The following is a 230,686-nucleotide window of genomic DNA, read 5'->3' on the forward strand; positions in this document are numbered from 1 at the left end:
GCTAGCAAAACTAACAGCTCATTTATTATTGTTGCCAGAGGGACTTAAAGTTACAACTTTTTTACAGTCAGGTTTTTCAAAGATAATAGCTGAAAATAGCGAGTATATTGAGAATGTGGTTAGTAGTGGTGGAATTGTTTTATTCCGTGAAAGTTACTTTGACGATAGGAATACAGGTTTTATAGGTTTTGGGGGATTGTCCTTAATTACTAAAGATTTATTTGGAAAATAGGTAACAATAATTGGAACTTTATGAATGAAACTAAGAGAGTAACATTTTTATAATTACAAATTATTATTGAAAACAGTGTTTTGTCATTGTTCACAAGAAAAACTTGTAAACCTATTTCTTTTATGTTATTCTTTTAGCAGCCTATTTTTGGGGGTGAAATCATGGAATCACTATTTATCAAACTAGCTAAGCATAAAATTATCGAAACTGAACGCTTAGTTCTCAGACCTGTAACGCTTGATGATGCAGAAGCCATGTTTGAGTATGCTTCAAACAAAGAAATTACGCGCTACACTTTTCAAACCAATCAAAGTTTGGAGGAAACCAAGAATAATATTGCTCAGTTTTATCTAGCAAATCCCTTGGGTCGATGGGGAATAGAATTAAAAAGTACTGGAGAGTTTATCGGAACCATTGACCTGCACAAGATGGATATGGTTCTCAAGAAGGCATCCATAGGTTACATTATCCATCAAAAATATTGGAATCAAGGTTTGACAACAGAAGCCAATCGAGCTGTAATTGAACTGGCTTTTGAAAAGATAGGAATGAATATGTTGACCGCCCTTCACGATAAGGACAATCCTGCGTCAGGCAAGGTCATGGAGAAATCAGGCATGCACTTCTCTCACGAAGAACCGTATGCTTGTATAGACCAGCATGAAAAAGATCGTATCGTGACAAGAGTTCATTATATCTTGACTAAGGAAGACTATTTTGCGAATAAGTAAGCAGTTGAAAAGATTTTTCAGCTGTTTTTTCTTTCTCTTACGAATAAGCTAAGAGAGGAGAAAATATGGAAGAACTTATTGAGAAAATCAAAGAATACAAAATCATTGTTATCTGTGCTGGTTTGGGCTTGGTATTGGGTGGATGTTTCCTCCTGAAGCCCTCAACGCAAACACCTGCTAAGGAAAGCAATTTGCAGGCTGAAGTTACAACTGTTTCAAAGGATTCAGTTAGGGAAAAAGAGGAGAAAATCCAGAAATCGGAAACTGAAGAAGTGGTGGAGCAAGATCTAATCACTGTCGATGTCAAAGGTGCCGTCAAATCACCTGGAATCTATGATTTGCCAGTTGGAAGTCGGATCAATGATGCTGTCCAAAAAGCGGGTGGACTTACAGACAATGCTGATAGTAAGTCTATCAATCTCGCCCAGAGAATTAGTGATGAAGCACTTGTTTATGTTCCAACTAAGGAAGAAACAACTAGTCAAGAGGCGCATTCAAATACTTCCAACACCAAAGACAATAAGAAAGTCAATCTCAATAAAGCCAGTTTGGAGGAGCTAAAACAGGTTAAGGGATTGGGAGGCAAACGTGCTCAGGACATCATCGACCACCGTGAAACCAATGGTAAATTCAAGTCTGTTGATGATCTCAAGAAAGTGTCAGGAATTGGTGCTAAGACAGTAGAAAAGTTAAAAGAATATGTCACAGTGGATTAGTCGCATACCCATCCCCAAAATCTATCTCAGTTTTCTACTACTATGGCTCTACTATGCAATCTTTTCAGCCAGTGTATTAGCACTTTTGGGGTTTGTCTTTTTACTATTCTGTCTCTTTTTCCAATTCCCATGGAAGACTGTGACCAAGATCCTCTTGATTTGTGGGCTATTTGGGAGTTGGTTTTTATTTCAAAAATGGCAGCAAGAAGCAGCTAGTCGATACCTTGTCGCCTCGGTTAATACAGTGCGAATATTACCTGATACCATCAAGGTGAATGGTGATAGTCTATCCTTTCGTGGAAAGGCTGACGGTAGACTCTATCAAGTCTATTATAAACTCCAGTCAGAAGCTGAGAAGGAAAAATTTCAAGACTTATCTGACTTGCACGAAATGGTCGTGAAAGGGAAAATAGCTAGTCCTCAAGGAGCAAGTAATTTCGCTGGATTTGATTATCGAAACTATCTCAAAACTCAGAGAATTTATCAGACCTTGACCCTATCTGAAATTGTCGAATCAAGGAAAATTTCTAGTTGGGATATAGGGGAAAATCTATCAAGCTTGCGAAGAAAAGCAGTTGTTTGGATAAAAAGGAATTTTCCCGACCCCATGCGAAATTATATGACAGGTCTTTTATTGGGACATTTAGATACAGACTTTGAGGAAATGAATGAACTCTACTCAAGTTTAGGGATTATTCATCTGTTTGCATTATCTGGCATGCAGGTTGGGTTCTTCATGGATGCTTTTAAGAAGTTACTATTGCGTTTTGGCTTGACGCAAGAAATGTTCAAATGGATAGCCTATCCATTTTCCTTAGTTTATGCAGGTTTAACAGGATTCTCTGCTTCTGTTATTAGAAGCCTGTTACAAAAACTCTTGGCTCAACATGGCTTCAAGTCACTCGATAATTTTGCTCTTACTATCCTGGTCTTGTTCATAGTGATGCCGAATTTCTTCCTAACTGCTGGTGGAGTGCTCTCCTGTGCCTACGCCTTTATCTTGACCATGACTGGCGAAGAAGTAGAAGGAATAAAAGGTCTAGCTAGAGAGAGTTTCATTATTTCCTTAGGAATCCTGCCGATTTTGTCATTTTACTTTTCTGAATTTCAACCGTGGTCTATCCTATTGACCTTTGCTTTTTCATTCTTATTTGATATGGTCTTTCTACCACTTTTATCAATGCTCTTCTGTCTGTCATGGATATATCCTATTACCCAGTTAAACTTTCTCTTTGAATTGCTAGAAAATATTATTCGCTACGTTTCTCAGATATCTACTAGGCCCTTAGTTTTTGGCCAACCGAGTCTTTGGGTGCTGGTATCTCTGTTAATATCTTTGGCTCTTGTCTATGATTATCGTAAAAATTTGAAAAAAATACCGATCATTGTCCTATTTGTCCTAGCTCTCTTTTTAGGAACCAAACACCCACTGGAAAATGAAATCACGGTCTTAGATATGGAGCAGGGACGCAGCATTTTCCTAAGAGACATGACAGGGAAGACCATTCTACTAGATGTCGGGGAAAAGTCTGAAGTTGAAAAGAAAGAAGTCTGGCAGGAGAAAGTCACTACGAGTAATGCAAAGCGTAGTTTAATCCCTTATCTAAAAAGTAGAGGAGTCGCAAAGATTGATCAGCTTGTGCTAACGACTAGTGAGCCTAAGCAACTAGATCATGTGTTAGAGATTGGTAAAGTTTTTGAACTAGGTGAAGTTTTAGTAACTGAAGAAACTCTGTCTCAAAGAGATTTCTTTGATAAGTTAAAAGAAAGTAACTTGAATGTTCGACCTCTTAAAACTGGAGAGAGATTATTTGTTTTTGGGAGTCATTTGGATGTAATCACAACTCAAAACAAGGATAAAAAAGTCTCAATATCCATGTATGGTAAACTACTAAATCAAACCTTTCTAGTTACTAGGAATATAGTGAAAAACTCCCTAACTAGCTATTATCCCAAACTCCAAGCAGATGTTGTGATAACTCATCAGCAGTCATCTAAGAAAAAGACTGATGTCGAGGTCTTCAAAACTTTACAACCTAAAATGACTGTCATGTCGGTAGACAAGAAGAAAAAATTTAAAGTAATTAACCAAGAAGATAAAGAAGTTGAGAATGCCATATACAAAACGGATAAAAAAGGAGCCATTCGTTTTAAAGGCTGGAGCTCTTGGAAACTGGAAACAGTTCGATGAATTTGAACTTTAGAAGAAAATTAAAATTGTCTAAACAATCAATCAGAACTTGATTTTAGAACCTTTTTGCTATAAAATGGTAAAGATTAGTGTCAAACTTTTATATTGCAAATAGGAGAAAACATGACAAAAACTTTGAAACGTCCTGAGGTTCTATCACCTGCAGGGACACTGGAAAAATTGAAAGTAGCTGTTCAATACGGAGCAGATGCTGTCTTTATCGGTGGTCAGGCCTATGGTCTTCGTAGCCGTGCGGGAAACTTCACTTTCGAACAGATGGAAGAAGGAGTTCAGTTTGCGGCTAAATATGGCGCTAAAGTGTATGTAGCAGCCAATATGGTTATGCACGAAGGAAATGAAGAAGGCGCTGGAGAATGGTTCCGTAAACTACGTGACATTGGTATTGCAGCCGTTATTGTATCAGATCCAGCCTTGATTATGATTTCAGCAACAGAAGCACCAGGACTTGAAATTCACCTGTCAACACAAGCTAGTGCGACCAACTACGAAACTCTAGAATTCTGGAAAGAACTTGGCTTGACTCGTGTCGTTTTGGCACGTGAGGTTTCCATGGAAGAATTGGCTGAAATTCGCAAACGTACAGACGTGGAGATTGAAGCCTTCGTCCACGGAGCGATGTGTATCTCTTACTCTGGTCGTTGTACCCTTTCTAACCACATGAGTATGCGCGATGCCAACCGTGGTGGATGTTCACAATCTTGTCGCTGGAAATACGATCTTTACGACATGCCATTCGGTAAGGAACGTAAGAGTCTCAAGGGAGAAATTCCTGAAGAATTCTCCATGTCAGCTGTTGATATGTCGATGATTGACCATATTCCAGATATGATTGAAAATGGCGTGGACAGTCTTAAGATTGAAGGTCGTATGAAATCTATTCACTACGTTTCAACAGTAACAAACTGCTACAAGGCAGCGGTTGATGCTTATCTCGAAAGCCCTGAAAAATTTGAGGCCATTAAACAAGATTTGGTAGATGAAATGTGGAAGGTAGCCCAACGTGAATTGGCTACAGGTTTCTACTACGGAACACCATCTGAAAATGAACAACTGTTTGGCGCTCGTCGTAAGATTCCAGAATACAAGTTTGTAGCGGAAGTAGTAGCTTATGATGATGCTACACAAACAGCAACCATCCGTCAACGTAATGTTATCTATGAAGGTGACCAAGTTGAGTTCTATGGACCGGGCTTCCGTCATTTTGAGACTTATATTGAAGACCTTCACGATGCCAAAGGAAATAAAATCGATCGCGCCCCAAATCCAATGGAACTTTTGACTATCAAGGTTCCTCAACCAGTAGAAGCTGGTGACATGGTACGTGCTTTGAAAGAAGGCCTGATCAATCTTTACAAAGAAGATGGAACAAGCGTCACAGTTCGTGCCTAGATAAGGAAAAAGAATGGTTCAAGCTCAGGGCTTACTAGTTGATGATGAAAGCAGATGTGTTCATTACCATAGTGATAAGGATATTGTATCACTTCAGTGCTATGAGTGTCAGAAATACTATGCCTGTTATCAGTGTCATAATGAACTGGAGCCGCACATATTTTCTCCCTATCCTTTAAATCTGAAAGAGGATAGACCTATCTTATGTGGATCATGTGGGAAAACACTAACGTATGAGGAGTATACAGAGACGGGCACTTGTCCATACTGTGAAGCTCTCTTTAATCCAGCTTGTCAAAATCATCACTCATATTATTTTAAATAAGAAATGACAAATCCGAGTTGTAAAACTCGGTTTTTATTTTCAGAAAACAAAGAAAGGTAGTGAAAGTGGTATGAAAAGACAATAAAATTTTCTATATAATTGTCTTGAAAATCGTAAAATTGGAAATAAATGATTCGAAACGCTTCCATTACTAGTAAAAGGTTGACAAAAGCAAATTTTAGGACTAAACTAGGGAGGTAAATTTAATTTAAAAAAGGAGAATTCGTCATGAATTTAACATTTTTCGGACTTTGTCTTGCCTGTATGGGTGTATCTATTGCAGAAGGTATGATTATGAGTAATCTCTTTAAATCTGCCGCTCGTCAGCCTGAAATTATTGACCAATTACGCAGCCTTTTAATTCTTGGTGTTGCCTTTGTAGAAGGTACCTTCTTTGTAACCTTGGCGATGGCATTTGTCATTAAATAGACAACTCTATTTAGAAATGGAGGTGTCAAACCATGGAAGAAAGTTTGAATCCAACCGTTAATATTGGACCAATATCCTTTGATTTGACCCTGCTTGCCATGTCTCTTGTAACTGTTTTGATTGTTTTTGCCTTTGTCTACTGGGCAAGTCGTAAAATGACCATCCGTCCAAAGGGCAAACAAAATGCTCTTGAGATGATTTATGACTTTGTGATTGGTTTTACCAAACCAAACATTGGAGAATCATACATTAAGGATTATTCCTTGTTTCTGTTTTCTCTATTTCTGTTTATCTTGGTTGCCAACAATATTGGCTTAATGGCAAAAGTACAAACAACAAACGGTTATAACTTGTGGACTTCCCCAACAGCCAACCTTGGATACGATTTATCCCTCTCATTATTGATCACTTTGATCGCCCATGTAGAAGGAGTTCGTCGTAGAGGCGTTAAAGAATATTTGAGAGCATTTGTTACACCTGGCTTTATGACTCCGATGAACATTTTAGAAGAGTTCACCAATTTTGCTTCCTTGGCGATTCGGATCTACGGAAATATTTTTGCCGGTGAGGTTTTAGCTGGATTGCTATTAGCCTTGTCACAAAATGCTTTGTATTGGTATCCTTTTGCCTTTATCGCAAACATGTTATGGACAGCCTTTTCAATTTTCATTTCATGTATTCAGGCTTATGTATTTACCATGTTGTCATCTATGTACATTGGTAAAAAAATAAACGAAGGGGAAGAGTAAGTAGAGGAGGATTAGAAGATGGATTTAACTATTAGTACCATTATCGGTGACTTTATTCTTATCGCTGGTTCCTTCCTTTTATTAATCTTTTTAGTGAAGAAATATGCTTGGGGAAATATTTCCAGCATCTTGGATGAACGTGCTGGAAAGATTTCTTCAGATATTGATGGTGCCGAGGAAGCCCGTAAAAAGGCTGAGGAACTAGCTAGCAAACGTGAAGCTGAGCTAGCAGGTAGCCGTACCGAAGCTAAAACGATTATCGAGAATGCAAAGGGAACTGCTGAGAAAAGTAGAGCCGATATTTTAGCCGAAGCTAAACTTGAAGCAGGGCGCTTAAAAGAAAAAGCCAACCAAGAAATTGCTCAAAATAAAGCTGAAGCTTTACAAAGTGTTAAGGTAGATGTAGCTGACTTAACAATCAGTCTAGCTGAGAAAATTCTCTCTAAAAACCTTGACAGTCAGGCCCATAAAGAACTCATTGATCAGTATATCGATCAGCTAGGAGAAGCTTAATGGACAAAAAGACTTTAAAGGTAATTGAAAAATACAGCATGCCTTTTGTCCAATTGGCGATTGAAAAAGGAGAAGAAGACTCTATTTTTTCAGACTTGACTCAAATCAAGCAAGTTGCTGAAGAAACTGGCTTACCTACTTTTTTAGCTCAAGTGGAAGTAGATGAGTTGGATAAAGAAAAAACAGTTCGTTTTTTCCAAGGTTCTGTGTCACCTTTAATGCAAAACTTTATCGAGGTTCTACTTTACAATCATCGATCCAATCTTTTTTATGATGTGATTGTAGATTGCTTGAATCGTCTTGAAAAAGAAACCAATCGTTTTGAAGTGACTATTTTGTCTGCACATCCTTTGACTGACGAACAGAAAGAACGCCTCCTTCCTCTAATCGAGAAGAAGATGTCTTTAAAGGTTCGCAGTATTAAGGAAAAAATCGACGATAGTTTAATCGGTGGTTTTGTTATTATTGCCAATCACAAGACAATTGATGTGAGTATTAAACAACAACTTAAAGTTGTTAAGGAAAATTTGAAATAGAAAGTGGTGTTCTTTTGGCAATTAACGCACAAGAAATCAGCGCTTTAATTAAGCAACAAATTGAAAATTTCAAACCTAATTTTGATGTGAGTGAAACTGGTGTTGTAACCTACATCGGTGACGGGATTGCGCGTGCTCATGGCCTTGAAAATGCCATGAGTGGTGAGCTGTTGATTTTTGAAAATGGCTCTTATGGTATGGCGCAAAACTTAGAGTCAACGGATGTTGGTATCATCATTCTTGGTGACTTTACAGATATTCGTGAAGGCGACACCATTCGTCGCACGGGTAAAATCATGGAAGTCCCAGTAGGTGAAAGTCTCATTGGTCGTGTTGTGGATCCACTCGGTCGTCCAGTTGACGGTCTTGGAGAAATTCACACTGATAAAACTCGTCCAGTAGAAGCACCAGCTCCTGGTGTTATGCAACGTAAGTCTGTCTCAGAACCATTGCAAACAGGTTTGAAAGCTATTGACGCCCTTGTTCCAATCGGTCGTGGTCAACGTGAGTTGATTATCGGTGACCGTCAAACAGGGAAAACAACGATCGCAATTGACACTATCTTGAACCAAAAAGGTCAAGATATGATCTGTATCTATGTTGCGATTGGACAAAAAGAATCAACAGTTCGTACACAAGTGGAAACACTTCGTCAGTACGGAGCCTTGGATTACACAATTGTTGTGACAGCTTCAGCTTCACAACCTTCACCATTGCTATTCCTTGCACCTTATGCAGGGGTTGCTATGGCAGAAGAGTTCATGTACCAAGGTAAGCATGTTTTGATTGTTTATGATGACTTATCTAAACAAGCGGTAGCTTATCGTGAACTTTCTCTCTTGCTCCGTCGTCCACCAGGACGTGAAGCCTTCCCAGGAGACGTCTTCTACCTTCACAGCCGTCTACTTGAGCGTTCTGCTAAAGTTTCGGATGAACTTGGGGGTGGATCTATCACAGCTCTTCCATTTATCGAGACTCAAGCGGGAGATATCTCAGCTTATATCGCTACAAACGTAATCTCTATTACGGATGGACAAATCTTCCTAAGTGATAGTCTCTTTAATGCAGGTATTCGTCCAGCTATTGATGCGGGTTCTTCTGTATCTCGTGTTGGTGGTTCAGCTCAGATTAAAGCGATGAAGAAGGTTGCGGGTACTCTTCGTATCGACCTTGCTTCATACCGTGAGTTAGAAGCCTTCACTAAATTTGGTTCAGACTTGGATGCTGCTACTCAGGCTAAATTGAACCGTGGTCGTCGTACTGTAGAAGTATTGAAACAACCAGTTCATAAACCACTACCTGTTGAGAAACAAGTAACCATTCTCTATGCCTTGACTCATGGATTCTTGGATACGATATCAGTTGATGATATTGTCCGATTTGAAGAAGAATTCCATGCCTTCTTTGATGCTCAACATCCAGAGATTTTGGAAACGATTCGTGAAACAAAGGACTTGCCAGAAGAAGCAGTCTTGGATGCTGCGATTACTGAGTTTCTCAATCAATCAAGCTTCCAATAAGAATAGAGGTGTCAGATGGCAGTATCTCTAAATGATATTAAAACAAAAATCGCCTCAACAAAAAATACGAGTCAAATTACGAATGCTATGCAGATGGTTTCTGCAGCTAAGTTAGGTCGCTCAGAAGAAGCAGCACGCAACTTCCAAATCTATGCTCAAAAGGTCCGTAAACTCCTTACAGACATCCTTCACGGAGATGGCGCTGGCGGATCAACCAATCCAATGTTGATCAGTCGTCCTGTCAAGAAAACAGGCTATATCGTCATTACATCTGACCGTGGTCTTGTTGGAGGCTATAACTCTTCAATCTTGAAGGCAGTCATGGAACTTCAACAAGAATACCATCCTTCAGGTGATGATTTTGAAGTCATCTGTATCGGTGGTATGGGAGCAGACTTCTTTAAAGCTCGTGGCATACAGCCAATTTATGAATTGCGTGGTCTAGCCAGTCAACCAAGCTTCGATGAAGTTCGCAAGATTATTTCAAAAACCATTGAAATGTATCAAAATGAACTTTTCGATGAGCTCTATGTTTGCTACAACCACCACGTCAATACACTGACAAGTCAAATGCGTGTTGAGCAGATGCTTCCAATTGTCGACTTGGATCCAAATGAAGCAGATGACAACTATAGCTTGACCTTTGAGCTAGAGACTAGCCGTGAAGAAATCTTGGATCAACTATTGCCACAGTTTGCAGAAAGTATGATTTACGGTGCTATTATCGATGCCAAGACAGCTGAAAATGCGGCAGGGATGACGGCTATGCAAACAGCGACAGATAATGCTAAAAAAGTTATCAATGATTTGACCATTCAGTATAACCGTGCCAGACAGGCGGCGATTACACAAGAAATTACAGAAATCGTAGCAGGAGCTAGTGCTTTAGAATAGGCTCTAGTCCAGCTTGTATGAAAATGAACTTATACTCAATGAAAATCAAAGAGTAAACTAGGAAGCTAGCCGCAAGCTGTACTTGAGTACGGTAAGGCGACGCTGACGTGGTTTGAATTTGATTTTCGAAGAGTATTAGGACCTAGTTGAGCTAGGAACCGACAGTATCTTATACAGAATAGGAGAAGTAGATGAGTTCAGGTAAAATTGCTCAGGTTATCGGTCCCGTTGTAGACGTCATGTTTGCAGCAGGTGAGAAACTACCAGAGATTAATAATGCACTTGTCGTCTACAAAAATGACGAAAGAAAAACAAAAATCGTCCTTGAAGTAGCCTTGGAGTTGGGAGATGGTATGGTTCGTACCATCGCTATGGAATCAACAGATGGCTTGACCCGTGGTTTGGAAGTATTGGACACAGGTCGTCCAATCTCAGTACCAGTTGGGAAAGGAACTCTAGGACGTGTCTTCAACGTTTTAGGAGATACCATTGACTTGGAAGCTCCTTTTGGTGAAGATGCAGAGCGTCAGCCAATTCATAAAAAAGCACCAACTTTTGATGAATTGTCTACCTCTTCAGAAATTCTAGAAACAGGGATCAAGGTTATCGACCTTCTTGCCCCTTACCTTAAAGGTGGTAAGGTCGGACTCTTCGGGGGTGCCGGAGTTGGTAAGACCGTATTGATTCAAGAATTGATTCACAATATTGCCCAAGAACACGGTGGTATTTCTGTATTTACTGGTGTTGGGGAACGTACTCGTGAAGGGAACGACCTCTACTGGGAAATGAAAGAATCAGGCGTTATTGAAAAAACAGCCATGGTATTTGGTCAGATGAACGAGCCACCAGGAGCGCGTATGCGTGTTGCCCTTACTGGTTTGACAATCGCTGAATACTTCCGTGATGTAGAAGGTCAAGACGTTCTTCTCTTCATTGACAATATTTTCCGTTTCACACAAGCCGGTTCAGAAGTATCTGCCCTTTTGGGTCGTATGCCTTCAGCCGTTGGTTACCAACCAACTCTTGCAACAGAAATGGGTCAATTGCAAGAACGTATCACTTCAACGAAGAAGGGTTCTGTAACCTCTATCCAGGCCATCTACGTGCCAGCGGATGACTATACTGACCCAGCTCCAGCAACAGCTTTTGCTCACTTGGACTCAACAACTAACTTGGAACGTAAATTGGTTCAATTGGGGATCTACCCAGCCGTTGACCCACTTGCTTCAAGCTCACGTGCCTTGGCACCTGAAATCGTTGGAGAAGAGCACTATGCAGTAGCTGCTGAAGTGAAACGTGTTCTTCAACGTTACCATGAATTGCAAGATATTATTGCCATCCTTGGTATGGATGAACTTTCTGACGAAGAAAAGACTTTGGTTGCTCGTGCACGTCGTATTCAGTTCTTCTTGTCACAAAACTTCAACGTTGCGGAACAATTTACTGGTCAACCAGGTTCTTATGTTCCAGTAGCTGAAACAGTTCGTGGTTTCAAGGAAATCCTTGAAGGAAAATATGACCACCTTCCAGAAGATGCCTTCCGTGGAGTAGGTTCAATCGAAGACGTTATTGCTAAGGCTGAAAAAATGGGATTTTAAGAGGTGATCTATGGCTCATTTAACTGTCCAGATCGTGACACCAGATGGCCTCGTCTATGATCACCATGCCAGCTTTGTATCGGTACGAACTCTGGATGGTGAGATGGGGATCTTGCCACGACATGAAAATATGATCGCGGTTTTAGCGGTTGATGAAGTAAAGGTCAAACGCATCGATGATGATACTCATGTGAACTGGATTGCAGTAAACGGAGGAATCATTGAGATTGCCAATAATGTGATTACCATTATTGCTGACTCTGCTGAACGTGCACGTGATATCGATGTTAGTCGTGCTGAACGTGCTAAACTTCGTGCAGAACGTGAAATCGAAGAAGCACAAGACAAACACTTGATCGACCAAGAGCGCCGTGCTAAAATTGCATTGCAACGTGCTATTAACCGTATCAATGTCGGAAATAAATTATAAAATAAAAAATGAGAGTGGGACAGAAATCGGTAATTCGTTAGAATTCGATTTCGTCGTCCCACCTCCGCACAGTTGAGTAGGGCTGTAAAAGCTGATGAAATCAGCCTAGTAGAGCCCACTCAACCACTGCGTCTTGCTCGACAATCCAAAGAAAATTGAGAGGCTAGGACTTTTGTCCCAGCCTCATTTTTATTTTGTCTTAGTTAGAAAAACGAATGCAGACTGCCTCAGGAACCTGGAATTCATTAGAGAGTACTGCCAGTCTACCAGTTTCAGGATTGCGCTTAAAGACAGTAGCATTATCTGAATCCTGGTGAACAGCGATAAGGAACTCTTGGTCAGGAGTTAAATCAAAATCACGTGGATTTTTCCCATGAGTTGGAACAATCTCTAATAATTCCAAACTTCCATCTGCTAAAATACTATAGACAGCAATGGAATCATGACCTCGGTTAGAAGCATAGAGGAATTTGCCATCTTTAGAAAGACGAATGGCAGCAGTACCATTGAAACCATCATAGTCATCTGGTAAGGTTGAAATAACCTGCATTTGTTCAAATTCTCCGACTCCATCGTAAATCAATACTTCAATCGTACTATTGAGTTCACAGATAAGATAAGCAATCTTAAAATGGTGGTGGAAAACAAGATGACGAGCACCAGCGCCTGGGGTACAATTATAGGTTGCTAGTTTCGTCAACTTTCCTTCTAGATCGACATCATAGGTAATGACCTCGTCAGTACCTAAGTCACAAGTTACCAGATATTGGTCAGGAGTTAAATCAGTATAGTGTACGTGGGGAGAAGCTTGGTTTTCATGTGGACCATGGCCAGTATGTTGAACTTTGTCAGCTAGTTCAAGACTGCCATCCTCTTTACGTTTATAAACTAGGACTTGGCCTTTATGGTAGTTAGCGCCATAGACTAGACCCCTTGTCTCATCAACTGCAACATAGCAGTGAGGAGCACCTTCTTCAACGACGTGGTTTAGGAGGGTACCATCCGTTTTGTATGCTGCGATTCCACCTTTGTCATCCCGGCTTCCAACAGTATAGAGATGCTGTTGCTGATCAAAGGCTAGGTAGGTCGGACTCGGCTCGCTTGCAAATAGTTCTAGATTTGAGAGCTTGCCAGTCTCAGTATCAAAATCAGCCTCGTAAATCCCTTGGGAAGTACGTCGTGTATAGGTTCCAAAATATACTATTTCTTTCATATTCATACCTCTAGAAAAAATATAATTCAATTATAACATAAAAAGGCTTGCTAGACGAAAAATCTAAGTCAGAAAAAAGAGCTCTTCACTTGTCAAGAAGACAAATTTATCCTTTGCTAAAAGACTCTAAAAACCCCTTATTTTTCTTAAAACATGGTATAATGTTAGAACAAAGGAAAGGAAGAAAAAATGGAACAAAAAGAGAAACAATTTACCTTATCTTGGTTTTTTAAATGGTTTTTAGATAATAAGGCTGTTACAGTTTTTTTGGTGACCTTGTTGTTAGGTCTCAATATTTTTATTCTCAGTAAAATTAGCTTCTTATTTATCCCAGTTATAGACTTTTTATCAGTAGTGATGTTGCCGGTTATCTTATCAGGTCTACTTTTCTACCTCTTGAATCCACTAGTTGATTTGATGGAGAAGTACAAGATAAACCGTGTCTTAGCTATTAGCATTATCTTTATCATTATTGCCATTCTCTTGATTATTGGACTAGCCGTTGCCATTCCAAATCTTCAACGTCAAGTAGTCATTTTTGCACAAAATGTACCAAGTTATCTCGAAGATGCTGACAGAGTTATTGATGACCTTGTAACCAAACGTTTACCTGATGATTTTAAACCCCAACTAGAACAGGTTCTTGCTAATTTTTCAACACAAGCAACTGCTTGGGCAAGTAATATTTCTTCTAAGGCTGTCAACTGGGTGAGTGCTCTTATCAGTGGAACTTCACAGGTCATTGTCGCTCTCATTATCATGCCGTTTATGCTCTTTTATCTCCTTCGAGATGGAAAAGGACTTAGAGACTATATTACTCAATTTTTACCAAATAAATTGAGAGAACCAGTTGGTAAGGTATTAACAGATGTCAACCAGCAACTAGCTAACTATGTAAGAGGACAAATCGCAGTGGCTGTGATCGTCGCTATCATGTTTATCATCTTTTTCAAGATTATAGGACTTCGGTATGCTGTTACTTTAGGTATTACTGCAGGTATTCTCAATTTAGTTCCTTATCTAGGTAGTTTTCTTGCTATGATTCCAGCCCTTGTTTTGGGTTTGATTGCTGGTCCTGTTATGCTCTTAAAAGTTATTATCGTTTTCATTGTAGAGCAAACCATTGAAGGACGTTTTGTTTCCCCACTGATTTTGGGTAGCCAATTGAATATTCATCCAATTACCATTCTTTTTGTACTATTAACTTCAGGATCCATGTTTGGTATTTGGGGTGTATTGCTAGGTATTCCAATCTACGCTTCCGCAAAAGTAATCATCTCAGCAATTTTTGATTGGTATAAAGGAGTTAGTGGACTTTATGAGCCAGTAGAGGAGACTGAAGGTGAACAATAGTCAACAAATGCTCGAAGCTTTGGAGCACCAAGACCTGTCAAAAGCAGAATCTTTTTTCCAAAAAGCTTTAGAAGAAGATTCAGATGAAGTGCTTCTTGAACTTGCTGCTTATTTGGAAGGGATTGGTTTCTTCCCACAAGCAGCACAAATCTACGAGAAATTAGCACCAAAATTTCCAGAAGTCTATATCAATTTAGCTGCTATAGCTGGTGAAGATGGACTTATAGAAGAAGCTTTTGATTATTTAGAGAAGATTGGTCCGGAGAGTGAATGGTACGTATCTGCTCTCGCCTTAAAAGCAGATTTATATCAAATGGAAGGATTGACAGATGTTGCGCGTGAGAAGCTCCTAGAAGCTCGTAGCTACTCTGATGACCCTCTCCTAATATTTGGACTGGCCGAGCTAGATAGCGAGCTAGGAAACGATTTAGAAGCCATTAAAGGCTATGCTCAATTAGATAATCGTCTTATTTATGATCAAACTGGAATTTCGACCTATCAGAGAATTGGTCTTGCTTATGCACGTTTAGGTAAGTTTGAATCTGCAATCGAATTTTTAGAAAAAGCCTTAGAATTAGAATATGATGACCAAACAGCCTTTGAGCTTGCAAGTCTCTATTTTGACCAAGAGGACTACCAAAAAGCAACCTTATACTTTAAACAATTGGACACAATTTCCCCAGATTTCGAAGGATATGAGTACGGCTATAGTCAAGCACTACATAAAGAGCATCAAACAGAAGAAGCACTTAAAATAGCGCAACAGGGCTTGTCAAAAAATCCTTTTGAGACGCGGCTCTTACTCCTTGCATCTCAGCTATCTTACGAGTTGCATCAACCTGAGCAAGCAGAAGCATATCTGCTACAAGCACAAGAGAATGCTGATGACCAGGAAGAAATTTTGCTACGCTTAGCAACCATCTACCAAGAACAAGAAAGATACGAAGATATTCTAGCTTTAGCAGTCTATGATCCTGAAAACCTCTTGACTAAATGGATGATTGCTCGAAGTTATCAAGTGACTGAAGAATTAGATGCAGCCTATGATCTCTATAAGGAACTTTCTACTGATCTCATAGACAATCCAGAGTTTTTGGAGCAATATATTTATTTATTAAGAGAACTCGGCAAGCTAGAAGAAGCAAAAGGATACATCCAAGCTTATCTTCACTTAGTTCCAGATGATATGCAGATGCAGGAATTGTATAACCATTTAATGTAAGATATCCCTAATAATCGCCTTTAAAGAGGCGGTTATTTTTGATGACCTCTTTAAAAAGAATTCAAGTTTCACTATTCAAAATAAATAGATATAGTATGAATTTTGGATAATTTTTTGATATAATTGTTATAGTTATAAGTTGAATAATCAAAATGAATAAAAATAGAAAGATTGGAAATATGACAAAAGTAAAAATTGTAACGGATTCTTCGGTTACTATTGAACCAGAAGTGGTTAAAGAATTTGATATTACTGTTGTTCCTCTATCTGTCATGATTGATAGTGTCCTTTATTCGGATGCAGATCTTGAAGAAGGAGAATTTCTTCGCTTAATGCTCGCTAGTAAAAATCTTCCTAAGACCAGTCAACCACCGGTTGGACTCTTTGCAGAGATTTTTGAAGACTTGGGTAAGGACGGAAGTCAGATTTTGGCTATCCACATGTCCCATGCTTTATCAGGAACTGTGGAAGCAGCTCGCCAAGGAGCAAGTTTATCAACAGCAGACGTTACTGTATTAGATAGTTCATTCACAGATCAGGCATTGAAGTTCCAAGTTGTAGAAGCTGCTAAACTAGCTCAAGAAGGAAAAGATTTAGAAACCATCTTGGAACATGTAGAAGATGTAAAAAATCATACGGAACTCTACATCGGTGTTTCAACTTTAGAAAACCTCGTTAAGGGAGGACGTATTGGTCGTGTTACTGGCTTGTTGAGCTCTTTACTGAATATTCGAGTAGTCATGCAGATGAAAAACCATGAGCTTCAACCTATTGTTAAGGGACGTGGTTCTAAAACCTTTAAGAAATGGTTGGATGAATTAGTAGCCACTCTATCAAATCGTTCAGTAGCAGAGATTGGTATTTCTTATGCAGGTACAAATGAATGGGCAAACGAGATGAAAGCTGTTCTACAACCTTACGTTGAAAAACCAATTTCAGTCCTAGAAACAGGCTCAATTATCCAAACTCACACCGGTGAAAATGCCTGGGCGATCTTAATTCGCTATAATTCCTAAAAAAATGTGGAAAAATTGAAATAAAAGGTGTTTTTGACTTGACCTAAAAGCAATTTTAGGTTATGATTATAAGTGTTAATTAGAAATAATTTTGGAGGATTCATTAACATGGCAAACAAACAAGATTTGATCGCTAAAGTAGCAGAAGCTACAGAATTGACTAAGAAAGATTCAGCAGCAGCAGTTGACGCTGTATTCGCAGCTGTAACTGAATTCCTTTCAGCTGGTGAAAAAGTTCAATTGATCGGTTTTGGTAACTTCGAAGTTCGTAAGCGTGCAGCTCGTAAAGGTCGCAACCCACAAACTGGTAAAGAAATCAAAATCAAAGCTTCTAAAGTTCCAGCATTCAAAGCTGGTAAAGCTCTTAAAGAAGCAGTTAAATAATGATTTTATAAAAAGCCTGTCATATCAAGCATTTGAGCTTGTATGACAGGCTTTTTTTGTGTATAGGGGGCAAATAAGGGGCAAATTATAAAGAATCGAGCAAGTCTAGAATATTATCATCCATCTTTTTAGTAACGTGTGTATAGATTTTATTGGTCGTTCGAGAGTCGGAGTGACCAACTCTTGCCATAATCGCTTTTAGAGGTACATTGTTTTCTGCTAATCTACTAAACAAAGTATGCCTAAAAATATGTGAAGTCAGATGTTTATCTATTGGATTTTTTAAACGTTTATTCGCTTTCTGGATTGCTAAGTTGAAAGAATTGTTTTGGATTGGTATACCATTTTTTGTAACGAAGATAAATCCAAGATCATTGAATGTCTTTCGTGTGTTTTTAGAAAGTTCATTTATTGAGATAAACTCTTTTAAAATTTCAATTTCTCTTTTTGATAAAGAAACAGTTCTGAAGCTTGCAGCAGTTTTTGTAGTTGTTTTAAGTCCTTTTGAATACCCTACTGTTTTATCTAGAGTTCCATGGATTTTTACTATCTTATTGTCAAAATCAATATTTTCTTGTTTAATAGCAATAGCTTCACCGATTCGACATCCATTGTATGACATGAATTCTGCAAGCAAACCTAGTCTATATGTATTCTTTGTTCTGTATAATTCCTCTAGTAATCTTTTCAGTTCATCCTCTTCCAGAAATTTCTTTTCTGTCTTTTCTAAATCCTTAATAGTCTTCACTAGTTTGGGAAGCTTCGCACGCCTTGCAGGGTTGTCTTTGATGTATTCAAGATTAACTGCATAATCAAGTGATAGGTTTAAAATCATCTTATAGCGCTCTAGTTTTGAACGTGAAAGGTCAAGGTCATTTAAAAAGCGCTGAATGTATTTTGTATCGATGTTACTCACTTTCACAGATAGTTCAAAAGCCTCTTTAAAATCATTCACGCTACTAGTGAGAGAGCTGATAGAACTACCTTTAATCTCTTTCTGATAAAATGTCCACCATTCATCTAAAACGTGTTGATAAGACACATCTGTTGATTGTATGTTCTGTAAAGTTTCTTCTATGCGTTCATCCAGTAATTTCTGCGCTTCCTTTTTTGCTCTGGCTGATCCAGAATCGAGAGTTACAGAAACTCTTTTCCATTTTTCAGTGTATGGGTCTTTATATCTCTCAAAAAATTTATACTTTCCGTTAGGAAGTTCTTCCATCCACATTGCATTTACCTAACTTTTTTGATAAAATGGGTATAGAAAAGAGGGCTTTTTAATGCCATTCTTTCTATAAACAGTATATCCTCACACTTTGGCTTGCAGGCGAGTGTGGGGATTTTTTTATTTTCTATTTTTATTATAAGTGTAGATTTTTATATTTTGCTCGATAGGTATGTTAAAAAAATCTGCATCGTGCGTAACGATAGAAAAACCTTCTGACATAGCTTTTTTGAGATAAAGAGCATCATTTAAATCTAACATATGTTCTGTTAGATTTGAAATCTCTTCAAAGTCTTGAATATCAAAATCTATGATGGTCATTTTAGGAATGATTTCAGTTTCAACTGTATCAATAACATCGTCGTAAATATCTAAGAAATGCTGCGTTTTTTGATAATTGTGTTTAAAATCAAAATTTTCTTCTCGCAAGCTATGTTCTCTCAAGTACTGTTTGTACCCGGCTCTTACGAAAGTATTTACAAATTCTGAAATCGACAATGTAGTAAAGAACAATTCGTTTCCTTGACTTCTAGCTAATTCCCACATTCGATCATATCTTTTGGGAGTGCCAGTTTGTAGATAGATAAGGACATTGACATCAATAAGTAACTTTTCATCTGGTTTAAATTTGAAACGATTTAAGTCGTAGGCAGTAGTTGTCATACTCCAAGTTCCTCATCCATTTCAGCCGCAAGAATTTTTCTAAACTCTTTATCTTGTTTTCTTTTGTTTTTACTGTTTTTTATAGAACGTTCGATAGTACGACGATCGGCAGGATGTAGTGTATCTGGGTTTACTTTTATTAGTTCTTTTAACGTTTCGGCATCAGCAACATCATAGAGTTGACCGATAGCATGGTTAGAAAAAGCAGAAATTAAATCAGTAATTCCTTCAAAATCTAATGTAGTTTCTTCGTTGTTTTCGATATTAGCTTTTAATATATCAAAAACTTTATCTCCTTTAACTGACGTTACTGCGAGTGAATCACCTATTACATCTTTTATAAATAATGTTGCCATATTTTTATCTCCTTTTAAAAATTAAAGGTATCGTTACTTTCAATTCTAACATTTTTTCTAGGTTTTAAACACTTATTAATATCAAATTCCATCCAAAGTAAAGTTCCTCTAAAACGTTCAGGCATTGACTGGTGATTAGTTATTCCGGTTGGACTTATAGAATAGAAGGCCTGATTCGAAATCAATTTTAGTTGTCCACGTTGATGGAGTATATCTTTAACACTATACAAGCCAACTCCACCTTCCTTTTTTCGCTTGGTAGTATTTCCGTCTACAAAGGCCCACTCAACAGCTTCAATGTCAGAAATCATGTGTGGATTTCTTTGCTTTACTTTTGCAGGAAGACCTACACCTAAGTCAGAAATTGCTAGACGCAATATTCCTTGTTTTGGATAGTGCTGACCACAGATATAAAACCTATCTGCTCCAGAATGATCACGGACGTTATGAACAATTTCAAAGATACAGTATGATACTTCTTTTAAAAAGTCGTCCGATATCTTATTTCCGATAGCAGAGAATACCTCTTCTTTTATATATTCGCGAATAAGTTTATCATTTGAAGGAGTATCTGCAAAAAATGTGATAGTTGTATTAAATGTATCAATTAACTTTTCACCCAAGTTATAATATGGGAAGAAATTGTTTTTTTGTAGTATTTCCCTTACTTTATTTGGCATAGTTTCAATTTTTGCACCAACATTATCAGTGATTTGTAATGCCATCTCAAACATCATTGATAACAGGACGGTCATTTCTGCATCTATCCAACTTGTTCGTGAAAAATCAAAAAGAATTTCATCAAACTGAGTCGCTTTGCTGATAGCTTTAATAAATTCCAAATTTAGCAAAAAGATATTTTGATATTCTGGCTTTATCTCTGCAGGGACATTGATTGTATACTTTGCCATCTTCACGCTCCCACAATATTCTTGAACTCTTCCTGAATCATATCTTCGCCCCAGGTTGTTGAGATTTTGTGTCTTTCGGCAAACTGGTTCCAGTTGAAGTCTGATACTTCGTATTGTGCGAGTTCTTCAGAGATGAGATGTCGAATCATGAAGCGGTCTGCTTCGTTCTCATATTTGTAAAGAAGTCGTTTGTAATTGGCTGGGTCGTGGTTTATGTGCCCTAATTCGTGCAGAATGACCTCTTCGCGCTCTTTCTGGGTAAGATTACCGTTAACGTAAATGATGCGCTCATCAGGGAAATAGAAGCCTCTACGCTCCCACATGGTCTCAGGGAAGAGATAGAGTGTAACCTGGTATTCATCCAGTAACTCATTCACTTTCAATTTCGGACACCCCCAGAGAGAGTTTAATGATCTGCGCAATCTTGTCTACATCCTCATCTGATAGTGGTTTACCATCAAAGAGAACCACACGTTCACGAAGATTAGACAAGTCGACCACACGGCCGTCAGCAGTAGTGACAAGGTCGCTTGAGATAGCTGGATTGTCAGTACGACCTAGAAGATAATCAGTAGACACGTTGAAGTAGTCAGCGATTTGTTGCAATCTGTCTGATTTTGGATTTGCTTTCTTGATTCCATACAAGGAATTTCTACTAATACCAAGTTTATCTTCTAAGTCATTTAAAGAAATTCGATGCTTATCTGCTAAATCTTTAATTCTTTCAAATGCTGTAGTCATTGATTTAATAACCTTTCTAAGCATTACGAAAAAATATTTTAAGATTAATCATAAAAATACTTGACCAAAATTAAGACTAGTATTAAAATAGTATTCGTAAGCTAAAGAGTTAGCGAAACAGACGACTAAAAAAATAAAAACCTAAAAAACCGATTCCCGTCCGTTTTGAATAGGTAAACCTTACTTTTTAGTAGGTCTTTTCTCTATGTTTTTATTTTAAGACTAGTTTTAAATAAAGTCAAGAGATTAGCTAACTTTTTAGATAATTTTTTAAAAAGGAGGTTGGAGATGGAGGAAAAAGAAATATTCGAATTATTGGAATTCCTAGCTACTGATTATGGACGAGGGTATCTAGCTGGATTAGTTAACGGGATTTCAATGATTTTGAAAATTTTAAAAAAAGCAGAGTAAGTTCTCCGCTTTCATCAAATTATTTTGATAGCTTATCTACAGCCTTTTGAAGTTCTGTGATTCCGTTAACTGCTTGAGTAAGTTTATTGATATCAAGTTCACCTGTGAAAAATTTTGAAGTGATATCTACTTGCTGGCTTTGTTTTAAGGCATCCAGTTTTAATTCATGCTCTTTTTCAAGTCTTTGTAATTCGCTTTCAGATTGTTCCTTTAATTCTTTTATTTTGGAATCGGTTTGATGTTTATTTGCGAGATAAACAAGAAACGCAGGAACGCATGAAGTTAAAAAAGTTATCAAAATTTGATTAGTGTCCATGTACTCACCTCCTTTCTGCTTATATTATAGCAAAAAGGAGAGAAAGAAATAGAAAGGAAAATATATGAGTCAACAACATCAAAAGTGGATTCAACTTGTCAAAGACAAATTGAATTCAGAAGGAATGACACAAACGCACCTTGCTCGTGCTTGTGGAGTAAAGAAGCCTACCATTTCAGAATTGCTGAAATATGGTAAAGGTAGTGACAGATTAAAAAAACCGAGTGTGCGATGTCTTAGGCATTGACGAAAGCTGGGTTGATTTAGGAGAGTACGAGTCAAAATAAAGACAGCAACAGTAAAAATGTTCAAGGAACGCCCAAATGGAGACATAAGCGAGTTCATTATAGAACTAATAATCCCAAGTCGTCGGAGATATGGCGCAGTAATTAGAGAATACATTGAGTATTATAACGCTAAAAACTTTGCCAAGATCTATTTTTACGAAGTGCTAGAATTAGAGACTTCTAAAAAACTAGAGAGGAGAACAGATGAACGAACTAGAAAGAACAGCCCTCAATGAGATATTGAGGACCGTGACATATATAGCTGAAAAGTTGGATGAACTAGACTCTAAATTTTCTCAATCAGAAGAAGATGTAAAAAGTAATGCTTCATCTGCATCGTAATCAGCAGCAATAAATTGAGCTGCCGAGAGAATGAACTTTTTTAAATCCTCGATATCTTTACCATCATGTCTGCGGACGTAATGAGTCTCATCATTTCCTATCCAAGCGACGGATTTTGCTAAAGCTTGAATTTTTGGAAAATCATTCAAGTAGTCAGCGATTACTTTTCCAAGCATGATTGATTTGATGTGTTCTTCGTCAGATGGATTTTTGGAAATTACGTAGTCTTTTATGAGAAATTCGGCTGCTTTGCGATATCCGACGCCTGCTATTTGATTCAATGCCTCAGATTCAGCGACGGTTGCTTGGGAATAGATTTCGACAAAAACAGGAGAAACTTTTTCTATATTTTCAGGGAGTTTAACCTTGATTGGAGGGCGGTATGTATAATTTACCGTTGATGCACTTTCATAATTATCATTGATATATTCTATTACAAAATATTTCAAACAATCTTCAAAAGAACATCGAAAAATAACGGAAAATCTCCCTTCTTCTGAAACACTTGTTCTTTCAGAGCTTGTACTTTGTCCAACATGTAGAGGAGACATGGTTCTACCGCAGTGAGGGCATTTCGAAGGAGTATCAATTGTAACGGTTGTTCGCATATCTCTAAAATAAATCTCGACATTAAGTTTCATAAGCAATCTCCAATCGTTTTTATTTTATTATACCAAATTTAGAAAGGAATTAACATGATTCATCATTATATAACACATTATGCAAGCAATGGGAAAGATTACGCTGAAGCATGGATTCAAATAAATATTTTTGGAATGTGCTTTTGTTTATGGAAAAAGCGTACAACCATTGAACGATTGTACGCAAACGAAGATTAGACTTTCTTCCAGCCGTTGTCTTTAGCTGATGTCGGAGGTAACCGATCACCTTTTCCAATAGTTGCTGTATGACCATTAGTGACTTTTCCACCACGAGGTCCCACCTCGACATAGTGGCCGGGTTTCTGATTGTCTGTTCCAGGTTTTATTTGTTCAAAATAAAAAAAGCAGTGACCGAAATCACTGCTTATCAGCTGTAGCAAATTCATAGAGCTTTTCTGCTGTGAGAAGGGCCATTTTGTCCATGCTTGTTTTTCCTTTTCTAAGGTCAGAAACAGTAGTCCATGGAACTCCAGCACCTTGTGAAATAGAAGATGTAGACATCGAACTGTCTAATAATTCTTGAATAACTTTTCTCATATTATTTGTCCTTTTTATTTTTGAAATAAATGTATACATTGATTGCGATTATAAAAATAGCTATTGCACTAACCATTGCTTTTCTCTTTTCGTTTGATAAAATAGAGGTGTGAGGGGCTTTCGCCCCTATCTCTTAGCGTTTACCTTTTTCTTTATATTATATAACGGTATACCGAGAAAATCAAGCGTCATGCTTGGTTAGTAGGTTTTTTGATTTATAGAGAACTTGCAATAAAAGTAGAAGTGGAAATAAGAATTGAAACTATTACAAGCTATGATAAAAAATATAGATTGAAAAAATAAATGAAACAAAAAAAAACAACTCCGATTCGGAGTTGTTTTCGTCTAACCGTATACAAGTGATGCGGTTGCTTATTTGAGACCGTATTTTTTGTTGAAACGATCCACGCGTCCATCTGCTTGAGTGAACTTTTGACGTCCAGTGTAGAATGGGTGTGAGTCTGATGAAATTTCCACACGGATCAATGGGTAAGTTTCGCCTTCGAACTCAACAGTTTCGCTAGAGCGTTTTGTTGAACCGCTAAGGAATTTGTAACCAGTAGTTGTGTCCATGAAGACAACTGGGCGATATTCTGGATGGATATCTTTTTTCATTTTGCAATATTTCCTTTCTGCCATGGTCTCTTTGCGAGCCATAGATTGTTACCATACTAGTCTATCAGATTCTGAAAAGTTTGGCAAGCTTTTTATCTATTTTTCAGCAAGTTTTTTAATTTTTGGTAGATGAGTTCATTCTCATCTAAACTATAAGAATTTGCGCCACTAGCAAGGGGATGGCCTCCTCCGTCGTGTTGTTTGGCAATTTCATTGATAGGAGTGATTTTACTGCGCATTCGCACACGGAAGTGACCATCAGCTTGTTCAACAAAGATGGCCCAAGCCTTAACAGTATCAATTCGACCAGGTGCTCCAACAATCGCTGCTGTTTCAGCATCTGTAACCTTATATCTTTTCAAGATTTCTTGAGTAAGCAGAACGCGTGCGGCTCCGTTTTCATCAACTTCTAAGTGATCATAGACATAGCCTTGAAGTTTTGCAATCTTGAAGCTCATGGTATCCATTTGACGAGACAATCCAGCAAAGTCAAAATCAACTTCTCGGAGCTGGGCAGCTATTCTAAAGGTACGAGCACTAGTTGACGGGTAGAGAAAACGCCCAGTGTCCCCGACAATTCCTGCATAGAGAAGTCGTGCCGCTTCACTAGACAAAGCCAGCTGATTTTCTTGAGCAAATAGAGTAATCATCTCACTGGCACTGCTTGAACTTGTATCCACCCAAGATAGGTCACCATAAACATCATCATTTGGATGGTGATCGATTTTGATGGTGAAATCAGCTTGTTCATAGCGTTTATCATCGATACGCGGACGATTCGCTGTATCACAAATAATAGCAAGAGCTTCGTGGTAGTCACTGTCTTGGACAGTATCCATTTCCGCCATCCAAGTCAAAGTCGGTTCATTATAGCCAACAGCTTTGATGGTCTTTTCTGGAAAATGGTGTGTAAGAAGAGCTTTCAAGCCTACCTGACTCCCTATGGCATCGGGATCTGGTTTCATATGACGGTGAATGATAATCGTATCGTATGCTTTGATTTTTTCTAAAATTTGGTGACAAATTTCCATGATGAACCTCAATTCTTTCTCATTTCATTGTAGCACAAGAGTTTTTATTTTTAAAATGAAAAAGATGTGATATAATGGAGAAAGATTAATTGAGGAGGATCTTATGGCATTAGCAAAAATTGTATTTGCCAGTATGACCGGTAATACTGAAGAAATCGCAGATATTGTAGCAGATAAATTAAGAGAATGTGGGTTAGATGTCGATGTTGATGAGTGTACAACTGTTGACGCTTCTGACTTTTTAGAAGCAGACATCGCCATTGTAGCAACTTATACATACGGAGATGGAGAATTACCAGATGAGATGATGGACTTCTACGAAGATCTAGCAGACCTCAACTTGAGCGGTAAAATCTATGGTGTAGTCGGTTCAGGTGATACTTTCTACGATGAATTCTGTAAAGCTGTTGATGACTTTGACCGAGTATTTGTAGCTACAGGAGCTGAAAAGGGTTCAGAGTGCGTTAAAGTTGACCTTTCTGCTGAGGAAGAAGATATTGAACGCTTGGAGCAATTCGCAGAAGAATTAGCTTCTAAAGTGGGATAAGCATGAAGTTGCACTGATGAACATTGTCAGTGCAGTTTTTATTCATGAGGCTTAAGATTTGACTAGCCTATGTAGTGCTTTTTTGGGACTATAGTTCAATTAAAAAGGAGACCCTATGGATTTAGAGATTATTAGACAAGAAATCGATAAAATCGATGACCAAATCGTCCAACTTTTAGAAGAGAGGATGCAGTTAGTTGAAGGCGTAGTTGCTTATAAAAAAGCTTCAGGGAAACCTATTCTAGACACTAAAAGAGAAGAAGTTATCTTTGAGAAAGTCAGAAGTCGTGTCAGCAATAAAAAGTACGAAGATACAATTGTAGCGATTTTTTCAGATATTCTCAAACGCTCACGTGATTATCAGGATAAAAACATCATATGAAAAAAGAACACTTTTACCCACTAGGAATCTTTCTAGCTGGTATGCTGGGAGGAATTGTGCGTTTTCAGATTTCGAAATGGTTGCCATCTAGTCCAGACTTCCCTTGGGGGACACTCCTTGTCAACTATTTAGGGATTTTCTGTTTAGTCTACCTTGTAAAAGGTTATCTGGTTTATAAGGGTAGCAGTAAAGGTCTTATTCTAGCGCTTGGAACAGGCTTTTGTGGGGGCTTAACGACATTTTCTAGTTTACTATTAGATGCAGTGAAATTGCTGGACACAGGGCGGTACCTTAGTTTGCTTACGTATTTGATTTTGAGTATCGGCGGTGGGCTTTTATTTGCTTATTGTCTAGGGAGGAAGAAATGGTAGTATTTTATCTGGCGCTTGCCTGTGGACTGGGTGCCCTTGTTCGTTATTTCTTTTCCCGTTATAATCAAGATTCCATCTTGCCATTAGGTACACTCATAGCTAATTTTCTCGGTTGTTTTTTGATTGGATTATGCTACAACCATGTAGAATCAAAAGAAGTCTATTCTATACTTGCTACTGGTTTTTGTGGTGGCTTGACGACTTTTTCAACCTTGAATGATGAACTCCAAAAACTGCTAAGTGACAAGAAGGCATTTTATAGTTATTTATTATTAACCTACTTGCTTGGTTTTCTTGCGATTTTTTTAGGAATTCTGCTATAAATTTCTTTACTTTTCTGTGGAAATTTGATAAACTGTATTTTGTGTGTAATGGACGCACAAAAATACAGTTTATCCGCTGAGGAAGTTTCCTCAAGATTGACAAAGATAGGAGAATAAAATGAATCCATTAATCCAAAGCTTGACTGAAGGTCAACTTCGTACAGATATCCCTTCATTCCGTCCTGGTGACACTGTTCGTGTACACGCGAAAGTTGTCGAAGGAAACCGTGAACGCGTTCAGATCTTTGAAGGTGTTGTTATTGCACGTAAAGGTGCTGGCATCTCAGAAAACTACACAGTTCGTAAAATCTCTAACGGTGTAGGTGTTGAACGTATCTTCCCAATCCACACTCCACGTGTTGAAAAGATCGAAGTTGTTCGTTACGGTAAAGTACGTCGTGCGAAATTGTACTACTTGCGTGCTCTTCAAGGTAAGGCAGCTCGTATCAAAGAAATCCGTCGTTAATTCGACTAAAAAACTCTGCTTACTCAGCAGGGTTTTTCTCTAGCTCCCTTAGTTCAATGGATATAACAACTCCCTCCTAAGGAGTAGTTGCAGGTTCGATTCCTGCAGGGAGCGAAACTAGTCACAAAAACACTGGATAACCAGTGTTTTTTCTTGCTTTTATATCTCATAAGAAACCCTGAAAATATATAGAGAGCAAGGAAACCGCTCTCTTTTTATGTTATAATAGGCACAGAATGTTTAGGAGAAAGAGATGAAAAAAGGCTTATTAATAGGCTGCTTATCCGTAGTAATCCCAATTGCAATGCTCATAATCCTTAGTCCTATTTTTGCAATGATGGACATGTGGGGGCTATTTGCCCATGCAAGTCGGAATGAATTTGAGCAAGCTGTGCATCGTTCTTATGAGAACTACGGTCTTACAGGTCAGTTTGAGTTAGAAAAATATGAAAAAAACTATACAAGTGTAGGAGGATTTGTAATCCATGGTACTTACACTGAAAATATAGATGGTAAAACCTATCAGGCTAATTCTCGATTTGAATACTATACTCGTCCTTCGGAAAACAAAAAGTATAAAAAGACGGATGCAGAAGTAGATTATGAACAAAACAAAAAAATTTATCACGCTTTTCCAGAATTAGCTTATTTAGGAATTGAGATTAGTCCAGGCACCAGCGAATTTTTAAAAAAATTGGAGAATTCAATAACAGACCCTAAAATGACTGCTTTGAAGTACGAAGGGATTGATTTTCAATTTAATAGTAAATCTGGCAACATGTATCTTTATGATAAAATCTTAGAGGAAAATCAAAGAAATGGACAAGCATTACAAGGGATGTATCCTATGGATGCTCAATATCTTTTCCAAAAAGATATTTTTATACCAAAATTTCAATTTCGATACTACACTCCAGAAGACAAGAAGGATCAGTTATATGATGCCTATCTTGAAGGCCTTGAATCGCAAATGAAAGAGTTTTTTAACAATCAACCCTTACCAAGCGGTCTTTATGCTGTAAAGATTGATAAATATGAAGGCGATAAACTTGTCAATAATAGCGGTGGCTATTATGTAAAGATTGAGAATCATCAGATTGTGGAGTTTATCAAAGATTTACAGTAGGAGTTACTATGATAAGGCTCTTCAACTGTTCAGAATTTAAGAGAAAGAGGGTTTAGATTAGATGATTCAAGAAGAATACTTGCAAAAAAAAAAAGAATATAAAATTCGCTTAGTCTTAGTAATCATTCTATTCGTATTATTTTCTATCCTAAGTATCTTGCTCATCATAAATCTCAATAGATTTATCCCACTAGGCGCGACAGCTATGGCTACAGTTGTGCCATTTAACCATTTTTTACTCGTTCCACTTTGGGAAGAGAAAAAAGCGATTGAAGCAGAGCATCCTGAATGGAAGGACCGTAGTACTAGTGGAGCCGAGGTTCCTTCGACAGAAGCAAGTAAACGAAACATAGCAACTGTTGGGAGCGTTGTTACCTTGTTTTTATCGTTTGCTTTACTCTATAGGCCTGCTAAGGTATACCAGAAGATACCTACTATTGATGAACTAAATAACCTTCCCAAGATTGAGAACAAGGGCATTCCTAAACTGGATAATAAGAAAATTCCAAAAATAAAAAGAGACTCAGAAAAGTAATCTGTATGCTAAAAACACCCCACGAGTGAGACCTTTATCTCTAACTTCAGGGGTGCTTTTATTATATTCTATTCAGTTTACAAGACCCAAGTTCGGATGGCATGGGCAACGCCAGATTCATCATTTGTTTTGGTGATGTATTTGGCGATTTTTTTGAGTTCAGGATTTCCATTTTCCATAACAACGGGATTCCCAACGACTGCTAGCATAGCACGGTCATTTTCTTCGTCTCCAATAGCCATGGTCTCATCCTTACTTAGTCCAAGTTTTTCTGCTAGGTGAGTGATAGCAGATCCCTTGTCTACATCCTTTTTAAGGAGTTCTAGGTAAAATGGAGCAGATTTGTTGATAGAGTATCGCTCGTAAAATGCTGCTGGAATCTTTTCAATAGCAGCATCGAGAATCTCAGGTTCGTCGATAAACATACATTTGACGATTTCTTTATTAGCCATCTCTTCAGGTGTACGATAGAAAATCGGCATGCTGACGAGGGTTGATTCGTGAACCGTGTATTTTCCGATATTGCGATTGGCAGTATAGATGCCGTCCTTGGTAATGGCGTGCATGTGGACACCGAGCTTACGGCTGAGAAATTCCATATCCAGATAGTCCTCGTAAGTCAAGGATTCGCTGATAATCTCATGTCCTGTAGCAGTTTCTTGGACAAGGGCTCCGTTGAAGGTCACAACATAGTCACCACCGGCTCTCAACTGCAAGTCATCAAGGAGTTTGGCAACACCAGCGATTGGGCGACCTGTGGCAATCACAACCTTAACACCAGCTGCTTTGGCATCTTGGATGGCTGCAAAAACTTCTGGTGTAATTTCTTTTTTACTATTAACCAGGGTACCATCAATATCGACGGCGATTAGTTTTATACTCATAAATTTCCTCTGTTATTTCTTATTTGGAGTAAAATGATCATTCTCAATCAATCTTGAAAATTGTTGAATGATACTCGTGAAAATACTGTTTTGCTTTAGCATTTCTTTAGGGAAGTAGAAACGGTTGTCACCATGACGGCTTCCTGCAAGAGATTGGACGATCGGAGATAGACTTGAAAGTTCTGCTAGTTCACCATTCTTTTGGACAATCTCGATTTGCGTTCTTGGATTTTCGGATTCTGGTCGATAAATATCGTAAGGAAGGTCGAAATTCTTATGAATAGCAGTATAGTAGTTAGGGTCAAAACCAATGTCCTCTACTAAATTTCGCATGATTTCAAGTTTGTCTTGGTCTTCCTCAGAAAAAGTGATGGATTTGAAAACCTTACGATTAATGAAACGTTGGGAAAGGTCAGCTAAAATCTTGTCTGTACTATTCATCCAAAGTTGGAAGTAGGTGTTCATGACACCATCGTCTAGCGCTAGATAGTCAGACAAGGTTACCTTCTTCTCAAAAAATGGCAGTAGATGTGGGGATGTAAGAGCAAAGAATTCCTTATTTTCAGGATAGAGTTCCTTGGCACGTTTCAAAAGATTTTGCAGAAGGACTTCCATGGCACGTGTAGCTGGGTGGAAATAAACCTGCATGTACATCTGGTAACGACTGAGAACATAATCCTCGATGGCATGCATCCCATTACGCTGAAAGGCAATGCCATTTTCAACAGGACGAATGACACGAAGAATCCGTGTCAGATCAAACTGGCCATAAAAAGCACCGGTGAAGTAGGAGTCACGAAGGAGATAGTCCATACGGTCTGCATCAATCTGACTAGAAATCAGCTGCACCACTTGTTTGTTTGGATAAGTGTGGTCAATCACGCTGGCTACTTTTTTTGGAAAGTCCGGTGCTACCTGCAAAAGAACCTGATGAATCTCTGTTTCAGGGCTTTGGATAATTTCCTGGGTAATGACCTCATGGTCAGTGTCAAAGAGATTTTCAAAAGTATGAGAGTAGGCACCATGTCCGAGATCATGTAATAGAGCTGCAGTCATGGTTAAGAGAGACTCGTTAGAATCCCATTCCTCAGGATATTTCTCCTCAAAAATCTCGGTGATTTGACGGGCAATTTCGTAAACACCCAAACAGTGAGAAAAACGACTATGCTCTCCACCATGGAAAGTATAGCTAGATGTCCCAAGTTGTTTGATACGACGGAGCCGCTGAAATTCTTTGGTATTGATCAGGTCATAAATGACTTGATTATTAACGTGGATATAGTTGTGAACGGGGTCACGAAATACTTTTTCATTCATAAGACCATTATAGCAAATTCCTTGGCTTTTTGGTAAAATAGTAGGGACAAGCGAGAAGAAGGAGGAATCGTTGTGAAGATTAGAATGAGAAATACCATCAAGTTCGATGAACAATTGGAAGTGATCGACCAACTTTATGATGTTGAATTACGTGAAAAGGGCGATTTTTCCTATCTTTTGTTTTACAATGAAGACCAAGAAAAAGTAGTTTTGAAATTTAATGGGGAGGAACTAGTCATGACCCGTTTCTCAAATCCCAAGACCATCATGCGTTTTCTCAAGGGAACTGATAGTTTAGCCTATATTCCAACACCTATGGGTATGCAGGAATTTATCATCCAAACAAGCCACTATGAAGTTGGTGAAGAGAAGATTGAACTAGCCTATCGACTACAAAACAAAGAAGGAGTTTCATTTGCCAACTACCGTTTAGAAATTACTTGGGGATAAGAAAAAGAGGCTGGGACAAAAGTCCTAGCCTCTCAATTGTCTTTGGATTGTCGAGCAAGACGCAGTGGTTGAGTGGGCTCTACTAGGCTGATTTCATCAGCTTTTACAGCCCTACTCAACTGTGCGGAGGTGGGACGACGAAATCGAATTCTAACGAATGACCGATTTCTGTCCCACTCTCATTTGATATACAGTTCCTGATTTTTCAAGACGATTTCACGTACGCTTGCAAATTTCTTAATTTTTTTTAGCTCTTCTGGATGTGTCACAAGAGTGATAACATATCCTTCTTTACCCATGCGTCCTGTTCGACCCGCACGGTGAGTGTAAGTTTCCTTGTCTCTAGGGACGTCAAAGTTAATCACGCATTCCAAGCTATCAATGTCGATACCACGAGCGAGAAGGTCTGTGGCAAGAAGTAGTGTCAGTTGATTATCTTTGAATTTTTCTAGAATAACTTTTCTAAATTTGACGTTGACATCGCTAGCTAGCGAAACTGCTAAAACATCACGATATTGTAATTTTTCCTCGGCGCTTCCAAGGTCGGACAAGCTATTAAAGAAGACAAGACCACGGAAATCTTCAACCTGTGCCAGTTTACGAAGCATATCTACTCTGTGACGTTGGTCTACTTGCATGTAGAAATGTTGAATATTGTCTAACTTTTGGTCTGATAGATCAATGATGCGCGTATTAGGTGCAATCTTATCTTGGTCAAATTTGGTAGTGGCACTCATATAGATGAGTTGGTGGTCACGAGGTGCATAGTGGGTAATCTTCTCCACAAAATGAATTTGAGAATCATCAAGGAGTTGGTCGAATTCATCAAGAATGATTGTTTCCACATTCATCATCTTGATTTTTTTCAATTTAATGAGTTCAAAGATACGACCAGGTGTTCCAATCAGAATTTCTGGTCCTTTTTTAAGTCGTTCAATTTGGCGTTTCTGGCTCGAACCGGATAGAAATAGCTGAGCTGTTAATCCGATAGCCTCACCCCAGGTTTTAGTGACTTCAAAAATTTGTCCAGCAAGCTCAGTATTAGGTGCTAAAATCAATAATTGTTGGGCTTTTTTCTTTTGGAGTTTGAGAAGACTAGGTAGGAGATAGGCCAAAGTCTTTCCTGTTCCTGTTGGACTAACTCCAAGAAGATTTTCACCTTCTGTTATAGGTTCAAAAAGTTGAGTTTGAATGGGAGTAAATTCTTGGAAGCCCAGTTGGTCAAGGAGTTCAAGCCATTCGGTAGGTAGTTTGGTTTTCATTTTTCTGCCTCAAATCTAATGCCAGAATCCTGGCGCATGGTGTAAAGTAGGTCATGGACGTGTGTCGCATCATCTATCCAGGATTGGTAGAGTACCTGGTTTGGTTGCTTAATCATGTTTGCAAAAGCAGCAACTTCCTCAGTCATGGTGTGAGGAGCCTGATGGATAGGAAGATGAACATCATTTCCTTGATGGTCTGTGAAAATAGCCGACTTAATATGTTCAATAGAATTAAGTATTAGTGTTCCATCTGTCGTATATATTTCGCAAGGCAAATTAGAGGTTATGTTTTTACCAGTCTTGATACGAACTTGAAATTCTGGATAAGACAAGATACCATCCCCGTTTAAATCAATGCTATTATCTAGTTTCTGAGCTTGATAGGTTGCATGAGTTGGTTTTCCAAATAAGCGAATAGTAGCATAAATCGGATAGATACCAAGATCCATAAGTGCGCCTCCTGCAAAACGGTCTGAGAAAACGTTTGGAGTATTGCCAGCAAGGAGTTCAGGCATTTTAGATGAATATTTGGCAAAGTTGAAATCTGCACCAAGAACCTGTTTGTCAGCAAGAAAACTCTTAATTGTAGCGAAAGCATCTTCATGATAGTTGCGTGCTGCTTCAAAGATAAAACAGTGGTTATCTTTAGCTGTTTGAACTAAATCTTGCAATTCATGTGGTTGAGTAACGGCTGGTTTTTCAAGGATAACGTGTTTACCAGCTAATAAAGTGGACTTAGCTTGAGAGTAGTGCAAAGAATTTGGACTTGCTATATAAACGACATCAAAGGAGTTCATTAAAAAAGTGTCCATCTGGTCAAATAACTGAACATTGCTGTACCGACTAGCGAATTGTTCTGCAGTTTCTAGTTTTCTGGAATAGACTGCAACCAGTTGAAATTTCCCGCTAGTATGGGCAGCCTCAACAAAATGGTGGCTGATTGAACCAGTTCCGATGATACCAAGTTTTAGCATAGAAACTCCTTTTCCACAAGTAATGATTGATTTCATTATATCATAGAAAGAGTCAACTCGTTAAGTTAAGATAATTCTTTTGCTTTGAAGCTTCGAAATTTCTAGAAAAAATGGTACAATAGTGACAGTATATTTAGGAGATTAGTATGAGATTATTACCCATGAGAAAAATTTCTCGTCATTCAAAAAGATTGGCACTTTTTTTGACTTTTTGTGCGGGTTATGTAGATGCCTATACCTTTATTGTAAGAGGGAATACCTTAGTCGCTGGGCAGACAGGGAACGTGGTCTTTTTATCAGTCGGCATCGTTCAGAAAAATCTAGCGGATGCTGAACTAAAGATATTGACACTTTTATCTTTCATGTTAGGCGTTTTTATGTTGACGATTTACAAGGAAAAACTTCGTATTGTTAAAAAACCAATTCTATCACTTGTTCCATTAGCTATTCTGTCATTGATCATCGGCTTTATTCCACTGAATGTTGATAATATTTTTATTGTTCCTCCTCTAGCTTTTTGTATGGGTCTCGTTACAACAGCTTTTGGTGAGGTTTCGGGAATTGCCTATAACAACGCCTTTATGACGGGGAATATCAAACGGACCATGTTGGCTTTTGGTGAATACGTCCGAACCAAGCATACAGCATTTTTATTGGAAGGATTGATTTTTGTGAGCTTACTTATTAGTTTCATTCTAGGAGTGGTATTTTCAGCTTACTTAACCATTGTTTTCAACGAAAAAACGATTTTAGGTGTCCCTATCATGATGAGTATTTTTTATCTAAGTATGGTTTTATCTGCTTGGCAAAAAAAGTCTACTAAAACGCTGAATTTTGAGTGAAAATACTTGTCAAAAATTTGGAATCATGCTATACTTGTAGAGTTGACTATGCACATGCCTGTGCAACCGCTCGATCATCGTCGCTCATCCCTTGAGCTTAAGTGGTTCGTCCCACGATGCTAGGCGAGTCTTCACAATAATTCGGGGAAACCCCAAAAATCATAGGAGGTGCATAATGAGCACATACGCAATTATCAAAACTGGCGGAAAACAAGTTAAAGTTGAAGTTGGTCAAGCAGTTTACGTTGAAAAATTGAACGTTGAAGCTGGTCAAGAAGTTACTTTTAACGAAGTTGTTCTTGTTGGTGGTGAAAACACTGTTGTCGGAACTCCACTTGTTGCTGGAGCTACTGTAGTTGGAACTGTTGAAAAACAAGGAAAACAAAAGAAAGTTGTTACTTACAAGTACAAACCTAAAAAAGGTAGCCACCGTAAACAAGGTCACCGTCAACCATATACTAAAGTTGTCATCAACGCAATCAACGCTTAATTTTAAGGAGAACGCATGATACAAGCAGTCTTTGAGAGAGCCGAAGATGGCGAGCTGAGGAGTGCGGAGATTACTGGACACGCCGAGAGTGGCGAATACGGCTTAGATGTCGTGTGTGCATCGGTTTCTACGCTTGCCATTAACTTTATCAATTCCATTGAGAAGTTTGCAGGCTATGAACCAATCTTAGAATTAAACGAAGATGAAGGTGGCTATCTGATGGTTGAAATTCCAAAGGATCTTCCTTCTCACCAGAGAGAAATGACACAATTATTCTTTGAATCATTTTTCTTAGGTATGGCAAACTTATCGGAGAACTCTTCTGAGTTCGTCCAAACCAGAGTTATCACAGAAAACTAACACGGAGGAAAACATTATGTTAAAAATGACTCTTAACAACTTGCAACTTTTCGCCCACAAAAAAGGTGGAGGTTCTACATCAAACGGACGTGATTCACAAGCTAAACGTCTTGGAGCTAAAGCAGCTGATGGACAAACTGTAACAGGTGGATCAATCCTTTACCGTCAACGTGGTACACACATCTATCCAGGTGTAAACGTTGGACGCGGTGGAGATGATACTTTGTTCGCTAAAGTTGAAGGCGTAGTACGTTTCGAACGTAAAGGTCGCGATAAGAAACAAGTTTCTGTTTACCCAATCGCAAAATAAGCATTAAAAAAGACTTTCCAAGATTTTTGGAAAGCTTTTTTTCTTGAACAATATTAGTATCAGTTATTTTTAAAGTTAACTTGAGAAACTGTTTTAAATCAATAAAATCTTAAGGAGCTTATTTTATTTATTATGATAGATAATAAGAAGGAAATATGGTATAATATAGGGTGAGACCTTATGAATAAATAGTGAAAGAGTATATAAAAAATAATGAAAAAAATAGTCATTAACGGTGGACGTCCATTAAAGGGTGAGATTACCATTAGCGGTGCAAAAAATAGTGTAGTAGCCCTGATTCCTGCTATTATTTTGTCAGATGATATTGTTATTTTGGACTGTGTTCCAGATATCTCTGATGTCGCTAGTTTGGTTGATATCATGGAAATTATGGGTGCTAGTGTTAAGCGCTATGATGACGTTTTAGAGATTGACCCTCGTGGTGTTCAAAATAAACCGATGCCGTACGGGAAAATCAACAGTCTTCGCGCATCTTATTATTTCTATGGTAGCCTTCTTGGACGTTTCGGTGAAGCAACAGTAGGTTTACCTGGTGGATGTGATTTGGGACCTCGTCCAATTGACTTACACTTGAAGGCCTTTGAAGCGATGGGTGCTAAAACTACTTATGAGGGAGACAATATGAATCTCTCAACAAATGGTTCTAGGTTGCAAGGTGCGCACATCTACATGGATACTGTAAGTGTTGGAGCGACCATTAATACAATGCTTGCAGCGGTAAAAGCCCAAGGACGTACAGTCATTGAAAATGCTGCTCGGGAACCTGAAATCATTGATGTAGCTACTTTGTTAAACAATATGGGAGCTCATATTCGTGGTGCGGGTACAGATATTATTACAATTGATGGTGTTGAATCCCTTCATGGGACTCGCCATCAAGTTATTCCTGACCGTATCGAAGCAGGGACCTATATTTGTTTGGCAGCAGCGGTTGGTAAAGGGATTCGTATTAACAATGTACTCTATGAACATTTAGAAGGTTTCATTGCAAAACTTGAAGAAATGGGCGTTCATATGATCGTTTCTGAAGATAGTATCTACGTTGAAGAACAAACAAATCTCAAGGCTGTAAACATCAAAACAGCTCCATATCCTGGATTTGCGACAGACCTTCAACAGCCGATTACTCCTCTTCTTTTAAAAGCAGAAGGGCGAGGAACACTGATTGATACCATTTATGAAAAACGTGTCAACCATGTCTTTGAATTAGCTAAAATGAACGCAGATATTACGACAACCAATGATCACATTCTCTATAAGGGTGGCAATCCTTTACACGGTGCAAGTGTGAGAGCGACTGACTTACGTGCAGGAGCAGCCTTAGTTATTGCCGGATTAATGGCTGAAGGTAGAACAGAAATTACTAGTGTAGAGTTCATTTTAAGAGGCTACTCAAACATTATTGAGAAATTACGTAACCTTGGAGCAGATATTGAGCTAATCGAAGATTAGCAATTTTGAGGAACACAATGAATATCTGGACAAAATTAGCAATGTATTCTTTCTATGAGACGGAACGTTTGTATTTCCGTCCCTTCTTTTTTACGGATGTAGATGACTTTCATCAACTAGCATCAGACCCTGAAAATCTCCAATTTATTTTTCCTACCCAAGCCAGCATTGAGGAAAGTCAATATGCTCTTGCTAACTACTTTATGAAATCACCTTTAGGAATTTGGGCTATTTGTGATCAAAAAGACCAAAAAATGATTGGAGCTATCAAGTTTGAAAAGCTAGATGAAATTCGGAAAGAAGCGGAAATTGGCTATTTTTTAAGGAAAGACTATTGGTCTCAGGGATATATGACTGAAGCAGTGACTAAATTACGCGATTTATCCATGAATCAGTTTGAATTAAAACAACTATCTATTGTGACGCATCTAGAAAATAGTGCCAGTCAAAAGGTTGCACAAAAATCAGGCTTCGTTCTATATCGTCGTTTCAAGGGTAGTGACCGATATACTCGTAAAATGCGAGATTATCTAGAATTTCGCTATACAAAAGGAGAGCTAAATGAGTAAACACCAAGAGATTTTAGCTTATTTAGAAGAATTACCAGTCGGAAAACGTGTCAGTGTTCGAAGTATTTCAAATAGACTGGGAGTGAGTGATGGTACAGCCTATCGTGCTATCAAAGAAGCTGAAAATAGAGGATTGGTTGAAACACGTCCTCGAAGCGGGACAGTCCGTGTTAAGTCCAAAAAAGTTGCCATTGAGAGATTAACCTTTGCAGAAATTGCAGAAGTCACTGGTTCGGAAGTTTTAGCTGGTCAGGCTGGTTTAGATAGAGAATTCAGTAAATTCTCCATCGGAGCGATGACAGAAAAGAATATTCTTTCTTATCTTCATGACGGTGGTTTACTCATTGTCGGAGATAGAACACGAATCCAATTATTGGCACTTGAAAATGAAAATGCAGTCTTGGTAACAGGTGGATTTGAAGTCCATAAAGATGTTTTAGATGCTGCTAATAAGAAAAATATCCCAGTACTACGAAGTAAACATGACACGTTCACGATTGCAACCATGATCAACCGTGCTTTGTCAAATGTTCAAATCAAGACAGATATTTTAACGGTTGAAAAAATCTATCGCACTTGTCATGAATATGGTTTCTTACAGGAAACTGATACTGTAAAGGATTATTTGGATTTAGTTCGTAAGAATAGAAGTAGTCGCTTCCCAGTTATCAATCAGCACAAGGTTGTTGTAGGTGTGGTAACCATGCGAGATGCTGGAGATAAATCACCCGGGACGACCATAGATAAGGTCATGACAAGAACAGTCTACATGACCGGTTTAGCAACAAATATTGCTAACGTGAGCCAGAGAATGATTGCTGAAGATTTTGAGATGGTACCTGTTGTCCGGAGCAATCAAACCTTACTTGGTGTCATTACTAGACGTGATGTCATGGAAAAAATGAGTCGTTCTCAGGTCTCAGCTTTACCAACCTTTTCAGAACAGATAGGACAGAAGTTGTCTTATCACCATGATGAAGTTGTTATTACAGTTGAACCCTTCATGTTAGAAAAAAATGGTGTTCTAGCTAATGGTGTTCTTTCAGAAATCTTGACTCATATGACGCAAGACTTGGTTGTGAATAGTGGGCGTAACCTCATCATCGAACAAATGTTGATTTATTTTTTGCAGGCTGTTCAAATTGATGATATTTTACGGATTCAAGCTAGAATAATTCACCATACGAGAAGGTCGGCTATTATTGATTATGATATTTATCTTAATCATCAAATTGTATCAAAAGCAAATGTTACTGTAAAAATTAATTAGAAACTAGGAGAAAACATGATTACATTAAAATCAGCTAGAGAAATCGAAGCAATGGATAAGGCTGGCGATTTTCTTGCAAGTATTCACATCGGTTTGCGTGACATCATCAAACCAGGTGTAGATATGTGGGAAGTAGAAGAATATGTGCGTCGTCGTTGCAAAGAAGAAAATTTCCTTCCACTACAAATCGGCGTTGATGGGGCCATCATGGACTATCCATATGCAACCTGCTGTTCACTCAATGACGAAGTAGCTCATGCTTTTCCACGCCACTATATTTTGAAGGAAGGCGATTTGCTGAAAGTAGATATGGTGCTTGGGGGGCCAATTGCAAAATCTGATCTTGATGTTTCTAAATTAAATTTCAATAACGTGAAACAAGTAAAAAAATATACTCAAAGCTTTACAGGTGGTTTAGCTGACTCTTGTTGGGCTTATGCTGTTGGTAAACCGTCAGAAGAAGTTAAAAACTTGATGGACGTCACCAAGGAAGCAATGTATAAGGGAATTGAGCAAGCTGTTGTCGGCAACCGTATCGGAGATATCGGAGCTGCTATTCAGGAATATGCAGAAAGTCGTGGTTACGGAGTTGTTCGTGATCTTGTAGGGCACGGTGTTGGTCCAACTATGCATGAAGAACCAATGGTGCCTAACTATGGTATCGCCGGTCGTGGTCTTCGCCTTCGTGAAGGTATGGTCTTAACCATTGAACCTATGATCAATACAGGTGATTGGGAAATCGATACAGATATGAAAACAGGCTGGGCTCACAAAACCATTGATGGTGGTCTGTCATGTCAGTACGAACATCAGTTTGTTATTACCAAAGATGGTCCTGTAATCTTGACAAGTCAAGGTGAAGAGGGAACTTATTAATCAAAAAAGGAGCTGAGCTCCTTTTTTAGTACCTTAGAGTTGAAATCAAATTTGCGTAGCGGATTTCTTACAAATATCTTCTTTTGTAGTAAAATATAAATTAAATATATGAAGGAAGGTTCTTAATTGGAAAGTATTTTATTTTTTATTTCTGTCTTTATAGCTGGGGTCTTGTCATTCTTTTCTCCCTGTATATTTCCCCTGTTACCAGTCTACGCAGGTGTCCTGCTAGATGATCAAGAGAAGTCAAAGACATTTCGTTTTTTAGGTAAGGATGTTGCCTGGTCAGGATTGATTCGTACCCTTTGTTTCATTGCTGGTATCTCTCTCATTTTCTTTATTCTTGGATTTGGAGCAGGATTCCTTGGGAATTTACTTTATGCTGACTGGTTCCGTTATGTTATGGGAATCATGATTATCATACTGGGATTGCATCAGATGGAAATTCTTCATCTGCAAAAATTGGAGGTGCAAAAAACTGTAACATTTGAACAAAAACAGTCTAGTAAATATCTGTCGGCCTTTTTACTGGGAATCAGCTTCAGCTTTGGCTGGACTCCATGTATCGGTCCAGTTTTAAGTTCTGTTTTAGCATTAGCTGCGTCAGGAGGAAATGGAGCTCTACAAGGGGCCCTATTAACCCTCATTTATACTCTCGGAATGGCGCTTCCATTTTTAGTATTGGCCTTGGCATCAGGTCTCATCATGCCTTATTTTAGTAGAATCAAGTCCCATATAGTCTTATTGAAGAAAATTGGTGGTTTACTGATTATTCTTATGGGAATTTTACTGATGCTAGGACAGCTAAATGTCTTATCTGGAATATTAGGATAAAAGGAGTTATCTATGAAAAAAACAATCTATTTTGGACTTAGTTTCTTATCTATCTTTCTTTTGATTGCTTGTGGCAAGGAAGAGAAGAAATCAAGTCAGGAAAATCAAACGACTCAAGCACAGCAACAAGCAACGGTTAAGCAAATAGCTGTAGGAGCAGAAGCGCCGGATTTCACGCTACAATCGATGGATGGAAAAGAAGTCAAACTATCTGATTTTAAAGGTAAAAAAGTTTATCTAAAATTCTGGGCTTCTTGGTGCGGACCATGTAAAAAAAGTATGCCAGAACTAATGGAACTTGCTGCAAAAGAAGATCGTGATTTTGAAATTTTATCTGTCATTGCCCCAGGTCTACAAGGTGAAAAAACAGTCGATCAGTTTCCAAAATGGTTTGAGGAACAAGGCTATAAGGATATACCAGTCTTATATGATACAACGGGATCAACCTTCCAAGCTTATCAGATTCGAAGTATCCCAACAGAATATTTAATTGATTCAAATGGTAAAATTGCCAAGATTCAGTTAGGTGCAATTAGTAATGCAGATGCAGAAGCAGCGTTTGCACAAATGAATTAACGTTATAAAAAAAAGTCTAGACTGTTTTGTCTAGACTTTTCTTTTTTAAAATTTAATTGAATTAGTTTTTAGAAGCAGCTTGGAATTCTGGGTTTTTCCATGCTTCGTCAATAATTTCTTGCAATTCACGAGCAGAAAGTTGCATTTTTTGAGTTTCAGCGTCGTTCAATGGGATGTTAACTGGGCGAACGATACCATGCGCACCAACGATAGCTGGTTGACCGATAAAGACGTTTTCAACTCCGTATTGTCCTTCTTGGAAGACTGAAAGTGGAAGAACCGCATTTTCATCATCAAGGATAGCTTTTGTGATACGAGCAAGAGCAACTGCGATACCGTAGTATGTAGCACCTTTTTTGTTGATGATTGAGTAAGCAGCGTCACGAACTGAGATGAAGAGTTCAACAAGGTCTGCTTCATTCAAGTCACGGTTAGCTTGCAACCATTGTTCCAATTTAACACCGGCAACGTTAGCGTGTGACCAAACTGCAAATTCAGAGTCACCGTGCTCACCCATGATGTAGGCGTGAACTGAACGAGCATCAACACCGATAGTTTCAGCAAGTGCTTGACGGAAACGAGCTGAGTCAAGTGAAGTACCTGAACCGATAACACGTTCTTTAGGGAATCCTGAGAATTTCCAAGTTGAGTAAGTTAAAATGTCAACTGGGTTAGCAGCAACAAGGAAGATGCCGTCGAAACCAGATGCAACAACTTGTTCAACGATTGATTTGTTGATAGCAAGGTTTTTACCAACAAGGTCAAGGCGAGTTTCACCTGGTTTTTGTGGAGCACCAGCAGTGATAACTACAAGGTCCGCATCCGCACAGTCTTCGTATTTAGCTGCGTAGATTTTCTTAGGTGAAGTAAAAGCAAGCGCGTGGCTAAGATCTTCAGCATCACCAACTGCTTTTTCAAACAATTGTGGAATTTCAATGATACCAAGTTCTTGTGCAATTCCTTGTGTAACGAGGGCAAAAGCGTAAGAAGAACCTACGGCACCGTCACCGACGAGGATAACTTTTTTGTGTTGTTTAGTTGCTGTCATTTGTCTAAACATCTCCTTTATTTTATTAAGGGGGAAGCCCCATTTTATTTCATTCTATCACTTTTGCTAAGCTTTGTCACGGATATACCTTCGGGATAAATATGTAAACGTTTTAGGCATATCCAGAGACTGAAATTTAGGCTAAACTATGGTATAATATATCTAGTTACTAATAGGGAAATGAGGCATTTTTTAATGCAAGATAAAAATCTAGTGAATGTCAATCTGACAAAGGAGATGAAGACAAGCTTTATCGACTACGCCATGAGTGTAATCGTCTCTCGTGCTCTTCCTGATGTTCGTGATGGGTTGAAACCTGTTCATCGTCGTATTTTGTACGGAATGAACGAATTAGGAGTTACCCCTGATAAACCTCATAAAAAATCTGCCCGTATTACAGGGGATGTTATGGGTAAATACCACCCACACGGAGACTCATCAATCTATGAAGCTATGGTTCGTATGGCTCAATGGTGGAGTTATCGCTACATGCTTGTAGATGGGCATGGTAACTTTGGTTCCATGGACGGTGATGGTGCTGCCGCTCAGCGTTATACTGAAGCACGTATGAGTAAGATTGCCCTTGAAATGCTTCGCGATATCAATAAAAATACAGTTGATTTCGTTGATAACTACGATGCCAATGAACGCGAACCTGTTGTTTTGCCAGCTCGTTTTCCAAATCTTTTGGTCAATGGTGCTACAGGTATTGCCGTTGGTATGGCGACTAATATTCCGCCACATAACTTGGGCGAAACAATTGACGCTGTAAAACTGGTCATGGACAATCCAGAAGTTACAACCAAGGACTTGATGGAAGTCTTACCTGGTCCAGACTTCCCAACTGGTGCCCTTGTTATGGGGAAATCAGGTATTCATAAGGCTTACGAGACTGGTAAAGGATCCATCGTCCTTCGTTCTCGTACAGAAATAGAGGAAACGAAAACAGGACGCGAGCGTATCGTTGTGACTGAATTTCCATATATGGTTAACAAGACTAAAGTGCATGAACATATTGTGCGTTTAGTTCAAGAAAAGCGTATTGAAGGAATTACAGCTGTTCGTGACGAATCGAACCGTGAAGGTGTCCGCTTTGTTATTGAAGTTAGACGTGATGCATCAGCCAATGTTATTTTGAATAATCTATTCAAGATGACTCAAATGCAGACTAGCTTTGGCTTTAATATGTTGGCTATCCAAAATGGTGTTCCAAAGATTCTGTCTCTTCGTCAAATCTTAGATGCCTATATTGAGCATCAAAAAGAAGTAGTAACTCGTCGTATTCAATTTGATAAAGAAAAAGCCGAGGCACGCGCACACATTTTAGAAGGTCTCTTGATTGCACTTGATCATATTGATGAAGTCATTCGTATTATCCGTGCAAGCGAGACTGATGAAGAAGCTCAAGCAGAATTGATGAGCAAGTTCAAGCTATCTGAACGTCAAAGTCAAGCTATTCTTGATATGCGTCTTCGTCGTTTGACAGGATTGGAACGTGATAAGATTCAATCTGAGTATGATGATCTTATTGCTTTGATTGCTGACTTAGCAGATATTCTTGCAAAACCAGAACGAGTTGCTCAAATCATCAAAGAAGAATTGGATGAAGTCAAACGCAAGTTTGGAGATAAACGTCGTACAGAATTGATGGTCGGTGAAGTCTTAACACTTGAAGATGAAGACTTGATTGAAGAAACTGATGTTCTCATCACTCTATCAAATAAAGGCTATATCAAACGTTTGGACCAAGATGAGTTCACAGCTCAGAAACGTGGTGGACGTGGGGTCCAAGGTACTGGAGTTAAGGATGATGATTTTGTTCGTGAGTTGGTTTCAACAAGTACTCATGATCACTTGCTCTTCTTTACCAATAAGGGGCGTGTCTACCGACTTAAGGGATATGAAATTCCTGAATACGGTCGTACAGCCAAGGGATTACCTGTTGTAAACCTCTTGAAGCTAGACGAAGATGAAAGCATCCAGACCATTATTAATGTCGAATCAGAACGTAGTGATGATGCCTATCTTTTCTTTACAACTCGTGCAGGTATCGTTAAGAGAACTAGCGTTAAAGATTTTGCAAACATTCGTCAAAATGGTCTCAAAGCTTTAAATCTGAAGGATGAAGATGAATTGATTAATGTCCTTCTTACTCAAGAAGATACAGATATCATCATCGGAACTAAACTAGGTTATGCAGTTCGTTTCAACCAATCATCAGTTCGTAGTATGAGTCGTAGCGCTACTGGTGTTAAAGGGGTAAATCTTCGTGAAGGAGACGCTGTAGTTGGAGCTAGAGTGATTACAGACCAAGATGAAGTCCTTATTATCACCGAAAAAGGATACGGTAAACGTACAGTTGCCACAGAATATCCAACTAAAGGTCGTGCTGGTAAAGGTATGAAAACCGCTAAGATTACTGATAAAAATGGTCACCTTGCAGGCCTTCTCACAGTAAAAGGTAATGAAGACTTGATGGTTATCACAGATACGGGTGTCATGATTCGAACCAATGTTGCCAATATTTCACAAACTGGACGTTCTACTATGGGAGTAAAAGTGATGCGTCTAGATGAGAATGCTAAGATTGTAACCTTTACTACAGTTGCAGTGGCAGAGAAGGAAGAAATTGGGACAGAAAACGAAACAGAAAGTGAAGAATAATGTCTCGAAAAAGAACGAAAAGTAAAAAAAATAAGCGTAAGAATCTGCTAATTAATATTTTGGCTGGATTTCTCATCCTTTTGTCTCTAGCTTTGATTTTTAACTCGAAAATACGAGATGTAATTTTGATTTGGAATACCAATAAATATCAAGTAAGTCAGGTTTCAAAAGAAGAAATTGACGCAAATAAAAGTGCTGCTGGAAATTTTGATTTTGATTCTGTAAAATCCTTATCTTCAGAGGCAGTGCTTTCTGCTCAATGGAATTCCCAGCAACTTCCGGTGATTGGTGGAATTTCTATACCAGAACTTGAAATGAACTTACCTATTTTTAAGGGGCTGGATAATGTGAATCTTTTCTATGGTGCTGGAACGATGAAAGCTAATCAGGTTATGGGACAGGGAAATTATTCATTAGCAAGCCACCGAATCTTTACTGGTAAAGATGCTGATCAGAAGCTATTTTCACCCTTAGCACGAGCTACAAATGGAATGTTTATTTATCTAACTGATAAAGAAAAGGTTTATAAATATGAAATAGTACAAGTTAATAAGGTGACTCCAGATCGTATCGATGTTATTGAAGATCGAGAAGGGATTGATGAGTTGACTTTAGTAACCTGTGAAGATGCTAATGCTACCGAACGCATTATTGTTAAAGCAAATTTGAAGGAAGTTAAAGATTATTTAGAAGCTTCTCCAGAAATATTGCAATCGTTTAATAAACCGTACAAACAATTTTATGAATAGTAGAAAAGTTCGCTAGTGATAGCGAGCTTTTTCTGGTCAATTTCAGAAAATAGATAGGGTAAAGACTTTTCATTTTTTTTAAAAAGTAGTATAATGTTTCTGTTATAGAAATTTTTAGAAAATTCCGAAAGAGGTTTGTTATGGGATACACAGTTGCTGTTGTCGGTGCTACAGGTGCCGTTGGTGCTCAAATGATCAAAATGTTGGAAGAATCAACTCTTCCAATCGATAAGATTCGCTACTTGGCGTCTGCACGTTCTGCAGGAAAAGTTTTGCAATTCAAAGGGCAAGATGTGACGATTGAAGAAACGACAGAAGATGCTTTTGAAGGCGTTGATATCGCACTTTTCTCAGCTGGTGGATCTACCTCTGCTAAATATGCACCATACGCCGTCAAATCAGGTGCGGTAGTAGTAGATAACACATCTTATTTCCGTCAAAATCCAGATGTACCATTGGTTGTTCCTGAAGTCAATGCACATGCACTTGATGCCCACAACGGTATTATCGCCTGCCCTAACTGTTCAACCATTCAAATGATGGTGGCTCTTGAACCAGTTCGTCAAAAATGGGGCTTGGACCGTATCATCGTTTCAACTTACCAGGCTGTTTCAGGGGCTGGTATGGGTGCTATTCTTGAAACCCAACGTGAACTTCGAGAAGTCTTGAATGACGGCGTAAATCCACGTGATTTGCATGCGGAAATCCTGCCTTCAGGTGGAGACAAGAAACACTATCCAATCGCCTTTAATGCGCTTCCTCAAATTGATGTCTTTACTGATAATGACTACACTTATGAAGAGATGAAGATGACTAAGGAAACTAAGAAAATCATGGAAGATGATAACATTGCTGTATCTGCAACATGTGTGCGTATTCCTGTTTTGTCAGCCCACTCTGAGTCAGTTTATATCGAAACAAAAGAAGTGGCTCCAATTGATGAAGTGAAAGCGGCTATTGCTGCCTTCCCAGGAGCTGTTCTTGAAGACGATGTTGCCCACCAAATTTACCCTCAAGCTGTTAATGCTGTAGGTTCACGTGATACATTTGTTGGACGTATCCGTAAAGACTTGGACGCTGAAAAAGGGATCCATATGTGGGTAGTCTCTGATAACCTTCTTAAAGGTGCAGCATGGAACTCAGTACAAATTGCTGAGACTTTACATGAACGTGGTCTAGTGCGCCCAACAGCTGAATTAAAATTTGAATTGAAATAGGGAGCAAAACAGAAATCAGTAACTCGAAGAGTTTGATTTCGTAGTTTTGCCCCCGCACAGTTGATTAGGAAGTGCGAATGTTGGAAACATGAGTAGTTCCAATCAACCACTGCGTTATGAAACAGAAATCAGTAACTCGAAGAGTTTGATTTCTCCTTCACTTTTATAATTCAATGCTCAGGCTATAAAAGTCTCCCGGACTTTTATACTCCCCCCGCACAGTTGATTAGGTTATTTTTAGAGATTTGATAGCATGTTAAAACTTAAGGAAGAACTTACTTCGTAAGTCTTATCTGCTACCTCAAAGCATTGCTTTGAGCAATCAACCACTGCGTTATGAAACAGAAATCAGTAACTCGAAGAGTTTGATTTCTCCTTCACTTTTATAATTCAATGCTCAGGCTATAAAAGTCTCCCGGACTTTTATACTCCCCCTGCACAGTTGATTAGGTTATTTTTAGAGATTTAATAGCATGTTAAAACTTAATGAAGAACTTACTTTGTAAGTCTTATCTGCTACCTCAAAGCATTGCTTTGAGCAATCAACCACTGCGTTATGAGTCAGAAATCAGTAACTCGCAGAGTTTGATTTCACCTTCGCTATCTAGCGAATCACTTGTTTTACTTACAGAACAGGAGGCAAAGGCAAGTATGCCCCAGCCTCTTTCTTATAGAGAAAGGTTTTCCGATGTCTTATCAAGATTTAAAAGATTGTAAAATTATTACGGCCTTTATTACTCCTTTTCATGAAGATGGCTCTATTAATTTCGATGCCATACCAAAATTGATCGAACATTTATTGGCTCATCATACAGACGGAATTCTCTTGGCGGGTACGACAGCTGAAAGTCCGACTCTTACTCACGATGAGGAGTTGCAGTTGTTTGCAGCTGTTCAAAAGGTTGTCAATGGGCGTGTCCCTTTAATTGCTGGTGTTGGTACCAATGATACTCGAGACTCTATAGAGTTCGTCAAAGAAGTGGCAGAATTTGGCGGTTTTGCAGCTGGTCTTGCTATTGTTCCCTACTATAATAAACCATCCCAAGAAGGTATGTACCAGCACTTTAAAGCTATTGCAGACGCTTCTGATTTACCAATTATTATCTATAATATTCCGGGTCGTGTAGTAGTTGAATTGACGCCTGAGACCTTGCTTCGCCTAGCAGAACATCCAAACATCATTGGTGTCAAAGAATGTACCAGTCTTGCGAATATGGCCTATTTGATTGAGCATAAACCAGAAGAATTCTTGGTATACACAGGTGAAGATGGAGATGCTTTCCATGCGATGAATTTGGGAGCAGATGGTGTTATCTCAGTTGCTTCTCATACAAATGGTGATGAAATGCATGAAATGTTCACTGCGATTGAAGAGAGTGATATGAAAAAAGCAGCAGCAATTCAGCGTAAATTTATTCCTAAGGTCAATGCTCTCTTTTCATACCCAAGTCCCGCACCTGTTAAGGCAATCCTTAACTATATGGGATTTGAAGCAGGACCGACTCGCCTACCATTGGTTCCTGCACCAGAAGAAGATGCTAAACGCATCATCAAGGTTGTTATTGATGGCGACTACGAAGCAACTAAGGCGACTGTTACTGGAGTTCTTCGACCAGATTACTAATATCATAAACATAGATAGAAACTTCCTAACAAGTAAAATTGTTGGGATTTTTTTATTTTTTCTACGAATAAATAAAGAGAGAGAATGACAAGGAGTTAATCATGAAAATTAAGATTGATAATTTTGAGATTTATAAGTTAAAGCAAGCAGGCTTAAGTAATCAGCAGGTCCTAAAGGTACTCCAATATGGAGAAATTTACGATCAGGAATTGAGTTTAGAGACCATCGCTGAAGCCTCAGAGTGTCGTAATCCAGTCGTTTTTATGGAGCGCTATCATAAATTAACTTTTGAAAGCATGGAACGATTAAAGAAGGATTTTGAGAAGTTTCCATCCTTTTCGATTTTGGATGATGTTTATCCAATTTCGCTTAGTGAGATTTATGATGCTCCAGTATTGCTTTTTTACAAAGGAGACCTCAATCTTTTGAAGTTACCCAAGATTGCGGTTGTAGGGAGTCGCTCTTGTAGCCAAACAGGAACAAAGTCAGTCCGTAAAGTCATTGAGGAACTCGAAAATGAATTAGTTGTGGTGAGTGGACTTGCTAGAGGAATTGATACAGCAGCCCATATGTCTGTTCTACAAACTGGAGGCAAAACGATTGGAATTATTGGGACTGGTTTAGATGTCTATTATCCACGTTCCAATAAACGTCTTCAAGAATATATTGGAAAACATCATTTATTATTATCTGAGTACGGTCCAGGAGAAGAGCCTTTGAAATATCACTTTCCTGCACGAAATCGTATTATTGCAGGTTTATGTAGAGGAGTTATCGTTGCAGAAGCCAAAATGAGATCTGGTAGCTTAATCACTTGTGAGCGAGCAATGGAAGAAGGAAGAGATGTTTTTGCAATTCCGGGCTCAATACTAGATGGTCGTTCAGATGGTTGTCATCATTTGATCCAAGAAGGAGCGAAGTTAGCAACCTGTGGGCAAGATATTCTTGCTGAGTTTGAGTTTTAATGAATAAAATGATTTCATTTAGCAAACTTTTCTTCTATTATATGGGTGTTATGTCTTGACAGGTTTTTAAAAATGGTTTACACTTTATAAAGTTTATTACTTTGAGAAGGTGTGATACTGTGGTAACGGCAACCAAAAAGAAAAAATCAACAAGTAAAAAAAATCTTGTAATCGTAGAATCGCCTGCTAAGGCGAAGACGATTGAAAAATATCTAGGACGCAATTATAAGGTTTTGGCCAGCGTGGGACATATTCGTGATTTGAAAAAGTCAAGTATGTCAGTTGACGTGGAAAATAATTACGAACCGCAATATATCAATATTCGTGGGAAAGGTCCTCTCATCAACGATTTGAAGAAAGAAGCTAAGAAGGCAAATAAAGTCTTTCTAGCGAGTGACCCGGACCGTGAAGGAGAAGCTATTTCTTGGCATTTAGCGCATATTCTCGAATTGGATGAGCATGATGCTAATCGTGTTGTTTTTAACGAGATTACCAAAGATGCGGTTAAGAATGCTTTTAAAGAACCTCGTAAAATCAATATGGATTTGGTCGATGCCCAGCAAGCACGTCGTGTTTTGGACCGCTTGGTAGGTTATTCTATTTCACCAATTTTATGGAAAAAGGTTAAAAAGGGCTTATCGGCTGGGCGCGTGCAGTCTGTTGCACTCAAGTTAATCATTGACCGAGAAAATGAAATTAATGCCTTTCAACCTGAAGAATATTGGACAATTGATGGAGTCTTTAAAAAGGGAACAAAGCAGTTCCAAGCTTCTTTCTATGGTATGAATGGTAAGAAGATGAAGTTAGCTACTAATGAAAAGGTAAAAGAAGTTTTATCTCATCTGACCAGCAAAGATTTCACAGTGGAACAGGTTGATAAAAAAGAACGTAAGCGTAACGCTCCACTACCTTATACGACCTCAACCATGCAAATGGATGCTGCCAACAAAATCAATTTCCGTACTCGTAAGACCATGATGGTTGCCCAACAGCTCTACGAAGGAATTAATATTGGTACGGGCGTACAAGGTTTGATTACCTACATGCGTACGGATTCTACTCGTATCAGTCCAGTAGCGCAAAATGAAGCTGCCAGTTACATTAATGAACGTTTTGGTAGTAAATATTCTAAGCATGGAAGCAAGGTAAAAAATGCTTCTGGTGCTCAAGATGCCCATGAAGCTATCCGCCCATCAAGTGTTTTCAATACACCTGAAAAGATTGCTAAGTACTTGGATAAAGACCAACTCAAACTCTATACGCTTATCTGGAATCGCTTTGTAGCGAGTCAGATGACGGGTGCCATTTTTGACACGATGGCTGTGAAGCTCTCTCAAAATGGAGTTCAGTTTGCAGCAAATGGCAGTCAGGTTAAGTTTGATGGTTACTTGGCCATTTACAATGACTCAGATAAGAATAAGATGTTGCCGGATATGGCAGTTGGTGATGTCGTCAAGCAGGTTAATAGTAAACCTGAGCAACACTTCACTCAACCACCATCCCGATATTCGGAAGCAACTCTGATTAAGACTTTGGAAGAAAATGGAGTTGGACGTCCATCAACTTATGCACCAACCATTGAAACCATCCAAAAACGCTATTATGTCCGCCTTGTAGCCAAGCGTTTTGAACCGACTGAATTGGGAGAAATTGTTAACAAACTGATTGTTGAGTACTTCCCTGATATTGTCAATGTGACCTTTACAGCTGAAATGGAAAGAAAACTGGATGATGTCGAGGTCGGAAAAGAACAGTGGCAACGTGTTATTGATGAATTTTACCAACCATTCTCTAAAGAAGTAGCCAAGGCTGAAGCTGAAATGGAAAAAATTCAAATCAAGGATGAGCCGGCAGGATTTGACTGTGAAGTTTGTGGTAGCCCTATGGTGATTAAGATTGGACGCTACGGTAAGTTTTACGCATGTAGCAATTTCCCAGATTGTCGACATACGCAAGCCATTGTTAAGGAAGTCGGTGTTACGTGTCCAACTTGCCATCAAGGTCAAATCATCGAACGCAAAACCAAACGTAATCGTATCTTCTATGGTTGCAATCGCTATCCAGAGTGTGAATTCACTTCTTGGGATAAACCAATTGGACGTGATTGTCCAAAATGCGGACACTTTCTTGTGGAGAAAAAGGTCCGTGGTGGTGGTAAACAGGTTGTATGTAGTAATGGCGACTACGAAGAGGAAAAAATTAAATAATTGCAAAAGGACTGAACTACTGTTTTCAGTCCTTTTGACTTACAACTTGACAGAACACAGTGTTTTATGGGAAACTAGAAGAACATTAATCTTAACTAGGAGTCAATATGCGCATCATTTATCTCAGTATTGGATTCATCTCATTAGCTTTAGCCATAATTGGTGTGGCCTTGCCTTTATTACCAACAACTCCCTTCCTTTTGTTAGCTATCGCTTGCTTTTCAAAATCTTCTAAGCGTTTTGAAGATTGGCTTTATCACACCAAGCTCTATCAGACTTATGTAGCTGACTTTCGTGAGACCAAGTCAATCGCCCGAGAACGCAAGAAAAAGATTATCGTATCCATCTATATCTTGATGGGGATTTCTATTTATTTTGCCCCTCTTTTACCTGTAAAAATCGGTCTGGGTGCCCTAACCATCTTTATCACCTACTATCTCTTTAAAGTAATTCCTGATAAGGATTAGTTTTTGAAATTTGATATTTCCTTGATAAAAATGAAAGCATATTTAAATAATATGATATAATAAATTAAAAGTAATTTTCAAGGAGAATCAAATGATTTACGAATTTTGTGCTGAAAATGTGACCTTGCTTGAAAAAGCGATGCAGGCTGGAGCTCGTCGAATCGAACTTTGTGACAATCTAGCAGTAGGAGGAACAACACCTAGCTATGGAGTGACTAAGGCGGCGGTTGAACTGGCAGCTAACTACGATAGCACTATTATGACTATGATTCGTCCACGTGGTGGCGACTTTGTCTATAATGATATGGAAATTGAAATCATGCTAGAAGACATTCGTTTGACTGCTCATACTGGAAGTCAAGGAGTTGTCTTTGGTGCTTTAACAGCTGATAGGAAGTTGGATAAGGCTAATCTTGAGAAACTGCTTGCCGCATCAAAAGGAATGGAAATTGTCTTCCACATGGCCTTTGATGAATTGAGCGAAGAAGACCAGTTGGAAGCTATCGATTGGCTCAGCCAAGCTGGTGTCACTCGTATCCTGACTCGTGCTGGTGTGTCTGGTGACTCGCTAGAGAAACGCTTTGCTCACTATCATAGAATTCTAGAACACGCTGCTGGTAAAATTGAAATTCTACCAGGTGGGGGGATTGACTTGGACAACCGTCAAACCTTTATCGACCAGCTGGGTGTGACACAATTGCATGGAACCAAGGTTGTCTTTTAAAAAATAGAAAGGAACTGCTAGCTTTTGGTAGCAGTTTTCACTTATGTTTGAAATTTTTAAATCCTATCAGTTTAATCAAGAAAAAGCTTATGCCTATGGTTTTGTAGAAAATGGAGAAATCTGGACCTATAGTTGCCAGATTTTACAGGGTGACTTTTTCATAACAGTCTCTATCACTCCTGATAATGTGAGTTTTCAGGTCTTTGACCAGGAAACGGGTGATCTCTATCCTCAAGTACACATGGAAAGTATGCGGGGAAGTTTTGTCGGAAGTGTCCGTGAGGCTTGTTTGGAGATTCTTTACCAGATTCGGAAGGCTTGCTTTGATGTACAGGATTTTATCTGTCCTCAAACTAAGCGTATCATGGCTCAAGTTCAGGAAAAGTATGGTAATCAGTTAGAATATCTGTGGGAGAAATCGCCTGATACGGCAGTATTACGTCATGAAGGCAGTAAAAAGTGGTATGCTGTTTTAATGAGAATACCTTGGGATAAGCTAGATAAGGACAGAGAAGGGCTAGTGGAAGCTGTCAACCTCAAACACGATCAAGTAGCGGACTTGCTTTCACATAAGGGCATTTATCCAGCTTTTCATATGAACAAACGCTACTGGATTAGTCTGGCTCTTGATGATAGTTTGCTTGATGAAGAGGTGTTAGAACTAATCGAAAGAAGTTGGAACTTGACTGTGAAAAAATAAGGAAATTCACTTGATTTTTCAAATACTTTCAATTCGCAAAATATTCTTTATTGAAGAAATTTTCAGAAAATAATGGATTTTTTCTTGACAAGTACTTTTAGCTATGCTAAAATACTAAACAAGATATCAAATGAAGGAGAAAGTCAAACATGAAAACAGCTAAGTTTAATCAATTTGCTTTGTTGTTGAGGTACTCGGGCTAGTGCAAAAGCATTAGTCCTGTTTGGCTTACCAAGCGGGAGTAAATCAACATCTCGCTTGGGTTTCTGAGCGAGATGTTTTTTTAAAACCATATTTGGAAAAGGGGAATTCTTATGCGTAAAGTTGAATTTTTTGATACAAGTCTTCGTGATGGGGAACAAACACCTGGTGTTAACTTCTCAATCAAGGAAAAAGTTTCTATTGCAAGACAGCTGGAGAAATGGGGAATTTCTGTAATTGAAGCTGGTTTTCCGGCTGCTAGTCCAGATTCATTTATAGCCGTTCAAGAAATTGCTAAAGCTATGAAAAAAACAGCAGTGACAGGATTAGCTCGTTCTGTAAAATCTGATATTGATGCTTGTTATGAGGCGCTAAAGGATGCCAAGTATCCACAGATTCATGTCTTTATCGCTACTAGTCCGATTCATCGCAAGTATAAACTCAATAAGAGCAAGGAAGAGATTTTAGAAGCTATTAAGGAGCATGTTTCTTATGCACGTTCTAAGTTTGAAGTTGTCGAGTTCTCTCCTGAAGATGCGACTAGAACAGAGTTGGATTTCCTATTACAAGTTGTTCAAACAGCGGTCGATGCAGGTGCATCTTATATCAATATCCCTGACACAGTTGGCTTTACGACTCCAGAAGAGTTTGCACGCATCTTTGATTACTTGACTGAAAATATTAAATCAGATCATAAAGTTGTCTTTGGTGTCCACTGTCACGATGATCTCGGTATGGCAACTGCAAATACTTTGACAGCAATTAAACACGGTGCTGGACGTGTCCAGGGAACTATTAATGGTATCGGTGAACGCGCAGGTAATGTTGCTCTTGAAGAAGTAGCTGTTGCTTTGAAGATTCGTGAGGATTTCTTCCAAGCAACTAGTGATATTGTTTTGGATGAAACAATGAATACGTCAGAAATGGTTTCTCGCTTCTCAGGTATTCCAGTTCCTAAAAACAAGGCCGTCGTTGGTGGCAATGCCTTTTCTCACGAATCTGGTATTCATCAAGATGGAGTCCTTAAAAATCCTCTCACTTACGAGATCATCACCCCTGAATTGGTTGGTGTGAAGAGTAACAGTCTTCCGCTTGGAAAATTGTCAGGTCGCCATGCATTTGTAGAAAAACTAAGAGATTTGGCCCTAGACTTTACTGAAGAAGACATCAAACCACTCTTTGCCAAGTTCAAGGCGCTGGCTGATAAGAAACAAGAAATCACAGATGCAGATATTCGTGCTCTGGTAGCTGGAACCATGGTTGAAAATCCAGAAGGCTTCCACTTTGATGATTTACAATTGCAAACTCATGCAGATAATGACATCGAAGCACTCGTTAGCCTAGCCAATATGGATGGTGAGAAGGTTGAGTTTAATGCGACAGGACAAGGTTCTGTTGAGGCTATCTTCAACGCTATTGACAAGTTCTTCAACCAATCGGTTCGTCTGGTATCCTATACAATAGATGCTGTAACAGATGGTATTGATGCCCAAGCTCGAGTTTTAGTTACTGTTGAAAACAGAGATACAGAAACCATCTTTAACGCAGCAGGTCTTGATTTTGATGTACTAAAGGCTTCAGCTATTGCATACATTAATGCCAATACCCTTGTTCAAAAAGAGAATACTGGCGAGATTGGTCCAAATGTCTCTTACAGAGATATGCCTAGTCTTTAAAGGAGAATAGCATGACAAAGAAAATTGTTGCTCTAGCAGGTGACGGAATCGGTCCAGAAATCATGGAAGCTGGTTTAGAAGTTCTAGCCGCTATAGCCGAAAAAACAGACTTTGACTATGAGATAGATAGAAGACCTTTTGGAGGTGCAGGTATTGATGTTACAGGACACCCCTTGCCAGACGAAACGCTCAAGGCAAGTAGGGAGGCGGACGCTATCCTTCTAGCAGCTATTGGTAGTCCTCAGTATGATCATGCAACGGTGCGACCTGAACAAGGCCTTTTGGCTCTCCGCAAGGAACTCAATCTCTATGCCAATATTCGTCCGGTAAAAATCTTTGAGAGTCTCAAGCACTTGTCACCTCTCAAATCGGAACGAATTGCTGGTGTTGACTTTGTCGTGGTGCGTGAGTTGACAGGCGGTATTTACTTTGGGGATCATATTCTTGAAGAGCGAAAAGCGCGTGACATCAACGACTACAGCTATGAGGAAGTGGAGCGAATTCTTCGCAAGGCCTTTGAAATCGCAAGAAATCGGAGAAAAATCATTACCAGCATCGATAAGCAAAACGTGTTGGCAACATCAAAACTCTGGCGCAGAGTGGCGGAGGAAGTCGCAAAGGATTTTCCAGATGTGACCTTGGAACACCAGCTAGTAGACTCAGCTGCTATGCTCATGATTACCAATCCAGCTAAGTTTGATGTCATCGTTACTGAGAATCTTTTCGGAGATATCTTATCTGATGAATCAAGTGTCCTATCTGGGACACTTGGAGTCATGCCATCGGCTAGTCACTCTGAAAACGGACCAAGTCTTTATGAGCCCATTCATGGTTCAGCGCCTGATATTGCAGGTCAAGGAATTGCCAATCCTATTTCTATGATTTTATCAGTTGCCATGATGCTGAGAGATAGCTTTGGACGTTATGAGGATGCGGAGCGTATCGAACATGCAGTGGAAGCTAGTTTGGCAGCAGGCATTTTAACAAGAGATATAGGAGGTCAGGCTTCGACCAAGGAAATGACGGAAGCTATTATTGCAAGGTTATGAAGTTAGATGAAAAAATTACATTAGTTCTTTTGATTTGGAATGTCATGGTTTTCTTGATTTATGGCATTGACAAATCCAAGGCAAGGAGAGGTGCTTGGCGCATTCCAGAGAAAGTTTTATTGACTATAGCACTTGTATGTGGTGGATTTGGTGCTTGGTTAGCAGGAATCGCCTTTCACCACAAGACTAGAAAATGGTATTTTAAAACGGTTTGGTTTCTCGGGATGGTAACCACACTAGTAGCCCTATATTTCATTTGGAGGTAATGGATGGCAGGAAAATCGATTTTTGATAAACTATGGGACCGTCATGTCATCACAGGAGAAGAGGGGCAACCCCAACTCATGTATGTGGATCAGCACTATATTCACGAGGTGACCAGTCCTCAGGCTTTTCAAGGATTGCGAGATGAAGGTCGCAGATTGAGACGGCCAGACTTGACATTTGGAACTTTTGATCATAATGTTCCGACCGTCAATATCTACGATATTCGAGATGTTATTTCCAAGGCTCAAATTGATAAGCTTGCTGAAAATGTTGAGGAATTTGGGATTGAACATGCGGCCCATGGTTCTGAAAAACAAGGGATCGTTCACATGGTAGGTCCAGAAACAGGACGGACGCAACCAGGAAAATTCATCGTCTGTGGAGATAGCCACACAGCTACTCACGGAGCTTTCGGAGCTATCGCCTTTGGGATTGGGACCAGTGAGGTCGAGCATGTCTTTGCTACTCAGACACTCTGGCAGGTCAAACCCAAGAAAATGCTGGTAGAATTCACTGGTGTTCCTCCAAAAGGAGTTTATTCTAAGGATTACATTCTCGCCTTGATTGCCAAGTACGGCGTTGCTTGTGGTGTAGGATATGTGGTGGAATATCGTGGGCAAGCAATTGATGCACTGACCATGGAAGAGAGAATGACCATCTGCAATATGTCCATCGAGTTTGGTTCTAAGATGGGAATTATGAATCCAGATCAGACTACCTATGACTATCTCAAGGGAAGGGAATGTGTTCCAGAAGCTTTCGAGGAGGCTGTGGCGGATTGGAAAACACTTGTCAGTGATGAGGATGCTGTCTATGATAAGGTTATCCAGATGGATGTCTCAGACTTGGCTCCTATGGTGACCTGGGGAACCAATCCTGCTATGGGGGTTGACTTTGACAGTAGCTTCCCAGAAATTAAGGATATGAATGATGAGCGAGCCTACAATTACATGAACTTGGAGCCTGGTCAAAAGCCAGCGGATATTGAACTAGGTTATATTTTTATCGGGTCTTGTACAAATGCTCGCCTCAGTGATTTACAACTGGCTGCTCGATTTGTCAAAGGGAAGAAAATTGCTCCCAATCTAACAGCAATCGTAGTTCCAGGCTCCCGTCCTGTGAAACGAGCTGCTGAGAAGTTGGGCTTGGACAAGGTCTTTCTAGATGCTGGTTTTGAGTGGAGAGACCCAGGTTGCTCTATGTGCCTAGGGATGAATCCTGACAAGGTCCCTGATGGGGTCCACTGTGCCTCAACCAGTAACCGCAACTTTGAAGATAGACAGGGATTTGGCGCTAAAACCCATCTCTGCAGTCCAGCCATGGCAGCGGCAGCAGCTATCGCAGGGCGCTTTGTAGATGTTCGTCAAATGCCAGAGGCCCAGTAAGGAGAGGATATGGAGAAATTTACAGTTTATACGGGAACGACCGTCCCTCTCATGAATGATAACATCGATACCGACCAAATCCTACCCAAGCAGTTTCTCAAGTTAATTGATAAGAAAGGCTTTGGTAAGTACCTCATGTATGCTTGGCGTTATCTAGACGACAAGTATACTGAGGATCCAGACTTTGTCTTTAACCGACCTGAATACCGAAAAGCCAGTATCCTCATTTCAGGGGATAATTTTGGGGCAGGTTCTTCAAGGGAACACGCAGCTTGGGCTCTAGCCGACTATGGTTTTAAGGTCGTGATTGCAGGTTCTTTTGGGGATATTCATTACAATAATGAACTCAATAATGGCATGTTGCCTATTGTTCAGCCCAGAGAGGTTAGAGAGAAACTAGCCCAGCTCAAACCAACTGACCAGGTAACTGTGGACTTGGAACAACAAAAAATTATCTCACCAGTTGGAGAATTCACTTTCGAAATCGATAGTGAATGGAAACACAAGCTCTTAAACGGTTTAGATGATATCGGTATTACTTTGCAGTATGAAGACTTGATTGCTGCTTATGAAAAACAACGACCAGCCTACTGGCAGGATTAGAATAAATATAGAAAAGGAACTATAGAACTATGACAAAACACATTCAATGGAACGGAACACTTTCACAAGAAGGATATGACATTTTAAAAGGTGAGGGCGGATGTATCGTTTGCCCCACAAAAGTTGGTTACATTATCATGACGAGCGATAAGGCAGGACTTGAACGCAAATTTGAAGCTAAAGAACGTAACCGTAACAAACCAGGTGTTGTACTTTGTGGTAGCATGGATGAGCTTCGCGCTTTAGCACAACTCAATCCAGAAATTGAAGCCTTCTACCAAAAACATTGGGACGAAGACATTCTTCTCGGTTGTATCCTTCCTTGGAAACCAGAAGCCTTTGAGAAACTCGAAGCTTATGGGGATGGTCGTGAAGAACTCATGACAGACGTTCGTGGTACTAGCTGTTTTGTCATCAAATTTGGTAAAGCTGGTGAACAGTTGGCTGCTAAACTTTGGGAAGAGGGCAAGATGGTCTACGCTTCATCAGCAAATCCGTCTGGAAAAGGAAACCGCGGTAAGGTGGAAGGAATCGGAGAACGTATCGAAGGGGCAGTGGACCTTGTCATCGAAGCTGACGATTATGTGGCATCCATCCAACCTGACAAAACGATTGAAACTCGCTACGAGCAAGGTGTGATGGTATCAATGGTCGATAAGGACGGCAATCTCATCCCAGAACAAGGAGGAGACCGTTCAATTTCACCAGCTCCAGTTGTTATCCGTAAAGGGCTTGACATTGATAAAATCATGATGCATTTGTCAGATACCTTTAACTCATGGGATTATCGTCAGGGAGAGTATTATTAAGATAAAACATAAAATAGAGAGATTATAATCTCTCTATTTTATTATTTGATTATAAGCAAAATCCGAACTATATAAACTTTAAAAATCAAAAGTTTTGGCAAAAACTTTACCTTAGTTTATAATCTTTAAAGGAAACGTCGGAAAAGACGTAGTGATGCGAAAGCATAGGTAGGTCATTCTAAAAGAAACGAGATATCGAATGTTGAACGAATTTCCGATTTTTGATTACGAAGATATTCAGTTAATCCCTAACAAATGTGTCCTTAAAAGTCGTGCAGAAGCTGACACACAAGTGACACTTGGGAAGCATACCTTTAAATTACCAGTTGTTCCCTCTAATATGCAAACGATTTTGGACGAAGATGTTGCAGAGCAATTGGCTAAAGGTGGCTACTTCTACATTATGCACCGTTTTGATGAGGGTGGGCGCATTCCTTTTATCAAACGCATGCATGAGAAAGGTTTGATTGCTTCTATCTCTGTTGGTGTTAAAGATTACGAGTATGATTTTGTTAGTCAATTAAAGGAAGATGCTCCAGAGTACATCACGATTGATATCGCTCATGGTCATGCAGATAGCGTCATTTCAATGATTCAGCACATAAAAAAGGAGTTGCCAGATACTTTTGTCATCGCTGGTAACGTTGGTACTCCAGAAGCTGTGCGTGAACTTGAAAATGCTGGTGCTGATGCTACTAAGGTTGGAATCGGTCCAGGTAAAGTATGTATTACTAAGGTTAAAACTGGTTTTGGTACGGGTGGTTGGCAACTAGCGGCTCTTCGCTGGTGTGCTAAAGCTGCACGTAAACCGATTATTGCTGATGGTGGGATTCGTACACACGGTGACATTGCTAAGTCAATCCGCTTCGGAGCAAGCATGGTTATGATTGGTTCACTATTTGCAGGTCATATTGAAAGCCCTGGTAAAACAGTCGAAGTCGATGGTAAACAATTTAAAGAATACTATGGTTCAGCTTCAGAATACCAAAAAGGTGCCTATAAGAATGTTGAAGGCAAGAAGATTCTTCTTCCTGCCAAAGGATATTTGCAGGATACCCTTACTGAAATGGAGCAAGATTTGCAGAGTTCGATTTCTTATGCTGGAGGTCGCAAGGTTGCTGATCTTCGTCACGTTGATTATGTCATTGTGAAGAACTCTATCTGGAATGGAGATGCTCACTAAAAAATTTATTACTTATTTATGCCACGAATTGGCGTGGCGTTTCTACAAGGTACCGTAAATACCTAACAATGAGTAAGCTGGAGAGATAGAGAGATAGGTGTTAAATCTATTTCTTTGTTTCCTAGAGGCTTACTTTGTAAGTCTCTTTTTATTTCGGAGGTTAACGTGAAATTACTAGAGGAACGTATTTTAAAAGATGGGAATATTCTAGGTGAGAATATTCTTAAGGTGGATTCATTCTTGACTCACCAAGTGGATTTTTCCTTAATGCGCGAGATTGGTCGCACCTTTGCTGGATATTTTAAAAATGCTGGTATTACCAAAGTCGTAACCATTGAAGCATCTGGAATTGCTCCAGCTCTATATGTTGCAGAACAATTAGATGTACCTATGATTTTTGCTAAGAAGGCAAAAAATATCACTATGAATGAGGGAATTTTAACTTCTGAAGTATATTCTTTCACGAAACAAGTTACTAGTACCGTATCCATTGCAGGGAAGTTCTTATCTCCAGGAGATAAAGTATTAATTATTGATGATTTCTTGGCTAATGGTCAAGCAGCTAAAGGTTTGATTCAGATTATTGAACAAGCTGGTGCTACAATCGAGGCCGTCGGGATTGTGATTGAAAAATCTTTCCAAGATGGTCGTGAACTGTTAGAAAAATCAGGTCATCAGGTAGTATCACTTGCTCGTTTAGAGCGCTTTGAAAATGGAAGAGTTATCTTCAAGGAGGCAGACATCTAATGAATCAAAAAGAAAATCACTCAAAAGCAGCCGTATTGGGCTTGCAACACTTACTTGCCATGTACTCGGGCTCAATTCTGGTACCAATCATGATTGCAGGTGCTTTAGGTTATTCAGCTCAACAGTTGACCTACCTTATTTCTACAGATATTTTTATGTGTGGGGTTGCAACTCTCTTACAATTGCAACTCAATAAACATTTTGGTGTTGGTTTGCCTATTGTTCTTGGGGTAGCCTTCCAGTCTGTTGCTCCTCTCATCATGATTGGACAAAGTCATGGTAGTGGTGCTATGTTTGGGGCCTTGATTGCTTCAGGGATTTATGTCATCTTGATTTCAGGTATCTTCTCTAAAGTTGCCAATCTTTTCCCTTCAATCGTAACTGGTTCAGTCATTACAACTATCGGATTGACCTTGATTCCGGTTGCTATCGGAAATATGGGAAATAACGTTGAAAAACCAACTGGACAAAGTTTAGCCTTAGCTATGATTACTGTGCTCATCATTCTTTTGGTCAATATCTTTACCAAAGGATTCATTAAATCAATTTCAATTTTGATTGGTTTGATTGCAGGTACCATCATCGCTTCAACTATGGGCTTGGTTGATTTCTCGCCAGTAGCAGAAGCTCCACTGGTTCATGTCCCAACTCCATTCTACTTTGGTGCACCACAATTTGAGATTTCTTCTATTGTAATGATGTGTATTATCGCTACCGTTTCAATGGTAGAATCAACTGGTGTATATCTTGCCCTTTCTGATATTACTAAAGATCCAATCGATAGCACTCGTCTCCGTAATGGTTATCGTGCTGAAGGTCTTGCTGTTTTACTTGGTGGACTTTTCAATACCTTCCCTTATACAGGATTTTCACAAAACGTAGGTTTGGTGAAACTTTCAGGTATTCGTACCCGTTTACCGATCTACTACGCTGGTGGTTTCCTCATCTTACTTGGTCTTTTGCCTAAGTTCGGTGCCTTAGCACAGATTATCCCTAGCCCTGTTCTAGGTGGAGCCATGCTCGTCATGTTCGGTTTCGTTTCACTTCAAGGGATGCAAATTTTGTCTCGTGTGGATTTCGAACATAATGAACATAACTTCCTCATTGCAGCAATTTCTATAGCTGCAGGGGTGGGACTAAACGGAACGAATCTCTTTAATACTCTACCAACAGAATTACAAATGTTCTTCTCAAATGGTATCGTCATTGCAAGTACAGTGGCCATCATTTTGAACGCTATTTTGAATCGTAAAAAATAAAAAAAAGAGGCTGTGACAAAAGTCCTAGCCTCTCTATTTTCTTTGAATTGCGAGCAAGACGCAGTGGTTGAGTGGGCTCTACTAGGCTGATTTCATCAGCTTTTACAGCCCTACTCAACTGTGCGGAGGTGGGACGACGGAATCGAATTCTAACGAATGACCGATTTCTGTCCTACTCTCTTTTTCTTTTTTAGAGCTTGAGGATTGTTTCTGTAGTCATTTTTATGGTAAAATGGTTTTATGAATGAAAGAATGAAAGAGCTCGTTGAGTTGCTCAATCGCTATGCGACAGAGTATTATACAAGTGATAACCCATCTGTATCTGATAGTGAGTATGATCGTCTCTATCGTGAATTGGTAGAGTTAGAAAAAGAACATCCAGATCAAGTTTTGCCAGATAGTCCAACCCACCGTGTTGGTGGTAAGATTCTAGATGGTTTTGAAAAATATACTCATCAGTATCCTCTCTATAGTTTGCAGGATGCTTTTTCTCGTGAGGAACTCGATGCCTTTGATGCGCGTGTTCGTAAGGAATTGGATGATGTCACTTATATTTGTGAGTTAAAGATTGATGGTTTATCGATTTCCTTGACTTATGAGCAAGGAATTTTTGTTGCTGGGGCGACTCGTGGTGATGGTTCTATTGGTGAAAATATCACAGAAAATCTTAAACGAGTGAAAGACATTCCTTTATCCTTGCCTGAAAAACTAGATATTACCGTTCGTGGTGAGTGTTATATGCCAAGAGCATCCTTTGACCAGGTCAATCAAACTCGTCAAGAAAACGGTGAGCCAGAGTTTGCAAATCCACGAAATGCTGCTGCAGGAACACTTCGTCAGTTAGATACAGCAATAGTAGCTAAACGTAATCTAGCAACCTTCCTATATCAAGAAGCTAGTCCTTCAACTCGCGATAGTCAAGAGAAGGTTTTGAACCATTTAGAGCAGTTAGGATTTGTGGTTAACTCTAGACGCCTATTAGCTCATACTATGGATGAGGTTTGGGAGTTTATCCAAGAAGTAGGTCAAGAAAGAGACCAATTGCCATATGATATCGACGGTGTCGTGATTAAGGTCAATGACCTAGCTGGTCAAGAGCAACTTGGTTTTACAGTTAAAGCACCAAAGTGGGCCGTAGCTTATAAGTTTCCAGCAGAAGAAAAAGAAGCGAAACTACTTTCTGTTGACTGGACAGTTGGCCGTACAGGAGTTGTAACTCCGACTGCTAACCTTACACCTGTACAACTTGCAGGAACAACAGTTAGTCGTGCGACACTTCATAATGTTGACTATATCGCTGAAAAGGATATCCGTAAGGATGATACTGTCATTGTATACAAAGCAGGTGATATCATACCAGCTGTTTTACGAGTGGTGGAGTCTAAGCGTGTGTCGGAAGAAAAACTAGATATTCCAACAATTTGTCCAAGTTGTGAGAGCAAACTGTTACACTTTGAAGATGAGGTTGCCCTTCGTTGCATCAATCCTCGATGTCCTGCTCAGATTAAGGAAGGATTGATTCACTTTGCATCTCGTGACGCCATGAATATTGCTGGTCTTGGTCCATCTATCGTTGAGAAACTATTTGCTGCCGATTTGGTTAAAGATGTTGCGGATATTTATCGCTTAACTATAGAAGATTTCCTTTTATTAGATGGTATTAAGGATAAATCGGCGCAAAAGCTTTATCAAGCGATTCAATCCTCTAAGGATAATTCAGCAGAAAAACTCTTATTTGGTTTAGGGATTCGTCATGTTGGCAGCAAGGCAAGTCAACTACTCTTACAACATTTCCATTCAATCGTATCTCTAGCACAAGCAAATCCAGAAGAAGTAGCAAGCATCGAAAGTCTTGGGAATGTTATTGCTCAAAGTCTTCAATCCTATTTTGAGACTGAGGGGGCTAAAATACTTTTAAGAGAATTAAAAGAATTAAATGTTAATCTAGATTATAAAGGACAGGTCGTTGCGGTAGATGCAGCCTTATCTGGTCTGACCGTTGTATTGACAGGAAAACTCGAGCGTTTAAATCGCTCAGAAGCAAAAAATAAACTAGAAAGTTTAGGAGCTAAGGTAACTGGCAGCGTATCGAAAAAGACCGATCTTGTGGTAGCAGGGGCAGATGCAGGTAGCAAACTCCAGAAAGCACAGGAGTTGGGAATTGAGATTCGGGACGAAGCTTGGCTTGAAAGTTTGTAAGGAATACACAACCTAGAATACTCATCTATCATTTATTGGTTCTATCCAAATACCTTGAGCAAGAAATGCTACTATATAAAATAATAAAATAAATATAAAATAAATTTAACAATTAGAAATTAGGAAAAACATGTATCATTATCCTGTACTTATTCATTATCATCGTAAAGATGAAGCTTATAAGAATTGCAGTTTCAATAAGATTCCTCTAGATTCAGTAGGGTTTATCAAAGAGGAAGAATACTTTGGAGAAAAATTTTCATTTACTCAACCAAGTGAAACACCTCTTGAACAAATGGTGTTTACAGTTGAAAAAAATGGAGTCAGCAAAGAATATCCTATCCGATTCAATCATTATCCACTCTTAACAGAGGTTTGGATTTTAGATGGGGACGAAACCGTGTATTATTCTGAAAATCCAGCTATTGCAAGTCCACACTATAAAGATCAAAATCCATTTGCTTTTGATAAAGCGATTAACAGTGCTAGTTTTGACCACCACTGGGGTTACCAAGGAGAATTAGGGTGTCAGGTTTCCGAAAAAGAAACCAGCTTTAAACTATGGTCCCCAACAGCAACCACTGTACAAGTTATAGTGTATGAATCTGCAAGAAATGATGCTCCGATTTTAAGAACTTATGAGATGGAGCGAGGGAATAGCTATTCATACAGTCATAAATATAATACCATTGGTGTCTGGAGTCTTACAGTTCCTGAAAATCTTGCGGGACGAGCTTATCAATACCAGATAGAATTTCCACATCACCAATCAGTAACTCGGGATCCATATACGACTGCAACAAGTCCAGATGGCAAACGTTCAGCAATCCTTTCTGAAGAAGAACGCCGAGTTGACGGGTTTGAAGTTAAGAATGGAATGGAAGCGACATGGCGTTTAGAGAATCCTTGCCAAGCTGTCGTTTATGAAATGCATGTACGTGATTTGACCAAGTCTGAAACATCAGGTGTTTCTCCAGAGTTAAGAGGGACCTTTCTAGGAGCTGCTCAAACGGGTACAGTCAACCAATATGGCCAGTCTACTGCATTTGACTACATCAAGGAACTAGGTGTTAACTATGTTCAACTGCAACCAATTGCAGATCGTCACAAAGAGTATGATGCAGATGGGAATGTCACTTACAACTGGGGTTACGATCCACAAAACTACAATGCACCAGAAACCAGCCTGTCTACGAATCCAAACGATCCAGGTCAAGTTGTCCGAGATTTGAAAACGATGATTCAAGCCTATCATGATGCTGGAATTGGTGTCATTATGGACGTTGTTTACAACCATACTTTTTCAACTGTTGATGCTCCATTCCAAACAACAGTACCGGATTATTATTACCGAATGAATAGAGATGGAAGCTATCAAAATGGTACAGGTGTAGGAAACGAGACTGCGAGTGAGCATGAAATGTTCCGTAAGTACATGATTGATTCGCTTCTCTATTGGGTAAATGAGTTTAATATCGATGGTTTCCGTTTTGATTTGATGGGAATACATGATGTTAAAACCATGCAGATGATTCGTTGGGCAATGGATGAAGTCGATCCTAAAATTATCCTTTATGGAGAAGGTTGGGATATGGGGACAGGTCTTGCACCATATGATAAGGCTAAGAAAGATAATGCATATCAGTTGCCAAATATCGGATTTTTCAATGATGACGAACGAGATGCTGTAAAAGGTTGCGAAGTCTATGGAGAAATCAAATCTGGTTTTGTAAGCGGAGCTCCTACTGAACCAATTGTTGCAAAAGCGATCCTTGGTAGCCATGAACTAGGTTCTTATCTCAGTCCTAATCAGGTTGTTAACTACGTAGAAGCCCATGATAATTATAACTTGCATGATTTGCTAGCGACTCTTCATCCAACAGAAGACCAAACAAGTATCATGAAAAAAGTAGAAACAGCAACTGCAATGAACCTACTTATGCAAGGTATCTCCTTTATGGAACTTGGTCAAGAGTTCGGTCGTACAAAACTAGTAGCTACAGGCGAAAATGGTGAGGTGACTCATGCTGATCGAGAAAGAGCTATGAATAGTTACAATGCTCCTGATGCTGTTAACCAAGTAAATTGGGATTTAATCAATGAGCGTCAGGATAGTATTGAATTTATCCGTCAGATCATTCAACTTAAAACAAAGAGCACTGCTTTTTCATATCCTACGTACGATGAAGTTTATCGTCATGTTTTTGTTCATACAGCGATTGAAGACAGTGGCTGGATTGTCTACGAGATTCAAGATGATGACGAGCATTTCTTAGTTGTCTTTAATGCTAAAGGAGAATCCCAGTATTATGAAAATGCGGGTAACCTTGAAATGCGAATCACTAACAGTCGTTCATTAAATGAAAATACAATTGATAATGTTAGTGTGGCAGTTATGAATGTTTTAGCATAAATAAAAAATGAAACTCAAGATTAATCTTGAGTTTTTTTATATAAAGTTATCCTAATAAAAAATATGGAAATACTACTAAAAATAGTTGAAAATTTCAGATAATTTGATAAAATTGTACTTAAGATACTTTTTCCGAACAAAAAGTTTGATTTGTGAAAACAACGTTAAGTTTTTAGAGTGTCTGCTTTGCAAAATTAGGATTAAAAAAAATATTGTAAGTGATTTGATGCTACAAAAACTGATATCAAGGTAGAATATCAATAAATACTGAAAATATAAGAAATGTCAAGATAATTATTTGAAGATTTTCTAAAAAATATTTATGATAATTCGGAAATTGGTTGAAAGTTTTCTTAAAAGATAGTATAATAGAAATATAGAAAACGCTTACAATATAAAGGGGGATATATGGATACATTAGAAGCTTTAAGAACTTTTACAACTGGCGAAAATTTCCATCTTCAGCACTATTTGGGCGCACACCGTGAGGAGAGAGACGGGGAATTGGGCTATACATTCCGTGTTTGGGCTCCAAACGCACAGGCTGTTCATCTAGTGGGTGATTTCACAAATTGGGTTGAAAATCAAATCCCCATGGTTCGAAATGAAGCAGGAGTTTGGGAAGTTTTTACAAACTTAGCCCAAGAGGGTCAAATCTATAAATATCATATCACTAGAGCCAATGGGCATCAGCTTATGAAGATTGATCCATTAGCTATTCGCTATGAAGCTCGTCCTGGAACTGGAGCAGTTTTAACAGAAATTCTAGAAAAGAAATGGAAGGATGGACTTTGGCTAGCTCGAAGAAAACGTTTAGGATTCTTTGAGAGACCTGTGAATATCTACGAAGCTCATGCAGGTTCGTGGAAGAGAAATCCTGACGGTACACCGTACAGTTTTGCTCAACTAAAAGAGGAGTTAATTCCTTACTTAGTGGAGATGAATTACACACATATTGAGTTCATGCCTTTGATGGCGCATCCGCTAGGTTTGAGTTGGGGCTATCAACTGATGGGGTATTTCGGTTTAGAACATTCTTATGGAAGACCTGAAGAGTTTCAGGATTTCGTAGAGGAGTGCCACCTAAATAATATCGGTGTTATCGTAGATTGGGTCCCAGGTCACTTTACAATCAATGATGATGCCCTAGCCTACTATGATGGAACACCAACTTTTGAATATCAAGACCATAACAAAGCTCATAACTATGGTTGGGGGGCATTAAACTTTGACTTAGGTAAAAACGAAGTACAATCCTTCTTGATTTCAAGTATTAAGTTCTGGATTGAATTCTATCACCTAGATGGTATTCGAGTGGATGCTGTAAGTAATATCCTTTATCTTGATTATGATAATGCGCCTTGGACACCTAATAAAGATGGTGGAAATCTTAACTACGAAGGCTATTATTTCCTTCAACGGTTAAATACTGTTATCAAGCTAGCTCACCCAGATGTCATGATGATAGCAGAAGAAAGCTCTTCCGCTACTAAAATCACAGGTATGAAGGAAATGGGTGGATTAGGATTCGACTACAAGTGGAATATGGGATGGATGAATGACATTCTCCGCTTTTACGAAGAAGATCCGATTTACCGCAAGTATGACTTTAATCTTGTAACCTTCAGTTTTATGTATGTCTTTAATGAAAATTATCTCTTACCATTCTCGCATGATGAGGTTGTACATGGTAAGAAGAGTATGATGCATAAGATGTGGGGCGACCGTTACAATCAATTTGCAGGCCTTAGAAATCTTTATACTTATCAAATTTGTCACCCTGGGAAAAAATTACTCTTCATGGGTAGTGAGTTTGGACAATTCTTAGAGTGGAAATCAGAAGAGCAATTAGAGTGGTCTAATCTAGAAGATCCAATGAATGCTAAGATGAAATACTTCACATCTCAGTTGAATCAACTTTATAAGGACCACCGTTGTCTTTGGGAAATTGATACAAGCTATGATGGTATTGAGATTATCGATGCGGATAATAGAGATCAGAGTGTTCTTTCCTTTATTCGTAAAGGAAAGAAAGGCGAGATGCTAGTCTGTGTCTTTAATATGGCACCAGTCGAACGTCCTGATTTCACAATTGGACTACCAGTTGCAGGTGTCTATGAAGAAATTTGGAATACAGAGTTAGAACAATGGGGTGGTGTTTGGAAAGAACACAATCAAACTGTTCAAACTCAAGAAGGATTATGGAAGGATTATGAGCAAACTTTGACCTTTACTTTGCCAGCTATGGGGGCAAGTATCTGGAAAATCAAACGTCGCTTGAAGCCCGCTAAAAAAGAATCAAATCAATCTGAAAAAGGAGTAGAAAATGAAGAATGAAATGCTAGCTTTAATCCTTGCCGGTGGGCAAGGAACTCGTCTCGGTAAACTCACTCAAAGCATTGCAAAACCTGCTGTGCAATTTGGCGGGCGCTACCGTATCATTGACTTTGCTCTTTCTAACTGTGCCAACTCTGGTATCCACAATGTTGGGGTTATCACACAGTATCAACCACTAGCTCTCAACAGCCACATTGGTAATGGTTCTAGTTGGGGTCTTGATGTCATTGATTCAGGTGTTTCTATCCTTCAACCTTACTCTGCAAGTGAAGGAAATCGTTGGTTTGAAGGTACAAGTCATGCGATTTACCAAAATATTGACTATATCGATAGCATTAATCCTGAGTATGTTTTGATTCTTTCAGGAGACCATATCTACAAGATGGACTATGATGATATGCTCCAATCACACAAGGATAACAATGCCAGCTTGACAGTTGCTGTCTTGGATGTACCACTAAAAGAAGCTAGTCGTTTCGGTATCATGAATACAGATGCTAATAATCGCATTGTTGAATTCGAAGAAAAACCTGCCCAACCAAAATCAACCAAGGCATCAATGGGGATTTATATCTTTGACTGGAAACGACTTCGCAACATGCTAGTTGCTGCTGAAAAGGCTAACCTAGATATGTCTGATTTCGGAAAGAATGTTATTCCAAATTATCTTGAAACTGGTGAAAGTGTCTATGCTTATGAGTTCAATGGATACTGGAAGGATGTTGGTACAATCGAATCTCTTTGGGAAGCAAATATGGAATACATCTCTCCAGAAAATGCTCTAGATAGCCGAAATCGTCAATGGAAAATTTATTCTCGTAACCTTATCGCTCCACCAAACTACCTTGGAGAATTTGCTCAAGTAGAAGACTCTCTAGTAGTGGATGGATGTTACGTGAATGGTACTGTAAAGCACTCTATTTTATCTACAGCAGCACAAGTTCGTGAAGGAGCAGAAGTTGTCGATTCTGTTATCATGAGTGGAGCAGTAGTCGGAAAAGGTGCTAAGATTAAACGTGCCATTATTGGTGAAGGTGCTATCATTGCCGATGGTGTTGAAATTGATGGAACGGAAGAAGTAGAAGTAGTCGGATATAACGAAGTAGTGGGGGTAGCAACAGATGAAGATTGATAAATATTCAGCGATTTTAGGAAATACCGTTGGTTTCCATGATATGTCAACCTTGACAAGTAATCGTCCAGTGGCAAGTTTGCCATTTGGAGGAAAGTATCGTTTGATTGACTTCCCACTCTCAAGTTTAGCAAATGCTGGTGTTCGAAGTGTCTTTGGAATCTTCCAACAAGATAACATCAGCTCTGTATTTGACCACATTCGTTCAGGACGTGAATGGGGCTTGAATACCCTTCTTAGCCACTACTATCTTGGAATCTACAATACTCGTGTGGAAAGTAGTACTGTTGGTAAAGAGTATTATCAACAACTCTTGACTTATTTAAAACGTTCTGGATCTAACCAAACGGTTTCCTTGAACTGTGACGTTTTGGTAAATATTGATCTTGTTCAGGTTTTCCATTTGCATAATACTACAAAATCTCCTATTACGGTTGTTTATAAGAAACTACCTAAAAAGGATATTTCAGAAGTAAATGCTATCCTAGATATTGATGAAACTGACCACGTGCTCTCTCACAAACTCTTCGATAAAAAAGCTGAACAAGAATACTACAACATGTCAACGGATATCTTTGTTGTAGATACTCAATGGTTGATTGAACGTCTGGAAGAAGAAGCTCAGAAAGAACACCCAGAAAAACTACGTTATGTTCTACGTGACTTAGCAGCGGAATCAGGCGCTTTTGCATACGAGTATACTGGTTACTTAGCAAATATTCATTCTGTAGAAACATACTACCAAGCCAATATTGATATGCTTGATCAGCATAAATTCTACTCTTTATTCTCTCCAAATCAAAAGATTCACACAAAGGTGAAAAACGAAGAACCAACTTATTATGCACCTGGTTGTGAAGTAAATACTTCTCAGTTTGCTTCTGGTAGTATTATCGAAGGTAAGGTTGTTCGTTCAGTTGTTTCGCGTAATGTTCAGATTCATAAAGATAGCTTAGTTAAAGAATCTATTGTTTTCCCTCGTGTTGTCATTGGCGAAGGTGCTCAAGTTGAGTATGCAATTATTGATAAGGGTGCTGAAGTAGCTGATGGAGTTGTTATTCGTGGTACAGCAGAAAATCCTGTTGTCATCAAAAAAGGTGAAAAAGTAACAGAGGACATTCTTTCATGAAAATTTTATTTGTAGCAGCCGAAGGAGCCCCTTTTTCTAAAACAGGTGGCTTGGGAGATGTTATCGGGGCTCTTCCAAAATCATTAGTTAAAGCTGGTCATGAAGTTGCTGTTATCTTGCCATATTATGACATGGTGGAAACGAAGTTTGGAGATCAAATTGAAGATGTTCTTCAATTTGAATTATACGTTGGTTGGCGCAGACAATTTTGTGGCATTAAGAAAACTGTTTTAAACGGTGTTACCTTCTACTTCATTGACAATCAGTATTATTTCTTCCGCGGACATGTGTATGGAGATTTTGATGATGGTGAACGCTTTGCTTTCTTCCAGCTTGCAGCTCTAGAAGCTATGGAGCGTATTGGCTTTATTCCTGATGTTCTTCATGTTCATGATTATCATACAGCTATGATTCCTTTCTTGTTGAAGGAAAAGTATAGATGGATACAGGCTTACCAAAACATTAAGACTGTCTTAACGATTCATAATTTGGAATTCCAGGGTCAATTCTCTGAAGGTATGCTTTGGGATTTGTTCCGAGTTGGTTTTGAGCGTTATGCGGATGGTACAGTTCGCTGGAATGACTGTCTTAACTGGATGAAAGCAGGCATTCTCTACGCTGATCGTGTAACAACTGTATCTCCAAGTTATGCCTATGAAATCATGACAACAGAGTTTGGATGCGGCATTGATCAGATTCTTCGAATGGAGTCCGGTAAGGTATCTGGTATCGTAAATGGAATAGATACTGACCTTTATAATCCAGAGACGGATCCTTTGTTGGATTACCATTTTAACAAGTCTGACCTATCTGGGAAAGCTCAGAACAAAGCTAAACTTCAAGAAAAAGTTGGCCTGCCAGTACGTCCTGATGTTCCAATGATTGGTATTGTGTCACGTTTAACAAGACAGAAAGGTTTTGATGTTGTAGTTGAAGGTCTGCATCGTATGCTTCAAGAAGATGTTCAAATCGTTCTCTTGGGTACAGGTGATTCTGGATTTGAACAAGCCTTCTCATGGTTTGGCCAAGTATTCCCGGATAAATTATCTGCTAATATTACCTTTGATGTGAAGTTGGCACAAGAGATTTATGCTGCGTGTGATATTTTCCTCATGCCAAGTCGTTTTGAACCATGTGGACTTTCTCAAATGATGGCTATGCGCTATGGTACTTTACCTCTTGTCCATGAGGTAGGTGGTTTGAGAGATACTGTTCAGCCATTCAATCCGATTGAAGGAACTGGTACAGGATTTAGTTTTGACAACTTGACTCCATACTGGCTTAACTGGGCTCTTCAAACTGCTTTGGATGTTTATTATAACCATCCTGACGTTTGGAAGAAACTTCAAGTGCAAGCTATGGAACGTGATTTCTCTTGGGATACAGCTTGTCAGTCTTATCTTGATATATACCACAGCCTAGCAAACTAAATAGTTAAAATCGTATGAAATTTTCATACGATTTTTTGAGATGATAAAGTAAGGAGTATAAATGCAAACAATCAAGGGTCTCTGTGTGCTCGATGTAGATGGTACTCTGATAGAAGAAGAGGTTATTGATTTATTGGGCAAAGAGGCAAATTGCGAAAAGGAAGTAGCTTTGCTAACTGCTCAAGCTATGAGTGGGGAATTGGACTTTGAATCAAGTTTAAAAAAACGTGTTTCCCTTCTAAATGGGCTTTCTATAGATGTATTTGATAAGATTTATCATGAACTACACCTTAGTAAAAATGCTGCGCAATTTGTCAAAACTCTTCAAGAAAATCAGATAGAAGTCGGTTTGGTATCGGGTGGATTTACTACCATCGTGGGAGGATTAGCAAAAGATTTGGGGATTTCATTATGTACTGCTAATCAACTGGAAATAAAAGATGGACATTTAACTGGCAATCTTATTGGTCCGGTTATAAGCAGAGAAGTAAAAGAAGCAACCCTCGTGAGGTGGGCTGAAGAATTACAAGTGCCTTTTGAGAGAACGATTGCGATCGGTGATGGCGCTAATGATTTGGCTATGCTTAATCGATCAGGACTTGCTATTGCCTTCTGTGCTAAGGATATTGTGAAAAAGGAAATAAATCTTCAGGTAGATGAAAGAGATTTTGCAAAAGTTTTAGAAAAAATAAATCTCCTTTAGTTAGAAAGAGGAATGAACATGAAAGTTGTCATCGCACCAGACTCTTTCAAAGAGAGTCTTCCCGCAAACCAAGTAGCAGAAGCTATAAAAAGAGGTTTTAAAAGAGTGATCCCAGATGCTGAATATCTGCTTTTATCTGTTGGTGATGGAGGTGAAGGGACAGTAGATGCTATTAAAAGTTCTCTAGATCTGGAAGAAAAAACAGTCCAGGTAGCCGGACCTTTTGGTGATGAGGTTCAAATACCCTACTATGAAAAAAAGGAATTAGCCCTTTTTGAAGTTGCCGATTTGATCGGGCTTGAAAAAATTCCTAATGAAAAACGATATCCGCTAGAAATCCAAACAAAGGGAATAGGTCAACTTATTCTCCATTTAATTGACCAAGGAAAAAAAGATATATACATCGGTGTCGGTGGTACGGCTAGTAACGATGGTGGTATTGGTATTGCTTCTGGAATCGGTTATCAGTTTTACGATGAAAATGGGAATGAACTTCAGGCATGTGGACAATCTCTGTCTGCTATCAGGAAAATTTTAAAGGAGGGCGTACTTGAAATTCCTTCTGATGTACATATAAAAATACTAGCAGACGTGGCCAATCCTCTTTGTGGACCTCAGGGTGCTACCTTTACATTTGGGAAACAAAAGGGATTGGATCCATCTAAATTTCAAGAAGTTGATGCTGCTATTAAAGACTTCTATAGTAAAGTTGGACCTGAAATATTAAAATTAGATGGCGCAGGAGCTGGTGGTGGCATTGCTGCTGGTTTGTGTGTATTTGCAGGAGCAGAAATCGTATCAGGCATTCAAACTTGTTTGGACTTGATTAATTTCGATGATAAGGTAGCAGATGCTAATCTCGTAATTGTTGGTGAAGGTAGATTAGACTCTCAAAGTATGGCTGGCAAGGCTCCAATCGGAGTAGCAAAAAGAACACCTAAGGGTGTTCCGGTCATTGCTATTTGTGGAAGTTTAGATGAGGATTTACCCCCATTACCGTTTGAAAACATCATCGCCGTTTTTTCTATACTAGAAAAAAGTGAGCCATTAGAAGATAGTCTAAAAAATGCAGCCACCTATTTAGAACATACAGCTACAAGCCTCGCTCAAATCCTGTCTTTAAAAAAGAATTAACCAAACCATTTTTTCCAGAGAGAAGTTGGAGCTTTAGTTTCATTTTCTTGCCACAAATCTGAAAAGGCCTTTCGGAGGTCTTTTTCACTTGCTTGGACAGGAATATCGCTATGAATAACTAGTCCAAAAGGAGAAGAATTATGATCTTCAGAAACGATGGTTGCTTGGCAATCAGAAGCTTTGGCATTTTTTAAATAATAAACCTGCTTTTCAAATTCAACTTGAGGAGAAATTTTGACAAAAAGAGGATCAGCTTCTTTTTTTAAGCACTCTAAAATGGTCAAAAAACCTTTTTGAAATTTGTCATCATTTGCAGTTTCAAGGCTTGCATAACCAAGGACACGCTCCTCAAAAGTGCCCAGAAAATACCTTTGTTCGTCTGGATTTAATTTAAGCCCACCATTGGCTTTTTCTAATATTTGTTTTGATATATCAGTCATAAATATAGTATATCATAAAAGTCTCTAGATAAGGCGCAAAAGAAAGCGATTACTTAATAAACTTAAGGAAAATTTGCACAAAGATAACGTTTTTTCTTGAAAAAGGTATCTTTTTGATGTATCATAGAGGTGTAAAATAATTTAACTCAAAGGAGAGTAAAAAATGTCAATTATTACTGATGTTTACGCTCGCGAAGTCCTAGACTCACGCGGTAACCCAACACTTGAAGTAGAAGTTTATACTGAATCAGGTGCTTTCGGACGTGGTATGGTTCCATCAGGAGCTTCTACTGGTGAACACGAAGCAGTTGAACTTCGCGACGGTGACAAATCTCGTTACGGTGGTCTTGGTACACAAAAAGCTGTTGACAACGTAAACAACATCATTGCTGAAGCAATTATCGGCTACGATGTACGTGACCAACAAGCTATCGACCGTGCTATGATCGCTCTTGACGGTACTCCTAACAAAGGTAAATTGGGTGCAAACGCAATCCTTGGTGTGTCTATCGCTGTAGCTCGTGCTGCTGCTGACTACCTTGAAATCCCACTTTACAGCTACCTTGGTGGATTCAACACTAAAGTTCTTCCAACTCCAATGATGAACATCATCAACGGTGGTTCTCACTCAGACGCTCCAATCGCTTTCCAAGAATTCATGATCGTACCTGCTGGTGCTCCTACATTCAAAGAAGCTCTTCGTTGGGGTGCTGAAATCTTCCACGCTCTTAAGAAAATCCTTAAATCTCGTGGTCTTGAAACAGCCGTAGGTGACGAAGGTGGATTCGCTCCTCGTTTCGAAGGAACTGAAGACGGTGTTGAAACTATCCTTGCTGCTATCGAAGCTGCTGGTTATGTTCCAGGTAAAGATGTATTTATCGGATTTGACTGTGCATCATCAGAATTCTACGATAAAGAACGTCAAGTATACGACTACACTAAATTCGAAGGTGAAGGAGCTGCTGTACGTACTGCTGCAGAACAAATCGACTACCTTGAAGAATTGGTAAACAAATACCCAATCATCACTATCGAAGATGGTATGGATGAAAATGACTGGGACGGATGGAAAGCTCTTACTGAACGTCTTGGTGGTAAAGTTCAATTGGTTGGTGACGACTTCTTCGTAACAAACACTTCTTACCTTGAAAAAGGTATCGAAGAAGGTGCTGCTAACTCAATCCTTATCAAAGTTAACCAAATCGGTACTCTTACTGAAACATTCGATGCTATCGAAATGGCTAAAGAAGCTGGTTACACTGCCGTTGTATCACACCGTTCAGGTGAAACTGAAGATTCAACAATCGCTGACATCGCAGTTGCAACAAACGCAGGTCAAATCAAGACTGGTTCACTTTCACGTACTGACCGTATCGCTAAATACAACCAATTGCTTCGTATCGAAGACCAACTTGGTGAAGTAGCTGAATACCGTGGATTGAAATCATTCTACAACTTGAAAAAATAAAATAGTTCAGTGAACTAACTAATGAAAGCCCTTGGATTTTTCCAAGGGCTTTTGTATATTATAAGACAAGGTCAAAGAAATTCAGTCTAGTTTTCGGATTCTAAAGGTGAAAAAAGAGATTTTTAAACGTATTTTTGGTATAATAATACCCAGGAAAACTAGAGAAAAAGGAGGTTGAGATGCAAAAGTATTTATCGGTAACAACATTGACCAAGTACCTGAAAATGAAATTTGATAAAGACCCATACTTGGAGCGGGTCTATTTAACTGGTCAGGTTTCTAATTTCCGAAAGCGTCCAACTCACCAATATTTTTCTCTCAAGGATGATCGTGCTGTTATACAAGCAACCGTTTGGTCAGGTATTTATCAGAAACTAGGTTTTGACCTTGAAGAAGGTATGAAGATCAATGTTGTTGGTCGTGTCCAAATTTATGAACCAAGCGGAAGCTATTCGATTATCATTGAAAAGGCAGAACCAGATGGTGTCGGTACACTTGCTATTCAGTTCGAACAATTAAAAAAGAAATTATCCGAAGAGGGTCTTTTCCAAGATCGCTTTAAACAAGCAATACCTCAGTTTTCAAAGCGTATCGGCGTGGTGACCAGTCCTAGTGGAGCTGTTATCCAGGATATCATTACAACCGTAAGCAGACGCTTTCCTGGTGTGGAAATTGTTTTATATCCTACAAAAGTTCAGGGTGAAGGGGCAGCAGAGGAGATTGCTCGTAATATTGCTAGAGCTAATGAAAGAGAGGACTTAGATGTTCTCATTATTGGTCGTGGTGGTGGTTCAATTGAGGATCTTTGGGCTTTTAACGAAGAAATAGTTGTTCGTGCTATTTTTGAATCACGGCTCCCCATCATTTCAAGTGTGGGCCACGAAACAGATGTAACCTTAGCTGATTTTGTAGCAGATAGGAGAGCGGCTACACCGACGGCTGCCGCAGAACTCGCAACTCCTGTTACCAAGTTAGATCTTCTGACTTATCTTCAGAATCAAGAAAAACGAATGGCTACAGCAGTACAAAATACCCTGTCTAAGAAAAAGAAAGCTTTACAGGTTCTATGTCAGTCTGTTATTTTTAGGCAACCTGAACGTCTGTACGATGGTTACTTACAGCGATTGGATCAATTGCAACTTCGTCTCAAACAAAGTGTAAGTTCAAATCTTATTAGCCAAAAACAAAGAGTCTTAGAACAAGTTCATCATTTAGAACAATTATCGCCTATCAATAAGATTCATCGTTACCAGGACCGTCTACTACAATTAAAAAAGTTACTTCGTAGTCAGATGGCTGTTACATACGATGCCAAGGTTGCTGAGGTGAAACGTTTGTCAGAAGCGCTAGTGATGCTAGATACTAGCCGAATCGTGGCAAGAGGTTATGCCATTGTTAAAAAAGAAGATGCTGTGGTATCTTCAGCAAAAGATTTGAAAGCAAATGACCAAGTTATGCTGCTAATGCGAGATGGTCAGGTAGAATTAGAGGTTAAAGATGTCAAAACAAAAGAAATTTGAGGAAAATTTAGCAGAACTTGAAACCATTGTACAGAGTTTAGAAAATGGTGAAATTGCACTAGAAGATGCCATTGCTGCTTTTCAAAAGGGAATGATTTTATCAAAAGAATTGCAAGCTACACTTGATAAGGCTGAAAAGACCTTGGTTAAAGTCATGCAAGAAGATGGAACAGAAAGCGAACTCCTATGAACAAGCAGGAAAAATTAGCTTTGGTCGAGTCAGCTCTTGAAGAGTTTTATGGTGACCAGCAATTTGCATCAAGCTTAAGAGAAGCAGTTCTTTATTCCATACATGCTGGAGGTAAAAGGATTCGCCCCTATCTACTTCTAGAAGTTTTGGAATCCTTGCAGGTGTCTATCATACCAGCTCATGCTCAGGTTGCAGCGGCGCTTGAGATGATTCACACCGGAAGTTTGATCCATGATGATCTTCCTGCTATGGATAATGATGATTTTAGACGGGGACGTTTGACCAATCATAAAGTGTATGGAGAAGCCCTAGCTATTTTAGCAGGAGATGCGCTTTTTCTAGATCCCTATGCCTTGATAGCGCAAGCAGATTTGCCTAACCAAACTAAGGTAGATTTGATAGCAAACCTATCACTTGCTTCCGGAAGTATGGGGATGGTAGCCGGTCAAGTTTTAGATATGGAAGGTGAAGGCAAATACTTAAATTTAGAAGATCTTCAGACCATCCATGCTAACAAGACTGGAAAGCTCTTGGCTTTTCCATTTCAAGCAGCTGGAATCATTGCAGGATTGGATGAAAATCTTCAAAAAAAACTAGAAACAGTTGGAGAACTGATTGGGCTTGCTTTTCAAATTAGAGACGATATCCTTGATGTTACGGCTAGTTTTGAAGAAATCGGTAAAACACCTCAGAAAGATTTGCAAGCTGAGAAGTCGACCTATCCTGCTTTGTTAGGATTGGATGAGGCAAAAGTTTTTTGCAATCACACCTTAGATCAGGCGAATACAAAGCTAGAAGAGATTAGTCAATTAGTCGAGTTTGATAAAGAACCAATTGTAAAAATAGTAGAAAGTTTGAGAATTGATGGCTAAGGAAAGAGTAGATGTACTTGCCTACAAACAGGGATTATTTGAAACAAGAGAACAAGCTAAGCGCGGCGTAATGGCGGGTTTGGTTGTCGCTGTTCTAAACGGCGAGCGTTTCGATAAGCCAGGTGAAAAAATCCCAGATGATACAGAATTGAAACTCAAAGGTGAGAAGCTTAAGTATGTGAGCCGAGGAGGCTTAAAACTTGAAAAAGCCTTAGAGAGGTTTAAGATATCAGTTAAAGGCAAAACAACCATTGATATTGGAGCTTCAACAGGAGGCTTTACGGATGTTATGCTTCAAAATGGTGCAAAACTAGTTTATGCAGTTGATGTTGGAACTAATCAGCTTGCATGGAAACTACGTCAAGACTCACGTGTTGTGAGTATGGAGCAGTTTAATTTCCGTTATGCTGAAAAAAATGACTTTGAAGAAGAGCCAAGCTTTGCAAGTATCGACGTGAGTTTTATTTCACTGAGTCTCATTCTTCCGACTCTACATAGAGTTTTAGCTGATCATGGACAAGTTGTATCCCTCATCAAACCTCAGTTTGAAGCAGGTCGAGAACAAATTGGTAAAAATGGGATTATTAGAGATGCTAAGGTTCACAAAAATGTACTAGAAACCGTCACAGAAATGGCAGTTAAAGAAGGCTTTTCCGTTTTAGGATTGGATTTTTCTCCTATTCAAGGCGGACACGGGAATATTGAATTTCTTGCTTATTTACGTAAAGAAGAACAAGCAAGTAATCAGGCGCTTTCTGAAATCGAACAAATAGTAGAAAAAGCACATAGAGAGTTTAAAGATGAATAAAAAAGAAAGACTTGAAAAAATTAGAAGATTTGTAACTGACTATCAAATTGGAACACAGGAAGAAATCGTTGAACATTTGAGAGAAGCAGGAATCACTGCTACTCAAGCAACTGTTTCTCGAGATATCAAAGAACTAGGGATTGTAAAAATTCCTTTGAAAGATAATACTTATGTCTACGAATTACCAAAATCTGTAGTTAAAAGTCTACAGTTGGCTGAGAATAATATCGAAAGTTTTGAAAGAATGGGGAATCTCATCAATTTAGATATCATTCCTGGGAATACAATTTTTGTAAAAAGCCAATTAAATCAATCGTTTTCGGATAAGATTTTTAGCTGTTTAGCAGACGATAATTCAATTTTAATTGTCGCTCGAACTGAAGAAGCAGCATTAGAAATTGTTGAACAAGTTAAAAAGTGGTAGGACCTTATGTTACTTGAAATTTCAATTAAAAACTTTGCCATCATTGAGGCTATTTCACTTAATTTTGAGAAAGGGATGACAGTTCTGACTGGGGAAACTGGTGCTGGAAAGTCAATCATCATCGATGCTATGAATATGATGTTGGGAGCAAGAGCGACCACGGATGTCATTCGTCATGGCGCACCCAAGGCTGAAATCGAAGGCCTTTTCTCAATTGAAAATAGTCAGGCTCTTCAAGAGCTTTTTGATGAGCAAGGTCTCTTGTTAGGTGATGAAATCATCATCCGTCGTGAAATTTTACAAAACGGGCGAAGTGTTAGTCGAGTCAATGGACAGATGGTTAATCTTTCAGTTCTGCGCTCAATTGGACAACATTTAGTAGATATCCATGGTCAGCATGACCAAGAAGAGTTAATGCGACCACAATTACACATTCAGATGCTAGATGGGTTTGGTGATGCAGCGTTTCTTGAACTTAAACAAGCTTATCAGACTAACTTTGAAGATTATCGCAACATGCGTAAACAACTTCTTGAAGTTAAGAAAAACCAAGAAGAACACAAGACTCGAATTGAAATGTTGGAATTTCAAATGGCTGAGATTGAGTCTGCATCCTTAAAGCCAGGTGAAGACATCAAATTAAACCAAGAACGAGATAAACTTTTAAATCATAAACATATTGCTGATACGCTGACTAATGCTTATGCTATGTTAGACAATGAAGAATTTTCAAGTCTAGCTAACATACGTTCAGCTATGAATGATATGGAAAGTTTAGAAGACTATGATGCAGAGTACCGTGAAATCTCGACCTCTCTATCTGAATCTTATTACGTTTTAGAGGATGTCACTAAGCGTTTAGAGGATATTATCGAAGATTTAGATTTCGATGGCAATCGCTTGATGCAGATTGAAAGTCGTTTAGATCTTATTCATGCCATCACACGTAAGTATGGCGGAAATGTTGACGATGTTTTGCTGTATTTCGCTAAAATCACAGAAGAATACAATCTACTAACAGGTCATCATCTATCCTCAGATGATATGGAAGCAGAACTCAAAAAGTTGGAAGTAAGTCTTGTTGATTTGGCAAGCCAGCTTTCATCTGCTCGTCACATTCTAGCCAAACAGTTAGAGCTTGAGATTCAGCAAGAACTGAAAGACCTCTATATGGAGAAGGCCCAGTTTCAGGTTAAGTTTACAAATGCTAAATTTAGTCGTGAAGGTAATGAGACTGTTGAATTTTATATTTCAACCAACCCTGGTGAAGACTTTAAACCATTAGTTAAAGTAGCGTCTGGTGGTGAATTGTCTCGTCTCATGTTGGCTATCAAGTCTGCTTTTTCACGCAAGGTAGGCAAGACCAGCATTGTATTTGATGAAGTAGACACAGGAGTTTCAGGACGTGTGGCTCAAGCTATTGCGCAAAAGATTCATAAAATTGGTCAACATGGCCAAGTATTAGCGATCTCCCATCTACCACAAGTCATTGCAATCGCAGATTATCAGTTCTTTATTGAAAAAATTAGTGATGAGCATTCAACGGTATCGACTGTTCGTCTCTTAACTTTGGAAGAACGCGTAGAAGAAGTTGCCAAGATGTTGGCAGGGGAGAATGTGACAGATGCAGCTCTTACGCAAGCTAGAGAATTATTGCAAAGTAAGGAGAAATAAATGACAGATTATTATGTAATTGGAGATGTTCACGGAAAAGCAGGAATGCTTGAAGACCTTCTCAAAACATGGGATGGCAAAACCCAATTACTTTTTCTTGGTGATTTAATCGATAGAGGAGAAGATAGTCGTCGTGTTCTTGAGATGGTTAAGGATTTAGTTGAAAATCATGGAGCGATCTGTCTATCAGGAAACCACGAGTATATGTTTTTGACTTGGTTGGACAATCCCGAAGAAAGCTATGACCACTATCGTCGAAATGGTGGCGATACAACCATCAACTCTATCCTGGGTCGCCCCTTGGATGCACCTGTGGATGCAGTTGAAGACGCTAAACGTGTTGAGACGGAAGCAGCAGACTTGGTTGCTTTTATCCGCCAAATGCCTTTTGTCGTTGAGACAGACAAGTATATCTTTGTCCATGCTGGTATTGATTTGACCTTGGATGATTGGCATGAAACGACTGATTACAAGAAAGTCTGGCTCAGAAAACCATTCCACGAAGCTGAAAATCATACTGGGAAAACCATTATCTTTGGGCATACACCAGTTTATGGTTTGCTGAAGCAAGACCGAGGTACTGCTGATCTTTGGATTACAGAGGATGGCAAGATTGGCATGGACGGAGGAGCCGTTTACGGGGGTGTCCTTCATGGTATTGTCTTTACTGACCAAGGTATGACAGACCACTATTTCATCGAAAATGACGGCTTTGTTGCTGAAGATTAATACTCTCTACAGGGTATTATGGTCTTGTCAAAAACATAAAAACAATTTATAATTAATAGATACCCTGAAAGGAAGAGAATCTTGAATTTAGAAGAATTGAAAAAACGTCAGGAGAAGATCCGAAACTTTTCCATTATTGCTCATATTGACCATGGGAAATCAACATTGGCGGACCGTATTTTGGAGGCTACAGAGACGGTTTCTAGTCGTGAAATGCAGGCACAACTATTAGATAGTATGGACTTAGAACGTGAGCGTGGAATTACCATCAAGCTTAATGCTATTGAACTTAATTATACTGCTAAAGACGGTGAGACCTATATCTTCCACTTAATTGATACACCAGGACACGTTGACTTTACTTATGAGGTGTCACGTTCTCTTGCTGCCTGTGAGGGCGCGATTTTGGTCGTTGATGCTGCTCAAGGGATTGAGGCTCAAACACTTGCAAATGTATACCTGGCTTTGGACAATGATTTGGAAATCCTTCCAGTTATTAACAAGATTGACTTGCCTGCTGCAGATCCAGAGCGCGTGCGTACAGAAATTGAAGATGTCATTGGCTTGGATGCGAGTGAGGCTGTATTGGCTTCAGCAAAAGCTGGTATCGGTATCGAAGACATTTTGGAGCAAATTGTCGAAAAAGTTCCAGCACCAACTGGTGACGTATCAGCACCACTTAAGGCTTTGATTTTCGACTCAGTTTACGATGCTTACCGTGGGGTTATCCTCCAAGTTCGTGTCATGGATGGAGTCGTTAAGCCAGGCGATAAGATTCAGCTCATGAGCAATGGCAAAACCTTTGATGTTACAGAAGTTGGAATCTTCACACCTAAAGCAGTAGGACGTGACTTCCTAGCCACTGGTGACGTTGGTTATATTGCAGCCTCAATTAAGACTGTTCAAGATACCCGTGTGGGTGACACCGTAACTTTGGCGACAAATCCAGCAACTGAACCTCTTTCTGGATACAAACAAATGAATCCGATGGTCTTTGCAGGTCTTTATCCAATCGAGTCAAATAAGTACAATGACCTTCGTGAAGCTCTTGAAAAATTGCAGCTTAATGATGCTAGTCTTCAATTTGAACCAGAGACATCTCAGGCACTTGGTTTTGGTTTCCGTTGTGGATTCCTTGGACTTCTTCATATGGATGTTATCCAAGAGCGTTTAGAACGGGAGTTTAATATTGATTTGATTATGACTGCACCGTCCGTTATTTACAAGGTTAATCAGACTGATGGTGAGTCTATGGATGTATCGAATCCGTCCGAGTTTCCTGATCCTACTAAAATTGCAACAATAGAAGAACCGTATGTCAAAGCACAAATCATGGTACCACAGGAATTTGTAGGAGCGGTTATGGAACTTGCTCAGCGCAAACGTGGCGACTTCGTGACGATGGATTATATCGATGATAACCGTGTCAATGTGATCTATCAAATCCCACTTGCTGAAATTGTCTTTGATTTCTTTGACAAGCTCAAATCTTCAACACGTGGCTATGCAAGCTTTGACTATGAATTGTCAGAGTATCGTCCATCTAAGCTGGTTAAAATGGATATCCTTCTCAATGGAGATAAGGTCGATGCTCTCAGCTTTATCGTTCACAAGGACTTTGCATATGAACGTGGGAAACTCATCGTTGATAAACTCAAGAAAATCATTCCTCGTCAACAGTTCGAAGTACCTATTCAAGCTGCTATTGGACATAAGATTGTGGCACGTACAGATATCAAAGCCCTTCGTAAAAACGTCCTTGCCAAGTGTTATGGTGGTGATGTTTCCCGTAAACGTAAACTCCTTGAAAAACAAAAAGCTGGTAAGAAGCGAATGAAAGCTATCGGTTCTGTAGAAGTACCTCAGGAAGCCTTCCTCAGCGTCTTGAGTATGGATGAAGAATAGTTGATTTTTATGACTCAGCTTTCATAGAATACAGTTATCTTTTGCCACTTATCTTTTCTTTCATTAGAATAGAAGTGAAAGGAGAATGATTATGAAAAAAATCATCAGCTTATCTACACTTTTAGTGTGTTGCCTTTGCCTCGCTGCTTGTAATAGTTCAAAAACTAAAAAAGAAGTAGCTTCAGAAACAACAACAGTTCAAGAAAGTACCACAAAACAAGATACAACAACTATAGCAGAATCAACGATAAAAGATACACAGGTGATTGGGTCAGATGCCTATGGTTATGTAAAGGTTCCAAAATCTTGGATCCATTTTACAGAAGTTGAGGGTGGTGATGATATTCAGTACTGTGATGGTACCGACATCAATATTGTAACCTTAAACACCTTTAAGCCAGAGCATCTAGGCGTTAGTGAAAGTGAATATGCCGCTCTTGATGCTGTTCAAGTTTCTACTAGTGTCTATCAAACCAAACAACAAAGTAAGGATTTCTCTAAAGTTTGGGGATCCAAGTCAAAAATTGGTGGTTATGATGCCTATGTTGTTAACTGTATTGCTAAAAATGGGAAATATCTAGTTATCTGGATCTTTAAGTCAGATGACGGTAAGTTTAGATACGTTTCTCTAGAAGGAACACCTGAAGTATTGAAAGACATGCTTCCATTGATTGAACAAAGTTGGACTACAAAGAAAGATTAATAAACAAAAAACAGGGTTTGTATCCTGTTTTTTTATTTCCCTCTCCTTAAATCTATGTGCAATGAATTTTTGTTTGAATACAAACAAAAAAAATAAAAATCAAACAAAATACAACAAAAAATATTGACAACGGTTTCATATAGTGTTATACTTGTATCATAAAAGTTAGATATGAAAGGAGAAGGTCATGGGATTAGATCATTTCTTCAGCAAAGACTTAGTCTTTTGTCTAGAAGCGGATAATCAAGAGCAGCTATTTGATCAAGTTGCAACCCTATTAGAAGAAAAGAAAGTTGTTACGGATACCTATCGATCGGCATTGATTGAACGTGAAAAAATGTTCCCAACCGGTTTAGATATGGAATTTCTTGGGAAGGACTTGCCGAATGTAGCAATCCCTCACACAGACACAATTCATAATTTAACTGAAAACGTCGTTGTGGTTCGCTTAGCGAAACCAGTAACATTCCACAATATGATTGCTCCTGACAAGGAAGTAGAAGTATCATTACTCTTCTTTATCATCAATAATTCAAGTTCAAGTCAAACAAATATTCTTGCTCAATTGATGGACTTCTTTACAGGTGACGGTCATCTTGAAGCACTCTCTAAGATTACAGAGCCTGAAGCTTTGTTCCAGTATATCTCAGAAGCAACTGCTTAATTTGTTATTAACTATAAACTAAAAAATGGAGGAAATCCAAATGATTAAAATTCTTGCTGCATGTGGTGCAGGTGTTAACTCAAGCCACCAAATTAAAAGCGCTCTAGAAGAAGAGCTATCTAGCCGTGGATACGACGTACAGTGTGACGCAGTTATGGTTAAAGATGTCAACGAAGACTTGATTAAAGGTTATGATATCTTCACACCAATTGCTGCAACTGACTTAGGTTTTGACCCTGGTATCCCAGTAGTTGAAGCTGGACCTATCTTATTCCGTATTCCAGCGATGAGCGCTCCAGTTTATGACAATATTGAAGCAGCAATCAAAGAACACGGATTAAGTTAATTATTATTTTGTAATTTTCCATAAAAATAAAGGGAGGAAAAATTATGGATTTCATTATCAATCTGGCCAACGATATCTTTAAACCTATCTTGGCTATGGGTGGCCCAATCATCATGCTGATCATTTTGACAGTATTGGCCTTGCTTTTCGGAGTGAAATTCTCCAAAGCGCTTGAAGGTGGTATCAAACTTGCTATCGCCCTTACTGGTATCGGTGCGATCATCGGTATGTTGAACGGAGCTTTCTCAGCTTCTCTTGCAAAATTCGTTGAAAATACTGGTATTCAATTAAACATCACTGACGTTGGTTGGGCACCGCTTGCAACAATCACTTGGGGTTCTGCATGGACACTTTACTTCTTGCTCGTGATGTTGATTGTTAACATTGTGATGCTTGCAATGAAGAAAACTGACACACTTGATGTCGATATCTTTGATATCTGGCACTTGTCTATCACAGGTCTTTTGATTAAATGGTACGCTGACAACAATGGAGTTAGCCAAGGAGTTTCACTCTTTATCGCGACTGCAGCAGTTGTGCTTGTAGGGGTACTTAAAATCATCAACTCTGACTTGATGAAACCAACATTTGATGACCTTTTGAACGCACCAAGTTCATCACCAATGACTTCAACTCACATGAACTACATGATGAACCCAGTTATCATGGTTTTGGATAAGATTTTTGATAAGTTCTTCCCAGGTCTTGATAAATACGACTTTGACGCTGCTAAATTGAATAAGAGAATCGGTTTCTGGGGATCTAAATTCTTCATCGGTTTCATCCTTGGTATCGTTATCGGTTTGATGGGAACTCCACATCCAGTTGCTGGAGTTGAAGATGCATCTTCATGGGAACTTGTTATTAAAGGTTGGTTGTCACTTGGTTTGACTGCCGGTGTCTGCTTGGAGCTCTTCTCACTCATCGGTTCATGGTTCATCGCAGCCGTAGAACCACTTTCACAAGGTATTACAAACGTTGCTACTAAACGTCTTCAAGGACGTAAATTCAACATCGGTCTTGACTGGCCATTTATCGCTGGACGTGCTGAAATCTGGGCTTGTGCCAACGTACTTGCACCAATCATGTTGGTTGAAGCAGTGCTTCTTTCAAATGTCGGAAATGGTATCTTGCCACTTGCTGGTATCATCGCAATGGGTGTGACTCCAGCACTCTTGGTAGTTACTCGTGGTAAATTGCTCCGTATGATTATCTTCGGAACACTCTTGTTGCCACTCTTCCTTCTTTCAGGTACACTTATCGCACCATTTGCAACAGAACTTGCTAAAGGTGTAGGTGCCTTCCCAGAAGGTGTAAGCCAAACTCAATTGATTACTCATTCAACTCTTGAAGGACCAATCGAAAAACTATTTGGTTGGGCAATTGGTAACGCTACAACTGCTGATATCAAAGCTATCCTTGGCGCATTAGTATTCCTTGTATTCTACGTTGGTATCTTTGCATGGTACAGAAAACAAATGATCAAACGTAACGAAGAATACGCAGCAAACGCAAAATAATTTGCTCCTAAAAATGTAAATTGTAAAAACTAGGTTGTCAGTTTCCACTATGGAGCAGTCAGCCTAGTTTTTTTGAAAAATGGAGGTATAACCGTGATTGAATTAAAATCAGATGATTTACAAGTAGAGTTTCAGTCTCTAGGAGGAGCGCTATCTTCTATAAAAGATAAAGATGGTGTAGAATATTTGTGGCAGGGGGATCCAACTTATTGGAGTGGACAGGCACCTGTATTATTCCCAATTTGTGGGTCAGTTAGAAATGATACTGTCCTATATGACAATGAAGATGGTAGTCAAGTAAAAGGTAAAGTCCCTCGACATGGTTTAGTGAGAAAAAAAGAATTTGAATTAGTGAACCAAACAGAGGACTCTGTTACATTTGCTATTGAAGATGATGAAGAAATGTATGCAAATTACCCTTATCATTTTCGTTTAGAAATAACTTATACAGTGACAGGTAAAACCATACGTACAAAGTATGAGATCTATAATAAAGAAGCTGAAAAGAGTATGCCATACTTTATTGGTGGACATCCTGGTTTTAACTGCCCATTACTTGAAGATGAGGTGTATGAAGATTACTATCTTGAATTTGAAAAGCCAGAGACTTGTACAGTTCCAAAACCATTTCCAGAAACAGGAATGTTAGACTTTAAAGATAGGAGTTCTTGGTTAGAAAATCAAAAAGAAATAGATTTGAATTACGACCTCTTTAACTACGATGCTGTCACTTTAGACAACTTAGAATCTCGTTCTGTTTCCTTGAAGTCTCGGAAACATGATAAAGGTGTAAAACTACATTTTGAAGAGTTTCCAAATTTAATCGTATGGTCAACGCTTAATAAAGGTCCTTTCATCGCCTTGGAACCATGGTCAGGTTTGTCTACTTCGCTCGAAGAAAGAGATAGACTGGAAGATAAGAAAGGTGTTAAAGTTTTGAAACCTGGCCACATTGATCACCTTGGATTTGATATTGAGATTTTATAAAAAAATAAACAAAAACAAACATAAAATGTTGACTTTTCCAACTAATAGTAGTATATTATGTTTATAAAGAACAATTTGTGTTTATTTTAACAAATTTATTGTTTTAGTTTTTCTCTGAAGAAAACTCGTTAAGAATGAAAGATGTAATTTATTCTTAATTAAAATATTGTCAAAAAACTACTAGTAACTTTTTTGAATGGGTGTTTTTAACTGAAATCAAAAATGTATACTAGTCTATAATAAAAAAGGAGTATACAATATGTCTATTGTTATTGGTGCAGATGCTGCAGGTTTAAGATTGAAAGAAGTTGTAAAAGACTTCTTGGAAAAAGAAAACTTCCACGTTGTGGATGTTACAGCAGAAGGTCAAGACTTCGTTGATGTAACTCTCGCGGTTGCTGAAGAAGTCAAGAAAGAAGAACAAAACCTTGGTATTGTAATCGATGCTTATGGTGCAGGTCCATTTATGGTAGCAACTAAGATTAAAGGAATGGTTGCTGCCGAAGTTTCTGATGAACGTTCAGCTTACATGACTCGCGGTCACAACAACTCACGTATGATTACGATTGGAGCTCAACTTGTTGGGGACGAATTGGCTAAAAACATTGCTAAAGGCTTTGTAAATGGTAAGTATGACGGCGGTCGTCACCAAATTAGGGTCGACATGTTGAACAAAATGTGCTAATTTTGATATTGAATGAAAGGTAAGATAAAATGAGAATTGCAATCGGATGTGACCACATCGTAACAAATGAAAAAATGGCGGTTTCAGAATTTTTGAAATCAAAAGGACATGAAGTCATCGACTTTGGTACTTATGACCATGCTCGTACACACTACCCTATTTTTGGAAAAAAAGTTGGTGAAGCAGTAGTCAGCGGCCAAGCTGACCTTGGTGTATGTATTTGTGGTACAGGTGTAGGTATCAATAACGCAGTTAACAAAGTTCCAGGTGTTCGTTCAGCATTAGTTCGTGATATGACAACAGCTCTTTATGCTAAAGAACAATTGAATGCAAACGTAATTGGATTTGGTGGTAAAATCACTGGTGAATTGCTCATGTGTGATATCATTGAAGCGTTCATCAACGCTGAATACAAACCATCTGAAGAAAACAAAAAGTTGATCGCTAAAATCCAACACGTAGAAACTCATAACGATCATCAAATGGATGCCAACTTCTTTACAGAATTCCTTGAAAAATGGGATCGTGGTGAATACCACGACTAAGAGGTGACTTATGATTCTAACGGTCACTATGAACCCATCCATTGATATTTCATATCCTTTGGATGAGTTGAAAATTGACACTGTCAACCGTGTTGTAGATGTTACAAAAACGGCTGGTGGTAAAGGTTTAAATGTTACACGAGTTCTATCTGAATTTGGAGACTCAGTAGTTGCGACTGGACTTGTTGGTGGGAAACTTGGTGAATTTCTAGTAGAAAATATTGATGATAAAGTAAGTAAACGTTTCTTCTCGATCCAAGGAGAAACACGCAACTGTATCGCAATTCTACATGGAGAAAACCAAACAGAAATTCTTGAGAAAGGTCCTGAAGTTCAAGAAAAAGAAGGCCTAGATTTTCTTCATCATTTCAAAGAGCTTTTGGAAAGTATTGAAGTAGTTGCTATTTCAGGAAGCCTTCCAGCTGGACTTCCAGTTGATTACTATGCGAGTTTGGTTGAACTTGCTAATCAAGCAGGGAAACCTGTAGTATTGGACTGTTCAGGCGCTGCACTTCAGGCTGTTCTTGAATCTCCACATAAACCAACAGTTATCAAACCAAATAATGAAGAGTTGTCTCAACTTTTAGGAAGAGAAATTTCTAAAGACTTGGATGAGCTAAAAGAAGTTCTTCAAGAACCATTATTTGATGGAATCGAGTGGATTATCGTTTCATTAGGCGCTAATGGTGCCTTTGCAAAACACGGTGATACATTCTATAAAGTAGATATTCCAAGAATCCAAGTTGTAAACCCAGTTGGTTCGGGTGATTCTACTGTAGCAGGGATTTCTTCAGGTCTTTTTCATAAAGAATCAGATCAAGAACTCTTGACTAAGGCTAATGTCCTTGGTATGCTTAATGCTCAAGAAAAAATGACCGGTCATGTCAATATGGCCAACTATCAAGGTCTATACGACCAATTAATTGTAAAAGAGGTATAAAATGGTTTTAACAGAAAATAAACGCGCTTGCATGCAAAAACTCTCAGATGAGAATGGTATCATCTCAGCCCTTGCTTTTGACCAACGTGGTGCTTTGAAACGCCTCATGGCTCAATATCAAACAGAAGAGCCAACAGTAGCTCAAATGGAAGAATTGAAAGTATTGGTTGCAGATGAATTGACGAAATACGCTTCATCTATGCTTCTTGATCCTGAGTATGGACTTCCTGCTACTAAAGCTCTTGATCCAAATGCTGGTCTTCTTCTTGCTTATGAAAAGACTGGATACGACACTACAAGCACAAAACGTTTGCCTGACTGCTTGGATGTTTGGTCTGCAAAACGCATCAAAGAACAAGGTGCAGATGCTGTTAAGTTCTTGCTTTACTATGACGTAGATAGCTCTGACGAATTGAACCAACAAAAACAAGCTTACATCGAACGCATCGGTTCTGAGTGTGTGGCTGAAGACATTCCATTCTTCCTTGAAATCTTGGCTTACGATGAAAAGATTGCAGACGCAGGTTCTGCTGAATACGCTAAAGTAAAACCACACAAGGTTATTGGTGCGATGAAAGTCTTCTCAGACCCACGTTTCAACATTGATGTCTTGAAAGTGGAAGTTCCAGTTAACGTGAAATACGTTGAAGGATTTGGAGATGGTGAAATCGTTTATACACGTGAAGAAGCTGCAGCCTTCTTCAAAGCTCAAGACGAGGCTACTAACTTGCCATACATCTACTTGAGTGCAGGTGTATCAGCTAAGCTTTTCCAAGAAACTCTTGTATTTGCCCACGAATCAGGTGCAAACTTTAACGGTGTTCTTTGCGGACGCGCAACATGGGCTGGTTCAGTTGAAGCATACATCAAAGACGGTGAAGCAGCAGCTCGCGAATGGCTTCGTACAACTGGTTTCGAGAACATTGATGAACTCAACAAAGTTCTTAAAACAACAGCAACTTCATGGACTGAACGTGTGTAAACTCCACTTTAATATCATTACAAAAATAAAAAAAGTCTCACCATTGGTGAGACTTTTTAAGGTGTCGATTGAATAATATTTGTCTGTTTGGACAAGGCTTTTAGGGTTTCTTGACTCAGTTTTGAATCTGAAATAATCGTATCAATATCAGCAATGTTATAGAACGTGTAAAAATCAAACTTATCAAACTTACTATGGTCAGCTAAGAGAATTTTTTTGTTGGCATTTTTTAATGCTAGTTTTTGAACTTCGCCTTCATCTTCGCTAAAAGTAGCAATAGCTTGGTCTTTAATGCCATTACAACTAACAAAAGCTTTAGAAAATTGAAGACTATCAATATCCTGGAGCGTTAAGGTTCCGACAAAGGCTCCGGTGATTTCCCGATAATTTCCACCAATTAAAATTAAATCAGTCAATTTTCGTTCATTCAAAATAATGAAAACTGGAAGACTATTTGTTACGACTCTAATATTATCAATTGGAAGTTCGCGAGCAAAGAACTCGAGAGTAGTCCCAGGACCGATAAAGATGGTTTCTCTTTCTTCAACTAAATGGCCAGCAAAGCGAGCAATTTCTTGTTTTTCGGCGATTTGTAAACCTTGTTTTTCGATGTTAGAGCGTTCATTTGCCAAAAAAGAACCAGAACGAAGCTTTTCGGCACCTCCATGAACTCGAACAAGTAGATCCTTGTCAGCCAGTTCTTGTAGATAACGCCGAGCAGTCATATCTGAGATATCTAAACGATTCATTATCTCTTTAACAGTGATTGTACCTTTGGTATTTACAATCTCTAAAATCATATCAAGTTTTTCTTGTTTTAGCATTGAATCACCCCCATATCTAATATTATTTTATCATATTTTAAACATCTAATCAACATAAAGAACAAAAATAAACAAAAACAAAAACATCTGTGTTTGTTTTTAACTCAGATGTTTTTTCATTTATATTTAGTCTAATCCGTAGTTATAATCATCGTCCTGCATCGCTTCAACTTCACCAAGTAAATATCCATTACCAACTTGAGAGAAGAAGTCGTGGTTAGATGTTCCAGTTGAAATTCCATTCATAACAATTGGGTTTACATCGTCAGCTGAGTCAGGGAAGAGAGGATCTTGACCTAGATTCATAAGAGCTTTATTGGCATTGTAGCGAAGGAAAGTCTTGACTTCTTCAGTCCACCCAACACCGTCATAAAGGCTTTCTGTATAACCTTCTTCATTTTCATAAAGCGTGTAAAGAAGGTCGTACATCCATTCTTTTAATTTTTCTTGCTCTTCTTCAGGTAACTCATTGAATCCAAGTTGGAATTTATAACCAATGTAGGTTCCGTGAACTGACTCGTCACGAATGATGAGTTTGATGATTTCAGCAACGTTAGCCAACTTGTTATTTCCTAGATAGTAGAGTGGAGTAAAGAAACCAGAGTAGAAGAGGAAGGTTTCAAGGAATACACTAGCTACTTTCTTTTCAAGTGGAGTTCCATTAAGGTAAATTTCATTAATGATTTGTGCTTTTTTCTGAAGATATGGGTTTGTATTCGTCCATTCAAAGATTTCTTCAATCTCAGACTTGGTGTTCAAGGTTGAAAAAATAGAAGAATAAGATTTAGCATGGACAGATTCCATAAATTGAATATTGTTAAAAACAGCTTCTTCGTGAGGAGTACGAATATCGGCACGGAGAGCATTTACCCCAGTTTCAGACTGCATGGTATCCAAAAGTGTCAAACCACCAAAGACTTTTCCTACCAAGTCTTTTTCTTTGTTTGAAAGTTTTCTCCAGTCGTCTAGGTCATTTGACAAGGGGATACGAGTGTCGAGCCAGAATTGCTCCGTCAACTTTTCCCAAGTTGATTTGTCGATGACATCTTCGATGGCATTCCAGTTAATGGCTTTGTAGTAAGTTTGCATTTTGTAAAAATCCTTTTGAATTAATCATTCTTAGTGGCTATCTAAAAGTTCTTTCATAGAATTGTTATATTCTTCATCAATATCGTCTGTACTTTGATTGTTTTCTTTTCTAATTTGTACTTCGGTTAAGTACTCATCCGTTTTTTGTTGAATCATTTGTTTATTTTCGTCGTTTGGTGAGTTTATATTCTTGTTAGTTTGAAGTTTAGAAAGGAAATGTTTATATATTTTTTGAAAACTGACAGTTGCTATTGCACCTAGAGCAGTCCCCAAAGAAAGAAGTATGACTGTTAGAGAAGCAGCTGCTTTTTTAGGTCCACCCCATAATTTTGTAAGTTGAGCCATTCTAGCATAATCCCATTTAACATCTTTTATAATTTTAATAGACTCTAAAATTAAATTTTTCATGTTAGTTACCTCAGTGAGACTTCGTTAAATCACACAGCTTTCACATTGGTTAGCACCAACTTCACCGCCGTCATCAGTATAGGTACGGACGTAGTAGATAGACTTGATGCCCTTGTTAAAGGCATAGTTACGAAGGATAGACAAGTCACGTGTCGTTTGTTTGTTTTCTTTCTTCCATTCGTAAAGACCTGTTGGGATATCACTACGCATGAAGAGAGTCAGTGAAAGTCCTTGATCTACGTGCTCAGTTGCAGCAGCATAGACATCGATTACCTTACGCATATCCATGTCGTAGGCAGAAGTGTAGTATGGAATGGTTTCTGTTGACAAACCAGCAGCTGGGTAGTAGATTTTACCAATTTTCTTCTCTTGACGTTCTTCGATCCGTTGAGTAATTGGGTGGATAGAAGCAGATACGTCATTGATGTAGCTTATAGAACCATTTGGTGCCACAGCAAGACGGTTTTGGTGGTAAAGACCATCTGCTTGTACTTTATCACGAAGTTCAGCCCAATCTTCTGCACTAGGGATGAAGATGTCTTTAAAGAGTTCTTTGACACGCTCTGATGTTGGAACAAACTCTCCAGTCACATACTTATCAAAGTAAGTGCCGTTGGCATAGTCTGATTTTTCAAAGTTGTGGAAGGTAACGCCACGTTCACGCGCGATGTTGTTTGATTCTACGAGGGTCCAGTAGTTCATGAGCATGAAGTAGATGCTAGTGAACTCAACAGACTCAGGTGATCCGTATTCGATCAATTGTTGGGCAAGGTAGCTGTGAAGTCCCATAGCTCCAAGTCCGAATGTGTGGGCTTGACTGTTACCGTGGTCGATAGTAGGAACAGCTACGATATGAGAACTATCAGTAACGAAGGTCAAAGCACGTACCATAGCACGGATTGAGCGACCAAAGTCAGGTGAAGTCATCATGTTGACCACGTTGGTTGAACCAAGGTTACATGAAACGTCAGTACCCATTTGAACAAATTCTTGCGCATCGTTGATAAGACTTGGTTCTTGGACTTGGAGAATCTCTGAACACAAGTTACTCATGATGATCTTTCCATCAACAGGATTTGCGCGGTTAGCAGTATCAATATTGACTACATACGGATAGCCAGATTCTTGTTGCAATTTAGAAATTTCAGTTTCCAAATCACGAGCCTTGATTTTTGTCTTACGGATGTTTGGATTTGCAACCAATTCATCGTATTTTTCAGTGATATCAATATAGTTGAAAGGTACGCCATACTCTTTTTCAACAGAATAAGGACTGAAGAGATACATTTCTTCATTTTTACGTGCCAATTCGTAGAATTTATCTGGTACCACAACACCAAGTGATAGAGTCTTCACACGAACTTTTTCATCCGCATTTTCTTTCTTAGTTGAAAGGAAGGCGATAATGTCTGGGTGGAAGACGTTGAGGTAAACAACCCCAGCACCTTGACGTTGACCCAATTGGTTAGAGTAAGAGAAGCTATCTTCGAAAAGCTTCATAACTGGAACGACACCAGAAGCAGCACCTTCATATCCTTTGATAGGAGCTCCAGCTTCACGAAGGTTGCTGAGGGAAATTCCCACACCACCACCGATACGTGAAAGTTGAAGAGCTGAGTTGATAGAACGTCCGATAGAGTTCATATCATCTGTTACCTGAATCAAGAAACAGGATACCAATTCACCACGACGTGCACGTCCTGCGTTTAGGAAAGATGGTGTAGCAGGTTGGTAGCGTTGGTGGATGATTTCATTTGCGATATCAGTTGCGATAGCTTCATCGCCACCAGCAAAGTAAAGAGCGTTAAAGAAGACACGGTCTTCCATGTTTTCAAGATAGTATTCCCCATCATTCGTTTTCAAGGCATATTGATTGTAAAACTTGTATGCAGCCATGAAAGACTTGAATTGGAAGTTTTGATCTTTAATAAATTGATAAAGCTCTTCTAAGAATTCTGGACGATATTTCTTGATAAATGCTGTTTCGATATAGTCTTGTTTGATGAGGTAATCTATTTTATCTGTGATAGAATCAAATACCATTGAGTTAGGCACAACGTTTTCTTTAAAGAAAGCATCCAAGGCTTCTTTATCTTTATGAAGCATAATTTGACCATTAACTGGACGGTTAATTTCATTGTTTAGACGGAAGTAAGTTACATCCTCAAGTTGTTTTAATCCCATAAAATTTCCTTTAATTCATTACAAAAGAAAGGCTTCTAAGATTGACATAGAAGCTTTGAGTCCTGATTGTTAAGCAAGTTTTTTGAGTTTTGCTGGTTGGAAGCCAGAGAAAACTTCAGTTGGTGTTTGAATGATAGGAGCAGCACTAAAGCCGAGCTCTTTAACTTGTTCAATAAATTCAGGTTGTTCGTCAAGATTGATTTCGCGATACGCGATGTTGTTACTGTCTAAGAATCGTTTGGTCATTTTACATTGAACACAATTATTTTTAGAATAAACGGTTACCATTCTGTAACTCCTCTTTCAAAATTTAATTACTTCTTAAGTATATCAGAAAAAAAATCTTTGTCAACGAAGAAAAACTAAATATTGTAGATTTTTTTTAGATGAGAGTCAACCAGACACAATATATAGTGATTATAAAAAACAAAACCCATAAATAACAGCGTTTTCTAAATGTTAAAAATATAAAAAACTACATGATGTATTTTGATACATAAAATAGAAGATTTTCAGCAAGTTATCTGAAAGGAAAAAGAAGAAATCCCATAAAATACTTGAAAAAAATCCCAGAAGGTGATATAATACCAAATTGTAAGGGTTATCAGATATAACTCAAAAAGAAAACAATTAAAGGAGAGTCAAATTATGGCTTCTAAAGATTTCCACGTAGTGGCAGAAACAGGTATTCACGCACGTCCAGCAACATTGTTGGTACAAACTGCTAGCAAATTTGCTTCAGATGTTACTCTTGAGTACAAAGGTAAATCAGTTAACCTTAAATCTATCATGGGTGTTATGAGTCTTGGTGTTGGTCAAGGTGCTGACGTTACAATCACTGCTGAAGGTGCAGACGCTGACGACGCTATCGCTGCTATCTCAGAAACAATGGAAAAAGAAGGATTGGCATAAGAATATGACAGAAATGCTTAAAGGAATCGCAGCGTCTGATGGTGTTGCAGTTGCTAAAGCATATCTACTCGTTCAACCGGATTTATCATTCGAGACTATTACAGTCGAAGATACAAATGCAGAAGAGGCTCGTTTGGATGTTGCTCTTGAAGCTTCTCAAAACGAGCTTTCTCTTATCCGCGAGAAGGCTGTAGGTACGCTTGGTGAAGAAGCGGCACAAGTATTTGATGCTCACTTGATGGTTCTTGCTGACCCTGAATTGATCGGTCAAATCAAAGAAACTATTCGTGCTAAAAAAGTAAATGCAGAAGCAGGCCTTAAAGAAGTAACAGACATGTTTATTACGATCTTTGAGGGAATGGAAGATAATCCATACATGCAAGAACGTGCTGCGGATATCCGCGACGTAACCAAACGTGTGTTGGCAAATCTTCTTGGTAAGAAATTACCAAACCCAGCTTCTATTAATGAAGAAGTAATCGTCATTGCACACGACTTGACTCCATCTGATACTGCTCAATTGGACAAAAACTTTGTAAAAGCTTTTGTAACGAACATTGGTGGACGTACTAGTCACTCTGCAATCATGGCGCGTACACTTGAAATCGCAGCTGTTCTTGGTACAAACAACATTACAGAGCTTGTAAAAGATGGTGATGTTTTGGCTGTATCTGGAATCACTGGTGAAGTAATCATCAATCCAAATGAAGAACAAATTGCAGAATTCAAAGCAGCTGGTGAAGCTTATGCGAAACAAAAAGCTGAATGGGCACTTTTGAAAGATGCTAAAACTGTTACTGCAGATGGTAAACACTTTGAGTTGGCAGCTAATATCGGTACACCTAAAGACGTTGAAGGTGTGAACGAAAATGGTGCTGAAGCTGTTGGTCTCTACCGTACTGAATTCTTGTACATGGATTCTCAAGACTTCCCAACTGAAGACGACCAATATGAAGCTTACAAAGCGGTTCTTGAAGGTATGAACGGTAAACCTGTTGTCGTTCGTACAATGGATATCGGTGGGGATAAAGAACTTCCTTACTTTGATCTTCCTAAAGAAATGAACCCATTCTTGGGTTACCGTGCTTTGCGTATCTCAATCTCTGAAACTGGTAACCAAATGTTCCGTACACAATTGCGTGCCTTGCTTCGTGCATCTGTTCACGGTAAATTGCGTATCATGTTCCCAATGGTTGCTTTGTTGAAAGAGTTCCGTACTGCTAAAGCTATTCTTGAAGAAGAAAAAGCAAAATTGGTTGCTGAAGGTGTCGCAGTTGCAGATGATATCCAAGTTGGTATCATGATTGAAATTCCTGCTGCAGCGATGCTTGCTGACCAATTTGCTAAAGAAGTTGACTTCTTCTCAATCGGTACAAACGACTTGATCCAATACACAATGGCTGCTGACCGTATGAACGAACAAGTATCATATCTTTACCAACCATATAACCCATCAATCCTTCGCTTGATCAACAATGTTATCAAAGCAGCTCACGCTGAAGGTAAATGGGCTGGTATGTGTGGTGAAATGGCCGGTGACCAAACAGCTGTTCCACTCCTTGTCGGAATGGGATTGGATGAGTTCTCAATGTCAGCGACATCTGTACTTCGTACACGTAGCTTGATGAAGAAGCTTGACACAGCTAAGATGCAAGAATACGCTAACCGTGCTCTTACTGAATGTTCAACAATGGAAGAAGTTCTCGAACTTTCTAAAGAATACGTTAACTTTGACTAAAATCATTAAAACCTTGTAGAACAAAACTACAAGGTTTTTTGTACTCTAATTTAAAAAGTCCATCTGTAAAATTTTCTAAAAATATGGTAAAATAGACAAAGGAAAAATACGGAGGCAACTATGCAAAACAGACCAATCATTATCGGAGTAACAGGGGGATCTGGAGGAGGGAAAACCAGCGTTTCTAAAGCAATCTTATCGCATTTTCCCAATGAAAAAATTGCTATGATTGAGCATGATTCCTACTATAAAGATCAATCTCATTTAACCTTTGAGGAACGCATCAAAACCAACTATGACCATCCTTTTGCTTTTGATACTGATTTAATGATTGAGCAAATCAAAGAATTGTTGGCAGGACGACCTGTTGATATTCCTACCTATGATTATGCTGCGCATACTAGAAGTTCCAAGACCTATCGCCAAGAACCTCAAGATGTTTTTATCGTTGAAGGAATCTTGGTTCTGGAAGATAAACGTCTACGTGATTTAATGGATATTAAGATTTTTGTGGACACTGATGATGATGTTCGTATCATCCGTCGCATTAAACGTGATATGGAAGAACGTGGTCGTAGTTTGGATAGTGTTATTGATCAGTACCTTGGGGTTGTAAAACCTATGTATCACCAGTTTATCGAGCCTACTAAACGCTACGCTGACATCGTGATACCTGAAGGTGTGAGCAATACTGTAGCAATCGATTTATTGGCAACAAAAATTGAGAAGATTTTAGAAGAAGCGCGTGTATCTCACTAAGAACAATTAAAAACCTGTATCGATTGGATACAGGTTTTCTTTTATTGTTTAATTTTTTCAAGTCTCGGAACAATGACGAGAGTTAAAACGGCCGAGATGATTAATTCTGCAATGGAGTTTGTTGAGATAACAGTCGCTAATAGTTTTTGAATATTGCCATCAAAAACATTTCCGAAAAGGAAGAATATTCCACCTAAGACAAATACAGTATTTGTTAGAGAACCAAGTGCACCTGCAAAGATGAGTCCAGCTTTTCCCTTTAGTAGTTTATAGACGAAATAGGGTGTCAAACCAATTAAGACACGAGGAACAATTGCGATAACAACTGAATAAATATTACCGTTAGGCACAAATGGTGAGAAGAGATAGCTTGTTGGTAGGATTGTAAGTGTATTAACTGTTAAGCTAAGCACTCCCATCAAGAAACCTAAGGTTGCGCCAATTCTTGGTCCATAGATAATACTTGCAATAATTACTGGAATGTGAACAATGGTTGGTTTGATTGGAAAAGGAAGCACATTAAATAAAATTGAGCTCAGTAAATGAATAACAATCATAATGGCAAAAAAGATAGCGATTGGAGCAATATTAGAGCGTTTGTTCATGAAGTTTATCCTTTATTTCTTTTAAAATAGTTTCAAGATCAGCAAGAGCACCAGGACCTGTATCCCCACAAGCGAGTAGAGAATCTTTGGGAGAAATAATCATATAGCCGTAATTTTCTAAGGTTTTTAGATTAGCTTGGGTAGCAGGATGCTCATACATCTTTGTGTTCATAGCTGGTGCTATTAATTTTGGTACAAAATGTGGCAATGCAAGAGCAGTAGTAGTCACCATGTTGTCAGCTAGGCCATGAGCTAGTTTAGCGATTGTATTAGCCGTTGCAGGAACTACGATAAATAAATCTGTTTCTTTGCCAAGTTCAATATGATTGACTTTGTCAGGATAGGGTTCCTGCATAACATCCAGATGCACGATATTTTGAGATAAGACTTGAAGGGTTAAAGGCTGAATAAATGCTGTCGCAGCTTGAGTCATGAGAACAGTCACAGAATGTCCCTGTTTTTTCAAAGAACTAACTAAATCAGCAGTCTTATATGCGGCAATGGAACCAGTAATAGCGATAGTGATATTAGCCATATTATTCCTTTCTAAGCATTCAATTTCAGGATTCTATCAAGGAGTAAATCAGCAATTTCCTGTTTACTAGTAGCAGTTTGAAAACTAGTTTTCTCAACCAAGTAAGCCTTATGTTGCTCACCGTTAATCTGATTGAGGTCGTTTGCTACAATCAAATCGGCTTGGTTCTTTTCAAGACTTTCGCGAGCAATTTGTATCAGATATTCTCGACTGACATCTACCAATAATTTAAAGCCAATTAGATGAATCTTGGGATTCCATTCTTTCACAAGAGATATAATCTTAGGATTTTTCTTGAGAAAAAGAACCTGTACGTCATCTTTAGATGAGATTTTTGTTTCCTGATTCTTCCTATCTAAAAACTTTGTTAGATCTTGACTAGCTTGAACCTCGTCAAACCCAGCCATATATACAGGAGTGTAGTCGGATACAGCCATGGAATGGATTAAAACCTGGTAGTCCATGATAGTGTCTTTCATAGTTTGTAGTAAACCAGCTGTATTTTTAATTTCAATAATGGTTAAGCCTTGATGAGCGCTAGGTTTTACCGCCTGGGATGTTGTAATTAAACAAACCTGGTGTCCAGCCTCTAGCAAGGTTTCAGTGATAACTTTTCCTAGTCGACCAGAAGAGTGATTGGTAATAGAACGAACGCTATCAATTGCTTCACTAGTACCACCAGAAGTAACTAAAATTTTCATAGAACTATTGTACAAAAAAATGAGCGGTAAGTAAAATGAAAGCGATATAATATAGGCCAAAAAAGCACATTAATCCATAGTTAAAACCTATAAAGGCATATAAAAATTTAAATAGAGACCAAGAAAGTCTGTTATTTAGCGATATTCACGAACGTTAGCAATCATAATATCTGTTAAAAATCTTATTTTATGATATAATGAATTAACACATTTGAGGTAGAGGAGTTTGTTATGAAAACAGATATTGAAATTGCACAAAGTATCGAATTGAAACCAATCGTTGATGTCGTAGAAAAACTAGGTATTTCTTACGATGATTTGGAATTATTCGGAAAATACAAGGCTAAACTCAGCTTTGATAAGATTCGTGAAGTTGAGAGTAATCCAGTTGGTAAGTTGATTTTGGTGACAGCCATCAACCCAACGCCAGCAGGTGAAGGGAAGTCAACTATTACAATTGGTCTTGCCGATGCTTTGAATAAGATTGGTAAGAAAACAATGATTGCTATTCGCGAGCCTTCTCTTGGTCCTGTAATGGGGATCAAAGGAGGTGCAGCTGGTGGTGGTTATGCTCAAGTCTTACCAATGGAAGATATCAACCTTCACTTTACTGGAGATATGCATGCTATCACAACTGCCAACAATGCTCTCTCTGCCTTGATTGATAATCACTTGCACCAAGGAAATGAACTAGGAATCGACCAACGTCGTATTCTTTGGAAACGTGTTGTTGACTTAAACGACCGTGCTCTTCGTCATGTAACAGTTGGTCTTGGTGGCCCGCTTAATGGTATTCCACGTGAAGATGGATTTGACATCACTGTTGCTTCTGAAATTATGGCCATCCTTTGCTTGGCAACAGATATTGAAGATTTGAAACGTCGTTTGGCCAATATCGTCATCGGCTACCGTTATGACCGTACCCCTGTTTCTGTACGTGATTTACAGGTTGAGGGTGCCTTGGCATTGATTTTGAAAGATGCTATCAAACCAAACTTGGTGCAAACAATCTATGGTACACCTGCCTTTGTACATGGTGGTCCATTTGCCAATATTGCTCACGGATGTAACTCAGTTCTAGCAACTAAAACTGCTCTACGTCTAGCTGATTACACAGTGACTGAAGCTGGTTTTGGTGCCGATCTTGGAGCAGAGAAATTCCTTGATATTAAAACTCCAAACTTGCCAACGTCACCAGATGCAGTAGTTATTGTTGCAACCCTGCGTGCTCTTAAGATGAATGGTGGAGTTGCTAAGGATGCTCTGACAGAAGAAAATGTAGAGGCAGTACGCAAAGGTTTTGCAAACTTGAAACGCCACGTAGAAAATATCCGTAAGTTCGGTATTCCAGCAGTAGTTGCTATCAACGAATTTGTATCTGATACAGAAGCTGAAATTGCAGCCTTGAAAGAACTCTGTGCTTCAATCGATGTTCCAGTTGAATTGGCTAGCGTATGGGCTGATGGTGCAGATGGTGGAGTAGCACTTGCTGAAACTGTGGTCAAAACGATTGCTGAAAATCCAGCTAACTATACTCGTCTTTACGATAACAATCTTTCTGTTCAGGAAAAAATTGAAAAAATTGTTACTGAAATCTACCGTGGTAGCAAAGTAAACTTCGAGAAGAAAGCTCAAACTCAAATCGCTCAAATCGTTCAAAATGGTTGGGATAAACTGCCAATCTGTATGGCTAAGACTCAGTACAGCTTCTCAGATAATCCAAATGCTCTTGGAGCACCTGAAAACTTTGAAATTACCATTCGTGAATTGGTACCAAAACTTGGTGCAGGCTTTATCGTTGCCCTTACTGGTGACGTTATGACCATGCCTGGACTTCCAAAACGACCAGCTGCTCTTAACATGGATGTTGAAAGCAATGGAACAGTTCTTGGATTATTCTAATTGAACAACAAAAGAGAGTGGGACAGAAATCGGTAATTCGTTAGAATTCGATTTGGTCGTCCCACCTCCGCACAGTTGAGTAGGGCTGTAAAAGCTGATGAAATCAGCATAGTAGAGTCCACTCAACCACTGCGTCTTGATCGACAATCCAAAGACAATTGAGAGGCTAGGACTTTTGTTGAACTGCACCCCAAAAGTTAGACAGAAAAAATCGGATCTTTGTCAACTGTAGTGGGTTGAAGAAAAGCTAAGATCTGGAGAGGATGATTGATGTCCTCTCCATTTTTATATTCAGAGCGATAAAAATCCGTTTTTTGAAGTTTTCAAAGTTCCGAAAACCAAAGGCATTTCGTTTGATAAGTTTGATGAGATTATTGGTCGCTTCCAATTTGGCGTTAGAATAGGGTAATTGAAGAGCGTTGACAATCTTGTCTTTATCCTTTAGAAAGGTTTTAAAGACAGTCTCAAAAAGAGGATGAACCTGCTTGAGATTGTCCTCAATGAGTCCGAAAAATTTCTTCGACTCCTTATTCTGGAAGTGAAATAGTAAGAGTTGATAAAGATTATAGTGGAGTTTCAAGTCTTCTGAGTAGCTCAAAAGCTTGTCTAGAATCTCTTTATTGGTTAGGTGCATACGAAAAGTAGGGCGATAAAAACGTTTATCGCTGTGTTTACGACTATTCTGTTGTATGAGCTTCCAGTAACATTTAATAGCCTTGTATTCATGAGATTTTCGATCAAACTGATTCATGATTTGAACACGCATACGACTCATAGCTCGGCTTAAGTGTTGGACAATATGGAAACGATCTTAGCATTCGGGAGTGAAACAGTCTGGGAGACTGTTTCAGCCTGAGCCTAGAAATCCGAAAGCGAAGCTGTTTAGCTAAGTCATAGTAAGGGCTAAACATATCCATAGTAATGATTTTCAGGTGAGGAAGTTTAAGTATTTTAAAGAGTTTGACAATAAATATGGTAAAATAAAGGTATAAATTTTTAATAAGAAGCGAGGCTAGCCTCCATTGTTATATTCATAACAATGGAGGCTAGCCTCCATTGTTATATTCATAACAATGGAATCCTAAAAGCCTCTCTTTATGAGGATAAATATGGATAATAACAGACAAAAAGAACTTCTCGAACTATTAGCTCAGGCACAGGAAGAAGTCATGAACGGCAATGAGGTCTCTACGGAGTTTGCACGTATACTCTTTCCCCCCGCACGAAAAGAATATGAATTAACCTACTACGGCAAAGAAGGTGAACAATCTATTATCAGTCAAACTTTTGCCGTGCCTTTGCAAGAAAATCGAAGATTTGGTGAATCTACTGAAAGTGATTGGTTAAATAAAATTATTTTCGGCGATAATTTACAAGTCTTAAAAACTCTTGTAGAGATGAGGCATAGAGGTGAACTGAAAAATGCGGATGGTACTGACGGCGTGCGCTTGGTTTATATTGATCCACCGTTTGCGACAAAACAAGATTTTTCGAATAAAGATTCTAAAGCTTATTCTGATAAATTAGCTGGTGCAGAATTTTTAGAATGGCTTAGAAAACGTCTTATCCTGCTACGAGAAGTGTTAGCTGATGACGGATCTATTTACGTACACTTGGATTGGCACAAGGCACATTACGTTAAAGTCTTGATGGATGAGATTTTTGGAGAGGGAAATTTTTGTAATGAGATAGTTTGGTATTATAGACGATGGAATATTGCAGGAAAATATTTTGCTCGAAATCATGATACTATATTTTGGTATACAAAAAATAAAGGAAATCATGTTTTTAACCAGATGTATATTCCTAAATCAGAAAAATCTTCTGCTCAGGGGAAGGCTTGGAAAAGCGTTATTGGAGAAGACGGCAAACGACGGTCAATTCAAACAGATGAAAAGACCAAGGGTGTTCCTATGCCTGATACTTGGGAAATTTCAATGATTAACCCAGTTGCCAAAGAGAGAATTGGATACCCTACTCAAAAACCAGAGAAATTGCTTGAACGAATTATTAAATCATCATCAAATAATGGAGATTTAATTCTCGATTGTTTTGGAGGTTCGGGAACGACTGCGGCAGTGGCAGAGAAGTTGGGTAGACGATGGATTACTGTAGATGCAGGGAAGTTATCTATTTATACTATTCAAAAAAGAATATTAGGAAATGAATCACATAAACCTTTTGCAGTTTATGATGCAGGTCTGTATGATAATGAAAAACTAAATGATTTTGATAGTACACAGTGGAAACAGTTTGCCATGGCTTTATACAATGTTCAACCTACTTATCAGTCAATCAAAGGACTTTCTTTTGATGGGATGAAAGATGGTTCTCTAGTTAAAGTTTATTCCCTTAATGAATTAAATGGAATGGGAGCAAAAATATCAGAAGATACTTTGGAACAGATTTATTCTCGCTTAGGTTCAGCTGCCCCTAATGAGATATTCATTATTGCTCCGCAAGGGAAATTTACTTTTGCAGTAGATGAGTATGATAATGACGGTGAGTGGAATACAATATTTAATATTCTTCGTGTTCCATATTCAATGTACCAAAAATTTACTGAGAATTTCAAAGGTACTTTACAGGCAGACGATACTGACTCGGTAAATGCGGTTGTTGATGCTTACGGATTTGATTTTATGCGAAAACCCAAAGTTGATTTTGAAATTATTGGAGAAATACTAAGGGTTAATTCTTTTGAATCATTTTCTAGATTGAAAGGCAAAGAAAATATAAGTGGTTTTGAGGCGTTCTCAATGCTTTTAGTTGATTTAACGTATGATAATAAAGCCTTCAATGTGGATAAAGTATATTACCATAAAGATTTCGATGAAAATCAATCTATAATATTTGATGAAAGTCAAATTGATGGTCAAGCGATGTTTATATTTGTAGATAAATTTGGAAATGAGTTTGTAACAACGAGGGGAGAAATGGCATAATGGAATATAAAGATAGTGATTTAGTCTTAGAAGTTAGTAAAAACGTAAACCCTGTAGTTTGGGACGAAGGATTTTTTCAAAATTTCTTTGATATGCTATTTGGAAAAAGAAACTATCAGAAAGAAGCAGCTGAAACTGCTTTACGTTTTCTCAACTCTGGTGAATATAAAGATATAACAGCATTAGCAAAAGAAAATTTTGAAAAGAATCAAGTCATAAGAGCAAGATGGAACAATGATTTTAATTTGATGCAAGATGATTTAGATTTATCTGACAAGCTGTCAGCAACCTTAGATTTAGCTACAGGAACAGGGAAGTCATATGTTATGTTTGCGATAGCGCTTGTTATGCTTGCCACAAAAAAAGTTTCTCGAGTTCTGGTATTAGTTCCTAGCGTAACCATTGAAAATGAGCTGACTCAAAAATTTAAAAACCTTCTAGGAAATTTACAACTTCTTAAAACTCTAGGAGATAATTTTGTACCACCTCAAATTTTAAATGGCGATAGTACACTTGTGGAAAATTCCATTGCTGTTGAAAATCGAAATGCTATTTATAAAGCTCAAGCAACTAGAAATTCTATAGTTGATAGTTTAAAGGGAAATGGCGAAAATACACTTATATTGAATGATGAAGTTCACCATGTTTATTATTCTGAATCGAATGAGTGGAGAAGCTTTATTGAAGATGAAAGTAGTAATAATATCAATTTCAAATATGTTATTGGCGTAACAGGAACAGCCTATAAAGGAAAGAATAAAAGTGGGAATGACTACTTTTCAAATGTTATCTATCGTTTCTCTCTTCGTGATGCAATAGAACAGGGGTTTGTTAAGGATATAGAATACATTTCAAAAGAAGATATTCCAAAAGATAAGGACGAGAGATGGCAAGTAATTTTGAATTCTCATAACCAAATTGCATCGCAAGTTCCTAAAGAACTTGGTATTAAGCCCATTACAATTATTGTGACGTCCAAACAGAATCTTGCTGATAGTAAAGCGAAAGCTTTTAAAAAATTTTTACAAACACAAAGAAAGCTGACTGATGCAGAAGTTAATGACATAGTTCTTTCAGTTCATAGTGGACAGAAAGCAGCTATTGATAGAATGAAACTGTCTAAAGTTAATGAAAAAGGTAATCCAGTGGAATTTATCTTTAGTGTTTCAATGCTTACTGAAGGTTGGGATGTTAAGCGTGTATTTCAGATTGTTCCAGATGACGAAAGAGCATTTAACTCAAAACTTTTGATTGCTCAAGTTCTTGGAAGAGGTTTGCGTATTCCAGAGGGGTGGAATACTAGCAAGTGGGGTGCCCCGACAGTGACAGTTTTTAACCATGAAAAATGGTCTGCCAATGTAGAGGCACTTGTAAATGAGGTTCTGGAGATTAGACAGCGAATCACTTTGTCTGTTAATAAAGAATCAAATTATAATTTCAGTTTGACGAATGTAAAATATTCTTCAAAAACTGACACTAAAGATTATCCTAAAATGGGTACATATAATTTATGGGAAAATGGTGTTAATTTACCAACAGATGATAAATTTGGGAAGAGTACTATTACCCTAACAGATATTAAGACAAAATCAGATAGAAACTTCCAAACAACTTACGAGCATGAGCAGATTACAGTAAAAGAAATGGCGAATATTTTGTATAGCCGATTCGAGGATTTGGAAGACAGTGAGTATGCACAAGAATATCAGAACTTATGGTCAGTTCCAAAAATAAAAGCCATGATTGAAGAATCGTTGAAAAAAAGTGGAAATACTCATATTACAAAAAGTCTTAAGAATAAATTTTTGTCGTCTATGAATGTTATTTTTAGGGATGGTTCAAAAGTAGTTAGTTACGACATTGAGCCGCAAGAATATTTTATCGTTTTAACTGTTAACTTACCTAAAAATACTTCTGAAATAAGTGGATTTAGAATGAATAAAGTTCTTTTTTACGGCTCAGATTTGGAATCTAGTCTTTCATCTGATAAAGCTAGTTTAGATACTTTCCGAGAACTAACAGACACATCAAATGGATATAAAGCGAAGAAAATTGAGAATAAATACAATTTTAAAACTCCTCAATTTGGGATTGTAACAACAGGCAATCCTGAGAAAGAATTTTTAACTAAGCTCACTACTGATGAAGAAGTTATCAAAAGTATTGATTCGTTCATAAAATCCGATGACATGAGTTTTTACAGTATTGACTATTCTTGGCAAAAAGGTACCCACCATAAGAATGGACAATTTAATCCAGACTGGTTTATTAAACAAGGTGATAATATTATTGCTGTAGAAATTAAAGATAATTCACAAATTTCTGAACCAGATTCAGAGAATATTGGGAAAAACAAAGCAGCGATTAAACATTTTAATTTTATAAATGAAAAGCATGAATCAGAAGGTAATTTGACTAGATATAAATTTACATTTTTGACACCTAAAGATTTTGATATATTCTTTAAGAAACTCTCTGAGAAAGATATAATGAATTTCAAGAGTCAATTAGATGTTAAATTAGCTGATTCTAAATAATTTTTTACTAAAAATCTATCTTTTTCGGAAACACATAAATGACAGTAGAAAATCTGCTGTCATTTTTTGCTGTTCAGAAACTAAAAAACTTCCCTTAGAATAGTCCAAGAGAAGCTGTAAGTCATTACAATTTTTTACAACTATTTGTATAAGATATGGTAAATTTTTGGTAAGTTTTGCCATTCACACTCATAAAATCTTGATATAACAACGTTTTTGAGCTGTCTTACTTCATAGTTGGGAAAAGAAGTACATCACGGATAGTAGTGGTATCAGTGAGGAGCATGCAGAGACGGTCGATACCGATTCCCAAACCACCTGTTGGTGGCATACCGTATTCGAGTGCTTCGATGTAGTCGTAGTCAATGCCTGTCGCTTCGTCATCACCAAGTTCTTTGGCTTTAGCTTGAGCTTCAAAACGGCTAAGCTGATCGATTGGATCATTAAGCTCAGTAAAGGCGTTCCCGTATTCTTTAGTCATGATAAAGAGCTCGAAACGGTCAGTAAAACGTTCGTCCTCAGGGTTCTTCTTAGCAAGTGGTGAAACAGCTACTGGATGACCGTATACAAAAGTAGGTTGAATTAAGGTTTCTTCTACAAATTCTTCAAAGAATGCATTGATAATGTGACCAACTTCAGTATAGTGTTTCTCAACTGGGACTTTCTTTTCAGCAGCGATAGCTTTTGCTTCTTCGAAAGTCATATCTTGCCAGAAATCGACACCTGTAATTTCTTTGATAGCATCAACCATGTGAACACGTTTGAATGGTTCGTTGATCTTGATTTCAGTATCTTGATAAATAACTGGGCCATCGCCTTTGACAGCTTTAGCAACGTGTTGGATAATGCCTTCAGTCAAGTCCATGATGTCTTGGTAGTCTGCATAAGCCTGGTAAACTTCGATAGAAGTGAACTCAGGGTTGTGTGTAGCATCCATTCCTTCGTTACGGAAGATACGACCAATTTCATAAACACGTTCCATACCACCGACGATCAGACGTTTCAAGTGAAGTTCTGTTGCGATACGAAGTACCATGTCAATGTTTTGAGCATTGTGGTGAGTGATAAATGGACGAGCAGCAGCACCTCCAGCTTCATTGTGAAGAACAGGTGTTTCAACTTCTAGGAAACCTTTTTGGTCAAGGTAACGACGGATTTCAGAGATGATTTTTGAACGAGTAACAAAGCGTTCAAAACTTTCACGGTTTGAAATCAAATCAAGGTAACGTTTACGATAGATAGTTTCAACGTCAGTTAGTCCGTGGAATTTTTCAGGAAGTGGACGAAGAGCTTTAGACAAGTGAGTGATATGAGTAGCCTTGATAGAGAGTTCACCCATATCGGTACGCATGACTTCACCTTCAACACCGAGGAAGTCTCCTAAGTCAGCTTTTTTAAAGATTTCGTAGTTTTCTTCACCGACAGCATCTTTACGAACGTAGATTTGGATTTGACCTTCACGGTCTTGAAGGTGGGCAAAACCAACCTTACCTTTACCACGTTTTGTGACTAAGCGTCCAGCGATAGTAGCTGTTTCGTTTAGTTCGTGTAGCTGTTCTTTATCAAGGTCAGCAAATTTATCTTTTAGTTCCTGAGAGTTAGCAGTACGTTCAAAACGTTTACCGAAAGGATCAATTCCTTGTTCACGAAGAGCTGCCATTTTCTCGCGGCGAACGATCTGCTGGTCATTCAATTCTTCCATATGTTCTGTTGACATGAGTTCCTCCTAATTTTAATCAATTCTGAAATAATAAATCAATTTTTCACGATACTCCATTTTATCATAAATAGTCAAGAAATTCACGGATATTCTATAAAAACTAAAAAGAACTTGACCATTTATATCAAGTTCAATTATTTTTCTGATAAGAAGTATCGTTCCAAGTCTTTAGAGTAAATGTTTCAAAGTCATCAGTTTCTATAATCGTCAGACTAGCATTAGATAAACCTCCATCTTTACGAAGCAGAGCTTCCTGATAGCCTATCAATGTACGAAGACTAGCAGTAAGGTTGGCTCCGTGACCGACAAGTAAAATTTGTTCAGCCTTAGAATTTTTTAAAGATTTGATAAACTGAATGGTCCGCTTCGTAGTACTGTAAAGGGATTCCGCTTCAAACATCCTCGTATCAAACTTGGCTAAGTTAGTTTTGAAAGCCTGAATTTGTTGGGGATAGATAGCATTTAAAGTAGCAATTTTTAAGCCTTCTAACTTGCCTAGATGCCATTCTCTAAGTTCAGGAACACTTTCTAATGGACAAGGATGTATCAGTTGACTTTGGATGATTTCAGCTGATTTTACGGCTCTTGGTAAATCACTCGAATAGATCTTGTCAAAAGGGATATCTTTCAGATATTGGCCGAGTTTCTTTAAGGTATCAATGGACTCCGGAAGAAGTGGAGAATCACCGCCAGCGCCTTGAAAACGACCTTCTAGATTCCAGACTGTTCGACCATGGCGGACAAAGTATAGTTTCATGAGTTATTTTCCTCCAAGATATCTACAAAGCTCGCTTTTACAAAGTGTGCCAAATCTTTTGGAGAGATGATAATACTGTGTCCGACTTCACCAGCTGAGACAATCATTTTTTCTAATTCTAAAGCAGTTTCATCAATATAGATAGGATAGTTATGTTTTTGACGAATGCCAACAGGATTATTAGCACCGTGGATATATCCAGTTGTTTTTTCCAAATCCTTTTGCGGAATCATGGAAACTTTTTTATTCCCAGAAATTTTTGCTAATTTCTTTTCAGAAAGATGTTCTGTTATGGGTACAATTCCTATAACTGGACCAGTTTTATCTCCTAATAGAGCTAAGGTTTTAAAGATATGATTTCTCTCGTAATCAGAAGGAAGTTCTCCCTCTAAAGCATTGATTTGAATGCATTGGTGTTCAATACCTGACTTAGTCAAAATTTGTTCAACTAAGGTTTTTTTTACTTTAACTTTCTTAGCCATTATTTGTATTTATCCTCCAATTGGCTCATCCAAATACCTAACCAGATACCAAGTGCAAAGAAGAAGGCAATGATGACATAAGACACAAGAGATAAACCACTGTAGTTGATACTTTCAGCGCTACCTGCATTAGGAATCAATATCAAGAGAGTACTTGAAAGAACGATTGCAATGATGAAGTGATAAACTCGAGAGTGGTAAACTCTAAGAGCGTAATCCATAAATTTTGAAAAAATGACAAGAGTAGCAAGAGCTCCTATTCCTATAGGAAGGAAGGTTCCAAATAAATCAAAAGTCTTAAATCCAGTTAACATAGGAGTATAAAGACCCAAAATCAAAAGTAGATTTGAGGGACTTAAACCTGGAACTAAGACGCCTAGAGCCAGTAAAGCACCAGCCAAGATGAAGCTAGTAAAGTTTGCGCTGAGTGTACCCACAACAAAGTTTAAAGCGTAAAGCCCAAATCCAGAAACAATAAAGGTCACCCAAAACCAGATGAGATCGATTTTGTCTCTTTCCGAATCTTGAGTTGCTTCCTTTACAAGACTAGGAACTGTTCCAATAATGGCACCAGCGAAACTCCATAAAACATAAACCTGATAATGCTCAAGGAGGTACTCAATTGGATAAGAAAAAAGTCCAATTCCGAGCAACATACCAATAGCAACAGGTAAGAAATAAAGGATATCTTCTTTTAGGTTTTTAAATGGGTGGGCAAGGAAACGAATCATTCTTTCGTAGATCCCTAAAATAGCTGCTAGAACACCACCAGAAATACCTGGTAAAATAAAACCAAGCGCGATAACAATCCCTTTAATGATTTTTGAAATCCATGATAACATAAACTCTCTCCGTATTTATTCTCTAAAATTCTCTTCTAGTATTATATCACAAAGTAAGAGAAATAAAAAAGCAAGCAGAAGGAATATCTTGCTTGCTGAATGAAATTAAGGTTTTAAGAATAGTTTTCTAAAGGTTTCTTCCTTATCTTTTGATAAAGATATAAGATTTAGGTCTAGATGATGTTCAAATCCTACCAGTTTCCCTTTTGATGTGTATTGATGAAGATCATAGTCAAGGTCTGTATTTGGTGAACTTTCAAAGTAACCTGAGTCAAGTCCATAGGATGGAATCCAAATGGCTGAAAACTTATCTGTACTGATGCTATGTTCTTCCATGAAGTAAACACCAATGTAGATACCAATATTTTTTGCACCAAGTGATTCTAATTTAGCACGGAATGCCTCAACTCCTTGGTTCATATCTGACATTGTTTTTTCCTCAACGTCTAACCAATAGTAACTTGGGTTGTACGGCGAAGCTGAATTATAAAATGATTCAGCTGCTTTTTCCATATCCTCTACACTTTTACCAGATATATAGGCATAGACAGCAACTGGAACATTTCTTTTTTGAAATTCGGCAATATGACTTTTATAAGCTTTATCAATACCGTTTGTATAAGATGCATCGTTCTCAGTAGTAATCTGACTTCCTCCATGGACTCGAACAATAACACCAGATATATTTTGAGATAAAATATCATAATTGATTTCTGATGGCCTCTGCCAACCAGAGATATCGATGATGGGCTTATCCAAGTTATGTAGAGCTTGTGTTTCTATTTGAACTAGATTTTGTTTGGTTTTTACAGGATGTTCTTCGAATTGTGGACGATTGAGAATCAAGAGTCCTATAAAAGCAGCAAATATAATAACTATAAAAGCTGGACGAATTTTTTTTCTCATACTCCTATAGTTTATCGTAATTTGCGAAAAAAATCAAAAAATTTACTCAAAATAGGGCAGTGACAGTCATTAGAGTGGTCTTGAGTTCAACAAATTTGTGTAAGGTGAACTAAAATATGGTATAATAATAAAGAATTTCTATAGAAAAGAGAAAATTATGGCAAATTACGCAATTATTTTAGCAGCGGGTAAGGGTACTCGTATGAAATCAGATCTACCAAAAGTCATGCACAAGGTTGCAGGAATTTCTATGCTGGAGCATGTTTTTCGTAGCGTTGGCGCAATTAACCCTGAAAAAACAGTTACGGTAGTTGGACATAAGGCAGAGCTAGTTGAACAAGTTTTAGCTGGACAAACTGACTTTGTGAGACAGTCTGAACAATTAGGGACGGGTCATGCAGTTATGATGGCAGAGCCGATTCTTGAAGGACTTTCTGGACAAACATTGGTGATTGCTGGTGATACACCACTAATCACTGGAGAAAGTCTTAAAAATTTGATTGATTTTCACGTAAATCATAAGAACGTAGCTACCATTCTTACTGCAGAAGCTGAAGATCCATTTGGTTATGGTCGTATCGTTCGTAATGAAAACGCTGAAGTGTTACGCATCGTAGAACAAAAGGATGCAACTGATTTCGAGAAACAAATCAAAGAAATCAATACAGGAACTTATGTGTTTGATAATGCTCGTCTCTTTGAAGCTCTTAAAAACATCAATACCAACAACGCTCAAGGTGAATACTATATTACGGATGTGATTGGGATTTTCCGTGAAGCTGGTGAAAAAGTAGGAGCCTATACTCTAAAAGATTTTGATGAAAGTCTTGGAGTCAATGACCGTGTAGCGCTCGCTACAGCAGAAGCTGTAATGCGTCGACGTATTAACCAATCTCACATGGTCAATGGTGTTAGTTTTGTAAATCCAGAAGCGACTTATATTGATATTGATGTTGAGATTGCTCCAGATGTTCAAATTGAAGCTAATGTAACCCTCAAAGGTTCTAGCAAGATTGGTTCAGAAACTGTTTTGACGAATGGAACTTATATCGTTGATAGTACTATCGGTTCAGGCGCAGTCATTACAAACTCTATGATTGAGGAAAGCACTGTTGCTGATGGTGTGACAGTTGGACCTTATGCTCATATTCGTCCTGATTCAAGTCTTGCAGCAAATGTCCATATCGGAAACTTTGTTGAAGTGAAAGGTTCTAGCATTGGAGAAAATACTAAAGCTGGACATTTGGCTTATATTGGAAACTGTGAAGTTGGTAGTGACGTCAACTTTGGGGCTGGTACTATTACAGTAAACTATGATGGGAAAAATAAATACAAGACAGTAATTGGGAACAATGTTTTTGTTGGTTCGAATTCAACCATCATAGCGCCAATTGAGCTAGGAGATAATTCTCTTGTAGGTGCTGGCTCAACCATTACAAAAGACGTACCAGCGGATGCCATTGCTATTGGTCGTGGCCGTCAGGTGAACAAGGACGAATATGCAACGCGTCTCCCTCATCATCCTAAAAACCAATAGGAGCTTACGATGGAATTTGAAGAGAAAACACTTAGCCGTAAAGAAATCTATAAGGGCCCTATTTTCCAACTCGTTCAAGATCAGGTTGAATTACCTGCTGGAAAGGGAACTGCTCAGCGTGATTTGATTTTCCATAATGGTGCAGTATGTGTTCTTGCAGTTACTCCAGAAAATAAGATTGTTCTAGTCAAGCAATATCGCAAGGCGATTGAAAAAGTTTCCTACGAAATTCCAGCAGGAAAGCTTGAAGTGGGTGAAAATGCAGATCCAGAAGCTGCAGCCCTTCGTGAATTAGAAGAAGAAGCAGCTTACACTGGTAAATTAAGTCTTTTGTATGACTTTTATTCGGCAATTGGCTTTTGTAACGAAAGACTAAGATTATATCTAGCCAGTGACTTAGCCAAGGTTGAAAACCCACGTCCTCAAGACGAAGATGAGACCATAGAGCTAATAGAAGTTAGTTTAGAAGAAGCAAAAGCACTTATCCAGTCTGGTCATATCTGTGATGCTAAGACTATCATGGCAATCCAGTACTGGGAATTACAAGAAAAATAGAGGAGGAACCCATGGGAAAACCTTTATTAACAGACGAAATTATTGAGCGTGCGAATCGTGGTGAAAAAATCTCAGGTCCTACGTTAGTAGACAATGAAGAAACCAAGATATTATCAACTTCATCTCAACATTATGGAAATTCTCGCTCAAGAGATCATGGTTTTAGCCAGGAAACTTTAACAATTGAAGTCGAGCCTTCAATTCATAAAAGCCGTCGAATTGAAAATACTAAGAGAAATGTCTTTAACTCAAAATTGAATAAGATTCTTTTTTCAGTCATTCTTCTTTTGATTTTACTGATCTTAGCAATGCGCTTTATTTAAGGGGACAATCATGAAAATTGGAATTATCGCAGCTATGCCAGAAGAGCTAGTTTATCTAATTCAACATTTGGAAAATGCTAAAGAAGAGACGGTATTAGGAAATAGCTATCATACAGGGAATATTGGGTCAGTTGAGCTTGTCTTGGTAGAGAGTGGAATCGGTAAAGTTATGTCTGCCATGAGTGTAGCGATTCTGGCCGACCACTTTAAAGTAGATGCTGTTATTAACACCGGTTCAGCTGGCGCTTTGGCAGCAGGTATTGAAGTCGGAGATGTAGTCATTGCTGATAAGCTAGCTTATCATGATGTTGATGTGACTGCTTTTGGTTATAAATACGGTCAGATGGCCCAACAACCACTCTACTTTGAATCTGACAAGAAGTTTGTCAGTTTGATTCAAGAGAGTTTGTCTAAACTTAACCAAAAATGGTATTTAGGTTTGATTGCGACCGGTGATAGTTTCATTGCGGGTGAAGATAAGATTAAAGCTATAAAAGAACATTTTCCTAAAGTTCTTGCGGTTGAGATGGAAGGAGCGGCTATCGCTCAAGCAGCTCACGTGCTTAATCTACCTTTCTTAGTTGTCCGTGCCATGAGTGACAATGCTAACCACGAAGCTTCTATTTCATTTGATGAATTTATCGTAGAAGCAGGACGCAGATCTGCTCAAGCCTTGTTGACACTTTTACAATCTATTCATGATTAATATAAAAAGAGCACTTGTTAGTGTTCTTTTTTTAGGAAAAAAGAAGCTTGTCTCTGATAGAGTTATTTTCAGTCTTTTTTGATATAATAGAAACATTGATTTGAAGAATAGGAAGAGAAAATGAATCCTTTATTACATGGTATGAATGACCGACAGGCAGAAGCGGTCCAAACAACAGAAGGACCACTGCTTATCATGGCAGGGGCTGGTTCTGGTAAGACACGAGTTTTGACTCACCGTATTGCCTACTTGATTGATGAAAAGATGGTCAATCCCTGGAATATCTTGGCCATTACCTTTACTAATAAGGCTGCGCGTGAGATGAAAGAGCGTGCTTACGGACTTAATCCAGCCTCTCAGGACTGTTTGATTGCGACCTTCCACTCTATGTGTGTGCGTATTCTACGTCGTGATGCAGACCACATTGGCTATAATCGTAATTTCACGATCATTGATCCAGGTGAGCAGCGAACACTGATGAAACGTATTCTCAAGCAGTTAAACTTGGATCCAAAAAAATGGAATGAACGGACTATTTTGGGGACCATTTCCAATGCTAAAAATGACCTGATTGATGATGTGGCTTATGCTGCCCAAGCAGGAGATTTGTATGCGGATATTGTCGCTAAATGTTATACGGCCTATCAAAAGGAACTTCGTCAGTCAGAGTCGGTGGACTTTGATGACTTGATTATGTTGACCTTGCGTCTGTTTGATCAAAATCCTGATGTCTTGACTTACTATCAGCAAAAGTTCCAATACATCCATGTTGATGAGTATCAAGATACCAACCATGCCCAGTACCAACTGGTCAAACTTTTGGCTTCACGCTTTAAAAATATCTGTGTTGTTGGGGATGCTGACCAGTCTATCTACGGTTGGCGTGGTGCAGATATGCAGAATATCCTTGATTTTGAAAAGGATTATCCTCAAGCTAAGGTTGTTTTGTTGGAGGAGAACTACCGTTCAACCAAAACCATTCTCCAAGCAGCTAATGATGTTATCAGAAATAATAAAAATCGTCGTCCTAAGAATCTCTGGACTCAAAATGCGGATGGGGAACAAATTGTCTACTATCGTGCTAATGATGAACAGGACGAGGCTGTTTTTGTAGCTAAAACCATCGATGAACTTGGTCGAAGCCAAAACTTCCTACACAAGGATTTTGCTGTTCTCTATCGTACCAATGCCCAGTCACGTACAATTGAAGAAGCTCTTCTCAAGTCTAATGTTCCTTATACCATGGTCGGTGGAACAAAATTCTACAGCCGTAAGGAAATTCGTGATATTATCGCCTATCTCAATCTCATTGCAAATTTGAGCGACAATATCAGTTTTGATCGCATTATCAATGAACCAAAGCGTGGAATTGGCCCAGGTACTGTTGAGAAGATTCGTGATTTTGCTAATTTACAAGAAATGTCCATGCTGGATGCTTCAGCAAATATCATGTTATCAGGAATTAAGGGTAAGGCAGCCCAGTCTATTTGGGACTTTGCCAATATGATTCTTGACTTGCGAGAGCAACTGGACCAATTAACAATTACAGAGTTGGTTGAGGCTGTCCTTGAAAAAACAGGTTACGTTGATATTCTAAATGCACAAGCAACATTGGAGAGTAAGGCTCGGGTTGAAAATATAGAGGAATTCCTTTCTGTTACCAAAAACTTTGATGAACATCCTGAAAGTCAAGAGGAAGAAACTGGCTTGGATAAACTCAGTCGTTTCTTGAATGACCTTGCCTTGATCGCAGATACTGACTCTGGTAGTCAGGAGACGTCAGAAGTAACCTTAATGACCTTACACGCTGCCAAAGGACTCGAGTTTCCAGTTGTCTTTATCATCGGGATGGAGGAGAATGTCTTTCCTCTTAGTCGTGCCTCTGAAGATCCGGATGAATTGGAAGAAGAACGTCGTTTAGCCTATGTAGGAATCACGCGCGCCGAGAAAATTCTCTATCTAACCAACGCAAACTCTCGCTTGCTTTTCGGGCGTACAAGTTACAATCGTCCGACCCGTTTTATAAACGAGATTAGTTCAGATTTGTTGACCTATCAAGGTTTAGCTCGCCCTACTAATACTAGCTTTAAGGCATCATACAGTAGTGGTGGTACTACATTTGGTAAAGGAATGAGTCTGGCTCAGGCATTGCAAGAACGAAAACGCAATGCTGCGCCAACATCTATTCAGTCAAGTGGTCTACCATTTGGACAGTTTGCGGCTGGATCAAAATCGGTTCCTAGTGAGACAAGCTGGTCTATTGGGGATATTGCCCTTCATAAAAAATGGGGAGAAGGTACTGTTCTTGAAGTATCAGGTAGTGGATCAACTCAGGAATTGAAAATTAATTTCCCAGAAGTCGGCCTCAAAAAACTGTTAGCCAGTGTAGCACCGATTGAGAAAAAACCTTAAGTCAAAAATGAAAAAAATATAGTTAGACAAAAAAGGAGAATAAATGACTGAAAAATAAATGAAAACTGTGGGTTGGATTGCAACTTTTATGTCCATCATGATATATGTTTCTTATATTCCACAAATTTTAGATAATCTAGCAGGTCATAAGGGCAATTTTATCCAACCAGCAGTTGCAGTTCTAAACTGTTGCCTCTGGTGTTATTGTGGCTTCTTTAAAGAAAAGAGAGACATCCCTATCGTTGCGGCAAATATCCCTGGGATAATTTTAGGAATTATAACTGCATTGACAGCTTTAATTTAAAATTATAGAGTGAACTCTTCTTCGTATTAAAGCATGAAGGAGAGTTTTCTTTATTCAAAATTCCTAAAAAAACATGATATAATACTATTAGAAAGGTTGGTGTTTATGGCTAGAATACTTATCGTTGAAGATAATAATGAGATTCAAGAAATTTTGAGAACTCTTCTTTCTGCGGAACATGAAGTGATTCAGGCTTTTTCTGGTACCGAAGGAATGATTCGATTTGAACAAGGCGGCATTGATCTAATCTTGTTAGATATTATGCTACCGGGTAAAAATGGTGATCAGGTTTTAAAAGCCATTAGACAAGATAGTTCAGTTCCCGTCATCATGCTAACTGCCCTAAGCGATAAAAAGCTTATCAGTCAATATCTCTTAGATGGTGCTAATGATTATATTGTAAAGCCTTTTGATTTGGATGAAGTTTTTGCTAGGGTTATGGTACAATTACGTCAGAATAGTGACAAGCAACCAGTTGAAATCAAACGTCCAGATAAGTCGATTCAACAGTTAAAAAATATTCAATTTGATCCAGATAGTTTTGAAATCAAAAACAACCAGGAAACTATTCGATTGGCTAAGAAAGAGTGTTTGATTCTCCAAACCTTGTTGAGACATCCTAAGAAGATTTTTACGAAAGAAGAACTCTTTGAATTGGTCTGGGAGGATACTTATTTACCAGGTGACAATACTCTCAACACTCATTTAAGCAATCTCCGTAAAAAATTAACTCAATTGGATCCAGAGCAAGAGTATATTGAAACAATCTGGGGAGTTGGTGTTCGCTTAAAAGGAGACGAATAATGATCTATATTTTACTATCCTTGCTGCTGATAGTCATTATCGTATTGATAATATGGTTGATTCGCTATCATTTAGCACTCGTGAATTTGAGTCAACAAATCGAAGACAAAATACATACTGGAAGTATGAAGAGAATTGGAGTATCTACTTTTTCCAAGGATTTTATACATCTGTACCAGCAAATTAATCAACTCTTTCAAGAAGTTGAACAGTCACGGTTGATTATGAAGCGAGAGAAGCAGACTTTAGACATGGCTATTAGCAATATTGCACACGATATTCGAACACCTTTAACGATTGCGTCAGGTTATACTCAGCAATTGATTAAAACAGAAAATTCTGAGTCTGAAAATCTGAAAAAAATTTCCCATCATCTCAATCAAGTTTCAAAACGTCTAGAGACTCTTTTGGACTATCGTCGGTTAATGGAAGGAGCAGTTAAGCCTGACTTATCTGAGTTAGAAGTCTCAACATTTATGACGCAAAAATTATTGACCTATTATGATTCTTTTCAGACGGCAAAGATTGACCTGGATTTACAAGTAGAACCTGGTTTATATTTACTAACAGATTCAGATTTATTAGACCGTATGTTGCAAAATCTCATTGGCAATGTTCTAAAACATGGTAAGGAAGAAGCTAGATTTTCATTGAAGGAAGTGGACAATCACATCTGTTTAGAAATTTCTAATCTTGTCAAACAACCGATTCGTAAAATAGAAAATCTCAGTCAACGATTTTACTCTGAAAACCTCTCAGATACAGAAGAATCCTCAGGTTTAGGTCTTTATATTACAGAAGAATTATCCCATCTCCTTGGTGCAGAACTACAACTAAGTACTGATGGTGCTTGGTTTACAATTAGAATCCTCTTTTAAAACAAGCAACCTCCTCTATTTGAACAGAGGAGGTCATTTTTATAAGCTTTTCTTTTTGAAAACAGCAAGTCCACTTATGGTAAAGAATAGAATAACAGTCACTGTAACGATAACGGTGTATAGAATGGCCTGGCTATAGGCAGTCATGGCATAGGCAAAATTCAAGGATAAATAGCGCAAAATCTCGATATCTGGGAAGATAAGCATTGGCATTGAAAGTAAGATAGAAGTGATTAAATAACCAATGAAAACAGCCAAATAAGAATGAGTCACGTAGAGAATAAAGGACACAATAGATAGCCAAGCTAGAAGGCAGAGAAATTGCAGAGTAATTGTTAGAAGGAGATTGCCAATAAATCCTTCTGGCATCGTTCCAACTCCGTTTAGGATAGTCGCTGGAACGAAAGCAATGACTAGGCTAACAAGAATTTGCATTAGAGCGATACTTGCTAATACTACAAACTTAGCTAGGAAGAATTCTGTGCGAGAAACACCCACTGTCAAACTATTTTTATAGAGTTTTCCGATAAGATCAACTCCTAGAACTAAGCAAGCAAGGATAATACAGAGGAAAACTAGGTTTGAGCTATTGCTAGAGGTGTTAATAAGGGCTTGTATCCCATCCCATCCCTTGCTTGGCAGTTCGGTTTCTACGTTTGTACTTGTATTGACGGATATGAGCTGTCCTGTAGCCCCAATAGTAGCCCCCATTAACATGAGTGCAAAGAGAACGAGTTCTGTAATCCAAAAACCTTTGGAACGGAAAAGGCGGTAAAAGTCTGCTTGAATTGTGTGTATCATGGTGTTCCTCCTATTTTACTAATTGTGTGAAGTATTCTTCAAGGTTTTGACGAGCATAGTAAATCTCATCCACAGCGACATCTGCTAGAGTAAGTTCTTTGAGAATTCGTTTAACATCTTGTTCATGACTAAAAATATGAATTTCATTATCTGAATTAACAACTTTAAATTCGAGATGAATTTTGTCTTTTAAGATTTGACTAGCTTTTTCTTTGTCACTTGTTTTTAGAACAATATAGTCTTCATTCAGTGTCTCAAATTCGGTCTTACTGATTTCTCGAATGATTTTCCCTTGGTCAAGAATTCCAAATCGATTGGCAACCAGATAGAGTTCTGACAAGATATGACTAGAGATGAGAATTGTTATGCCTAGTTCTTGATTCAGACGTTGAATCATTTGACGAAACTCTTTGATACCGATTGGATCAAGCCCATTGATAGGTTCATCAAGGATGAGAAAGTCTGGTTTTGATAGCAGGGCAATCGCAATGCCTAAGCGTTGTTTCATCCCAAGAGAGAAATCTCGAAAAACTTTTCTACCTGTATCTGTTAACCCCACATACTTTAATGTTTCCTGAATAACTTGATCAGCATTTGGGATATGTCGAATCGTACAATAGTATTTCAGATTTTGATAGGCAGTTAAATGATTGTGAGCTACTGGGGATTCAATGACTGAACCTACTCGTGATAAGGCTTTCGTGCACTCCTTATACCCTTGACTGGAAAAGAGGGAAATCGTTCCATGGTCAGCAGATAATAATTGGGTAATGATTTTAATCAGAGTTGTTTTACCAGCACCATTCTTTCCGATAAGTCCATAGATATCTCCTTCTTTAACTGAGAGATTAAGATCTTGTAGAATAGGTTGTTTGCCAAATTGTTTGGACAAGCCATGGATTTCGAGGACTGTTTTCATAGTTTTCTCCTTTAACCTTTAATACTCAATGAAAATCAAAGATCAAAGTAGGAAGCGAGCCGCAGGTTGCTCAAAACACTGTTTTGAGGTTGCAGATGGAAGCTGACGTGGTTTGAAGAGATTTACGAAGAGTATAAGATGTTTTATTTTTATAATTCAAGTATAAAGCATAGATATCAAAGAATCGTCAAGCATTTCTAAAGAGTTTCTAAAGTTTTTAAGTTTCTAAAAAAATAAAAGCCCAGTTGGCTAGAAATACTAGTTGACTGGGCTTGTTCTCTATAAAATATATTTCTCAATGGCGCGTGCAACGCCATCTTCCTCATTGCTAGCAGTTACGGCATCAGCGAGAGATTTGACGTAGTCGCTGGCATTTCCCATGGCAATACCAAGCCCAGCAAACTCTAACATCTCAATGTCGTTATTGGCATCACCTATGGCCATGATTTCAGAAGGTTGGATATCCAAAATCTCAGCCAATCGAGAAAGAGCAGAAGCCTTAGTTGTGCCAAGTGGCATTGCTTCGTAGATGACTGGTTGAGAACGAACACCGCTAAATCTCTGACAAAGTTCATCAGCAAAACGTTGTTCAAAGTCATCTGTTTGCTCTTTTGTGCCTAAGAACATGCCCTGGAACATGCGATATTTCCCGCTAGTAGCTTCTTCCAGTGAGATTTCAGTCAGGTCAGCAAAAACAAGCGTAGCATCGTATTGAACGATAGGATTTGGTTTACCTCCAAGAACGAAGTAGTGTTCTTCATCGAAAAGCGTCAATTGCACCTCACTCTTTTCAGCAAGGCCATTCAAATATTCAATGTCTGATTTGCTAAGTTCGCGCCAATCAATCAGACTCCAGTCGCTGGTTTGATGGGTAGAACAACCATTATTGACGATGACGTATTCGTTCTCCAAATCAAGACCGAGTTTCTTGTAGTAGGGGAGGACTCCAAAGAGAGGTCGTCCAGTACAGAGAACCAGTTTGACACCTTTTTCGATAGCCTTATGAATGGCATCAATATGAGCCTGAGGAATTTCTTTAGCTTCGTTGAGCAGAGTACCATCCATATCTAGAGCAAGTAGTTTAATCATAGTCTTTCCCTTTCTCGTGTTTTGCCTATATTATAGCATATTTTGAGGAAAATAAGGATTACTGTGTCAATTTAGGATGTTTGGATGACAATTCAAGATTGAAGATGATGCTCTTCGAATATATGTTATAATATGATATACTGTATTATACTTGCAATGTATCTGAGATTATAGAGATAATAGTTAAAAAGCAGAGGACTTGTCATGAAAAAAAGAGTAGTACAGATTTTACTAGCCTTATTGGTAATCATTTATAGGAAGACATGGTTTTGGTGGATTTTTAATCACTTTTCAGCTAGATTTGTAGTTGCTAGTCGAGAATTTTTTCAAATTCTTGCTTTTTTAGAGTTTATTGTTATTCTTCTAGCTATGCTATATTTACTAGTATTCGAAGGTAAAAAAATTCTTGAGTTGAAGTGGAAATGGAGATATCTAGTTTATTTGCTTCTTGCTTATGGAGTCAGTTATCTTTCAGATATTGTGTTTTCTTTTTTAACCCCAGCAACATCCAATCAAATCGCTTTAAATGAATTGACTGAGATTACAGGGCGACAAGAGTTACCTTATCTTTTACTTATTGTTTGTCTGCTAGGACCAATTACAGAAGAATTGGTATATCGAGGAGTTCTGATGAATACATTTCTGAAAGATTCACCATGGTATGGAGATGTTTTGCTATCAGCCTGTGTCTTTGGCTATGTGCATGTCAGTTCAGGTTTAACACCACTCGCCTTTTTCACCTATGCAAGTGGAGGAGCAATTTGTGCATTCCTCTACCGAAAAACTCATTCTCTCTATTACCCTATTTTACTTCATATCATGATCAACATTACTGCATTTTGGGATTTGTGGGTACTCTTGTTTTCTGGTAGTTAATAACTATAAAAAGTCGGATTTTATTCCGACTTTTTTGATATGGGACAGGTTAAAATTAGGGCTTTATATCAATCTGTTTTGACTTAAAAAATGATATAATAAAAGGTAATGAAAAAACAAACGAGGCAGAGATGAAACTACTTTATACCGATATTAGGATTTCTTTGACAGAAATCCTGACTAAGGAGGCTCAAGAACTGGTTGCCAATGGCAAACGAGTCTTTTACATTGCCCCTAACTCTCTTTCTTTTGAAAAGGAACGCGCCGTGCTGGAGTACTTGAGTCAGCAGGCTTCTTTTACGATCACAGTCACGCGCTTCGCTCAAATGGCTCGTTATCTGGTTTTAAATGATATTCCTGAGAGGTCAAGTCTCGATGATATTGGTCTTGGTATGGCTTTCTATAAGTGTCTGTCTGAGATAGACGCTAAGGATTTACGTGTTTACGGCGCTATTAAGCAAGATCCACAATTCATCCAGCAACTGATTGAGATTTATCATGAAATGACGACGGCAAAGATGAGCTTTTTGGACTTGGAAAGCCTGACTGACGCTGATAAACGCTCTGATTTGCTCTTAATTTTTGAAAAGATAACAGCGTATTTAAATCAAGGTCAAGTTTCACAGGGGAGTCCATTATCCTATCTGATTGATGCTATTCAAGAAAACAAGGTAAGTAGTGATTTCCACAAAATTGCTCTCGTCATTGATGGTTTTACGCGTTTTTCTGCAGAAGAGGAACACCTAGTGGATCTGCTTCATCGCAAGGGTGTTGAGATTATTATTGGCGTCTATGCGACTAAGAAAGCCTATACTAGCCCCTTTAGTGAAGGGAATCTCTATCAAGCCAGTGTTGAGTTTCTACGTCATTTAGCCTTTAAATATCAGACCAAGGCAGAAGATGCCTGTAAAGAACATGAAAACCTTGACGCTTTTGCCAAGGCCTCAAAATTACTAGAAAGTGCTTATGATTATTCTGAAATCAGTATCGATGTAGACGATAAGGATAGAGAAGACTTACAAATCTGGTCTTGTCTGACGCAAAAAGAAGAGCTGGAGCTAGTTGCTCGCAGTATTCGTCAGAAATTACACCAAGAAGCTCAACTTAGCTACAAAAATTTTCGTATCTTACTAGGTGACGTAGAGTCTTACAAACTGTCCTTGCAGACTATTTTTAATCAATATCAGATTCCCTTCTATTTAGGTAAGAGTGAGTCTATGTCTCACCATCCTTTGACTCAATTTGTAGAATCTGTGGGACGTCTCAAACGATACTATTTCCGTCAGGAAGATTTGATAAATCTCTTACGTACTGGCTTATATACTGACATTACACAAGAAGAAATCGACAGCTTTGAACAATATATCCGCTATCTAGGCATTGATGGTCTTTCTAACTTTAAACAAAAATTTACAAAAAACCATCATGGGAAATTTGATTTAGAGAAATTAAACGAGTTTCGTGTCCGTGTTCTAAATCCACTAGAAACCTTATTATCCAGTCGTAAGCAAAAGACTGAAAATATCCTTACAAAATGGAATAACTTTTTGAAGGATGCATCTGTGACCAAGCAATTACAAACCTTAACTAAAACGATGGAAGTGGCAGAAAAAGAAAGACAAGAGGAGGTTTGGAAGGCATTTTGCCATGTAATGGAGCAATTTGCTACCGTTTTTCAAGGTTCTCAGGTTGCTTTAGATGATTTCTTGGCTCTTCTTCATTCAGGGATGTCCTTATCAAATTATCGTACAATTCCAGCAACTGTAGATACTGTTCTGGTCCAAAGTTATGATTTGATTGCGCCTTTGACTTCTGATTATATCTATGCACTTGGCTTAACTCAAGAACACTTGCCTAAAATTACTCAAAACATGAGTTTATTGAGTGATGAAGAAAGGGAAGTACTGAATCAAAGGACTCAAGAAGGTTCTCAATTATTGATTGCTAGCCATGAAAATCTTAAGAAGAATCGCTATACCATGCTTTCTTTGGTAAATTCTGCCAAGAAGCAATTGGTCTTATCAGCGCCAAGTTTACTCAATGAAAACGAGAGTAAAGAGTCGGTTTATCTGAAAGAATTGCAGGATTTTGGTTTTAGCAAGATTGAAAAGAGAATCGATCGAAAAAAACTATCAAAGGATGATATTGGTTCTTATCACAGTCTTTTGTTTAGTCTTGTTGCTTATCACCAGCAGGGTGAGTTGGAGACAAGTGACCAGGACTTGACATTTATTAAGGTTTTAGCTCGGGTTATGGGTAGAAAATTAGAAGATCAAGGTCTTGATAATCCTGTCCTACCGACCAGTCCAAAAAGTAAGACCTTAGCTACTGAAACTTTGGAAGCTTTGTATCCTCAAGATCAAGATTTTTATCTATCAACTTCTGGATTAACAGAGTTTTATCGAAACGAATACAGCTATTACCTTCGATATGTCTTAGGCTTGCAGGAAGAATTGCGTCTGAGACCGGATGCTCGAAGCCATGGTAATTTCTTGCATCGTATTTTTGAACGCGCTATGAAACTTCCTGATGATACATCTTTTGATCGTCGCCTAGAACAAGCAATCTCTGAAACCAGTCAAGAGCGAGAGTTTCAAGCGATTTATCAAGAAAGTTTGGAAGCCCAATTAAGCAAGGAAGTTCTCTTGGATGTTGCACGCGCTACAGGACATATTCTGCGTCACAATTCTGAAATTGAAACCATTCAGGAAGAAGTAGTCTTTGGTGGCAAGGAACAAACTTTTGTTCAGTTAGATAATGGCAGAAATGTCTATGTCCGTGGTAAAGTTGACCGTATCGACCGCCTAAAGACCAGTGATGCTATCGGTATTGTCGATTACAAATCATCTCTAACTCAGTTTAACTTCCCTCTTTTTTATAACGGCCTTAATTCACAATTACCAACCTATCTGGCTGCTCTTAAGAAAGAAGGAAATACAGACTTCTTTGGTGCTATGTATTTAGAGATGGCTGAGCCAGTTCATTCCTTACAATCTGTTAAAACTCTTTCAAAGGCTTTAGTGGAAACTTCTAAGAGTATGAAATATCAAGGACTATTTCTCGAAAAAGAGATAAAGAACCTTGGGGAACTATACAACAAAAACAAGACCTATCAATTGTCTGATGAGGAATTCCAGTTGTTGCTGGACTATAATGCCCTTATCTATAAGAAAGCTGCAGAGAAGATTTTATCTGGTAAATTTGCTATTAATCCCTACACAGAAGACGGCAGAAGTATTGCCCCTTATGTCCAACAATATCAGTCGATAACTGGTTTTGAAGCTAATTACCATCTGGGTCAGGCTAGATTGTTAGATAAGGTCGCTAAGAGCAATGATAAGGAAACATGGTTTAATAAAATTAGAGAGGAGTTGGAGTGATGAAATTTTTATCCCAAGAAGAGATTGAAAAGTTGCAAATAGAAGAAGCTCATTCTGACAAGAAACCCAAGAAAACAGCTGAACAAATTCAAGCTATTTACAGTTCTGGTCAAAACATTCTGGTCTCAGCATCAGCTGGCTCAGGAAAAACCTTTGTCATGACTGAACGAATTCTTGATCAACTAGCACGTGGTATAGAAATTCGCCAACTCTTTATCTCAACTTTTACGGTAAAGGCAGCAACCGAGTTAAAAGAACGCTTGGAAAAGAAAATCAGCCAAGAAATCCAAGAGACTCAAGATTTGGAGCTAAAAAAGCATCTTGGAAGACAATTAGCTGATTTACCAAATGCTACTATTGGAACTATGGACTCTTTTACTCAGAAGTTCCTGGCTAAACATGGTTATCTGATTGATCTCGCCCCAAACTTTCGGATTCTTGAGAATGAAAGTGAGCAACTCCTCTTAAAGAATGATGTGTTTCGACAAGTTTTCGAAAGTCACTACCAAAGTAAGGAACAAGAACAGTTTAGTCAGTTGGTCAAGAACTTTGCGGGTAAAAGCAAGGATGCACGTGGATTGCGTAAACAGGTCTATATGATTTATGACTTTTTGCAATCTACAAGTAATCCTCAGACTTGGCTAGAGGAATCTTTCTTAAAAGGATTCGAAATGGCTGATTTTACGATTGCTAAAGAAAAAATAGCAGAAGATATAAAGGAAAAACTCAGGGATTTGGAAAGTTTCTTCCGTTACCATCTAGATAATGATGCCAAGGAATTTGGAAAAGCAGCCTACTTAGAATCTGTCCAACAAGTTCTTGATGAAATTGGAACTTTAACGCCTGACTCGACTTTCAAGCAATACCAAGAAATTTTAGAGCGAGTTGTAACTATATCTAAGGAAAAAAATGGTAAGGCACTGTCAAATGCTAGTCGCAAGGCTGAGCTCCAAGCTCTAAAAGAAGCATATAACCAAGAGAGAAAAGACAGGTTTGAAAAACTAATCGCACTAAATGACCAAATTACTTTATTGAATTTCCAGGGAGATTATCATCAAGAGTCTTGGGACTTAGCAAAGACTTTCCAAGCCTTCATGAGTGATTTTGTTTCAGCTTATCGAATGCGTAAACGCGAAGAAAATGCCTTCGAATTTGCTGATATTAGCCACTATACCATTGAGATATTGGAAAACTTCCCTCGGGTGCGACAAGAGTATCAGGAACGTTTCCACGAAGTCATGGTCGATGAGTACCAGGATACCAACCATATCCAGGAAAGAATGTTGGAACTTCTCTCAAACGGCTCTAATCGTTTTATGGTGGGCGATATTAAGCAGTCTATTTATCGTTTTAGACAGGCAGATCCCCAAATCTTCAATGAAAAATTCCACAGCTTTGCTCAAGATAGTAAAGAAGGTCAATTAATCCTGCTTAAGGAAAACTTCCGTAGTAGTTCCGAAGTTCTAGATGCCACTAATGACGTCTTTAAGCATCTCATGGATGAAGAAGTTGGAGAGATATCTTATGACGGCATGCATCAACTTGTTTTCGGAAATACTGATTTACAGCCAAATCCAGAAAACAAGGCAGAAGTGCTCTTGTATGATAAGGATGATGAGGGCGATTCTAAGGAAGAGGAAGAGTTTTCGACCAACAAACTGACTGGTGAAATGCGCATGGTCATTAAGGAAATATTGCATCTTCATCATAATAAAGGTGTCCCTTTCAATGACATTGCTCTCTTAACTGCCAGCAGAAGCCGCAATGATCAGGTTTTACTTGCTTTGTCGGAATATGGCATACCGGTTAAAACGGATGGCGCTCAAAACAATTATTTGCAATCTTTAGAAGTGCAAGTTATGTTGGATACTCTTCGTGTCGTCCATAATCCTCTGCAAGACTTTGCTTTAGTAGCTTTGATGAAATCTCCGATGTTTAATTTTGATGAGGATGAATTAGCTCGTCTAGCTCTTCAAAAATCTGAGAATAAGGTTCAAGAGAACTTTTTTGAAAAATTAGTCAATGCTCAAGCCAAAACTAGTCCTCAAAAGGATTTGATAACATCTGAACTCCATAAAAAGCTTAACTTTTTCATGGAGACTATTGATGCTTGGCGTTTGTTCTCAAAAACTCATTCGCTTTATGACCTTATTTGGAAAATCTATAGTGAACGTTTCTACTATGATTATGTTGGTGCCTTGCCAAATGGTCAGGCTAGACAGGCCAACCTTTATGCCCTAGCTCTACGAGCTGATCAGTTTGAAAAGAGTAATTTTAAAGGTTTATCACGCTTCATAGCTATGATTGATCAAGTATTGGAAGCCCAGCATGATCTTGCTAGTGTTGCTGTAGCTCCACCTAAGGACGCTGTCGAGCTGATGAGTATTCATAAGAGTAAGGGACTTGAGTTTCCTTATGTCTTTATTCTCAATATCGATCAGCAGTTTAATAAGAAAGATTCCATGTCTGATGTTATCTTAAGTCGAAAAAATGGCCTTGGTCTTAAGTACGTAGCTAGAGTCGCTACAAATGCAAAAGAGGAATATCTCCCATCAACGATTAAGTTATCCATTCCAAGCTTGACTTATACTCAAAATGAGAAAGAGCTCCAATTAGCAAGCTATTCTGAGTTAATGCGTTTACTTTATGTAGCCATGACGCGTGCTGAGAAAAAGCTCTATCTAGTCGGTAAGGGATCTCGAGAAAAGTTGGAGTCTAAAGAATATCCGACAAACGGAAAAGGTCTTTTGACTCGTGAAACTAGACTCGAAGCTCAAAATTTCCAGGACTGGATTTGGTCAATCTATCAGGCCTTTTCTAAAGAAGACCTACACTTTAGTGTGCGTTTCGAGGGTGAAGAACAACTGACAGAAGAAGCTATCGGTAAATTGGAAACTAAAAGCCAGCTCCAAGATCTTTCTCAGGCAAGCAACCGTCAGTCTGATACCATTAGGGAAGCTTTACAAATGCTAAAAGAAGTGGAAGTCTATAATGAAATCCACCGTGCAGCAATTAATCTTCCAAGTGTTCAGACCCCAAGCCAGATTAAAAAGTTTTATGAACCAGTCATGGATATGGACGGTGTAGTAGTAGCTGGTCAAACTAAACCAAAAGAAAATAACCTTCACTTTGAACTTCCAGACTTCTTCAAAACCGAAAAAGTTACTGGAGCTGAGATTGGTAGTGCCACCCATGAACTCATGCAACGAATCAACCTTTCTCAGAAGCCAAGTATAGAAACTCTAGCAGAAGCCTTAGAACAAGTGCAAGCGAGCTCAGCTGTTAAAGATAAAGTGAATCTAGAAAAAATCTTGTCTTTCTTTGATACAACTCTTGGTCAAGAGATTCTTGCAAACCAAGATAAACTTTATCGAGAACAACCTTTCTCAATGTTAAAACGAGATGATAAGAGTCAGGAAGACTTTGTTGTCCGTGGAATCTTAGATGGTTATCTAGTTTATGACGATAAGATTATTCTATTTGACTACAAGACAGACCGATACGATCATGCTAGTCAACTGATTGAGCGTTATCGTGGCCAACTAGAACTTTATGCAGAAGCCTTGTCTCGTTCTTACCAAATAAATAAAGTTGAAAAATATTTGATTTTACTCGGGAAAGAGTTGGTTGAGGTGGTCGAAGTTAACTAATCTTGTAAAAACTATTGCCTTTCTTGGCAGTAGTTTTTATTTAGTTTCAGTTATGGTATACTAGTTTCAGAAAAGGATGTTAAAGAATCTATGTCAAAAGAAATCGATATCGAATATTACCACCAATTAGCATTACAAAAGCAAAAAGAACATCGGAAATTTCTTGGAAATTTAAAAAAGAAAGCTCCTAAAAATTTAGATAAAATTGCGCTTGAAATCCATCAAGAGGTTTTTGAAGAAATTGATTGTACAGCCTGTGCCAACTGCTGCAAGAGCCTTGGACCAGATTTTAAAGAAGCAGATATCACACGCATTGCCAAGTATTTTAAAATGAAATTACCAGCCTTCGAAGACGAATTTCTACAGGTGGATGAAGACGGTGATAAGATCTTTAAGTCAATGCCATGCCCATTTCTCGGTGGTGATAATCTATGCTCTATATATGATGTTCGTCCCAAGGCTTGTAGAGAGTTTCCACATACTGACCGTAAAAAGATTTATCAAATCAATAACTTGACTATCAAAAACACTCTAACCTGTCCTGCAGCCTATCTCTTCGTTGAGAAATTAAGAGATAAAATCGAGTGAATATCCTATTTTATATTAAATTTTATCCTCAAGTGCACTGGTTATTTGAGGTTTTTTTGTATATTTATTAACCTAGATTATTTGTTGCTATATAGAAGAAACAGCTTCTTATATTAAAATTTCTTAAACTTTTTCTTAAATAAAACTGACATAAGGTATCTTCAAGCGATATTCTGTATAGTTATACAACCACTAAGAAAGGAGTACCGGTATGAACTATATAGTAATTCCAGCTTATCAACCTGATAATAAACTTATCAAACTCATCGAAAAAATCCATGAAAAGAGTGATTTTCATATCCTAGTTATTGACGACGGTAGTTCATCAAAGTGTCAAACTATCTTTGATAAAGCAGAAGAATATGCTACGGTACTCCGTCACCATGTGAACCAAGGTAAAGGCCAAGCACTTAAAACGACCTTTGCTTATATTCAAGAACAAAATAGCTATGGAACGGTCGTAACAGCTGACGCAGATGGTCAGCATAAAATTTGGGATATTTTCCGTGCGGCTAATAAAGCTTCTGAAAATCCTAACAAACTAATCTTAGGTGTGCGTGCCTTCACAGGTAAAGTACCTCTTCGTAGCCGTTTTGGAAATAGCTTAACAAAAGCACTCTTTAAACTGCAAACAGGAGTAGGAGTAACAGATACACAAACAGGGCTCCGTGCTTTTACAACTAATCTCATTCCTTTTATGTTGAAAATAGAAGGAAATCGTTACGAATATGAAATGAACATGTTACTCGAAGCAAGCAAAGAATATCAAATTTTAGAAGTTCCAATTGAAACAGTTTATATCAACGATAATGAGGCATCACACTTTCGTCCAATTCGAGATGGATTGATGATTTATAAAAATATTTTTAAATTTGCCTTGTCGTCTCTCAGTAGTTTTGTTGTAGATTACCTTGTCTACGCTATTGCAATCTTGGTTTTACCAACAGTTCCGACGAGTTTTCGAATTTTCCTAGCTAACGGACTAGCCCGTGTGACCAGCTTTATTTTTAACTACTCTACAAATAAAAAACTAGTCCTTAAAAACGACGATAGCCTTGCTAAGACAGGAATAGGATACTCTGCTTATTCGTCTATTCTTTACTGTATTTGGTATTAATCTCCTAATTTCTAAGATTATTGTCGGTATTCTTCTCTTTGTGGTCTCATGGACTGTTCAGAAGAAATTCATCTTTAAAGTAAGGACATCTACTGTACTATGAAATTTTTAAAGAAACGATATGCTTATGCCTCGGTTCTCAGTTTACTCTTGACAGGGTCCTTTAGTTACTCTATGCTGAAAACCTTTGTATTAGCTGAGACGATTTCAACAGTGACAACAACTAACACTAGTGCAAATACAGCCACAGCAAGCAAAGCTGCTAAAACAGCAACAGTAACTGACTCAAGTTATAAGGATGACAATATTTCTATCAATTTGTCAGAAACGACGGTGAATAACACCCAGGTATACGTTGCTGATGTCACAGTAAGTTCATCAGACTATCTAAAAAAAAACTCATTTGGAACAAACGCAACAGCTAAAACATCTGTAACTGCTGCAGATAATAACGCAATTCTAGCAGTTAATGGTGACTATTACGGCGCCAACTCTTCCGGTTATGTAATCCGTAATGGAGTTGTCTATCGTGATACTGTCCGTGAAAATTCTAATAATGGTGATTTAGCTATTTATAAAGACGGCTCTTTCAAGATTATTTACGAAGATCAGATTACTGCTGAGCAACTTGTCAATGACGGGGTTGTTAATCTCTTAGCTTTTGGACCAGCCTTGGTCGAAAATGGTGAAATTACTGTTGATACCAATACAGAAGTTGGACAAGCAATGGCATCAAATCCTCGTACAGCGATTGGAATTATTGATGAGAACCACTATATTATTGTAGTTTCTGACGGACGTACCTCTGAAAGTAAAGGTCTCTCTTTGTACCAGCTAGCTGAAGTTATGAAATCATACGGTGTTAAAACAGCTTATAATCTTGATGGTGGTGGATCCTCTACACTTTACTTCAACGGTCAGGTTGTCAATAAGCCAACGACTGGTGGAAATAAAATTTCAGAAAGGGCGGTGAGTGATATTGTCTACATCGATTATTAATCCTAGCAAGAAACGCTTTAAAAAAACAGTTATTTCTTATACTCAAATTACGATTTTCTTCTTTATCCTTTCTAGAATTTATGAAGCATTCAGTTTCGGTGAGAGTTCTGTTCATATGCATTATTTATTTACGGTACCTCTTGTAGGAGGAATACTACTAACAGTGTTTCTTAAAGTTTTTCCTCAGTTTTCTCGTATGAGTCTCAATTTATGGAATTCGGCAGTAGCGATTCTAACAACAGGAACACTATTCCTAGGCATTGTCAATTTATCTGGTCGTTCAACGACACTTGATGCCCTTTACTGGTATGTCGGTATCGGATTTGTTATCCTAACTCTTCTATCGATAGTTATAAATCCTATTCGAATAAAGAAGAAAGGCAGAACAGTGGAAGTTTAGATCTATTATAAAAAGTAGTCGTTCATATCATGTTCGACTACTTTTTAGGGCTTTTATTTCTAGAATGTTTTAATCATATTACAACTTTCTTTCTTCTTAAAGATGTTACTTCTATATTTGAAATTATAATGTATAATGAAATAGATAATTACCGTCTTTGAAACGACAACCAAAAAGTATAAAATATAGGGATTATAAAGTTGAAAGGATAAAATAATGAAAAAAATACTGCTAGCAAGTACAGTTGTTCTTTCCATGGCAGGAATTTCAAAAACAACAGTATTAGCGAAAGAAAACCATGCTACAAACAAAGTACAAAATTCAGAAAAAACTGTAGCAAATGAAACGAATAAGGAAGCGAAAGAGAAAAAGCAATCTCAAGGTCAAGAGAAAGGCAAGAAAGAGAATCAAAACGAAAGACACGATCAGACAGAAAAAGATTCTTCTCAATCGATACAGAAGCAAGAAACAGCCGTGACCAAGGATAATTCTTCAACAGAAAAAATTACTGAGGAGATCAACAAAGAAGGTTGGCAAAAAGAGAATGGTCAATGGCGTTATTATGAAAGTAAAAAGGCTGTTACGAATTGGAAAAAAATAGCTGGTCATTGGTATTATTTTAACCAAGATGGTACCATGCTTAGCAATACAGTCTATGATGACTACCTCTTTAACAAAAGCGGTGCTATGGTTGAAACTTCTTGGGTGAAAATAGATGAGAAGTGGTACTATGCAACTGACTCAGGAAAGATTATCCGTAATAAATGGGAAAAGATTAACGGTTCTTGGTATCGTTTCGATGAAACGGGTGCCATGTTAAGTAAAACCATTTATAATGACTACCTTCTTCAGACTAGTGGAGCTATGCATGAAAAGGGTTGGGTAAAAATGGATGAGAAGTGGTACTATGCAACTGACTCAGGAAAAATCATCCGCGATAAATGGGAAAAGATCAACGGTTCTTGGTATCGTTTCGATGAAACGGGTGCCATGTTAAGCAAAACCATTTATAATGACTACCTTCTAAAATCTAGCGGTGCCATGGCTGAAAAAGATTGGGTAAAAATGGATGAAAAGTGGTACTATGCAACTGATTCAGGAAAAATCATCCGCGATAAATGGGAAAAGATCAACGGTTCTTGGTATCTTTTTGACAAAGATGGGGTCATGCTGAGTAGTCAATGGAAAGATAAGTACTACCTAAAAGAGAGTGGTGCCATGGCTCAAAGTGAATGGTTCTTTGATAAAAAGTACAATAGTTGGTTCTACTTAAAATCTGATGGGACTTATGCTGAAAATCAATGGCAAGGATCCTACTATCTCAAATCATATGGCTATATGGCTAAGAATGAGTGGATTTTTGATAAATCTTACAATGCTTGGTACTATCTCAAAGAAGACGGCGTATACGCTACTGGGACTCTGAAAATCAATAGTAAAAATTATAGCTTTGAAAATAATGGGAAATGGATTTCTAATCCATCTAGCTATTATAAAGTAAAACCAATCACAGCCTATGTTTATAGTGCTTCTGGAGCTAGACTTAGCTATATTTCTCAAGGTACTATCGTTGCGGTTTCTGACACAGAGTCTCAAGGAGACAGAATACCTGTTAAAATTTCTGGTCTTTCAGGCTTTATGAATAGGAGTGACCTGGTAGCTGTTAACACCAATAATGAGTTTATCCCTCATTACACAAGTGACGGGCGTTACATTTACCATAAATTATCGCCTTATACAAGTATTCGTGTAGCACCTCATAGTTCATCTATGGCTATTGGTACAAAATACTATTCAACAGATGGCATTAACTTTGATAATTTTAAAGTGGAGAATCCATTCCTCTATAGGGACCTAAGAAAGCCAACAAATTATACCGCAGCTGAACTCGATAAAGTTTATTCTCTAATGAATATTAACGGAAGTCGTCTTGCAGGTAAAGGAGCTGTCTTTAAGGAAGCGGAAAAACGTTATCAGGTGAACGCACTCTATCTAATGGCTCACAGTGCCTTAGAAAGCGCCTGGGGACGTAGTCAGATTGCAAAAGATAAGAATAACTTCTTTGGTATTGCAGCCTACGATACAACTCCTTATGATTCTGCAAAGAGTTTTGATAATGTTGACAAAGGAATATTGGGGGCAGCAAAATGGATTCGAGAGAATTATATTGATGAAGGTAGAACTCATCTTGGTAATAAATCATCTGGGATGAACGTTTTATACGCTTCTGATCCATACTGGGGTGAGAAAATAGCAAGTATCATGATGACCATCAATAGCAAACTTGGTGAAAAGGACTAAAATTCTTTATGATCGATAACTAAACAAAACTAGTTATCGATTTTTTTATCTAAAGCATGCAAAAAGGATTTACTTTTTAAAAGTAAATCCTTTTTAAAGACTAATCAAACCTAATTTTTAAACTAGAATTAGTCTTTTTTTGATTTATGTAGAAATGCTACCAAAATAATTGATGAAATTAAAGTTACAAAACAAATGATCGTAACTAATGTTCCTTTACCTTTTCCGGTTTTAGGAAGTCCGGGTTTTTCTTCGGTTGTAGTTCCTGAAGTTGTAGGTGCTTCAGTAGTGGTTGTTGAAGTCGTAGTTGCTTCAGTCGTAGTTGTTGTAGTTGTTTCTTCTTTTGGATTCACAATCGTTTTAGTTACTGAATGATCAGCTCCAAAATCTTCAACATTAACTACAGTATCAGCATCTTTAATAACGAACCCAGCAGGAGTTTCTGTTTCTGTCAAGATATATTTATCTTTTAATAATGCATTAACAGTAATTTTACCATTTTCATCTGTTTCGTATTCACCTATCACTTGATTGTTGGCTTCACGTACTACTTTAAATTTAGCACCTTTAAGCGGTTGATTCTCATTATTAACTTTATGGATATTGATTGAGTAAACATAACCAACACCAGCACCACCAGCACCACCAGCAATTTGAACTGCAACAGCATTGGTTACTTCTTTAACAACAACACCTTTACCTTTTAATGTAGCGTCATTCTTCAATAATTCGCCATCAACGGGTTGGTAGTTTAATCGAACATCATAATCGATTCGGTATTGATCCGCTTCAGTAATATCTCCTAAATCAATAACAAAAGATTGTCCATCTTCAGCGACTGTAACTTTATGTTGATCTGTAACATCAACACGGTCAGAGAATTGCCATTCTCCATCTACAAATGCAAGTTTACCTTTGATAACCTTAATGCTATCTTTTACGTAAGAAGCATTTGTAAATTTCAAGTGATCTTCAATTGTTACACTCTTGATGTTTTGTTTTGTACGATTGACTGAAATAGTGTATTGAACCTCTTTTCGGTCATTCTCATTAACCCAACTAGTCTTTGATAAAATTGTGGATCTCCATCTCCGATACCTTTAAATGTAATCTTCCCGGCAGGTTTTGTTTCTTTATTAATCGTAATCTCAATTGGAATTTCTCCTTGTTGAGGGTGTTTTTTGAAATCGACACGAGCATAGAAGAAGAAAGATCCTTGAGTATCTGAGTGTTTTTCAACATAATCATTATAAGTTAAAGTAATGGACTTGTTATCAGCACTTAGTTTTGCATGTGCAATCACCTCGTTTGTATTGATATCCTTGATTTCAATATTATCAGAGTTAATCATTAGAGCATCAGGCACCATAATTATCGTTTGATCTCCTGCCTTAACATTTTTTCCGGTTAAATTAAAATCTACATTAAGACGGAATGTAGCCCATTGTTTTAATTCCCAGTCTAGAACTCCGCCTTCATTATTTGATACCTTAACATTTTGGATTGTATCTACGAATTTTCTAGTTACTGAAACCTCAGGAGTTTAAGCAAATGTCTTATTCAAACTAAATACGAAAATAGTCAGTCGTTAATACGCATATCAAAAATGAAAAAATACTAAACTTTTTCTTTTTGTTCATCATATACATCCTTCTTATAAATTAAGATAGTTTCTAAATATAATATAAAGTAGCGTCAATCAGAAACTGAAAGACGAGTTAGTCATATAGGTTAATTTTATAGACAAACCTTAACCAAGCCTCATCCTAGTCTAACACTAAAACTCCCCTATAACGTGAATTATATCACAATAAAGAGTGTAGGGAAATGTTAATATAAAAAAGTAGGAAATTTCCGATAAATTCTTAAAAAGAATAAGAAAATTGTTCATTTTTTACAAACTTTTAAAAAAATTAAACCTACATTGAGTTAAAATTTAGTTAGAATAGGAATTAAGTCTTAGAAATAAGATGTTCAATATGATATACTTAGAGCTAAGGATTGTGAAGGCGTTTTAACAATCATTATTTAGAAACTTTAGGATACTATTCTTATGACTTATAAATTTTTACTCTTCGACCTCGACCACACCTTGCTTGATTTTGATGCTGCAGAGGATGTGGCTCTGACACAACTTCTTAAAGAAGAAGGAGTTACGGATATTCAAGCCTACAAAGATTATTACGTTCCTATGAACAAGGCTCTCTGGAAGGATTTAGAGCTAAAGAAAATTACAAAACAGGAATTAGTGAATACACGATTTTCAAAATTGTTTGAGCATTTTGGGATCGAGAAAGATGGTACCTATTTAGCCAATCGCTATCAGTTTTATTTAGCTCAACAGGGACAGGTGTTTTCTGGTGCTATAGAACTCTTAGATGCCCTTATTGATCGTGGTTATGAACTCTACGCAGCGACAAATGGGATAACTACCATTCAGACAGGTCGTTTGGCTTAATCGGGTTTGGCACCCTATTTCAACCAAGTATTCATTTCTGAACAATTGCAAACTCAAAAACCGGATGCACAATTCTATGAAAGAATAGGAGCTCGTATCCCTAACTTTAATAAAAAATATGCCCTTATGATTGGTGATTCTTTATCGGCTGATATTCAGGGTGGGAATAATGCAGGAATTGATACTGTCTGGTACAATCCTCAACATTTAGAAAATAAGACGCAAGCCCAGTCGACTTACGAAGTCCATTCTTACCAAGATTTACTGGATTGTTTGGGAAAACTTTAAAGATGCTAAAATAAAATTAAATAAAAGGTGCATAAAATTATGGGAACATGGGATGCAACGATATTTGGAAATGATACTTCCTTAGATATTAAAGAAGATTTTTTTGAGAGATACAATCGAGGTGAAGATGTAAATACAATCAAAAATGACTTGACATCGGATTTATACGATGACGATAGATATAATGTCTTGTTCGCTCTGGCACATTGTATGTGGGAAGTTGGGCAATTAGATGATGGATTCTTACTTGAAATCAAAGAGATTATTGATAAAAAGGAAGATTTAGCTCTTGCCCAAGAATTAGATGCAGATAGTAAATTTTTAAAACAGAGGAGTGCACATCTAGATAAGTTTTTAGAAAAGATAAGTGTCAAAAAAGAAAAGCCCAAAAAGAGAATTGCTCCGCCTGTTCCTGTAGAAAGTAAATATAGGAACGGTGCTGTGATGGTGTTTCAGTATGAGGATGGTATCTACGGTTCATTGATAGCAGTAGACGGAGCTTTCTTTGATAAGGAAACTTATTATGCTTATCTGCAGACTGATATTAAAATAACCAGAAAACCCACCATGGAAGATGTACGATCAGCAAGGATTCTCGATCCAAGTTTTCATAGTGCAGAATTCAATTCATTTCGAGACTCGAGATATTACTATACCTTTGTAAATTGCTTTTCAGGCTATTTAAAAAGTACAGAAACTAAAAGATTTGAAAAATACAATGATAGTGTTTTTGAAATTATAGGCTATCTTTCAGATTGGGGGAGCTGCTGTAGCGCGGCTTCTGGAGGATTTGATTACTATAAACCAAAATCAATTGATGAGTTTAAGGCAAGCATTGCAAAGGAATTGAATAAAAGATATCATGAAAATCTTAATACTCGAACTGAAATGAATGTTGATGACATCGACAAAGAATTTATTCTTTCTAATACCAGAAAAGGTGTTGAATAAAGGCTCTTTAGTATAGATTATTTATAAAAACTTCTCGGATGTTTATAGATACTGTAAAAAGTGGTTTAGATAGCCACTTTTTGCTATAATAGAGGCAGTGAAAACAAAGGAGAAGACGATGGAACACTCATCTTGGCATGAATTGATTAAGCAAGAACTTCCTGAAGGGTATTTTACTCAGATTAATCACTTTATGGACCGGGTTTATGCTCAAGAAACGGTTTATCCGCCTAAGGAAAAAGTTTTTCAGGCTCTTTTGACAACTCCTCTAGAAGAGGTTAAGGTGGTGATTCTAGGGCAAGATCCCTATCACGGACCAGGTCAGGCGCAGGGCTTGAGTTTTTCTGTACCTAACTCTATTCCAGCACCTCCATCCTTGCAAAATATCTTGAAAGAATTAGCAGATGATATTGGAGTTAAGGAATCCCATGATTTGACAACTTGGGCTGAGCAAGGAGTCTTACTTCTCAATGCTTGCTTAACCGTTCCTGCTGGTCAGGCCAATGGTCATGCTGGTCTGATATGGGAGCCTTTTACGGATGCAGTGATTCAGGTCGTCAATAATCTTGATAGACCTGTGGTTTTTGTACTCTGGGGAGCTTACGCACGTAAGAAAAAAACACTGGTGACCAATCCTCAGCACTTGACCATCGAATCAGCCCATCCCAGTCCGTTATCTGTTTACAGAGGATTTTGGGGTTCTAAGCCTTTTTCCAAGGCCAATGCATTCTTAACAGAGACAGGACAAGAGCCAATCGATTGGCTTAGATAAGGAGAGAATATGCCTCAATTAGCGACGATTTGTTACATTGATAATGGAAAAGAGTTACTCATGCTTCATCGCAATAAGAAACCTAATGATGTGCATGAAGGAAAATGGATAGGTGTCGGTGGAAAGTTAGAACGCGGAGAAACTCCACAAGAATGTGCTGCTCGTGAAATTTTAGAAGAAACTGGGTTAAAAGCCAAACCTGTTCTAAAAGGAGTTATCACCTTTCCAGAGTTTACACCAGACTTAGACTGGTACACCTACGTATTTAAGGTGACAGAATTTGAAGGAGAATTGATTGACTGTAATGAAGGGACCTTAGAATGGGTTCCTTATGATGAGGTTTTGAGTAAACCAACCTGGGAAGGTGACCACACCTTTGTTGAGTGGTTGTTAGAAGATAAACCATTCTTTTCAGCTAAGTTTGTCTATGATGGCGATGAATTGTTAGATACCCAAGTGGATTTTTACGAGTAAAGGAGTATAGTTATGTTACTAATCAAAAATGGTCGAGTCATGGATCCTAAGTCTGGCTTGGACCAAGTGTGTGATGTCTTGGTAGATGAAGGGAAAATTATTCAAATTGCTCCTCAAATTAACGTAGATGGAGCAGAGGTCATTGATGCTACGGGTCTTGTTGTTTCTCCCGGTTTGGTAGATATCCACGTTCATTTCCGTGAGCCTGGTCAAACTCACAAGGAAGATATCCATACAGGAGCCCTTGCAGCTGCTGCAGGTGGATTTACAACTGTCGTAATGATGGCCAATACAAATCCAACCATCTCAGATGTTGAGACTTTGCAGGAAGTTCTTCAATCTGCGGCAAAGGAAAAAATTAATGTTAAATCTGTAGCAACGATTACCAGGAACTTTAATGGCAAAGACTTGACTGACTTTAAGGGGCTTTTAGAAGCTGGTGCTGTTGGTTTTTCAGATGATGGTATTCCTCTTGAAAGTAGTAAAGTAGTTAAAGAAGCTATGGAAGAGGCTAAAAAACTTAACACCTTTATCAGTCTGCACGAAGAAGATCCTGGTCTGAATGGTACGCTAGGTTTTAATGAAAATATTGCTAAAGAACACTTCCATATTTGTGGCGCTACAGGAGTTGCAGAGTATGCAATGATTGCACGTGATGTCATGATTGCCTATGCAACAAAAGCCCATGTTCATATCCAGCACTTATCCAAGGAAGAAAGTGTTAAGGTTGTGGAGTTCGCTCAAGGTTTAGGAGCAAATGTAACTGCAGAAGTAGCACCGCAACATTTCTCTAAAACTGAAGCTCTTCTCTTGACCCAAGGAAGCAATGCAAAAATGAACCCACCTTTACGATTGGAGTCAGACCGCCGTGCAGTTATTGAAGGGCTCAAGTCAGGTGTCATTTCTGTCATTGCGACTGACCACGCGCCTCACCATGCTGATGAAAAGAATGTCGAAGATATTACCAAAGCTCCATCAGGTATGACAGGTTTAGAAACTTCATTGTCACTCGGTTTAACTTACTTAGTCGAAGCTGGTGAGCTAAGCTTGATGGAATTATTAGAAAAAATGACAGTAAACCCAGCTAAATTGTATCATTTTGAAGCAGGTTATTTGGCTGAAAATGGTCCAGCTGATATTACCATTTTCGATGATAAAGCTGATCGTATCGTAGGCTCACATTTTGCTTCTAAAGCATCTAATTCACCATTTATCGGTGAAACTTTAAAAGGGCAGATAAAATACACCATCTGTAATGGACAGATTATTTATAAAAACTAGTTTTAATCTGCTCTTTCAAATCATTAACTAGAGAGACTGTATGTATCCAACCCACAATTTTAAAGATAAATTTATCTTATTTCTTAAGATTTTCTTTCCAATTTTAGTTTATCAATTTGCCAATTATTCAGCTTCCTTTGTCGATACGACCATGACTGGCCAGTATAATACGATTGATTTGGCTGGAGTATCCATGGCGACTAGTTTGTGGAATCCCTTTTTTACCTTTTTAACGGGGATTGTTTCAGCCCTAGTCCCTATCGTTGGCCATCATTTAGGAAGGGGAAAGAAAGAGGAAGTGTCTTCTGACTTTTATCAATTTCTTTATCTTTCACTTGGCTTATCCATTTTTCTTTTTGTTCTAGTCTTTATTGCTGCTCCGCTGGTTCTAAGCAATATGGGGTTAGAACCGGCAGTGGCAGATATTGCTATTCGTTATCTATGGTTTTTGTCAATCGGAATCATTCCACTCTTACTCTTTAGTGTCATTCGTTCATTACTGGACGCGCTGGGGCTGACCAAGTTATCCATGTATCTGATGCTTCTTTTACTCCCTTTAAATAGCGGTTTTAACTATTTATTGATTTATGGTGCCTTTGGTTTTCCTGAGTTGGGAGGAGCAGGAGCAGGTCTTGGTACATCTTTGGCTTATTGGGCTTTATTGCTAATCTCTATATTCGTTCTTCTTAAACAAGAAAAACTAAAAGAACTACATTTAGAGAATCGATTACCTTTAGACAGGAATAAAATAAAAGAAGCGATAAAACTAGGATTACCTATTGGTGGAACTGTATTTGCAGAGGTTGCTATTTTTTCAGCAGTGGGATTGATTATGGCGAAGTTTTCATCATTGATAATAGCTAGTCATCAGTCTGCCATGAACTTTTCATCTCTCATGTACGCTTTTCCTATGAGTATTTCAACAGCAATGGCTATTGTTGTTTCTTACGAAGTTGGTGCTAAACGTCTAGAGGATGCTAAGAAATACATAAAAATTGGACGACTATCCGCTATGGCATTCGCAATTTTAACACTTTCTTTTCTGTATGTTTTTAGAGAAAATATTGCCAGTCTCTATGGTCATGATCCAGAGTTCATTCAACTAACTGCTAGTTTTATGACCTATAGCTTATTTTTCCAGTTAGCTGATACATTTGCAGCACCATTACAAGGTATATTACGCGGTTACAAAGACACAGTCATCCCTTTCTATCTGGGACTCTTGGGATACTGGGGAGTTGCGATACCTCTGGGTTTACTCCTAGATTACTCAACAGATCTCGATGCCTATTCCTACTGGATAGGACTTATTGTAAGTTTAGTAGTCAGCGGGCTACTGTATCAACGGCGTTTACAAGTTATTATGAAAAGATTCAAATAATTTGTTGAAAATATCTTTGAAAATCAGTTTGTGAAATAGTTGTTTTATGTAAAGAAAAGTCTTGATTTCATTGACTTTTCTTTTTTAATATTGTGAAAAATTATTAAGCATAATCGTTGACTCTAGTTAACCTATAAGTTAAAATAGAACTATAAGAAATTAAACTTAGAAAGGCAAGATTATGTCAACTTTAGATAAAAATCTTTTGCTTGAGATGTTCCGTAAGATGGAAGAAATTCGTCGTATGGACTTAAAAATTGCTCAATTAGTAAAAAAAGGTAAAGTGCCCGGAATGACGCACTTTTCTGTTGGTGAGGAAGCAGCAAACGTTGGGGCTATGTTAGCTCTTAACGAAGATGACCTCATCACCTCAAACCACCGTGGTCACGGACAAGCCATTGCTAAAGGAATCGACCTTAATGGGATGATGGCTGAAATCCTTGGTAAATATACTGGAACTTGTAAAGGTAAAGGTGGATCTATGCATATCGCCGACCTAGATGCAGGTAACCTTGGTGCCAACGGTATCGTAGGTGGTGGTATGGGGATTGCTGTAGGGGCTGCCCTTACCCAACAAATGAAAAACACTGGTAAAATCGTTGTCTGCTTCTTTGGTGATGGCGCAACAAATGAAGGTGTATTCCACGAGGCTGTTAATATGGCCTCTATCTGGAATCTACCAGTTATTTTCTACTGTATCAATAACGGTTATGGAATCTCTGCTGATATTAAGAAAATGACAAATGTCAAGCATATCCATGAGCGTAGTGCTGCTTACGGTATTCCTGGAATGTTTATCGAAGACGGTAATAATGTTATCGATGTCTACGAAGGATTTAAGAAAGCAGTTGACCATGTTCGTTCTGGTAAAGGTCCTGTCTTGATTGAAAGTGTCACCTATCGCTGGCTTGGTCACTCGTCATCTGACCCTGGTAAATATCGTACACGTGAAGAAGTCGATGAGTGGAAAGAAAAAGATCCAATCGAAAACCTCCGCAAGTACCTTGTAGCAAATAATATTGCTAGTGCAGAAGAACTCGAAGAAATTCAGGCTCAAGTCAAGGAAGCAGTGGAAGCATCTGTTAAGTTTGCAGAAGAAAGTCCATTCCCTCCACTTGAATCAGCATTTGAAGATATTTACGCAGACTAAGGAGAAGTAGAGAAATATGGAAACAAAATTAATGTCTTTCCGCGATACCATTATCCTTGCAATGTCTGAGGAAATGCGTCGCGACGAAAATGTACTCTTGATGGGTGAAGATGTCGGTGTCTTTGGTGGAGACTTTGGTACATCTGTAGGGATGCTTGAAGAATTTGGGCCAGAGCGTGTTCGTGACTGTCCTATTTCTGAAGCAGCTATTTCTGGTGCAGCTGCTGGTGCTGCTATGACTGGACTTCGCCCAATCGTTGATATGACTTTCATGGACTTTTCTGTTATTGCCATGGATAATATTGTTAACCAAGCAGCTAAAACCCGTTACATGTTTGGTGGTAAAGGTCAAGTTCCTATTACAATCCGCTGTGCCGCTGGTAATGGGGTAGGTTCTGCAGCACAACACTCACAATCATTGGAATCTTGGTTCACTCACATTCCTGGATTGAAAGTTGTTGCTCCAGGTACGCCTACTGATATGAAGGGACTTCTTAAGTCTTCTATCCGAGACAACAACCCTGTTATCATTCTTGAATACAAATCGGAATTTAACCAGAAAGGTGAAGTACCAGTAGATCCTGACTATACCATTCCACTTGGTGTTGGTGAAATTAAACGCGAAGGAACAGATGTAACTGTCGTAACATACGGAAAAATGCTTCGTCGTGTTATGCAAGCAGCTGAAGAGTTGGCTGAAGAAGGAATCTCAGTAGAGGTAGTAGACCCACGTACCTTGGTTCCACTTGATAAGGATATCATTATTAACTCAGTCAAGAAGACTGGTAAGGTTGTTCTGGTCAACGACGCCCACAAAACAAGTGGATTTATCGGTGAAATCTCAGCGATTATCTCTGAATCAGAAGCATTTGATTACTTGGATGCCCCAATCCGTCGTTGTGCAGGAGAAGATGTGCCAATGCCTTACGCACAAAACCTTGAAAATGCGATGATTCCAACGGTTGAAAGCATCAAAGATGCAATCCGTAAAACTCATAACAAACAGTAATACATAACATAAATTATGTAACATGTATCAATTTAGACGAAGAAACTTTGTATCTAGTGATGCAAAGTTCTCTGCGTCCTTGATATCTTAGATTAGAGCACGGGCTAAAAGCTTGGAAAAAAGATAAATCACCTTGACTTCATCGAAGTCTGCGTTGATTTCCTATTTTTCGGTCGCTTTTAAACGCCCTTAGTATCTTATAATAGAATAGGAGAGGTCATGGCTGATGATAAGCTAAGAGCGACTCCTGCAGCTAGAAAATTAGCGGATGATTTAGGAATTAATCTCTACGATGTTTCTGGCTCAGGCGCAAACGGTCGTGTCCACAAAGAAGACGTGGAAACATTTAAAGACACTAATGTGGTTCGCATTTCGCCACTCGCAAAACGAATTGCCCTTGAACATAACATTGCATGGCAAGAAATCCAAGGAACTGGTCATCGTGGTAAGATTATGAAGAAGGATGTTTTAGCTTTCCTTCCTGAAAATATCGAGAACGAGACAATCAAGTCACCTGCTCAAATCGAGAAAGTTGAAGAAGTTCCAGATAACGTAACACCTTATGGAGAAATCGAGCGTATTCCAATGACACCGATGCGTAAGGTTATCGCTCAACGTATGGTTGAGTCTTACTTGACTGCACCAACCTTTACGCTTAACTACGATGTCGATATGTCTGAAATGCTTGCCCTTCGTAAGAAAGTTCTAGAACCAATCATGGAAGCAACCGGTAAGAAAATTACAGTTACAGACTTGCTTTCACTTGCGGTTGTTAAGACTCTGATGAAACACCCATACATCAACGCTTCGTTAACGGAAGATGGTAAAACCATTATCACTCACAACTACGTCAACCTTGCGATGGCAGTTGGAATGGATAATGGATTGATGACACCAGTTGTTTATAATGCTGAAAAAATGAGCTTGTCTGAGTTGGTTGTTGCCTTCAAAGACGTCATTGGACGTACTTTGGATGGTAAACTAGCTCCAAGTGAATTGCAAAATTCAACCTTCACCATCAGTAACTTGGGAATGTTTGGGGTTCAATCGTTTGGTCCAATCATCAATCAACCAAACTCAGCCATCCTGGGGGTTAGCTCAACAGTTGAGAAACCAGTTGTAGTAAATGGTGAAATTGTGATTCGTCCAATTATGAGTCTTGGTTTAACAATTGACCACCGTGTCGTAGATGGTATGGCTGGTGCTAAGTTTATGAAAGACTTGAAAGCTTTGATTGAAAACCCAATCTCAATGTTGGTTTAAAGAGTTTATTTTTAGAAATATAGATAAAGGAAGTAAGATATGGCCTTAGAAGTAATTATGCCAAAAGCCGGCGTGGATATGACAGAAGGACAAATCGTCCAATGGAATAAAAAAGTCGGAGAATTTGTAAAAGAAGGAGAAATCCTTTTGGAAATCATGACTGACAAAGTCAGCATGGAATTGGAAGCAGAAGAAGACGGTTACTTGATCGCTATCCTGAAAGGGGACGGCGAGACTGTTCCTGTTACTGAAGTTATCGGTTATCTTGGTGAAGAAGGGGAAAATATCCCAACAGCTGGAGCAGCTGCACCAGAAGCTAGTCCAGCACCTGCAGCAAGTGCTTCGAACGATGATGGTAAGAGCGATGATGCTTACGATATCGTTGTTATTGGTGGCGGACCTGCTGGTTATGTTTCTGCCATTAAAGCAGCTCAATTAGGTGGTAAGGTTGCTCTTGTTGAGAAATCTGAACTTGGTGGAACTTGCTTAAACCGTGGATGTATCCCAACTAAGACTTACCTTCACAACGCTGAAATCATTGAAAATATCGGTCATGCAGCAAATCGTGGTATCGTAATTGAAAATCCTAATTTCACAGTTGATATGGAGAAACTTTTAGAAACGAAATCTAAAGTTGTCAATACCCTTGTAGGTGGTGTGGCAGGACTTCTTCGTAGCTATGGAGTTGATGTTCATAAAGGTATCGGTACTATTACTAAAGATAAGAATGTCTTAGTAAATGGTTCTGAATTGCTTGAAACTAAGAAGATCATCCTTGCTGGTGGTTCAAAAGTCAGCAAGATCAATGTTCCTGGTATGGAATCTTCACTCGTGATGACAAGTGACGACATTCTTGAAATGAACGAAGTTCCAGAAAGCCTTGTGATTATCGGTGGTGGTGTTGTCGGTATCGAACTCGGTCAGGCCTTCATGACATTTGGTTCAAAAGTAACGGTTATCGAAATGATGGACCGTATCGTTCCAGCTATGGATGCTGAAGTATCTAAAAACCTTCGTTTGATTCTTGAACGTAAAGGTATGACTATCTTGACAGGTACTAAACTGCAAGAAATCATTGAAGAAGATGGCAAACTCCGCATCAAAGTTGAAGGAAAAGATGATATCATCGCAAATAAAGCACTTCTTTCAATCGGTCGTGTTCCAGACCTTGAAGGAATCGGAGAAGTTGAGTTTGAGTTAGACCGTGGTCGTATCAAGGTTAACGAGTACATGGAAACTTCTGTTCCTGGTATTTATGCACCAGGTGATATCAACGGTACTAAGATGTTGGCTCACGCAGCCTTCCGTATGGGTGAAGTTGCCGCTGAAAATGCGCTTAAAGGAAATCACGTCGTAGCAAAACTCAACTTGACTCCTGCAGCTATCTACACACTTCCAGAAGTAGCAGCGGTTGGTTTAACTGAAGAACAAGCACGTGAAAAATATGATGTCCAAATCGGTAAATTTAACTTTGCTGCAAACGGACGCGCAATTGCATCAGATGCAGCTCAAGGATTTGTTAAAGTTATTGCAGACAAGAAATATGGTGAAGTTCTTGGGGTTCACATCATTGGTCCAGCAGCAGCTGAATTGATCAACGAAGCGTCAAGCATCATCGAAATGGAAATCACTGTAGAAGAAATGCTGAAGACAATCCACGGACACCCAACATATTCTGAAGTTATGTACGAAGCATTCGCGGATGTTCTTGGAATGGCTATCCATTCACCTAAGAAAAAATAAACAAGTCTCTCAATAAAATTTTCTTAAAGTAGTACGGACGGCAGCGACCTCTATTAGAGTTCCATGCCTAAAAATTGAGCCTCTTGTCTCAATTTTTCCGAGAAATGTAACGATATCTCGTTACATTTCTTTTTACCACTTTAGAAAATTGGATTTCTATGAACAGAATTTAAAAACTAATTTTTGGGAAATACTATGAAATACATTATCAATCATTCAAACGACACTGCTTTTAATATTGCTTTAGAGGAATACGCTTTTAAGCATCTTCTTGATGAAGATCAAATCTTCCTTCTTTGGATTAACAAACCATCTATCATTGTTGGTCGTCACCAGAACACTATCGAAGAAATCAACCGTGATTATGTTCGCGAAAATGGTATTGAGGTAGTCCGCCGTATCAGTGGTGGTGGAGCTGTTTACCATGATTTGAACAACCTTAACTATACCATCATTTCAAAAGAAGATGAAAACAAGGCCTTTGACTTCAAGAGCTTCTCTACTCCAGTTATCAATACTTTGGCCGAACTTGGTGTTAAAGCTGAATTTACAGGCCGTAACGACTTAGAGATCGACGGTAAGAAATTCTGTGGAAATGCACAAGCCTATATCAATGGCCGCATTATGCACCATGGTTGCCTTCTCTTTGACGTTGATTTGTCTGTCCTTGCTAATGCACTTAAAGTATCTAAGGATAAGTTCGAGTCTAAAGGTGTTAAATCAGTTCGTGCACGCGTGACCAACATCATTGATGAATTGCCAGAAAAGATTACTGTTGAACAATTCCGTGATCTACTTTTGGAATACATGAAAAAAGAATACCCTGAAATGACTGAGTATGTATTATCAGATGAAGAATTGGCTGAAATCAATCGTATCAAAGATACTAAGTTTGCAACTTGGGACTGGAACTATGGGAAATCACCTGAATATAACGTTCGCCGTGGTACTAAATTCCCAAGCGGTAAGGTTGAAATCTTTGCAAATGTTATTGAATCAAAAATTCAAGACATCAAGATTTATGGTGACTTCTTTGGTATCGAAGACGTTGCAGCAGTAGAAGATCTCCTTCGTGGTGTCAAATATGAACGCGAAGACGTTCTCAAAGCCCTTCAAACCATTAACTTAGGTCGTTATTTCGCAGGAATCACTGCAGAAGAAATTGCTGAGGCAGTGGTGGAATAAAGTAAAAGATATCCATGTTAAATGGATATCATTTATCTTAAACTTGATATTCAAAAATAATGAGACTAGAATATAAAGGAAATCTAAAAAAGGGGATCATATCCGATAATGAAAGTTCCAGTTGAAAATCTCGGTCTATTTGAACAGTTAGATCGTATAGTAGTACCTTTTTTTAGGAAGCAACAAGCTTCCAGTCCTTATGATTTAAATATCAGTATCACACAAGAACACCTTGACCAGAAAAAGCAAGAGCTGGAACCATTAGGCTATCAAGCTGTCCAACTACCATTAGGAATGGCTTTAGATAATGTCATCCAGCAACCTTATTATACAAACTTAATCATTGGTGGGCTTGCTCCCGACGAAATTATGGTCAGCAAAGAAGAATTAATGCCTTTGAAAGATATCGTAGATAGTTTTTGTATTATGTACGCTACAGTGAATAACAGACTGGAAAATAGTAAGGCTTATGAATTAATGAAAGATAAGACGGTTTATTTTATTGGTAAACTATTTACAGATTTTCCAAAAGCTGGTGATGACATTGCTTATTTAGGAATTGATCGAATAGCGAGCGATGGTACACAATATGAAGCAGTTAAATGCTTTCTAACGGAGGAGAGTGCAGAGAAGTACAACGGTGAAAACAAACCTGTTACCTCTGCAAACTTGGCCTATCTAAAATCATTCTGGGGAAAATCATTCATTATTGAGCCACACCGTAATTATTGGATCGAATTTTTATAAAAAGAATAAAAGAGCGTATGATTCTATCAAAGATTTGCGCTCTTTTTCTAACAGAAATAAATTACATAATTTATATTATGTATCTAATAAACTATCCAAGGCATTTTTCTGTTCGTCGTTTACGATATGGGTATACAAGTCCGTTACCTGAGTGCTGGCATGTCCTAGTTGATGGCTGACCAAAACTTGAGATTTGGTAGCATCATAGAGACGAGTTGCAAGAGTATGGCGAAGCTTATGGGGTGTTACACGGACTTTGAAGTCTTCTGAATACTTGGCCACCATCTTTTCGACACTAGAAGCATCAATCCGATTCGGAACACCTCGATACAAGGTTAAGAAGAGGGCTGTATCAGTTTTTTCTGTCTTATAACGTTTGTCTCGAATAGCAAGATATTGTTCTAAATAAGGCTTAGCAAAGGCAGCAACATTAACCGAGTCTCGTTTTCCACCTTTTCGAGTGACGTCAATCACCATCATCTTAAGATTGAGGTCACGTAGGTCTAAATTGACCGCCTCAGAGAGACGGACACCAGAGGCAAGAAGAAGTGCTATAATTGCTAAATCTCGCTCTTTATTCTTATTAAAGGAAGATAAGGCGCGATTTGAGAGTATTTTAGGGTATTCCTGGTCGATATAGTTCAGGAAACCTTCTGTCTCGTCATCTAAAAAAAGCTTTTGCTTGATATTTTCAGCTCGAGCAGCTAAGGTTTCTTTCTTTTTCTTGGTTGCAACCTTCTTCATGACATTACGGTAGAAATAAGGTTCCCCTTGCTCATTTTCAACTTCCTCAGTCAAATACTTATAAAGACTAGAAAGTGCAGAAAGGGTACGGTTAATGGTAGTTTGAGAAACCCCATTTTTAGTCGTATTGGCATTGAGCAGGGGACGTTCACGCAAATATAGAATAAAGGATTCCATGTCTTTCTTGGTCATGTGCTCCAGAACCTCTAAAGGGATATTGGCCATGGTGTCAGCATCTGATATACCAGATTCCAAAACCCAGGTGAAAAATCGATCGTATTCCTTTAAGTATTCGTATAAGGTTGTAAAACTGTATGGAACGGCCAGTTTCGATTGGTAATATTCTAATACATACCAGGGCATGACTTGTTTGAGTTTATCAATACGTTCTAATAAGTTCTCACGTTTCATGTTTTTCTCCAAATCTTTCTATACTAGTAGTATAGCATAGCCAGATATATTTTTCAAGAAAATTATAGTTTTTCGGAAAGATGATATATGAGCTTTTAAAGAAAGGAATAAAATAGAAAAAAGACTCAGATCTATGAAATACAGAGCTAAGTCTTTAGAGTTTCTATTGTGAATCATTATCTAGTGCTCTTTCTAGTTTCCAAATACTAAGCCAGAATGAAATAGTCAGCAGAATAAGGAAAATAAAAAAGAGATTATCAGTAACGATACTTCTGTTCATTCTACATAACTGAAGAGCCATATAAGGAGCTATGGGATACAAAATACATTGCATACATAATGGAAATCATTTTCTTTTTCATGATTTTTAATCTTACTGCATAGATTAAATACAGTAAACTCCTTTCTAGTTTTTATGCTTTATTATTCCTAACTTAATTATAGTCTTATTTTTTACAAAGTTCAATTATTTGTATGTGAAATACCTTATCAGTAAGAAATAACCGATCTCATTGCTGAGAATCGGTTTTCTAATGTAATTTATTAAGAAATCCAGAATTCAAAATACATAACATAATTTATGTAAAAAACCAATCCTACAACAGCAAATCTTTCACTTTTCCAATCTCACTTTTTGGAATAACGAGATGAATCATATCTCCCAGATACATTTTTGTTGAACCGTTAACCGTCTTACGTTTTCCGTTATGAACTTGTGTTGTGATCAGTACGTTATGTGGTAAATTGAGTTCATGTACTTGCTTACCTGCTATTTTATCAGAAACAGGAATTTCAATAAGAGTAACTTCTCCGTCGTCACTTGCGGTTTCCGGTAACATTTTCTCCAGCATAGCTTCATATACAGGCGCTCCTTTGAGCAAATCCATAACGATGTAAGCAACAAGAGTTACCATCCCTAGAGGCATGAGATTACGGATATCTCCGACCATTTCGGTCACAAGTATCATAGATGTCAATGGTGCCTTTGATATAGCCCCAAAATAGCCGCTCATTCCAAGGATAACAAAGATAGGAAATTGCTGCTGGGTAATGAGCCCAAGATTGACACAAATGACGCCAACTAGAGCACCCAGTAAGGAACCTAAGGCTAAAATTGGTAAGAAAATACCACCTGGCAGTCCACTTCCGTAACTAATCATGCTCCAGATAAAGCGAATGATAAAGTAAACTAAGAGAATTTGAAAACTATAATCTTGTTCCGTTAAGGATAAGACAACTTGATTGCCCCCTCCAAGTATCTGAGGTAGGAAAACACCGATTGGAATGATAAGGATAAAGGCGATAATTGGATAATAAGCCTTATCCAGATGAATCTTTTGACCAATCCAATCATATACTTTTCCAATATTTAGAACAGCTTTCTCATAAACAAAACCTGATAACCCAAGAAAAATGCCCATAAGCAGATAAATCCAATACTGGCTCAAACTCATAAGAGGGATATTATCAGGCATATCAAGCACAGGTGTTAAGCCAAAGATGAGAAGAGAAACGAAGTTTGCTACGAGACTAGCAGCCAAGGTAGAAACCCAGAAGAATCGTGAAAAATGGTGATAGACTTCTTCTACTACAAATAATAACCCCGCAATCGGTGCATTAAAGGCTGCAGCAAGTCCAGCAGCAGCTCCGCTAGCAATTAAAGAACGCTCCTCAACAGGGCTAGACTTGAGCCATTTAGCAATTCCTTTTCCTCCAGCGGCACCTAGCTGAATACTGGGACCTTCACGACCGAGCATAAGCCCACTTGCAATAGCCAAGATACCTAGAATGTATTTCTTCCAGAGGACACTCCACCAATTGAGAGACATGAGACCTTTTAACTCCGCTTCAACTTGAGGAATACCAGATCCTTTGATATCTTTCTCTGACGTCGTTAATTTAGCACTAAGCCAGCTGATAAAAAGATAAAGAAGGAAAATGATCACTAGATTCCGTATCAGATTCTCCTGATCTTGATAAAGATTTTGTACCAAGTGGAATCCTTTTTCAATCAAAAAACGAAAAGAACCTACAATAAGTCCCACCACTAGTCCAACAATGATCCCACGTCCTACTTGAGAAAGGATCGTACTTGATGCAAAGGCAAATTCTTTCTTGGAACTAAGGGCTTCCGACTGCTTCTCCATAGTTGCTTCCTCTCAATTCTTTTCTTTACTTGACACAACAAGTGTTTTAACTGGCTCAAAACTAGTGCGATGAATAGGTGTAATACCGTGCTTCTCTAAACCGTCTAAATGTTTAGCAGTTCCATAGCCAGCATTTTGGGCAAAATCATAACCTGGGAATTCTTGGTTATAATTTGCCATAATCTTATCTCTCGTAACCTTAGCAACGATAGATGCCGCTGCAATGGACAGCGAGTTAGCATCTCCTTTAATGATGGATGTCTGCGAAATCGGCAAATCCAACTTCATAGCATCGATCAAAAGGTGTTCAGGTTGTGGTTCGAGTTGAGAAATAGCTTCCTTCATAGCTAGTTTTGTCGCTTCATAGATATTAACTTGGTCGATGACATGGTTGTCCATAATCCCAACGCCAATTGCTATAGCATTATCTTTGACGGCTTGGAAAATCTCCTCGTGTTTTTTCTTAGGAATTTTTTTGCTGTCATTTAAGCCTTTTATTTTACAATTTTGAGGTAAAATCACTGCAGCAGCTACAACTGGCCCAGCTAGCGGTCCACGTCCAACTTCATCTACACCAGCAATGAAGCGAATGCCTTGATTGTAAAGCTCTTTTTCATAAGATAACATGCCTTCTAAGCGAAGATTTTCATCCATATCAGCTTGGATGTTTTTTTTACGCTTCTGAATTTCTTTTTGTACACCAGCTCGTGAATCTTTTTCAAATTCCTTGAACAAGGGACTTTTAAGATCAGTTATCTTTGCTAATTTTTCTTTGATTTCTTTAATCGTACCCATTGAGATCATCCAATGTATCTAAGGTATAGTTACCAAGTTTTCCATCACGGACTTCTTTGACAAAGAGATTGTAAAAACGGTCGTAATCATCACGAAAACCAAGGATACGCGTCATATCCATGATAATTTCTGGAGCCTCATCGTCCAGATTCATTTGTTTGAAACGTTCTTGAAGTTTTTCAGGATAATGCGTTTTAAAGTAATTGAGACCGAAAATCGTTACCTCATCCATTGGAAGTAACTGATCCTTGATGGCTCCCGTAAGTGCAAGTTTAAGGGCGACCGTTTCATCCTCAAATTTTGGCCAGAGAATCCCTGGAGTATCCAAAATTTCTAAATCTTTATTGGTTTTAAGCCATTGTTGACCTTTTGTCACACCAGGCTTGTTTCCAACTACAGCAATTTTCTTACCAGCTAAACGGTTCATCAGAGTCGATTTACCAGCATTTGGAATCCCGATAATCATGGTACGCAAGGTCTCAATTTGAATTCCACGTTCTTTTTGACGAGAAATCTTATCTGCCATGAGTTTTTTAGCAGCATCAGTTACTACTTTTACTGTTATTTGTTCCTTAGAGTTGATAGCAAGTGTCTGAATACCTTGTGATTCAAAGTGCTGACGCCACTTTTTTGTCAATGTTGGGTCTGCAAGGTCTGCCTTGTTTAGAATCAATAGCCTTGGTTTGTCCCCGATGATTTTAGTCAGCATCGGATTTTGACTAGACAAGGGCAAACGTGCATCTACTAAAACTGTTACAAAATCAACAAATTTTAAATTTTCCTGGACCTGACGACGTGCTTTGGACATGTGGCCAGGAAACCATTGAATAGTTGCCATTTTATTTCCTTTTCTTCATACAAACTTATTTCATAAAATATAGAAAATATAGATGATTACTGACTATTTTACCATATTTTGGCTATTTTTGCAGATGAATTATGTCTTTAAAAAAGGGAAATCCCCCTTTACCAAGAGGAAAAGAGGGATTTCATTCTTATTGATGAACAGCTTGCGCTGCTGTAATTAGAGTTAGTTTGTAAACATCGTCAGAGTTACATCCACGTGAAAGGTCATTTACTGGTTTGTTAAGACCTTGCAAAACTGGTCCAACTGCAGCAAATCCACCTAGACGTTCTGCCATCTTGTAACCAATGTTACCTGCTTCAATACCAGGGAAGATGAAGACATTAGCTTGTCCAGCTACATTGCTTTCAGGAGCTTTAAGAGCTGCAGTTTCTGGAACAAAGGCTGCATCAAATTGCAACTCACCATCGATTTCAAGGTCAGGACGCAAGTCGTGAGCAATTTTAGTAGCTTCAACAACCTTATCAACACTTTCGCCAAAACCTGAACCTTTAGTTGAATAGCTAAGCATAGCAATCTTAGGTTCAATACCAAACATTTTAGCAGTGATAGCAGAGTTAATAGCAATTTCAGCTAGAGCATCAGCATCGGGGTTGATGTTGATCGCACAGTCACCAAACAAGTAACGCTCAGTGCCACGAACCATGAGGAAGGCACCTGATGTACGGCTAACATTTGGACGAGTTTTAATGATTTGAAGAGCTGGACGAACAGTTGAAGCTGTTGAGTGAATCGCACCTGAAACCATACCGTCTACTAAGCCCATATAAACTAACATCACACCAAAGTAGTTCACATCATTGATAAGTACTTCTCTCGCTTCTTCTTCTGTCATTTTTCCTTTACGACGTTCAACAAGAGACGCTACCATTTCTTCGAATTGTTGGTAATGTTCTGGATTGATGACTTCGTAACCTTCTGTAATTCCTTCGATTTCAAGATAGATTTTAATCTTGTCAGGGTTTCCTAGGAGTACAGGGATAACTTCTGTTTCTTTAACCAAACGCTTGGTAGCTTGAAGGATACGTGGTTCTTCACCTTCAGGTAGAACGATGCGAGCATTTTTACCAACTAGGTTGGCTTTCAAACTTTCAAAAACTTCCATGAGTTTTGACTCCTTTTAAGATAAATTATTATTTGATAACTGTGTAATAAGTGTGTTGAAATCATCCGGCAGTGGGCATTCTAGCTCTAACTGCTCTTCTAAGAAAGGATGATAGAACGATAAGTAATGGCAATGTAGTGCCTGGCGTTGGATGCCATGTTCTAAGCTTCCCCCATAAAGATCATCTCCAAGTAATGGAAATCCAATATGCGAGAAATGAACACGAATCTGATGGGTTCTCCCGGTGTGGAGACGAATATCGACTAGATGAATATCCCCATAAGATGCCACGATTTGATAGGAGGTATGGGCAAATTTTCCTCCCTTTGCTACTCGTCGAGTGATGATAGAATCTTCATCTCGGGCTATCGGAGCGATGATTTCTCCCTGAGGTTCCAGATGACCATCTCCCTTGACTAAGGCGTAATAACGCTTTTCAATAGCTTTTTTTTGCAACTGTTTATCTAATCTGGCATGCGCATAGCCGTGTTTAGCAAAAAGCATCAATCCAGAGGTATCTCTATCAAGCCGAGTCACAATATGGACTTGTTGATTCTCATAATTTTGGTTTACATAGTAGCCCTTAATAAAGTTGGCAATGGTATTAGAATGATTGACGCTAGGTATTGACGCAACCCCAAAGGGTTTGTTGATAATCAAGAAATGATCATCTTCAAATAGAATATCTAGAGGATAATCAATTGCTTCAAGTGTCTCGAATCCTTCCTCTGGCGGAATATCAATGACGACTTCATCTCCGATATCTAAGAGATAGGTTGCATTCTGCGGATGCCCGTTTACTCGAATATCACCACCTCGAAACTTAATCTTGGCAAGTAACCCTTTTGAAACTTCATGTTTTTTCAGAAAGGTTTTGACCTTGACATGTTCGTCGGCAATAAACTGAAACCTCATTCGTCCACCTCACCAATAAAGGCATCTTTGACACGATTCCAAAAACTTGTGTGGCTTGGCGTGGCTACAAAATGAATCTTGTGGTGATCAATCTGATACTCTATTTTCTCAATATTTCGGAAAGAATAAATACTATTATCGATTGAGATTGTGTGATAGTCATTTCGAGTCGGTATCAATTCAATCTTGTCTTTTTTAGGAACAATAATTGATGAACCAAGTGTGCGGTAGATTCGGTTGTTCAAACTAGCAATTTCAGCCAATTGCAAGGCTTCTATGGTCGGGTGCAGTACTGCTCCACCAAGTGATTTATTATAAGCAGTACTTCCAGTCGGCGTTGAAACTGTTAGGCCGTCACCACGAAAGCGTTCGAAGGGAACATGGTTAATAATGACATCAGCAACCATAGTTCGATCCGCTCGACGAATGCTAGCTTCATTTAGTGCTCGAAAGGACTTGACTTCACCATTTTCGAGAAATATTTTGACACTTAAGAGTGGATAAGAAACACGAGCTCCAGTATCCAACTGTAAATTTGTGACCAATTGGTCCAACTCAAAATCCCGATAGTCTGTATAAAAACCTAAATGTCCAGTGTGCACTCCAATAAACCGAACCTTATCCAGTTGATTTTCATACTTGTGAAAGGCAGACAGTAACATGCCATCTCCACCAATAGAGACAACAATATCTGGATTTTTATCATTAAGGATAAAATTATTCTTTTTGAGGCGTTCTTTTAACTCGAATAGAACTTTCTGACTCTGAGGTTTACGGTTGGCAATTAGGTCAATTCGTTTACCTGTATTCTTCATCGGTATCGTCACTGTTTCCTACCCCGTCATTTAACTTTCTGTGCAAAGGATCAAAGAGCGCTTGTGCTTCCTGGATATCAGCACGTATTTTACTCATTTCTTCGTCTAACTGATGTGAAATTCTGGCTGTAATCTCAAGTCTTTCCTTGATTTCTTCAGGGAAGTCTCCCTGATATTTATAGTTGAGGGAATGTTCGATTGTAGCCCAAAAATTCATAGCCAAGGTACGAATTTGAATTTCAACAAGAATCGTTTTCGCACCAGAAATGGTATCAACCGTGTACTCAATAATCACATGGTAAGAACGATAACCTGACGCCTTACGATGTGTGATATAATCACGTTCTTGAACAACTCTCATATCCTGTCTTTTGCGAAGGATTGAAACAACCTCCTTCACATCATCTACAAATTGGACCATGACACGTAAACCTGCAATATCTTGCAAATCTTGTTCAAGTGTGTCGTAGCCAATTCCCCGACGTGCCATTTTTTCTTTGATACTTTCAATCGGTTTCACCCGACCTGTGACAAACTCAATGGGAGAATGGCGGTTTTGTTTTCTATATTGTTTTCGAATTCCTCGGAGTTTTATTTTTAGCTCTCCGACAGCTTGAATGTAAGGATCTAAAAATTCTTCCCATTCTGTAATCATATAACTATTACATCCAATTCTTTAAGCAGTTTCATTCATCTAGTTTTTGATTTTCTCATGAAAATCATATACAATAAATACAATGCTTATTATACCATAAATCGCTTTCAAATATAAAGAAAAGGTTGAAAAAATGAAACATTTAGAAATTGAAATGAAAACACTTCTCAGTGAAGAAGAATATGATCGATTGCTAGCTCAATTTTCACAAGTCACTCCTGTTACACAAAGAAATTACTACCTAGATACGCCTGATTTTTATCTTCGCCAACATAAAATCGCTATGCGTATTCGTACCTTCGATACCAGCGCTGAATTGACCATTAAAATCCCTCAAAAAGTTGGAAATATGGAATACAACCAAGCGCTTACTCTAGAGGAAGCTAACGATTGTCTTGAAGAATGTAAACTCCCTCAGGGAATGATTATGGAAGAACTGAAAAATCGAGGGCTCTCACCAAATGGTTGGGGAGTTTTAGGTTGTTTAACAACCGTTCGTTACGAAAAAGAAACAGCTATTGGACTTATGGCTCTTGACCAAAGCCACTACTTCGATATTGTTGATTATGAACTTGAACTGGAAGTAGAAAACGGCGTCCAAGGAAACCTTGATTTTCAAGAGTTTTTACGAGCAAATGAAATCCAATATAAGAAGGCTCCTTCAAAATTAGTACGATTTATAGAAAATATAAAAAAATACTGAAATAATCTTCTTTTTTTGATAAAATAGAAGGGATAAAAAATAATTGAGTCTGCGAAAGAAAACACTTTCTTTTGAATTTGTTTTCTTTCGCTGATTCCCATAGTTTATAGAGGACGGTTTATCAATGTCAGATACAAAAAATATGAAGCTTTTTTCACTTTCATCTAATCATGAAATTGCTCAAAAGATTGCTGATGCTGCAGGTGTTCCACTTGGGAAATTATCTTCTCGTCAATTCTCTGATGGCGAAATCCAAGTTAACATTGAAGAAAGTGTACGTGGTTATGATGTTTACATCATTCAGTCTACTTCTTATCCCGTTAGCAATCATTTAATGGAGCTTTTAATCACAGTCGATGCTTGTGTTCGAGCTAGTGCAAATACAATAAATGTTGTCATGCCTTATTTTGGTTATGCACGTCAAGACCGTATTGCTTCTTCTCGCGAGCCTCTTACAGCTAAACTTGTTGCCAATATGTTGGTAAAAGCTGGAGTTAGTCGTGTGTTAACTCTTGATCTTCATGCTGTTCAGGTTCAAGGTTTCTTTGATATTCCTGTAGATAACCTCTATACAATTCCACTATTTGCAAAACACTACTGCGATAAAGGTTTGACTGGTTCAGATGTGGTTGTTGTTAGTCCTAAAAACTCTGGTGTAAAACGGGCTCGTAGTCTTGCAGAATACCTAGATGCACCAATTGCTATCATCGACTATGCTCAAGATGATTCTGAACGTAGCCAAGGTTACATTATCGGTGATGTTGAAGATAAGAAGGCGATCTTGATTGATGATATTCTTAACACCGGTCGCACTTTCTCTGAGGCTGCTAGAATTCTAGAACGTGATGGTGCAACAGAAATTTACGCAGTGTCAAGTCATGGTCTTTTCGTTAACGGTGCTGCGGAGTTGTTGGATGCTGCTAATATCAAGGAAATTCTGGTTACAGATTCTGTATCGACAGAAAGTAAAAAACCTCAAAACGTTCAATACATCACTGCAAGCGAATTGATTGGCGATGCAATGGTTCGTATTCACGAAAGAAAACCAGTTAGTCCACTATTTAAATTTAAATAGAAATTAGGTGAGTTTTTGATTTATTTAGATAATGCTGCTACGACACCCATGTCATCTGCAGCTATATCAGCAATGACTCAAGTCATGCAAGAAACTTATGGCAACCCTTCTAGTATTCATGGACATGGGCGTCAAGCAGGCAAATGTTTGCGTGAAGCACGTCAAGAATTAGCAGGGTTACTAGGTACAAAGCCCCAACACATTTTCTTTACTTCTGGTGGGACTGAGAGCAATAATACAGCTATTATTGGTTACTGTCTCCGTCATCAAAATCGTGGAAAACATATTATCACTACTGCTATCGAGCATCATGCAGTTCTTGAACCAATCGAATATCTGGTGGAAAATTTCGGATTTGAAGTAACTATTTTAAAACCTGAAAATCAAGAAATCACGGCTGACCAAGTAAAAAATGCACTGCGTGAAGATACCATTCTAGTTTCAACTATGTATGTCAACAATGAAACAGGCACTCTATTACCAATAGCTGAGATTGGTGAAGTTCTAAGAGAACATCCAGCAGCTTATCATGTAGATGCTGTCCAGGCAGTTGGAAAATTGGAGATTTTGCCAGAACAATTGGGAATTGACTTTCTCAGTGCTTCCGCCCATAAATTCCACGGTCCAAAGGGCATCGGTTTCCTATACGCTACTTCTACAGATTTTGATTCTTACCTACATGGTGGAGATCAGGAACAGAAAAAAAGAGCAGGGACAGAAAATCTTCCTGCAATTATAGGGATGGTTGCAGCACTTAAAGATGATCTTGAACATTTAGAAAGCAACTTTGAAAAAGTTCAAAAGTTACAGGAAACATTTTTAACTGAATTGAATGGGACAGCCTATTATTTGAATCAAGGTCAGAAAAATCTTCCTTATGTCCTCAATATCGGATTCCCAGGACAACGAAATGACCTGCTACTCCTTCGCTTGGATCTTGAAGGTATTTCTATTTCAACAGGATCCGCTTGTACAGCTGGTATTGTTCAGGTCAGTCATGTTCTTCAAGCCTGCTACGGAGAGGATTCTCCTCGCTTACATGAATCTGTTCGCGTCAGCATTTCACCTCAAAATACAGAACAAGAAATGATCACTCTCGCCAAAACTTTAAAAAAAATAATCGGAGGTTAACTCAATGGCATTTGAACAAACGATTAAACTAAAAAATTGTCGTCATGATTATACACTAAGTCCAACTGTTAAGAAATTTACTCTTAAAGATAACACTTTTTTCGAAACTAAAGTTGGTAACTATGAATTAACACGCCTTCTTGAAAAAATTCCAAACAGTGGAGAAGGCTTTCAACTTAAGATTATTATCAATAAAGACTTGACAGGTGCAAAAATCAATATCACTGATAAATTTGGCTTACGTCTAGTTGATATCTTCAAATCAGAAGAAACTCATATTCATCAAGAAAAATTCTACTTCTTGATGGACAGTCTTGTGGAACGTGGTGTCTTTACTAAAAGCGAAAAATAGAAAGTAATTATGTATCAATTAAATTATAAAGATAGCTATCAAGTAGACCGTGTACTAGAATATGAAGACTACGATGCTCTCATGCTATCCCTATCAGGTTGCGTGACTCTTCCAGATACGACTCTTATCACTTCCTTAACACACAATGGAGTTGAAATCTATCAAGGACTTCTAGGCAACCTCTATCGCTTTTTAATAACCTATCACGAAAATAACTAAACTAAGATTTTTCTTAGTTTTTTTTCGTTATTGTTGCAATTTTCACAAGCTTTCTATAAAATAGTAGATAGAAAGGTTGTGATTTTGTGAAAGAAAAACAGTCTGCTATTCCTAAAGCAACAGCAAAGAGACTTTCTCTCTATTACCGTATTTTTAAAAGATTTAATGCTGAAAAAATTGAAAGAGCTAATTCAAAACAAATCGCAGAAGCCATTGGTATTGATTCTGCAACAGTTCGTCGTGACTTCTCCTACTTTGGGGAACTTGGTCGACGTGGATTTGGCTATGATGTCAAAAAGCTCATGACTTTTTTTGCTGATCTTTTAAATGATAATTCTATTACCAATGTCATGCTTGTAGGTATTGGAAATATGGGGCACGCCCTTCTCCACTATCGCTTTCATGAGCGCAATAAAATGAAAATCATCATGGCTTTTGACCTAGATGATCATCCAGAAGTCGGCACTCGAACTCCTGATGGTGTTCCAATCTATGGTATCTCCCAGATTAAGGAAAAAATTAAAGATGGTGATGTGAAAACAGCCATTCTGACTGTCCCTAGTGTTAAATCACAAGAAGTTGCTGATCTTCTGGTCGATGCTGGTATCAAAGGTATTCTCAGTTTTTCGCCTGTTCACCTACATCTTCCTAAAGACGTAGTTGTTCAGTATGTCGATCTTACAAGCGAACTTCAAACCCTCCTCTATTTCATGCGTAAAGAGGATTAGAAAGCGAAATTATTTATGAAGAAACCAGTTATTGGGATTACAGGAAATGAAAAAGCTCATCCAGATGATGAACTTATGATGAGTTATGCTGCAAAAGGCTTTATAGAAGGTGTTAAAGAAGCCGGAGGAATTCCCATTATCCTACCAATTGTTGATGAAGAAATGGCTGGTTACTACATTAGCCTAATTGATAAACTCATACTAACAGGTGGGCAAAATGTTGACCCAAAATTCTATGGTGAACCTAAAGCAATCGATAGCGATGACTTCCATCTTCAAAGAGATATTTTTGAACTTGCACTTATCAAAGCGGCCATCAAACAAAAGAAACCTATTTTCTCTGTCTGTCGTGGAACTCAACTCTTTAATGTAGCTATGGGGGGATCTCTCTATCAAGAGATTGAGAATCATTGGCAAGATACTTCTGCTGAGTATACAACTCAGAGACTGGTTACTGAACCGGATACGATTCTCCGAGAAATATATGGGCAAATCTCTCATATCAACTCTTTCCACCATCAAAGCATTAAAGAATTAGCTCCGAATCTAAAGGTTGTAGCTCATGATCCTAAAGATGGTATTATCGAGGCTGTTACAACTACAGACGGCTTCCCTTATCTTGGTGTTCAATGGCATCCAGAATTTCTTTTTGAAAATCGTCCTAAGGATAAAGAACTCTTTAACTATGTTGTGAATAAATTGTAAAACCTGTATCATATACAGGTTTTTTTATATCAGATCCGTCTTCTCACGATAACTGAAATAATCAGAATGTGAGACGATTAGATGGTCCAATAGAACCAACCCCATTAAGTCACAGGCTTCTTTTACAAGCTTCGTAACTTGATCATCATTTCTACTTGGCATGACAGCACCAGATGGATGATTATGGACCAGAATCACGGAGGTTGCCATATGCTTCAAAGCATAGTGGAGAATTTCCCGTGGTTCAGCAATACTTCTAGTAGCTGACCCGATAAAAATCGTCTGCTGATGAATAATTTGATTTTGAGTATTCAGATAGAGTGCCACCAGGTGCTCTTGTTTTTTATCCCCTAGTTCATCTTGCATTTTTTTAGCCAACTTTCGACTACTGAGAATACTCTCCATCTCTACCGTTTCTCGTTTATGAATCCGGTAGCCTAGTTCAATCATGGCTTGCAGTTCGATAGCTTTAACTCGTCCAATACCAGATAAAGTCTGCAATTCCTGTAGACTCATTCCTTTTAAGTCCGTTAAGCATGTCATCTGATTTAAGACCTTCTGTGCTATTTCAAAAACATTGGCCTGTTTTGTGCCTGTCCTTAGTAATATTGCCAGTAATTCTTGGTTGCTGAGTGCTTCTACTCCTTCTCTGACTAGTCTCTCTCTTGGTAAAAGTGAATCTTCTTGAAATGAAATACTATACATAAAAATCCTCCTCACTTTATTATTCGTGAGAAGGATGGTAAACAGGATAAATTTTATTTATTTTTAAATATTTTCAAGAGCAAGACGTAAATCTTCAATCAAATCATCGACATTTTCAAGACCGATTGATAGACGGATTTGATTTTTAGCAACTCCTGCTGCTTCCAGATCAGAGTCAGACAATTGAGCATGGGTTGTAGTTGCCGGATGAACGACCAATGATTTGGCATCTGCTACGTTTGCAAGGTTTGAAAAGATTTCTAAGCTATCAATCACCTTACGAGCTTCTGCTTCTCCACCTTTAACATGGAAGGTAAAGATGGAACCAACACCTTTTGGTAAATATTTCTCCGCCAAGGCATGGTAAGGGCTATCAGCTAATTTTGGATAATTAACTTTTTCAACTTTTGGATGGTTCACAAGGAAATCAACAATTTTCTCAGCGTTTTGCACATGGCGTTCAACACGGAGAGATAGTGTTTCAAGACCTTGCAAGAGCAAGAATGAGTTAAATGGTGAAAGGGCAGCTCCCATATCGCGAAGCAATTGAACACGAGCAGCAACGATGAAGGCTGCAGCACCTACATCTCGAGTATAGCTCAAATTATGGTAGCTTGGATCTTCATTGACGAATTGAGGGAATTTCCCTGAGGCAGCCCAGTCAAATTTACCGCTATCTACGATCACACCACCTATTGTTGTACCGTGTCCTCCGATAAACTTGGTTGCCGAGTGAACTGAGATATCTACACCGTGTGAAAAGATATTAATGAGATATGGTGTTGCAAAAGTATTATCAGAAACTAAAGGAATTTGGTGTTTGTGAGCAATTTCAGCAATTTTTTCGATATCAGGAATGTTGATAACTGGATTACCCAAAGTTTCAATCAAAACAAGTTTGGTATTATCTTTAATCGCTGCCTCTACTTCTTCTAGATTATCAATATCAACAAAAGTTGTGGTGATTCCATATCGAGGAAGGGTTTCTTTCAAAAGGTTAAAGGTCCCACCGTAGATAGTTGAAGCTGCAACAACATGATCACCTGCATGAGCAAGTCCAAGAATAGTATAAGTAAGAGCTGCCATCCCAGAAGCTGTGGCAAGTGCACCTACTCCGCCTTCTAGTGCTGCAATACGCTCTTCAAAGGCTGATGTAGTAGGATTTGTGATACGAGTATAGATATTACCAGCCTTCTGAAGTGCAAAGAGTTCTGCACCTTCTTGTGTATCTTCAAATACAAAGGATGTTGTTTGATAAATAGGGACAGCACGAGACTTGGTAGTAGCATCTACCACTTGTCCTGCATGCAATTGTAGGGTTTCGAATTTAAATTCACGAGTCATCATCAGACCTCCAAAGATTTCATTAGATTAATTGTATCATCTATAGCAGTCAGTTACAAATACAACTTTGTTATATATTGGCATAAGCAATAGCTATGGCTATTATTAAAATTGTAGAACTTTTTTCAGATAGTTTAAAAAGTTTGTTTTCATTTCTCCTATACTTTATAATGGATAAAAAGGAGAAGACTATGTCAGAAATTACACATGAAATTGATTCAAACTTTGCTAGTCGTTTAAATATTTTACGTGCTGGTGTGCTTGGAGCAAATGACGGGATCATTTCCATCGCAGGAGTTGTTATCGGGGTTGCCAGTGCAACCACTAATATCTGGATAATCTTTCTTTCAGGTTTGGCTGCCATCTTAGCGGGTGCCTTCTCTATGGCTGGAGGTGAATATGTTTCAGTTTCTACTCAAAAAGACACTGAGGAAGCCGCTGTAGCTCGTGAACAATTACTTTTGGATAAGGATATCGAGGCTGCAAAGAAATCTCTCTATGCTGCTTATCTTCAAAATTGTGAGTGTGAAACTTCAGCACAACTATTAGTCAATAAAGCCTTTCTAAAAAATCCACTTAAAGCCTTAGTTGAGGAAAAATACGGAATCGAGTATGAAGAGTTTACCAATCCTTGGCATGCTGCAGCATCTAGCTTCATTGCTTTTATTCTTGGTAGTTTACCACCAATGCTTTCCATTACCATCTTTCCAAGCGAATTCAGAATTCCTGCAACTGTCTTTATCGTAGCAATTTCTCTATTGATTACAGGTTACACCAGTGCTAAACTCGGAAAAGCCCCAACCAAAACAGCTATGATTCGTAACCTTTGTATCGGTCTTTTGACCATGGGAGTGACCTATCTATTGGGTCAGTTGTTTAGTATTTAATACTCATCGAAAATCAAATTCAAACCACGTCAGCTTCACCTTGCCGTACTCAAGTACAGCCTGCGGCTAGCTTCCTAGTTTACTCTTTGATTTTCATTGAGTATAAGAAAAAAAATGATGCTGGGCAAAAACTAGCTTTAAAATAAAACTACACAGTGATTTCAGTCTTGAATTCCATCAAGAAGAAAGAAATACTGTGTGGTTTTTGAATAATAGATATTTTAGAGGCTAGTTTCTGGACCAATTTTGTGAGATTCATAGTCATGAAGGTGAATCCTATCTCTGTTTAGACGGCCTGTTTGTCACTAACACGAACTCTTCGAAAGCAAAAAACAATCTATGCTCTACCATTTTAAGGGGTCATTTGAATGATTTTAGGTCCAGATAACACTTGAAGAGCATAAGCTAACAGTGCATCTTCATATGCATAGTTGGATGAAATCTAGCACAACCAGTATGAGAGTTTTCCTATAGAAACATTTGACTTGGGATACTGTCAACAAATAGACTAGACATTCATTAGTTGTTAGAATATCACAGAACAGAATTACTTCCAAACTTAACTGATTTATGTTATAACTTGTAAAATATTATCCACTTAAGGACGCGATTGTCAAGTTAAGATGCTAAGATTAAGAATTAACTTTTTTTATCTGAACATACATATAAAACACAATCACTTACTTTTTTCTTTAAAAGATTCATATATTTTTTTATATAACTCTTTTATATCTTTTTTCTGAGAATTCAACTCTTCTTTACCATAGTCAAAATTTGCTAATACAAATCCCTCGTCAGCATTAGAGAAAGTAAAAAATTCTATTTCAATGAGTTTGTTATGCTTAGAGTCCTCTATAGTGTCTCCTAAATTATTATTAAATTGCTTCACTTCTTCTTCACGAACTCCGAACCCAAAAGCAGCACCATTTGCAATAATGTTTGAAAATACTTCTTCTGAAGATGCTACTTCTTTTACAGTTATGAAGTATGTAGCTTCTTCCGTTTCTACTTGTTTCACTTTATTCCATTTTTCTGTATCACTAGCAGAAACCGTAAAAACGGTTAACTCCATCGCTGGTTTATTGGTATTTTCTTTTTTGGTCATTTGTTTTCCAAAAAAGAAGAAGGCAAGTAACCCAGCTACAAAGATCAAAGCAATATAAATTATCTTTTTCATACATTATCCCCTATATCTTTCATATCAATGATCACATCAACTTTGTTATAGACAGCTGGATCATGCGTCGCTATTATAACATATTTGTCTTCATCTCTTTCATTTAATAATAAACGAATGATTTCTTTTCCAATCTCACCATCTAAAGCTCCTGTGGGTTCATCTGCTAAGATAATTTTACGTGGTTTCATTAACATTCTGGCAATAGCTACACGTTGAGCCTGCCCTCCAGACAATTCATATATTTTTTGATGTAAATAGTCGCTCGACAGTCCTACTTTTTCAAGTGTATCAGTTATTATTTTTTTGTCTTTAGTAATAAGTTTCAAATTATCATATACTGTTTTGTTTTCGATTAAAGAATAATTCTGAAATACATATCCAACAGTATTTTTAAAGAAAGTTCTTTCTTTTATCTTCCAAATATCCTGTTTATCAACTAAAACGTTCCCACTATCAATTTTTTCTAATCTTCCTATAATATTAAGAAGAGTACTTTTACCAGAGCCAGAACCTCCAATCAATGCATAGCTTTTTCCAGATTCAAATGTTAAATTTAAGTCTGTAAAGATCTTTTTTGAGCCAAAACTTTTTGAAACGTTCAAAAGGTCAATTGTCATGTTTCATCTCCTTTTAAAATTTTAGTATAGCTTTCAGATAATTTTCTAAAACTCATGATTATTGACAACATCAAAACGAGTAGAGAAGCAAGACCAATATATAGCAGCTCTATTTGCCCTGTCATAAGAAATGTAAATAGGATAACCAGTGTAATTGTCATCATAAAATACTTGAGACTTGAAATTGCTATATATGTTTTTGACAGACCCAAAATGATTTTTTTCACATATTCATTCTGTTTTAGGGCAATATAAAGTTGGACATATTGATAAATGAGTATAAAGACAATACTGTAAATTATCTTCTGCAAGATTTGTGACAGTAGAATTTGGTGCTCTAAGGACTGGATCTTTAATTTGACAATTTGGTAAACATCTACTGGATTCATTGAAACATTCAACTGGGTAGCCATCTCATTTATTTTCTTTACCGCCTCAGGACTAAAAAGAGACTTACTTGTTATATTACTAGCCAAAGAAAAATTGTTGTTTTCGATCATTTTGTCTGTATCTAACACAACAACAATGTTATCTTTGCTATCTGCTACACTTGGCAGCGGTAAAAGCTCTTTCATTTTATAATTATCATCAGCATCCTCATTGAAATAAAAAATTCTTTCACCATCAGGAATTATTTGTACTGCAAGCTCTTCTTTTGTATAGTGTGTTCCAATAAATTGTTCTGCTACAACTGTATTCTCAATGGATTTCTGGTTTTCTTTCCATTTCTCAGGAATATAAATGGTTGCTATCTTATTATCTAAAAGATGATAGTTTGTTCCATTCACTTTATTTTCTAGGTTAGCACCTGTTTGATTGATATAAATCAACTCTTTATTTATTTCTGGATTCGTTATTCCGTCATTTTCTAATTGTTTAGAAAAGTCTTCGAAAGCATGAGACATTTTCATAAAATCTGGAACATAGGCCGAGGATCGTTCTATATATAAATAATCTAAGTTTTTTAAGGAAGCAGCTATCTGTAGATACTGACCATCCGAATCGCTTACTTCTCCATTTTTAGCAGAGTTATTTTCAATTCCAAGGAACTCAATCCTTCTCCAGTCTTTTACTGTGTCCCATGGTACTAAATTCTGTATCTGTATGTTAATACTGGATTGGCTACTCTTTGTTTCTTGTAAAAAAATTCCTGATACAAGGATGATAATCGAAATAATGGCAAGCCATACGACAAAAATAAGCTTGTTTTTCGCCTTGTTTTTGATAATTTCAATGGGCTTTTCAATCTGAATCGTCAACCAAAATAAAACAAAGGTGATGAGATCAATGATTTGAAATAGTATAAAATTCGTTAAAAGCAGAGAGAAAAATAACTTAGAACTATAAGTGAAGAAACCATTTCCCAAAAAAGAACTGTAAGAAATCATCAATAAAGCCATCATAATCAGTTCAAAAATAAGAGAAATGACATACTCTCTTCTAAGGTCGTATACAGGCAATCCCAAAGACCGTCGTATCACTCCTTCTTTGATCTGCCTCGTCCTAACAACAAATAAAACAACTAATAAAGTTAAGTAAATTGACCCCATTAAAAGTATTCTTAAAGTTCCAGTGAATTGTAATATTCCTCCTATATACCAAGGATAAGCCATATAGACTGTTTGCAGTCCTGTCATCGTAAGTGGTTTCAAACTGTCTATATTTATTTTTCCAAGGGTGTAATACATCCCTATTATTGGTGCTGACTTTAATTGTTCATTATTTACATCATCGACATTTACATACTTCAACTGACCAGAACTCTGAACGACCGGCTTGTAAATGGTAACATTTTCCGTTTTTGATAGGTCACGAATCATTTCGTAAATTTCGTTATTTGAAAGATTGCTTTTCCCTTGAATAGAAAAAGCACCATCAATTGGTAAAGGTATGGGAGTTTCGGTATCGCTAATAGTGACCAGACCAATTGCAGCGATCAAACAAAAGAAGAATCCAATGATACATAATTTTAATTTCATAAGCAATTACCATATTACAAAAGACCCTATTTTATAATTGGGTCTCTTGTTTTCATAAATTATTTTTAAAATCTATAATAATCCCATTATGCATTTAATCGAACATCGCTCCAAGATTTTCTTGCACCTGAATATGCCCATCCATAATCTTTTTTATCCTGAGCTTTAACTGTTCCCCAAAAATTCGTTACTGAAGATTTTGAACCAATATTAGCTGGAGACTTAACAAAGTAATTCGAATAACCATAGCTATCACTTACACCATACTCCCATACATCCATAATCGGATATGGAGCAGGATGTGCTGTAGTTGCACTAACAACACTAGCTGCAATAGCAAAGCTAAAACTGAAAACACTTGCAGCTAGAAAAACATTGAACACATTTCGGTGTAAGTGCTTACATTTTTTATTTTAGTATTTTTTTTGAGGCTTGTCAAGTGTTTTTAAATATAATTTTTTGGAAAATAGGGATATCTATAAAGTAAGAATTTGCAAAACAAACTCATATCCCCCATGTTCTTCAGTAAATGAATATGGTTATGGTACAATTAAAAATGAGTATTCAATCGTAATTATTTCTATATTAAGATCCTTAAAATACACCTTATACCTCTTTCTTATTGAAATAAGATATTGTCTTTAACAGAAAATGTAACTAACAAATTGTGTTTAGGTAAAAGAAAACCCCTTGATACTACAAGGGATTAATTCTTTAATGATCGATATAATGATTTACCAAAACCAACCTTCGTCATCTTTGATTGGTTCAGCTTCTTTGATTTTGCGTGGTCCTGTTCCGTACATTTCTGCTTCGATATCTTCCTTGGTGGGTAAGATATAGGCTAGGATGAAATAGATGATGATACCAAGTCCGAAGTTTGCGATTGTAAAGATAGCAAAAATGAAGCGCACAAGAGTAACATCAAGATCCCATTTATCAGAGAGTCCAGCAAGTACTCCTGATATCATACGATTTCGTCTCATTTTATAAAATTTTTTATTCATTGTTTGTACCTCTTTCGGTATTCTTGAAATAAGTATAACATGAACTAAAACAGCCTGCATCAGTCCTTAGGCGGATTTTGCAAAATGAGTTTGCCACGACAGAGACCACAACGATAACGTTTGGTATCAATTCGTCGCTTTCGTTGATAGGTTTGGTGACAAGTCTGACAAGTATAGACTAGAACTGGTGTTTGACTGACACTTAATAAGGGAGGAACAAAGCGGAGTCCATCCACTTCTTTTAACAGTTCCTTAAAGGCTACATCTTTATGTTTATACCCCTTGCCCTCATAGTATAGATGATAATGACAGAGTTCGTGACGGACAATTTTCCGAAAAACCTCTAAACCAAGTTCTTGATAGACTTTTGGATTAAAATCCAAATGCCCATCCTGTGGAAAGAATCGCCCACCTGTCGACCGTAAGCGAGTATTCCATTGAGCTTGGTGTTTGAAAGGTTTTCCAAAGTCTTCTAAAGAGACTTGTTTAACGTAATCAGTTAGATTCATCTGGAGCAAGGAGCGACAGATTTACTTTTTCGCGTTGGACATCAATCTTCTTCACCCAAACGGTTACCAAATCACCAACTGAAACGACTTGACTCGGATGCTTGATGAATTTCTTGCTCATATGAGAGATATGAATCAGGCCATCCTCGTGAATACCAATATCAACAAAGGCACCGAAGTCAACGACGTTACGAACAACGCCTTCAAGCTTCTGGCCAACTTTCAAGTCTTTGATATCCAAGACATCCTGCCGAAGGACTGGAGCATCAAAAGAATCACGGAAATCACGCCCTGGTTTGAGAAGGTCTGAAATAATATCTTTAAGTGTTTCTTGACCGAGGTCTAGCTCTTGTGCCATTTCCTTAATTGAAATAGATTTGAGTTTGACTTGAGCTTCTTCATTGAGGTCTTTAATATCCAAACGTTTGAAGAGTTCTTTTACAGCAGCATAGTTTTCTGGGTGAACACCTGTATTATCAAGGATATTGTTACTTTCAGGGATACGGAGGAAGCCTGCAGCCTGTTCAAACGCTTTAGCACCTAAACGAGGAACTTTCTTGATTTGGGCGCGTGAAGTGATTTTACCTTCTTCTTCACGATACTTAACGATATTTTCAGAAATGGTTTTGTTAAGACCAGCTACGTGTGAAAGTAAGGCTGGACTAGCCGTATTGATATTAACACCGACTTGGTTCACTACTGTATCCACAACAAAGTCAAGACTTTCAGACAGTTTCTTTTGACTAACATCGTGCTGATATTGACCGACACCGATGGATTTTGGATCAATTTTAACCAATTCAGCAAGGGGGTCTTGCAAGCGACGGGCAATAGAAATAGCAGAACGTTTTTCAACGGTTAAGTCAGGAAACTCTTGTCGAGCAAGTTCACTAGCGGAGTATACGGAAGCTCCACTCTCATTGACAATAACATAGCTAACCTCAGGGAAATCTTTAAGTACTTCAGCGACGAAGGCTTCGCTCTCACGACTAGCGGTACCATTTCCGATAGCAATGATTTCAACACCATATTGGCCAATCAAATCCGCCAAATCTCTCTTTGCTCCTTCGATCTGACGAGCTGAAGCTGGTTTGACAGGATAAATAACTTGTGTTGTCAGCATCTTACCAGTCGCATCTACAACCGCAAGCTTGGCACCTGTACGAAAAGCAGGGTCAAAACCAAGGACCACGCGCCCTTTAAGAGGTGCAACAAGGAGAAGATTGCGGAGGTTTTCTGAAAAGAGTTGAATTGCTCCTTCTTCTGCCTTTTCTGTTAGTTCAGTACGAATACGACGCTCAATAGCTGGTAATACTTTTTTCTTAACAGATTGCTGAATAACTTCGTCAATATAAGCATTCTTAACCTTGAAACGTGCAGCAAAGAAAGATAGAATACGATCAGTCGCATGCTCAAAGCCAATCTTCAAAATGCCTAGCTTCTCACCACGATTAAGGGCAAGCGTACGGTAGCCTTGCATGTTTGCAACTGTCTCTGAAAAATCATAATAAATCTGAAAGACTTGTTTTTCATCAAGACTCTCATCTTTGACTTGAGAAGTAATCTTAGAGCGTCTAATAACCTCTTGATAGGTCATTGAACGTAAAGTAACATCCTCAGAAAGAGCTTCAACCAAGATATCTACTGCCCCAGTTAAAGTTTCTTGTGGAGTCATGAAACCTTCACAGACAAATGCTTCTGCTTCTTTTTCCAGGTCAGAAACATTTTGTAAGATTAAACGAGCAAGAGGAAAGAGTCCAGCTTCACGCGCAATGGTTGCCTTGGTCCGACGTTTCTCTTTATAAGGAAGATAGAGTTCTTCTACGTCTGCAAGTTTTTCAGCTGATAGAATAGCTTCTTCCAATTCCTTGGTTAGCTTGCCTTGCTCTTTGATTTTTGCTAAGACGGCTTCCTTACGATCATTTAGAGCGGTTAAACTCTTATCTAGGTCGATAATAGCTTTAATGGCTACCTCATCTAGACTTCCGGTCATATCTTTACGATAACGGGCGATAAAGGGGATAGTTGCTCCTTCTGCTGTCAAAGACAAAACAGTATCAATCTGCTTTAAAGTTACACCCAAATCTTGGGAAATTTTTTCATATTTTTTATCCATGAAACTATTATACCATAAGCGCGAAAGCTTGTTTTCATTAATTTGTTGCTTTATTTCAACTTTATAAAGATAAAAGCCATGTTTATTTTAAAATCCAAACATTTCTCAAAAATAATAGTATAATAGTCTTAACTAAAAGAATCGAGGTATGCCTTATGGCTGTTAAATTTACAAAAACTGATGACTTAGATAAAATGTTTGAAGAATTCGCCAAGCTTCCTGACTTGAAGCAAGTGACATTCCCAGATGACAAAGAAAAGAAAGATAAGGCAGAAAAGAAAAAATAGATGACACTCTTTCAAAGTTTACCTTCTAGTGTGTTACAAGCTGGAGCTATTTTTCTTTCAATTATCATTGAAGCTTTACCCTTTGTCTTAATTGGTAGCATCATCTCTGGTGCCATTGAAGTCTATGTCACACCTGAGAAGGTTTATAAATTTCTCCCTAAAAATCGCTTGGGGAGAATCTTTTTTGGTAGCTTCATCGGTTTTCTCTTTCCCTCTTGTGAGTGTGGAATCGTTCCTATCATCAATCGCTTTTTAGAAAAGAAGGTTCCAAGCTATACGGCTGTTCCGTTTTTGGTCACTGCTCCTATCATTAATCCCATCGTACTTTTTGCTACTTATTCAGCCTTTGGTAATTCAATTCAAATGGTTTTCCTAAGAGCTTTGGGCGCGATGCTAGTTGCTACTATATTGGGTATCTTTCTTGGATTTTTCTGGGAGGGACCTATCCAAAAGGAAAATAGATTGGCTTGTCATGAGCATGATTTTTCTCACTTGAGTAAAAGTCAAAAACTGCTTCAGGTCTTTATCCAAGCTATTGATGAATTCTTTGATATGGGGCGTTACTTGGTCTTTGGCTGTCTTTTTGCAAGTATAGTCCAGGTCTATGTACCAACTCGGGTTCTGACATCTATCAGCGCAACACCACTACTTGCGATTGTTCTTCTGATGGTCTTATCTTTCCTACTATCCCTCTGTAGTGAAGCGGATGCCTTTATCGGCTCTTCTCTTCTATCAAGTTTTGGTCTCGCTCCTGTTTTAGCCTTTCTGGTTATAGGTCCCATGCTTGATGTCAAGAACCTACTCATGATGAAGAATTATCTCAAATCTCGCTTTATATGGCAGTTCATGACAATTGTAACTCTTGTTGTTCTTGTCTATTCTTATCTAGTCGGAGTGATGTTATGATTCGATTTCTTATTTTATTCGGCTATTTTATCTTAAGCCTTTATCTGCACCTATCAGGTAAGCTCAATCAGTATATAAACCTCCACTACTCATATCTGGCTTATATCACTACGTTTTTATCTTTGTTACTAGCCATTGTTCAAGCCTATATTTGCTTCAAGCGTTTGAAAGAACATAGTCACTTACATAGTTTTTCAGCTAAGCTTGCTAGTTTTGTCCTCTTAAGTTTACCCTTGTTAGTTGGATTTACATTTCCGACTGTCACTCTGGATTCACAAACAGTATCGGCAAAAGGTTATTATTTCCCTTTGTCGGAAGGAACTGACAAGGCAATCCAAGCAAGTGAAGGAACGAGCAGTCAGTATCTTAAGCCGGATACCAGCCGCTTTTATTCACAAACAGCTCATCAAAATATTATTCGAAAGAGTGCTGATAAATACTTAGCTCAATCTAGTATAGTTATCAATGATGAAAATTACCTGGAGGTCATGGAAGATATCTATGATTATCCAAATGAATTTGAAGGCAAGGAAATCGAGTTTATTGGCTTTATCTACAACGATCCAAATCATACCAATAGTCAATTTGTTTTTCGTTTTGGTATTATGCACTGTATCGCTGATTCAGGAGTATTTGGCCTCTTGACCACAGGAAACACCAATCAGTATGAAAATAACACCTGGGTCAGAGTCAAAGGTAGGATCAGAAATCACTATCACAAGGAGCTCAATCAAATCCTCCCAACCCTTGAAGTCCAATCTTTCATTAAAGTAGACAAACCAGAGAATCCTTATGTTTATAAAGAATTTTAAAAAAGTAGCCTGAGTGGGCTACTTTTTCTTGTTTAGTAAGGTTGAATGTTTGGCATATTCAAAATATTAGTTTTCTGCATTACAGAATTCTAATATTGTCTGTTTATCTATTTTTATTTATTGAATTTAAACACTCAAGCTTAATTTTTTCCATTAGTTCTAAATGAATGTTCAGAAATCCATTTGGTGTAGCTAGATAACCTTTCATCTGTTAAGGAATCTACTGCGATAGTTACACACATATCGACCGCTTCTTCAACTGTTACAGAAAGACGATAACCATTTAACTGTAGAAATTTCACCAAAACGAAGAAAGCAGTTCGTTTATTAGCGTTGGCAAAAACATGCTTCTTGATCAATTGGACAAATAGTATCGTTGCCTTATCAAAAATTGTTGGATAAAGAGGTTTACCGAAGACAAATTGTTCTGGTAAATTAACAATCATATTTAAGGCAGATGAACTCACTGTCTGAATTTTTTCATTAGGTGAATAACGTTGAATTGCTAAAGCATTGATCTTCTCGATTTGCCTTTCTGTCAGATAGACTGTCATTTTTCCACCAAAGCTTTGAAAACATCATCGTATTCGTCAAAAATTTTGTCCAAATTTAAGTCAAAGGCATCATCAGATACATAAGAAATCTGATGTCCAGACTCTTCGGGAGTAAAGATAATTTCACCACTTGGTAACAATTTCGCTTCGTATTTTACACCACTTGGAATATTGAATTCACTTGGAATGGTAATGGTGATTGAATTTCCTTGTTTTCTTGTTTTTACTACCATCTGATTTCCTCCTTTGAAGTATTATAACAAATAATTACCGTAATTACAATGACAGAATATCAGCCAAAATACTCCTGCATGAGAGATTTCTTCAAACAACTCATCCGAATAAACCGAATAAGCATTTGTATCGGGCGCTTGGTGGTCGTCCATTGCTTGGCCACATCTACAAGTCCATTTCCCCATATTTAACCTCAGTCACGATTTAATTCTTCAAGGAAAAATTGATTGAGAGCTTTCCACTCTTTCTTTTCCTCTGTAACACTTTTGACGTAGTTATCCAGCTCTTGGATATTTTTGATGATAAAGTCCTGAATTGGCTCTATCGGCTCAATTTCCATACCTTCAGGTTCCTTTACCTTTATATCAAGCAATCTAGACACATGCTCTTTCATTTAATTAGGAAGCAATTCTTTCACTAAATCATCAAACAAAATCGGTGGAACAGAGTGATGTTTTACAATCCAACGACAAGCTAAAATGGGACGAAGTACATAGAAATACTTTTTAGGTTTGACCTTATCTCCTGAAAGATACTTATTCATTTGAGTTCTAGCAGTATTCAAGTAATGGTGGAGCATCTTTTTCTCTGAAAAATACTGACTGACAAGCGGACGGATGCGGTTAATAAAGCTTTCGTCTTGCTGGTAAATGATTGGCGACTGTAACCACTCAAAGAGGGTTGGATTTGACTTATAAAGCAACTTTAAAGCCTTGTGCAAATCCCAACCACTCACATCCCATGTATCGTCAATTGGTAGTTCGATGACATCTCGATGATCGTTCAAGCTTAGATAAAAATCTTGCTTGTGCTTGTATACAAAACGCACATCAAAATCACTATCCGGAGACTCAAAGCCCCAAGCGCGACTACCAGACTCAATTGCCCACAAAACAGTAACATCATAATCACGCTCAATTTCTGCAAGTTTTTCAGGTACCAGAACATTCATTTCCTCTTGTGTTTGCATGGTGGTTCTCTTTCTTATTAACTTCTTATACCCCATTTTATCAGAATCCTAGGACATTATCAAAAATTATTATAGTATCTACAGAAAAAAGCCTACGATAGGCTTTTTCTCATCTAACAATATCTTTATACATGTCTGGTCTTCTATCTCTAAATAGACCCCAGTTCAGGCGCTCATTTGCTCCTTTGTCAAGGTCATAAGTAGTTAAGAGGATAGCTTCACTTTGTCGTTGAGCTTGACTTAAAATAGCTCCTGTTTCATCCGTCATAAAGGAGGAACCGTAGAAGTTAAGACTGGAGCTTTGTCCCCCATTTTCTTCACAAGGAGTGACTTCTTCCAAGCCATAACGATTGGCTGCAATGACTGGAACAATATTTGCTGCCGCATGCCCTTGCATGGTACGTTGCCAATGACCACAACTATCTGTATCCAAAATAGGCTCTGAACCAATGGCTGTTGGATAAAAGAGTAATTCTGCACCATTTAACGCAAGGCAACGGGCTGTTTCAGGGAACCACTGGTCCCAACAGATGCCGATACCGATCTTAGCATAGCGAGTGTCCCAGACCTTGAATCCAGTATTTCCAGGAGTAAAGAAGAATTTCTCCTGATAATAATGATCGTCTGGTATATGAGTTTTGCGATAAACTCCTAATACTTCTCCATCTGCATCAATGACAGCAATCGAATTGTATAAGACATTCCCGTCTTTTTCATAGAAACTGATTGGTAAAACGACCTTTAGCTCCTTGGCAATTACTTTAAAATGCTGAATGGCCGTATTCTCTGTCACCGACTGGGCATACTGGTAGTAGTCATACTGACGCTCCTGACAGAAATAGGGACGTTCAAATAATTCTGGTAAAAGAATGATCTGGGCTCCTTGCTCAGCAGCTTGTCGAACTAAACGTTCAGCTGCTTGGATATTGGTTTCCACATTCTTAGCGCATTGCATCTGAATAGCTGCAACCGTTACATTTCTCATCTTTTTCTCCTATTCTGGAATTTGTTGGGTAATACAGTGAATATTTCCACCACCTAATAGAATATCTCGTGCTGGAATTCCGACAGCTTTACGGTCTGGGAAACACTGACTCAGAATATCCAAGGCTACTTGGTCGTTTACATCTTGAAATTGTGGCACTAAGATAGACTTATTGGCGATGTAAAAGTTCACATAGGAAGCTGCTAGACGTTCCCCAGCATAGCGCTCCTCTTCTCCTTCTTCATAAGTGAAGCCCGGCAAATCTTCTTCTGTAACGACTTGATGACGAGCTGGAATCGGGAGTTTATGAATAGTGAAACTCCGGCCTTTTGCATCAGTTTCCTTCTCTAAAAGAGCTAAATCAACTGCAGACATAGCATACTGGGGATCGTCTTGGTCATCCGTCCAAGCTAAAACAAGCTCTGCAGGACCAACAAAGGCTGCCACATTATCGACGTGTTCATTTGTCTCATCCTGATAAATACCATAAGGCAACCAGATAACTTTTTCGGCACCAAGGCTTTCTAGTAAGGTCTTTTCAATCTCCTCTTTAGTCAGGTGAGGATTGCGTCCCGGACTGAGCAAGCAACTTTCTGTAACAAGAATAGTTCCTTGACCGTCACTGTGAATAGCTCCACCTTCCAGTACAAAAGGTTTGGCATCATAAACAGGCATTTCCAACGTCTCAGCAAAGCGACTGGCTACTTGGTTATCTGCTTCATAGTCTTGGTAAAGACCGTCAACAGCACCACCCCATGCATTGAAAGACCAATCTACCGCCAACTTTTCCCTTTGATCATTGAGGAGAATGGTCGGTCCAGTATCACGAGCCCAGGCATCATTTGTCGGGATATCTAGATAAAGGACCTTGTCTCCTAGATAGGATTGCGCTTCAGATAGATAGTCCTCCTCAACCAAAAGGTAGACTGTTTCCCCCTGAGCAATAGTTTTGATAATCTGGCTAAAAGCTTTTTTTGCAGCCTTTCCTTGAAAAGGCCAAGATCCGGGTCGAGTCGGCCATATCATGAGAGTTCCATGATGGGGTTCATATTCTGCTGGCATACGATAGCCTAATTTCTTTGGACTGTCCATCATGATAATCTCTCCTTAAAGTCTTGGTAGCCAAAATCTTTGACTAGACTGCACTCACCCTCTTTATCCATGAGATACAAGCTTGGAAGCCCAATGCCGTTAAAGGTATTATTTTTGACAAAGGAGTAGATTGCCATATCCTCAAAGTAAAGTCTATCTCCAATCTCAACAGGATTCTCAAAACTATAGTCTCCAATGATATCACCTGTTAGACAGGTATTGGAAGAAAGTCTATAAGTGTGTGCTTTTTCTTGTGCTTCAAAACTATCTCTCAACGGTGGACGATAAGGCATCTCAAGAACATCTGGCATATGACAACTTGCTGAAGCATCTAGCACTAAGGTCTCAATCCCATTTTCCACGATATCTAAGACTTCAGTCGCCAAATATCCAGCATTCAGTGCAATGGCTTCTCCTGGTTCGATATAGACGTCAAGCTTATAAGTTTCTCGGATACGCTTGATTTCAGAAATTAACAAATCTACATCATAGCCATCTCTTGTAACGTGATGGCCACCACCCATATTGAGCCATTTAACTTGGTGCAAATAAGCTCCAAACTGCTCTTCTACTGCCTTCAAAGTTGTCTGTAAATCATCAGCTCCTTGCTCACAAAGAGTATGAAAATGAAGTCCGTCAACCAATTCCAATAAATCACTTGGTATCTTATCCAAAGTTACACCAAAACGAGAACCAGGTGCGCAAGGGTCATAGAGCGCGTGTTCTCCTTGGGTTGAACATTGAGGATTGATACGCAAACCGACACTGATACCAGCCTCACGACAACGAGGCCCATGTTTACGTAATTGTCTCTCAGAGTTAAAAACGATATGGTCTGTTATCTCAAGCAATTCCTCCAAGTCCGCATTCTTGAAAGCTGGCGCAAATACATGGACTTCCCCTGGAAACTCTTCTCTAGCTAACATCGCTTCATAGAGTCCACTGGCTGTCGTACCTGATAGATACTGGCTAATCAAAGGATAGGTTTTATAGAGAGAATAAGCCTTTTGAGCTAGCAAAACTTTACAACCAGCTTTTTCCTTAACCTCTTGTAGAATGCTACAATTTTCTTCTAGTTTTGCTAAGTCGATAATGTAAGAAGGTGTTGGTACTTGTTCTAACTTCATTAGTCCACCATTTGTGGATTTTCAACCACAACCCAAGGCAAACCATACTCATTCAAAGCTTCCATAAATGGATCTGGATCCAACTCTTCAAGGTTATAAACTCCTGGTTGTTTCCAAGTGCCATCCATCACTAATTTTGTCCCAATCATAGCAGGAACACCTGTTGTGTAAGAAATGGCTTGTGAACCAACCTCTGCGTAGCATTCCTGATGGTCGCAAACATTGTAAATGTAGATTGTCTTTTCAACGCCATCTTTGACACCTGTAAAGATACAGCCGATATTGGTTTTTCCAACAGTGCGTGGGCCAAGGCTGGCAGGATCTGGAAGCAAGGCTTTCAAGAATTGAATTGGAACGATTTCTTGTCCGTTAAAATTAATAGCATCTGTACGAAGGAGACCAACGTTTTCCAAGCATTTCATATGTGTAAGATAAGATTGACCAAAAGTCATAAAGAAACGAATGCGTTTAACGCCTGGAATGTTTTTGGCCAATGATTCAATTTCTTCATGGTGAAGAAGATACATATCTTTTTGTCCAACTTGAGGGAAATAATACTCACGCTTGATAGACATAGCTTCGACTTCTACCCATTTTCCATCTTCCCAGTAAGAACCTGGCGCAGAAACCTCACGTAGGTTTATTTCTGGGTTGAAGTTTGTCGCAAATGGATAACCGTGGTCACCACCATTACAGTCTAAAATGTCGATATAGTGGATTTCATCAAAGTAGTGTTTGAGTGCGTATGCTGAAAAGACACTAGTCACACCTGGGTCAAAACCAGACCCAAGCAGAGCTGTCAAGCCAGCTTCTTTAAATTTGTCTTGGTAAGCCCATTGCCATGAGTAGTCAAAGTAAGCTGTAAAACCCAGATCCTTGCAACGCTTCTCATAAATAGCACGCCATTCAGGATCTTCTGTATCCTCAGCCTCATAGTTGGCAGTATCGATATAGTGCACACCTGTTGCCAAACAAGCATCCATAATGGTCAAGTCTTGATAAGGTAGAGCTACGTTCAAAACAGCTTCTGGTTTGTAACTCTCAATCAAGGCAATCACTTCTTCTACCTTGTCGGCATCAAGAGCAGCTGTTTCAATCTTAGTATTTGTTTTACCTTCTAATTTTGCCTTCAAGTCATCACATTTTGACTTTGTACGGCTAGCAATCATAATCTCTTTAAAAGTTTCGCTATCTTGGCAAATCTTTGAAATAGCAACTTGGGCAACGCCCCCACATCCAATAACTAATAAACGACTCATTTTTTTCCTTCCTCTTCTTCTAAAATGTCTTCTACATACTTAGGCAACATAAAGGCACCAATGTGTAGGTTTGCAGTATAGTATTCAGTAAATAACTGGCGTTTTTTCCAGCCTTCCTTGTCAAAATCTTTGACAGGGTGATATTTTTTCGATGCAAATCCAAACAACCAATAGCCAGCAGGACTAGTTGGGATATGTGCCTGATAAACCCGACTGATTGGAAAGGCTTGATTGACCTTGCGGTGCATGCTTCGGCAAGCTGACTCATCTTCGTCAAAGAAAGGACTACCATGCTGATAGATCATGATTCCGTCTTCTTTGAGAGCCCTATAACTATTGCCGTAAAATTCCTTGGTAAAGAGCCCTTCTGTATGACCAAATGGATCTGTCGCATCGTTGATGATGATGTCGTAATCATCTTCACAATTTCTCAAAAATCTCAGTCCATTTTGGTAGTAAATGGTAACACGAGGATCATCAAGGCCAGCAGCAAAATCTGGAAAGTATTCTCGACAAACCTCAACCAGCATCTCATCTGGTTCCACGATATCGATTTGTTCCAATTCTGGATAGAGTGTTAAAACTTGTGCAACACCACCATCACCACCCCCAATAACCAAAACTTTCTTTGGATTTGGATGGACAGCCATAGGAACGTGGACGGTCATTTCGTTGTAGACGAAATCATCCGCATCAGAGAATAAAACATGGCCATTTAAAATTAATACTTTCCCAAAAGCTGGGGTGTCAAGAACCTCGATATCCTGCCATTCACTTTGCCCCGAATACAGCTGTTTGGCTGTTCTCATCGTTAATTTCACATCTGGAGTATGAACTTCAGAAAACCATAAATCCATCTAGTTCTCCTTTCTTTCAATGACATTAATATGATTGACCTCTGGATCTTCAGTACCTTGTAGGGAACAACCGCGTTCCTTGGCGAATTGAATATAATAGACAATTTCTCGTGTAATGCGTTCACCTGGAGCTAAGATTGGAATTCCTGGAGGATAGCACATGACAAATTCCCCACAGACCTGGCCAACAGACTCGTCTAATGTTAAGCTTCTTCTCTCTGCATAGAAAGCTTCTTGTGGAGACAGCACTAACTCGGGCTGAATATATTCTCCAGCTATTAAGTCCTTCCCATCTCGTGAGTAAAGTCTCTTGATATCAGCTAAAGCCCCTACCAAGCGTTCAATGTCTTGGATACGGTCACCAATCGAAATATAGGCCAAGATATTCCCAATATCACCAAACTCGATCTGAATGTCATATTCATCCCGCAAGAGATCATAAACCTCAATCCCTGTGAGACCAATTCCCTGAGTGTAGACGGACAACTTGGTGACATCAAAATCACAAACGGACACACCGTCTACTAATTCTTTTGAGTAGGCATAGTAACCACCGATGGCATTGATTTCACGACGAGCGTACTCAGATAGCTCAATGACTTTCTCAAAGGACTCTTTTCCACGCAGGGCTAGGTTTCTACGAGAAACATCGAGACTAGCCATCAACAAGTAAGAGGCAGATGTAGACTGGGTCAAATTAATAATTTGACGTACGTACTCAGAATTCATCTGATCGCCAACTAAAAGAAGAGAACTTTGAGTCAAGCTACCACCGGACTTATGCATAGATACAGCTGACATATCTGCTCCTGCATCCATAGCAGACAGAGGAAGTTTATCTGTAAAGTGTAGATGAGCACCGTGAGCCTCATCTACTAAGACTTTCATTCCTGCGGCGTGAGCCATCTCTGTTAATCCCTTAAGGTCTGAACAAATTCCATAGTAGGTTGGATTGTTTATCAGGATAGCCTTAGCATCTGGATGCTCCTTAATTGCCTGGGCAACACGGTCATTTTCAAGTCCTAATGCGATGCCGATTTTGGGATCTACACTCATCTCGATATAGATGGGAATGGCACCACATAGAACCAGTGCATTGATAGCAGATTTGTGGACATTACGCGGCAAAATAATCTTATCTCCTGCCTTGCAGGTGGAAAGAATCATGGTTTGAACAGATGAGGTTGTTCCCCCAATCATGAGAAAGGCATGCGCTGCACCAAAAGCATCCGCTGCTAGTTCCTCTGCGTCTCGAATAATCGAAATGGGATGACCTAAATTATCTAAGGGTTTCATAGAATTGACATCAATGCCAACACATTTTTCTCCCAACAATTCAACAAGTTCTGGATTTCCCCGTCCACGCTTGTGACCTGGTACATCGAAAGGTACAATTCTTTTCTTTCGTAACTTGACCAGTCCCTCATAAATTGGAGCTTGGTTTTGATTTAACATTATAAAGACATACTCCTTTACCATAGTTTTACACCTTAACCATGTAAGGTGCTAAAGGATACTTATGAAAAAAGAGCAGGTTGGCACCTGCTCTACAATCTACTGACGTGTTTATGTTTGTTTCTTTTGAGTATGTCTGTTCCTGATGTTTCCTAACTCTCTAGTAGCAAATATTACGTACTTTATTGATCGTTTCACAAGATGACGTGTGCTTTCACCACACTAACAAATGTATACGAATTAGAACGAATGTTCTAACATCAACTTATAAAAGTAGGCTTTTAACCCTATCAATAATGTGGCTTTCTCAACCACGCTTCGGCATTCAACCCTGCCTGTCCGTAGGCATTTTTTACTCGGGTTTATATTTGCTAGAAAACATCTTCTCATTTTCTAAGCTTCATTACTATATCATGTTTTCACAAATTTGTAAAGCATTTTTAGGAAACTTTATAAATAGTTTTATTTTTTTGTTCGTATTTTTACTATATCTAAAAAATGAAAACTATTTCAAGTTTGCCTTTGAATAATAAAATAGGAACTAAGTTTGATAGTTCCTATTCTTTGTATGATGATTAAAAGATGATAAAAGTATACTATGGCACAATGCACCTGTTTTCATACTCTAAAATTAAATTAGAGATTAGTCGTTAAAATTTCAAAGAAACATATGTTTATGTAATTGTACCATTAAAATTTAATCCGCATCAACCCAAATATGGTATTTTTGACAGTGGAGGCATCTGAAAAGGTAGCCGCAAAGAGAGCCATCCTTAACCAAGTATTCTTCAATATCTTGATATTCTCCACGCTCTTCATAGTCTGCCAAGACTTGCTCAGCGATTCCCATATCCATCAATTCTTGTGTGCCAACTGTACCCAAGTAAGCACAATAATCTTGGCAGCAAGAAAGCCAATTTTCTCCCTGCCAACTAGAGTATCCAGGGGTCTGGCAAAAAAGAAGCTTATCTTTTTCTGGATCCAATTCACCCTGCCCCTCAGCATCTTGAACAAATTCTGCATCGAATTTCTTGGCTGCTCGACCATTTGCAATGCAAGTTGGGCAGAGATGTTCTATCTCTTCAATACTATAGGGTCTAAGAGCATAATAAACATTGCTTTCCTTCCCACAAGATGGACAAACCTTGGCTTCTCCTTCAACAAATGAACCTGTCGCTAGAGGATCTGGATGATAGATAAAATGCGGTAAAGATTTTGATAACTCCTGTCTCTTACTCTCTTCTTTTTCCGTCAGAGGACGAGGAAGGGCGAAGCGATCTCCATGGCTTTGACTCATCTCTTCTAAGCGAGCTAACTTTTTAATTTGTTTACGATCCGGTTTAGTGATTATTTTTGTAAATAAATCATAGGCACTTGCGTAGAGCCCTAATTGCTCATAGAGATCTACTAAGACTTTCTTCGCTTCCAAATCATCTAACTTAGCTAATTCATTAACCAAACCATAAAGAGCTGCGACACTTGCTTGATTGCCCTCTTGGGCTATGTATTGTTTCTTTAAAGAAATGTATTTTTGTAAATATTGATTCATCTGATTACCTCCCGAACACAAATCTAACTGTAGAATTTTTTCTTTTAATTTAAATTTTCTTACTCCCCATCCTCAGTCACTTCCCAAACTTCAGCTTGGTAAGGTTCTCCTTCACTATCGTATTTATTGGTATACCCAATAAATCGTTCATTTTTTCTTGGTCTCTTCTGGTTTCCCTTGATAACCTAAACAGCCCATACTCCAATTAGGTATAAAACTATCAAACCTAATATTGTATCCATATTGTTCACTTCCTTTAAGATTGGACCCATTTATCATTATCCATAATAAAGGGTTTCGCTAAACCTTCACCCGTATAGTTTTCGTATTTTGTATCTAAATATTTGTAACAATCTTCCTTGGTCGCAAATTTAATAGCTTGATAAGGCTCCTCAAAGGTTAATTTTTCAACAAAGAGATAGCCATCCTCACTTGGTACCAGGATGCCGACATGACCGATAAAGAGAGATTGTCCATCTAAATCATCATGGACTACTAGGGAGAGCATTCGAGCATTTTCATTAAACTTAAATTGAGAAAGGAACTGTTCCATCTTTTCAGCATGAACCTTGACATCTGTCGTTGCTTCAGTCTTAACTCTTGAGAATAAAATATCAAAAGCATCCTTGTCTTCCGCACCAAAGATTTTTCCTTTGTCAATGGCATCATTATCGACAAACAAGAGAGAATCATCTTTCTCTAATTTAGGAATTTCTATAGAATTTTTCAATAAACAATAACTGTTAATGCGACAGTTGGTCCCAACAAAATCACCTTTCTTAGGTGTCCAAAGATTGCTTATCTTCTCAACATCATAGTCTGTTTTGGTAAATGTAGAAAAATCCCCAGTGAGCCCAACTGAACCTACAGTAGCGTTATAATCATTTACAAGGTTGAAAAATGCATCCACACTGTCTTTATGCAAATGTGCAACCAAGGCTTTTCGAACTTCTTCTTCACTAGGTTTACTGTTCAAATTGCTATAAGTGGCTTTCCAGGAAACCTGATTGGACAGTGATTGACTGGCTGAGGTTTCAGTAGTACCATCAGATGTCTTTTGAGTTTGACTACATGCCATTAAGCTTAAAAGAAGCATGAAGTAAAGGCCAATAGATGCTAATTTTTTTATTTTCATAGGGTATCCTTTGTTAAAGTTTAAAAATCTTATTCTTTCGGTTGAGAATAGACTTCTATATGCTGCCCTAGTACCTTGATTTCTACTGGAAGCTCATCTGATTTGTCGCCGTCAACATCCGTTTCTAATGCAGCATCTGAAGAAATTTTTATATGACGAGCTTTTATATACTCGATATTATCATTTACGACAACATCACCTTTAAATAAATCAGGAATCACTGACAATTTAGTGAGAATTGAGGCATCTTTTAAGATCAAAATGTTAGCATAACCATCCTTATCTTCATCAAAGATTTTTTTATCAGCGAAATAATTGGTAAGGAGAACCAAGACATGACTGGCTGGGCCAATGTAATTTCCATTTTCTGTCTCAACTCTAATGTTAAATGCTTGATCCGTTACGACAGACTTCATGGTATTAATCGCATAGGCGAACATGCCAAACTTCGTTTTATCTTCTATCCCAACGTTATGGATGGCTTCTGGCAGTGAACCAATACTAAAGATATATCCAAAATAATTTCCGTTAGATTTGCCAATGTCGATCTTATTCGTAGAACTAAAATCAAGCTCGTCAATAGCTCCATCAATATCCTGATTAATCTCTAATAGCTTTGTGATGAGGTTTCCAGTTCCTCCTGGGATAATCGCAAGTTTAGGTATGTAGTCTTTTTCAGCAATACCTGAGATGACTTCATTGACAGTTCCATCTCCACCAAAAACAAGAACAGCATCATATCGCTCACGAGAAGCTTCTTCTGCAAAGTTTGTGGCGTCTTGCGCTTTCTCCGTAATTTTAATCTCCACATCTTCAAAATAGTCTCTAGCTTTATTCTCCAGTTTCACTTTATAATCTAAGGCTTTTTCGCCACCAGAGGTTGGATTAATAATCACCATTATTTTATTCATTTATAATTCTCCTGTCATTAGATTTTCATACTTTAACTAACCATCTCAAGTTTGGTCCATATAAATTTTGACCGCTTGGCATTCCTGCTCTTTAGCATAGGCAAACACCTCTGAAGCTCTAATGTAATCAAAGATATTTTCCTCTAAATCTTCATCCCAGATTGATTCATGAAATATTTCATTCTCTTGACATACTTCATAGAAAATATCGAGGTGAACCTGATAAAACTCTTCATCTTCATTTGGGGCTTGCCTTACCAACGATAGTTGAAACATTGGCTTATCAGATATAGTTGTAAACGTCCCTGTTTCAAATAAAATCATCTCATCCTCAATAGGCTCACGGCACAAGTCTTCAAAGATTGCTACCATTTCCTCTAAGGGCATCTTATCGGTGATTCTTTCTCTTAAAAATTCAAGTGATCGTTTCATATTTTTTCTCTTTCTAGATAAATAATCGTTCTTGTAAAAAACTTTTTTAAAATAAAATACCTACATCTTATATTATACTACATAAACAGAAAAAAAGACTGACAAGACGGTTTTCACCTTGGCTTCAGTCTAGTTTTTTTATAATCGGACTTGCCTCTGTAAGGACGTCTATCCCAAAATTAATTCCCTGTACTTGATAATGATAGATGGGGTCAGTATAAAACTTTTGAAGTCTTTTTTTGAGGTGACTATCTATCATTTCAAGTAAAATCCCATCTGATAAATGAGGAAATTCTGGTCCACTAAGTAAATCTTCTTCGAGCAAATTCAGGTCCCACCCCTCATCGATAGATCTGCAGAAAAGAATCTTACCAAAATCTATACAGTATTTTAGCTTTTGATTCTTTAAACCTTCGATTTAAGGAGAAATATCTATTTTCATGATAGATATTTCTCCTTAAGAAGCTAGATATTGCTAGATGTTTCTCTTTACCGCTCAATCCGTCTACTCAAGCAGTGGCATACACTCACAAAGAAGTCGGTTGACTATTGCATCTCTTCCATCGCTTCTTTTACATATCCCTCTACATCTTCAATCTCTACGAACATTGGATCTAAATGACATAAGAAGTGCCAGTCTTCGGAGCCTTTTTTTCTATAGAGAATTGCTTCGCCGTCTTCACTTCCCAAAAAGCTTCTATCGACTTCGTACCCTTTGCTTTCTAAGAAGGCTTTTACCTTGCGGAAGTTTGCTTCTCTAGCTTCGACATAAGCTTTCGCTTCATCGTTGTTAACGACATACGCGTCGATTTTTGTAGCGCCTTCGATTACTTTATCGTTTTTAACGGATAGATTTGAAATTTCTTTCCAAATAATGTCCACATTTTCCTCAGGGTCAAACGAAAATCTAGATAAAGGGACAATGTTTCCATTATAGACAATCTCCATATAATCCGGCAGATTTTTTGGATTAACATACTCCACTTCAAACCCATCTTCGTTTTCTAGAGTATACCCAGGGATTTTAGCTACAAAGGCTTTTCCCTCCTCTAAAGAATCAAAAGCAACTAAATCCTTTTGATAATCACCTTGATACAATTCCAATATATACATCATTAATCCTTCCAATATTTGAAAAACCAACCGAGATTTAAGCAACTTACAACCTAATTATCTATCCTAAGTATTCACATGTATTAAATAACAATGATAAATAAGTATAGTTTAGCCAGGATCTACATCTATAGAAGTTATTTTGTAACCATCCTCTTGGTATAAAAATTCTAATTGTAGGGTTAGATCTACTAATTCAGAATCGGAGGTCATCTGATATTCAACAGCAAAGCCAGTTTGATCATTGAATTCATAAACTTGTAGTTGAGAATACTCATAATTCGGATGGAAATTACATTCTACACCATATTCATCAATTTTATCAAAATCATTTAATTGTAAAGAGTCGTCAATGTATTCAAGTAACTCTTTTACATCATCAACTTCTAAACCATCAATACAATCCATAATATCACTATAGTTATTTAGATGAATTGCTCTTAAAATCTTTTTAAGTACTTCAATTACTTTTTCTTCATTTTGGCATTTTTCTTTGTACTCAAAATCATCGAATATTCCCATGATAATACTTCCTTTTCTAAAATTTAAAATGTTGTTTCCTTACTAATTCTATTAATAGCCAATATAGTATAAATTAAATAACCAATAGAAATAACATAGCATCCAGTCTTACAACTTACTACTTTTCATTTGATAATTTACAAATGTTTTTCCAGCCACTCGATCTTTTTAAAATCCTTATTGTTATTTTGTTCATTTCTATAGGAGTCTTGAGAAGAAGCTTTGTAAATACTTAGATACTGCTCCAGACTTGGAAGACGAAAAGTGATGCCTTCAATGTGAATAAGCTCTATATCCGATTCCGAAACTCCTGCAAAATCGAGTAAGGAATCGATACTTCCAAATTCAACACACTCTCTATCCTTTTGGAATTCATGCTCATGAATATCTATTAAGACGTAGCCTAAGTCTTTCATCACTTTCATTATCTTGTCCCAGTCATAAATTCTGAGATGGTCAGGTGCTTCCCAACCTCTAGGGTCACCAGGTACATGAATGTCAATGTCAGACGGCCCCCAATTTTCTTTCGTTCTAAACTCCAATCCCAAAGAACCCATCAGTGTCGGTGTAATTCCGACTCGATTTAAATGGAAACAAATGGTTTTAAATTCTTCAAATAAGAGACTCATGTTTACTCTAAACCTTTCATATAAATCTTCGTTATCTCTTCTTTATTACCTTGAACAAAATCATCTTCAGTTTCTAGAGTATATCCAGTTATTTTGGATATAAATTCTTTTCCTTCTTTTAAGGAACCAAATGCGACTAAATCTTTATAAGAAGGATTTTGATATAATTTCAACATATACATCTCTAGTCCTTCGGATTTTGAACGATTATCCACATTTCACTAACAAACTTACACACTCAACATGTGCTTATATCTAGCTTTTCCTTCTATAAATTGACTCAAGTTAAATTTCGGGTATTAGAGAATTGAAATATTCTCTTTCTAATCTATAACTATACCTATTCTGTTCGAGTTTCAGCTAAATATATTCCCCATTCAGCTAATTCTTCAGGCAAGTCATAAACAGTTTTTCCATTACTTTCATAGATTTCAGAGATTCCTGGTGAGGTCTTAGAAAAAGTTTTCCAAGCTGTCACTAGTTCTTCTACAAATTGAATATTATGAGATTCAAAAAAGTCATTAAATTTCGATAGTTCTTTACTATAAATTGTCACAACATTATAGCTATCAAGCATGATCTCATCATGACTTTTATGCCCACCAAATCCAAACTTACTTAATCCATCATTAACAAGTAAATCACCGTATCTAATCAACAGTGCTAGGCATTCTTCTCTTGAACAACCATCAATATAATAAACATCCTTATGGGATTCCTTGATAATATTATTTGCTATCACTTTTTCTCTATCAATACTGACAGGCAGTTCCAAAATAAAAAACAAAGGCTCGTCATGAATCACAATAAAGTGTTGAAAAACCTCTAATATTTTTTCTGCGTGTACATTCGCCATCAAATGATGTTCAGTTAACTTTGTAAATGATTCAAACAGGTTTTCTACCAAGTTAACTCGGTGACCTTTTACTAAATTCAACATTATGCGCCTCCAGAAAATTTAAACAATACTCACATCTATAATCTCATTATACCATTATACCATTAAACCCCTGAAAAGACTGCAACTTCACAGTCACAGTTTCTTATCTGAAAGCTAATTCATTCGTCTATAAAATGTGATGAGGACTATATTCAACTAATTCAATTACTTTTTTTCAACAGGGAATAGTATCTCCTGATTACTGTTATATAACTTTTGAATAGATAGAATACTTCTCCTTTATGTTTATTAATTTATGTGTTTGTACGGATGAACGTATTTTATCATAAAAATTTTCATAGTAACAATTTCTAAAGAAAGTTAAGATAGATCAGACTTTAATTCCATAGAACCATCTCAGATTGAGTTAGTTATCATAAAACAGAGTGGGGCTTTTCTATTCTCATTAACTCTTTGTCAATGGAAATTAAAATGTCCCCACAGAGGAAACAAAAATAGATTTTGATTATTTCTAGTTATTACTTCTTCTCACCTCAAAAAATTTCTCACTCTAATACTTCCCACCTAAACGACAAAAAGCCTTGCAATCAAGGCTTTTCATTATCCCTTTCGTTACAAGATTTTTACTCTTTTATAAGTAATCCTCTACACACTCGACATGTGGTAATATTCTGCTTTTATACTAATAAACAAAAGGCAATAAAAATCATTTTAAAATGATACTGTAGAACGGAAAGTTGATCACTTCTTCCAAAAGAAACATCATCCATTCTATAATTTAAAATCCTTTTCCTTACTAATTCTATTACTAGCCAATATAGTATAAATTAAATAACCAATAAAAATGATAATAAAAATAACATAGCAGCCAGTCTTACAACTTACTACTTTTCATATGATAATTTACAAATGTTTTGCCAGCCACTCAATCTTTTTAAAATCCTTATTGTTATTGTGATCATTTCGATAGGAGTCTTGAGAAGAAGCTTTGTAAATACTTAGATATTGCTCTATACTTGGAAGACGAAAAGTGATGCCTTCAATGTGAATAAGCTCTATATCCGATTCCGAAACTCCTGCAAAATCAGGTAAGGAATCGATACTTCCAAATTCAACACTCACTCTATCCTTTTGGAATTCATGCTCATGAATATCTATTAAGGCATAACCTAAGTGATTCATCACTTTCATTATCTTGTCCCAGTCATAAATTCTGAGATGTTCAGGTGCTTCCCAACCTCTAGGGTCACCAGGCACATGAATGTCAATGTCAGACGGCTCCCAATTTTCTTTCGTTCTAAACTCCAATCCCAAAGACCCCATCAGTGTTGGTGTAATTCCAACTCGATTTAAATGGAAACAAATGGTTTTAAATTCTTCAAATAAGAGACTCATGTTTACTCTAAACCTTTCATCTAAATGTTCGTTATTTCTACTTTATTACCTTGAACAAAATCATATTCGTTTTCTAGAGTATATCCAGGGATTTGAGCAGCAAAGGCTTTCCCCTCTTCTAAAGAATCAAAAGCGACTAAATCTTTCTGATAAACACCTTGATACAATTCCAATAGATACTTCTTTAAACCTTTCAGTATTTGATAAACTATCCGAGATTTTAAGCGATATACAATTTAATTATCTATCCTAAGTATATAACAAACGTAATTAAGTATAGTTTAGCCAGGATCTACGTCTATAGAAGTTATTTTGTAATCATCCTCATTATATAAAAACTCTAATTGTAGGGTTAAATCTACTAATTCAGAATTGGAGGTCATCTGATATTCAACAGCAAAGCCAGTTTGATCATTAAATTCATAAACTTGTAGCTGAGAATACTCATAATTCGGATGGAAATTACATTCTACACCATATTCATCAATTTTATCAAAATCATTTAATTGTAAAGAATCGTCAATGTATTCAAGTAACTCTCTTACATCATCAACTTCTGAACCATCAACACAATCCATAATATCTCTATAATTATTGAGATGAATTGCTCTTAAAATCTTTTTAAGTACTTCAATTACTTTTTCTTCATTTTGGTAGTTTTCTTTGTACTCAAAATCATCGAATATTCCCATGATAATAGTTCCTTTTCTAAAATTTAAAATATTTTTTTCTTACTAATTCTATTATTAGCCAATATAGTATAAATTAAATAACCAACAAAAATGATAATAAAAATAACATTAATTTTTAACACAAAATAAAGGTTTAACAAATTTGCGAACGCATGAAAGAATATACAGTATCCCACAGATTTCGTTTGACGGTAAAGAACTCCTAAAACAAAACTTAAAAATAATGTATATATAAAAAATAAAATAAAAGGAAATCCTTGATGACTTTCTCCAACTATAAACCATAAAGGCAGATGCCAAATTCCCCAGATTGAACCTACAATCAAATTAGATTGCCAATAATTATATTTTTTATCAAGTAACGGTTGTAGTATGCCTCTCCATCCTAATTCTTCATGTCCACCACCAAAAAAAATTAGTTGAATAAAGAATAATGGCATCAGATAAAGTGATACTCCGTTTAATTCTAAGGAAGATACAGAAAATAGTATCAAAATTGCTAACATATGAATAATGAAATAGATACTACTATTTTCTCTCTTATTAAATAAAAAATGTTTAAATTTTATATTATTCCTTTTCAAATAAAACCCACTTGCAATAGCTGGTCCGAGTGCACCTATTATTTGTAATATTCTTCCTATAAAAGTTTCTAATCCAAAAATATTAGATTGTGTAAATATGGCAAGAAGCCCCCAAGCTATATAAGTAATTCCAAATGTAGAACAAAGATAATTTTTTAAATCCTTTTTGTCAATTTCTGTCATTTTATCTTCCTTAGCTTGATTATTTTATGAATAATATTTTTTCTGCTTCTAAGTTGCACTCGATTTATAACTAACTATATTCTATCACAAAAATGCAAAAAAAGCCTTACAATCAAGGCTTTTTTTAGCCTCTTTCGTTACAAGGTTTTTACGGTTTTACAAGCAAAGATACACACTCGACGGTTCGCTCTTACCGAATTGTTTCGTCGTAAACTTAATTACTATTGGAACACCACTCATGATTCATCACCTATAAATAATTTTAATTCTTTAATGAAATATTCTTCATTTCCAATTATTGTTTCATCTTCTGAGGGATCTTTAACAGTAAATACACCAAACTTTTGAACTAAGTCATCGATTCCATACATAAAATCAACATTTACTTTATTCTGAGGGATACGTTCCTTCGCTGGGTAAATCAAACCTGCACCTATGAATTTATCTCCATATTGCAAATGATAATAATAAGAATATCCATGAAGTTGTCTGATGTCTTCGTTGTCAACATCACGTCCATTAAATTCCATATTTTTAAATTTGGCATCTAATACTACAATTTCTCCAGTCAATCTATGACGTAATACAAAATCCGGATAGTTATTTTTCGCATAAAATGTTTGCTCATAAAAACGCAATTCTTCTTGTGCCTCGACTTCCCAATCATGAAGGTGAATTTTCATCAAATTATATATATACATCTCCCACAAGAATGAGGCATCTACTAAATACCCACTTACGCTATTAGATTTGTTTGTATTTCCATCATTAAACTCTCTCAGATTTAATATGTACTGAGCATATTGAAGTGGCTTCTTGTAATTTGCATATAAACTATTTTTCAGAATCTTATCTTTTAAAATACTATTAACAGTATACTTTGATGGTCTTCGTCCAGAAAAACTTTCAGCCAAATAATTTCTTACACTCAAAATATCAGGTAGCACAGCTTGTTCAACGTTACACTCTTTAATAGCACAATATAAAATATCAATAATATTTTGTGCATTTTCTCTTTCAGGATATCTGAAACTAATTTTTTTGTCTGATGATACTAAGTCATTAGTTATATAACGTTCAATATCAATATTCCCTCGAATGCTATAATCTCTGTCCTTTTTATACACATATTTTTTAGGGAGATTCGTTCCTGCAACTTTTCGAAGAGATACTAAAAATAAATATTGAACAATTAGAGAATATACTCCACTACTGTCACTACTTGTTTCGGATGAATCGATATCGACATAAATCCCACAACAAAAATTTATTATTCTCCGAAAAAACAAATCAGAGCATTGGGTTTTTATTTCTAATTTATCTTTTCCAACATTAACAATACCTGTATACAGACCCGCCATTATTGCGAAGTCATCACCATTTTGATTTATACGATAAATTAACTGTGGCTTTTCTTCTTTATCGCTATCGCGTTTATGTGCATGATACTCAGAAAATGAAATTAATTTTAATCCATTATCTTTATCAAACACTTCTGTCGTCATTTCTTTTATTGCAATCTTTTTACAAGCATTATTAACTAAACGTTCTCTATCCTCATCACTTTTTGCTCCTTTTACTACTGACAGCCCTACAACAGTATCGTGAGCATATTTAAAACTCCCAATTAATTCCGTGTTTACTTTGGTCACTAACTTTTCAACTTTTGCCATAGTTAAATACCAAACTCATTTTGAGCTTTTTTCACATAATCATCTACTTCACTTTCATCTGCTACTTGTCGTATGTATTCCTGTAGCGTACCAAGAATGAAATTTTCAAAAACGATATTTTTAGCAGTTTTTGTTATCCTTTTCTGATTTGATACATTTAATATTTTTAAGAAAAATGCATGCCCTATCTCATAACTTCTGCCTAAGCCCATTCCTTTGTTACATATATAGTCATTTAACTTTTTGCACGACTCGATATAATCGGAAACAGTCTCTTCATTAAATCCCTTCTCAATCAATAAATCTTCTATGATTTCATAATTGCAGAACATAGAAACCCATTTAAATCTTCTTCTTAAGGCGAGATCAAACGGATCAATACTTCTATCAACATCATTCATTATTCCAACAAAATGAATATTAAATGGAATTCCAAAGAACGCTCTATCATTAATATTTTTATAAATAAGCTCATCATTATTATCAACTGTTTCTATCACTCTTGATAAAGCGGTAGAAACTAAACTAGAAGATGGCTCTGTATATTCTCCAGAAAAATCATAATCTCTATATTCTAGTAAAGTAAATGTTTCTCCGAAGATATTAGACAAGTTACCCCGATTTATTTCATCAACAACATAAAAATATTGTGGCCAGTTTTCATAAGTTATGTTTTTTTCAACATCTGTTTTACGCCCCTCATAATGCTCCGAATAATACTTTTCATTTTCTTTTTTTACTCTAATACAAAAGTCTTTAAAAGTACCGTTAATTACCTTTAGATCTAAATTTCCTCCAACAATACCTACCGGTTTGATTCCTTCTATAAAATCTTGGTACGTATACGATGGATGAAACTGAGTAAATAAAGAATCTTTATATAATGTACTGTTTATTGACTGAAGCTTTTTAATTCCATTTGATACGCTATACGTCTTCCCTGTACCTGGAGCACCATTAAATATTATGTTGTTTGAATTAATATCAGAAAGTTCTTTTACATTATATGAGGTATCTGTGAGGAACCATAAAAATTCGGTCAGCTTTATATGAGCCAATAAATCTGATGACTCACCAATTTCAGCCCATATCTTCGCTCGGGAATATATATGGTTATTTAGTTGAAGCACTGTCTCGCATTCATTTGTATCAACATCAAGAATTTCTGCAATACTATATAAACTTTCATCTCTATAAATCCATGTTAACTCATATTTATAGTTTGAGGTTTCTAGCATTGACATTAATACTGATATTTTTCTAAGCAGCTGTTTCCCAGAAAATTTTATATATTCATCGCTCTTTTCAATCTCATATATTTCTTCAAGAGAAGCTGCATGTATCAGCTTCATTATTAACTTAGATATATTTGAGTTATAATCATTTTCTATCTTACTAATATCATCAAAAAACTTGTCCTTTTTCTGATAACCATCGTAAAATCCACCTTTTGAATGCTTATAAATCATATAACCATTTGAAGATAGCCCTGGTCTAGCATGTCCGAATAGTTTTTCTTGATGTTCCAAATAGCTAGGCAGATATGTTTTATCATTTTCATTTTGTTTGATCCATTTATCTATAGGAAATTCTTCGATATCTCCGAGCTCATCCACATATTTTTTCCAGTAAGTTAAATTCTTTTGATAATCCGCTATTTGAAATTGGTCATCAAATTTATCATATAATTCTTTAAATATTTCTTGTTTCATAAAATTCTATTTCCTTTCCTTAGAATGTCAATCTCATCTGCCAGTGCTCCCTAATCCACCTTTGCGCGTGCTAAGATAAACAGTTCTTTTTGTTTTTCCTTCGTAAGCATATTGATGCGATCCATTCCCTCTATACTATCTTCTGCAAGCACCATTTCTATATTCTTTGTCAGTGTTTGAAGAACTGAATTAGAATAGTGTCAACTCCCAGTTATTGACCAGTTCTTGCAGTGACGATAAAACAGCTAAAATAAGGCTTTGTGGTTGGCTATCTATGTGATTTAACGATTGTTCACTAGAAAATATGATATATTCAACGGTTTATTCACTTACCTGAGTTCACTTTTGACATCAAAACTACCACCTCAACATGTGGTGCTAGCAAACTTCTATATTATAGAATGAAAGTATGTAAAAGTGATTTTGGAATAATACTATAGAACGGAACTATTAAAATTTATTTAGTAAGGAAATCCCCTAACTCACTGACCAATCCTTGCTTTATAGAACAGAAATTAATACTCTGAACTTTCGTCTCACGTAATGTAATTTTTTCTTCAGTAGTATAAAAACCTATTTCATCTTGAGTGAAGAAATCTAGTGCATCATATCGACGTATAGGTATAAGATTTTCATTATAATAAACCAGCATTTTAATTGGATTGGCTCGTAATACCTCAGCCACCCCAGAATCCGCAGTCGCAAAATAATGGAGATAAATCACATCTGAGTTTTCAATATAATCGAATAAAGTACTTTGTTCCAAGAGTCTTATATGAAAAATATCCCATGCTGTATTATGTATTTTATCAATTAACTTCTTAGCCCCTAGCTGCAACTTTTTAAATATTTCTTGAACAGTACTATCATTTTTCAAAAATAGTATTAATAAAGTCATTTCTAATTCTAAAAATATGCATAAATCCTCAAAACAATAGCGTTTAAACTCAGCGACTTTAGCTTTTGTAGAAAGATTTTTTGTATTTTTCAAAATGAATGCTTTCAATATATAGCAACACACTGCCTCATACTGTTGTATCACCTCATCATTGCTTAGGTAGTTTTCTGCATCTTCCCAGATTTCTTTCATCCAAATATATTTATCTGGTTTTAGAGTCTGAGGCACATTAGATTGAAATACTTCAAAATTTGTGCTATCAAAATAAACATAACTTTCAATCATTTTGGCTAATAATTCACGATTTATTGGGGTGGTATATCTTTCCATTAAAGCAGTTGAAATATTATTTGTTAGACGCAACGATTTAATCTCGTGTAAAAATTTAATTAAATTCTCCTTATCTGGGACATTTCTTCCTCTATATAAATCATGTATGTAGGTAAAAATGTTTAAGTCATAATTGATAATTCTGGCAACGGGTAAGAAATTATCCTTAGCATTCACAGTATTTTTATCAATAACCCAAATTTTTTGGTAATCTCCCAAACCAATCAGATTAAACTTTCCATAGCTAAATGATTTGCCTATATTACCAAAATTTGACTTTTCTTCATCAAATAGAAAAACTCTACACTCATGAAGGTTCCATCTATTGAAAACTTCTATTTTCTGTATGGTCGTTTCACTCTTAACTAGCTCCTGAATAAAAGGATATATTTCAAGCATAGGTGTTTAACCTCCAAAAATACTTAGTTGTCTTGTTCATAACGAATAATTTCTTCCCAATAATCATACTCATCACAAATATACAACATTGCATTAAATAACTTCAAAAACTCTTGTTCTTCGATTTCTTTCTCCCACCGACCATGACTAATCATATGTCGATTTGGTTCATCAAGTGTAAATCTATTAGTATCTTTGAAGAAACTATACAGCCAGTGCATCAGTCCTACATCGCTAAACGACTTATCAATAAATATATTATCAATTTCCTTAATCGCTCGGTGACCTACTGGTATTTTTTTCTCTAATGAAGTCATTTCTGAAATTCTATTTAGTGCACCATCGATTGCCAAACTTCCCAAAGTGTATGCTGCATAAAAGTTTCGATTAAAGTAGCAATCAACCATTGATTTTACAAGAGGAGCTGAATAACACGGCGAATTTTGTAAGTCAATAATAAAATCCTCATTTTTTAGTTTATCCCTAAGCAGCTCTATCCATTCGTCCTCCAATGTATTCCATTCCTCAGCAAGTAAACGTTGATAAACATTTCTATCACGAAAATAAATAACCCATCCATTTTCTGCCAGCAGTTGAACTCGAGAAATAATCTGCTCAATTTCTTCTTTTGTATAAATCGAAGGCAGTGATTTTAAAAGTTCATTGATGCCACTAAAAATCTTTGAATAATCAATTTGATAGCTAGCAATTAAATTTTTTGCAGAATCTGCAATGTTTTGAATTGCTTGCAAGTGTGTACTTGACAACGTTTTATTGTACGACGCAACCACTTCTGACATGACATTAATAGCGCTTTTTTCAACTTGAATTAATGAAGGCAGACTTACTAAAGGAGTCGTCAAATTAGCAAAATTTACTAATTTAGCTGAATTTAATACATTTGAAGTTGCAATTAATTCTGAAATAATGTTAGCATTTACAGTTGCTTGAAAGTTACTAAAGGTATCAGCCAAAACAGAAATAGATGTAGTATTTTGTCCCAATTTTATCTTCTCAGAGTCGTTTGTTGAGCTGTCTATGGCAATTTTTATAGAGTCTTTTTCAACTTTCTTCACTTTATTACTATCAGTCATTTCGTCCTCCCAAAACAGCTTATTCATATTGTTTATTATACCACTAAAACCACAATAAGACCTTAACCATTCGGTCACAGTCGATTGAAACTCTACCTCAGTCCATCTAAAACTTGAAGGCAATTTCCCCCTTTTTATGTGCTTGTTATTCTGTCCAATAACAAGCACATAATTAAACCATTTTATTTTCTAAACTTAGAATTTTAATCGTTAACTAAGATAATATTCTAAAAAGTTATTGACTCCTGTTAGATGGTAATGCTTACTATAAAATTGCTAGATTTTCTGTAAGAATATAAACCACTGTTCTATTTCTACTTCGCTGATGCCTCAGCTCGTACAAGCAGTGATACCGCCTCCACGTGATGCGTCTGTGGAAAAAGATCCACCGGCTGGGCTTTCCTCAACTCATATCCCAACTCTTGGTAGAGTTTGATATCACGCGCCATGGTTGCGACATTACAAGAGATATAGGCGACGCGATCAGCTCCTGTTTGGGCGCTTGCTTTGATAAAGCTTTCCGCCAAGCCCTTGCGTGGTGGGTCGACCAGAATGGCGGTTGGTTGGATGCCTTCTTTGAGCCAATTCTTCATTGCATTTTCAGCAGTATCACAGACATAGTGGGCATTTGTGATATTATTTAATGCAGCATTCTTCTTGCTATTCTCGACTGCTTCTGCAATCACTTCAACACCGTAGACTTCTTTAACATGCTTTGCAACTGACAAACCAATAGTCCCAATTCCTGAGTAGGCATCGATTACGACATCATCTTCTCTTAAGCCTACAAAGTCAATAGCTGTCTGGTAGAGCTTCTCTGCCATTTCGGTATTGACCTGGTAAAAGGCTGGTCCAGAGATTTGGAAATCATTTCCCAACATTTGATCCGTAATGTAATCTTGACCATATAGCGTACGCCATTCTTTTCCAAAAATGGCATTGGTATTCTGGTCATTGATATTTTGCATAACAGAGACAATCTCAGGGAACTGCTTGATGATTTGTTCAATCAATTGCTCCACTCGGAAAATTTTAGGACGTGTAGTCACTATGATAACCATGATTTGTCCTGAATGATGCCCTCGACGCACAACGAGGTTCCGAATCAAGCCAGACTGTTCCTTTTCATCATAAGGTTTCAAATCATACCGACGAAGTAAGTCACGTAGGACTAATACAACTTGATCGATCACTGGATCTTGGATAAAGAAATCTTCGAGTGGCATGAGGTCGTGAGAATTCTTACGGAAAAAACCAGTTTCCAGAACACCATTGACGCGACGAACAGGAACCTGAGCCTTGTTACGATACTTGATAGGATGTTCCATGCCAAGTGTATCTGCAACCTCAATATCCGTGATTCCTGCAATCTTGTATAGGCTATCTTTTACTTGCTTGGTTTTAAACTTTAGTTGCTCTGGATAAGCTAGATGTCCCAAGTCGGCAATACCTGAACGTAGGTAAGCTAGGTCAAGGTCTTGGTTACGATGAGGTGACTGAACAAGGTATTCTTCAACCTTCCCAAAGCCAATCTTTTTATTGACTTTAAGGACACGCATGAGAATTTTTTCGGTCGGAAGAGCATTTTCTACAAAAAAGACCAAGCCATTTACCTTTGCAACACCCGCTCCTTCATGTGTCAAATCGACAATTTCAACTTCTACAATATCATTTTTCTTTAACATATGTTTCACTTTCTATGAGCCGACAAAAAAAGACGGCAACAATCCTGTTACCATCTATTATACCATGAATTGACCTAAGCACCAAAACTCTTGAAGAAATCAAGAATAGCTTGCCAAATTGAGCTGAGGATGTTTCCACCGTCTTGAATCGCTTTATTGGCATCAAAGTTTAGGTCGATATTGCTGAAACTATCACCTGCCTGCGCAACAATACTTTGTTTTAAATCTTTTAGTGTCTTTGTAAAGTCCTCGTTATTAAGAATATCACTCTTTGAAAGATTGAAGGCGAAGTTGATGATGACATTCACTTGATTACCTGTAACGACCTGATCTAGTTTATAGTTCTTTAAAGTGTCTTCTACAATCTTACGAACATCATCCTCTGTGAGCTCACCTTTAGACTCTTTGGCTTTAGCAATAGCAGACTTGATATCAGCGAGGGCTACGTTCAGTTTATTGGCATCATAGCCTGATTTGTCCTTGTTTTCATCATTGATATCTGACAAGGCTTTTAACTCCTCCTGAGCCAAGTTTTTATTTTCTTGTGGAAGTTTGACACCATTGGACTCAAGGGAATAGTAAATACCTGCTAGGGCACTTTCACCAGTAACTGGGATTGGTGCCGCAACGGTGATACGCGCGTGCTCCACACCCAAGGTAACAGCCGCATTACGGTACATATCTTGTGTCACTTTAGTGATGTTTTCAGGTGTTTCAATCTTGACCTCAAGTGGTGATTTTTCTCCTAATTTTTGAATTTTTGCTGATGAATAAAGTTGAAGACTTGAATCGTTTGCGACATTCATAATTTTTGAGTAGACATCTGGTGTCATGGTCTTCAAATCTTTAGTATCTTTTGAGGCATCATAGCCAAGTTTTTTAAGTGTTTGATTTTTTTGATCTTCCGTTAATGAAGAACCCAAGACGTACTCAGGTTGAACATAGGTTTCATCAATTACTTTTTGAACATCAGTAGCTGCCTGGGCGCTTTGCAGTGTTGCAACTGCTAAAAGTACTGCAGCGCTAGTCAGAAAGAATTTCTTTCGCATGAGACGTTCCTCCTTTTCCACTCTAGCATATTAAAGTATCCTTAAAGAAAACTTATAAAAGAGAGTGGGACAGAAATCGGTAATTCGTTAGAATTCGATTTCGTCGTCTCACCTCCGCACAGTTGAGTAGGGCTGTAAAAGCTGATGAAATCAGCGTAGTAGAGCCCACTCAACCACTGCGTCTTGCTCGATAATCCAAAGACAATTGAGAGGCTAGGACTTTTATCCCAGCCTCTCAAAATAGATTAAAAATTTTCATAATATAGAGATTTAATTGAACCTGTCTAGAGTAATAATAGTTTCCCCCATCCACATATAGTTCTCCACCCTGAAAGATAGAAATGGGGTTGATGTAGCGATAGGTTTTTCCTGTTGTATTCCCTAGTATCGGCGCAACTGTATCTCTGGAGTATTGCTTAGCTAGTGCAATAGTATTCTTTTTCCCATTTTGGGCGATAAAATCAATATAAGCAGGTCCAAAGTTATAAGCCTGTATAGCCGTCCAGACATCTACTCCTTTTTCTTGAGCTAGATAGAGGTTTTCTGTTAAGGTTTGAACCCCTTGCCGAATACTACTAGCATTATCGTTTATGGTATCAGTAGAGCCACTAGCAGATTCACTTGACTGCATCACGTCTCCTTCTTTACCCTTCGTTTCTGTATAGATCATGGCGAGCACAAGCTCTTCGTTTGCTGGAGTATCTCTTTCGTTCAAGATTTCACGTACCATAGGTTGATAAGTCATGACTTGTTTGACATCCTGACGAATGAGAAAAGCTTTATATCCAACGAAAAGGAAGATTGCTAGCACTAGCACTCTTCGTATCAATTTAAACATTATTTATTTTGAATATCCTCGATGTTTTTGATTAAGATAGAATAAGTCCCATTATCATTTTGGATAAACTCAACGGATTCTGCATCTTGATAGACATTGTTTGGTACGATGAGTTCAATTCCGTTTGACAAGGAAAGTTTCTGATTCTCAAATCTCTTTAACTGACGACTGGCATCAATCTCATCAAACTGTACTGGCTCTGGTACCGCCTCTTTGACCTGGTCAATGAAGCTAAGCCGAGCAGTCAGATTATTATCGAAAAGATCATTGGCTAATTTTTCTGGAGAGAGCTCATTGTTCTCTTCAAGATTATTGAAAATTGCTGATTTTACCTTTGATTGAAATTGAAAATCATCTGTATTAAAGGTTTCGGCAATTTTTTGAGCCGTTTTTTCTAGTTCCTTAATAGATTTCTTAGGTGAAATCTTTGGTTGTGCTTGAATAAGATTCTCAGAAAAGTAGTTCAAAAAGGCACCATTATACTTGATGCGTTTTTCGATCAAGTGGTACTTGCGGCTTTGGAGGTTAACAACTAGGGCTTCATCTGCTCCAGTTCCAAATCCAGGTAAGTTATTTTGTGTTAGTTTGATCGGATTGTCAACCTCGCCACCTAAGTGTGTCAAAGTTTCACGCAATGCAATTCGTAAAAAGGCAAAGTGTTCGACTCCCTCTTTTGAAAACTGGACAAAGACCAAATCATTGGTCTTTTGATTTTCAGATACAGAGAATTCCTCTTTCCAGAGATTGGTAATTGTCACTGAAGTTTCCATTAGATCTTCTGTGATGTGGTTGAAAAAAGGATTATCCTCTTCGAAAATACCAGTTTTGGCATCGTCCGAATAAACACGCTCCACTTTTTTACGCAAGTATTCCTCGATTTTAGGAGTGATATTGAGAAACTTATCTGCTAAGAACAACTCTGTATCATCAGGGCTGAACTGATGGATAATGGCTTTCTTAATATAAATGTCCATAAAATGTTAGTCCTCATATAATGGGAAGGCATCTGTCAAAGCTTTGACTTCACTTCTCACTTCTTCTAAGACAGCTTCATTTTCTGCATTTTTAAGGGCTTTGATAATCAATTCAGCAACTTGACGGCTTTCTTTTTCACCAAAACCACGAGCAGTAATTGCTGCCGCTCCGATACGAATCCCACTTGTCTTGAATGGTGACAATGTTTCGTAAGGGATTGAGTTTTTATTAAGGGTAATGTTGACCTCATCCAATAAGTTTTGGGCTACTTTACCACTTTCTACAACCTTTGTGACATCCACAAGGAAGAGGTGATTCTCAGTACCTCCAGAGATAATACGGAAATCAGGATCTTGCAAGAAGACATCTGCCATAGCCTTACTGTTCTTGATAACATTAGCAGCATATTCTTTAAAAGCAGGATCCAATACTTCTTTGAATGAAACAGCTTTTGCTGCGATAACATGCTCTAATGGTCCACCTTGAATACCAGGGAAAATAGCTGAATTAATTTTCTTTGCAAGATCTTCGTCGTTAGTCAAAATCAAACCGCCACGTGGTCCACGAAGGGTTTTGTGAGTCGTTGTTGTAGTGATATGTGCATAAGGCACTGGATTTGGGTGAAGGCCCGCTGCAACCAATCCAGCAATGTGAGCCATATCGACCATCAATTTTGCCCCAACAGCATCTGCAATTTCACGGAATTTAGAGAAATCGATAATGTGAGAATAAGCTGAAGCTCCGGCAACAATTAGTTTTGGTTGCGCTTCTTGGGCTTGTTTCAAGATAGCATCAAAATCCAAGAGTTCTGTCTCAGGATCAACACTATATGAAACAAAGTTGTAGGTTTGACCTGAGAAACTGACAGGAGCTCCGTGGGTCAGGTGACCACCTGCAGCTAGATCCATTCCCATAACTGTATCACCTGGCTCAATCAAAGCCATATAAGCAGCACAGTTAGCCTGACTTCCTGAGTGAGGTTGGACATTGGCAAATTTTGCTCCGAAGATTTCCTTAGCCCGTTCAATCGCTAGACTTTCGACGACATCTACTACATTCGTACCACCGTAATAACGACGTCCTGGGTAACCTTCAGCATATTTATTGGTCAAGATGGACCCTTGCGCAGCCATAACAGCCTTTGATACTACGTTTTCAGAAGCAATCAACTCGATGTTGTTTTGTTGGCGTTCTTCTTCTCTAGCAATGGCATTCCAAAGCTCTGCGTCATATGTTTTAAAATCATCTTTGTCAAAAATCATAGGGATTCTCCTTTAATCAATTTAATAAATCGTTTCTGTGTTTTATCGCAGGTATAACCAACTTTTTCATAGAAAGTATGAGCGCCAATACGATGGTCTGCAGAGTTCAAACGTATAAACGTGTAGCCACGTATTTCTGCTTCTTGTTCTAATCCTTCGAGTAGAGCTTTTCCGATTCCTTTACCTTGCATTTGGGGTAATACTGCCAAAGCTAAAATATTAAATCCTGCATGTGAATAGAGTGATTCGTAGACTTCTGCATGAACATAACCTAGTAAGTCATGGTTAGTTGGATTCTCGAAACCTAGTAGGAAATGATGAGGATCTTGAGACATTTTAGCTAGTTGACTAGCCGTTTCATCTGGACTAAAAGCATAACCTAAAGCCTCTTTGTTAATCTCATAAATAGATGCAACATCAGTTGCTTTCAAAGCACGTAGCATATCATACCTCCTCAAAAGGGATTGCTGATATCTTGGAAAGAATATCTTCTCGTGTAATCGCTCCTTGGCGTAGAATCTTCACCTTGTCGCCAGATAAGGCTATAATAGTCGAATCTTGACCTGTTAAAAAAGCATCATCTTCTATTCCCAGAACCTCTTGATCAAAATCTTGTAGAATCTTGTAGAAGCTAACCCCACTAGCTTGACCTGAGAGATTAGCAGATGGACCGATTAAAGGACCAAACTCACGGATTAATTCCAAGGTAACAGGATGACTCGGCATCCGAAAACCAACTGTAGCCATGTCTGAGTTGACCCAGTAAGGAACCCTTTCATTCGCTTCTAGGATAATGGTCAATGGACCAGGTAAAAAGTGGTCAACTAGTTGTTGTAAATAGGGTGGCTGATTCTTAGAAAAGCTCAAGATATCGTCCAGACCAGCGACATTTAGATTGAGTGCCTTGTCTCTAGGACGACGTTTCAGTTGGTAGACATGGTCAACAGCTTTTTCATCTAGTGCCTTTGCAAAGAGGCCATAAACTGTTTCTGTAGGCAAAACTACAGCTTTACCTTTTTCCAACTCTTGCTTAATTTTCTCCATCATCAACAACAACCATCCTATCTTGACCAAATTGGTCCTTGATTATCCTCACTTGTTTTTCAGGAAGATTCTCCCTAAAAATTGCTGGGACACTTTGTCCTTGTTTGTAACCAATTTCAAGGTAAATCTTACCACCATCATTTAGATAGTCCTTGGAATCTTCCGCGATTCTGCGATAGATTGCTAAACCATCTTCATCTGCAAAGAGTGCCAGATGAGGTTCGGAATGTAGGACATTCAAACCAACTTCTTCTTGGTCTTCATGAGAAATGTATGGTGGATTGGATACAATTATATCATATTTTGCAGAAATTTCAGAGAAACAATCAGAATTGATAAATGAGAGATTTAGATCTTGAACCTTAGCATTCTCCATTGCTAGCTCTAAAGCATCCTGAGAAATATCTGCAGCTGTAACCGACCAATCTGGTCTATTTTTAGCTAGAGCTAGCGCAATCGCTCCGCTTCCTGTCCCAATATCTAATACTTTGAGATTTTCCTTTGGATTCTCAGACAAAATGACTTCCACCAACTCTTCTGTCTCAGGGCGAGGAATCAAGACTCTCTCATCCACCTTTAACTGCATCCCAAAGAATTTAGCATGACCAATGATGTACTGGGCGGGAATGTGGTTAGCTAGCTTGATGAAAATGTCCTCTACAAATTTGTAATCTTCATCAGTGATTTCTTGATGAAGTGTGAAGACGAAGTCTGTAAAAGAGAGATTTTTCAGGCTACGATAGACAAAGGAGAGGCTTTCTGCTTCCTCTCCTTGTCTTATCAACTCTTCTTCAAAATCTGAAAATAATTGAGCTAATTTCATTATTTGTTTAATTCTTCTAATTTCTGTGTTTGGTCATAAAGAACCAAGGCATCCACAACTTCATCCAATTTACCAGACAAAATCGTATCTAGTTTTTGAAGGGTTAATCCAATACGGTGGTCTGTTACACGATTTTGTGGGAAATTATAAGTGCGAATCCGCTCTGAACGATCACCAGTACCGATTGTTGATTTACGCTCAGCGTCTTGCTCATCTTGTGCAATCTGTGCAAAGTGGTCAGCAACACGCGCACGGATGATTTTCATGGCCTTCTCACGGTTTTTCTGTTGGGTACGTTCTTCCTGCATCTCAACCTTGATATTGGTCGGCAAGTGAACGATACGAACTGCAGTCGCAACCTTGTTGACGTTCTGTCCACCAGCACCAGACGCGTGGTAGATGTCAACACGAAGGTCTTTTGGATCAATATCGTATTCAACTTCTTCTACTTCAGGCATGACAAGAACTGTCGCTGTCGAGGTATGGACACGACCTTGACTCTCTGTCACAGGAACACGTTGAACACGGTGAGCACCAGACTCATACTTAAGCTTAGAGTATACAGACTGACCTGACACCATGGCAACCACTTCTTTGAAACCACCGACACCGTTCATAGAAGCCTCCATGACTTCAAAGCGCCAACCTTGAGCTTCAGCATACTTTTGGTACATGGTTAGAAGGTCGCCAGCGAAAAGTGCTGCCTCATCTCCTCCTGCAGCTCCACGGATTTCAAGGATGATGTTCTTGTCATCATTTGGATCTTTTGGAAGAAGCAAGATTTTGAGTTTTTCTTCGTACTCTTCTTTTTCGGCCTTGGCATCTTTGAGTTCTTGTTTGGCCATTTCTTCCAAGTCAGCATCTCCGCCAGATTCTTTAATCATTTCCTCAGCGTCGACAATATTTTGAAGGACTTGCTTATATTCACGGTAGGTTGTTACTGTGTCACGAGTCGAAGCTTCTTCTTTTGAAAGCTCCATGAAACGCTTGGTATCAGAGACTACATCTGGGTCACTGAGCAATTCTCCCAATTCTTCGTAACGGTCTTCTACAGCTTGTAGTTGTTCATAGATATTCATTCTTACTCATTCTCCTTATTGATTTCAGGGGCAAAATAATGTTTACGACATACCGAGATATAAGTTTCATTACCACCTATCTGGATTTGATCACCTTCATAAGTAGGCTTCCCATCCAGCGTTCGTAGTACCATGGTTGCCTTTTTCTTACAATACTGACAGATGGTTTTAATCTCATCAATCTTGTCTGCTAGTAACAACAGATGTTTTGAACCTTCAAAAAGTTCATTACGAAAGTCATTTTTCAGACCAAATGCCATAACAGGTATGTCTAACTCATCGACGATACGAGCCAAATCATAAACATGATGACGCTTCAGAAACTGGGCTTCATCGACCAAAACACAGTAGGGTTTAACTTCCAAATCTCGAATAAACCCAAAAATATCCGTAGTATCATCGATAGCTATGGCTGGTCGCTTCATGCCAATCCGACTTGAAACATAGCCTACACCGTCTCTTGTATCCAGAGCCGAAGTCATGATAACAACTCCCTTTCCTTGCTCCTCATAGTTATAGGCTACCTTAAGAATCTCAATGGTCTTTCCTGAGTTCATAGTCCCATAACGATAATACAACTGTGCCATGCTTCTATTTCACGTCCATTTCTAATTTTTTGCTACATTCTAGTATACCATATTTTCCAAAAGCTTTAAACGGCAAAATGTGGTAAAATAAAAGAAATCAAGAACTAGTGGAGGAACTATTATGCCATTTGTACGCATCGATTTATTTGAAGGACGCACCTTAGAGCAAAAGAAAGCCCTAGCCAGGGAAGTAACTGAAGCTGTGGTTCGTAACACTGGCGCACCACAATCTGCCGTTCATGTTATTATAAACGATATGCCAGAAGGAACTTACTTCCCGCAAGGTGAAATGCGCACTAAATAAAGCTTAAGCAATATGCTTAGGCTTTTCTTAATAAGTGGCATTCGTTGAATAAAACACTATATTTTGTTACAATTTTAAGAGATATTAGTAAATAAAAGGCTTCATTTTTAAAAAGGAATTAACATGATTACACGTGAATTTGATACCATTGCTGCAATTTCCACACCTCTCGGAGAAGGAGCAATAGGTATTGTCCGCTTGAGCGGAACAGAAAGCTTTGCTATTGCGCAAAAAATTTTTAAAGGCAAGGACTTGAGCAAGGTTGCTAGCCACACACTTAACTACGGCCACATTACCGACCCTTTGACTGGTAAAGTGATGGATGAGGTTATGGTAGGTGCTATGAGGTCTCCTAAGACCTTCACTCGTGAGGATATTATCGAGATTAACACCCACGGAGGGATTGCCGTGACCAATGAAATCCTGCAATTGGCTATCCGTGAAGGGGCTCGCATGGCAGAACCTGGTGAATTTACCAAGCGTGCCTTCCTCAATGGTCGTGTAGACTTGACTCAGGCTGAAGCTGTAATGGATATCATTCGTGCTAAGACTGACAAGGCTATGAATATAGCAGTCAAACAACTTGATGGATCCCTGTCTGACCTCATTAACAATACTCGTCAGGAAATTCTCAATACCTTGGCTCAGGTTGAGGTTAATATCGATTACCCTGAGTATGACGATGTGGAAGAAGCCACTACTGCTGTTGTCCGTGAAAAAACTATGGAGTTTGAACAACTCTTGACCAATCTCCTAAAAACTGCACGTCGTGGGAAAATCCTCCGCGAAGGAATTTCAACGGCCATTATTGGTCGTCCAAACGTTGGGAAATCAAGTCTCCTCAACAACCTCCTGCGCGAAGACAAGGCTATCGTGACTGATATTGCAGGTACTACCCGTGACGTCATTGAGGAATATGTGAATATCAAGGGTGTTCCACTGAAATTGATTGATACTGCAGGTATTCGTGAAACAGACGATATTGTGGAACAAATCGGTGTTGAACGCTCCAAGAAAGCCCTCAAGGAAGCTGACTTGGTTCTACTGGTGCTAAATGCTAGTGAACCTCTGACTACTCAAGACCGACAACTTCTTGAAATTAGTCAAGATACTAATCGAATCATTCTTCTCAACAAAACTGACCTGCCAGAAGCTATTGAAACAAAGGAACTTCCTGAAGATATCATCCGCATTTCGGTTCTCAAAAATCAAAACATTGATAAGATTGAAGATCGAATCAATAATCTATTCTTCGAAAATGCAGGACTTGTTGAGCAAGATGCTACCTATCTATCCAACGCCCGTCATATTTCATTAATTGAAAAAGCAGTTGAAAGCCTGCAAGCTGTTAACGAAGGTCTCGAACTCGGTATGCCAGTTGATTTACTTCAAGTTGATTTGACCCGTACCTGGGAAATTCTTGGAGAAATTACTGGTGATGCTGCGCCAGATGAGCTTATCACACAATTATTTAGCCAATTCTGTTTAGGTAAATAACATAAAAACTAGGTCATAAAAATGCTAGTCACCTAAAAAGAGGTTGGGACAAAAAGATCCCGACCTCACTTTTTATTATCAATCATAATTTGACGCGGTAGCTGATTGAACTTTTTGTTCGTCTTTTAGACTCCAAAAAGCTCCTAATCATCCTCGCGGGGCTGGGACTACGAAATCAAGACTTTGTCTATCGATTTCTGTCCCACCGCCTTTTCTTTTACTTTCTAAATTATATCCTGCCTTAGCAGATATTTGAAACAAAATTTACCAGTACTTTTCTATTTTCACTTAGTCTTTAGGTAATTTGCCAGCTTTTTCAAGCATTTTTTTGATTAAATAAGGCATCTTGACATTTTCACGACCTTTTTTCTCAATTAATTTTTTAACAAATTCTGGCATTTGTAAGTCTTGTGATTCATCTAAAATATTCTTAGTTTCCTCCGAAGGGACTAATTCATCAAAGGTCTCTTCTTCTGGGAAGAATTCTCTAAATTCTTTATGTTCGTTAGCTCGGACAGTATTAACCAAGGCATCAATCAAACGAGAATCTGTATTTGGCATTGGTGGACGATGGTAGTTCACCTCCAATTCCTGACATAACTCATAACATTCCACATCGTTATCAAACAAGACTTCAATATGCTCACTGATAAAACTAATAGGCACAAAAATATAATGCTCTGGATGTTCTTCCTGTTCTCTAAGATACTCCAATACATCTGGTTTAATCCATGGAATACCAATATCACTTTCACTCTGCCAGGTGTTGGTATATTGCTCTAGTTTCAAGCCTAATTTCTCAGCAATTAACTTGCTATTTTCGAAAATCTGGTCGATATAGGGATCGCCAAAATCCAAGGCAAAAATGGGCACACTGTGGGCAGAAAAGATGACTTTAAAGCTATCTTGTTTCACCTTTTCTTTTAAAATCTTAGCAATTTCAGCTGCCCAATAGTTTAATAGTGCTTCTTCTTGATACCAGTCCTTAATAACTAAAAACTGAATTTGTTTGCTTTCCAGAAACTTTTCGTACCCCATGACAGAGTAAAAGGAATAGTGTGGCTCCAAAATCAAGCAAATACACTTTTCGATTCCATCTGCTTCCATTTGCCGAATTATATCCGGAATAAAAGGGGTTGAAAATTTATTGGCAAAATAGACACTATATTCATTTCCCAACCTAGCTTCTACCAAGGCAACTTCTTCACGGGTAATTTTTTGAAGTGGAGTTCCTCCAATTCGTACATAATTGTCATAGAGGGTTTGAATCTCGTGGTCTTGAGGTCTCACCCCATGACGAATGTTTGTGAAAAAATCAGCTACGCCTTCAAAGGTAATCTCTTCTGGTGAACCAAATGTCATCATTAAAATTGCTTTTTTCATCTCTGTATCCTTGTGATGTTTTTATCTTTTTTATTGTATCACTAAACAACTCATAAGTAAACGCTAACATAAGGATTTTATCTCCCTTTTGACTTTTGTTTTTCTCTTCTTTCTATGATACAATGGTTTTAAAGAAGGAAAAAAAGGAGTTATGATGAAATATCCAACATTACTAGAGCGTTTTTTAACTTATGTTAAGGTTAACACACGTTCAGACGAAAATTCTACTACTACACCAAGCACTCAGAGTCAAGTAGACTTTGCCACTAATGTCCTCATCCCAGAAATGAAACGTGTCGGTTTGCAAAATGTCTATTATTTGCCAAACGGTTTTGCTATCGGTACACTTCCAGCTAACGATCCTAGTTTGACTCGTAAAATTGGTTTTATCTCTCACATGGATACTGCAGATTTTAATGCGGAAGGGGTTAACCCGCAAGTTATTGAAAACTACGATGGCGGAGTTATTGAACTTGGGAATTCTGGTTTCAAACTTGATCCAGCTGATTTCAAGAGTCTTGAAAAATACTCTGGACAAACGTTAATTACGACAGACGGGACCACCCTTCTCGGTGCTGATGACAAATCAGGCATCGCCGAAATCATGACAGCTATCGAATACTTGAACGCTCATCCTGAAATTAAACACTGTGAAATCCGTGTCGGCTTTGGACCTGATGAAGAAATCGGTGTCGGTGCCAACAAATTTGATGCTGAGGACTTCAATGTTGACTTTGCTTATACAGTTGACGGTGGGCCTCTTGGTGAACTTCAGTATGAAACGTTCTCTGCTGCGGGTGCAGAGCTCCATTTCCAAGGTCGTAATGTTCACCCAGGAACAGCTAAAGGACAAATGGTTAACGCCCTTCAGTTAGCCATTGATTTCCACAATCAACTTCCTGCTGGTGACCGACCTGAACTGACTGAGGGTTACCAAGGCTTCTACCATCTCATGGATGTGACAGGTACGGTCGAGGAAGCGCGTGCTAGCTACATCATTCGTGACTTTGAAAAAGAGGCTTTCGAAGCGCGTAAAGCTGCTATGCAAGCTATTGCTGATAAGATGAACCAAGAACTTGGTAACAATCGTGTAACGTTAACATTGACAGACCAGTACTACAACATGAAAGAAGTCATTGAAAAGGATATGACTCCAATCACCATCGCTAAATCAGTAATAGAAAGTCTTGATATTACACCAATTATCGAGCCTATTCGTGGTGGAACAGATGGTTCTAAGATTTCCTTTATGGGAATTCCAACGCCAAATATCTTTGCTGGCGGTGAAAACATGCATGGCCGTTTTGAATATGTCAGCCTTCAAACAATGGAACGTGCAGTTGATACTATTATTGGAATTGTAGCTTATAAAGACTAGAAAAAGACGAGGTGGCTAAGCTACTTCGTCTTTTTTTATTCTGCGACTTTTTCTGTTGATTCAGGATTCAGTTCAGTTGTTGTTTCAGCAGTATTTTCAGTTGTTGTATGCGCTGAGCTCTCTACTTGCTCTTCAGTACTTGCTTGACTTGGTGTTTCTTGTCTTGTTTCAACTTGTGCAGCTTGGTTTGATGATGCTTTTGATCTGATTTCTTGGTTCAATAAGAGAATTTCTTGAGCAACTGCTAGAAGAGCCTGCTTATCCTTACTTGCTGCTGCTAATTTATCAAACAGAGCATCTACTTTTTCAAAGTCAGCATCTGAACCATGATTCAATTCCAAATAACTATGGAGAGCAATGATACCGTTATAAAGCTGTTGATAGAGAGCTACAACCTCTGGATCTTGTTTTGCATTTTCACGCTCATTCTGAATAGTCTGTGAAATACGTTTTAGAAGATCTTGGACTTGTGTATTTAATTCATCAAGATCTGCGTCTTCTTTCTCCAAAGCAGCTTTCAGATTTTTCACTTCGTCAGCCAGTGAAGCTTTAACCCCCTCTTCCTTGACTTGATTCACTAATTCGTCAGCTTTTGTTACGAGACCTTCTACCTGCCCTTTTAAGACATGATTACTTTGTTCCTCAGGTTTGATATCGTCATACAAACCTTTCAAGAACTCATAAACAGCAGTTTTAGCACTATGACCATCCACTTTTTCTGTATCTAAGATTGTTTCAGAAGTCTTGCTTGCAACCGGCTCATTTTTCAGTGCTTCTTCAACTTCTAGTTTTGTTTGATAGATTTCTGGAAAGAGTTTGTTCAAGTCAGTTGCCTTAAGGAAGGATTGGGACTGATAAAGTGTCCAAGTTAAGTTGGCAACTTTACTGCGGAGATTGTCATTTAAGCGTCCATCAGATAGATGTTGGTAGAAATACTTGATGTATTCGACTGTTGTAACGCCAGTACGGTCATTAAAGTCTTGCAGAGCTTGTAACTTAGCTTCAACTGCATCTAAACCTGCTTCATCTTGCGCCAGTTTATTTTCTTGGAGCTGAGTCAAGAGATCCTTTTTAGGAAGTCCATAAGCATCTGTATCCAAGGTATTGATCTTATCTACTAAAGCTTGATATTTTTTGTCTAAAGGACTGATTTCTGTTGGTTTGACACTAGAGTCAATATGGATATACTGCTTATCAAACAAATCCAAAGCAGCAAGATATCCTGCAGTAGAGTTGGTTGAGAGTTTCTTCATATTTTCAGAGAATTGCCCCAAAGCAAGTTCAATCTGTCTTTGCAGACTTGGTTTATCTTTATAAAGCTCGCGGCTCTCTGCTAAGAGTTGATCAACCTTATACTGTACTGCTTTTTCATCAAAAGCACCAGGTTGGTAAGTTGACTGTAATGCAGGAATTTTGTTTTTCAAAGCGACTTCATAACCTTTAGTTTGAACCTTGATATAGTGGTTATGGTCTCCATGAGGAATGACGAAACTACCATTTTCAACCTGCAAACTATAAGGAGAAACTCCATCACGAAGAGCGGTTGTGTAGAGTTCGTTTAGGAAATCAAGTTCTGGATCTCCAGTCTGAAGTGGAATTCTAACGTGTTCCTTACGAACCGCGTAAGGGTGAATGTGAGTTGGGTCATAAGCTTGGTCTGGATTACCAAATACAAAGAATCCATTTGAAATACGAATCGCTTCAAGTGGAACACCATAGGTTTTAGAGATGTAAGCTATCTTTTCTTCATCACTCGCGTCTCTTGAAAAAGCATCTACATCTTTTGCTAGTGGTCTAACGGGTTCTGTCTGTTGATGACCGTGAAGATGTTCTTGTGCAGCCTTAATCTGCTCCGATGATAAATCTTTCTTAAAGAAATAATGGGCATGGTCTCCATGTGAAACGACGAAACCTTGGTCGTCCTCGCTAATCACTCGGTCAGCTGCAAAGTCATGGTCATGTTCTTCTTCATCGTGATGATGGTCTGCATTCCCATGGTCTTCTTCGTGATGGTGATCTGCATCTTCGTGGTCATGGTGGTGTTCATGGCCTTCACTTGGTTTACTTGGAGTTTCTACAGAATTTGATGGTGTTACAAGACCTGAAAGTGGTATTAAACGTGCAATCTTTTGTTCCAAAGCAGACATGCTACTATAAGGGATGAAATGGTAGTGATTTCCATGAGGGATAGCAACTCCACTAGCCGTACGACTGGTAATTTTAGCTGGATCAAATACTAGACCGTCAGATTCTCGATAGCGTTGACTAACTGGTAAAGCGTAAAGTTGATCTAGAAGACTTTGAAGATTATTTTCTTCTCGTACTGGACTGCTTGTAGCTGGTTTTTCTACTTGATGACTTGGTTCAACACTTGGAATCGGTTTGTAGTCTGTCGAACTTGGTTGACTTCCTCTTCCGGCAAGATAAGCTTGAGCAGCAGCTAATTCACTTGAAGATAAGGCGCTTTTTGGTACGTAGTGATAATGGCCTCCATGAGGAACGATATAAGCATCACCCGTATCCTCTAGAATATCCGCAGGATTAAAGACGTAGCCATCATCCGTTGTATATCTACCTTGTGCTCGAGCAGCGAGGACTTCCTTAAAGTCACTGCCTCTATCCGATGTGTGTTCTTGCTTTTGGTGCTCAATTTGCTCTTTGGTACGAATATTATCTGCATGACTCGCATCTTTCAAATAGACATAATATTTACCATCCACTTTGATGATGTAGCCACCTTTAATCTCATTGACGATATCTTCATCTTTTAACTGGTAGTTTGGATCCTTTAGGACCAAGTCTTCACTAAAGATAGCATCATAAGGGACCTTGCCATTGTAAAAATGAAAATGATCACCGTGGGAAGTCACATAGCCTTGATCTGTAATCTTAGTAACAATCTGTTCGGCTTCTATTCCTTCTTTTTGATTGACTTGATCAGGTGTCAGATTTTCATTCTTTTTAGCACCCGATTCCTTGCTCTCAACATAAGATACTCGGTTGTTTTCTTTGTTTTCATATGTTTGATGCTGATTTAGTATATAAGTACAAACACTTAAGGTGAGAACTATAGCAGATCCTGCTAGATATTTTTTATTCATTTTCATAAACTCCTCATTTCAATTCTTCAGCTAGAATAGCTATATTTTCTTCTAAATTTTCCAAGTAGGACTTGTCGTTTTGTGGGTCGGCCTCTAAAGGATTGAGGGTTTTAAGACTCACACCTGTTGATTTGACAAGTGTATCAGCAACCTTAGACGAAACATTACTCTCTGTAAAGATGGTTTTAACCTTATAATTCTTTACAAATTCTTGAATCTCTGTTAACTGTCTCGGACTTGGTTCTTGGTCAGGAGAAATGCCAGCAATTCCAAGTTGATTTAGTCCAAATCGTTTTGCCAAATATGAAAAAGCTGTGTGTTGGGTTACAAAGGTCTTTTGTTTGGCTTTTTCAAAGATGGGTTGATATTTTTTGGTTAAATCATGAGCTTTGGTACTAAAACTTTGTGCATTTTTCTGATAAGTTTCTTTGTTTGCGCTGTCTAGTTCGGATAACTTGTCAGCGATAATCTGTGCTTCTTCTGCAACCTTTTCAGGATCAAGCCAGGTATGAGGATCATACAAGGTTTTCTCATCAATTCCATCTCCGGCTTCCATATCTTCTAATCCAGGTACGCGCTCCAAGGTCATACCTTCTGATGCTTCTAAGACTTTTACTTTAGACTTTTGCAGACTTGGATCCAAACTTCCCGCCCATGATTCTAAGGTATGGGAATGATAGACGAAAACATCTGCATCATAAATGGCTGCAATGTCATTTGCGGATGGTTCGTAAGAATGGATACCTGAACTAGATTGAATCATCCGAACGTCATTTAGGTCGCCAGATATTTCTTTGACCATAGCATAGACAGGATAAAAACTAGTCACAATCTTCATTCCCTTAGTTTCATGACGATTCTCTTGACTGGCTTTTTGTCCACACGCTCCTAAGGCAAGCGCAAAGCAAGCAATCATGAACCATAGGATACTTCTTTTTATCATAAACACTCCTTAACTAGTATTTAACCATTTAATTAACTAGTAAACATTCTACTCCAAAAAATTTACGATGTCAAGTTATAAATTCAGTTTTTTCCAAAATTTTACCCAAAAGAAAAAGCATCCTAAAAGATGCTTTCTTATAAACTACCAATGTTGATCTCAGGAAATTTTTTGGGAAGAAGTTTCCAGAATTCTTCTAATTGCTCTTCTACTCTATTGGTATTTCTAATAGTTAAGCTATACTTTTTAGAACTATCCTTTCGAGTGTATACAAACTGATAAACTTTATTAAAACGGCTAAAACTTGTACTCACTAAATAGATCCTCCACACATCTCTAAGATCAAGGGCCTGAGTTCCTTTGTAGTAAGTAATGAGATGGTTTTTATATAAAATAACTTTCAAGTCCTGGTCGTAAAAATCAGCTTGAGTATCAAGCAGCTCAAGATTTCCTTCTAATTCAGGGTAGAGACGATAAAGCTCTTTGAATGATTCAATAGATTTCTTAAGGATGATAAAAGCTGCGACTAAAGTCATTAATCCCATACCAGAAAAAATCACAATACCAAAAATATAGCTCAAGCTGTCTCGAGAATATTCACTTAAACTGAGATACATTCTTGTATTCATATTACGAGCGACAACCGACTCAGCAGGAAGGATCGAACGAATAAACTCATCTAAATTAATAATCTTAGTATTTTTCGAAGTATTGATAAAATTGGTCTTGGTGAGGGGTTCTAACTGTATACCTGTAAGAATAACAGGATTATCAGCAAGATCTTCTGCATTTTCAAGAAGTTTATTGATTGATTCATCCTTTATTTTTGACTCAACTACAGCAAATTTCCCTTGACCTTCATTGCTGTATTGTACAATATAAACTACAGTTCCACCATCAACTTCACCAACAGGTTCAGGATAGATACCGTAAACTGGCATGGTAACTTCTCTTCCCGTTTCAGTCGTATCCGCAAACCTCTCTGTTGGTTTCTTATGAATTTGACCTAAGAATCCTGAAATAGCAGCAATTGAAAAAAATACTAGCGAAATCAAGAGTGCAGAAATAAAACCCTTATTCCTTTTTTCTGTAAACATGATTGTCTCCTTTAGTATCTTATTAAAATTATATCAGACTTAAACTTATATCTCATCTTTTATCCTATTTTCTCAGTATTTTATCATAAAAAAGCTCGAACTTTCATTCGAACTGTTACTTTTTATTTTCGCGCAGCTTTTTCATCTTCTTCAAGCTGTTTTACCAGTTGTTCAACACTATCAAATTTTACCATATCTCGAATACGATCCAACCAATAGACAGTCACTGTTTCGCCATAAATATCTTCGTTAAAATCAAAGATATTCACTTCAAAACGTTCTTCTTCTCCATCAAAGGTTACGTTCTTACCGACACTTGCCATTCCTCGATAGAGTTTTCTCTTAATTTCGATATCAACAGTATAAACACCGTCTGCCGGCATATAAGTACGGTCCAAAAGAACCAGATTGGCAGTGGGATATCCAATTGTTCGTCCACGGGCATTCCCATGTACAACAATTCCTTTTGTTGGAAGAGGACTTCCTAGTAACTGACCTGCTTCTTTCACATCCCCTTCAAGGATCGCTTGTCGAATACGAGTAGAGCTAATCTTCCCTTTTTCATCTTCTACAGCAGAAACGACAACTACCTCTCCATCAAAGATTTCTTTTAAATCTTCTGCTGATTTTCTATCAGAACCTAAACTATAGTCAAATCCCACTACAATTGTATCTGCTTTAGCTTCTTTGACAAAGCTATCTACGAACTCTTGAGCTGTCATATTTGCAATACGACTTGAGAAATCCATCAGATAGAGATTTTCGACTCCAGCTCTCTTAAGCTTACGTTCACGTTCTTCAGCATTTAAAATATGAAGAAGATTCTCTGGCGAATAAGAATTTAAGGTTAATTTTGGCGATTCATGGAAAGTGATTAAGGCAACACTCAATCTTTTCTTAGCAGCTATTTCACCAGCAATGCTAAATAATTTTTGATGCCCTAGGTGAATACCGTCAAAATATCCCAATACAAGGACGGTTGGACCTGGTGTTGCAATGTCTTTTTCAGTTTTTATAGGTATTGTTACAATCATAGTCATATTATATCAAAAAGAAGAAGGCATTCAAAATATTACGAATTTAAAAAGATTATAGGCTACTTTTAACTTCTCTTCTCAATTGCTCCAGAGTTTCGATATAATATTTGTCCATGACTTTTGGTAGATTGTCAATGATATCAGGACAAGCATATGGATTGGTAAAGTTTGCTGTACCGACTCCAATGGCTGAGGCACCTGCCAAATACATTTCTATGGCAGCTTCAGCAGAATCTACGCCTCCCATACCAATGATTGGAAGATTCGTTGTTTGAGCCACTTGACGGATAAGTTTAAGAGCTACCGGAAAGACAGCAGGCCCAGACATTCCACCAGTACCGTTGGCAATGATTGGTTTTCTAGTTTTGAGATCAAAGCGCATACCGACAAGGGTATTGATCATAGTGAGGCCACTAGCTCCTGCGTCCTCTACTGCTTTTGCGATGGTCACAATATCAGTTACGCTCGGGGTCAATTTAACGTAAACTGGCACATCTGATGCACCTACGGCTGCTTTTACCACATCATAAGCCAAATCCGGATCTTGACCAATTAAGAGTCCGTGATTTCCATGGTCGACATTTGGACAAGAGATATTGAGCTCAATAGCCTTCACGTTACTCGCCTTAGAAATACCACTAGAAACTGCTGCGTATTCCTGTTTCGAGAATCCTGCTACATTGGCGATTATAGGAAGATTTGGGTACTCTTTTTCCAACCAAGGTAACTTTTCAGAGAGAACGACTTCTAAACCAGGATTTTGTAAACCAATGGCGTTGAGCATACCAGCAGGTGTTTCTGCCACTCGTGGCGTAGGATTCCCAAAACGTGGTTCTAAAGTCGTCGCTTTTATCATGATAGAACCTAATAGATCTAAATCATAGTATTTGGCATACTCTTGACCAAAACCAAAACAGCCTGAAGCAGGGATGATCGGATTCTTTAATTCTAAGCCTGGTAGAGAAACTTGTAATCGATTTGTTGTCATGTAGACTCTCCTTATAAAACAACTGTTCCTGTTTTAAATACAGGTCCATCTTCACATACACGTTGACTAACTGTCTCGCTATCTGGAACTTTCAAGACACAAGCGTAACAAGCTCCCATACCACAAGCCATACGGGATTCTAGAGATAGATAAGCTCTTGGATGGTCATGAAATGTTTGATTGATATATTTCATCATACCAGGTGCACCGCAAGAGTAGATGGCATCAAATTCAGCGTCAAATTCATTAATCACTACTGATACATTTCCTTTAATACCATAAGTTCCGTCGTCTGTTGTCACGAAGACTTGACTATATTGAGTTAACTCATTTTCCAAAATAACAGCATCTTTAGTAGCAAATCCTAGAACAGTTGTAATTTCTACACCTCTCTCATGGAGTTGTTTAGCTACTTCAAGCAAAGGAGGGACACCGATTCCGCCACCAACAAGGAGAACTTTGCTATGCTTGTCTAGCTCAGATAGATCAAAACCATTTCCTTGAGGACCCATGACATCTAAACTATCACCTGGTTTCAAGCTTGAAAAGATTGCTGTACCTGAACCTTCAATGCGATAAATAAGATGACATTGTTTCTTATGCTTATCTATGGATGAGATTGAAATTGGACGACGCAAGAGATGGGCATCATCAGGTACACGCAAATGAAGAAATTGGCCAGCTTTCATAGCTTCAACCATTTCGCCTTCAAGAAAGAGCTCAAAGATCGCTGGCGCGATTTCCTCTTGAGATATTACTTTCATATTCTCCAAGCGAATAGCTCCCATCCGCTTTTTACAATTTGGATTCATAACTTTTCCTCCTTAAATTTTAAGGGGATCAGATAAAGAAAAAACCTTGCAATTGCAAGGTTTCAGTTAAGATATTCACACAAAGGTACCAAATAAGCACTTGCTTACTTGCTTCTATCGTAGTTTCTTTTCTCTGACACCTTGTAAGTCTCTCTGGACTTCCCTTAAAGGTTAAATTTTCACTAGTATACTGCATCAAGCCTAAAAAGTCAAGTAAAAATAGGTCAGGTATCAGTTCATAAAAACAGCTTATTTTTGTGAAGAGAGAATTTTCTCCAATTTTTGATAATCTTTAACACTATCGATTTCATAGATAGAATTTTCTTCCAACTCTTCTACGTAAACATTTAGTTCTTTGATATTATCTTTAACCATATTATCCCAGTAAAGGTCAACAAACTCGCCACTTGCATAAGCCTTGTCAATAAATCCAACAATCTTTTCAGCTGTTGGAGCATCCCAGAATGACACACCACTCAAAATGCGTCCATTCTTGCTATCGACAATGATATCTTGAACTTTGTAATCATCACCATAAACTAGGAACCACTCATTGTCACAATCCTCACGATAAACGCTGAAGTAAGTTGAACGCTCGATATCATTTCGGAACATATTCTTGAAAAGATAATTATCCGCATCGATAACATAGCTGTTGGCCAACTCTTCTTTTACCAAGTAGAGAGAGTAAAAGTTATTGTAATCAGCAAACTTATCATTGAAGACTAAACGAACACCGTATTTTTCTTTAAGGTAGTCGAATTGTTCTTTCAAATAACCTACAACGATGATAATATCATCAATACCACGTTCTTTTAAAAATTCAATTTGATATTCAACCAAAGGTTTTTGATTGACTTTAACCAAGGCTTTGGGAGTATTTTCTGTCATGGGTCTCAAACGAGTTCCCAATCCCGCTGCTAAGATAATCGCTTTCACGCATTTTCTCCTTTATTCTTTAATAATAATGTAAACACCAGCCATTACGATCAGTGAAGTAATGATGGTCAATAAATTAAGAGGTGAGCCCAAGAACATTGCTGCAAACAAAACAGTCCAGACTACATAACTCACATTTAGACCTGTTGCTTTTGCTGGTTGCAATCGATTAATAGCAATATAGTAGGCTAGATAAGAAATCATATTACATGCTGCAAAGACAATCAAAAGTCCCAACAATTGTCCGTTTGCCACTTCTGCAAATGAATGATGCGAGAAGAGAACAATCACAAGATAGGACAGGAAGGAAGTTACTTGTCGAATCAAGAGGGCTTCGAGCTCACTAAGTTCACTTTCCATAGCAAATGAACTTAGAACACTTTCACTCCCCCAAGCAAGCGCACAAATCAAGGCGCAAAGTATTCCGATATAGAAGGAATTGACTTGCTCAACCTTGTAGGTTTGAGCAATAATTCCTGCAATGATTAACAAAATTCCAAATACTGTATTCTTAGAAACCTTATGCTTTAGAATAAAGAAGGCAAGAAGGACAGAAACTGCAGGATAAATAGCTGAAACGGAAGATGCTAAGGAACTACCGATGTATTTGACTGCATAGAGATTAGCCTGCATACCAATAGGACCAGCTAGTAACGCTCCAATAATAACACTGACATTTCGAATGTTTAAGAAAATTGAAAAGCGAACTTTTCCTTCTTTAACGAGTAGATATCCTAGCAAGATAAAAATACTCAGAAAGTCATGTGCAGCTGCTACCACAAAGGGCGAAAGATCTGTGAAGATTGAAAAAATATATGCACTAATAGTTAATCCTAATCCCCAGAATACACCTGAAAGTAAACCAAAAGAAACTCCATTTTTAGTTTTCATGAGAACCTCCCTTAAAATCCAATTCTTTTACTGCTCTATTGTAACGAGAGATTCCATAATCTCCAAAGTCTGCACCATTTTCTTCTTTGTAAATAGTCCAAAGGCTCCAAATAATATCTTGCAAAATTTTATAAATTCGAATTTTCTCTCTCGAAACAGGAGTCTTTTCACTCTCGTAATGAGCCAAAAAGTTTTCCTCTTCTTCTGGAGTGAATTCAGACTCTAGAAAGAGTGCCGCAAGGTCCCACATAGGATCGTTCATGGATGAATATTCCCAATCAATCAGATAAAGATGCCCATCTGGTGCTTCAATAAAATTTTCAGGAACCAAATCAATATGACAAGACTTCTTCTCAATTCCGATTTGTTCAAGCTCTTCTTTCAGAGAAAACACCGATTTTCTAACAGCTTCATAGTTTGGATAATAGATCTCTCCTTGAATCAAGGATTCATATTTTTTGATTTCCTCAAAAGGAGCAAACTCTCCTTTTAATTCTTTACCAGATGCATGAATCGTTTGTAGAATGGGAGCAATTTTCTCAAATCTAGTTTTAATGGTATCTAAATTAAGTGTTTCAGCATTTTCAATGTATTGATTAACTTTGATGCCAGCTTCAATATCAAAAAGATAATTTTCGACATCTAATTTCAAATCTTTCAACAATTCAAGATTGAACTTTTCATTCTGACGGTCGATTAATTTATCCGTACCTTTACCGAAAAACTTAACGATATACTGATTTGAGGATGTTTGAACCAAGTAGTTTTGATTGGTCATTCCACCCAGCTGTTCAACGCTCTGAATTTCTTCATCACCTGATAATAAAGAGGCAATCTTCTCTTTAACGATTTCCTTCATAATCTTCCTCCATTAGACTTCCCACTTAAATACTGTCTTGAAGGCAGTATTCAGGTCTGCTGCAAAAACTCGATGAATATCTTTGATCTCTCTTACTGGTTCTTCTAGATAAATGATATTTTTCAAACGATTGGCAAACTTTTTAATCTCCATCATTTGAATGGCATTTTCAAAGTCAACTCTTCCTGAACGAGAAGATCCAACTAATAACAAGCCTTTTTCTAAAGAATCGCGAGTATTGATATTAACCTTATACTCACTAACACCCATCATCAAAATAGTACCTTGGGGTTTAATATACCGAATCAAATCATTGATAGCAGGTCCACTACCGTCACCACCACAACACTCAAATCCATGATCAAAGCTGAGATCTTCTGGAATACTGTCAGTAATATAACGTTCGTGCGCAAACGAAAAGAGTTCCAATTTCTCCCAGTGGCGACCAATGACAATAATTTCTGCTTCAGGCAAAGTGTAGTTGATAATATTGGCCATGACAAAAGCTAAACTTCCATCACCAATGACAGCGATACGTTGACGTCCGCTATGTGAAACAGTCAGAAAACGATTCATAGCATGCATGCCCACACTGACAAACTCTGTAATGGCGGCAACTGTGTCTTCGATTTCTTCGTAAGATACCACACGATCCTTAGGCAGAGAAACAAATTCTCGCATGAATCCATCGTAACCACTTGATAAGAAATATGTTCCAGTCATGTAATTTTCGTAGAATTCCTCATCACTTTGCATAGGTGGTTGATTTGGAATCATAACAACCTTCTGACCAACTTTGTAGGTACCGGTTGGATCAGAAATGACTGTACCACAAGACTCGTGAATCATAGCCATTGGTAGTTTTTTCGCTAAAATTTTTGGATCGCGTTTACCTTGGTAGTACCGTTGATCCGCGTGACAAACCGCCATGTAATTTGGTCGGATAAGGATATGATTCTCTTGATCAATTTCTTCTTCCTGATATTTAATATTGATAAACTTTGGTTTTGTCAGTTGATAAATTTGATTAATCATGTCTATTCTTTCTCAATCATGCTTTTAGCAATCTTCAAGTCTGTAACTGTTGTAATTTTAAGGTTTGAGTATTCACCTTTTGCCAAGGCTACATCTTTACCCTTAATGACAAAAATTTTACATGCATCTGTTAAAATTTCTTTTTCTTCTGCTGATAAAGAACCATACAAATCAATGAAGTCTTTACAACGGAAGGTTTGAGGAGTTTGCCCTTGATAGAGATGAGCACGATTTGGAATATCTGTGATAAACTGACCATTTGTACTTTCAACAATGGTATCTACTGCTTCAACTACTGTATCAACAGCATCATGATTTTGTGCAAGAGCAATGTTATCTTGAATCATTCGAAGTGTGATAAAAGGACGAACTGAGTCATGAGTGACTACGATATCATCTTCCGTAATTGGACGGTAAGCATCGATAGCTTCGATGATCTTTTCAATACTCGAATTACGATCCGCCCCACCTTTTGTGATGATGATACGGTCCTTGTGGAGTGGAAGGAATTTTTCAACTAAATCTTCTGCGTGTGTCACCCAGTCTCCGTGAACTCCAACTACAATCTTTTCAATACTTGGCTCTAAGACAAATTTTTCAATTGTATGGATTAGGATCGGGCGATCTCCCAACTCAAGAAATTGTTTGGGTAGGTTACTAATACCCATGCGCGTACCGGTTCCACCTGCTAAAATTCCAGCGTAAATCATTTTGATACTCCTTTGGTTTGTTTTAAAAACTCATTGTTTACTATTATATCACAATCTACTGGTATCTTGAAATAAATAGCGAGCAAGCAAAGCTATAATGAATTTGTATTCAAATAATAATCTGAACTTTTAGGATTAATCATTTATTTAAAGTAAACAATTATCCAAGAAAACTTTCTCTATTTATGAAACTGAAGATATTTGTTCGGATAATATAGAGTTCTTCAGAATATTATAAAAACCTTAAAGAAACCTTAAACTGTTTAAATAGGTAATTGAAAAAGAGCTGTGAATTTAGACAAGATAATGATCTTGTACCAATTTCTCAACTCTTTTATTAAGTTTCTTTATTTTTCTTCCGAATCCCCAAGGCCTTTAACGGCTTTTTTAAACTCAGCAAGCATTTTTCCTACTGATTCTCCTAGCTCTGGTAAGCGTTTTGGTCCTAAAATCAAAAGTGCCCCCAGTATAATAATAATTATGCCTGGTGCTCCGATATCACGTAAGATTCCCATTTTTTTCTTCCCTTCTTTTTATAATCCATTTACTAATTACAATACTGACC

228 protein-coding genes, 1 tRNA gene, 8 pseudogenes, 1 riboswitch and 1 other annotated feature (2 of these 239 running past the window's edge) are annotated in these 230,686 nt (G+C 37.9%); of the genes and pseudogenes, 131 read left to right on the forward strand and 106 right to left on the reverse strand.

Going from position 1 to position 230,686, the window contains the following annotated elements; all coding sequences use genetic code 11:
- The 14 genes from NGI26_RS02990 to NGI26_RS03055 all read left to right on the forward strand — a co-directional run.
- A protein-coding gene (locus NGI26_RS02990) for a hypothetical protein (protein WP_251935752.1) crosses the window boundary here: on the forward strand, nt 1–232 show its 3' portion. 383 nt of this gene lie to the left of the window's left edge; only the last 232 of its 615 coding nucleotides appear in the window; its start codon lies beyond the left edge, outside the window; it ends in the stop codon at nt 230–232.
- Nucleotides 233–393: 161 nt separating this feature from the next.
- Complete coding sequence (locus NGI26_RS02995) at nt 394–963, forward strand: GNAT family N-acetyltransferase (protein ID WP_251935754.1); 570 nt, start codon at nt 394–396, stop codon at nt 961–963.
- A 65-nt stretch (nt 964–1,028) separates the two neighbouring features.
- Nucleotides 1,029–1,679, forward strand: coding sequence for a helix-hairpin-helix domain-containing protein (locus NGI26_RS03000; protein ID WP_251935756.1), 651 nt, complete (start codon nt 1,029–1,031; stop codon nt 1,677–1,679).
- On the forward strand, nt 1,663–3,870 hold the full coding sequence (locus NGI26_RS03005) for a ComEC/Rec2 family competence protein (protein ID WP_251935758.1): 2,208 nt from the start codon (nt 1,663–1,665) through the stop codon (nt 3,868–3,870). The genes NGI26_RS03000 and NGI26_RS03005 overlap by 17 nt, the downstream gene beginning before the upstream one ends.
- Nucleotides 3,871–3,993: 123 nt before the next feature.
- Nucleotides 3,994–5,280 carry a peptidase U32 family protein gene (locus NGI26_RS03010; RefSeq protein WP_251935760.1) on the forward strand — a complete coding sequence of 429 codons (1,287 nt, stop codon included), beginning with the start codon at nt 3,994–3,996 and terminating at the stop codon, nt 5,278–5,280.
- A gap of 13 nt (nt 5,281–5,293) precedes the next feature.
- Nucleotides 5,294–5,605 carry a CHY zinc finger protein gene (locus NGI26_RS03015; RefSeq protein ID WP_251935762.1) on the forward strand — a complete coding sequence of 104 codons (312 nt, stop codon included), beginning with the start codon at nt 5,294–5,296 and terminating at the stop codon, nt 5,603–5,605.
- A gap of 228 nt (nt 5,606–5,833) precedes the next feature.
- Nucleotides 5,834–6,034, forward strand: a complete 201-nt coding sequence (locus NGI26_RS03020) for a F0F1 ATP synthase subunit C (protein ID WP_061863189.1) — start codon at nt 5,834–5,836, stop codon at nt 6,032–6,034.
- 32 nt (nt 6,035–6,066) lie between these two features.
- Entirely contained in the window at nt 6,067–6,783 is a 717-nt protein-coding gene (atpB, locus tag NGI26_RS03025; RefSeq protein ID WP_251935765.1) for a F0F1 ATP synthase subunit A, read from the forward strand.
- An 18-nt stretch (nt 6,784–6,801) separates the two neighbouring features.
- The gene (atpF, locus tag NGI26_RS03030; protein ID WP_251935767.1) at nt 6,802–7,296 is read left to right on the forward strand and encodes a F0F1 ATP synthase subunit B; all 495 of its coding nucleotides are present in this window, start codon (nt 6,802–6,804) and stop codon (nt 7,294–7,296) included.
- Nucleotides 7,296–7,832: a F0F1 ATP synthase subunit delta gene (locus NGI26_RS03035; protein ID WP_251935769.1), complete on the forward strand. Its 537-nt coding sequence runs from the start codon at nt 7,296–7,298 to the stop codon at nt 7,830–7,832. The genes atpF and NGI26_RS03035 overlap by 1 nt, the downstream gene beginning before the upstream one ends.
- A gap of 14 nt (nt 7,833–7,846) precedes the next feature.
- On the forward strand, nt 7,847–9,352 hold the full coding sequence (atpA, locus tag NGI26_RS03040; protein ID WP_214261797.1) for a F0F1 ATP synthase subunit alpha: 1,506 nt from the start codon (nt 7,847–7,849) through the stop codon (nt 9,350–9,352).
- A 15-nt stretch (nt 9,353–9,367) separates the two neighbouring features.
- On the forward strand, nt 9,368–10,246 hold the full coding sequence (locus NGI26_RS03045) for a F0F1 ATP synthase subunit gamma (RefSeq protein ID WP_004253324.1): 879 nt from the start codon (nt 9,368–9,370) through the stop codon (nt 10,244–10,246).
- Nucleotides 10,247–10,437: 191 nt separating this feature from the next.
- Nucleotides 10,438–11,844 (forward strand): F0F1 ATP synthase subunit beta, encoded by a 1,407-nt coding sequence (gene atpD / locus NGI26_RS03050; RefSeq protein WP_251935781.1) that lies wholly within the window; start codon nt 10,438–10,440, stop codon nt 11,842–11,844.
- 10 nt (nt 11,845–11,854) lie between these two features.
- Nucleotides 11,855–12,274: a F0F1 ATP synthase subunit epsilon gene (locus tag NGI26_RS03055; protein ID WP_006148659.1), complete on the forward strand. Its 420-nt coding sequence runs from the start codon at nt 11,855–11,857 to the stop codon at nt 12,272–12,274.
- A 199-nt stretch (nt 12,275–12,473) separates the two neighbouring features.
- Here NGI26_RS03055 and NGI26_RS03060 read toward each other — a convergent pair whose 3' ends face one another.
- Nucleotides 12,474–13,487: a lactonase family protein gene (locus NGI26_RS03060; protein ID WP_251935783.1), complete on the reverse strand. Its 1,014-nt coding sequence runs from the start codon at nt 13,485–13,487 to the stop codon at nt 12,474–12,476.
- 189 nt (nt 13,488–13,676) lie between these two features.
- Between NGI26_RS03060 and NGI26_RS03065 the strand changes: the two genes are divergently transcribed.
- The 4 genes from NGI26_RS03065 (at nt 13,677) to hbs (ending at nt 17,462) form a co-directional block, all read left to right on the forward strand.
- Nucleotides 13,677–14,840: an AI-2E family transporter gene (locus tag NGI26_RS03065; RefSeq protein WP_251935795.1), complete on the forward strand. Its 1,164-nt coding sequence runs from the start codon at nt 13,677–13,679 to the stop codon at nt 14,838–14,840.
- Entirely contained in the window at nt 14,830–16,062 is a 1,233-nt protein-coding gene (locus tag NGI26_RS03070; protein ID WP_251935798.1) for a tetratricopeptide repeat protein, read from the forward strand. Before NGI26_RS03065 ends, NGI26_RS03070 begins: the two co-directional genes overlap by 11 nt.
- 179 nt (nt 16,063–16,241) lie before the next feature.
- Nucleotides 16,242–17,078 carry a DegV family protein gene (locus NGI26_RS03075; RefSeq protein WP_251935800.1) on the forward strand — a complete coding sequence of 279 codons (837 nt, stop codon included), beginning with the start codon at nt 16,242–16,244 and terminating at the stop codon, nt 17,076–17,078.
- Between the two features lie 108 nt (nt 17,079–17,186).
- Nucleotides 17,187–17,462 (forward strand): non-specific DNA-binding protein Hbs, encoded by a 276-nt coding sequence (gene hbs, locus NGI26_RS03080; RefSeq protein ID WP_004253345.1) that lies wholly within the window; start codon nt 17,187–17,189, stop codon nt 17,460–17,462.
- A gap of 85 nt (nt 17,463–17,547) precedes the next feature.
- Here the strand turns inward: hbs and NGI26_RS03085 are convergent, their stop codons facing one another.
- From NGI26_RS03085 to NGI26_RS03110, 6 genes are all read right to left on the reverse strand, one after another.
- Nucleotides 17,548–18,690, reverse strand: a complete 1,143-nt coding sequence (locus NGI26_RS03085; RefSeq protein ID WP_251935802.1) for a tyrosine-type recombinase/integrase — start codon at nt 18,688–18,690, stop codon at nt 17,548–17,550.
- 117 nt (nt 18,691–18,807) lie between these two features.
- Nucleotides 18,808–19,350 carry a type II toxin-antitoxin system VapC family toxin gene (locus NGI26_RS03090; protein ID WP_251935804.1) on the reverse strand — a complete coding sequence of 181 codons (543 nt, stop codon included), beginning with the start codon at nt 19,348–19,350 and terminating at the stop codon, nt 18,808–18,810.
- Nucleotides 19,347–19,706 carry an STAS-like domain-containing protein gene (locus tag NGI26_RS03095; RefSeq protein ID WP_216730386.1) on the reverse strand — a complete coding sequence of 120 codons (360 nt, stop codon included), beginning with the start codon at nt 19,704–19,706 and terminating at the stop codon, nt 19,347–19,349. The genes NGI26_RS03090 and NGI26_RS03095 overlap by 4 nt, the downstream gene beginning before the upstream one ends.
- Nucleotides 19,707–19,720: 14 nt before the next feature.
- Nucleotides 19,721–20,617: an ATP-binding protein gene (locus NGI26_RS03100; protein WP_251935806.1), complete on the reverse strand. Its 897-nt coding sequence runs from the start codon at nt 20,615–20,617 to the stop codon at nt 19,721–19,723.
- Between the two features lie 2 nt (nt 20,618–20,619).
- Entirely contained in the window at nt 20,620–20,940 is a 321-nt protein-coding gene (locus tag NGI26_RS03105; protein ID WP_251937170.1) for an ImmA/IrrE family metallo-endopeptidase, read from the reverse strand.
- Between the two features lie 46 nt (nt 20,941–20,986).
- The gene (locus NGI26_RS03110) at nt 20,987–21,358 is read right to left on the reverse strand and encodes a helix-turn-helix domain-containing protein (protein WP_251935808.1); all 372 of its coding nucleotides are present in this window, start codon (nt 21,356–21,358) and stop codon (nt 20,987–20,989) included.
- A gap of 288 nt (nt 21,359–21,646) precedes the next feature.
- Here NGI26_RS03110 and NGI26_RS09190 point away from each other — a divergent pair, with 288 nt between their 5' ends.
- Nucleotides 21,647–21,769, forward strand: a complete 123-nt coding sequence (locus NGI26_RS09190; RefSeq protein WP_286009830.1) for a hypothetical protein — start codon at nt 21,647–21,649, stop codon at nt 21,767–21,769.
- Nucleotides 21,770–21,788: 19 nt separating this feature from the next.
- On the opposite strand, the gene NGI26_RS03115 is transcribed toward NGI26_RS09190, so the two are convergent.
- Nucleotides 21,789–22,085 carry a hypothetical protein gene (locus NGI26_RS03115; protein WP_251935810.1) on the reverse strand — a complete coding sequence of 99 codons (297 nt, stop codon included), beginning with the start codon at nt 22,083–22,085 and terminating at the stop codon, nt 21,789–21,791.
- A gap of 64 nt (nt 22,086–22,149) precedes the next feature.
- Here NGI26_RS03115 and NGI26_RS09245 point away from each other — a divergent pair.
- Nucleotides 22,150–22,372, forward strand: a pseudogene (locus NGI26_RS09245) (helix-turn-helix domain-containing protein).
- 296 nt (nt 22,373–22,668) lie between these two features.
- Here the strand turns inward: NGI26_RS09245 and NGI26_RS03120 are convergent.
- The 5 genes from NGI26_RS03120 to NGI26_RS03140 all read right to left on the reverse strand — a co-directional run bounded on the left by NGI26_RS03120 (nt 22,669) and on the right by NGI26_RS03140 (nt 25,559).
- Entirely contained in the window at nt 22,669–23,355 is a 687-nt protein-coding gene (locus NGI26_RS03120; RefSeq protein WP_251935812.1) for a DUF4145 domain-containing protein, read from the reverse strand.
- Between the two features lie 194 nt (nt 23,356–23,549).
- Entirely contained in the window at nt 23,550–23,702 is a 153-nt protein-coding gene (locus tag NGI26_RS03125; protein WP_251937173.1) for a YjzC family protein, read from the reverse strand.
- 31 nt (nt 23,703–23,733) lie between these two features.
- The gene (locus NGI26_RS03130; protein ID WP_251935814.1) at nt 23,734–23,913 is read right to left on the reverse strand and encodes a hypothetical protein; all 180 of its coding nucleotides are present in this window, start codon (nt 23,911–23,913) and stop codon (nt 23,734–23,736) included.
- A 372-nt stretch (nt 23,914–24,285) separates the two neighbouring features.
- Nucleotides 24,286–24,528 (reverse strand): type B 50S ribosomal protein L31, encoded by a 243-nt coding sequence (locus NGI26_RS03135; RefSeq protein WP_004253349.1) that lies wholly within the window; start codon nt 24,526–24,528, stop codon nt 24,286–24,288.
- Nucleotides 24,529–24,620: 92 nt separating this feature from the next.
- Entirely contained in the window at nt 24,621–25,559 is a 939-nt protein-coding gene (locus NGI26_RS03140) for a DHH family phosphoesterase (protein ID WP_251935816.1), read from the reverse strand.
- Nucleotides 25,560–25,662: 103 nt separating this feature from the next.
- Between NGI26_RS03140 and NGI26_RS03145 the strand changes: the two genes are divergently transcribed.
- From NGI26_RS03145 to NGI26_RS03180, 8 genes are all read left to right on the forward strand, one after another.
- Nucleotides 25,663–26,106, forward strand: coding sequence for a flavodoxin (locus tag NGI26_RS03145; protein WP_251935818.1), 444 nt, complete (start codon nt 25,663–25,665; stop codon nt 26,104–26,106).
- Nucleotides 26,107–26,221: 115 nt separating this feature from the next.
- Nucleotides 26,222–26,488, forward strand: coding sequence for a chorismate mutase (locus NGI26_RS03150; RefSeq protein ID WP_251935821.1), 267 nt, complete (start codon nt 26,222–26,224; stop codon nt 26,486–26,488).
- Nucleotides 26,485–26,859, forward strand: a complete 375-nt coding sequence (gene crcB, locus NGI26_RS03155; RefSeq protein ID WP_251935833.1) for a fluoride efflux transporter CrcB — start codon at nt 26,485–26,487, stop codon at nt 26,857–26,859. Before NGI26_RS03150 ends, crcB (NGI26_RS03155) begins: the two co-directional genes overlap by 4 nt.
- Nucleotides 26,853–27,182, forward strand: coding sequence for a fluoride efflux transporter CrcB (crcB, locus tag NGI26_RS03160; RefSeq protein WP_251935835.1), 330 nt, complete (start codon nt 26,853–26,855; stop codon nt 27,180–27,182). Before crcB (NGI26_RS03155) ends, crcB (NGI26_RS03160) begins: the two co-directional genes overlap by 7 nt.
- 118 nt (nt 27,183–27,300) lie before the next feature.
- On the forward strand, nt 27,301–27,648 hold the full coding sequence (gene rplS / locus NGI26_RS03165) for a 50S ribosomal protein L19 (protein WP_001068670.1): 348 nt from the start codon (nt 27,301–27,303) through the stop codon (nt 27,646–27,648).
- 42 nt (nt 27,649–27,690) lie between these two features.
- Nucleotides 27,691–27,762, forward strand: a tRNA-Arg gene (locus NGI26_RS03170).
- 139 nt (nt 27,763–27,901) lie between these two features.
- Nucleotides 27,902–28,774, forward strand: coding sequence for a hypothetical protein (locus NGI26_RS03175; RefSeq protein WP_251935837.1), 873 nt, complete (start codon nt 27,902–27,904; stop codon nt 28,772–28,774).
- 61 nt (nt 28,775–28,835) lie between these two features.
- Nucleotides 28,836–29,309 (forward strand): hypothetical protein, encoded by a 474-nt coding sequence (locus tag NGI26_RS03180; RefSeq protein ID WP_251935840.1) that lies wholly within the window; start codon nt 28,836–28,838, stop codon nt 29,307–29,309.
- A 77-nt stretch (nt 29,310–29,386) separates the two neighbouring features.
- Here NGI26_RS03180 and yidA read toward each other — a convergent pair whose 3' ends face one another.
- Together yidA and NGI26_RS03190 are read right to left on the reverse strand one after the other, a co-directional pair.
- The gene (gene yidA, locus NGI26_RS03185; RefSeq protein ID WP_251935842.1) at nt 29,387–30,193 is read right to left on the reverse strand and encodes a sugar-phosphatase; all 807 of its coding nucleotides are present in this window, start codon (nt 30,191–30,193) and stop codon (nt 29,387–29,389) included.
- A gap of 12 nt (nt 30,194–30,205) precedes the next feature.
- Complete coding sequence (locus tag NGI26_RS03190; protein ID WP_251935844.1) at nt 30,206–31,510, reverse strand: HD domain-containing protein; 1,305 nt, start codon at nt 31,508–31,510, stop codon at nt 30,206–30,208.
- Between the two features lie 72 nt (nt 31,511–31,582).
- Between NGI26_RS03190 and NGI26_RS03195 the strand changes: the two genes are divergently transcribed.
- Nucleotides 31,583–31,960, forward strand: a complete 378-nt coding sequence (locus tag NGI26_RS03195) for a YwiB family protein (protein ID WP_251935846.1) — start codon at nt 31,583–31,585, stop codon at nt 31,958–31,960.
- A gap of 179 nt (nt 31,961–32,139) precedes the next feature.
- Here the strand turns inward: NGI26_RS03195 and NGI26_RS03200 are convergent, their stop codons facing one another.
- The gene (locus tag NGI26_RS03200) at nt 32,140–33,222 is read right to left on the reverse strand and encodes a DEAD/DEAH box helicase (RefSeq protein ID WP_251935848.1); all 1,083 of its coding nucleotides are present in this window, start codon (nt 33,220–33,222) and stop codon (nt 32,140–32,142) included.
- Nucleotides 33,219–34,196: a Gfo/Idh/MocA family protein gene (locus NGI26_RS03205; protein ID WP_251935850.1), complete on the reverse strand. Its 978-nt coding sequence runs from the start codon at nt 34,194–34,196 to the stop codon at nt 33,219–33,221. The genes NGI26_RS03200 and NGI26_RS03205 overlap by 4 nt, the downstream gene beginning before the upstream one ends.
- 146 nt (nt 34,197–34,342) lie before the next feature.
- Here NGI26_RS03205 and NGI26_RS03210 point away from each other — a divergent pair, with 146 nt between their 5' ends.
- The 10 genes from NGI26_RS03210 to sdbB all read left to right on the forward strand — a co-directional run bounded on the left by NGI26_RS03210 (nt 34,343) and on the right by sdbB (nt 41,796).
- The gene (locus tag NGI26_RS03210; protein ID WP_251935852.1) at nt 34,343–35,038 is read left to right on the forward strand and encodes a YoaK family protein; all 696 of its coding nucleotides are present in this window, start codon (nt 34,343–34,345) and stop codon (nt 35,036–35,038) included.
- 54 nt (nt 35,039–35,092) lie between these two features.
- Nucleotides 35,093–35,179: a sequence feature (ribosomal protein L21 leader region), on the forward strand.
- Between the two features lie 34 nt (nt 35,180–35,213).
- Nucleotides 35,214–35,528 (forward strand): 50S ribosomal protein L21, encoded by a 315-nt coding sequence (rplU, locus tag NGI26_RS03215; protein ID WP_000109141.1) that lies wholly within the window; start codon nt 35,214–35,216, stop codon nt 35,526–35,528.
- 15 nt (nt 35,529–35,543) lie between these two features.
- Nucleotides 35,544–35,888 (forward strand): ribosomal-processing cysteine protease Prp, encoded by a 345-nt coding sequence (locus tag NGI26_RS03220; protein WP_000613699.1) that lies wholly within the window; start codon nt 35,544–35,546, stop codon nt 35,886–35,888.
- A 16-nt stretch (nt 35,889–35,904) separates the two neighbouring features.
- Nucleotides 35,905–36,198 (forward strand): 50S ribosomal protein L27, encoded by a 294-nt coding sequence (gene rpmA / locus NGI26_RS03225; protein ID WP_000916509.1) that lies wholly within the window; start codon nt 35,905–35,907, stop codon nt 36,196–36,198.
- A 213-nt stretch (nt 36,199–36,411) separates the two neighbouring features.
- The gene (gene murA / locus NGI26_RS03230; RefSeq protein ID WP_251935854.1) at nt 36,412–37,671 is read left to right on the forward strand and encodes a UDP-N-acetylglucosamine 1-carboxyvinyltransferase; all 1,260 of its coding nucleotides are present in this window, start codon (nt 36,412–36,414) and stop codon (nt 37,669–37,671) included.
- Nucleotides 37,672–37,688: 17 nt separating this feature from the next.
- Nucleotides 37,689–38,240, forward strand: a complete 552-nt coding sequence (locus tag NGI26_RS03235; RefSeq protein WP_251935856.1) for a GNAT family N-acetyltransferase — start codon at nt 37,689–37,691, stop codon at nt 38,238–38,240.
- Complete coding sequence (spxR, locus tag NGI26_RS03240; RefSeq protein WP_251935858.1) at nt 38,233–39,510, forward strand: CBS-HotDog domain-containing transcription factor SpxR; 1,278 nt, start codon at nt 38,233–38,235, stop codon at nt 39,508–39,510. The genes NGI26_RS03235 and spxR overlap by 8 nt, the downstream gene beginning before the upstream one ends.
- 15 nt (nt 39,511–39,525) lie before the next feature.
- Nucleotides 39,526–40,386 carry a methionyl aminopeptidase gene (locus NGI26_RS03245; RefSeq protein ID WP_251935860.1) on the forward strand — a complete coding sequence of 287 codons (861 nt, stop codon included), beginning with the start codon at nt 39,526–39,528 and terminating at the stop codon, nt 40,384–40,386.
- A 126-nt stretch (nt 40,387–40,512) separates the two neighbouring features.
- Nucleotides 40,513–41,220, forward strand: a complete 708-nt coding sequence (gene ccdA2 / locus NGI26_RS03250) for a thiol-disulfide oxidoreductase-associated membrane protein CcdA2 (RefSeq protein WP_251935862.1) — start codon at nt 40,513–40,515, stop codon at nt 41,218–41,220.
- A gap of 12 nt (nt 41,221–41,232) precedes the next feature.
- Nucleotides 41,233–41,796, forward strand: a complete 564-nt coding sequence (gene sdbB / locus NGI26_RS03255; protein WP_251935865.1) for a thiol-disulfide oxidoreductase-associated lipoprotein SdbB — start codon at nt 41,233–41,235, stop codon at nt 41,794–41,796.
- Between the two features lie 61 nt (nt 41,797–41,857).
- Here sdbB and NGI26_RS03260 read toward each other — a convergent pair whose 3' ends face one another.
- A complete protein-coding gene (locus tag NGI26_RS03260) occupies nt 41,858–42,844 on the reverse strand; it encodes an L-lactate dehydrogenase (protein WP_004253416.1) in 987 nt (328 codons plus the stop codon).
- A 195-nt stretch (nt 42,845–43,039) separates the two neighbouring features.
- Between NGI26_RS03260 and gyrA the strand changes: the two genes are divergently transcribed.
- From gyrA to NGI26_RS03390, 26 genes are all read left to right on the forward strand, one after another.
- Entirely contained in the window at nt 43,040–45,508 is a 2,469-nt protein-coding gene (gyrA, locus tag NGI26_RS03265) for a DNA gyrase subunit A (RefSeq protein WP_251935867.1), read from the forward strand.
- Nucleotides 45,508–46,257, forward strand: coding sequence for a class A sortase (locus NGI26_RS03270; protein WP_251935869.1), 750 nt, complete (start codon nt 45,508–45,510; stop codon nt 46,255–46,257). The genes gyrA and NGI26_RS03270 overlap by 1 nt, the downstream gene beginning before the upstream one ends.
- 140 nt (nt 46,258–46,397) lie before the next feature.
- Entirely contained in the window at nt 46,398–47,474 is a 1,077-nt protein-coding gene (locus tag NGI26_RS03275; protein ID WP_251935886.1) for an aspartate-semialdehyde dehydrogenase, read from the forward strand.
- A 688-nt stretch (nt 47,475–48,162) separates the two neighbouring features.
- Complete coding sequence (gene dapA, locus NGI26_RS03280) at nt 48,163–49,098, forward strand: 4-hydroxy-tetrahydrodipicolinate synthase (RefSeq protein WP_251935888.1); 936 nt, start codon at nt 48,163–48,165, stop codon at nt 49,096–49,098.
- A 107-nt stretch (nt 49,099–49,205) separates the two neighbouring features.
- The gene (gene dprA, locus NGI26_RS03285) at nt 49,206–50,063 is read left to right on the forward strand and encodes a DNA-processing protein DprA (protein WP_353505219.1); all 858 of its coding nucleotides are present in this window, start codon (nt 49,206–49,208) and stop codon (nt 50,061–50,063) included.
- Nucleotides 50,064–50,182: 119 nt separating this feature from the next.
- The gene (topA, locus tag NGI26_RS03290; protein WP_251935893.1) at nt 50,183–52,270 is read left to right on the forward strand and encodes a type I DNA topoisomerase; all 2,088 of its coding nucleotides are present in this window, start codon (nt 50,183–50,185) and stop codon (nt 52,268–52,270) included.
- 107 nt (nt 52,271–52,377) lie between these two features.
- Nucleotides 52,378–52,737 carry a YbaN family protein gene (locus tag NGI26_RS03295; protein ID WP_251935895.1) on the forward strand — a complete coding sequence of 120 codons (360 nt, stop codon included), beginning with the start codon at nt 52,378–52,380 and terminating at the stop codon, nt 52,735–52,737.
- A 91-nt stretch (nt 52,738–52,828) separates the two neighbouring features.
- A complete protein-coding gene (locus NGI26_RS03300) occupies nt 52,829–53,461 on the forward strand; it encodes a copper homeostasis protein CutC (RefSeq protein WP_251935897.1) in 633 nt (210 codons plus the stop codon).
- A 43-nt stretch (nt 53,462–53,504) separates the two neighbouring features.
- Entirely contained in the window at nt 53,505–54,161 is a 657-nt protein-coding gene (locus NGI26_RS03305) for an MmcQ/YjbR family DNA-binding protein (RefSeq protein WP_251935899.1), read from the forward strand.
- A gap of 314 nt (nt 54,162–54,475) precedes the next feature.
- Nucleotides 54,476–56,038, forward strand: a complete 1,563-nt coding sequence (locus tag NGI26_RS03310) for a 2-isopropylmalate synthase (RefSeq protein ID WP_251935901.1) — start codon at nt 54,476–54,478, stop codon at nt 56,036–56,038.
- A gap of 11 nt (nt 56,039–56,049) precedes the next feature.
- Nucleotides 56,050–57,087 (forward strand): 3-isopropylmalate dehydrogenase, encoded by a 1,038-nt coding sequence (gene leuB / locus NGI26_RS03315; RefSeq protein WP_251935903.1) that lies wholly within the window; start codon nt 56,050–56,052, stop codon nt 57,085–57,087.
- A complete protein-coding gene (locus NGI26_RS03320; protein WP_251935905.1) occupies nt 57,084–57,353 on the forward strand; it encodes a DUF1294 domain-containing protein in 270 nt (89 codons plus the stop codon). Before leuB ends, NGI26_RS03320 begins: the two co-directional genes overlap by 4 nt.
- A gap of 3 nt (nt 57,354–57,356) precedes the next feature.
- Nucleotides 57,357–58,739 (forward strand): 3-isopropylmalate dehydratase large subunit, encoded by a 1,383-nt coding sequence (gene leuC / locus NGI26_RS03325; RefSeq protein ID WP_251935907.1) that lies wholly within the window; start codon nt 57,357–57,359, stop codon nt 58,737–58,739.
- A 9-nt stretch (nt 58,740–58,748) separates the two neighbouring features.
- Nucleotides 58,749–59,342 carry a 3-isopropylmalate dehydratase small subunit gene (gene leuD / locus NGI26_RS03330; protein WP_049536560.1) on the forward strand — a complete coding sequence of 198 codons (594 nt, stop codon included), beginning with the start codon at nt 58,749–58,751 and terminating at the stop codon, nt 59,340–59,342.
- A 29-nt stretch (nt 59,343–59,371) separates the two neighbouring features.
- Complete coding sequence (locus NGI26_RS03335) at nt 59,372–60,151, forward strand: L-threonylcarbamoyladenylate synthase (RefSeq protein WP_251935909.1); 780 nt, start codon at nt 59,372–59,374, stop codon at nt 60,149–60,151.
- A gap of 199 nt (nt 60,152–60,350) precedes the next feature.
- Nucleotides 60,351–61,334, forward strand: coding sequence for a GMP reductase (gene guaC / locus NGI26_RS03340; RefSeq protein WP_251935911.1), 984 nt, complete (start codon nt 60,351–60,353; stop codon nt 61,332–61,334).
- A riboswitch (purine riboswitch) is annotated at nt 61,327–61,423 on the forward strand. It overlaps the preceding gene by 8 nt.
- 76 nt (nt 61,424–61,499) lie before the next feature.
- A complete protein-coding gene (locus tag NGI26_RS03345) occupies nt 61,500–62,081 on the forward strand; it encodes a xanthine phosphoribosyltransferase (protein ID WP_251935913.1) in 582 nt (193 codons plus the stop codon).
- Nucleotides 62,081–63,340: a nucleobase:cation symporter-2 family protein gene (locus NGI26_RS03350; RefSeq protein WP_251935916.1), complete on the forward strand. Its 1,260-nt coding sequence runs from the start codon at nt 62,081–62,083 to the stop codon at nt 63,338–63,340. Before NGI26_RS03345 ends, NGI26_RS03350 begins: the two co-directional genes overlap by 1 nt.
- A gap of 240 nt (nt 63,341–63,580) precedes the next feature.
- Entirely contained in the window at nt 63,581–65,539 is a 1,959-nt protein-coding gene (ligA, locus tag NGI26_RS03355; protein ID WP_251935918.1) for an NAD-dependent DNA ligase LigA, read from the forward strand.
- Nucleotides 65,540–65,669: 130 nt separating this feature from the next.
- Entirely contained in the window at nt 65,670–67,952 is a 2,283-nt protein-coding gene (gene pulA / locus NGI26_RS03360) for a type I pullulanase (protein WP_251935920.1), read from the forward strand.
- 408 nt (nt 67,953–68,360) lie between these two features.
- Nucleotides 68,361–70,289, forward strand: a complete 1,929-nt coding sequence (gene glgB / locus NGI26_RS03365) for a 1,4-alpha-glucan branching protein GlgB (RefSeq protein ID WP_251935922.1) — start codon at nt 68,361–68,363, stop codon at nt 70,287–70,289.
- Nucleotides 70,279–71,421, forward strand: a complete 1,143-nt coding sequence (locus tag NGI26_RS03370) for a glucose-1-phosphate adenylyltransferase (protein WP_251935924.1) — start codon at nt 70,279–70,281, stop codon at nt 71,419–71,421. Before glgB ends, NGI26_RS03370 begins: the two co-directional genes overlap by 11 nt.
- On the forward strand, nt 71,411–72,550 hold the full coding sequence (gene glgD, locus NGI26_RS03375) for a glucose-1-phosphate adenylyltransferase subunit GlgD (protein WP_251935926.1): 1,140 nt from the start codon (nt 71,411–71,413) through the stop codon (nt 72,548–72,550). The genes NGI26_RS03370 and glgD overlap by 11 nt, the downstream gene beginning before the upstream one ends.
- Nucleotides 72,547–73,980, forward strand: coding sequence for a glycogen synthase GlgA (glgA, locus tag NGI26_RS03380; RefSeq protein ID WP_251935934.1), 1,434 nt, complete (start codon nt 72,547–72,549; stop codon nt 73,978–73,980). Before glgD ends, glgA begins: the two co-directional genes overlap by 4 nt.
- A 61-nt stretch (nt 73,981–74,041) precedes the next feature.
- A complete protein-coding gene (gene serB, locus NGI26_RS03385) occupies nt 74,042–74,683 on the forward strand; it encodes a phosphoserine phosphatase SerB (RefSeq protein ID WP_251935940.1) in 642 nt (213 codons plus the stop codon).
- Between the two features lie 18 nt (nt 74,684–74,701).
- Nucleotides 74,702–75,817: a glycerate kinase gene (locus NGI26_RS03390; RefSeq protein WP_251935950.1), complete on the forward strand. Its 1,116-nt coding sequence runs from the start codon at nt 74,702–74,704 to the stop codon at nt 75,815–75,817.
- Here the strand turns inward: NGI26_RS03390 and NGI26_RS03395 are convergent.
- Complete coding sequence (locus NGI26_RS03395) at nt 75,814–76,257, reverse strand: DUF1694 domain-containing protein (protein ID WP_251935953.1); 444 nt, start codon at nt 76,255–76,257, stop codon at nt 75,814–75,816. The genes NGI26_RS03390 and NGI26_RS03395 overlap by 4 nt on opposite strands.
- 163 nt (nt 76,258–76,420) lie before the next feature.
- Here NGI26_RS03395 and eno point away from each other — a divergent pair, with 163 nt between their 5' ends.
- The 18 genes from eno to lacD all read left to right on the forward strand — a co-directional run bounded on the left by eno (nt 76,421) and on the right by lacD (nt 93,219).
- On the forward strand, nt 76,421–77,725 hold the full coding sequence (gene eno / locus NGI26_RS03400; protein ID WP_251935956.1) for a surface-displayed alpha-enolase: 1,305 nt from the start codon (nt 76,421–76,423) through the stop codon (nt 77,723–77,725).
- 179 nt (nt 77,726–77,904) lie between these two features.
- A complete protein-coding gene (gene xseA, locus NGI26_RS03405) occupies nt 77,905–79,245 on the forward strand; it encodes an exodeoxyribonuclease VII large subunit (RefSeq protein WP_251935958.1) in 1,341 nt (446 codons plus the stop codon).
- Nucleotides 79,223–79,435: an exodeoxyribonuclease VII small subunit gene (locus NGI26_RS03410; protein WP_075567625.1), complete on the forward strand. Its 213-nt coding sequence runs from the start codon at nt 79,223–79,225 to the stop codon at nt 79,433–79,435. The genes xseA and NGI26_RS03410 overlap by 23 nt, the downstream gene beginning before the upstream one ends.
- Nucleotides 79,432–80,307 (forward strand): polyprenyl synthetase family protein, encoded by an 876-nt coding sequence (locus NGI26_RS03415; RefSeq protein WP_251935960.1) that lies wholly within the window; start codon nt 79,432–79,434, stop codon nt 80,305–80,307. The genes NGI26_RS03410 and NGI26_RS03415 overlap by 4 nt, the downstream gene beginning before the upstream one ends.
- Nucleotides 80,300–81,115: a TlyA family RNA methyltransferase gene (locus tag NGI26_RS03420; RefSeq protein ID WP_251935962.1), complete on the forward strand. Its 816-nt coding sequence runs from the start codon at nt 80,300–80,302 to the stop codon at nt 81,113–81,115. The genes NGI26_RS03415 and NGI26_RS03420 overlap by 8 nt, the downstream gene beginning before the upstream one ends.
- Nucleotides 81,108–81,539, forward strand: coding sequence for an arginine repressor (locus NGI26_RS03425; protein ID WP_251935964.1), 432 nt, complete (start codon nt 81,108–81,110; stop codon nt 81,537–81,539). The genes NGI26_RS03420 and NGI26_RS03425 overlap by 8 nt, the downstream gene beginning before the upstream one ends.
- Before the next feature lie 6 nt (nt 81,540–81,545).
- A complete protein-coding gene (recN, locus tag NGI26_RS03430; RefSeq protein WP_251935966.1) occupies nt 81,546–83,213 on the forward strand; it encodes a DNA repair protein RecN in 1,668 nt (555 codons plus the stop codon).
- Entirely contained in the window at nt 83,214–83,942 is a 729-nt protein-coding gene (locus tag NGI26_RS03435; RefSeq protein WP_251935968.1) for a metallophosphoesterase family protein, read from the forward strand.
- 81 nt (nt 83,943–84,023) lie between these two features.
- Nucleotides 84,024–85,847 (forward strand): translation elongation factor 4, encoded by a 1,824-nt coding sequence (gene lepA, locus NGI26_RS03440; RefSeq protein WP_251935971.1) that lies wholly within the window; start codon nt 84,024–84,026, stop codon nt 85,845–85,847.
- 91 nt (nt 85,848–85,938) lie between these two features.
- Nucleotides 85,939–86,550: a hypothetical protein gene (locus tag NGI26_RS03445; protein WP_251935981.1), complete on the forward strand. Its 612-nt coding sequence runs from the start codon at nt 85,939–85,941 to the stop codon at nt 86,548–86,550.
- 187 nt (nt 86,551–86,737) lie between these two features.
- Nucleotides 86,738–87,214 (forward strand): PTS sugar transporter subunit IIA, encoded by a 477-nt coding sequence (locus tag NGI26_RS03450; RefSeq protein WP_251935983.1) that lies wholly within the window; start codon nt 86,738–86,740, stop codon nt 87,212–87,214.
- A gap of 40 nt (nt 87,215–87,254) precedes the next feature.
- On the forward strand, nt 87,255–87,560 hold the full coding sequence (locus NGI26_RS03455) for a PTS sugar transporter subunit IIB (protein WP_006151856.1): 306 nt from the start codon (nt 87,255–87,257) through the stop codon (nt 87,558–87,560).
- Nucleotides 87,561–87,604: 44 nt separating this feature from the next.
- Nucleotides 87,605–89,080: a PTS galactitol transporter subunit IIC gene (locus tag NGI26_RS03460; protein WP_251935986.1), complete on the forward strand. Its 1,476-nt coding sequence runs from the start codon at nt 87,605–87,607 to the stop codon at nt 89,078–89,080.
- Between the two features lie 93 nt (nt 89,081–89,173).
- Entirely contained in the window at nt 89,174–90,067 is an 894-nt protein-coding gene (locus NGI26_RS03465; protein WP_251935995.1) for an aldose 1-epimerase family protein, read from the forward strand.
- 259 nt (nt 90,068–90,326) lie between these two features.
- Complete coding sequence (gene lacA, locus NGI26_RS03470; RefSeq protein ID WP_251935998.1) at nt 90,327–90,752, forward strand: galactose-6-phosphate isomerase subunit LacA; 426 nt, start codon at nt 90,327–90,329, stop codon at nt 90,750–90,752.
- Between the two features lie 29 nt (nt 90,753–90,781).
- Nucleotides 90,782–91,297, forward strand: a complete 516-nt coding sequence (gene lacB, locus NGI26_RS03475) for a galactose-6-phosphate isomerase subunit LacB (RefSeq protein ID WP_251936007.1) — start codon at nt 90,782–90,784, stop codon at nt 91,295–91,297.
- A 10-nt stretch (nt 91,298–91,307) separates the two neighbouring features.
- Complete coding sequence (locus NGI26_RS03480) at nt 91,308–92,237, forward strand: tagatose-6-phosphate kinase (protein WP_251936010.1); 930 nt, start codon at nt 91,308–91,310, stop codon at nt 92,235–92,237.
- 1 nt (nt 92,238) lies between these two features.
- The gene (gene lacD, locus NGI26_RS03485; protein ID WP_251936012.1) at nt 92,239–93,219 is read left to right on the forward strand and encodes a tagatose-bisphosphate aldolase; all 981 of its coding nucleotides are present in this window, start codon (nt 92,239–92,241) and stop codon (nt 93,217–93,219) included.
- A 56-nt stretch (nt 93,220–93,275) separates the two neighbouring features.
- Here the strand turns inward: lacD and NGI26_RS03490 are convergent, their stop codons facing one another.
- From NGI26_RS03490 to nrdH, 5 genes are all read right to left on the reverse strand, one after another.
- Complete coding sequence (locus tag NGI26_RS03490) at nt 93,276–94,043, reverse strand: DeoR/GlpR family DNA-binding transcription regulator (protein ID WP_251936014.1); 768 nt, start codon at nt 94,041–94,043, stop codon at nt 93,276–93,278.
- Between the two features lie 126 nt (nt 94,044–94,169).
- Nucleotides 94,170–95,132, reverse strand: a complete 963-nt coding sequence (gene nrdF, locus NGI26_RS03495; protein WP_251936016.1) for a class 1b ribonucleoside-diphosphate reductase subunit beta — start codon at nt 95,130–95,132, stop codon at nt 94,170–94,172.
- Nucleotides 95,133–95,162: 30 nt separating this feature from the next.
- Entirely contained in the window at nt 95,163–95,540 is a 378-nt protein-coding gene (locus NGI26_RS03500) for a hypothetical protein (RefSeq protein WP_096407327.1), read from the reverse strand.
- A gap of 24 nt (nt 95,541–95,564) precedes the next feature.
- Complete coding sequence (nrdE, locus tag NGI26_RS03505) at nt 95,565–97,724, reverse strand: class 1b ribonucleoside-diphosphate reductase subunit alpha (protein ID WP_251936019.1); 2,160 nt, start codon at nt 97,722–97,724, stop codon at nt 95,565–95,567.
- A 69-nt stretch (nt 97,725–97,793) separates the two neighbouring features.
- Nucleotides 97,794–98,012 (reverse strand): glutaredoxin-like protein NrdH, encoded by a 219-nt coding sequence (nrdH, locus tag NGI26_RS03510; protein ID WP_006145603.1) that lies wholly within the window; start codon nt 98,010–98,012, stop codon nt 97,794–97,796.
- Between the two features lie 360 nt (nt 98,013–98,372).
- Between nrdH and NGI26_RS03515 the strand changes: the two genes are divergently transcribed.
- The 3 genes from NGI26_RS03515 (at nt 98,373) to udk (ending at nt 101,133) form a co-directional block, all read left to right on the forward strand.
- On the forward strand, nt 98,373–98,636 hold the full coding sequence (locus tag NGI26_RS03515) for a phosphocarrier protein HPr (RefSeq protein ID WP_214261872.1): 264 nt from the start codon (nt 98,373–98,375) through the stop codon (nt 98,634–98,636).
- Nucleotides 98,637–98,640: 4 nt separating this feature from the next.
- On the forward strand, nt 98,641–100,374 hold the full coding sequence (ptsP, locus tag NGI26_RS03520) for a phosphoenolpyruvate--protein phosphotransferase (RefSeq protein ID WP_251936021.1): 1,734 nt from the start codon (nt 98,641–98,643) through the stop codon (nt 100,372–100,374).
- Between the two features lie 120 nt (nt 100,375–100,494).
- Nucleotides 100,495–101,133 carry a uridine kinase gene (gene udk / locus NGI26_RS03525; protein WP_251936023.1) on the forward strand — a complete coding sequence of 213 codons (639 nt, stop codon included), beginning with the start codon at nt 100,495–100,497 and terminating at the stop codon, nt 101,131–101,133.
- Between the two features lie 41 nt (nt 101,134–101,174).
- Here udk and NGI26_RS03530 read toward each other — a convergent pair whose 3' ends face one another.
- The 3 genes from NGI26_RS03530 to NGI26_RS03540 are packed head-to-tail and all read right to left on the reverse strand — an operon-like array spanning nt 101,175 to nt 102,974.
- Nucleotides 101,175–101,738 carry an ECF transporter S component gene (locus NGI26_RS03530; protein ID WP_251936025.1) on the reverse strand — a complete coding sequence of 188 codons (564 nt, stop codon included), beginning with the start codon at nt 101,736–101,738 and terminating at the stop codon, nt 101,175–101,177.
- Entirely contained in the window at nt 101,722–102,273 is a 552-nt protein-coding gene (gene coaC, locus NGI26_RS03535; protein WP_251936027.1) for a phosphopantothenoylcysteine decarboxylase, read from the reverse strand. Before coaC ends, NGI26_RS03530 begins: the two co-directional genes overlap by 17 nt.
- Nucleotides 102,274–102,284: 11 nt before the next feature.
- Entirely contained in the window at nt 102,285–102,974 is a 690-nt protein-coding gene (locus NGI26_RS03540) for a phosphopantothenate--cysteine ligase (protein WP_251936030.1), read from the reverse strand.
- A 231-nt stretch (nt 102,975–103,205) separates the two neighbouring features.
- Here NGI26_RS03540 and NGI26_RS03545 point away from each other — a divergent pair, with 231 nt between their 5' ends.
- Nucleotides 103,206–104,876 carry a formate--tetrahydrofolate ligase gene (locus NGI26_RS03545; protein WP_251936032.1) on the forward strand — a complete coding sequence of 557 codons (1,671 nt, stop codon included), beginning with the start codon at nt 103,206–103,208 and terminating at the stop codon, nt 104,874–104,876.
- Nucleotides 104,877–105,123: 247 nt separating this feature from the next.
- Here the strand turns inward: NGI26_RS03545 and NGI26_RS03550 are convergent.
- Nucleotides 105,124–105,808: pseudogene (locus NGI26_RS03550) on the reverse strand (transposase); the annotation flags it as partial.
- A gap of 177 nt (nt 105,809–105,985) precedes the next feature.
- Between NGI26_RS03550 and NGI26_RS03555 the strand changes: the two are divergent.
- Together NGI26_RS03555 and NGI26_RS03560 are read left to right on the forward strand one after the other, a co-directional pair.
- The gene (locus tag NGI26_RS03555) at nt 105,986–107,821 is read left to right on the forward strand and encodes a site-specific DNA-methyltransferase (protein WP_251936034.1); all 1,836 of its coding nucleotides are present in this window, start codon (nt 105,986–105,988) and stop codon (nt 107,819–107,821) included.
- Nucleotides 107,821–110,358: a DEAD/DEAH box helicase gene (locus NGI26_RS03560; protein ID WP_251936036.1), complete on the forward strand. Its 2,538-nt coding sequence runs from the start codon at nt 107,821–107,823 to the stop codon at nt 110,356–110,358. Before NGI26_RS03555 ends, NGI26_RS03560 begins: the two co-directional genes overlap by 1 nt.
- 226 nt (nt 110,359–110,584) lie before the next feature.
- On the opposite strand, the gene lysS is transcribed toward NGI26_RS03560, so the two are convergent.
- The 5 genes from lysS to NGI26_RS03585 form a co-directional block, all read right to left on the reverse strand.
- Nucleotides 110,585–112,075 (reverse strand): lysine--tRNA ligase, encoded by a 1,491-nt coding sequence (gene lysS, locus NGI26_RS03565; protein WP_251936038.1) that lies wholly within the window; start codon nt 112,073–112,075, stop codon nt 110,585–110,587.
- Between the two features lie 133 nt (nt 112,076–112,208).
- Nucleotides 112,209–112,835: a histidine phosphatase family protein gene (locus tag NGI26_RS03570; RefSeq protein WP_251936041.1), complete on the reverse strand. Its 627-nt coding sequence runs from the start codon at nt 112,833–112,835 to the stop codon at nt 112,209–112,211.
- Nucleotides 112,832–113,317, reverse strand: a complete 486-nt coding sequence (locus tag NGI26_RS03575; RefSeq protein ID WP_251936043.1) for an aminoacyl-tRNA deacylase — start codon at nt 113,315–113,317, stop codon at nt 112,832–112,834. Before NGI26_RS03575 ends, NGI26_RS03570 begins: the two co-directional genes overlap by 4 nt.
- Complete coding sequence (locus NGI26_RS03580) at nt 113,317–114,159, reverse strand: DUF368 domain-containing protein (RefSeq protein WP_251936045.1); 843 nt, start codon at nt 114,157–114,159, stop codon at nt 113,317–113,319. Before NGI26_RS03580 ends, NGI26_RS03575 begins: the two co-directional genes overlap by 1 nt.
- 105 nt (nt 114,160–114,264) lie before the next feature.
- Entirely contained in the window at nt 114,265–115,065 is an 801-nt protein-coding gene (locus tag NGI26_RS03585; RefSeq protein WP_251936048.1) for a glycoside hydrolase family 25 protein, read from the reverse strand.
- Between the two features lie 157 nt (nt 115,066–115,222).
- Between NGI26_RS03585 and glmU the strand changes: the two genes are divergently transcribed.
- The 8 genes from glmU to NGI26_RS03625 all read left to right on the forward strand — a co-directional run bounded on the left by glmU (nt 115,223) and on the right by NGI26_RS03625 (nt 122,584).
- The gene (glmU, locus tag NGI26_RS03590; RefSeq protein WP_251936050.1) at nt 115,223–116,602 is read left to right on the forward strand and encodes a bifunctional UDP-N-acetylglucosamine diphosphorylase/glucosamine-1-phosphate N-acetyltransferase GlmU; all 1,380 of its coding nucleotides are present in this window, start codon (nt 115,223–115,225) and stop codon (nt 116,600–116,602) included.
- A 9-nt stretch (nt 116,603–116,611) separates the two neighbouring features.
- Nucleotides 116,612–117,157, forward strand: coding sequence for an NUDIX hydrolase (locus NGI26_RS03595; protein WP_251936052.1), 546 nt, complete (start codon nt 116,612–116,614; stop codon nt 117,155–117,157).
- A gap of 11 nt (nt 117,158–117,168) precedes the next feature.
- Nucleotides 117,169–117,480, forward strand: a complete 312-nt coding sequence (gene macP / locus NGI26_RS03600; protein ID WP_251936054.1) for a cell wall synthase accessory phosphoprotein MacP — start codon at nt 117,169–117,171, stop codon at nt 117,478–117,480.
- Nucleotides 117,481–117,490: 10 nt separating this feature from the next.
- A complete protein-coding gene (locus tag NGI26_RS03605; protein ID WP_251936056.1) occupies nt 117,491–118,186 on the forward strand; it encodes a 5'-methylthioadenosine/adenosylhomocysteine nucleosidase in 696 nt (231 codons plus the stop codon).
- Between the two features lie 120 nt (nt 118,187–118,306).
- Nucleotides 118,307–120,598: a DNA helicase PcrA gene (gene pcrA / locus NGI26_RS03610; RefSeq protein ID WP_251936058.1), complete on the forward strand. Its 2,292-nt coding sequence runs from the start codon at nt 118,307–118,309 to the stop codon at nt 120,596–120,598.
- A 58-nt stretch (nt 120,599–120,656) separates the two neighbouring features.
- Nucleotides 120,657–120,902, forward strand: a complete 246-nt coding sequence (locus tag NGI26_RS03615; protein WP_251936060.1) for a SemiSWEET family transporter — start codon at nt 120,657–120,659, stop codon at nt 120,900–120,902.
- A 105-nt stretch (nt 120,903–121,007) separates the two neighbouring features.
- A complete protein-coding gene (locus NGI26_RS03620) occupies nt 121,008–121,706 on the forward strand; it encodes a response regulator transcription factor (protein WP_251936063.1) in 699 nt (232 codons plus the stop codon).
- On the forward strand, nt 121,706–122,584 hold the full coding sequence (locus NGI26_RS03625; RefSeq protein WP_251936065.1) for a sensor histidine kinase: 879 nt from the start codon (nt 121,706–121,708) through the stop codon (nt 122,582–122,584). The genes NGI26_RS03620 and NGI26_RS03625 overlap by 1 nt, the downstream gene beginning before the upstream one ends.
- Nucleotides 122,585–122,623: 39 nt before the next feature.
- Here NGI26_RS03625 and NGI26_RS03630 read toward each other — a convergent pair whose 3' ends face one another.
- The 3 genes from NGI26_RS03630 to NGI26_RS03640 form a co-directional block, all read right to left on the reverse strand.
- On the reverse strand, nt 122,624–123,385 hold the full coding sequence (locus tag NGI26_RS03630) for an ABC transporter permease (RefSeq protein ID WP_251936067.1): 762 nt from the start codon (nt 123,383–123,385) through the stop codon (nt 122,624–122,626).
- A gap of 10 nt (nt 123,386–123,395) precedes the next feature.
- Entirely contained in the window at nt 123,396–124,304 is a 909-nt protein-coding gene (locus NGI26_RS03635; RefSeq protein ID WP_251936075.1) for an ATP-binding cassette domain-containing protein, read from the reverse strand.
- A 279-nt stretch (nt 124,305–124,583) separates the two neighbouring features.
- Nucleotides 124,584–125,393: a Cof-type HAD-IIB family hydrolase gene (locus NGI26_RS03640; protein ID WP_251936078.1), complete on the reverse strand. Its 810-nt coding sequence runs from the start codon at nt 125,391–125,393 to the stop codon at nt 124,584–124,586.
- Nucleotides 125,394–125,597: 204 nt separating this feature from the next.
- Between NGI26_RS03640 and NGI26_RS03645 the strand changes: the two genes are divergently transcribed.
- From NGI26_RS03645 to NGI26_RS03680, 8 genes and pseudogenes are all read left to right on the forward strand, one after another.
- Nucleotides 125,598–126,269: a CPBP family intramembrane glutamic endopeptidase gene (locus NGI26_RS03645; protein WP_251936084.1), complete on the forward strand. Its 672-nt coding sequence runs from the start codon at nt 125,598–125,600 to the stop codon at nt 126,267–126,269.
- Nucleotides 126,270–126,400: 131 nt separating this feature from the next.
- Entirely contained in the window at nt 126,401–129,649 is a 3,249-nt protein-coding gene (rexB, locus tag NGI26_RS03650; RefSeq protein WP_251936088.1) for an ATP-dependent nuclease subunit B, read from the forward strand.
- Nucleotides 129,649–133,299, forward strand: a complete 3,651-nt coding sequence (gene addA, locus NGI26_RS03655) for a helicase-exonuclease AddAB subunit AddA (RefSeq protein ID WP_251936097.1) — start codon at nt 129,649–129,651, stop codon at nt 133,297–133,299. Before rexB ends, addA begins: the two co-directional genes overlap by 1 nt.
- Before the next feature lie 90 nt (nt 133,300–133,389).
- The gene (locus tag NGI26_RS03660) at nt 133,390–133,887 is read left to right on the forward strand and encodes a YkgJ family cysteine cluster protein (protein ID WP_006152239.1); all 498 of its coding nucleotides are present in this window, start codon (nt 133,390–133,392) and stop codon (nt 133,885–133,887) included.
- A gap of 211 nt (nt 133,888–134,098) precedes the next feature.
- Nucleotides 134,099–135,107 (forward strand): annotated as a pseudogene (locus NGI26_RS03665) (glycosyltransferase).
- A complete protein-coding gene (locus NGI26_RS03670) occupies nt 135,104–136,003 on the forward strand; it encodes a phosphodiester glycosidase family protein (protein WP_251936099.1) in 900 nt (299 codons plus the stop codon). Before NGI26_RS03665 ends, NGI26_RS03670 begins: the two are co-directional and overlap by 4 nt.
- Nucleotides 135,978–136,403: a hypothetical protein gene (locus NGI26_RS03675; RefSeq protein WP_251936101.1), complete on the forward strand. Its 426-nt coding sequence runs from the start codon at nt 135,978–135,980 to the stop codon at nt 136,401–136,403. Before NGI26_RS03670 ends, NGI26_RS03675 begins: the two co-directional genes overlap by 26 nt.
- 216 nt (nt 136,404–136,619) lie before the next feature.
- Nucleotides 136,620–138,704, forward strand: a complete 2,085-nt coding sequence (locus NGI26_RS03680; protein ID WP_251936110.1) for a glucosaminidase domain-containing protein — start codon at nt 136,620–136,622, stop codon at nt 138,702–138,704.
- Between the two features lie 128 nt (nt 138,705–138,832).
- Here NGI26_RS03680 and NGI26_RS03685 read toward each other — a convergent pair.
- Nucleotides 138,833–140,344: pseudogene (locus NGI26_RS03685) on the reverse strand (Ig-like domain-containing protein).
- Between the two features lie 413 nt (nt 140,345–140,757).
- Here NGI26_RS03685 and pynA point away from each other — a divergent pair.
- From pynA to NGI26_RS03745, 12 genes and pseudogenes are all read left to right on the forward strand, one after another.
- Nucleotides 140,758–141,450: pseudogene (gene pynA, locus NGI26_RS03690) on the forward strand (pyrimidine 5'-nucleotidase PynA).
- A 39-nt stretch (nt 141,451–141,489) separates the two neighbouring features.
- Nucleotides 141,490–142,401 (forward strand): hypothetical protein, encoded by a 912-nt coding sequence (locus tag NGI26_RS03695; protein WP_251936112.1) that lies wholly within the window; start codon nt 141,490–141,492, stop codon nt 142,399–142,401.
- 118 nt (nt 142,402–142,519) lie between these two features.
- Entirely contained in the window at nt 142,520–143,173 is a 654-nt protein-coding gene (locus tag NGI26_RS03700; protein WP_251936114.1) for a uracil-DNA glycosylase, read from the forward strand.
- Nucleotides 143,174–143,182: 9 nt separating this feature from the next.
- Nucleotides 143,183–143,647 carry an NUDIX hydrolase gene (locus NGI26_RS03705; protein WP_251936116.1) on the forward strand — a complete coding sequence of 155 codons (465 nt, stop codon included), beginning with the start codon at nt 143,183–143,185 and terminating at the stop codon, nt 143,645–143,647.
- Between the two features lie 12 nt (nt 143,648–143,659).
- The gene (locus tag NGI26_RS03710; protein WP_251936118.1) at nt 143,660–144,928 is read left to right on the forward strand and encodes a dihydroorotase; all 1,269 of its coding nucleotides are present in this window, start codon (nt 143,660–143,662) and stop codon (nt 144,926–144,928) included.
- A gap of 40 nt (nt 144,929–144,968) precedes the next feature.
- Entirely contained in the window at nt 144,969–146,309 is a 1,341-nt protein-coding gene (locus NGI26_RS03715; RefSeq protein WP_251936131.1) for an MATE family efflux transporter, read from the forward strand.
- Nucleotides 146,310–146,490: 181 nt separating this feature from the next.
- Nucleotides 146,491–147,459, forward strand: coding sequence for a thiamine pyrophosphate-dependent dehydrogenase E1 component subunit alpha (locus tag NGI26_RS03720; RefSeq protein WP_251936133.1), 969 nt, complete (start codon nt 146,491–146,493; stop codon nt 147,457–147,459).
- Nucleotides 147,460–147,475: 16 nt separating this feature from the next.
- The gene (locus tag NGI26_RS03725; RefSeq protein WP_251936135.1) at nt 147,476–148,468 is read left to right on the forward strand and encodes an alpha-ketoacid dehydrogenase subunit beta; all 993 of its coding nucleotides are present in this window, start codon (nt 147,476–147,478) and stop codon (nt 148,466–148,468) included.
- A 219-nt stretch (nt 148,469–148,687) separates the two neighbouring features.
- Nucleotides 148,688–149,731 (forward strand): dihydrolipoamide acetyltransferase, encoded by a 1,044-nt coding sequence (locus NGI26_RS03730; RefSeq protein WP_251936137.1) that lies wholly within the window; start codon nt 148,688–148,690, stop codon nt 149,729–149,731.
- 39 nt (nt 149,732–149,770) lie between these two features.
- On the forward strand, nt 149,771–151,474 hold the full coding sequence (gene lpdA / locus NGI26_RS03735) for a dihydrolipoyl dehydrogenase (protein WP_251936142.1): 1,704 nt from the start codon (nt 149,771–149,773) through the stop codon (nt 151,472–151,474).
- 195 nt (nt 151,475–151,669) lie between these two features.
- A complete protein-coding gene (gene lplA / locus NGI26_RS03740; protein ID WP_251936154.1) occupies nt 151,670–152,659 on the forward strand; it encodes a lipoate--protein ligase in 990 nt (329 codons plus the stop codon).
- A 105-nt stretch (nt 152,660–152,764) separates the two neighbouring features.
- Nucleotides 152,765–153,406 (forward strand): hypothetical protein, encoded by a 642-nt coding sequence (locus NGI26_RS03745; protein WP_251937176.1) that lies wholly within the window; start codon nt 152,765–152,767, stop codon nt 153,404–153,406.
- 75 nt (nt 153,407–153,481) lie between these two features.
- Here the strand turns inward: NGI26_RS03745 and xerS are convergent, their stop codons facing one another.
- From xerS to yjbM, 8 genes are all read right to left on the reverse strand, one after another.
- Nucleotides 153,482–154,561, reverse strand: coding sequence for a tyrosine recombinase XerS (gene xerS, locus NGI26_RS03750; protein ID WP_251936172.1), 1,080 nt, complete (start codon nt 154,559–154,561; stop codon nt 153,482–153,484).
- 596 nt (nt 154,562–155,157) lie between these two features.
- Complete coding sequence (locus NGI26_RS03755) at nt 155,158–156,708, reverse strand: ClC family H(+)/Cl(-) exchange transporter (RefSeq protein ID WP_251936175.1); 1,551 nt, start codon at nt 156,706–156,708, stop codon at nt 155,158–155,160.
- 12 nt (nt 156,709–156,720) lie between these two features.
- The gene (gene rnhB, locus NGI26_RS03760) at nt 156,721–157,503 is read right to left on the reverse strand and encodes a ribonuclease HII (RefSeq protein ID WP_251936179.1); all 783 of its coding nucleotides are present in this window, start codon (nt 157,501–157,503) and stop codon (nt 156,721–156,723) included.
- Entirely contained in the window at nt 157,490–158,341 is an 852-nt protein-coding gene (gene ylqF, locus NGI26_RS03765) for a ribosome biogenesis GTPase YlqF (protein ID WP_251936182.1), read from the reverse strand. The genes rnhB and ylqF overlap by 14 nt, the downstream gene beginning before the upstream one ends.
- A 157-nt stretch (nt 158,342–158,498) precedes the next feature.
- The gene (gene pta / locus NGI26_RS03770; RefSeq protein WP_251936185.1) at nt 158,499–159,473 is read right to left on the reverse strand and encodes a phosphate acetyltransferase; all 975 of its coding nucleotides are present in this window, start codon (nt 159,471–159,473) and stop codon (nt 158,499–158,501) included.
- Between the two features lie 15 nt (nt 159,474–159,488).
- Nucleotides 159,489–160,388 (reverse strand): RluA family pseudouridine synthase, encoded by a 900-nt coding sequence (locus tag NGI26_RS03775; RefSeq protein WP_251936188.1) that lies wholly within the window; start codon nt 160,386–160,388, stop codon nt 159,489–159,491.
- Complete coding sequence (locus NGI26_RS03780; protein ID WP_251936190.1) at nt 160,385–161,203, reverse strand: NAD kinase; 819 nt, start codon at nt 161,201–161,203, stop codon at nt 160,385–160,387. The genes NGI26_RS03775 and NGI26_RS03780 overlap by 4 nt, the downstream gene beginning before the upstream one ends.
- Complete coding sequence (gene yjbM / locus NGI26_RS03785) at nt 161,187–161,858, reverse strand: GTP diphosphokinase (RefSeq protein ID WP_251936193.1); 672 nt, start codon at nt 161,856–161,858, stop codon at nt 161,187–161,189. The genes NGI26_RS03780 and yjbM overlap by 17 nt, the downstream gene beginning before the upstream one ends.
- Before the next feature lie 133 nt (nt 161,859–161,991).
- Between yjbM and NGI26_RS03790 the strand changes: the two genes are divergently transcribed.
- The 7 genes from NGI26_RS03790 (at nt 161,992) to NGI26_RS03820 (ending at nt 166,771) form a co-directional block, all read left to right on the forward strand.
- Nucleotides 161,992–162,561, forward strand: a complete 570-nt coding sequence (locus NGI26_RS03790) for a CYTH domain-containing protein (RefSeq protein ID WP_251936196.1) — start codon at nt 161,992–161,994, stop codon at nt 162,559–162,561.
- A 124-nt stretch (nt 162,562–162,685) separates the two neighbouring features.
- Nucleotides 162,686–163,636 (forward strand): ribose-phosphate diphosphokinase, encoded by a 951-nt coding sequence (locus NGI26_RS03795; RefSeq protein ID WP_251936199.1) that lies wholly within the window; start codon nt 162,686–162,688, stop codon nt 163,634–163,636.
- Nucleotides 163,637–163,651: 15 nt separating this feature from the next.
- A complete protein-coding gene (locus tag NGI26_RS03800; protein ID WP_251936202.1) occupies nt 163,652–164,767 on the forward strand; it encodes a cysteine desulfurase family protein in 1,116 nt (371 codons plus the stop codon).
- Nucleotides 164,768–164,771: 4 nt separating this feature from the next.
- Nucleotides 164,772–165,119, forward strand: coding sequence for a DUF1831 domain-containing protein (locus NGI26_RS03805; protein WP_251936205.1), 348 nt, complete (start codon nt 164,772–164,774; stop codon nt 165,117–165,119).
- Between the two features lie 9 nt (nt 165,120–165,128).
- Nucleotides 165,129–165,338, forward strand: a complete 210-nt coding sequence (locus NGI26_RS03810) for a DUF4649 family protein (RefSeq protein ID WP_251936208.1) — start codon at nt 165,129–165,131, stop codon at nt 165,336–165,338.
- Nucleotides 165,339–165,424: 86 nt separating this feature from the next.
- Nucleotides 165,425–166,066, forward strand: a complete 642-nt coding sequence (locus NGI26_RS03815) for a redox-sensing transcriptional repressor Rex (RefSeq protein WP_251936211.1) — start codon at nt 165,425–165,427, stop codon at nt 166,064–166,066.
- A gap of 15 nt (nt 166,067–166,081) precedes the next feature.
- Nucleotides 166,082–166,771, forward strand: coding sequence for a gamma-glutamyl-gamma-aminobutyrate hydrolase family protein (locus NGI26_RS03820; protein WP_251936214.1), 690 nt, complete (start codon nt 166,082–166,084; stop codon nt 166,769–166,771).
- Nucleotides 166,772–166,795: 24 nt separating this feature from the next.
- Here NGI26_RS03820 and radC read toward each other — a convergent pair whose 3' ends face one another.
- Together radC and NGI26_RS03830 are read right to left on the reverse strand one after the other, a co-directional pair.
- Nucleotides 166,796–167,476, reverse strand: a complete 681-nt coding sequence (gene radC, locus NGI26_RS03825; protein ID WP_251936217.1) for a RadC family protein — start codon at nt 167,474–167,476, stop codon at nt 166,796–166,798.
- 63 nt (nt 167,477–167,539) lie between these two features.
- Complete coding sequence (locus NGI26_RS03830; RefSeq protein ID WP_251936220.1) at nt 167,540–168,820, reverse strand: O-acetylhomoserine aminocarboxypropyltransferase/cysteine synthase family protein; 1,281 nt, start codon at nt 168,818–168,820, stop codon at nt 167,540–167,542.
- Between the two features lie 191 nt (nt 168,821–169,011).
- Here NGI26_RS03830 and NGI26_RS03835 point away from each other — a divergent pair, with 191 nt between their 5' ends.
- On the forward strand, nt 169,012–169,707 hold the full coding sequence (locus tag NGI26_RS03835; RefSeq protein WP_251936222.1) for a VIT1/CCC1 transporter family protein: 696 nt from the start codon (nt 169,012–169,014) through the stop codon (nt 169,705–169,707).
- 148 nt (nt 169,708–169,855) lie between these two features.
- On the opposite strand, the pseudogene NGI26_RS03840 reads toward NGI26_RS03835, so the two are convergent.
- From NGI26_RS03840 to NGI26_RS03875, 8 genes and pseudogenes are all read right to left on the reverse strand, one after another.
- Nucleotides 169,856–170,041, reverse strand: a pseudogene (locus NGI26_RS03840) (IS5/IS1182 family transposase); the annotation flags it as partial.
- Between the two features lie 342 nt (nt 170,042–170,383).
- On the reverse strand, nt 170,384–170,884 hold the full coding sequence (locus NGI26_RS03845) for a hypothetical protein (protein WP_251936227.1): 501 nt from the start codon (nt 170,882–170,884) through the stop codon (nt 170,384–170,386).
- Nucleotides 170,881–171,504, reverse strand: a complete 624-nt coding sequence (locus NGI26_RS03850; RefSeq protein ID WP_251936230.1) for an ATP-binding cassette domain-containing protein — start codon at nt 171,502–171,504, stop codon at nt 170,881–170,883. Before NGI26_RS03850 ends, NGI26_RS03845 begins: the two co-directional genes overlap by 4 nt.
- The gene (locus tag NGI26_RS03855; protein WP_251936233.1) at nt 171,501–173,483 is read right to left on the reverse strand and encodes a bacteriocin-associated integral membrane family protein; all 1,983 of its coding nucleotides are present in this window, start codon (nt 173,481–173,483) and stop codon (nt 171,501–171,503) included. The genes NGI26_RS03850 and NGI26_RS03855 overlap by 4 nt, the downstream gene beginning before the upstream one ends.
- A gap of 86 nt (nt 173,484–173,569) precedes the next feature.
- Nucleotides 173,570–173,866, reverse strand: a complete 297-nt coding sequence (locus NGI26_RS03860; protein ID WP_353505216.1) for a hypothetical protein — start codon at nt 173,864–173,866, stop codon at nt 173,570–173,572.
- 351 nt (nt 173,867–174,217) lie between these two features.
- Nucleotides 174,218–174,490, reverse strand: a complete 273-nt coding sequence (locus tag NGI26_RS03865) for a PspC domain-containing protein (RefSeq protein WP_251936240.1) — start codon at nt 174,488–174,490, stop codon at nt 174,218–174,220.
- 59 nt (nt 174,491–174,549) lie between these two features.
- A complete protein-coding gene (locus NGI26_RS03870; RefSeq protein ID WP_251936243.1) occupies nt 174,550–174,999 on the reverse strand; it encodes a SprT family protein in 450 nt (149 codons plus the stop codon).
- Nucleotides 174,986–177,115 (reverse strand): Tex family protein, encoded by a 2,130-nt coding sequence (locus NGI26_RS03875; protein ID WP_251936246.1) that lies wholly within the window; start codon nt 177,113–177,115, stop codon nt 174,986–174,988. The genes NGI26_RS03870 and NGI26_RS03875 overlap by 14 nt, the downstream gene beginning before the upstream one ends.
- A 155-nt stretch (nt 177,116–177,270) precedes the next feature.
- On the opposite strand from NGI26_RS03875, the gene NGI26_RS03880 reads away from it, so the two are divergent.
- The 3 genes from NGI26_RS03880 to NGI26_RS03890 are packed head-to-tail and all read left to right on the forward strand — an operon-like array spanning nt 177,271 to nt 179,120.
- The gene (locus NGI26_RS03880; protein WP_000268695.1) at nt 177,271–177,402 is read left to right on the forward strand and encodes an SPJ_0845 family protein; all 132 of its coding nucleotides are present in this window, start codon (nt 177,271–177,273) and stop codon (nt 177,400–177,402) included.
- Complete coding sequence (locus NGI26_RS03885) at nt 177,403–178,308, forward strand: permease (protein WP_251936250.1); 906 nt, start codon at nt 177,403–177,405, stop codon at nt 178,306–178,308.
- Complete coding sequence (locus tag NGI26_RS03890) at nt 178,305–179,120, forward strand: TIGR03943 family putative permease subunit (RefSeq protein WP_251936253.1); 816 nt, start codon at nt 178,305–178,307, stop codon at nt 179,118–179,120. The genes NGI26_RS03885 and NGI26_RS03890 overlap by 4 nt, the downstream gene beginning before the upstream one ends.
- 140 nt (nt 179,121–179,260) lie before the next feature.
- Here the strand turns inward: NGI26_RS03890 and NGI26_RS03895 are convergent, their stop codons facing one another.
- From NGI26_RS03895 to NGI26_RS04080, 37 genes and pseudogenes are all read right to left on the reverse strand, one after another.
- Entirely contained in the window at nt 179,261–179,674 is a 414-nt protein-coding gene (locus tag NGI26_RS03895; protein ID WP_251936255.1) for a type II toxin-antitoxin system death-on-curing family toxin, read from the reverse strand.
- Nucleotides 179,671–179,907 (reverse strand): AbrB/MazE/SpoVT family DNA-binding domain-containing protein, encoded by a 237-nt coding sequence (locus tag NGI26_RS03900; protein WP_000260607.1) that lies wholly within the window; start codon nt 179,905–179,907, stop codon nt 179,671–179,673. Before NGI26_RS03900 ends, NGI26_RS03895 begins: the two co-directional genes overlap by 4 nt.
- Before the next feature lie 84 nt (nt 179,908–179,991).
- A pseudogene (locus NGI26_RS09305) lies at nt 179,992–180,093 on the reverse strand (DUF8617 domain-containing protein); the annotation flags it as partial.
- A gap of 8 nt (nt 180,094–180,101) precedes the next feature.
- Nucleotides 180,102–180,878, reverse strand: a pseudogene (locus NGI26_RS03905) (nucleotidyltransferase domain-containing protein).
- A gap of 109 nt (nt 180,879–180,987) precedes the next feature.
- Nucleotides 180,988–181,863, reverse strand: coding sequence for an N-carbamoylputrescine amidase (aguB, locus tag NGI26_RS03910; RefSeq protein WP_251936258.1), 876 nt, complete (start codon nt 181,861–181,863; stop codon nt 180,988–180,990).
- Nucleotides 181,864–181,872: 9 nt separating this feature from the next.
- Complete coding sequence (gene aguA / locus NGI26_RS03915; protein WP_251936260.1) at nt 181,873–182,958, reverse strand: agmatine deiminase; 1,086 nt, start codon at nt 182,956–182,958, stop codon at nt 181,873–181,875.
- Entirely contained in the window at nt 182,955–184,082 is a 1,128-nt protein-coding gene (gene nspC / locus NGI26_RS03920; protein ID WP_251936262.1) for a carboxynorspermidine decarboxylase, read from the reverse strand. The genes aguA and nspC overlap by 4 nt, the downstream gene beginning before the upstream one ends.
- Nucleotides 184,082–185,341, reverse strand: a complete 1,260-nt coding sequence (locus tag NGI26_RS03925) for a saccharopine dehydrogenase family protein (RefSeq protein ID WP_251936264.1) — start codon at nt 185,339–185,341, stop codon at nt 184,082–184,084. The genes nspC and NGI26_RS03925 overlap by 1 nt, the downstream gene beginning before the upstream one ends.
- Nucleotides 185,338–186,198: a polyamine aminopropyltransferase gene (speE, locus tag NGI26_RS03930; protein WP_251936267.1), complete on the reverse strand. Its 861-nt coding sequence runs from the start codon at nt 186,196–186,198 to the stop codon at nt 185,338–185,340. Before speE ends, NGI26_RS03925 begins: the two co-directional genes overlap by 4 nt.
- Nucleotides 186,199–187,653, reverse strand: coding sequence for an aminotransferase class I/II-fold pyridoxal phosphate-dependent enzyme (locus NGI26_RS03935; RefSeq protein ID WP_251937178.1), 1,455 nt, complete (start codon nt 187,651–187,653; stop codon nt 186,199–186,201).
- A 697-nt stretch (nt 187,654–188,350) separates the two neighbouring features.
- On the reverse strand, nt 188,351–189,202 hold the full coding sequence (locus NGI26_RS03940) for a CbrC family protein (RefSeq protein ID WP_251936270.1): 852 nt from the start codon (nt 189,200–189,202) through the stop codon (nt 188,351–188,353).
- Between the two features lie 256 nt (nt 189,203–189,458).
- Nucleotides 189,459–190,337 carry a DUF4300 family protein gene (locus NGI26_RS03950; RefSeq protein WP_251936274.1) on the reverse strand — a complete coding sequence of 293 codons (879 nt, stop codon included), beginning with the start codon at nt 190,335–190,337 and terminating at the stop codon, nt 189,459–189,461.
- A gap of 29 nt (nt 190,338–190,366) precedes the next feature.
- Nucleotides 190,367–191,248: a diacylglycerol/lipid kinase family protein gene (locus NGI26_RS03955; protein ID WP_251936279.1), complete on the reverse strand. Its 882-nt coding sequence runs from the start codon at nt 191,246–191,248 to the stop codon at nt 190,367–190,369.
- A 45-nt stretch (nt 191,249–191,293) separates the two neighbouring features.
- Entirely contained in the window at nt 191,294–191,680 is a 387-nt protein-coding gene (locus tag NGI26_RS03960; RefSeq protein ID WP_251936282.1) for a hypothetical protein, read from the reverse strand.
- Between the two features lie 546 nt (nt 191,681–192,226).
- Nucleotides 192,227–192,793: a hypothetical protein gene (locus NGI26_RS03965; protein ID WP_251937181.1), complete on the reverse strand. Its 567-nt coding sequence runs from the start codon at nt 192,791–192,793 to the stop codon at nt 192,227–192,229.
- A gap of 111 nt (nt 192,794–192,904) precedes the next feature.
- A complete protein-coding gene (locus NGI26_RS03970; protein ID WP_251936285.1) occupies nt 192,905–193,315 on the reverse strand; it encodes a DUF7668 domain-containing protein in 411 nt (136 codons plus the stop codon).
- A gap of 137 nt (nt 193,316–193,452) precedes the next feature.
- On the reverse strand, nt 193,453–193,944 hold the full coding sequence (locus NGI26_RS03975; protein ID WP_251936288.1) for a phosphoribosylanthranilate isomerase: 492 nt from the start codon (nt 193,942–193,944) through the stop codon (nt 193,453–193,455).
- A gap of 2 nt (nt 193,945–193,946) precedes the next feature.
- Nucleotides 193,947–194,120, reverse strand: coding sequence for a hypothetical protein (locus NGI26_RS03980; RefSeq protein ID WP_251936291.1), 174 nt, complete (start codon nt 194,118–194,120; stop codon nt 193,947–193,949).
- 164 nt (nt 194,121–194,284) lie between these two features.
- Nucleotides 194,285–194,884, reverse strand: coding sequence for a hypothetical protein (locus NGI26_RS03985; RefSeq protein WP_251936294.1), 600 nt, complete (start codon nt 194,882–194,884; stop codon nt 194,285–194,287).
- An 864-nt stretch (nt 194,885–195,748) separates the two neighbouring features.
- Complete coding sequence (locus tag NGI26_RS03995; RefSeq protein WP_251936297.1) at nt 195,749–196,240, reverse strand: phosphoribosylanthranilate isomerase; 492 nt, start codon at nt 196,238–196,240, stop codon at nt 195,749–195,751.
- A gap of 20 nt (nt 196,241–196,260) precedes the next feature.
- The gene (locus NGI26_RS04000; RefSeq protein WP_251936300.1) at nt 196,261–196,413 is read right to left on the reverse strand and encodes a hypothetical protein; all 153 of its coding nucleotides are present in this window, start codon (nt 196,411–196,413) and stop codon (nt 196,261–196,263) included.
- Between the two features lie 108 nt (nt 196,414–196,521).
- Nucleotides 196,522–196,932 (reverse strand): DUF7668 domain-containing protein, encoded by a 411-nt coding sequence (locus NGI26_RS04005; RefSeq protein ID WP_251936303.1) that lies wholly within the window; start codon nt 196,930–196,932, stop codon nt 196,522–196,524.
- Between the two features lie 23 nt (nt 196,933–196,955).
- Complete coding sequence (locus NGI26_RS04010; protein WP_251936307.1) at nt 196,956–197,699, reverse strand: CPBP family intramembrane glutamic endopeptidase; 744 nt, start codon at nt 197,697–197,699, stop codon at nt 196,956–196,958.
- A gap of 236 nt (nt 197,700–197,935) precedes the next feature.
- Complete coding sequence (locus tag NGI26_RS04015) at nt 197,936–199,372, reverse strand: 5-methylcytosine restriction system specificity protein McrC (RefSeq protein ID WP_251936310.1); 1,437 nt, start codon at nt 199,370–199,372, stop codon at nt 197,936–197,938.
- Between the two features lie 2 nt (nt 199,373–199,374).
- On the reverse strand, nt 199,375–201,084 hold the full coding sequence (locus NGI26_RS04020) for an AAA family ATPase (RefSeq protein WP_251936313.1): 1,710 nt from the start codon (nt 201,082–201,084) through the stop codon (nt 199,375–199,377).
- Nucleotides 201,085–201,541: 457 nt separating this feature from the next.
- A complete protein-coding gene (locus NGI26_RS04025) occupies nt 201,542–202,711 on the reverse strand; it encodes a hypothetical protein (RefSeq protein WP_251936316.1) in 1,170 nt (389 codons plus the stop codon).
- A 23-nt stretch (nt 202,712–202,734) separates the two neighbouring features.
- Nucleotides 202,735–203,805 carry a hypothetical protein gene (locus NGI26_RS04030; protein WP_251936319.1) on the reverse strand — a complete coding sequence of 357 codons (1,071 nt, stop codon included), beginning with the start codon at nt 203,803–203,805 and terminating at the stop codon, nt 202,735–202,737.
- A 314-nt stretch (nt 203,806–204,119) separates the two neighbouring features.
- Nucleotides 204,120–205,490 carry a 23S rRNA (uracil(1939)-C(5))-methyltransferase RlmD gene (gene rlmD, locus NGI26_RS04035; RefSeq protein WP_251936322.1) on the reverse strand — a complete coding sequence of 457 codons (1,371 nt, stop codon included), beginning with the start codon at nt 205,488–205,490 and terminating at the stop codon, nt 204,120–204,122.
- Nucleotides 205,491–205,564: 74 nt separating this feature from the next.
- On the reverse strand, nt 205,565–206,539 hold the full coding sequence (locus NGI26_RS04040) for a DUF1002 domain-containing protein (RefSeq protein ID WP_251936326.1): 975 nt from the start codon (nt 206,537–206,539) through the stop codon (nt 205,565–205,567).
- 235 nt (nt 206,540–206,774) lie between these two features.
- Nucleotides 206,775–207,377, reverse strand: coding sequence for a lysozyme family protein (locus NGI26_RS04045; RefSeq protein ID WP_251936328.1), 603 nt, complete (start codon nt 207,375–207,377; stop codon nt 206,775–206,777).
- Nucleotides 207,377–208,351 (reverse strand): nucleoid-associated protein, encoded by a 975-nt coding sequence (locus NGI26_RS04050; RefSeq protein WP_251936330.1) that lies wholly within the window; start codon nt 208,349–208,351, stop codon nt 207,377–207,379. Before NGI26_RS04050 ends, NGI26_RS04045 begins: the two co-directional genes overlap by 1 nt.
- Nucleotides 208,352–208,357: 6 nt before the next feature.
- A complete protein-coding gene (glyA, locus tag NGI26_RS04055; protein ID WP_251936332.1) occupies nt 208,358–209,614 on the reverse strand; it encodes a serine hydroxymethyltransferase in 1,257 nt (418 codons plus the stop codon).
- A complete protein-coding gene (locus tag NGI26_RS04060) occupies nt 209,611–210,057 on the reverse strand; it encodes a GNAT family N-acetyltransferase (RefSeq protein ID WP_251936334.1) in 447 nt (148 codons plus the stop codon). Before NGI26_RS04060 ends, glyA begins: the two co-directional genes overlap by 4 nt.
- 1 nt (nt 210,058) lies before the next feature.
- Nucleotides 210,059–210,661: an L-threonylcarbamoyladenylate synthase gene (locus tag NGI26_RS04065; protein WP_251936337.1), complete on the reverse strand. Its 603-nt coding sequence runs from the start codon at nt 210,659–210,661 to the stop codon at nt 210,059–210,061.
- Nucleotides 210,645–211,481, reverse strand: a complete 837-nt coding sequence (gene prmC, locus NGI26_RS04070) for a peptide chain release factor N(5)-glutamine methyltransferase (protein ID WP_251936339.1) — start codon at nt 211,479–211,481, stop codon at nt 210,645–210,647. The genes NGI26_RS04065 and prmC overlap by 17 nt, the downstream gene beginning before the upstream one ends.
- Complete coding sequence (gene prfA / locus NGI26_RS04075) at nt 211,481–212,560, reverse strand: peptide chain release factor 1 (protein ID WP_251936341.1); 1,080 nt, start codon at nt 212,558–212,560, stop codon at nt 211,481–211,483. Before prfA ends, prmC begins: the two co-directional genes overlap by 1 nt.
- Nucleotides 212,561–212,562: 2 nt before the next feature.
- The gene (locus NGI26_RS04080) at nt 212,563–213,147 is read right to left on the reverse strand and encodes a thymidine kinase (RefSeq protein WP_251936344.1); all 585 of its coding nucleotides are present in this window, start codon (nt 213,145–213,147) and stop codon (nt 212,563–212,565) included.
- A gap of 121 nt (nt 213,148–213,268) precedes the next feature.
- On the opposite strand from NGI26_RS04080, the gene NGI26_RS04085 reads away from it, so the two are divergent.
- Together NGI26_RS04085 and mnmE are read left to right on the forward strand one after the other, a co-directional pair.
- The gene (locus NGI26_RS04085; protein WP_223361292.1) at nt 213,269–213,451 is read left to right on the forward strand and encodes a 4-oxalocrotonate tautomerase; all 183 of its coding nucleotides are present in this window, start codon (nt 213,269–213,271) and stop codon (nt 213,449–213,451) included.
- A gap of 123 nt (nt 213,452–213,574) precedes the next feature.
- Nucleotides 213,575–214,948 (forward strand): tRNA uridine-5-carboxymethylaminomethyl(34) synthesis GTPase MnmE, encoded by a 1,374-nt coding sequence (gene mnmE / locus NGI26_RS04090; protein ID WP_251936347.1) that lies wholly within the window; start codon nt 213,575–213,577, stop codon nt 214,946–214,948.
- A 288-nt stretch (nt 214,949–215,236) separates the two neighbouring features.
- Here the strand turns inward: mnmE and hemH are convergent, their stop codons facing one another.
- Complete coding sequence (hemH, locus tag NGI26_RS04095) at nt 215,237–216,331, reverse strand: ferrochelatase (protein ID WP_251936349.1); 1,095 nt, start codon at nt 216,329–216,331, stop codon at nt 215,237–215,239.
- Nucleotides 216,332–216,485: 154 nt separating this feature from the next.
- Between hemH and pepT the strand changes: the two genes are divergently transcribed.
- A complete protein-coding gene (gene pepT / locus NGI26_RS04100; RefSeq protein ID WP_251936352.1) occupies nt 216,486–217,709 on the forward strand; it encodes a peptidase T in 1,224 nt (407 codons plus the stop codon).
- A gap of 35 nt (nt 217,710–217,744) precedes the next feature.
- Here pepT and NGI26_RS04105 read toward each other — a convergent pair whose 3' ends face one another.
- The 13 genes from NGI26_RS04105 to tatC all read right to left on the reverse strand — a co-directional run.
- The gene (locus tag NGI26_RS04105) at nt 217,745–220,816 is read right to left on the reverse strand and encodes a pneumococcal-type histidine triad protein (RefSeq protein ID WP_251936354.1); all 3,072 of its coding nucleotides are present in this window, start codon (nt 220,814–220,816) and stop codon (nt 217,745–217,747) included.
- Between the two features lie 7 nt (nt 220,817–220,823).
- The gene (locus tag NGI26_RS04110; protein ID WP_251936357.1) at nt 220,824–221,753 is read right to left on the reverse strand and encodes a metal ABC transporter substrate-binding protein; all 930 of its coding nucleotides are present in this window, start codon (nt 221,751–221,753) and stop codon (nt 220,824–220,826) included.
- Between the two features lie 137 nt (nt 221,754–221,890).
- Nucleotides 221,891–222,850 carry a hypothetical protein gene (locus tag NGI26_RS04115; RefSeq protein WP_251936359.1) on the reverse strand — a complete coding sequence of 320 codons (960 nt, stop codon included), beginning with the start codon at nt 222,848–222,850 and terminating at the stop codon, nt 221,891–221,893.
- 122 nt (nt 222,851–222,972) lie between these two features.
- Nucleotides 222,973–223,884: a bifunctional riboflavin kinase/FAD synthetase gene (locus tag NGI26_RS04120; protein ID WP_251936361.1), complete on the reverse strand. Its 912-nt coding sequence runs from the start codon at nt 223,882–223,884 to the stop codon at nt 222,973–222,975.
- Between the two features lie 55 nt (nt 223,885–223,939).
- Nucleotides 223,940–224,875: a dihydroorotate dehydrogenase gene (locus NGI26_RS04125; RefSeq protein ID WP_251936363.1), complete on the reverse strand. Its 936-nt coding sequence runs from the start codon at nt 224,873–224,875 to the stop codon at nt 223,940–223,942.
- Nucleotides 224,876–224,886: 11 nt separating this feature from the next.
- Entirely contained in the window at nt 224,887–225,687 is an 801-nt protein-coding gene (locus NGI26_RS04130) for a dihydroorotate dehydrogenase electron transfer subunit (RefSeq protein ID WP_251936365.1), read from the reverse strand.
- 249 nt (nt 225,688–225,936) lie between these two features.
- Nucleotides 225,937–226,626, reverse strand: a complete 690-nt coding sequence (locus NGI26_RS04135) for a sugar phosphate nucleotidyltransferase (protein WP_251936368.1) — start codon at nt 226,624–226,626, stop codon at nt 225,937–225,939.
- Nucleotides 226,627–226,638: 12 nt separating this feature from the next.
- Nucleotides 226,639–227,517, reverse strand: a complete 879-nt coding sequence (locus NGI26_RS04140) for a DMT family transporter (RefSeq protein ID WP_251936371.1) — start codon at nt 227,515–227,517, stop codon at nt 226,639–226,641.
- Nucleotides 227,507–228,376 carry a phosphotransferase family protein gene (locus NGI26_RS04145; RefSeq protein ID WP_251936389.1) on the reverse strand — a complete coding sequence of 290 codons (870 nt, stop codon included), beginning with the start codon at nt 228,374–228,376 and terminating at the stop codon, nt 227,507–227,509. The genes NGI26_RS04140 and NGI26_RS04145 overlap by 11 nt, the downstream gene beginning before the upstream one ends.
- A gap of 12 nt (nt 228,377–228,388) precedes the next feature.
- Nucleotides 228,389–229,411 (reverse strand): ribitol-5-phosphate dehydrogenase, encoded by a 1,023-nt coding sequence (locus NGI26_RS04150; protein ID WP_251936405.1) that lies wholly within the window; start codon nt 229,409–229,411, stop codon nt 228,389–228,391.
- A gap of 2 nt (nt 229,412–229,413) precedes the next feature.
- The gene (locus NGI26_RS04155; RefSeq protein WP_004252727.1) at nt 229,414–230,121 is read right to left on the reverse strand and encodes an IspD/TarI family cytidylyltransferase; all 708 of its coding nucleotides are present in this window, start codon (nt 230,119–230,121) and stop codon (nt 229,414–229,416) included.
- A 347-nt stretch (nt 230,122–230,468) separates the two neighbouring features.
- Nucleotides 230,469–230,636: a twin-arginine translocase TatA/TatE family subunit gene (locus NGI26_RS04160; RefSeq protein ID WP_251936409.1), complete on the reverse strand. Its 168-nt coding sequence runs from the start codon at nt 230,634–230,636 to the stop codon at nt 230,469–230,471.
- Nucleotides 230,620–230,686: the 3' portion of a twin-arginine translocase subunit TatC gene (gene tatC, locus NGI26_RS04165; RefSeq protein ID WP_251936413.1), read on the reverse strand. The gene runs 659 nt beyond the window's last position; the window shows 67 of its 726 coding nt (coding positions 660–726); the start codon falls outside the window, past its right edge — the gene reads right to left on this strand; the stop codon is at nt 230,620–230,622. Before tatC ends, NGI26_RS04160 begins: the two co-directional genes overlap by 17 nt.

The organism is Streptococcus sp. Marseille-Q0941 (assembly GCF_943736975.1).
In the GTDB taxonomy this organism is placed as follows: domain Bacteria; phylum Bacillota; class Bacilli; order Lactobacillales; family Streptococcaceae; genus Streptococcus.

Coding starts and splice junctions, on each gene's coding strand:
- NGI26_RS02995 (WP_251935754.1), top strand. CDS start 394: ATGGAATCACTATTTATCAAACTAGCTAAGCATAAAATTATCGAAACT.
- NGI26_RS03000 (WP_251935756.1), top strand. CDS start 1,029: ATGGAAGAACTTATTGAGAAAATCAAAGAATACAAAATCATTGTTATC.
- NGI26_RS03005 (WP_251935758.1), top strand. CDS start 1,663: ATGTCACAGTGGATTAGTCGCATACCCATCCCCAAAATCTATCTCAGT.
- NGI26_RS03010 (WP_251935760.1), top strand. CDS start 3,994: ATGACAAAAACTTTGAAACGTCCTGAGGTTCTATCACCTGCAGGGACA.
- NGI26_RS03015 (WP_251935762.1), top strand. CDS start 5,294: ATGGTTCAAGCTCAGGGCTTACTAGTTGATGATGAAAGCAGATGTGTT.
- NGI26_RS03020 (WP_061863189.1), top strand. CDS start 5,834: ATGAATTTAACATTTTTCGGACTTTGTCTTGCCTGTATGGGTGTATCT.
- atpB (WP_251935765.1), top strand. CDS start 6,067: ATGGAAGAAAGTTTGAATCCAACCGTTAATATTGGACCAATATCCTTT.
- atpF (WP_251935767.1), top strand. CDS start 6,802: ATGGATTTAACTATTAGTACCATTATCGGTGACTTTATTCTTATCGCT.
- NGI26_RS03035 (WP_251935769.1), top strand. CDS start 7,296: ATGGACAAAAAGACTTTAAAGGTAATTGAAAAATACAGCATGCCTTTT.
- NGI26_RS03045 (WP_004253324.1), top strand. CDS start 9,368: ATGGCAGTATCTCTAAATGATATTAAAACAAAAATCGCCTCAACAAAA.
- atpD (WP_251935781.1), top strand. CDS start 10,438: ATGAGTTCAGGTAAAATTGCTCAGGTTATCGGTCCCGTTGTAGACGTC.
- NGI26_RS03055 (WP_006148659.1), top strand. CDS start 11,855: ATGGCTCATTTAACTGTCCAGATCGTGACACCAGATGGCCTCGTCTAT.
- NGI26_RS03060 (WP_251935783.1), bottom strand. CDS start 13,487: ATGAAAGAAATAGTATATTTTGGAACCTATACACGACGTACTTCCCAA.
- NGI26_RS03065 (WP_251935795.1), top strand. CDS start 13,677: ATGGAACAAAAAGAGAAACAATTTACCTTATCTTGGTTTTTTAAATGG.
- NGI26_RS03075 (WP_251935800.1), top strand. CDS start 16,242: ATGACAAAAGTAAAAATTGTAACGGATTCTTCGGTTACTATTGAACCA.
- hbs (WP_004253345.1), top strand. CDS start 17,187: ATGGCAAACAAACAAGATTTGATCGCTAAAGTAGCAGAAGCTACAGAA.
- NGI26_RS03085 (WP_251935802.1), bottom strand. CDS start 18,690: ATGTGGATGGAAGAACTTCCTAACGGAAAGTATAAATTTTTTGAGAGA.
- NGI26_RS03090 (WP_251935804.1), bottom strand. CDS start 19,350: ATGACAACTACTGCCTACGACTTAAATCGTTTCAAATTTAAACCAGAT.
- NGI26_RS03095 (WP_216730386.1), bottom strand. CDS start 19,706: ATGGCAACATTATTTATAAAAGATGTAATAGGTGATTCACTCGCAGTA.
- NGI26_RS03100 (WP_251935806.1), bottom strand. CDS start 20,617: ATGGCAAAGTATACAATCAATGTCCCTGCAGAGATAAAGCCAGAATAT.
- NGI26_RS03105 (WP_251937170.1), bottom strand. CDS start 20,940: ATGTGGGAGCGTAGAGGCTTCTATTTCCCTGATGAGCGCATCATTTAC.
- NGI26_RS03110 (WP_251935808.1), bottom strand. CDS start 21,358: ATGACTACAGCATTTGAAAGAATTAAAGATTTAGCAGATAAGCATCGA.
- NGI26_RS09190 (WP_286009830.1), top strand. CDS start 21,647: ATGGAGGAAAAAGAAATATTCGAATTATTGGAATTCCTAGCTACTGAT.
- NGI26_RS03115 (WP_251935810.1), bottom strand. CDS start 22,085: ATGGACACTAATCAAATTTTGATAACTTTTTTAACTTCATGCGTTCCT.
- NGI26_RS03120 (WP_251935812.1), bottom strand. CDS start 23,355: ATGAAACTTAATGTCGAGATTTATTTTAGAGATATGCGAACAACCGTT.
- NGI26_RS03130 (WP_251935814.1), bottom strand. CDS start 23,913: ATGAGAAAAGTTATTCAAGAATTATTAGACAGTTCGATGTCTACATCT.
- NGI26_RS03135 (WP_004253349.1), bottom strand. CDS start 24,528: ATGAAAAAAGATATCCATCCAGAATATCGCCCAGTTGTCTTCATGGAC.
- NGI26_RS03140 (WP_251935816.1), bottom strand. CDS start 25,559: ATGGAAATTTGTCACCAAATTTTAGAAAAAATCAAAGCATACGATACG.
- NGI26_RS03145 (WP_251935818.1), top strand. CDS start 25,663: ATGGCATTAGCAAAAATTGTATTTGCCAGTATGACCGGTAATACTGAA.
- NGI26_RS03150 (WP_251935821.1), top strand. CDS start 26,222: ATGGATTTAGAGATTATTAGACAAGAAATCGATAAAATCGATGACCAA.
- crcB (WP_251935833.1), top strand. CDS start 26,485: ATGAAAAAAGAACACTTTTACCCACTAGGAATCTTTCTAGCTGGTATG.
- crcB (WP_251935835.1), top strand. CDS start 26,853: ATGGTAGTATTTTATCTGGCGCTTGCCTGTGGACTGGGTGCCCTTGTT.
- rplS (WP_001068670.1), top strand. CDS start 27,301: ATGAATCCATTAATCCAAAGCTTGACTGAAGGTCAACTTCGTACAGAT.
- NGI26_RS03175 (WP_251935837.1), top strand. CDS start 27,902: ATGAAAAAAGGCTTATTAATAGGCTGCTTATCCGTAGTAATCCCAATT.
- NGI26_RS03180 (WP_251935840.1), top strand. CDS start 28,836: ATGATTCAAGAAGAATACTTGCAAAAAAAAAAAGAATATAAAATTCGC.
- yidA (WP_251935842.1), bottom strand. CDS start 30,193: ATGAGTATAAAACTAATCGCCGTCGATATTGATGGTACCCTGGTTAAT.
- NGI26_RS03190 (WP_251935844.1), bottom strand. CDS start 31,510: ATGAATGAAAAAGTATTTCGTGACCCCGTTCACAACTATATCCACGTT.
- NGI26_RS03200 (WP_251935848.1), bottom strand. CDS start 33,222: ATGAAAACCAAACTACCTACCGAATGGCTTGAACTCCTTGACCAACTG.
- NGI26_RS03205 (WP_251935850.1), bottom strand. CDS start 34,196: ATGCTAAAACTTGGTATCATCGGAACTGGTTCAATCAGCCACCATTTT.
- NGI26_RS03210 (WP_251935852.1), top strand. CDS start 34,343: ATGAGATTATTACCCATGAGAAAAATTTCTCGTCATTCAAAAAGATTG.
- rplU (WP_000109141.1), top strand. CDS start 35,214: ATGAGCACATACGCAATTATCAAAACTGGCGGAAAACAAGTTAAAGTT.
- NGI26_RS03220 (WP_000613699.1), top strand. CDS start 35,544: ATGATACAAGCAGTCTTTGAGAGAGCCGAAGATGGCGAGCTGAGGAGT.
- rpmA (WP_000916509.1), top strand. CDS start 35,905: ATGTTAAAAATGACTCTTAACAACTTGCAACTTTTCGCCCACAAAAAA.
- murA (WP_251935854.1), top strand. CDS start 36,412: ATGAAAAAAATAGTCATTAACGGTGGACGTCCATTAAAGGGTGAGATT.
- NGI26_RS03235 (WP_251935856.1), top strand. CDS start 37,689: ATGAATATCTGGACAAAATTAGCAATGTATTCTTTCTATGAGACGGAA.
- spxR (WP_251935858.1), top strand. CDS start 38,233: ATGAGTAAACACCAAGAGATTTTAGCTTATTTAGAAGAATTACCAGTC.
- NGI26_RS03245 (WP_251935860.1), top strand. CDS start 39,526: ATGATTACATTAAAATCAGCTAGAGAAATCGAAGCAATGGATAAGGCT.
- sdbB (WP_251935865.1), top strand. CDS start 41,233: ATGAAAAAAACAATCTATTTTGGACTTAGTTTCTTATCTATCTTTCTT.
- NGI26_RS03260 (WP_004253416.1), bottom strand. CDS start 42,844: ATGACAGCAACTAAACAACACAAAAAAGTTATCCTCGTCGGTGACGGT.
- gyrA (WP_251935867.1), top strand. CDS start 43,040: ATGCAAGATAAAAATCTAGTGAATGTCAATCTGACAAAGGAGATGAAG.
- NGI26_RS03270 (WP_251935869.1), top strand. CDS start 45,508: ATGTCTCGAAAAAGAACGAAAAGTAAAAAAAATAAGCGTAAGAATCTG.
- NGI26_RS03275 (WP_251935886.1), top strand. CDS start 46,398: ATGGGATACACAGTTGCTGTTGTCGGTGCTACAGGTGCCGTTGGTGCT.
- dapA (WP_251935888.1), top strand. CDS start 48,163: ATGTCTTATCAAGATTTAAAAGATTGTAAAATTATTACGGCCTTTATT.
- NGI26_RS03295 (WP_251935895.1), top strand. CDS start 52,378: ATGCGCATCATTTATCTCAGTATTGGATTCATCTCATTAGCTTTAGCC.
- NGI26_RS03300 (WP_251935897.1), top strand. CDS start 52,829: ATGATTTACGAATTTTGTGCTGAAAATGTGACCTTGCTTGAAAAAGCG.
- NGI26_RS03305 (WP_251935899.1), top strand. CDS start 53,505: ATGTTTGAAATTTTTAAATCCTATCAGTTTAATCAAGAAAAAGCTTAT.
- NGI26_RS03310 (WP_251935901.1), top strand. CDS start 54,476: ATGCGTAAAGTTGAATTTTTTGATACAAGTCTTCGTGATGGGGAACAA.
- leuB (WP_251935903.1), top strand. CDS start 56,050: ATGACAAAGAAAATTGTTGCTCTAGCAGGTGACGGAATCGGTCCAGAA.
- NGI26_RS03320 (WP_251935905.1), top strand. CDS start 57,084: ATGAAGTTAGATGAAAAAATTACATTAGTTCTTTTGATTTGGAATGTC.
- leuC (WP_251935907.1), top strand. CDS start 57,357: ATGGCAGGAAAATCGATTTTTGATAAACTATGGGACCGTCATGTCATC.
- leuD (WP_049536560.1), top strand. CDS start 58,749: ATGGAGAAATTTACAGTTTATACGGGAACGACCGTCCCTCTCATGAAT.
- NGI26_RS03335 (WP_251935909.1), top strand. CDS start 59,372: ATGACAAAACACATTCAATGGAACGGAACACTTTCACAAGAAGGATAT.
- guaC (WP_251935911.1), top strand. CDS start 60,351: ATGTTGAACGAATTTCCGATTTTTGATTACGAAGATATTCAGTTAATC.
- NGI26_RS03350 (WP_251935916.1), top strand. CDS start 62,081: ATGAATCAAAAAGAAAATCACTCAAAAGCAGCCGTATTGGGCTTGCAA.
- ligA (WP_251935918.1), top strand. CDS start 63,581: ATGAATGAAAGAATGAAAGAGCTCGTTGAGTTGCTCAATCGCTATGCG.
- pulA (WP_251935920.1), top strand. CDS start 65,670: ATGTATCATTATCCTGTACTTATTCATTATCATCGTAAAGATGAAGCT.
- glgB (WP_251935922.1), top strand. CDS start 68,361: ATGGATACATTAGAAGCTTTAAGAACTTTTACAACTGGCGAAAATTTC.
- NGI26_RS03370 (WP_251935924.1), top strand. CDS start 70,279: ATGAAGAATGAAATGCTAGCTTTAATCCTTGCCGGTGGGCAAGGAACT.
- glgD (WP_251935926.1), top strand. CDS start 71,411: ATGAAGATTGATAAATATTCAGCGATTTTAGGAAATACCGTTGGTTTC.
- glgA (WP_251935934.1), top strand. CDS start 72,547: ATGAAAATTTTATTTGTAGCAGCCGAAGGAGCCCCTTTTTCTAAAACA.
- serB (WP_251935940.1), top strand. CDS start 74,042: ATGCAAACAATCAAGGGTCTCTGTGTGCTCGATGTAGATGGTACTCTG.
- NGI26_RS03390 (WP_251935950.1), top strand. CDS start 74,702: ATGAAAGTTGTCATCGCACCAGACTCTTTCAAAGAGAGTCTTCCCGCA.
- NGI26_RS03395 (WP_251935953.1), bottom strand. CDS start 76,257: ATGACTGATATATCAAAACAAATATTAGAAAAAGCCAATGGTGGGCTT.
- eno (WP_251935956.1), top strand. CDS start 76,421: ATGTCAATTATTACTGATGTTTACGCTCGCGAAGTCCTAGACTCACGC.
- xseA (WP_251935958.1), top strand. CDS start 77,905: ATGCAAAAGTATTTATCGGTAACAACATTGACCAAGTACCTGAAAATG.
- NGI26_RS03410 (WP_075567625.1), top strand. CDS start 79,223: ATGTCAAAACAAAAGAAATTTGAGGAAAATTTAGCAGAACTTGAAACC.
- NGI26_RS03415 (WP_251935960.1), top strand. CDS start 79,432: ATGAACAAGCAGGAAAAATTAGCTTTGGTCGAGTCAGCTCTTGAAGAG.
- NGI26_RS03420 (WP_251935962.1), top strand. CDS start 80,300: ATGGCTAAGGAAAGAGTAGATGTACTTGCCTACAAACAGGGATTATTT.
- NGI26_RS03425 (WP_251935964.1), top strand. CDS start 81,108: ATGAATAAAAAAGAAAGACTTGAAAAAATTAGAAGATTTGTAACTGAC.
- recN (WP_251935966.1), top strand. CDS start 81,546: ATGTTACTTGAAATTTCAATTAAAAACTTTGCCATCATTGAGGCTATT.
- NGI26_RS03435 (WP_251935968.1), top strand. CDS start 83,214: ATGACAGATTATTATGTAATTGGAGATGTTCACGGAAAAGCAGGAATG.
- NGI26_RS03445 (WP_251935981.1), top strand. CDS start 85,939: ATGAAAAAAATCATCAGCTTATCTACACTTTTAGTGTGTTGCCTTTGC.
- NGI26_RS03450 (WP_251935983.1), top strand. CDS start 86,738: ATGGGATTAGATCATTTCTTCAGCAAAGACTTAGTCTTTTGTCTAGAA.
- NGI26_RS03455 (WP_006151856.1), top strand. CDS start 87,255: ATGATTAAAATTCTTGCTGCATGTGGTGCAGGTGTTAACTCAAGCCAC.
- NGI26_RS03460 (WP_251935986.1), top strand. CDS start 87,605: ATGGATTTCATTATCAATCTGGCCAACGATATCTTTAAACCTATCTTG.
- lacA (WP_251935998.1), top strand. CDS start 90,327: ATGTCTATTGTTATTGGTGCAGATGCTGCAGGTTTAAGATTGAAAGAA.
- lacB (WP_251936007.1), top strand. CDS start 90,782: ATGAGAATTGCAATCGGATGTGACCACATCGTAACAAATGAAAAAATG.
- NGI26_RS03480 (WP_251936010.1), top strand. CDS start 91,308: ATGATTCTAACGGTCACTATGAACCCATCCATTGATATTTCATATCCT.
- lacD (WP_251936012.1), top strand. CDS start 92,239: ATGGTTTTAACAGAAAATAAACGCGCTTGCATGCAAAAACTCTCAGAT.
- NGI26_RS03490 (WP_251936014.1), bottom strand. CDS start 94,043: ATGCTAAAACAAGAAAAACTTGATATGATTTTAGAGATTGTAAATACC.
- nrdF (WP_251936016.1), bottom strand. CDS start 95,132: ATGCAAACTTACTACAAAGCCATTAACTGGAATGCCATCGAAGATGTC.
- NGI26_RS03500 (WP_096407327.1), bottom strand. CDS start 95,540: ATGAAAAATTTAATTTTAGAGTCTATTAAAATTATAAAAGATGTTAAA.
- nrdE (WP_251936019.1), bottom strand. CDS start 97,724: ATGGGATTAAAACAACTTGAGGATGTAACTTACTTCCGTCTAAACAAT.
- nrdH (WP_006145603.1), bottom strand. CDS start 98,012: ATGGTAACCGTTTATTCTAAAAATAATTGTGTTCAATGTAAAATGACC.
- NGI26_RS03515 (WP_214261872.1), top strand. CDS start 98,373: ATGGCTTCTAAAGATTTCCACGTAGTGGCAGAAACAGGTATTCACGCA.
- ptsP (WP_251936021.1), top strand. CDS start 98,641: ATGACAGAAATGCTTAAAGGAATCGCAGCGTCTGATGGTGTTGCAGTT.
- udk (WP_251936023.1), top strand. CDS start 100,495: ATGCAAAACAGACCAATCATTATCGGAGTAACAGGGGGATCTGGAGGA.
- NGI26_RS03530 (WP_251936025.1), bottom strand. CDS start 101,738: ATGAACAAACGCTCTAATATTGCTCCAATCGCTATCTTTTTTGCCATT.
- coaC (WP_251936027.1), bottom strand. CDS start 102,273: ATGGCTAATATCACTATCGCTATTACTGGTTCCATTGCCGCATATAAG.
- NGI26_RS03540 (WP_251936030.1), bottom strand. CDS start 102,974: ATGAAAATTTTAGTTACTTCTGGTGGTACTAGTGAAGCAATTGATAGC.
- NGI26_RS03545 (WP_251936032.1), top strand. CDS start 103,206: ATGAAAACAGATATTGAAATTGCACAAAGTATCGAATTGAAACCAATC.
- NGI26_RS03555 (WP_251936034.1), top strand. CDS start 105,986: ATGGATAATAACAGACAAAAAGAACTTCTCGAACTATTAGCTCAGGCA.
- NGI26_RS03560 (WP_251936036.1), top strand. CDS start 107,821: ATGGAATATAAAGATAGTGATTTAGTCTTAGAAGTTAGTAAAAACGTA.
- lysS (WP_251936038.1), bottom strand. CDS start 112,075: ATGTCAACAGAACATATGGAAGAATTGAATGACCAGCAGATCGTTCGC.
- NGI26_RS03570 (WP_251936041.1), bottom strand. CDS start 112,835: ATGAAACTATACTTTGTCCGCCATGGTCGAACAGTCTGGAATCTAGAA.
- NGI26_RS03575 (WP_251936043.1), bottom strand. CDS start 113,317: ATGGCTAAGAAAGTTAAAGTAAAAAAAACCTTAGTTGAACAAATTTTG.
- NGI26_RS03580 (WP_251936045.1), bottom strand. CDS start 114,159: ATGTTATCATGGATTTCAAAAATCATTAAAGGGATTGTTATCGCGCTT.
- NGI26_RS03585 (WP_251936048.1), bottom strand. CDS start 115,065: ATGAGAAAAAAAATTCGTCCAGCTTTTATAGTTATTATATTTGCTGCT.
- glmU (WP_251936050.1), top strand. CDS start 115,223: ATGGCAAATTACGCAATTATTTTAGCAGCGGGTAAGGGTACTCGTATG.
- NGI26_RS03595 (WP_251936052.1), top strand. CDS start 116,612: ATGGAATTTGAAGAGAAAACACTTAGCCGTAAAGAAATCTATAAGGGC.
- macP (WP_251936054.1), top strand. CDS start 117,169: ATGGGAAAACCTTTATTAACAGACGAAATTATTGAGCGTGCGAATCGT.
- NGI26_RS03605 (WP_251936056.1), top strand. CDS start 117,491: ATGAAAATTGGAATTATCGCAGCTATGCCAGAAGAGCTAGTTTATCTA.
- pcrA (WP_251936058.1), top strand. CDS start 118,307: ATGAATCCTTTATTACATGGTATGAATGACCGACAGGCAGAAGCGGTC.
- NGI26_RS03615 (WP_251936060.1), top strand. CDS start 120,657: ATGAAAACTGTGGGTTGGATTGCAACTTTTATGTCCATCATGATATAT.
- NGI26_RS03620 (WP_251936063.1), top strand. CDS start 121,008: ATGGCTAGAATACTTATCGTTGAAGATAATAATGAGATTCAAGAAATT.
- NGI26_RS03625 (WP_251936065.1), top strand. CDS start 121,706: ATGATCTATATTTTACTATCCTTGCTGCTGATAGTCATTATCGTATTG.
- NGI26_RS03630 (WP_251936067.1), bottom strand. CDS start 123,385: ATGATACACACAATTCAAGCAGACTTTTACCGCCTTTTCCGTTCCAAA.
- NGI26_RS03635 (WP_251936075.1), bottom strand. CDS start 124,304: ATGAAAACAGTCCTCGAAATCCATGGCTTGTCCAAACAATTTGGCAAA.
- NGI26_RS03640 (WP_251936078.1), bottom strand. CDS start 125,393: ATGATTAAACTACTTGCTCTAGATATGGATGGTACTCTGCTCAACGAA.
- NGI26_RS03645 (WP_251936084.1), top strand. CDS start 125,598: ATGAAAAAAAGAGTAGTACAGATTTTACTAGCCTTATTGGTAATCATT.
- rexB (WP_251936088.1), top strand. CDS start 126,401: ATGAAACTACTTTATACCGATATTAGGATTTCTTTGACAGAAATCCTG.
- addA (WP_251936097.1), top strand. CDS start 129,649: ATGAAATTTTTATCCCAAGAAGAGATTGAAAAGTTGCAAATAGAAGAA.
- NGI26_RS03660 (WP_006152239.1), top strand. CDS start 133,390: ATGTCAAAAGAAATCGATATCGAATATTACCACCAATTAGCATTACAA.
- NGI26_RS03670 (WP_251936099.1), top strand. CDS start 135,104: ATGAAATTTTTAAAGAAACGATATGCTTATGCCTCGGTTCTCAGTTTA.
- NGI26_RS03680 (WP_251936110.1), top strand. CDS start 136,620: ATGAAAAAAATACTGCTAGCAAGTACAGTTGTTCTTTCCATGGCAGGA.
- NGI26_RS03695 (WP_251936112.1), top strand. CDS start 141,490: ATGGGAACATGGGATGCAACGATATTTGGAAATGATACTTCCTTAGAT.
- NGI26_RS03700 (WP_251936114.1), top strand. CDS start 142,520: ATGGAACACTCATCTTGGCATGAATTGATTAAGCAAGAACTTCCTGAA.
- NGI26_RS03705 (WP_251936116.1), top strand. CDS start 143,183: ATGCCTCAATTAGCGACGATTTGTTACATTGATAATGGAAAAGAGTTA.
- NGI26_RS03710 (WP_251936118.1), top strand. CDS start 143,660: ATGTTACTAATCAAAAATGGTCGAGTCATGGATCCTAAGTCTGGCTTG.
- NGI26_RS03715 (WP_251936131.1), top strand. CDS start 144,969: ATGTATCCAACCCACAATTTTAAAGATAAATTTATCTTATTTCTTAAG.
- NGI26_RS03720 (WP_251936133.1), top strand. CDS start 146,491: ATGTCAACTTTAGATAAAAATCTTTTGCTTGAGATGTTCCGTAAGATG.
- NGI26_RS03725 (WP_251936135.1), top strand. CDS start 147,476: ATGGAAACAAAATTAATGTCTTTCCGCGATACCATTATCCTTGCAATG.
- NGI26_RS03730 (WP_251936137.1), top strand. CDS start 148,688: ATGGCTGATGATAAGCTAAGAGCGACTCCTGCAGCTAGAAAATTAGCG.
- lpdA (WP_251936142.1), top strand. CDS start 149,771: ATGGCCTTAGAAGTAATTATGCCAAAAGCCGGCGTGGATATGACAGAA.
- lplA (WP_251936154.1), top strand. CDS start 151,670: ATGAAATACATTATCAATCATTCAAACGACACTGCTTTTAATATTGCT.
- xerS (WP_251936172.1), bottom strand. CDS start 154,561: ATGAAACGTGAGAACTTATTAGAACGTATTGATAAACTCAAACAAGTC.
- NGI26_RS03755 (WP_251936175.1), bottom strand. CDS start 156,708: ATGGAGAAGCAGTCGGAAGCCCTTAGTTCCAAGAAAGAATTTGCCTTT.
- rnhB (WP_251936179.1), bottom strand. CDS start 157,503: ATGGGTACGATTAAAGAAATCAAAGAAAAATTAGCAAAGATAACTGAT.
- ylqF (WP_251936182.1), bottom strand. CDS start 158,341: ATGGCAACTATTCAATGGTTTCCTGGCCACATGTCCAAAGCACGTCGT.
- pta (WP_251936185.1), bottom strand. CDS start 159,473: ATGGAAGTTTTTGAAAGTTTGAAAGCCAACCTAGTTGGTAAAAATGCT.
- NGI26_RS03775 (WP_251936188.1), bottom strand. CDS start 160,388: ATGAGGTTTCAGTTTATTGCCGACGAACATGTCAAGGTCAAAACCTTT.
- NGI26_RS03780 (WP_251936190.1), bottom strand. CDS start 161,203: ATGAAGAATACAGGTAAACGAATTGACCTAATTGCCAACCGTAAACCT.
- yjbM (WP_251936193.1), bottom strand. CDS start 161,858: ATGATTACAGAATGGGAAGAATTTTTAGATCCTTACATTCAAGCTGTC.
- NGI26_RS03790 (WP_251936196.1), top strand. CDS start 161,992: ATGAAACATTTAGAAATTGAAATGAAAACACTTCTCAGTGAAGAAGAA.
- NGI26_RS03795 (WP_251936199.1), top strand. CDS start 162,686: ATGTCAGATACAAAAAATATGAAGCTTTTTTCACTTTCATCTAATCAT.
- NGI26_RS03805 (WP_251936205.1), top strand. CDS start 164,772: ATGGCATTTGAACAAACGATTAAACTAAAAAATTGTCGTCATGATTAT.
- NGI26_RS03810 (WP_251936208.1), top strand. CDS start 165,129: ATGTATCAATTAAATTATAAAGATAGCTATCAAGTAGACCGTGTACTA.
- NGI26_RS03820 (WP_251936214.1), top strand. CDS start 166,082: ATGAAGAAACCAGTTATTGGGATTACAGGAAATGAAAAAGCTCATCCA.
- radC (WP_251936217.1), bottom strand. CDS start 167,476: ATGTATAGTATTTCATTTCAAGAAGATTCACTTTTACCAAGAGAGAGA.
- NGI26_RS03830 (WP_251936220.1), bottom strand. CDS start 168,820: ATGACTCGTGAATTTAAATTCGAAACCCTACAATTGCATGCAGGACAA.
- NGI26_RS03835 (WP_251936222.1), top strand. CDS start 169,012: ATGTCAGAAATTACACATGAAATTGATTCAAACTTTGCTAGTCGTTTA.
- NGI26_RS03845 (WP_251936227.1), bottom strand. CDS start 170,884: ATGAAAAAGATAATTTATATTGCTTTGATCTTTGTAGCTGGGTTACTT.
- NGI26_RS03850 (WP_251936230.1), bottom strand. CDS start 171,504: ATGACAATTGACCTTTTGAACGTTTCAAAAAGTTTTGGCTCAAAAAAG.
- NGI26_RS03855 (WP_251936233.1), bottom strand. CDS start 173,483: ATGAAATTAAAATTATGTATCATTGGATTCTTCTTTTGTTTGATCGCT.
- NGI26_RS03865 (WP_251936240.1), bottom strand. CDS start 174,490: ATGAATAAAAAATTTTATAAAATGAGACGAAATCGTATGATATCAGGA.
- NGI26_RS03870 (WP_251936243.1), bottom strand. CDS start 174,999: ATGAATCTAACTGATTACGTTAAACAAGTCTCTTTAGAAGACTTTGGA.
- NGI26_RS03875 (WP_251936246.1), bottom strand. CDS start 177,115: ATGGATAAAAAATATGAAAAAATTTCCCAAGATTTGGGTGTAACTTTA.
- NGI26_RS03880 (WP_000268695.1), top strand. CDS start 177,271: ATGGCTGTTAAATTTACAAAAACTGATGACTTAGATAAAATGTTTGAA.
- NGI26_RS03885 (WP_251936250.1), top strand. CDS start 177,403: ATGACACTCTTTCAAAGTTTACCTTCTAGTGTGTTACAAGCTGGAGCT.
- NGI26_RS03890 (WP_251936253.1), top strand. CDS start 178,305: ATGATTCGATTTCTTATTTTATTCGGCTATTTTATCTTAAGCCTTTAT.
- NGI26_RS03895 (WP_251936255.1), bottom strand. CDS start 179,674: ATGACAGTCTATCTGACAGAAAGGCAAATCGAGAAGATCAATGCTTTA.
- NGI26_RS03900 (WP_000260607.1), bottom strand. CDS start 179,907: ATGGTAGTAAAAACAAGAAAACAAGGAAATTCAATCACCATTACCATT.
- aguB (WP_251936258.1), bottom strand. CDS start 181,863: ATGAGAAATGTAACGGTTGCAGCTATTCAGATGCAATGCGCTAAGAAT.
- aguA (WP_251936260.1), bottom strand. CDS start 182,958: ATGATGGACAGTCCAAAGAAATTAGGCTATCGTATGCCAGCAGAATAT.
- nspC (WP_251936262.1), bottom strand. CDS start 184,082: ATGAAGTTAGAACAAGTACCAACACCTTCTTACATTATCGACTTAGCA.
- NGI26_RS03925 (WP_251936264.1), bottom strand. CDS start 185,341: ATGAGTCGTTTATTAGTTATTGGATGTGGGGGCGTTGCCCAAGTTGCT.
- speE (WP_251936267.1), bottom strand. CDS start 186,198: ATGGATTTATGGTTTTCTGAAGTTCATACTCCAGATGTGAAATTAACG.
- NGI26_RS03935 (WP_251937178.1), bottom strand. CDS start 187,653: ATGTTAAATCAAAACCAAGCTCCAATTTATGAGGGACTGGTCAAGTTA.
- NGI26_RS03940 (WP_251936270.1), bottom strand. CDS start 189,202: ATGAATCAATATTTACAAAAATACATTTCTTTAAAGAAACAATACATA.
- NGI26_RS03950 (WP_251936274.1), bottom strand. CDS start 190,337: ATGAAAATAAAAAAATTAGCATCTATTGGCCTTTACTTCATGCTTCTT.
- NGI26_RS03955 (WP_251936279.1), bottom strand. CDS start 191,248: ATGAATAAAATAATGGTGATTATTAATCCAACCTCTGGTGGCGAAAAA.
- NGI26_RS03960 (WP_251936282.1), bottom strand. CDS start 191,680: ATGAAACGATCACTTGAATTTTTAAGAGAAAGAATCACCGATAAGATG.
- NGI26_RS03965 (WP_251937181.1), bottom strand. CDS start 192,793: ATGTATATATTGGAATTGTATCAAGGTGATTATCAAAAGGATTTAGTT.
- NGI26_RS03970 (WP_251936285.1), bottom strand. CDS start 193,315: ATGGGAATATTCGATGATTTTGAGTACAAAGAAAAATGCCAAAATGAA.
- NGI26_RS03975 (WP_251936288.1), bottom strand. CDS start 193,944: ATGAGTCTCTTATTTGAAGAATTTAAAACCATTTGTTTCCATTTAAAT.
- NGI26_RS03980 (WP_251936291.1), bottom strand. CDS start 194,120: ATGTTGAAATTATATCAAAATCCTTCTTATAAAGATTTAGTCGCATTT.
- NGI26_RS03985 (WP_251936294.1), bottom strand. CDS start 194,884: ATGTTGAATTTAGTAAAAGGTCACCGAGTTAACTTGGTAGAAAACCTG.
- NGI26_RS03995 (WP_251936297.1), bottom strand. CDS start 196,240: ATGAGTCTCTTATTTGAAGAATTTAAAACCATTTGTTTCCATTTAAAT.
- NGI26_RS04005 (WP_251936303.1), bottom strand. CDS start 196,932: ATGGGAATATTCGATGATTTTGAGTACAAAGAAAACTACCAAAATGAA.
- NGI26_RS04010 (WP_251936307.1), bottom strand. CDS start 197,699: ATGACAGAAATTGACAAAAAGGATTTAAAAAATTATCTTTGTTCTACA.
- NGI26_RS04015 (WP_251936310.1), bottom strand. CDS start 199,372: ATGGCAAAAGTTGAAAAGTTAGTGACCAAAGTAAACACGGAATTAATT.
- NGI26_RS04020 (WP_251936313.1), bottom strand. CDS start 201,084: ATGAAACAAGAAATATTTAAAGAATTATATGATAAATTTGATGACCAA.
- NGI26_RS04025 (WP_251936316.1), bottom strand. CDS start 202,711: ATGCTTGAAATATATCCTTTTATTCAGGAGCTAGTTAAGAGTGAAACG.
- NGI26_RS04030 (WP_251936319.1), bottom strand. CDS start 203,805: ATGACTGATAGTAATAAAGTGAAGAAAGTTGAAAAAGACTCTATAAAA.
- rlmD (WP_251936322.1), bottom strand. CDS start 205,490: ATGTTAAAGAAAAATGATATTGTAGAAGTTGAAATTGTCGATTTGACA.
- NGI26_RS04040 (WP_251936326.1), bottom strand. CDS start 206,539: ATGCGAAAGAAATTCTTTCTGACTAGCGCTGCAGTACTTTTAGCAGTT.
- NGI26_RS04045 (WP_251936328.1), bottom strand. CDS start 207,377: ATGTTTAAATTGATACGAAGAGTGCTAGTGCTAGCAATCTTCCTTTTC.
- NGI26_RS04050 (WP_251936330.1), bottom strand. CDS start 208,351: ATGGACATTTATATTAAGAAAGCCATTATCCATCAGTTCAGCCCTGAT.
- glyA (WP_251936332.1), bottom strand. CDS start 209,614: ATGATTTTTGACAAAGATGATTTTAAAACATATGACGCAGAGCTTTGG.
- NGI26_RS04060 (WP_251936334.1), bottom strand. CDS start 210,057: ATGCTACGTGCTTTGAAAGCAACTGATGTTGCATCTATTTATGAGATT.
- NGI26_RS04065 (WP_251936337.1), bottom strand. CDS start 210,661: ATGATGGAGAAAATTAAGCAAGAGTTGGAAAAAGGTAAAGCTGTAGTT.
- prmC (WP_251936339.1), bottom strand. CDS start 211,481: ATGAAATTAGCTCAATTATTTTCAGATTTTGAAGAAGAGTTGATAAGA.
- prfA (WP_251936341.1), bottom strand. CDS start 212,560: ATGAATATCTATGAACAACTACAAGCTGTAGAAGACCGTTACGAAGAA.
- NGI26_RS04080 (WP_251936344.1), bottom strand. CDS start 213,147: ATGGCACAGTTGTATTATCGTTATGGGACTATGAACTCAGGAAAGACC.
- NGI26_RS04085 (WP_223361292.1), top strand. CDS start 213,269: ATGCCATTTGTACGCATCGATTTATTTGAAGGACGCACCTTAGAGCAA.
- mnmE (WP_251936347.1), top strand. CDS start 213,575: ATGATTACACGTGAATTTGATACCATTGCTGCAATTTCCACACCTCTC.
- hemH (WP_251936349.1), bottom strand. CDS start 216,331: ATGAAAAAAGCAATTTTAATGATGACATTTGGTTCACCAGAAGAGATT.
- pepT (WP_251936352.1), top strand. CDS start 216,486: ATGAAATATCCAACATTACTAGAGCGTTTTTTAACTTATGTTAAGGTT.
- NGI26_RS04105 (WP_251936354.1), bottom strand. CDS start 220,816: ATGAAAATGAATAAAAAATATCTAGCAGGATCTGCTATAGTTCTCACC.
- NGI26_RS04110 (WP_251936357.1), bottom strand. CDS start 221,753: ATGATAAAAAGAAGTATCCTATGGTTCATGATTGCTTGCTTTGCGCTT.
- NGI26_RS04115 (WP_251936359.1), bottom strand. CDS start 222,850: ATGTTTACAGAAAAAAGGAATAAGGGTTTTATTTCTGCACTCTTGATT.
- NGI26_RS04120 (WP_251936361.1), bottom strand. CDS start 223,884: ATGATTGTAACAATACCTATAAAAACTGAAAAAGACATTGCAACACCA.
- NGI26_RS04125 (WP_251936363.1), bottom strand. CDS start 224,875: ATGACAACAAATCGATTACAAGTTTCTCTACCAGGCTTAGAATTAAAG.
- NGI26_RS04130 (WP_251936365.1), bottom strand. CDS start 225,687: ATGAATCCAAATTGTAAAAAGCGGATGGGAGCTATTCGCTTGGAGAAT.
- NGI26_RS04140 (WP_251936371.1), bottom strand. CDS start 227,517: ATGAAAACTAAAAATGGAGTTTCTTTTGGTTTACTTTCAGGTGTATTC.
- NGI26_RS04145 (WP_251936389.1), bottom strand. CDS start 228,376: ATGAAGGAAATCGTTAAAGAGAAGATTGCCTCTTTATTATCAGGTGAT.
- NGI26_RS04150 (WP_251936405.1), bottom strand. CDS start 229,411: ATGATTAATCAAATTTATCAACTGACAAAACCAAAGTTTATCAATATT.
- NGI26_RS04155 (WP_004252727.1), bottom strand. CDS start 230,121: ATGATTTACGCTGGAATTTTAGCAGGTGGAACCGGTACGCGCATGGGT.
- NGI26_RS04160 (WP_251936409.1), bottom strand. CDS start 230,636: ATGGGAATCTTACGTGATATCGGAGCACCAGGCATAATTATTATTATA.